Source organism: Klebsiella sp. R445 (genome assembly GCF_051131755.1).
Classification (GTDB): Bacteria; Pseudomonadota; Gammaproteobacteria; order Enterobacterales; family Enterobacteriaceae; genus Klebsiella; species Klebsiella lignicola.
The window spans coordinates 3100681-3331366 of record NZ_CP180446.1; the positions used below are offsets into that span (position 1 = coordinate 3100681).

The following is a 230686-nucleotide window of genomic DNA, read 5'->3' on the forward strand; positions in this document are numbered from 1 at the left end:
GCTCAACCGCCGCATCCTGTACAACCGCGCCTCTGCGGACCCGCAGGGCAACCCGTGGGATCCGAAGCGTCAGATCCTGAAATGGGATGGCACGAAGTGGAGCGGAATGGACATCCCAGACTACAGTGCCGCCGCACCTGGCAGCGATGTCGGGCCGTTTATCATGCAGCCTGAAGGGATGGGACGTTTGTTCGCTATCGATAAGATGGCGGAAGGGCCGTTCCCGGAACACTACGAACCGTTTGAAACGCCGCTGGGTACTAACCCACTGCACCCGAACGTGATCTCCAACCCGGCCGCTCGCGTCTTTAAAGGCGACCTTGAGCAGATGGGCAAAGCGGAGAAATTCCCGTACGTCGGCACCACTTACCGTCTGACTGAGCACTTCCACTACTGGACCAAGCATGCGCTGCTTAACGCTATCGCACAGCCGGAACAGTTTGTCGAAATCGGCGAGAAGCTGGCGAATAAACTCGGCATCGCCCACGGCGATACCGTTAAGGTCTCCTCCAACCGCGGCTATATCAAAGCCAAGGCGGTGGTGACCAAGCGTATTCGCACGCTGAAAGCCGACGGTAAAGATATCGATACCATCGGTATTCCGATTCACTGGGGCTACGAAGGCGTGGCGAAGAAAGGGTTTATCGCAAACACCCTGACGCCGTTCGTCGGCGATGCGAATACGCAGACGCCGGAGTTCAAAGCGTTCCTCGTTAACGTGGAAAAGGTGTAACGGAGACGACCTATGGCTTATCAATCTCAGGACATTATCCGTCGCTCCGCGACTAACGGCTTCACCCCCGCGCCTCGTGCGCGGGACCATCAGGAAGAGGTGGCGAAGCTTATCGACGTCACCACCTGCATCGGCTGTAAAGCCTGTCAGGTGGCCTGTTCCGAGTGGAACGATCTCCGTGACGAAGTGGGTCATAACGTCGGGGTGTACGACAACCCCGCCGATCTGACCGCCAAATCCTGGACGGTGATGCGCTTCTCGGAAGTGGAGCAAAACGACAAGCTGGAGTGGCTCATCCGTAAGGATGGCTGCATGCACTGCGCCGATCCGGGCTGCCTGAAGGCGTGCCCGGCAGAAGGGGCTATCATTCAGTATGCCAACGGCATCGTCGACTTCCAGTCTGAGCAGTGCATCGGCTGCGGCTACTGCATCGCCGGCTGTCCGTTCGACGTGCCGCGTCTCAACCCGGAAGATAACCGCGTCTACAAATGTACGCTGTGCGTAGACCGCGTCACTGTAGGCCAGGAACCGGCCTGCGTGAAAACCTGTCCGACGGGCGCTATCCACTTTGGCTCCAAAGAGGATATGAAAGTGCTGGCAGGCGAACGCGTTGCAGAGCTGAAAACCCGTGGTTATGACAATGCCGGCCTGTACGATCCTGCCGGCGTTGGCGGGACGCACGTAATGTATGTACTGCACCATGCCGACAAGCCGAATCTCTATCACGGCCTGCCGGAAAATCCGGAAATCAGCGCCACCGTGAAATTCTGGAAAGGCATCTGGAAACCGCTCGCGGCGGTCGGTTTTGCCGCGACCTTCGCAGCTAGTATCTTCCACTATGTGGGTGTCGGTCCGAACCGCGCAGACGAGGAAGAAGACAATCTGCATGAAGAGAATGACGAGGTGCGCAAATGAAAAGACGTGACACCATCGTGCGCTACACGGCGCCGGAACGTATCAACCATTGGGTCACCGCCTTCTGCTTCATGCTGGCGGCGATAAGCGGGCTGGGGTTCTTTTTCCCGTCCTTCAACTGGCTGATGCAGATCATGGGCACACCGCAGCTGGCGCGCATCCTGCACCCGTTTGTCGGCGTGATTATGTTTGCTTCATTCATCATCATGTTTTTCCGCTACTGGCACCATAATCTAATCAATCGGGATGATATCTTTTGGGCGAAGAATATTCGTAAGATCGTCGTCAACGAGGAAGTAGGTGACACCGGGCGCTATAACTTCGGCCAGAAATGCGTATTCTGGGCGGCGATTATTTTCCTGGTACTGTTGCTGATAAGCGGTGTGATCATCTGGCGCCCTTACTTTGCACCTGCGTTCTCAATTCCGGTAATCCGATTGGCGCTCATGCTGCATTCATTTGCCGCAGTTGCATTAATTGTGGTTATCATGGTGCATATCTACGCCGCCCTGTGGGTGAAAGGCACCATAACCGCGATGGTGGAAGGCTGGGTTACCAAAACGTGGGCGAAGAAACATCACCCACGCTGGTACCGGGAAGTTCGCCAGAAACAGGAAAACAAGACTGAATGAGTATTCGCATAATCCCGCAAGATGAGCTGGGTTCGAGCGAGAAACATACGGCGGAGTACATTCCGCCGTTACTGTTCCCCAGACTGAAAAATCTTTATAACCGCCGCGCTGAACGTTTGCGCGAACTGGCGAAGAACAATCCGCTGGGTGATTACCTGCGTTTTGCTGCGCTGATTGCTCACGCCCAGGAAGTGGTGCTCTACGACCATCCGTTACAGATGGACCTGGCCGCCCGCCTCAAAGAGGCAAACGAGCAGGGCAAACCGCCGCTGGATATTCACGTGCTGCCGCGCGATAAGCACTGGCACAAGCTGCTGCATTCGCTGATTGCCGAGCTGAAACCAGAGATGAGCGGTCCGGCGCTGGCGGTCATCGAAAACCTGGAGAAAGCATCTGAGCAGGAGCTGGAGCTGATGGCGAGCGCTCTGTTTGCCTCAGACTTTGCTTCTGTCAGCAGCGATAAAGCTCCGTTTATCTGGGCCGCGCTGTCGCTCTACTGGGCGCAGATGGCCAGCCTAATTCCTGGCAAAGCGCGCGCCGAATACGGTGAGCAGCGCCAGTTCTGCCCGGTATGCGGCTCCATGCCGGTATCCAGCATGGTGCAGATTGGTACCACCCAAGGGTTACGCTATCTGCACTGCAACCTGTGCGAAACCGAATGGCACGTGGTGCGCATCAAGTGCAGCAACTGCGAACAGAGCCGGGATTTACACTACTGGTCTCTCGATAATGAACAGGCAGCCATTAAGGCCGAGAGCTGCGGCGACTGCGGAACCTACCTGAAGATTCTCTATCAGGAAAAAGATCCGAACGTCGACCCCGTCGCCGACGATCTCGCATCGCTGGTGCTGGACGCCCGCATGGAGCAGGAAGGCTTTGCCAGAAGCTCAATCAACCCGTTCATGTTCCCGGGTGAAGGGGAGTAAATCAGCTCTCACGTCGGGCGGCACACGCTGCCCGACACACCCATTTGACCACATCTCTTTTCCCCGCATCAGGCTTGAGTTTCGCTTTTGCGAGCCGCTTTCCATAATCTTCCCGCCACCAGAAACACCATTTTCTTTTGCCGCAAATCAGGCTATAACACTGTATACCCATACAGTTTAAAGGAATAAAAAATGGCGCTGGAAAAAGGTATTGCCGAGCAGGTTCAGGCCTTTATCGACGCAGGTCGCCCCGCTTCGCGAGAGCAACATATTGATGACCGGAGAAACGGCTATATCGCCAGCACGGTACTGGCCGGCGAGACGGAAACCCGCGTGCAGGTAGAAGATATCACGCTGGAAGGCATGACCTTTCGCGTGGTCTCGCCGCACAATGCCGTCGGCACGCTACCTACCGTGATCTACTATCACGGCGGCTGCTTTATCAGCGGCGGTTTCGCCACCCATGATAAGCAGCTCCGGCAGCTGGCGTATGCCAGCGACTGTCGGGTCATCGCCGTGGCATACCGACTGGCGCCCGAACACACGTTTCCCGCCGCACACGATGATGCATACAAAGGCGCACAGATTATCCAGCGTCATGCCGGGCAACTCGGGGTCAATACCGCGCAAATCACCCTTGCCGGTGACAGCGCTGGCGGCCATCTGGCGCTGGTGACCGCGCTACGGCTGAAAGCCGCGCAAGACTGGCAACCGGCACAGCTCATTCTGATTTACCCCATGCTGGATGCCAGCGCCAGTTCCCCAAGCTACATCAGCAACGGCAGCGATTACATCATCACCGGAGATACGCTACTGAGCGGCTACGAAATGTATCTGGCGTCCACACCGTTAACGCACCCGGAGGCCAGCCCGCTGTGGCGCGACGACTTCTGCGGCCTGCCGCCGGTGCATATTGTGACCGCCGAATACGACCCGCTGCGTGATGAAGGCGAAGCGCTGTATCAGCGTCTGAGCGAGCAGCAGGTTGCCTGCACCTGCCAGCGCTACCTCGGGGTGATTCACGGTTTCTTTCAGCTTGCAGGGATAAGCCAGGCAGCGCGCGGTGCTATTGGAGATATCGCCTGGCGAATCCGTTCGCCTGGCCAGTCAATGTGATGGGTGCGGTGGGAATTACTCTTCTTCGTTCCCGCCCTCTTCATACGAACCAAAGGGCTTCGCGGGCAGAACAATGTAAATGCCTTCAAAAATCGCGCCCAGGCTCTCGCCGCCAAACAGCTCAACCTGAAGCTGAACGCGCGCTTTGCGCCCGCGGGCCAGACGATCGAGATCGCCGCTTAACGAGCCCAGATCAGCCACGGCGCTCGGGCGACCGCTGATCGGCTGGCTATAGCGAATATGCGCGTCGGCGAGAATAATCGTGCCGCCCAGGTGGCGCTCACGCAGCATTAACCAGATAAGCCCCCAGCCGGTTAAGGTCGCCAGGGAAAACAGGCTGCCGGCAAACAGGGTATGGTGCGGATTCTGGTTGCCAGCTTCGGGCATGGTGGTAATAAACTTTTTCCCGGTGTACTGCTGAATACGCACGCCCATTTTTTCGCTGAGCGGGATATGCTGATACCAGGCCTGCTGCAGCTGCCCGCACCAGTCTCCGCGGTGCAGAATGTCATCCAGCGAGGCGATCGGCTTAATCATCAGGAAGTGGCGAATTGGCGTGGTGGTTGGCGTGGTGATCTCGCCCTCGTTGACAAAACCGAGCTTGGCAAAGAAGTCCATGGCGTCTTCACGCGCGCTACAGGTTACGCGCTTGACCCCTTCCTGACGGGCTACGGACTCGAGGGTCATCGCCATCAGCGTCCCCAGCCCTTTATCCTGCACCGACGGGTGTACGGCCATAAAGCGAATAGAGGCTTCGTTCTCCGCGTTGATATACAGCCGTCCGACGGCAACCAGACGCCCTTCTTCATCTACCACCATCTGGTGATGCGCCATCGCATCCCAGGCGTCGCGTTCCGACCCTTTGGGCTGATGCAGCGGCTTGCGCAGCATCTCCCAGCGGAACTGATAGTAGCTCTCGAGTTCTTCTTCTGTTTGCGGTACACGAAGGTGATACATAGCTGTACTCTCTTTTGTTACCCGCAACCGGCCTGGAAGCTGGCTCATACCTGCAACCAGAAGGTCACAGGACCATCATTAACCAAAGAGACCTGCATATCCGCAGCGAATCTCCCGGTCTGCGTGTTCATCTCCTGCTGGCGGCAGCGTGCGACAAAATAGTCATATAACGCTTCCGCTCTGTCAGGGGCGGCACCTCTTGAAAAGCCTGGACGCATGCCGCGCTCGGTATCTGCTGCCAGCGTGAACTGCGACACCACCAGTACGCTGCCGCCGGACTGTTGAACATTGAGGTTCATTTTCCCGTCAGCATCGCTGAAAATACGATAGCCCAGCACGCGCTCGCACAAGCGGTTCGCTTTCTGCTCATCATCGTCTTTCTCGACGCCCAACAACACCAGAAGCCCCGGGCCGATTTCACCCGTCACTTCACCCTCCACGGTTACGCTTGCACGGGTCACGCGCTGAATTAATGCAATCATCGTTATTCTGTTTCTTCTTTTTTAAGTTTGCGGTATTCCTCGAGAGTGACAGTAATTTCTGCCCCAAGCAAGACGATACACCACGTCCAGTACACCCAGACAAACAAAATCGGCACCACCGCTATCACGCCATAAATCAGCTGGTACGACGGAAACGCCGTGATATATAGGGCGAAGGCTTTTTTACCCGCCTCAAACAAGAGCGCTGCCACCAGCGATCCCACCAGCGCATCGCGGGTGCGAACCCGGGTCGTTGGGACAATGCTGTAGAGCAGCCAGAACGCCGCCCACGATAAAATCAACGGGAAGATCCGCAGCACATCATCAATCACGCTGTTCAGGTCGCTCGCCCAGCGTAGAGACAGCAGATAAGAGCTGATCGCCAGGCTCGCCCCTGCCAGCAGCGGCCCCAGGGTCAGGATCATCCAGTAAACCGCAAAAGAGTAAATCTTTGGCCGGGTACGGGCGCTGCGCCAGATAGTATTCAGCGCGCTATCGATCGAGTACATCAGCAATAGCGAGGTGACAATCAGCCCGAAAGCCCCGACCGCCGTCATCCGGCTGGAGTTTGCGACAAACTGCTCGATATAGCCCTGGATGACATCCCCCGTCGCCGGGATAAAATTCGAGAAGATAAAGTGGCGGATCTGCCCGCTCACCTCGGAAAACATGGGAAATGCCGAGAACAACGCGAAGACGACGGCAATCAGCGGCACCAGAGAGAGTAACGACACATAGGCGAGGTTTCCCGCCAGTGTCGTCATATTGTCTTCATCAATACGCCGCCAGAGCAGCTTTATCCAGGCCACAAAAGGCCGGGTACGATGCTTTGCTTTTTGATGAACGATTTTGAACATAGTTATTTCGCAAAGTAAGCGGGGATAGTCTCCTTTCCGGTCACCAAAATACTGGTTATCCCCAACTGATCAGCCCCAGCTATATTATCGGCGTTATCATCAAAAAAGACCGCATCTTGCGCAGAAAAACCCTCTGATTGCAGAACGCTTTGGTAGATCCGCACCTCGGGTTTGCGCATCCCCATCTCCTGGGAAAGATAGATATGATCGGCGGCGGCGCGTATCTGCGGGTATTCATCCGGCCAGAACGTGGTATGCAGGCGGTTGGTATTTGACAGCACCACCACGCGGTGTCCCTGCTCACGCAGTTTTTGCATGATGGCAATAACTTCCGGGCGCAGGGCGACAAATACGGCCTGCCAGCCGTGGGAGAACTGTTCGTAGCTCAGCGGCATATTCATTTCATGGCACATCGCTTCGGCAAAGGCCTCATCGCTGATTTCGCCACGCTCGTGCTGGTGAAACGCCTCGCCCATGGTGAAATGTTGCTTGAGCGTCGCCAGCGGTATGCGGCTCAAATCACTCCATGTCCCAAGCACCCGGTTGAAATCGATGTCGACAATCACATTACCTAAATCAAAGATATAGAGCATTTTTGTCTCCTTCCGCACCCTGGATGTTTAACTGTAGCGGGAAAGGAGAGGTTTGACTATGGGGGGAATATCAGGAGAGCTATCAGGCCGCAGAGTCTCGCGGCCTGATAGCTCCAGGGAGTGTTGACGGGCTGGGCGTTATGCCTCTGCCGCCTCTAACGCACGTTTTCTTTGGCTAATGCGTTTCACCAGTAACACCGAGACTACGGCGCCGCAGAAGGCGAAACAAGCCATAATACCGAAGACAATTTTATACCCGAGGATCCCTGGGTTGAGGTCGAGGATATAGCCGTACAGGCTGAAGCAGAACATGGCAGGGGCATAACCGATAAAACTGCCCAACGCCATGGCGGCACCGGTCTGGCTTTCCGCGATCTTCGCTTCACCAATTGGCGCAAAGAAGACTGCGCGCTGGGTAAAGACGATGGCCCCAAAACCTAAGGTACAGGCCATACCCAGATACACCGGCATGCTTTCATGAGGAAGCAGAATCAAGACCACCAGCGCAGCTGCGCTGATAAAGAAGGTGTAGCACAGGTATTTACTTGGCGACTTCAGTATCTTATCGGAGATCATCCCGCCAACCGGGCCACCGATCATCTTCAGGCAATACTGGTTAATAATGCCGTAAGCCCCGACCAGCGCCACCGGCAGAAGGTAGATGTTTTTCAGGAACGGAATAAAGAATGTCAGCCCGCAGTAGACGGCGTAAACAAAAAAAACGTTAAAGGCAATCAGCCAGATGGTTTTGTCTTTCAGTACGGAAGAGATGCTGGTGTTTTTCTTATCTGACAGCTCACTGTCAACGGCTGCGACGTTGACTTCGTCGTCGTCCTGATTCAGCACGAAGAAGATAATCACCCCGACGCTGATGACGATGATGGAATAAAACCAGATCCCCGCTTTAAAGCCTAACAGGCCGCTGCCGAACCAGGCAAAAACCGCCAACGCAGAGAACGCGACGATGGTATCGACAATGCCGCGCCCGGTTTCAAAGAAACCAAATAACCGCCCCTGTTGTTCACTATTCCCCAGGCGGCTGACGGATTTTAATAGCACCGGCCAGTTCATCATGTCGCAGGTGACACCAAACAGCGCCCAGACAAAAAGTATGCCCCAGTACCCAGGCATGGTTGTCAGGTAGATACCTAACAGGCCGGTGGCAATAAGCGAAAAAGACATGGTGTACTTACGCGGCAACTTATCAGCAAAATAAATGGAAAGAAAGAAACCAATAGTAGTGACAAAAGAGTTCACGGACATGGCATTCCCGATTTGACCATTGGTCAAATGGAAATATTCCTGCATCGGTATATAGAACGCATCCTTTAGTGATGGCAGTTTATAAATCGTCCCACCACAAAGTGTTAATAAACTAAAGAGCGCCCATTTCTTTTTTGTGAGCATATGATCCCTTAATAATTTTTAAAATTATTTAGTTTTATAGGAAATAGAAGCTGACCACACCTGGTGGGTGGCATTGTGCAAAAATTAAAATAAAATACTGAAATAGTTAGCTAATAAGGTGGCTGGCCTCACTTTTTATTTGCTGGAGAGTGGTTCGGACAAAATCTAACTGCCGAATAGCATCCGCTTTCTCTTTTACTAAGCGTGCTTCCAGCAGAGCGGCGTCAGGTAAAGGGGTTTCACTCATTTCGCGCCATGGGATCCACGGGTTGTCGCCTTCATCAGCAAAACGGAATGCCGGGGCATAGTAGTCCACCTCTTCTTCCAGGCCATAAGCCATCACCTGAGGCTGCTCATCACCCAGACAAATCAGCCTGGTCAGCAGATCTTTGAACGGCATATCTCCTTGCCCGGAGCTGCAGGCCTGATGTCCGAGGCCATTATCCTCGTTGATAATCAAGGCATCTTTAATATGCACCTGAGTAATAAAAGGTGACATCGTCTCGAGGGCAGTCAGCGGATGCTCGTTGGCGTTAATCATATTGGCAAAATCAAACAGCAGAGAAAGAGAAGGCATCTCGCTTTGTTCAACCAGCGCCACCAGCTCATGGCTTTTCAAATCTTCATGTTGTTCGAGCGTAAACGTCAGACCGCTGTCCTGATAACGTTCTTTAATATACTGAATATCAAGATTAATTTTTGGCATGACGTCCTGCAAATGACCTTCATAACGAGGATAAAAACGAACAGAGGTCGCGCCTGTTTTTAATGCGATGCGGGTAGCATGGTCGATAGCCTGTTGATCCGAGGCGCTGGTTTCTATATGCACATCAAGCTGTAATTGTTTTGCTTTTTCCGCAAACCCGGCAAGTTCAGTATCATTCATATTACCGAGAGAACGCGTTTCACCATCGAGAACATGAATTTTCACGCCTCGCAGATGATTCTCATGCGCAATATCTAATAAGTCACCAGGTAATATCCGTTCAAGGCGCATATTAAAATGGTATGCATAGGCGTGAAGATAAAGTGGAAGGTTATCTACACGAGCGAGGATTTTTTCTGCATCGTATTTCGTTAGCATAAGACACCTACAAGTTAATAAAGAGGTCGACTGCCTCAAACCGCCAATATTCAATATCGATCTGAATGATATTGCCATTACTGTCAGCCCGGTGTTTCTCAATAAGAATGGCAGGCATGCCCGAGGAGCCGCCAATAAATTTACCAATATCACCAGACATTCTGACCGGTTTAAACACCAGTTTTTTCGTTACGACGTCCTTTTGGTACTCATTTTTCCAGACCGAGGAGAAAGACTGATTATCGAGTTGTTCAATAAACCCGGGGGCGACATTGGGGTTAATAAACGTCTCATGATAAAACACTTTATGTCCTTCCAGGGCACCCCACCCGGTAATGAGATACAGCTCATCCGACGGAGTTGTTGCGAGAAGCGGCCGTGCGGCATCGGGATAGCTGGCGGTGCGACTTTTGTCGATAAACCCCCAGGAAGGCTCCCTGCCCTGTTCCAGCGCCGCACGCTGGAAGCTGGCCGATAGCTCCGGGCTGTAGTTAAAACGCGGCTGGGTAACAAACCATCCCTTGCGGTCTTTACGGAAAATCCGCGATTCCGCTTCCAGGTTTAAGAGCGCCTGGCGCAGGGTCATACGCTTAATGCCCAGCAGTTCCCCGAGCTCTCTTTCAGAAGGAAGTTTACCGCCCGGTGCTGTGATCCCTTCCCTCAACCAGTGGTCTAATTTTTCTTTCGCATTTTCGACGGTTGATTGATTCATCGTTATTGTTTAGTCCATTTGGTTTAAACCAGATGATGAATCTTACTCTTACGCGCAAAAAAATAGCAATATCTACATTATTCTTTGGGGATAAATGTGACCGGCCTCTCCTCGCTAAAGGAGCGATTGTCCGTTGATGTGAGTGGTGACGGGGGATTGCTGAACTTCAGGGCAAAAAAAACCCCGCCGTTATGGCGGGGTTCTGGCGTCGACAAGAAGCGTAAATTAGTCTTCTTTCGGACCGCGCATCGCGCGTTTACGATCGTTCTCGGTCAGATGACGCTTACGGATACGTACAGAGGTCGGCGTCACTTCTACCAGTTCGTCGTCATCGATGAACTCCAGAGCCTGCTCCAGGGTCATTTTCTGCGCCGGAACCAGCGTAGTCGCTTCATCAGTACCTGACGCACGCATGTTGGTCAGTTTCTTACCGGTCAGACAGTTTACTGTCAGGTCGTTAGAACGGCTGTGAATACCGATGATCTGGCCTTCATATACTTCCGCACCGTGACCCAGGAACAGCTTACCGCGGTCCTGCAGGCTGAACAGTGCGAAGGCAACTGCTTTACCCTGACCGTTGGAGATCAGAACGCCGTTCTGACGCTGGCCAACATCACCCGCACGAACATCATCGTAGTGGCTGAAGGTGGAGTACAGCAGACCAGTACCGGAGGTCATGGTCATGAACTCAGAACGGAAGCCGATCAGGCCACGGCTTGGGATCACGTAGTCGAGACGTACGCGGCCTTTGCCATCTGGATTCATGTTTTTCAGGTCGCCTTTACGCTCACCCAGAGCCTGCATGACAGAACCCTGATGCTGCTCTTCAACGTCCAGCGTTACGTTTTCGAACGGCTCTTGTTTACGGCCGTCGATTTCGCGGAAGATAACTTTCGGACGGGAAACCGCCATTTCGAAACCTTCACGACGCATGTTTTCGATCAGAACAGACAGGTGCAGCTCGCCACGACCAGAAACGCGGAATGCGTCAGCATCCGGAGTTTCTTCAACACGCAGTGCCACGTTGTGCACCAGCTCTTTGTTCAGGCGGTCAAGAATCTGACGAGAGGTAACGTACTTACCTTCTTTGCCACAGAACGGAGAGGTGTTAACGCAGAAGAACATGGAAACGGTCGGCTCATCGACTGACAGCGCCGGCAGCGCTTCAACATTCTGCGGATCGCAGATGGTGTCAGAGATGTTCAGCTCGCCCAGACCGGTGATCGCAATGATATCGCCAGCTTCAGCAACATCACTCTCGATACGTTCCAGACCCAGGTGAGTCAGTACTTTACCGACTTTACCGTTACGGGTTTTGCCTTCGCTATCAACGATAGTGACCTGCTGGTTCGGCTTCACTTTACCGCGTTTGATGCGGCCGATGCCGATGACGCCAACGTAGTTGTTGTAGTCCAGCTGGGAGATTTGCATCTGCAGCGGGCCGTCCAGGTCTACGTTTGGTGCCGCTACACGATCGACGATGGTCTGATACAGCGGAGTCATATCGTCAGCCATATCTTCGTGATCCAGACCCGCGATACCGTTCAGCGCAGAAGCGTAAACGATCGGGAAGTCCAGCTGCTCATCAGTCGCATCAAGGTTAACGAACAGGTCAAATACCTGATCGACGACCCAGTCAGGGCGTGCGCCCGGACGGTCAACCTTGTTGATGACCACGATTGGCTTCAGACCATGAGCAAATGCCTTCTTGGTTACGAAGCGCGTCTGCGGCATCGGGCCATCCATTGCGTCAACGACCAGCAGCACGGAATCAACCATGGACATGACACGTTCAACTTCACCTCCGAAGTCGGCGTGCCCTGGGGTATCAACGATGTTGATACGATAGTCGTTCCATTTGATAGCGGTGTTTTTAGCGAGGATGGTAATCCCACGCTCTTTCTCCAAATCGTTGGAGTCCATCACTCGCTCTTGAGTTTCGGCACGAGCATCAAACGTACCGGATTGCTGCAGCAGCTTATCAACCAGGGTAGTTTTACCATGGTCAACGTGCGCGATGATGGCGATATTACGCAAATTTTCGATCACAACTTTGCCTCAGGCATTTAGAAATAGCGCGTTATTGTACACGGATTAATCGCAGTACAAAACAGGATCACAAACATCCTCCACAAACAAGTATTGCAGAGTTTCTTTGTGATCGCTTTCACGACGCGTTAAAAGGGTTTTTATAGGTGATTTGCACCAAATTGGTGCCCAATGTTCACACAATTGCACTATATTAGTGCAATGCATTCATAATGGTGCAGCCCTTTTGCACGATGGAGTGCATGATAACGCCTTTTGGGGGCAATTTAAAAGTTGGCACAGATTTCGCTTTATATTTTTTAAGGCAACAACGCCACTTTACGTAGCAAAAAAGTTTTCGTTACCACGACGACAATGACCAATCCGGGAGAGTTTAAGTATGTCCGCTGAACACGTTTTGACGATGCTGAACGAGCATGAAGTGAAGTTTGTCGATCTGCGCTTCACCGATACCAAAGGTAAAGAACAGCACGTCACAATTCCTTCTCATCAGGTGAATGCCGAATTCTTCGAAGAAGGCAAAATGTTTGATGGCTCCTCGATTGGTGGCTGGAAAGGTATTAACGAATCAGACATGGTTCTGATGCCGGATGCGACCACTGCGCTGATCGACCCGTTCTATGAAGAACCGACTCTGATCATCCGCTGCGACATCCTGGAACCAGGCACCCTGCAGGGCTATGACCGTGACCCGCGCTCCATCGCCAAACGTGCGGAAGAGTATCTGCGCTCTACCGGTCTGGCGGACACCGTACTGTTCGGGCCAGAACCAGAGTTCTTCCTGTTTGACGACATCCGTTTCGGCGCGTCCATCTCCGGTTCCCACGTTGCTATCGATGATATCGAAGGCGCATGGAACTCTTCCACCAAATACGAAGGTGGTAACAAAGGTCACCGTCCTGGCGTGAAAGGCGGTTACTTCCCGGTTCCGCCGGTAGACTCCTCTCAGGATATCCGTTCTACCATGTGTATGATCATGGAAGAAATGGGCCTGGTTGTTGAAGCTCACCACCACGAAGTGGCGACCGCAGGTCAGAACGAAATCGCTACCCGCTTCAACACCATGACCAAAAAAGCGGACGAAATTCAGATTTACAAATATGTGGTACACAACGTTGCTCACCGCTTCGGTAAAACCGCAACCTTCATGCCAAAACCGATGTTTGGCGATAACGGTTCCGGTATGCACTGCCACATGTCTCTGTCCAAGAACGGCGTAAACCTGTTCTCTGGCGACAAATATGCTGGTCTGTCTGAGCAAGCGCTGTTCTACATCGGCGGTGTTATCAAACACGCTAAAGCGATCAACGCCCTGGCAAACCCGACCACCAACTCCTACAAGCGTCTGGTCCCGGGTTATGAAGCACCGGTTATGCTGGCTTACTCTGCCCGTAACCGTTCTGCCTCTATCCGTATTCCGGTAGTAACTTCTCCGAAAGCACGCCGCATTGAAGTGCGCTTCCCGGATCCGGCTGCTAACCCGTACCTGTGCTTCGCAGCACTGCTGATGGCTGGTCTTGACGGTATCAAGAACAAAATCCATCCGGGCGAAGCCATGGACAAAAACCTGTACGATCTGCCGCCGGAAGAAGCGAAAGAGATCCCACAGGTTGCAGGCTCTCTGGAAGAAGCACTGAACGCGCTGGACGCGGACCGTGAGTTCCTGACTGCTGGCGGTGTATTCACCAACGACGCGATCGATGCTTACATCGCTCTGCGTATTGAAGAGAACGACCGTGTACGTATGACTCCGCACCCGGTTGAGTTCGAGCTGTACTACAGCGTCTAATTTTGCTGTAAATCCTGGGTATGCCATGTTGTGGCGTGGCATATCAAGGGTATTTTGTTGCCGTGGAAACTTTCAGCCCATCTCAGGATGGGCTTTTTTCTCCACCAACATGCTGATCTCATGCGCTTTTTATCCATAAAAAGCTATACTGCACTATAACAGTGCACTCATTTCAGGAGACTGTCAGATGGCAACAGGCACTCAGCCCGATGCTGGGCAGATCCTTAACTCTTTAATCAACAGTATTTTATTGGTCGATAACGACCTGGCGGTGCATTACGCGAACCCGGCAGCACAGCAGCTTCTGGCGCAAAGTTCTCGTAAGCTCTTCGGCACGCCACTCCCGGAACTGTTGAGCTATTTTTCCCTGAATATTGGCCTGATGCAGGAAAGCCTGCTCGCCGGCCAGGGGTTTACCGATAACGAAGTCACGCTGGTTATCGATAGCCGCTCCCATATCCTGTCTCTGACGGCACAACGCCTGCCTGATGGCTTTATCCTGCTGGAGATGGCGCCAATGGATAATCAGCGTCGCCTGAGCCAGGAGCAGCTGCAGCACGCACAGCAAATCGCCGCGCGGGATTTGGTTCGCGGGCTGGCACATGAGATTAAAAATCCGTTAGGTGGCCTGCGAGGTGCCGCGCAATTGCTGAGTAAAGCATTGCCTGACCCGGCGCTGATGGAATACACCAACGTGATCATTGAACAGGCCGACCGCTTAAGAAATCTGGTCGATCGTCTGTTGGGGCCGCAACACCCGGGGATGCATGTTACTGAAAGCATCCACAAGGTCGCTGAGCGGGTCGTGAAGCTGGTTTCCATGGAGCTGCCGGATAACGTCAAACTTATCCGTGATTACGACCCTAGCCTGCCGGAACTGCCGCACGACCCCGACCAAATTGAACAGGTACTGCTGAATATCGTGCGCAACGCGCTGCAGGCTCTGGGGCCAGAAGGGGGTGAGATTACCTTACGTACCCGTACCGCCTTCCAGCTGACCCTGCACGGTGTACGTTACCGCCTTACTGCGCGTATTGATGTCGAAGATAACGGTCCGGGTATCCCGCCCCAGCTGCAGGATACGCTGTTTTATCCGATGGTCAGCGGGCGCGAAGGCGGTACCGGTCTGGGGCTCTCCATTGCCCGCAGTCTTATCGATCAGCACTCCGGAAAAATTGAATTTACCAGCTGGCCGGGACATACCGAATTCTCGGTATACCTGCCGATTCGGAAATAGAGGTGTTTATGCAACGAGGGATAGCCTGGATCGTTGATGACGATAGCTCCATCCGTTGGGTGCTTGAACGCGCGCTAACCGGAGCAGGCTTAAGCTGTACAACATTTGAAAGTGGCAATGAGGTGCTTGATGCCCTCACCACCAAAACGCCGGATGTCCTGTTATCTGATATCCGGATGCCGGGAATGGACGGTCTGGCGCTCCTGAAGCAAATTAAACAGCGTCACCCGATGCTCCCGGTCATCATAATGACCGCTCATTCGGATCTCGACGCGGCGGTCAGCGCCTATCAGCAAGGCGCCTTTGATTACCTGCCAAAGCCGTTTGATATTGATGAAGCGGTCGCGCTGGTTGACCGGGCGATCAGCCACTATCAGGAGCAGCAGCAGCCGCGCAATATTACGATCACCAGCCCGACGGCCGATATCATCGGTGAAGCGCCGGCGATGCAGGACGTCTTCCGCATCATCGGGCGTCTGTCGCGCTCCTCAATCAGCGTGTTGATCAACGGCGAGTCCGGGACCGGTAAAGAGCTGGTTGCGCATGCGTTGCATCGTCACAGCCCGCGCTCAAAAGCACCGTTTATCGCGCTGAACATGGCGGCGATTCCAAAAGACCTGATCGAATCCGAACTCTTTGGTCACGAGAAAGGGGCCTTTACCGGCGCCAACACCGTGCGTCAGGGGCGTTTTGAGCAGGCCGATGGCGGGACGCTTTTCCTTGATGAAATCGGCGACATGCCGCTGGATGTGCAGACGCGCCTGTTGCGTGTTCTGGCCGATGGTCAGTTCTATCGCGTTGGTGGCTATGCGCCGGTGAAAGTGGATGTGCGCATTATTGCCGCCACCCACCAGAACCTTGAGCAGCGCGTACAGGAGGGAAAGTTCCGTGAGGACCTGTTCCACCGCCTGAACGTGATTCGCGTGCATCTCCCGCCGCTGCGCGAGCGTCGCGAGGATATTCCACGGCTGGCTCGGCATTTCCTGCAAATTGCCGCCCGGGAGCTGGGCGTCGAAGCCAAACAGCTGCATCCGGAAACGGAAACCGCGCTGACTCGTCTGGCCTGGCCCGGCAACGTGCGGCAGCTGGAGAACACCTGCCGTTGGCTGACGGTCATGGCCGCGGGTCAGGAAGTGCTGACTCAGGATCTCCCCAGCGAGCTGTTTGAGACGTCGATTCCGGATAGCCCGACCCATATGCAGCCGGATAGCTGGGCAACGCTGTTAGGGCAATGGGCCGATCGCGCGCTGCGTTCCGGTCATCAAAACCTGCTTTCAGAAGCACAGCCGGAAATGGAGCGTACGCTGCTGACCACCGCGCTACGCCACACTCAAGGGCACAAGCAGGAAGCCGCTCGTCTGCTGGGATGGGGACGGAATACTCTGACACGCAAGCTGAAAGAGTTGGGCATGGAATAAAGACCATCGGCCCCGGCAGACACCACGTCTGCCGGGGCCGCGTTTAAATCACCCGGGAGAACTGCTGCATCCGCGCTTTCTGGCGCAGATAGACATCAAAGCACATGCAAATGTTGCGAATCAGCAAGCGGCCTTTCGGCGTCACCTGAATCCCCTTCTCGCTGACATCCACCAGCCCGTCTTTTGCCAACGGCGCCAGCAGGGCAAGATCTTCGGCGAAATAGTGCTGAAAATCGAAATCCCAGCGGGCTTCTATCGCTGAATAATCGAGGCTGAACTGGCAGATCAACGCTTTGATGACATCACGACGAATACCGTCATCGCGGGTCAGGGCAATGCCGCGCCAGAGTGCATCTCCGCGTTCATCAACCTGCTGATAATAGAGCTTCAGCTCTTTCTGGTTCTGCGCGTAGGCGTCGCCAATCATGCTGATCGCCGATACCCCCAGCCCCAGCAGGTCCGAATCCCCCTGGGTCGTGTAGCCCTGGAAGTTGCGGTGCAATACACCTTCACGCTGGGCCACCGCCAGCTCATCATCCGGACGCGCGAAGTGATCCATCCCGATAAACTGATAACCGGCCGCGGTGAGCGACACGATAGTCTCCTGCAGGATATCCAGCTTCTGCTCCGCGGAAGGCAGGTCGGCATCTTTGATTTTACGTTGAGCGGCGAACAGCGTCGGCAGATGCGCATAGTTAAAGACGCTCAGGCGATCGGGGTTAAGCTCGGCCACTTTTTGCAGCGTAAAGGCGAAGCTCTCCGGCGTCTGTTTTGGCAGGCCGTAAATCAGGTCGATATTGGTCGACGTAAAGCCAATCTCACGAGCATGGTTGAGCAAGGAAAAAATAAAGGCTTCATCCTGCTCACGATTGACCAGACGCTGAACCTCTTTGTTAAAGTCCTGCACCCCCATGCTCAGGCGATTGAATCCTTCAGATCGGAGATGATCCAGGACATCCAGTTCAATTTCGCGCGGATCGACTTCAATCGAGATCTCCGCATCGGCGTTAAAATTAAAATGGCTGCGCAGCAGGTGCATCAGACGGCTGATTTGCGCTTTATTCAGATAAGTAGGGGTACCACCGCCCCAGTGCAGCTGGTTCACCAGACGCCCGCTAAAAAGCGGTGCACGATGAATAATCTCCTGCTCCAGGACATCGAGATACTGGTCGGCTTTATGCTGCTGGCGGGTCACAATTTTATTGCAGCCGCAGAAATAGCACAGCTTGTGGCAAAACGGGATATGTACATACAGCGAAAGCGGGCGCTGCGGATAACGAGCCACCGCCTCGCCAAATTCAGCCGCGCCAAATTCAGGAGAAAACTCCAGTGCGGTGGGATACGAGGTATAACGCGGCCCGGAATAGTTATATTTCTGGATCAGGGCCAGATCCCAGTCGATTAACTGCTCAGACATGCTCACTCCTTCCGATGGTGCCGCCGACGGGTACGCCGCCCCGGCCCAACCATATCTCGGGTAATGAGCCGGTTGCGCAGCCATTTCTGACGCCGCGACAACCGTCGTAGTTTAGCGAATAACCACAGCAGATAACATATAACCAGAAGGGTTATAAGCAGGACCGGGAATCCGACTGAGTGCAAACGTTAGTTTCCACCCTTCAGCAAGCGCATCATATCTTCCTGACGCTCTTCTTCTTCTTCATCTTCGTCATCGTCGTAGGACAGACCAAGCTGTTGCATCAGCTCATCAATACGATCGAGTTTGGCATCAACCCAGGTCTGCTCTTCAGCATTCAGGGAACCACCCTCTTCCAGACGTTCCAGCAGCGCGTCCAGGCGCTCATCGTTTTCCAGCAAATCCAGCTCAGCCTGCGGTGAAAGCATAGGTTTCTCGCTCTTCGGTTTGTGCTGCTTAGTAGCCGGGGTACTTTCAGTGACGCCCAGCGGAATCGGTTTTTTACTTCCAATACGTGGATCTTGCTGTTGGCCCTGTTTTTTGCCAGATGAGGCGGTATCGCCGCCGGTTGCGCGACTCCCTGCGACGTGGCCACGATGTTTTTTCTGGCGCTTGCGGTCGCGGGATTCCTGGTTCATTTCTTCACGGGTCTTGCGCTGCGTTTTGCCACGGGGTGCAGATGTCGGTTTTTTCATATCAGTAATCTTCAGATTCGTTTTCTTCAGTATAGAATTGAGGCGGAATCTAGCAGAAAGCAAGCAAAGAAAAAAGGCGACAGATTACACTGTCGCCTTTTTCCTCACTGACAACCCTTAACGGGTTTCCACTTTCCTTGTTAGCTAACGACACACCCTGTCTTTCCTTTAGCTAATAACAGTCCTTGTTACATCCCTTTCCTTATCAAAACGTCTCCAGACGTTTGTCATCCTGACGGTAATCCCTGGTCTTCGCCTCCTGGCGCTCCTGACAACTCATCCTGAGTGCATGTCCTGTCGGCTTCCTCGCCCTTGCCTGCTACTTTACCGTCTCAGGCAAATCCTACAACCACTGGTGATGAAAAAACGACTATTTCAGATTTATACCCTTTTACAACAACATGATTCTGAAAGCTTTTGTTATGACCCCACGCAAAATCTTCATCAATAACCCCTATACAGAATGGGCAATGTCTCACAAAGAGCATGGTTTTACTGACATCAGAGAGATGCGGTAAAAACGGTCTTTTTCTGCTGTTCAGGTATAATCCCCACCATAGCCTTATTTAACGGAGACGACAGTCTTGACCAACTGGAACTATCAACAAACGCATTTTGTCACCAGCGCACCCGATATCCGCCATCTTCCATCTGATACCGGTATCGAAGTTGCCTTTGCTGGTCGCTCAAATGCCGGCAAATCCAGCGCACTGAATACGCTCACTAACCAGAAAAGCCTGGCGCGTACTTCCAAGACGCCTGGCCGCACACAGCTTATCAACCTGTTTGAAGTTGCCGAGGGTAAACGCCTGGTCGACCTTCCGGGGTACGGCTACGCGCAGGTACCGGAAGAGATGAAGATCAAATGGCAGCGCGCGCTGGGTGAATACCTGGAGAAGCGTCTGTGCCTGAAAGGTCTGGTGGTGCTGATGGACATCCGTCATCCGCTGAAGGATCTCGATCAGCAAATGATTGAATGGGCAGTGGAAAGCGATATTCAGGTGCTGGTACTGCTGACAAAAGCCGATAAGCTCGCCAGCGGTGCACGTAAAGCTCAGGTGAATATGGTGCGTGAAGCGGTTCTCGCCTTTAACGGTGACGTGCAGGTGGAACCATTCTCTTCGCTGAAGAAATCAGGCGTAGATAAACTGCGGCAGAAGCTCGATAGCTGGTTTAACGACATCCCACCGCAGGAAGCGATCGAAGACGGCGAGTAATCCCTGCCTTTCCCCGGATAGCGGTGTCTGACACCTTATCCGGGCTGCATTTCCCGCCCGGGTAACGCGCCCGAAATTTTCTTTCGCGCAATAAAAAACGCCCCGGTCATAAATGACCGGGGCGGCTAAAATATTCAGCCAAATCCGATTACGTGAAGTAAAAGGTCTGAAAGATAGAACATCTTACCTCTGTACCCTACGTCATTAACTCTACTCTTCTTTCGATGAGGGAGAAAGCACTTTTTGTAGTTTTTTTTCACTCTTTACATAGCAAATTCAAATGATCATCACAAAATACGATAAGTTATGTTGCTTACTTACAGAAAATCACCTTATCCGCTGAATACTTAGTGCGCTTGATCCCAGTTTTCACCGCTTCCCACTTCCACCAGCAGCGGTACCGCCAGCGTGGTGCAGTTTTCCATCAGTTCATGGACCTTTTTCGCCACTACATCAAGATCGTCTTTATGCACTTCAAAAACTAATTCATCGTGGACCTGCATGATCATCCGCACGCGCGGTTGCTCGGTCAGCAGCCACTCATCGACAGCGATCATGGCGCGCTTAATGATATCGGCAGCCGTTCCCTGCATCGGGGCATTGATCGCCGCACGTTCCGCTCCGGCCCGGCGGGCGCCATTGCTGGATTTGATGTCCGGAAGGTAAAGACGGCGGCCATCCAGGGTCTCAACATAACCCTGATCTTTCGCCTGAGCGCGGGTGCGCTCCATATAATCCAGCACGCCCGGATAACGCTCGAAGTAGAGGTCCATGTACTTTTGAGCCTCTTTACGCGGGATGTTGAGCTGGCGGGCGAGGCCGAATGCGCTCATGCCGTAGATCAAACCGAAGTTAATCGCCTTGGCGCTACGACGCTGCTCGCTGCTCACGCTGTCGAGCGGCAGGCCAAATACTTCTGCCGCCGTCGCCCGGTGGATATCTTTTCCTTCAGCAAACGCCGTCAGCAGGCCTTGATCGCGCGACAGATGCGCCATAATGCGCAGCTCGATTTGCGAGTAGTCGGCAGAGACAATGAGGTAATCAGACGGCGCAATAAACGCCTGACGGATACGGCGCCCTTCCTCGTTACGTACCGGAATGTTCTGCAGGTTAGGATCGGTGGAAGATAAACGCCCGGTGGCGGTCACCGCCTGGTGATAAGAGGTATGCACACGCCCGGTCTTCGGGTTAATCATCAGCGGCAGCTTGTCGGTATAGGTCGACTTCAGCTTCGCCAGCCCACGGTATTCCAGAATAACTTTCGGCAGCGGGTAATCCAGCGCCAGCTCTTCCAGCACCTCTTCCGACGTCGAAGGTGCGCCGCCCGGGGTTTTCTTCAGCGGCTTAATACCTTGTTTTTCAAACAAGATGGTTTGCAGCTGCTTAGGAGAAGAGAGGTTGAACTCTTCACCGGCGATCTCGTAGGCTTTTTGTTCCAGCTCGATCAGACGTTTGCCGATCTCCTGCGAATGGGCGTGCAGGACCGCCGGATCGATTTTAACGCCGTTACGCTCCACGCGGGACAGCACCGGGACCAGCGGCATCTCAATCTGTTTAAAGATGTTCAGCGGCCCTTCATGCTGCTGCAGTTTCGGCCACATCTTCAGGTGCAGCTGCAAGGTCACGTCGGCATCTTCCGCCGCGTAGCGCCCCGCTTCTTCCAGTGCAATCTGGTTGAAGGTCAGCTGATTTTTACCTTTACCCGCAATCTCTTCAAAGGTAATGGTTTTGTGCTTCAGCCAGCGATCGGCGAGGCTGTCCATATCATGGCGACCGGCCACGCTATCAAGGATGTAGGACTCCAGCATGGTGTCAAACGCGATACCGCGCAGCTCTATGTCATAGTTCGCCAGAATCCCGCGGTCATATTTCAGGTTTTGCCCGACCTTCTGCAGTTTTTCATCTTCCAGCAGCGGTTTCAGCAGTTCCAGCACGCGCCCGCGGGGGATCTGATCCGGCGCATCCAGATAGTCGTGGGCTACCGGTACATAGGCCGCCAGGCCCGGTTCAATAGCAAATGACAAGCCAACCATATTGGCAGAGATGTTATCCAGGCTGTCCGTTTCCGTATCAAACGCAAACAGCGGGGCTTTCTTCAGCCTGGCGATCCACTCGGTCAGCGTCTGTTCATCCAGGATGGTGACGTAGTTGTCTGCGGACAGGGTTGATGCAACCTCACCCTCTTCTTCGGCCACGGCAGCCGACTCAGCGTCTGCTGGTTTCGCCGAGGATTTCACGCCCTTGGTCGCCATCCATTTACCGGATTCAACATCGGTGATCCAGCGCTTAAATTCATATTTTTTGAACAGCGCCAGCAGCTCGTCCGCAGCCGGCGGCAGCACGTGCAGCTCTTCACAGCCCAGATCCAGCGCAACGTCGGTTTTAATGGTGGCCAGCTTATACGAGAGATAAGCCAGCTCTTTGTTTTGTTCCAGCTTCGCCGCCATGGTTTTGGCGCCGCGGAAGGTCAGCCCGGCAATTTTATCTGGCTCAGCGTACAGCGTATCCAGCCCGCCCAGACCCTGCAGCAATGCCTGTGCCGTTTTCTCGCCCACCCCCGGAACGCCCGGAATGTTATCCGAGGAGTCGCCCATCAGCGCCAGGAAGTCGATAATCAGCTCAGGGGGAACGCCATACTTGGCCACCACTTCATCCGGACCAAGGATCGTATTGGTCATGGTGTTAATCAGGGTGATCCCCGGCGTCACCAGCTGCGCCATATCTTTATCACCGGTGCTGATCAGCACCGGGCGGCCCACTTTTTCCGCTTCACGCGCCAGCGTCCCGATCACATCGTCAGCTTCAACGCCAGGCACCGCCATCAAAGGCAGTCCCATCGCTTTTACCATGGTATGCAACGGTTCGATCTGCGCCCGCAGATCGTCCGGCATCGGCGGACGGTGGGATTTGTAATCCTCAAACAGTTCATCACGGAAGGTTTTGCCTTTAGCATCAAAGACCACCACCGCATGGCTCGGCTGATACTGCAGGATCAGGCTTCGCAGCATATTGAGCACGCCATACATGGCGCCGGTCGGCTCTCCGGCGCTGTTGGTCAGCGGCGGGAAAGCGTGATATGCCCGGTAGAGATAAGAGGAGCCGTCGACGAGGATGAGAGGGTTTTCTGGGATCTGAACCATAATTTCCGTGCCTGTTTATCAGATTATCGGTAAAGGATGCCACAGACAGGCCTGAAAACCTGAATTATTCCCGCATTTCACCGAAAAGATTCGTTGATCCGGTCGATCGTGCGCCGATGATATCTGTGGATAACTTTGTGCATAGTTTTATAAGGATAGCTATCCAGCCTGAACAAAAATAGCGAAAAATATAAATATCACTTATTTATCAATGCATTACTAATTGCCCTTTGCGCTTAATATCATTCTGATGACTCAATGTTCCATGTGGATATAAGATCCGCCTTTTTTTCTGTTCTGGTAAGACCCGTCATTTGCCGCGTTTTCTGGTAAAATCAGCCTCTTGCATCATTTAATGGTGCTCTTTATCAGCCTAACTTTCTGAATAAACTAACTATGTCGAGATTACTCGCTGCGATAACGCTTCCGCTGAGTATCGCCCTTACTATCTTAGTCACCATTATCTGTTCCGTACCGATAATCATCGCCGGGCTGATTAAACTTCTTATACCTCTTCCCGTGGTATGGCGTGCGGTATCCCATTTTTGTAATTTCATGATGTACTGCTGGTGTGAAGGGTTAGCGCTGCTGCTTTACCTCAACCCCTGGCTGAAGTGGGATGTACAGGGCCTTGAAGGGCTGAACAAGAAAAACTGGTATCTGCTTATCAGCAATCATCATAGCTGGGCGGATATCGTGGTGCTTTGCGTGTTGTTTCGCAAACACATTCCAATGAATAAATACTTTCTGAAGCAACAGCTGGCCTGGGTGCCTTTTATCGGGTTGGCCTGCTGGGCGCTGGATATGCCCTATATGCGGCGGTACTCACGCGGCTATTTGATCCGCCATCCGGAGCGTCGCGGTAAGGATGTTGAAACGACCCGCCGCTCCTGCGAGAAATTCCGGTCACACCCGACGACCATCGTGAATTTTGTCGAGGGATCGCGTTTTACCGAAGAGAAGCAGCATCAGACCCGCTCGCCTTACCGCAACTTATTGCCGCCAAAGGCCGCAGGCATCGCGATGGCGCTGAACGTGCTCGGCTCTCAGTTCGATAAGTTGCTAAACGTCACATTATGCTACCCGGAAAACAGCAAGAGACCGTTTTACGACATGCTGAGCGGCCGGCTGACGCGGATAGTCGTGCGCGTTAATTTGATTCCCGTGGCAGAGGAACTGCACGGTGACTATGTGAATGACAAGAACTTCAAACGTCGTTTTCAGCGTTGGTTGAATGTGCTGTGGGAAGAGAAAGATCGGCAGCTGACGGAAATCATGCAGCAAAAAGACAGAAACGTTCGTTAAGGTTGAAAACAAAAACGCCGGTCATTGACCGGCGTTATTTTATTACTTCTTCTCAACCAGTTGCTTAACGGTATCAGCATATTGGGCAACAAAGGCATCCATATTGCTGGTATCCATCCCCTGCGGGTTCAGCTGGTATTTACCGTTGACGTACATCGCCGGCACACCCTGCAGCTGCAGGTCGGCAGCCGCTTTTTCCTGCTGAGCAACCAGGGATTTCACCACGAAGCTGTTCCATGCCGCATCGTAGTCTTCACCTTTCACACCAGCATCAACGAAGACTTTACGAATATCGGCAACGGTCTGCACGGTCTGAGTTTTCTGTACTGCTTCGAACATCGGCACGGTAATTTGATCTTCAACGCCCAGCGCCATCGCCACAGCCCACGCCTGAGTTAAGTCTTTACCCAACGGTCCGAGGAACTCAACGTGATATTTGGTCATTTTGACGCCTTCCGGCAGCTTTTTCTTCACGTTGTCAGAGACGTGCAGCACTTCTTCAAACTGATAGCAGTGCGGGCAGTAGAACGAGAAGAATTCGAGCACCTGAGGCTCACCGGCTACGGGCTTATCAAGGGTGATGTATTGCTTACCGTCGGCGATCTGGGCAGCGGATGCGCTGAAAGCCAGAATCATACCAGCCAGCGCCAGCCAAATTTTTTTCATGCTTACGTTTCTCCTGAAAATATCAAATTAATACATCGGCGTTAACTGAAGAGGGGGTTCTTGCAGAACCTTCACCTGCTCAAGAAAAGTTGCAGTCTGCCCGCGCCAGTAATCTTCCCCGGTTAGCCATGGGAAATTAATAGGGAAAGCAGGATCGTCCCACCGCCTGAGTAACCATGCCAGATAATAGACTAACCGCATGGCACGTAAAGGTTCGATAAGGGCAATTTCGTCCGAATTAAATGGACTGAATTCTTCATAGGCTTCGATGATCATCTCCAGCTGCATTCTCTGCTCGGCTTTATCACCATTGAGCAGCATCCAGAGATCCTGAATTGCCGGACCGTTGCGGGCATCGTCTAAATCGACAAACAGTGGACCATCGCGCCAGAGGATGTTGCCGGCATGGCAATCGCCGTGCAGGCGCAGGACATCCGCATTGCCGTGCCAGTGTGCCATTACTGCCGCAATCAGCTTGTCGGCAGCATGAAGAAAACTCTGCTTCAGGCCTGCGGGGATCAGCGTTGAGCGTTCAAATACCTCGCGCGGAGCAAGTAAATACTCATCCACGCCGATTTCCGGACGCGCGACAAATTTCTGCTTGCGGCCGGTCTGGTGCAAGCGCCCCAGATAGCGGCCGACAGACTCCATTTGATCAAGGTTATCTGACTCAAACTGGCGCCCGCCTAAGCTTGGGAATACCGCAAAGTAGAAGCCCTGGTGTTGATGAAGCGTATTGTCGTTAAACAGTAGGGGCGCAGCGACGGGGACATCATCCTGCTTAAGCTGGAGGGTAAACTGGTGCTCTTCGATGATCTGTGCGGCAGACCAACGTTCAGGACGATAGAACTTCACCACATAGCGATGGCGGTCTTCGTCCTGAAACTGGTAAACGCGGTTTTCATAGCTGTTAAGCGGGGTGAGCCCGGAGTCCACCCGCATCCCCAGATCGAACAGGCCATCGATGATGGTATCCGGGTTAAGCGTCTGAAAATTGAAAGCCTTATCGTGCATCCTGACATCCGATAATCGTACGAATAGTTCAGGATATCATCTCATCAGTCGTTTCGTGGCAGCACTTACAACCTTTTACTCTTTAATCACGCCACGTGCGCGCAGTAAGGCCGTTTTGAAATCCTCTTCATAATCTTTCTGGATACCAGGGATCACCGCCTCTTTTGCCGAATCACGCATTTTCAGATGATATATCAGAATATCGTCGGAAAGATCGGTCAGTTCGCCGTCATAACCGGCTTCTTTCGCCAGTTTCTGCAAGAATTGCATCAGGTTCAGTTCCGGTTCTTTCTGCCAGGCTGGCTGGAGGAGTTCAATTACTTCATTCAGGCGTTTACATTTCATGGTCATGCTCCTTACTCTTGATGAGGACACGTTAACAGGGTCAATCCCACAAAGAAAGAGGCGATATTGATATGCAAGGCGAGGTCATAACCGGCGTGGTGTTAGCGGGCGGAAGAGCCACGCGCATGGAGGGGGCGGATAAGGGCTTACAGTTGCTCAACGGCAAACCACTATGGCGCCATGTTGCAGAAGCGCTTTCCTCTCAGGTGACAAACCTGGCCATCAGCGCCAACCGTCATCTCGATCGCTGGCACGCAAGCGGGTACCCGGTTTATACAGACAATCTCTCCGGCTTCCCTGGCCCGCTGGCCGGGATGCTCTCCGTGATGCAGCAGACGGATAGCGAATGGTATCTCTTTTGTCCTTGCGATACGCCGTTTATACCTTCATTTTTGGTCGAGCGCTTTATACAGCACAAAGGTACCGCTCCGGTCGTCTGGGTGCATGATGGAGAACGCGATCATCCTGCGATAGCCCTGATGCATCGCCGCCTGATTGGCGAACTTGCCGCGTATCTTACCGCTGGCGAGCGACGGGTGATGATGTTTATGCGCCAGAGCGGCGGGCACCACGTTGATTTTAGCGATGTCAGATCGGCGTTTATTAACGTGAATACGCTTACCGATCTGCAGAACATGCAGGAGCCATCATGATCCCGGTTCTCGCCATTTCCGCCTGGAGCGGTACGGGTAAAACCACGCTATTAAAGAAGCTGATCCCTGCATTGTGCGCAGAAGGCCTGCGGCCGGGTTTAATTAAGCATACCCATCACAATATGGATGTCGATAAACCGGGTAAGGACAGCTACGAGCTACGTAAAGCGGGGGCTGCTCAAACGATTGTGGCCAGCTCAGAACGTTGGGCGCTGATGACCGAAACCCCGGATCAACCAGAACTGGATTTACACTGGCTGGTCAGCAGGATGGATGCATCGACACTGGATGTGGTGCTGGTAGAAGGGTTTAAGCATGAACCGGTAGCGAAGATCCTGCTTTTTCGGCAAAACAGCGGACATGATGCAGCCGATCTTGTTGTGGATGAACATGTCATTGCGATAGCCAGTGATACGCAGATTGAGACTACGCTTCCGCAATTAGATTTGAACGATATTCCGCAGATCGTGGCATTTATTCAGCGGTGGCTGGCATAAACGCAAAAAGCCCATCCGTCAGGATGGGCTTCTGAGCTGTCTGATAGCCCGGAAATACCTTTCCCGGCTAAATCGCAGACAAAAACAAAAGGCCCAGTCTTTCGACTGAGCCCTTTGCTTTATTTGATGCCTGGCAGTTCCCTACTCTCACATGGGGAGACCCCACACTACCATCGGCGCTACGGCGTTTCACTTCTGAGTTCGGCATGGGGTCAGGTGGGACCACCGCGCTATTGCCGCCAGGCAAATTCTGTTATCAGGATGCCAAAAGCACCCCAACTAATCTGTATCAGGCTGAAAATCTTCTCTCTGTTCACCAAAACAGCTTTGGCGTTGTAAGGTTAAGCCTCACGGTTCATTAGTATCGGTTAGCTCAACGTATCGCTACGCTTACACACCCGACCTATCAACGTCGTAGTCTTCAACGTTCCTTCAGGACTCTCAAGGAGTCAGGGAGAACTCATCTCGGGGCAAGTTTCGTGCTTAGATGCTTTCAGCACTTATCTTTTCCGCATTTAGCTACCGGGCAATGCCATTGGCATGACAACCCGAACACCAGTGATGCGTCCACTCCGGTCCTCTCGTACTAGGAGCAGCCCCCCTCAATTCTCCAGCGCCCACGGCAGATAGGGACCGAACTGTCTCACGACGTTCTAAACCCAGCTCGCGTACCACTTTAAACGGCGAACAGCCGTACCCTTGGGACCTACTTCAGCCCCAGGATGTGATGAGCCGACATCGAGGTGCCAAACACCGCCGTCGATATGAACTCTTGGGCGGTATCAGCCTGTTATCCCCGGAGTACCTTTTATCCGTTGAGCGATGGCCCTTCCATTCAGAACCACCGGATCACTATGACCTGCTTTCGCACCTGCTCGCGCCGTCACGCTCGCAGTCAAGCTAGCTTATGCCATTGCACTAACCTCCTGATGTCCGACCAGGATTAGCTAACCTTCGTGCTCCTCCGTTACTCTTTGGGAGGAGACCGCCCCAGTCAAACTACCCACCAGACACTGTCCGCAACCCGGATTACGGGTCTACGTTAGAACATCAAACATTAAAGGGTGGTATTTCAAGGTTGGCTCCACGCAGACTGGCGTCCACGCTTCAAAGCCTCCCACCTATCCTACACATCAAGGCTCAATGTTCAGTGTCAAGCTATAGTAAAGGTTCACGGGGTCTTTCCGTCTTGCCGCGGGTACACTGCATCTTCACAGCGAGTTCAATTTCACTGAGTCTCGGGTGGAGACAGCCTGGCCATCATTACGCCATTCGTGCAGGTCGGAACTTACCCGACAAGGAATTTCGCTACCTTAGGACCGTTATAGTTACGGCCGCCGTTTACCGGGGCTTCGATCAAGAGCTTCTCCTTGCGGATAACCCCATCAATTAACCTTCCGGCACCGGGCAGGCGTCACACCGTATACGTCCACTTTCGTGTTTGCACAGTGCTGTGTTTTTAATAAACAGTTGCAGCCAGCTGGTATCTTCGACTGATTTCAGCTCCATGAGCAAGTCACTTCACTTACCATCAGCGTGCCTTCTCCCGAAGTTACGGCACCATTTTGCCTAGTTCCTTCACCCGAGTTCTCTCAAGCGCCTTGGTATTCTCTACCTGACCACCTGTGTCGGTTTGGGGTACGATTTGATGTTACCTGATGCTTAGAGGCTTTTCCTGGAAGCAGGGCATTTGTTACTTCAGCACCGTAGTGCCTCGTCATCACACCTCAGCGTTAACAGAAGTCCGGATTTACCTAAACTTCCCGCCTACATGCTTAAACCGGGACAACCGTCGCCCGGCTAACATAGCCTTCTCCGTCCCCCCTTCGCAGTAACACCGAGTACAGGAATATTAACCTGTTTCCCATCGACTACGCCTTTCGGCCTCGCCTTAGGGGTCGACTCACCCTGCCCCGATTAACGTTGGACAGGAACCCTTGGTCTTCCGGCGAGCGGGCTTTTCACCCGCTTTATCGTTACTTATGTCAGCATTCGCACTTCTGATACCTCCAGCAACCCTCACAGGCCACCTTCAACGGCTTACAGAACGCTCCCCTACCCAACAACACATAGTGTCGCTGCCGCAGCTTCGGTGCATGGTTTAGCCCCGTTACATCTTCCGCGCAGGCCGACTCGACCAGTGAGCTATTACGCTTTCTTTAAATGATGGCTGCTTCTAAGCCAACATCCTGGCTGTCTGTGCCTTCCCACATCGTTTCCCACTTAACCATGACTTTGGGACCTTAGCTGGCGGTCTGGGTTGTTTCCCTCTTCACGACGGACGTTAGCACCCGCCGTGTGTCTCCCGTGATAACATTCTTCGGTATTCGTAGTTTGCATCGGGTTGGTAAGTCGGGATGACCCCCTAGCCGAAACAGTGCTCTACCCCCGAAGATGAGTTCACGAGGCGCTACCTAAATAGCTTTCGGGGAGAACCAGCTATCTCCCGGTTTGATTGGCCTTTCACCCCCAGCCACAAGTCATCCGCTAATTTTTCAACATTAGTCGGTTCGGTCCTCCAGTTAGTGTTACCCAACCTTCAACCTGCCCATGGCTAGATCACCGGGTTTCGGGTCTATACCCTGCAACTTAACGCCCAGTTAAGACTCGGTTTCCCTGCGGCTCCCCTATACGGTTAACCTTGCTACAGAATATAAGTCGCTGACCCATTATACAAAAGGTACGCAGTCACCTGACAAATCAGGCTCCCACTGCTTGTACGTACACGGTTTCAGGTTCTTTTTCACTCCCCTCGCCGGGGTTCTTTTCGCCTTTCCCTCACGGTACTGGTTCACTATCGGTCAGTCAGGAGTATTTAGCCTTGGAGGATGGTCCCCCATATTCAGACAGGATACCACGTGTCCCGCCCTACTCTTCGAGTTCACAACGTGTGCATTTTAGTGTACGGGGCTATCACCCTGTACCGCCGGACTTTCCAGACCGTTCCACTAACACACGCGCTGATTCAGACTCTGGGCTCCTCCCCGTTCGCTCGCCGCTACTGGGGGAATCTCGGTTGATTTCTTTTCCTCGGGGTACTTAGATGTTTCAGTTCCCCCGGTTCGCTTCGTTAAGCTATGTATTCACTTAACGATAGTGTGTCGAAACACACTGGGTTTCCCCATTCGGAAATCGCCGGTTATAACGGTTCATATCACCTTACCGACGCTTATCGCAGATTAGCACGTCCTTCATCGCCTCTGACTGCCAGGGCATCCACCGTGTACGCTTAGTCGCTTAACCTCACAACCCGAAGCTGTTTCGTAAAACAGTTCGCATTGCGAAAATTTGAGAGACTCGAACACACCGCTTTTCCTTTCTTATTACGGAGAAAGGAAACAGTGTGTCGTTTCAATTTTCAGCTTGATCCAGATTTTTAAAGAGCAAATATCTCAAACGTGATTCCGGAGAACCAGTTTTGAGATATTGAGGTCGGCGACTTTCACTCACAAACCAGCAAGTGGCGTCCCCTAGGGGATTCGAACCCCTGTTACCGCCGTGAAAGGGCGGTGTCCTGGGCCTCTAGACGAAGGGGACACTGAAGTCTCAATCGCAAGACGCCTTGCTATTTACTTTTCATCAGACAATCTGTGTGGACACTACAAAGGCAGGTTCTTTCAGGTAAGGAGGTGATCCAACCGCAGGTTCCCCTACGGTTACCTTGTTACGACTTCACCCCAGTCATGAATCACAAAGTGGTAAGCGCCCTCCCGAAGGTTAAGCTACCTACTTCTTTTGCAACCCACTCCCATGGTGTGACGGGCGGTGTGTACAAGGCCCGGGAACGTATTCACCGTAGCATTCTGATCTACGATTACTAGCGATTCCGACTTCATGGAGTCGAGTTGCAGACTCCAATCCGGACTACGACATACTTTATGAGGTCCGCTTGCTCTCGCGAGGTCGCTTCTCTTTGTATATGCCATTGTAGCACGTGTGTAGCCCTACTCGTAAGGGCCATGATGACTTGACGTCATCCCCACCTTCCTCCAGTTTATCACTGGCAGTCTCCTTTGAGTTCCCGACCGAATCGCTGGCAACAAAGGATAAGGGTTGCGCTCGTTGCGGGACTTAACCCAACATTTCACAACACGAGCTGACGACAGCCATGCAGCACCTGTCTCACGGTTCCCGAAGGCACTAAAGCATCTCTGCTAAATTCCATGGATGTCAAGAGTAGGTAAGGTTCTTCGCGTTGCATCGAATTAAACCACATGCTCCACCGCTTGTGCGGGCCCCCGTCAATTCATTTGAGTTTTAACCTTGCGGCCGTACTCCCCAGGCGGTCGACTTAACGCGTTAGCTCCGGAAGCCACTCCTCAAGGGAACAACCTCCAAGTCGACATCGTTTACAGCGTGGACTACCAGGGTATCTAATCCTGTTTGCTCCCCACGCTTTCGCACCTGAGCGTCAGTCTTTGTCCAGGGGGCCGCCTTCGCCACCGGTATTCCTCCAGATCTCTACGCATTTCACCGCTACACCTGGAATTCTACCCCCCTCTACAAGACTCAAGCCTGCCAGTTTCAAATGCAGTTCCCAGGTTGAGCCCGGGGATTTCACATCTGACTTAACAGACCGCCTGCGTGCGCTTTACGCCCAGTAATTCCGATTAACGCTTGCACCCTCCGTATTACCGCGGCTGCTGGCACGGAGTTAGCCGGTGCTTCTTCTGCGAGTAACGTCAATCACTAAGGTTATTAACCTTAATGCCTTCCTCCTCGCTGAAAGTACTTTACAACCCGAAGGCCTTCTTCATACACGCGGCATGGCTGCATCAGGCTTGCGCCCATTGTGCAATATTCCCCACTGCTGCCTCCCGTAGGAGTCTGGACCGTGTCTCAGTTCCAGTGTGGCTGGTCATCCTCTCAGACCAGCTAGGGATCGTCGCCTAGGTGAGCCATTACCCCACCTACTAGCTAATCCCATCTGGGCACATCTGATGGCATGAGGCCCGAAGGTCCCCCACTTTGGTCTTGCGACGTTATGCGGTATTAGCTACCGTTTCCAGTAGTTATCCCCCTCCATCAGGCAGTTTCCCAGACATTACTCACCCGTCCGCCGCTCGTCACCCGAGAGCAAGCTCTCTGTGCTACCGCCCGACTTGCATGTGTTAGGCCTGCCGCCAGCGTTCAATCTGAGCCATGATCAAACTCTTCAATTTAAGTTTGATGCTCGTGAATTAAACTTCGTAATGAATTACGTATGTTCACTCAGAGACTTGGTATTCATTTTTCGTCCGAGGACGTTAAGAATCCATGTCACTTTGAGTGCCCACACAGATTGTCTGATAAATTGTTAAAGAGCAGTGCAACGCGGCTTTCGCTCACCGTTGCGAGGTCCCGTATAATACGTTTTCCTCATTCAGAGTCAAGCATTTGTTTTCGCTTTTCTCTGTCAGAATTTCCGGAGAAACCCTGCTGACCCGGCGGCTTGCGTGCCGTTGTTCCGTGTCAGTGGAGGCGCATTATAGGGAGTTCTGAGACGTTGACAAGCCCTGTTTTAAAAAAACTTTTCAACCGTCTTTTTTTTCACCAAAACGCTGCGTAACGTGGCAAAAAACCAGCGTTTTGCCGTTTTAACCAACGAAAGCGGCCGTCAGATGGCATACTGATACAGTAAAAAAGAGAAAGGAACGGCATTTATGTCATTAAGCGCACAGCAACTGGCGGCACAAAAGAACATCTCCTGGGTATTAGCGGAGAAACTGGCTCAAAAAATCCTGACCGGTGAATACCCGCCAGAAAGTATCCTTCCCGGCGAAATGGATCTCGGCGAGCAGTTCGGCGTCAGCCGTACCGCGGTACGAGAAGCGGTCAAGACGCTCACCGCAAAAGGGATGCTGCTGCCACGCCCGCGCATCGGCACCCGCGTCATGCCGCGCAGTAGCTGGAACTTTCTCGACAAAGAGCTGCTGTCATGGTGGCTAACGGAAGATAATTTTGAAGACGTGGTCTCCCATTTCCTTGTCATGCGCAGCAGCCTGGAGCCACAAGCCTGTTTTCTGGCCGCGACAACAGGCAGCCCGGAACAAAAGGCTCAGCTCAATACCTTAATGGAAGAGATGGCGCAGTTGAAAAGACGTTTTCAGCGTGAACGCTGGATTGAAGTCGATATGGCCTGGCACGAACACATCTATGAGATGAGCGGGAATCCGTTCCTGATTTCCTTCGCCTCGCTGTTTCATTCGGTTTACCACACCTACTTCACTTCTATTACCCAGAATGAAGTGGTGAAGCTGGATCTCCACCAGGCTATCGTTGATGCCATTCAGGATAGCGACGGCCCGCGAGCGCTTAACGCCTGCCAGACGTTATTGAACGCACCACACCATTCAGGCAAATAACAAGGGTTTCGCATGACCGAAAAGAAAGGGCGTAGTATGGCCGGGCTGCCGTGGATTGCGGCAATGGCCTTTTTTATGCAGGCACTTGATGCCACCATTCTGAACACCGCCCTTCCTGCCATCGCGCACAGTCTCAACCGTTCGCCACTGGCCATGCAATCCGCCATCATCAGCTATACATTAACGGTCGCCATGCTTATCCCGGTCAGCGGATGGCTGGCTGACCGTTTCGGCACCCGCAAAGTCTTTATTATCGCCGTCGGCCTGTTTACGCTCGGCTCGCTGGCCTGCGCCCTTTCCGGCTCGTTGATGGAGCTGGTTATCTTTCGCGTCATTCAGGGGATTGGTGGCGCCATGATGATGCCGGTAGCGCGCCTGGCATTATTAAGAGCCTACCCGCGTAGCGAGCTGCTGCCGGTACTGAACTTCGTCACCATGCCGGGACTGGTCGGCCCCATTCTTGGGCCGGTACTCGGTGGCGTGCTGGTGACCTGGGCCAGCTGGCACTGGATTTTCCTCATTAATATCCCTATCGGCATTATCGGCATCCTTTACGCGCGCAAATATATGCCGGATTTCACCACCCCACGCCGTCGTTTCGATACCACCGGTTTCCTGCTGTTTGGTTTAAGCCTGGTACTGTTCTCCAGCGGCATCGAACTGTTCGGCGAGAAAATTGTAGCGACCTGGATTGCGCTTTCCGTCATCGCCCTGAGCGTCATATTACTGCTGGCCTATATCCGCCACGCGCGCCGTCATCCAACGCCGCTGATCTCGCTATCATTATTTAAGACCCGTACCTTCTCGGTGGGGATTGCCGGAAACCTGGCAACGCGTCTGGGGACCGGCTGCGTGCCGTTTCTGATGCCACTGATGCTGCAGGTCGGTTTTGGCTATCCGGCGATTGTCGCCGGCTGCATGATAGCTCCCACCGCCATCGGTTCGATTATTGCGAAATCGACCGTGACGCAGATTCTGCGATGGCTTGGTTACCGGAAAACGCTGGTTGGTGTGACGCTGTTTATTGGTGTGATGATCGCCCAGTTCTCATTCCAGTCGCCGGGCATGCCGATCTGGATGCTACTGCTGCCGCTGTTTGTGCTGGGGATGGCGATGTCGACCCAGTTCACCTCGATGAATACCATCACGCTGGCTGACCTGACCGATGACAACGCCAGTGGCGGCAATAGCCTGCTAGCCGTCACCCAGCAGTTATCGATTAGTCTCGGGGTCGCGATTAGTGCTGCCGTGCTGCGTTTTTATGAAGGGTTTGAGAGCGCCAATACCATCGAGCAGTTCCACTACACCTTTATTACGATGGGGGTGATTACCGTGGTATCAGCGCTGACATTTATGCTGTTAAAAGCCAAAGATGGCCGCAACCTGATAAAGGAACGGCACCAGCGTTAGACCGAGCCGCGAATCACCAGCTCCGGGGTCAGCTGAACGCGCTGCTGTTTCTGCCCCGGATCGGCCATACGATGAATCAGCACGTCGATGGCCAGCTCACCCAGCTCATCTTTGGGTTGATGGATAGTAGTCAGCGGCGGTGTCATGTAGCGCGCCAGTTCGATATCGTCATACCCCACCAGCGCCATATCCTGCGGAATGCGTAGCCCGGCCTGATAAAGCGATTGATACGCGCCCACCGCCATCGCATCGTTGCCGACAAATACCGCCTGCGGCCGCTCGGGCAATGCCAGTAGCGCTTGCATGGCGCTAAATCCGCCGCCAAATTCAAAATCGCTGGTAATGACATAGCCTTCCGTCACGGTAAGTCCGGCGCGGGCCATCGCCGCATGGTATCCCTCCAGCCGCAGGCGCGACGGCGTTTTATCCAGCGGCCCTGCGATACAAGCAACCCGGGTATAGCCTTTATCAATTAAGTACTGCGTCGCCATATCGCCACCCAGCAACGAGTTATCCTGGATCAGATCGCTGTCGCCATCGAACGGCGCCCAGTCCATCATCACCGTCGGTACCGATGGGTAGCGCTGCATTATTTCTGGTGAAGGTTGGTGTGTTTCGGTACACAGCAGCAATAAGCCATCGACACGCTTTTGCATCAGCGTCTCAAGATTGCGATTCATGCGCTGCTCATCGCCTTCGGTGTTACACAGCACCAGGCTATAGCCGCGTTCAAAACAGCTGCGCTCCACGCCGCGCACCAGCTCCGAATAGAACGGGTTGGTACTGGCGGTGATCAGCATGCCAATCGTCCGGGTCTGGTTGAGTTTGAGGCTGCGCGCCAGCGCAGACGGCGCGTAGTTAAGATTTTTTATCGCCGCATCGACTTTGGCCGTGATCGCTTCGCTGACGAAGCGGTCTTTATTAATGACGTGAGACACTGTTGAAGTGGAAACGCCCGCTTCGCGGGCTACATCCTTCATGGTAGCCAAGCGTTACCCCTGTTGACGTAAAAACTCGTCGATCTCTTTGCGCCATGGAACCGAAGGCTGCGCGCCTTTGCGGGTAACGGCAATGGCAGCGGCGGCATGGGCAAAGCGGATCGCTTCATCCAGCGCGGTACCTTCCAGTAACGCCGTCACGACGGCGCCATTGAAGGTATCGCCTGCGGCAATGGTATCGATGGCCTGGACTTTAAAACCAGCAACCCGACGGCCTTCACCTTCACGGCTAACCCAAACTCCGCGGCTGCCGAGGGTAATCATCACGATGCCGATGCCTTTTTCATGCAGCACATGGGCCGCTTTTGCCGCATCGTCATCGTTTTCAACGTGGATACCGGTCAGCTTTTCCGCTTCGGTTTCGTTGGGGGTAATGATATCCACCAGCGAAAGCAGCGCATCAGGCAGTTCACGCGCCGGCGCCGGGTTCAGTACCACGGTTGTTTGATGCTGATGAGCGATGGTTGCTGCCGCCAGGACGCTTTCCAGCGGAGATTCCAGCTGCATCAGCAGCGCCTGTGCGCCTGCAATCCGCTCTTTTTCTGCTTCCACCTGGGCCACAGAGAGGGCGGCATTCGCGCCGGCATGAATACCGATGACATTCTCACCTTCAGCATTAACAAAGATCAGCGCCACGCCGGTCGATTGGTCTTTTACCGCTCGCACGGGCGTCACATCGATGTTATCGCGCTCCAGCTGGTGACGAACGCGCTCGCCGATATCGTCATCACCGGTGCAGGCAATAAACGCAATATCCGCTCCGCTTCGCCCGGCAGCAACGGCCTGGTTGGCCCCTTTACCGCCGAAAGCCACCTGATAGTGCTGGCCGGTGACGGTTTCACCCGGCGTTGGGAAAGATTCAAGGTTAAGAATGTGATCGGCATTGATGCTGCCAAGGACGACAAGTTTGCCTGAGGTTTTCATGATTTCTGTTCCCGGGAAAGCGCGCCACCGGACTCCGGTGGCGCATGCCCTGCTTTTCTTTTTTATGTTGTCCCTCGGACCGTTGCCGATCCGAATCGCATATTACTGCTTAATGACCAGTTTCAGCTCAACCGGATAGCTGGCATCCACTTTCTCACCCTTCAGCACTTTATCAGCAGTCTCCACGCCTTTCACGCCGATCTGCTCTGGCAACTGGGCGATAGTCGCTGCCAGTTTGCCACTGTTTACTGCTTTTTCGCCATCCGGAGTGCCATCAAATCCAACCACCATCACATCGGATTTACCGGCAGTTTGCAATGCACGCAGTGCACCGAGCGCCATTTCGTCGTTCTGAGCAAACACCGCTTTCACATCAGGATGCGCCGTCAGCAGGTTCTGCATGACGTTCAGGCCTTTGGTACGATCGAAATCCGCCGGCTGGCTGGCCAGCACATTGAATTTGTGTGCTGCAACGGCCTGTTTAAAGCCTTCACCACGTTCGCGTGCCGCAGATGTTCCGGCAATGCCTTGCAGTTCAATTACTTTCGCTCCTTCACCGGCTTTTTTGGCGATATAGTCGCCGGCCATTTTACCGCCCAGCACGTTATCAGAAGCAATATGGCTGACTACGTCGCCTTTTGCCGCCTGGCGGTCAAGGGTGATCACCGGGATTTTCGCCTGGTTAGCCATCTTCACCGCGTTGCCAACCGCATCAGAATCGGTCGGGTTGATCAGCAGCAGCTTCGCGCCACGCACCGTGAGGTCCTGGACGTTCGCCAGCTCTTTCGCCGGGTTGTTTTGCGAATCCAGCACCACCAGGTTGTAGCCCAGTTTGTCCGCTTCTTTCTGAGCCCCGTCTTTCAGGGAGACGAAGAACGGGTTATTCAGGGTCGAGATAACCAGGGCGATGGTGTCTTTCGCCATCGCATTGGCGCTGACGGTTGCACTGAGGGCTACAGCAGAGACCAGGGTCGCCAGTTTTTTCATATTCATAGTTAAGATGTCCTGTAGAGTTCTTAGTTACTGCTTTTTGTTGTCTACCAGCACCGCCAGCAAAATTACCACCGCTTTCACGATCATCTGGTAATAGGAAGAAACGCCTAACAAATTCAGTCCGTTGTTCAGGAAGCCAAGGATCAGCGCACCGATCAGTGTCCCGACGATACGGCCTTTACCACCGGCGAGGCTGGTGCCGCCAAGCACGACGGCCGCAATCGCATCCAGTTCATAACCAGTACCCGCCGTCGGCTGCGCGGAAGACAGACGCGCCACTTCGATAATCCCCGCCAGGGATGCCAGCAGGCCGCACAACGAGTAGACGATAATTTTGACTTTATTGACGCTGATGCCGGACAAGCGGGTTGCCGCTTCGTTACCGCCCAGCGCGTAGATATAACGGCCCAGCCGCGTATGGTGCAGCATGTACCAGGCCGCAAGAAAGACGATCGCCATAATCCACACCGGAGTCGGGATGCCTAACGGGCGGCCGATACCAAACCAGCCAAACAGGTCGGCATTATCGGTGAACCCGGTGTTAACCGGACTGCCGTTGGTGTAGACCATCGTCACCCCGCGCAGCAGAAGCATCATCACCAGGGTGGCAATAAAGGCCTGTACACGCCCTTTCGCCACGATGACGCCGGTAACCGCACCGATTGCCGCGCCTAACGCCAACGCACCAGCAATCGCCACCAGCGCATTGACCTCCAGGCCCACAATCGACGCGGCAACCGCGCCGGTCAGCGCCAGCAGAGAACCGACGGACAGGTCGATCCCTGAGGTCAGAATGACCAGCGTCATCCCAACGGCCATTATGGCGTTGACCGACGTCTGTTGCAGGATATTGAACAGGTTATTGACGGTAAAAAAGTTGGGGCTCATGGTCGACACAATCGCTATCAGCACCAACAGAGCAATTAACGATTTTTGCTCCATCAGCCATGCTTTCGTGAAATAGCGGCGACCAGAAACAGCCTGGGTTGTCATCTTTTTTACTCCTGATTCACACGGTTAAGCTTGCCCACAGCGGCAGCCATCAATACTTCCTGGGTGGCCTGCTCGCGTGTAAATTCACCGCCGAGATGCCCTTCATGCATCACAATGATGCGATCGCTCATGCCTAACACTTCCGGCATCTCCGAGGAGACCAGAATGATGCTCAGACCATCGGCTTTAAACTGGTTGATCAGCTGGTAGATCTCTTTCTTCGCCCCGACGTCCACGCCACGGGTGGGCTCATCAAGGATCAGCACTTTTGGCCGCGTCATCAGCCCGCGGGCAATCGCCACTTTCTGCTGGTTACCGCCGGAAAGCAGGCCAATCGCCTGTTCCATTGACGGCGTTTTCACATTGAATAAGCGGATAAAGTCGCTCACCGCCTGCTGTTCATCGCCATGTTTCAGGCGACCGCCGGCATGGCTGAAATAGCGCAACGCAGTTAAAGACATGTTTTCTTTCACCGACATACCGAGCACTAAACCATCGCGCTTACGGTCTTCGGAGATATAGACAATACCGTTTGCCAGGCCATCCTGAGGAGAGCGGGTCACCACTTCATGCCCGTCGAGGGTGACGCTACCGCTGTGCCGCGCCAGCGCGCCGTACAGCACTTTCATCAGTTCCGTTCGTCCGGCGCCCATCAGCCCGGCGACGCCGAGGATTTCACCCTGACGCAGGGTGAAAGTGACATTTTCAACGCCCGGCCCGCACAGGTTATCCACCTTGAGGCGAATAGCCCCCGGCGCTTTATCCAGATGCGGGTACTGATCTTCCAGCTTGCGGCCGACCATCATTTCGATCAGCAGATCTTCATTGAGGCTGGCGACTTCACGCTCGGCGATAAACTGCCCGTCGCGGAAGACCGTCACATCGTCGCAAATCTCAAAGATCTCTTTCATGCGGTGGGAGATATAGACAATCCCGCGCCCTTGCGCTTTTAGCTCGCGAATGACGCGGAACAGGGATTCGGTTTCGGTATCGGTCAGGGCATCCGTCGGTTCATCCATAATGATGACCTTCGACTCGAAGCTAAGCACTTTGGCGATCTCAACCATCTGCTGATCGCCAATCGACAGATCGCCCACCAGCTTCTGGCTGTTAAAGCGTAAGTTCAGCTTCGCCAACAGCTTGTCGGATTCGGCATACATCGTTTTCCAGTCGATTTTGCCAAACCGGTTAACGAACTCGCGACCGAGGAAAATGTTTTCCGCGATCGTCAGTTGAGGAATCAGGTTCAGTTCCTGATGGATAATGCCGATACCAGCTTCCTGGGAGGATTTCGGTCCGTTGAAGGTGACCTCTTTCCCCAGCCACAGCAGGGAGCCTGCATCGCGGGCATAGATACCGGTCAGCACCTTCATCATGGTGGATTTGCCGGCACCGTTCTCCCCGACCAGCGCCATCACGCGGCCAGCATAGACATTCAGCGAGGCGCCGGAGAGCGCCTTCACGCCAGGGAACGCTTTATCGATCCCTTTTAATTGCAGTAAGGCTTCCATATCGGCGACCTCAGAACGTTACGCCGGCACAGAGAATAACGTTCGCATACGGGGAACACTCCCCGCTGCGAATCACCGCCTGACTCTCAGCGGTTTGTTTTTTGAACTGCTCATGACTGGTGTAACGAATATCAATGATATTTCCCTGGTGTTGCTGCAGCTGCTCGAGGTGAGTGAGCAACGTCGCATGGAGCTGCGGATTATGCGTTTTGATCTCTTCCGCCAGGATCGCCGCTTCAACCTGCATTTCCGCCGTGACCACCTCCAGAACCTGCATAAAGGAGGGAACGCCCTGAGTTAGCGCCATATCAATGCGCATGCTGCTGTGAGGAACCGGTAAACCAGCATCACAGACCACCAGCGTATCGGTATGACCCAGGCGCGAGATAACCGAGGAAATATCAGCGTTAAGTACGGTGCCTTTTTTCATTTTTCTCTTTTGCTCCATTAGCGAAACGTTTCGCTGAGATAAGTATTGTCAATTAACGAGCGGAAAACCATCATCAGAGGAGAGAAATGTGATCGCCATCGAAACGTTTCGCGAACGCGGAGAAGAAATGTGAAGCGGGGCAAAAGGTAACAAAAAGCCCTTCACGAGGAAGGGCTTCAGGAACATCAGATTTCGACCTGGGTACCCAGTTCGATGACCCGATTTGGCGGGATTTCGAACTGATCCGGCGCCCTCAGGGCATTGCGCTGCAGCAGGAGATACAATTTCCCGCGCAGGCGCAGGTACCACGGCCGCTTGCCGATAATCAGCGATTCATGCGACATAAAGAACGAGGTTTCCATCATCCGGCAGCTCAGGCCTTCCAGTCCGCAGCGGTGGAACACTTCTTCGACGTTCGGCGTTTCGCGCCAGCCATAGCTGGCCACCACGCGCCAGAACGATGGCGAAATCTGCTCGATCTGGACCCGACGCACATTGTGTACATAAGGCGCATCTTCGGTCCGCAGCGTCAGGAGGATCACCCGCTCGTGCAGCACCTTGTTGTGCTTGAGGTTATGCAGCAGGGCAAACGGAATCACGTTCAGCGCACGGGACATATACACCGCGGTTCCCGGCACGCGAACCGGCGGCGATTTCTCCAGGGAAGAGATCATCGCTTCCAGTGAGTTGCCGTGCTCGTGCATACGGCGCAGCAGGCGGAAACGCTCGCTCTTCCAGGTGGTCATCACCGTGAACATCACCAGCCCCAGCGTCAACGGCAGCCAGCCACCGGACACAATCTTATCGAGGTTGGCCGAGAACAGCGGCAGGTCAATGCACATGAAGCCGATAAGCAGCAACGCCACCACGAACTTATTCCAGTGCCAGTTTTTACGCGCAACGGTGGTGAAGAGGATGGTCGTCAGCACCATGGTCCCGGTCACCGCAATCCCGTACGCCGCCGCCAGATTGGAGGAGTGCTCAAAGCTGATGATGACGATAACCACCGAGACGTACAACAGCCAGTTGATGAACGGGATATAAATCTGACCCGATTCCATTTCCGACGTATGGATGATGCGCATCGGCGACAGATAGCCCAGACGAACCGCCTGGCGCGTCAGGGAGAAGACGCCCGAAATAACCGCCTGCGACGCGATGACCGTCGCCAGCGCGGCGAGGATCAGCATCGGGATCAGCGCCCATTCCGGCGCCAGCAGGAAGAAGGGGTTTTTAATCGCTTCCGGGTGCTTTAACAGCAGCGCACCCTGGCCGAAGTAGTTGAGCACCAGCGAGGGCAGCACCACGGAAAACCACGCTAAGCGAATCGGCAATTTGCCAAAGTGTCCCATGTCAGCATACAGCGCCTCGACACCGGTAATAGAAAGCACCACCGCACCCAATGCCACGAAGGAGACGGTTTTATATTCCATGAAGAAATGGAAGGCCCAATAAGGGTTAAGCGCCTGCAGCACTTCCGGGTTGGCCAGAATGCTTCTTGCGCCCAGCACTGCCAGCAGCAGGAACCAGATCAGCATAATCGGTGCAAACAGCTTCCCGACCATGCTGGTGCCGTGCTTTTGAATAGCAAACAGCAGCGTCAGCACGATAATGGAGATGGGGACAATCCAGGTATCCAGATTCGGGGCAATAATCTCCAGACCTTCAATGGCCGACATCACTGAAATAGCCGGTGTGATGACCACCTCGCCATAGAAGAAGCTGCCGCCAATCAGGCCAAGGATCACCAGAACCGATGTCATTCGTGCGGACGTGTTGCGTCCAGCTAACGACATCAGCGTCAGGATCCCCCCTTCGCCGGCGTTGTCAGCACGCATAACGAAGGTGATATATTTGAGTGATACGGTAAAGATTAACAGCCAGAAAATCAGCGACAGAAAGCCAAAAACGGCATCACGTTCAACGCCAAACCCAAACTGACCAGACAAACATTCTCGAAGTGTATACAGCGGGCTGGTACCGATATCACCATATACCACGCCGATGGCTGCCAGCGTAACGGCCGGCAGCGATTGCTTATTATCAGTGCTCATAGACTAGTCTTTTCGTTTATAAAACAAATGTGTGCCTAGTCCCTTGGCCCACAAAAAGCGCACAGTATGCACGATTATTTGCTGAATCGTACCCCTAACTGACATCATATTAATCTGACTCAAAGAAAATAAATCGATTCTTCAGGCTATTACCATACCCAATCAAACATCTATACTCGACTCAATAACGACACATGAAAAAGCACGCAACTCAATTATGGCTCAATCACATTTACTGGCAGAAAGAATTTCCCGGCTAAGTGCCTCGCTGGAAAAAGGTTTGTTCGAACGCAGCCACGCAATACGACTTTGCCTGCTTGCCGCGCTCAGCGGAGAAAGCGTTTTTTTACTTGGCCCGCCGGGCATCGCGAAAAGCCTGATCGCCCGCCGCCTCAAGTTCGCCTTCCAGCAAGCCCGCGCTTTTGAATACCTGATGACCCGCTTTTCCACCCCGGAAGAAGTTTTTGGCCCCCTCTCTATCCAGGCACTGAAAGACGAAGGACGCTACGAGCGTCTGACCACCGGCTATCTGCCGGAAGCTGAAATTGTGTTCCTCGATGAGATCTGGAAAGCAGGCCCGGCAATCCTCAACACCCTTCTGACGGCCATCAACGAACGTCACTTCCGCAATGGCGCAACGGAGGAAAAAATCCCCATGCGTCTGCTAGTGGCGGCATCAAATGAATTGCCGGAAGCGGACAGCAGTCTTGAAGCGCTCTACGATCGCATGCTCATCCGCTTGTGGCTGGATAAGGTTCAGGATAAGACCAATTTCCGTTCTATGCTGGTCAGCCAGCAGGATGAAAACAGTAACCCGGTACCCACCAGCCTGCAGATCAGCACTGAAGAGTTTACCCAGTGGCAGCAAGATATCAGCGGCGTGAAGCTGCCGGATAGCGTATTTGAGCTGGTGTTCCAGCTGCGCCAGCAGCTGGATACGCTGCCTGATGCGCCTTATGTCTCCGACCGTCGCTGGAAAAAAGCCATTCGTCTGCTGCAGGCCAGCGCCTTCTTCAGCGGCCGGGACACCATTGCCCCTATCGACCTGATCTTGCTGAAAGATTGCCTGTGGCACGATATCAAAAGCATGAATCTGATGTCGCAGCAGCTGGAAGCCCTGATGACCAGCCATGCCTGGCAGCAGCAGGCCATGTTGACCAAACTGGGGGCGATTACCCAACGACGCATTCAAATCCAGCAGCAGCACAGCGACAAAACCGCGTTGAAGGTGACGCGTCTTGGCGGAATGTTCAGCCGTAAACCCCACTATGAGCTGCCTGCAGAGCTGCAGGAAGCCACCTTGACCTTACTGCTCCAGCAGCCGCTTAAACTGCACGATATCAACGTTATCCACATTACCTTCGTACGCGAAGAGCTGTCGCACTGGCTGGAAAAAGGCGGCGAGATCCGTGGCAAGCTTAACGGCATTGGTTTCGCACAGCTGTTAACTATCGATGTCGATGCCAGCCAGCACCTGGTGGTACGCGACGTCAGCCTGCAGGGTTCCCGCCTATCACTGCCTGGCAGCGAATCGCAGGAAAATATGCCGGCAGAAATCAGGCAGCAGCTGGAAGCGCTGGATGATGAGTGGCACCAGCAACATAACCGCTTCAGCGAACAGCAAAAATGCCTGTTCATTCCTGGTGACTGGCTTGGGCGTATCGAAGCCAGCCTGCAGGACGTCGGGACGCAGATTAAGCAGGCACGTCAGCCATGACGCTGGATATGCTGAATGTCATGCTGGCAGTCAGCGAAGAGGGGATGATCGAAGAGATGCTGCTGGCGCTGCTGGCCTCCCCTCAGCTTGCCGTATTCTTCGAAAAATTCCCGCGCCTGAAAAACATTATTGCTGCCGATATCCCGCGCTGGCGGGAGTCGATCCGGGCCCGGCTCAAAGAGACCCATGTCCCGCCAGAGCTGGATGCAGAAGTACAAAGCTATCAACGCGCGCAGTTGCTCTCCACCTCGCAGTTCATCGTCCAGCTGCCGCAGATCCTTAACGGACTGCGTAGCCAGCACTCGCCATTTGCCGCCCAGGCGCAGCAGCTGGTGGATGACAACACCACCTTCACTCCCGCACTGCATACCCTCTTTTTACAGCGCTGGCGCCTGAGCCTGGTGGTCCAGGTGACCTCCCTCAACCAGCAACTGCTGGACGAGGAGCGGGATCAGTTGCTCAGTGAAGTACAGGAACGCATGACCCTCAGCGGCCAGCTGGAACCGGTGCTGGTTGAAAACGATAACGCCGCCGGGCGACTGTGGGATATGAGCGCCGGCGAACTGAAGCGCGGCGACTATCAGCTGATCATCCGTTACGGTGATTTTCTTAGCCAGCAGCCGGAATTAATGCAGCTGGCTGAACAGCTCGGTCGTTCACGAGAAGCAAAATCGGTCCCCAAAAAAGAGGCGCCGATGGAAGCCTTCCGTAGCCTGGTCCGCGAACCGGCCACGGTACCGGAACAGGTTGATGGCCTGCAGCAGAGTGACGATATTTTACGCCTGCTCCCGCCGGAGCTGGCGACGCTTGGGATCACCGAACTGGAATTCGAGTTCTACCGCAAGCTGGTGGAAAAGCAGTTGCTGACCTATCGGCTGCACGGCGACGCCTGGCGGGAAAAAATCACCGAGAGGCCGGTCACCCGACAGGATGTCGACGAACAGCCGCGCGGGCCGTTTATCGTCTGCGTCGATACCTCCGGTTCGATGGGCGGTTTCAACGAGCAGTGTGCCAAGGCCTTTTGCCTGGCCTTAATGCGGGTGGCGCTGGCGGATAATCGCCGCTGCTTTATTATGCTGTTCTCCAGCGAAGTGGTGCATTACGAACTGACAGGCCCCGAGGGGCTTGAGCAGGCGATCCGTTTCCTGAGCCAACGTTTTCGCGGCGGTACCGATCTAGCCAGCTGTTTCCGCTCCATTATTGAGCGCATGCAAAATCCGCAGTGGGTGGATGCCGATGCGGTGGTGATTTCCGATTTTATTGCCCAGCGTCTGCCGGATGAGGTGATCAATCAGGTGGGGGAACTGCAGCGCAAACACCAGCATCGCTTTCACGCGGTGGCGATGTCGGTACATGGCAAACCCGGCATTATGCGCATCTTCGATCATATCTGGCGCTTTGATACCGGGTTGCGTAGCCGCCTGCTACGACGCTGGCGGCGTTAACAAACTTCGCGAAGGTCTATTAAAGAAGCGCGTCCACGCTCTCGCGAACCTGAGCTGGCCACACGCCGCACTGTACCTGGCCGATATGGTCAAGCTGCAGCAGCAACATGGTCAGACGGGACTGGCCAATACCGCCGCCGATCGTCTGCGGCATCTCACCGCGCAGCAGCGCCTGGTGCCACTCCAGCTTCAGGCGATCTTCATCACCGGTGATCGCCAGCTGGCGTTTCAGTGCATCAGCATCCACGCGGATCCCCATGGAAGAGATCTCAAACGCGTCTTCCAGTACCGGGTTCCACACCAGGATATCGCCATTCAGGCCGCTCAAGCCTTCATCGGCTGAGGTGCTCCAGTCATCATAATCCGGCGCACGAACATCGTGACGCTGGCCATCAGAAAGCTTGCCGCCAATACCGATAAGGAATACGGCACCCAGCTCTTTGGCAATCGCCCGCTCACGCCCTTTGGCATCGAGGCCCGGATAGCGGCTCAGCAGCTCCTGGCTATGAACAAACTGAATCTGCTCTGGCAGGAACGGTGCCAGCCCAAACTCTTTACATGCCGCGGCTTCGGTCGCTTTGATCCCGGCGTAGATCGCCTCTACGGTCGATTTCAATGTCCCGACGTGGCGCTCACCATCCCCCATCACGCGTTCCCAGTCCCACTGGTCGACGTAAACAGAGTGAATGGCGGTCAGTCGGTCTTCATCGGGGCGAAGGGCTTTCATGTGCGTGTAGAGCCCTTCGCCCGCGCTGAAGTCGTGTTGTCCCAGGGTTTGACGTTTCCATTTCGCCAGCGAATGAACCACTTCGAACTGAGCGTCTGGCAGTGTTTTCACTTTAACCTGAACCGCTTTCTCGCTACCAGAGAGGTTGTCCTGAGTCCCGTCTCCCACGCGGCTTAAAATAGGTGCCTGGACTTCAATCAGACCAAGCTTCTCTTCCAGCTGGCGGGAAAAGTGCGACTTAACGAAACTAATCTGGCGTTGTTTTGCGATGTATGCGGTTTTCATTTTTTTTAACTCCTGCGTCCTGTTGGTATTGATTAAGCAACAAAACAGGCCACCAATTCAATAATCAAACAACAAAAAGCCGGGTTCACTTTTGATTCATTAAAATATCAGGCTAATATAGAAAGAATCATCAAACATCATAAGAAAAACCTATGGAAAATTATCAGATCGACAATCTGGACCGCGGCATCCTCGAGGCATTAATGGCCAATGCGCGCACGGCGTACGCGGAACTGGCCAAACAGTTTGGCGTCAGCCCCGGCACCATCCATGTGCGCGTAGAGAAGATGAAACAGGCGGGGATCATTACCGGCGCACGCATCGACGTGAATCCTAAACAGCTCGGCTACGATGTCTGCTGCTTTATCGGCATCATTTTGAAAAGCGCCAAAGACTATCCTTCCGCGCTGGCCAGGCTAGAAAGCCTCGACGAGGTCACCGAAGCCTATTACACCACCGGGCACTACAGCATCTTTATAAAGGTGATGTGCCGCTCGATCGATGCCCTGCAACAGGTACTTATCAACAAGATCCAAACAATCGATGAAATTCAGTCCACCGAGACTCTGATCTCCCTGCAGAACCCGATCATGCGGACCATCCGCCCGTGATCGGGCTTTTTTAATCCCACATTTTCCACAGGTAGATCCCAGCTCACACACAGCGTACAATGTGCCACTCTGAATAATTGAGCAGACGATCATGGCAGACATTACGCTTATCAGCGGCAGTACCCTGGGCAGTGCGGAATATGTAGCGGAGCATCTGGCTGAAAAGCTGGAAGAGGCGGGTTACAGCACCGAAATCCAGCACGGTCCGTTGATCGAGGATCTGCAGGCTGAAGGGATCTGGTTAGTTATCTCTTCTACTCATGGTGCAGGTGATATCCCTGATAACCTGCTGCCGTTCTTTGAAGCTATTCAGGAGCAACGCGCAGACCTGTCTGCCGTGCGTTTTGGCGCCATTGGTATTGGCAGCCGGGAATATGACACCTTCTGCGGAGCCATCGACAAGATCGACAGCGCACTGAAAGCATGTGGCGCAAAACAGATCGGCGAAACGCTGAAGATAAATGTGCTGGAACATGAAATTCCGGAAGATCCGGCAGAGATTTGGGTCGGATCCTGGAAAGATTTACTCTGAGTTTTGTAAAGATCGTCCGTTTTTCTGTGTATAACTCTGCTTAAAAGCTCTGATCAACCGGTAGTTATCCAAAGAATAACCCTTGCTCGCTTTTTGGGCTGTGCATAACCCTTCATTTTGATCCCAGCTTATACGGAACAGGATCACCGATCATTCACAGATAGTGATCCTTCTTAACCGGTTGATCTTAAAGTCTGGATCCGGCTTATCCACAGAAAAGCTCGATCCTAATAAGAGATCACAATAAAACAGATCTCTAAATAAAAGATCTTCTTTTTAATACTCAAGATCCCGGAGCTTTCTCGATCGACTAAAGTTGAGTAGAATCCACGGCCCGGGCTTCAATCCATTTTCAAACCGCTTTATGCGAGGCATACCACCATGTTTTATCAGGATCCTTTTGACGTCATCATCATTGGCGGGGGTCATGCAGGCACTGAGGCCGCGATGGCCGCAGCGCGAATGGGTCAACAGACCCTGCTTTTGACACACAATATCGACACTCTGGGGCAGATGAGCTGCAACCCGGCGATTGGCGGCATTGGGAAAGGACACCTGGTAAAAGAAGTGGATGCACTTGGCGGCCTGATGGCGAAAGCGATCGACCAGGCAGGCATTCAGTTTAGGATACTAAACGCCAGCAAAGGCCCGGCAGTACGTGCCACCCGAGCACAGGCCGACCGTGTACTCTATCGCCAGGCGGTTCGCACTGCACTGGAAAACCAGCCAAACCTGATGATCTTCCAGCAGGCGGTTGAAGATCTGATTGTCGAAAACGATCGAGTTGTCGGTGCAGTAACCCAGATGGGCCTGAAATTCCGCGCCAAAGCGGTGGTCCTGACCGTGGGGACGTTCCTCGACGGCAAGATCCACATTGGTCTGGATAACTACAGCGGTGGCCGTGCAGGCGATCCGCCGTCTATCCCGCTCTCTCGTCGCTTGCGTGAACTGCCGCTGCGCGTTAGTCTTCTGAAAACCGGGACGCCGCCGCGTATTGACGCCCGCACTATCGACTTCAGCGTTCTGGCGCCACAGCATGGCGATAACCCAATGCCGGTCTTCTCGTTCATGGGCTCTGCGGATCAGCATCCGCGTCAGGTTCCGTGCTACATCACGTATACCAACGAGAAAACCCATGACGTGATCCGCAATAACCTCGATCGCAGCCCGATGTACGCCGGGGTGATTGAAGGGATCGGTCCACGTTATTGCCCGTCGATCGAAGACAAAGTGATGCGCTTTGCCGATCGCAACCAGCATCAGATCTTCCTCGAGCCGGAAGGGCTGACTTCAAACGAAATTTATCCGAACGGCATCTCCACCAGCCTGCCATTCGATGTACAGATACAGATTGTTCGCTCGATGCAAGGCATGGAGAACGCCAAAATCGTTCGCCCAGGCTACGCTATTGAGTACGACTTCTTCGATCCTCGCGATCTGAAGCCGACGCTGGAAAGTAAATATATCCACGGCCTGTTCTTTGCCGGACAGATCAACGGGACCACCGGATACGAAGAAGCCGCTGCCCAGGGTCTGCTTGCTGGCCTCAACGCCGGTCGTTTCTCAGCAGAAAAAGAGGGTTGGGCGCCAGCGCGTTCTGAAGCCTACCTGGGTGTACTGGTCGACGACCTGTGCACGCTCGGTACCAAAGAACCGTACCGCATGTTTACCTCCCGCGCGGAGTATCGTCTGATGCTGCGCGAGGATAATGCCGATCTGCGCCTGACCGAACAGGGGCGTGAGCTGGGTCTGGTCGATGATGAACGCTGGGCGCGTTTCAATCAGAAGCTGGAAAGCATTGAGCTTGAACGTCAGCGCCTGAAATCTACCTGGGTTTACCCGGCAGCAGACAGCGTTGAAGCAGTTAACGCGCATCTGAGCGCGCCGCTTTCTCGCGAAGCCAGCGGTGAAGATTTACTCCGCCGTCCGGAAATGACCTACGAGCAGCTGGTCCAGCTGCCACCGTTCGCGCCGGGCCTGGGAGATACGCAGGCCGCAGAGCAGGTTGAGATTCAGGTCAAATATGAAGGCTATATTGCGCGCCAGCAGGAAGAGATCGAAAGGCAGCAGCGTAATGAGAATACGATACTGCCGGTGACCCTTGATTACCGCCAGGTGATTGGGTTGTCGAATGAAGTCATTGCCAAGCTCAACGATCACAAACCGTCTTCGATCGGCCAGGCTACCCGTATTTCAGGCGTGACCCCTGCGGCGATCTCCATTTTGCTGATCTGGCTGAAAAAACAGGGCATGCTGCGCCGTAGCGCATAATCTATTTCATTGTCTTCCGGCGGGTGGCGCATGGCTAACCCGCCCTACAAGCTTGTATGCCCGGTTAGCGTTAGCGCACCGGGCAAATTATTCAGACAGGTATCAACAGTGCTTAACAAACTTTCTCATCTGCTTGCAGAAGCTGGCATTTCGCTCTCCGATCACCAGAAAAATCAGCTGGTAGGTTATGTTGGACTGCTGGATAAGTGGAACAAGGCCTACAACCTGACTTCCGTTCGCGATCCGAACGAAATGTTGGTACGCCATATTCTCGATAGCATTGTCGTTGCGCCGTACCTGAAAGGCAGCCGCTTTATCGATGTCGGAACAGGACCGGGGTTGCCGGGGATCCCTCTGGCTATCGTCTGCCCGCAGTCGCACTTCACGCTGTTGGACAGCCTTGGCAAGCGCGTACGCTTTCTTCGCCAGGTTCAGCATGAGCTAAAACTGGATAACATCGAGCCGGTACAAAGCCGTGTGGAAGAGTTTCCGGCAGAGCCGCCGTTTGATGGCGTCATCAGCCGTGCATTTGCCTCACTCAATGACATGGTGAGCTGGTGTCACCACCTACCGACGGAAGAGGGCGCTTTCTATGCGCTTAAAGGCGTTGCTCAGGAAGAGGAAATGGCCAATCTTCCGGAAGGATATGTGGTCAGCGAGGTGATTGAACTGCAGGTTCCGCAGCTGGAAGGGGAACGCCATTTGGTGCTTATTAAACCAAAAAAGATTTAAATTTTATCAAAAAATGTGAAAAAAAAATTCTGCCGCGTGTTACAAAAATGGACGTCAGTACGCGCGGATATCGGACCCTTTTTAACCATGTTTTTACTAAGGTTTATCCGGTCATTAACATTGGCATTTATTAACAGATAATATAGTCAACACTGAAAATATCAGCGTGCTAAAAATCGAGACGCTGACAAAGCATACGAATGTTAAATTTTTATTATAAATGTCAATGAGTAGTTTTTATTGTATATAGGGTTGTTTTATAAATTGTCGCTATTTTTTGTCTTTAATATCAAAACGATGAAATCAGACAATTTATGAACAGAATTAATTCGATTAAGCCAAAAATGTTTAATATGTGATCTGCCGCACGCTTTGTTTTCTGTGTTTTCTCAGTATTTGCAGTTTCGTATGATCGCTCACAGATTGGTAAAATGCAGGAAAAGTTGTCAGTCAGAAAATAATTAAACATTTATTCACTATTTTGCTACTTATTGTTTGAAATCACGGGGCGTCACCGTATAATTTGTCCGCTTTTTGATGCTTGACTCTTCGTCTTAAAGGACGTTTTATACGACACGCGACATACCTCGAAGGGAGCAGGAGTAAAAACGTGATGTCTGTGTCGCTCTTGAGTCGAAACGTTGCTCGTAAGCTTCTGTTTATTCAGTTACTGGCAGTAATAGCAAGTGGACTGCTGTTCAGCCTAAAAGACCCCTTCTGGGGCATCTCCGCAGTATGCGGAGGTTTGGCGGTTGTTTTGCCAAACATGTTGTTTATGATTTTTGCCTGGCGTCATCAGGCGCATACACCATCTAAAGGCCGTGTGGCCTGGACCTTCGCCTTCGGTGAAGCATTCAAGGTGTTGCTGACCTTTGCCCTCCTCGCGATGGCGCTGGCCGTTTTCAAAGTGGTATTCATGCCGCTGATAGTGACGTGGGTTTTGGTGCTGGTGGTACAAATTCTGGCACCAGCTGTAATTAACAACAAAGGGTAAAAGGCATCATGGCTGCAGAAAATATGACGCCGCAGGAATACATAGGTCACCATCTGAACAACCTTCAGCTGGACCTGCGTACTTTCTCGCTGGTGGATCCGCACAACCCCCCGGCCACCTTCTGGACGCTCAACATTGACTCCATGTTCTTCTCAGTGGTGCTCGGTCTGTTGTTCCTTACCATTTTCCGTAGCGTTGCTAAAAAAGCGACCAGCGGTGTTCCTGGTAAGCTCCAGACGGCCGTTGAGATGACCATTGGCTTCGTCCATGGCAGCGTTAAAGATATGTATCATGGCAAGAGCAAGCTGATTGCTCCGCTGGCCCTCACCGTGTTTGTCTGGGTATTCCTGATGAACCTGATGGACCTGCTGCCAATCGACCTGATTCCTTACATCGGTGAGCACATTTTCGGCCTGCCTGCACTGCGTGTCGTTCCGTCTGCCGACGTGAACATCACCCTGTCGATGGCACTTGGCGTGTTTATCCTGATTCTTTTCTACAGCATCAAAATGAAAGGCGTGGGTGGGTTCGTTAAAGAACTGACACTGCAGCCGTTCAATCACTGGGCGTTCATTCCTGTCAACTTAATCCTTGAAGGGGTAAGCCTGCTGTCCAAACCGGTATCACTTGGTCTGCGACTGTTCGGCAACATGTATGCCGGTGAGCTGATTTTCATTCTGATTGCTGGTCTGTTGCCGTGGTGGTCACAGTGGATTCTGAATGTGCCATGGGCCATTTTCCACATCCTGATTATTACGCTGCAAGCCTTCATCTTCATGGTTCTGACGATTGTCTATCTGTCGATGGCGTCTGAAGAGCATTGATTTTTACCAACATACTACGTTTTTACTGAAACAAACTGGAGACTGTCATGGAAAACCTGAATATGGATCTGCTGTACATGGCTGCCGCTGTGATGATGGGTCTGGCGGCGATCGGTGCTGCGATCGGTATCGGCATCCTCGGGGGCAAATTCCTGGAAGGCGCAGCGCGTCAACCGGATCTGATTCCTCTGCTGCGTACTCAGTTCTTTATCGTTATGGGTCTGGTGGATGCTATCCCGATGATCGCTGTAGGTCTGGGTCTGTACGTGATGTTTGCTGTCGCGTAGTAAGTTGTTCGAAAGAAACCTAAGCCACAGAGTTAATTTAAGAGGTATTGTGCTGTGAACATGAACGCAACAATCCTCGGCCAGGCCATCGCGTTTGTTCTTTTCGTATGGTTCTGCATGAAGTACGTATGGCCGCCTTTAATGGCAGCCATCGAAAAGCGCCAGAAAGAGATTTCTGACGGTTTGGCTTCTGCAGAACGCGCTAAGAAAGATTTGGACCTTGCACAGGCCAACGCGACCGACCAGCTGAAAAAAGCGAAGGCGGAAGCCCAGGTCATCATCGAGCAGGCGAACAAGCGTCGCTCTCAGATGCTGGACGAAGCTAAAGCTGAAGCAGAACAGGAACGCACCAAAATCGTCGCACAGGCGCAGGCTGAAATCGATGCCGAACGTAAACGTGCTCGTGAGGAGCTGCGTAAGCAGGTCGCTATCCTGGCTGTTGCTGGCGCCGAGAAGATCATCGAACGTTCCGTGGATGAAGCTGCTAACAGCGACATCGTGGACAAACTTGTCGCTGAACTGTAAGGAGGGAGGGGCTGATGTCTGAATTTGTAACGGTAGCTCGCCCCTACGCCAAAGCAGCTTTTGACTTTGCCGTCGAACACAAAAGTGTTGAACGCTGGCAGGATATGCTGGCGTTTGCCGCTGAAGTGACCAAAAACGAACAAATGGCAGAGCTTCTGTCCGGTGCTCTGGCGCCGGAAACGCTCTCTGAAGCGTTCATTGCGGTCTGCGGTGAGCAACTGGACGAAAATGGCCAGAACCTGATTCGGGTTATGGCAGAAAATGGTCGTCTTAAGGTGCTCCCGGATGTTCTCGAGCAGTTCATTCACCTGCGTGCTGCCAGTGAGGCAACCGCAGAGGTAGATGTTATTTCTGCCTCCCAGCTGAGTGAAGAACAGCTTGCGAAGATCGTCGGCGCGATGGAAAAACGTCTGTCACGCAAAGTTAAGCTGAATTGCAAAATCGATAAGTCTGTTATGGCAGGTGTTATCATCCGTGCGGGTGATATGGTCATTGATGGTAGCGTACGCGGCCGTCTTGATCGCCTGGCAGACGTCTTGCAGTCTTAAGGGGACTGGAGCATGCAACTGAATTCCACCGAAATCAGCGAACTGATCAAGCAGCGCATTGCTCAGTTCAATGTTGTGAGCGAGGCTCACAACGAAGGTACGATTGTTTCCGTCAGTGACGGTGTTATCCGCATCCACGGCCTGGCCGATTGTATGCAGGGTGAAATGATCTCTCTGCCGGGTAACCGTTACGCTATCGCACTGAACCTGGAGCGCGACTCCGTTGGTGCAGTTGTGATGGGTCCGTACGCTGACCTTGCCGAAGGCATGAAAGTAAAATGTACTGGCCGTATCCTTGAAGTTCCGGTAGGCCGTGGCCTGCTGGGTCGCGTGGTGAACACCCTGGGTGCACCAATCGACGGTAAAGGTCCGGTTGATAACGATGGCTTCTCGCCAATCGAAGTTATCGCGCCAGGCGTTATCGAACGTCAGTCCGTCGACCAGCCGGTACAAACCGGTTATAAATCTGTCGATGCGATGATTCCAATCGGTCGTGGCCAGCGTGAGCTGATCATCGGTGACCGTCAGACCGGTAAAACCGCGATGGCAATCGATGCGATCATCAACCAGCGCGATTCCGGTATCAAATGCGTCTACGTCGCTATCGGCCAGAAAGCATCCACTATTTCTAACGTGGTTCGTAAACTGGAAGAGCACGGCGCGCTGTCCAACACTATCGTTGTTGTTGCGACCGCTTCCGAGTCTGCTGCACTGCAATACCTGGCGCCGTATGCCGGTTGCGCAATGGGCGAATACTTCCGTGACCGCGGTGAAGATGCGCTGATCGTATACGATGACCTGTCTAAACAGGCTGTTGCTTATCGTCAGGTTTCTCTGCTGCTCCGTCGTCCGCCAGGACGTGAAGCATTCCCGGGTGACGTTTTCTACCTCCACTCCCGTCTGCTGGAGCGCGCATCCCGCGTTAACGCTGAGTACGTTGAGAAATTCACCAATGGTGAAGTTAAAGGTAAAACCGGCTCCCTGACTGCTCTGCCGATTATCGAAACCCAGGCGGGTGACGTTTCTGCGTTCGTTCCGACCAACGTAATTTCCATTACCGATGGTCAGATCTTCCTGGAAACCAACCTGTTTAACTCTGGTATTCGTCCTGCGGTCAACCCGGGTATCTCCGTATCCCGTGTTGGTGGTGCTGCTCAGACCAAGATCATCAAGAAACTGTCCGGTGGTATCCGTACCGCGCTGGCACAGTATCGTGAACTGGCTGCGTTCTCTCAGTTCGCATCCGATCTGGATGAAGCAACCCGTAAACAGCTGAGCCATGGTCAGAAAGTAACCGAGCTGCTGAAACAGAAACAGTATGCTCCGATGTCTGTAGCACAGCAGGGCCTGGTCCTGTTTGCTGCTGAACGTGGTTACCTCGAAGATGTGGAACTGGCGAAAATCGGTAGTTTCGAAGCCGCTCTGCTGGCTTACGTTGACCGTGACCACGCTCCGCTGATGCAAGAGATTAACCAGACCGGTGGCTATAACGACGAGATCGAAGGCAAGCTGAAAAGCATCCTCGACTCCTTTAAAGCAACCCAGTCCTGGTAAAGTCTGGCGGCTTGCCTTAGGGCAGGCCGCAAGGCATTGAGGAGAAGTTCATGGCCGGCGCAAAAGAGATACGTAGTAAGATCGCAAGCGTCCAGAACACGCAAAAGATCACTAAAGCGATGGAAATGGTCGCCGCTTCCAAAATGCGTAAATCGCAGGAGCGCATGGCGGCCAGCCGTCCTTATGCAGAAACCATGCGCAAAGTGATTGGTCACCTTGCAAACGGTAATCTGGAATATAAGCACCCTTACCTGGAAGAACGCGACGTTAAACGCGTGGGCTACCTGGTGGTGTCAACCGACCGTGGTCTGTGCGGTGGCTTGAACATTAACCTGTTCAAGAAAGTGCTGGCAGATATGAAAGTATGGTCCGATAAAGGCGTTCAGAGCGATATCGCAATGATCGGCTCTAAAGGCGTCTCTTTCTTTAGTTCCGTAGGTGGCAATATTGTCGCCCAGGTGACCGGCATGGGTGATAACCCGTCCCTGTCCGAACTGATCGGTCCGGTAAAAGTGATGTTGCAGGCCTATGATGAAGGCCGTCTGGACAAGCTGTACGTTGTCAGCAACAAATTTATTAATACCATGTCCCAGACTCCGACTATCACTCAACTGCTGCCGTTACCGGCATCAGATGATGCTGATCTGAAGCGTAAATCCTGGGATTATCTGTATGAACCAGACCCGAAAGCGCTGCTGGATACCCTCCTGCGTCGTTATGTCGAGTCCCAGGTTTATCAGGGCGTGGTAGAAAACCTGGCCAGCGAGCAGGCCGCACGTATGGTGGCGATGAAAGCCGCAACCGATAATGGCGGCAGCCTGATTAAAGAGCTGCAGTTGGTATACAACAAAGCTCGTCAGGCCAGCATTACTCAGGAACTCACCGAAATCGTCGGTGGTGCATCCGCGGTATAACCAGGTTAATTCGTAGAGGATTCAAGATGGCTACTGGAAAAATTGTCCAGGTAATCGGCGCCGTGGTTGACGTCGAATTCCCTCAGGATGCCGTACCGCGCGTGTACGATGCTCTTGAGGTACAAAATGGTAATGAGAGCCTGGTGCTGGAAGTTCAGCAGCAGCTCGGTGGTGGTATCGTACGTGCTATCGCCATGGGTTCTTCCGACGGTCTGCGTCGTGGTCTGGAAGTTAAAGACCTTGAGCACCCGATCGAAGTCCCGGTTGGTAAAGCAACGCTGGGTCGTATCATGAACGTGCTGGGTCAGCCGATCGATATGAAAGGCGACATCGGCGAAGAAGAACGTTGGGCGATTCACCGTGCAGCTCCGTCCTATGAAGAGCTCTCCAGCTCTCAGGAACTGCTGGAAACCGGCATCAAAGTTATCGACCTGATGTGTCCGTTCGCGAAGGGCGGTAAAGTCGGTCTGTTTGGTGGTGCGGGTGTTGGTAAAACCGTAAACATGATGGAGCTGATCCGTAACATCGCGATCGAACACTCCGGTTACTCTGTGTTTGCTGGTGTTGGTGAGCGTACTCGTGAGGGTAACGACTTCTACCACGAAATGACCGACTCCAACGTTCTGGATAAAGTATCCCTGGTTTACGGCCAGATGAACGAGCCGCCGGGAAACCGTCTGCGCGTTGCACTGACCGGCCTGACCATGGCTGAGAAATTCCGTGACGAAGGTCGTGACGTTCTGCTGTTCGTCGATAACATCTACCGTTATACCCTGGCCGGTACAGAAGTATCTGCACTGCTGGGTCGTATGCCTTCTGCGGTAGGTTATCAGCCGACGCTGGCGGAAGAGATGGGCGTTCTGCAGGAACGTATCACCTCTACCAAAACTGGTTCTATCACTTCCGTACAGGCAGTATACGTACCTGCGGATGACTTGACTGACCCATCCCCAGCCACCACCTTTGCTCACTTAGATGCAACCGTGGTACTGAGCCGTCAGATCGCGTCTCTGGGTATCTACCCGGCCGTTGACCCGCTGGACTCCACCAGCCGTCAGCTGGATCCGCTGGTTGTTGGTCAGGAACACTACGACACCGCGCGTGGCGTACAGTCCCTGCTGCAGCGTTATCAGGAACTGAAAGACATCATCGCGATCCTGGGTATGGATGAGCTGTCTGAAGAAGATAAACTGGTGGTAGCTCGCGCTCGTAAGATTCAGCGCTTCCTGTCCCAGCCGTTCTTCGTGGCAGAAGTATTTACCGGTTCTCCGGGCAAATACGTCTCCCTGAAAGACACGATCCGTGGCTTTAAAGGCATCATGGAAGGCGAATACGATCACCTGCCAGAGCAGGCGTTCTACATGGTCGGTTCTATCGACGAAGCCGTAGAAAAAGCCAAAAAACTTTAACGCCTTAATCGGAGGGTGATATGGCAATGACTTACCACCTGGACGTCGTCAGCGCAGAGAAACAAATGTTCTCTGGTCTGGTCGAAAAAATCCAGGTAACGGGTAGTGAAGGTGAACTGGGTATTTACCCGGGTCACGCACCGCTGCTCACCGCCATTAAGCCTGGTATGATTCGCATCGTTAAACAGCACGGTCATGAAGAGTTTATCTACCTGTCTGGCGGCATTCTTGAAGTGCAGCCTGGTAGCACGACCGTTCTGGCTGATACGGCAATTCGTGGCCAGGATCTCGACGAAGCGCGAGCCCTGGAATCGAAGCGTAAAGCCGAAGAGCATATCAACAGCTCTCACGGCGACGTAGATTACGCTCAGGCGTCTGCGGAACTGGCCAAAGCGATCGCCAAACTGCGCGTTATCGAGTTGACCAAAAAAGCGATGTAACACCGGCTTGAAAGTTAAAAAGCCAGTCTGGTTTCCAGGCTGGCTTTTTTTATGGTTCCGTTTCAGAAAAGATGAAACTAAAAAGCGAGTTCAATATTTTTGTGATGAATGTCTCATTTTTGTTGATCGATTAAAAAATGAGGCGTAGACTTTGTTTTGTGATGTGAGTCACAAAAAATAATCCATCAAAATTAATCGCTATCCAGGAAGTCATTATGAAACTGATCAATAAAATCGTCGCTTTCTTCAGTGCTATGAACGTTACCTTTGGTACTTTCAACAACTGAGAATAAAACTTTCCAGACTGCATTTGCGCTGTCCCGCTAACTAAAACGACAACACATGCGGTGTAAAGCAGAAAAGAAAAAAGGTCGCCTGAGGGCGACCTTTGTGTTTGTGCTCTTCCAGAAAACGCAACAGACTAGTTGCGGCTGAGGAAGTCCCCGGTAGCAAAGCTCCCGTCATCGCGACGTAACAACGGGTCCGGCAGCGCCAGGGTTTCATAATCGGCGCTCTGAATGGTTTTTCCTTCCGCGTCTACGCTTTTACCGTCACTAATGAAGTAGTTGTTTGCCTCGATGTTGCCAACGACGGCGTCATCATATTTCCCCGGCTGGCTACGCAGCGACAGGTTGTCGCTGAAGTGGCCCTGAGTGTCGGGCTTACCATAAGGGCTCGGGCGGAAAATATAGTTAAAGCGCTGGTTATCGACCGCCACGTTATTGACCACCACCAGCTTGCCGGGGTTGAAATTATCGGTGAACCCGTCCAGATGGTTGCCAATCGCAATGCTGTTACGCACCTCGTGCGCCACCGGCTGCCCTTCCCCGCCGAGCTTGAACCCGTTGCTGGTGTTGTTCTGCGCAATTGAATTCTCGATCACCACAACGCCATTGGCGCCGTCTTCAATCTTGTTGAACAGGTCGAAGCCATCGTCGATATTGTCGTGTGCGTAGCACCCTTCCAGACGGTTCCCTTCCCCGACCCGCATTTTGACCGCAAAACCATCGGCGTTAATCTTACCGGGATCGGCATTTTTGAAGGATTCTGAGTTAATGACCCGGTTATAGCTGGCCCACAGCGGGCGACCGATCTTATCCGGAGAGGAAATCTGGATCCCGGTATCATCGTTTTTGTAGGCGGTGACGTTTTCGATCAGATTATGACTTCCCTGGATACGCAGGCTTTTATCGGTGACCGAGATCCCGTTGATATGCCAGTAGCTCGCATCCAGTAACAGACCGTGAATAACGGCTTTACCATCGGCCTGCAGCGTTTTACTGCTGTCTTTCAGTCCACTGGCCTGCAGTGGAATGACCGTTTGCGGGTAGTCTCCGGCAGCTAACACAATCTTGCCTCCCGGCGGCAGCATTTCCACGGCGGTGGAGAGATCGAGCGGAGAATCTGCCGTCCCTTTAGCATCAGCCTGCCCCTGAGGCGCGACGTACAGCGTGTTGCCTGAAATGCGCGGGTTGTGCTCAACCGTCACTCGTTGTGCCACGGGCTTTTGGCCACCGGCGGGGGTAAAATCAATCTCAAAGGTACTCTTCTCTTTGAGCGTCGCAGGTTGGGTCAGCATCTCACCCGCTTTAACCTTTTTGTTTTGCCCGATGGTGACTTCGTCCTGACGGACGGTAAAGTCACCATCGTAATTTGCCCGAACCTGCAGCACATAATCGGCACGTTGGCTGGTGGCCCCTGATGCGATTTGCATGACCACCGGCCAGGCTTTGGCAACATACGGTTTAGAGACCACAGTTTGGGCGGGAGAGGTCACCAGGGAGGCGTTACTGACGGTTATCTTCGCATTACGTGAAGCAAAAAAGCCGACATAGTAGTTGTCTTTATCCTGCCGGGTAACCAGATCGGCATGCGGTACATTTTGGCTAACCCAGGCATCGCTGCCGACCGGCGCCCACGACGTGATAAACCCCTCGTTGGTGCGTTCCAGTCGCAGCTGGAATTCAGGCGTCTGCTTCACATCAACGTTTTCTTTATAACTCAGCTTATTGATAGAAGAGCCTGCGTTCCCCCAGGGCTGGGTAATCCCGTCACGAGCGATAGCCTGCAGCTTCACGCGGTCGTGATCTTTTTTATCCTGCGTCATGATGGCGTTCATGACCATATTGGAAGCTGCCGGAAACTCTTCGTAACCAACCATTAAAGGCTGGTGGCGCGGATTGCCGATGACATCACGCACCAGCAGGCCGGCCCCTTCCTGTGCCGCCGGCAGGGCGCCGTTTTCCGGGCCAAACTGATCGACCTTCACCGTTGCCTGCAGGACAAAGTTCTCGCCTGACGGTAGCTCGGTATAAAAGAAGGTCAGGCCATCGTGCGAGTTGGCAATTTTTCCGCCACGGCTTTCAATGGTGACCGGCGCGCTGAGATCGGCAACATCTTGTGGGGTTAGCTTTTTTCCCGCGATGGTTACATCGTTGACGCCGATTTTATCCGTCAGCACGTTAGAAGAAAAATTAACGTCAGTCGATTGACCAAACGCGATGCCTCGCCAGAGATGTTGCTCGTCAGCCTGCAGCGGCAATGCGATAATTGTGCTGCAAAGGGCTAATGCCAAAGGTATTTTGTTATTCATTTTTTGCTCCAGGGTAAATATTGACCAGCATTATCATGATAATGAAATGGTGTTTCTATTTACCGTGTCACAATAACTGAATATTGAAATATCGTTTTATTTTTTAACGTGAGCTTTATTCATTCATCGAAAAAACAAGAAAAGCAGTGAGATAGCAGCCTTTTATCTCCTTTGTTATGTTTTTTAGGAGATAAACTCATTTGCACTGGTGAAAAATAGCGCCATAAAATGGTGTATATCGTTGAGCCAGGGCGTTTTCTCCTTGTCTCGTTTCATGATGAAAAATATGTAGATATTTCAACGTGAAAGGCTTTTACTTTTCGTTCTAACAGCTGTCAGGATGCGTATGTCAAACAGTGCGATGAGCGTGGTTATCCTTGCCGCAGGCAAAGGGACCCGCATGTATTCCGATCTTCCTAAGGTGCTGCACTCCCTGGCCGGGAAGCCAATGGTGCAACATGTTATTGATGCTACTAAAGATTTAGGCGCCACTGCCGTACATCTGGTGTACGGGCACGGCGGCGATCTGCTGCGTCAGACGCTGCATGAAGACAATCTGAACTGGGTCTTACAGGCCGAACAGCTCGGTACCGGCCATGCGATGCAGCAGGCGGCGCCGTTCTTCCGTGATGATGAAGACATCATGATGCTATATGGCGATGTGCCGCTGATCTCTGTCGATACGCTCAAGCGTCTGCGTGCGGCCAAGCCGCAGGGCGGCATTGGCCTGCTGACGGTCAAGCTGGACGATCCGAGTGGCTATGGGCGCATCACGCGTGAAAACGGCCAGGTCACCGGCATTGTTGAGCACAAAGATGCCAGCGATGAACAGCGTCAAATTCAGGAAATCAATACCGGGATTTTGATCGCCGGCGGGGCGGATTTAAAACGCTGGCTGGCGAAGCTAACCAATAACAACGTGCAGGGTGAATACTACATCACCGACATTATCGCTATGGCCTACCAGGAAGGCCGGGAAATCGTTGCCGTACATCCGCAGCGTTTGAGCGAAGTAGAAGGGGTGAACAACCGCCTGCAACTCTCCCGTCTGGAACGCGTCTACCAGTCTGAACAAGCGGAAAAATTGCTGTTAGCGGGCGTGATGCTGCGCGATCCGGCACGTTTTGATCTGCGCGGAACGCTGACTCACGGGCGCGATGTTGAGATTGATACTAACGTTATTCTGGAAGGTAACGTTGTTCTCGGCGAACGCGTGAAGATCGGCACCGGCTGCATCATTAAAAACAGCCGCATTGATGATGACTGCGAGATCAGCCCCTATTCGGTGGTGGAAGACGCTCATCTGCATGCCGCCTGCACCATTGGACCGTTCGCGCGTTTGCGTCCAGGTGCTGAACTGCTGGAAGGTGCCCATGTTGGCAACTTCGTCGAAATGAAAAAAGCGCGTCTGGGCAAAGGATCGAAAGCCGGTCATCTTAGCTATCTGGGTGATGCGGAGATTGGCGATAACGTTAATATCGGCGCCGGTACCATTACCTGTAACTACGATGGCGCCAATAAGTTTAAAACCATCATCGGCGACGATGTGTTTGTCGGTTCCGATACGCAGTTGGTGGCGCCGGTGACTGTAGGAAATGGCGTGACCATCGCCGCCGGTACCACGGTGACGCGCGACATTGCCGATAACGAACTGGTATTAAGCCGCGTGCCGCAGGTCCATAAACAGGGCTGGCAACGTCCGGTGAAGAAAAAGTAATTTTTGGATTGTCGCCGGGTATGAAAATAGTCCGGCGAATCAGGATGAGAGGAACAACATAGTTCCCCGTCCGCAGGCAGTACCATAAAAATAACCCCACTCTCTACAAGGCTCGGGGCGCTCGAAAAGGGCATATAGGTCGGCGACAACGCATGGCATAACGCCATTATCAGGAAATTTAACTATGTGTGGAATTGTTGGCGCAGTCGCGCAGCGTGATATTGCTGAAATCCTTCTCGAAGGTTTACGTCGTCTGGAATACCGTGGCTATGACTCTGCCGGTCTGGCAGTGGTTGATAACGAAGGACATATGTCCCGCGTTCGTCGCCTTGGTAAAGTCCAGATGCTGGCTCAGGCTGTCGAAGAGCAGCCGTTACACGGCGGTACCGGGATTGCCCATACCCGCTGGGCGACGCATGGCGAACCGTCAGAAGGCAACGCGCATCCGCATGTTTCTGAACACATTGTGGTGGTCCATAACGGTATCATCGAAAACCACGAACCGCTGCGAGAACTGCTGCAGTCCCGCGGCTATGTCTTTGTCTCAGAGACCGACACCGAGGTGATTGCTCACCTGGTGCATTGGGAGCTGGAACAAGGCGGTACGCTGCGCGAAGCCGTGCTGCGCACCATCCCTCAGCTGCGGGGTGCTTACGGCACGGTGATTATGGATACCCGCGATCCGGCGACGTTGCTGGCTGCCCGTTCTGGTAGCCCGCTGGTTATCGGTCTGGGGATGGGGGAAAACTTCATCGCTTCCGATCAGCTGGCGCTGCTGCCGGTGACTCGCCGCTTTATCTTCCTTGAAGAGGGAGATATTGCTGAAGTTACGCGCCGTTCCGTTGTGATCTTCGATAAATCAGGCGCGGAAGTGAAACGCCCGGATATCGAATCCAACCTGCAATATGACGCCGGTGATAAAGGTATCTATCGCCACTACATGCAGAAAGAGATTTACGAGCAGCCAAACGCCATTAAAAACACGCTCTCCGGGCGTATCAGCCATGGTGAAGTGGATCTCAGCGAGCTGGGGGCCAATGCCAACGAGATGCTGTCTCAGGTTGAGCATATCCAGATCGTCGCCTGCGGGACCTCGTACAACTCCGGTATGGTTTCTCGCTACTGGTTTGAAGCGCTGGCTGGCGTTCCTTGTGACGTCGAAATCGCCTCTGAATTCCGCTATCGCAAATCAGCGGTGCGCCGCAACAGCCTGATGATCACCCTCTCTCAGTCTGGCGAGACGGCTGATACTCTGGCCGCTCTGCGTTTGTCAAAAGAGCTGGGCTACCTCGGTTCACTGGCGATTTGTAACGTTGCCGGCTCTTCGCTGGTGCGTGAGTCCGATTTGTCATTAATGACCAAAGCGGGCACCGAGATTGGCGTCGCCTCGACCAAAGCTTTCACCACTCAACTGACCGTCCTGCTGCTGCTGGTGGCAAAACTGTCGCGCCTCAAAGGCCAGGATGCGGCGATTGAGCACGATATTGTGCATGGTCTGCAGGCTCTGCCAAACCGTATTGAGCAGATGCTGTCTCAGGATAAGCGTATTGAAGCGCTGGCCGAGAACTTCTCTGATAAGCACCATGCGCTGTTCCTCGGCCGTGGCGATCAGTACCCGATCGCTCTGGAAGGGGCGCTGAAACTGAAAGAGATCTCTTACATCCACGCGGAAGCCTACGCGGCAGGCGAGCTGAAACATGGGCCTCTGGCACTGATTGACGCTGAAATGCCGGTGATTGTGGTGGCACCGAACAACGAACTGCTGGAAAAACTGAAATCCAACATTGAGGAAGTTCGCGCCCGTGGGGGTCAGCTGTACGTCTTCGCCGACGGCGAGGCCGGGTTCAACAGCAGCGACAACATGCACATCATCGAAATGCCGCATGTGGAAGAGGTGATTGCGCCGATCTTCTACACCGTGCCGCTGCAGCTGCTGGCTTATCACGTCGCGCTGATTAAAGGTACCGACGTTGACCAGCCGCGTAACCTGGCGAAATCGGTCACCGTAGAATAAAACAACACCTGTCGTGACAAGGGCTGCCATTCGGCGGCCCTTTTTTTATCCTTTCCAGCGCTTTTTTCATCGTCCCGAAAAAAAATGACCGGGCGCTGGTTTATGACAAACTGTCATCTTCGACTACGATCTTACGTGTCATAAAAAGAAAATTTTCCTGCAATGTTTCGGTCACGAAAGAAGATAACACTATGATTTATATTGTTTTTATTTTTCCGCGAACGCCATCTTTTTGGGTGTCATAAAACTGTAATAATTCGTACATTTTACTGTCACCTCTTTGTCCTATTTTGCTCACCATAGCCTTGAAACAACAATTTACGAACCCAGCAGGAGACATTATGAACGTTATGCGTACCACCGTCGCAACAGTTGTCGCCGCGACCTTATCGATGAGCGCTTTCTCTGCTTTTGCAGCAGCAAGTCTGACTGGCGCGGGCGCAACTTTCCCTGCTCCGGTGTATGCCAAATGGGCTGATACCTATCAGAAAGAAACCAGCAATAAAGTGAACTACCAGGGGATCGGCTCTTCCGGTGGTGTAAAACAGATTATTGCTAACACCGTTGATTTCGGTGCTTCTGATGCTCCTCTGTCTGATGACAAGCTGGCGCAGGAAGGCCTGTTCCAGTTCCCGACCGTGATCGGCGGCGTGGTGCTGGCAATCAACCTGCCGGGTGTGAAGTCTGGTGAGCTGGTACTGGACGGTAAAACGCTGGGCGATATCTACCTCGGCAAAATTAAGAAGTGGGATGATGAAGCGATCGCTAAACTCAACCCAGGTATGAAACTGCCTTCGCAGAACATTGCTGTCGTGCGTCGCGCTGATGGCTCGGGTACTTCCTTCGTGTTCACCAGCTACCTGTCAAAAGTGAGCGAAGAGTGGAAATCTAAGATTGGCGCGGGCTCTACCGTTAACTGGCCGACCGGTCTGGGCGGTAAAGGGAACGACGGTATCGCGGCTTTCGTTCAGCGTCTGCCGGGTTCCATTGGCTACGTTGAATACGCTTACGCTAAGCAGAACAACCTGGCTTATACCAAGCTGCTCTCCGCAGATGGCAAGCCGGTCAGCCCGACCGAAGATAACTTTGCTAACGCCGCAAAAGGTATCGACTGGAGCAAATCCTTCGCACAGGATCTGACCAACCAGAAAGGTGAGAATGCATGGCCGATCACCTCAACGACCTTTATCCTGGTACACAAAGCGACCACCAAACCGGAGCAGACAGCAGAAGTGCTGAAGTTCTTTGACTGGGCGTACAAAAACGGCGGTAAAGAAGCTAACGCCCTGGATTACGCAACGCTGCCGGAAAGCGTGGTTGAGCAGGTTCGTGCTGCATGGAAAACCAACGTGAAAGACAGCAGCGGTAAAGCGCTGTACTAAATACCCGCCACACTTCGAGTTGCAGCTGCGTGGGCTGCAACTCGGATTATTTAGGGTATAGCATTACGTTAGCCAGGAGGCACGGTAAAATGCGCGCTTCCAGGCCCAAACAGAAAGAGTAACTTATGGCTGCAACCAAGCCGGCATTTAACCCTCCGGGGAAAAAGGGTGACATAATTTTCAGCGTGCTGGTCAAACTGGCGGCGCTGATTGTGCTATTGATGCTGGGCGGCATCATCGTTTCCCTCATTATTTCTTCCTGGCCAAGCATTCAGAAGTTTGGTTTTTCCTTTTTGTGGACCAAAGAGTGGGATGCGCCAAACGAAATCTTCGGTGCGCTGGTGCCCATCTACGGGACGCTGGTGACCTCGTTTATTGCGTTACTGATTGCCGTCCCGGTGAGTTTTGGTATCGCGCTGTTCCTGACCGAACTTTCTCCTGCCTGGCTGAAGCGTCCTCTTGGTATCGCGATTGAGCTGCTGGCGGCTATCCCGAGTATTGTTTATGGCATGTGGGGCCTGTTTATCTTTGCCCCGCTGTTTGCGAAGTACTTCCAGGAGCCGGTCGGCAACGTACTATCGACGATCCCGTTTGTTGGCGCCCTGTTTTCCGGTCCGGCGTTTGGCATCGGTATTCTGGCCGCTGGCGTGATCCTCGCCATCATGATCATCCCGTACATTGCGGCGGTGATGCGTGATGTGTTCGAACAGACGCCGGTCATGATGAAAGAGTCGGCCTATGGTATCGGCTGCACCACCTGGGAAGTTATCTGGCGCATCGTGCTGCCTTTTACCAAGAACGGGGTTATTGGCGGGGTGATGCTGGGTCTGGGGCGTGCGCTGGGGGAAACCATGGCGGTGACCTTTATCATCGGCAACACCTACCAGCTGGATAGCGCGTCGCTGTATATGCCGGGCAACAGTATTACCTCCGCACTGGCGAATGAGTTTGCCGAAGCTGAAAGCGGCCTGCACGTGGCAGCGCTGATGGAGCTGGGGCTGATCCTGTTCGTGATTACCTTTATTGTTCTGGCCGCATCGAAGTTCATGGTGATGCGTCTGGCGAAGAATGAGGGAGCTCGTTAATGGCGACGATCGAATTGCAAACCACCGCAGAACTGGCGGAATCCCGCCGTAAGATGCAGGCCAAACGTCGGTTGAAAAACCGCATCGCCCTGACGCTTTCTATGGGCACTATGGCCTTCGGTCTGTTCTGGCTTATCTGGATCCTGATGGCCACCATCACCCGTGGCTTTGATGGCATGAGCCTGGCGCTGTTTACCGAAATGACGCCGCCGCCGAACACCGCAGGCGGTGGTCTGGCAAACGCCCTGGCGGGCAGCGGCCTGCTGATCCTGTGGTCGACGATTTTTGGTACGCCACTGGGCATCATGGCGGGGATTTATCTGGCGGAATATGGCCGTAAGTCGATTCTGGCGGAAGTGATTCGTTTTATTAACGACATTCTGCTTTCCGCACCGTCTATCGTGGTGGGGCTGTTTGTCTACACCATCGTGGTCGCGCAGATGCAGCACTTTTCCGGCTGGGCTGGCGTGATTGCGCTGGCGCTGTTGCAGGTTCCTATTGTTATTCGTACCACCGAAAACATGTTGAAACTGGTGCCGGATAGCCTGCGTGAAGCCGCGTATGCGCTGGGGACGCCGAAATGGAAAATGATTTCCGCGATCACTCTGAAGGCCTCGGTATCTGGCATTATGACCGGGATCTTGCTGGCGATCGCACGTATCGCCGGGGAAACGGCACCGCTGCTGTTTACCGCGCTCTCCAACCAGTTCTGGAGCACCGATATGATGCAGCCGATCGCTAACCTGCCGGTGACCATTTTCAAATTTGCCATGAGTCCGTTCGCGGAGTGGCAGCAACTGGCATGGGCCGGGGTATTGATTATCACCCTGTGCGTATTGCTGCTGAACATTCTGGCGCGCGTTATTTTCGCGAAGAATAAACACGGTTAATTTTTGCGGCGCGGCGAAATGCGGCGCCGAATGAGGAAGAGATTGATGAGTATGGTAAATGCGACCCCGGGTAAACTTTCAGTTCGTAACCTGAACTTCTACTACGGAAAATTCCATGCCCTGAAAAACATTAACCTGGATATCACCAAAAACCAGGTTACGGCGTTTATCGGTCCGTCAGGCTGTGGTAAATCAACGCTGCTGCGTACCTTTAACAAAATGTTCCAGCTGTATCCGGAGCAGCGCGCCGAAGGCGAGATCCTGCTGGATGGCGACAATATTCTGACCAATACTCAGGATATTGCGCTGCTGCGGGCGAAAGTGGGCATGGTTTTCCAGAAGCCGACGCCGTTCCCAATGTCGATTTATGACAATATCGCCTTCGGTGTGCGCCTGTTTGAAAAGCTGTCCCGTGCGGATATGGACGAGCGCGTGCAGTGGGCGTTGACCAAGGCCGCGTTATGGAACGAAACCAAAGATAAACTGCACCAGAGCGGCTATTCGCTCTCCGGTGGCCAGCAGCAGCGTCTGTGCATCGCCCGCGGTATCGCGATCCGCCCGGAAGTATTGTTGCTTGATGAGCCGTGTTCAGCGCTGGACCCAATCTCCACCGGGCGCATTGAAGAGCTGATCACCGAGCTGAAACAGGATTACACCGTCGTTATCGTTACCCACAACATGCAGCAGGCTGCGCGTTGTTCAGACCATACGGCATTTATGTATCTTGGCGAGCTGATTGAATTCAGTAACACGGACGATCTGTTTACCAAGCCCGCGAAGAAGCAAACTGAAGATTATATTACTGGCCGCTACGGTTGATATGCCCTTCAGCTTTCAAGCGATAACCGCGTTGGCTGCCTTTGCTTACCCCGGTCACGTAGTAGACTACGCTCCCGGGGATTCGCGCAGTTGCTGCCTTGCTCTCGCTCGAACTCTTTTGGGCATCTGGAGAAATGATGGATAATTTAAACCTTAATAAACATATTTCCGGCCAGTTCAATGCTGAACTGGAGTATATCCGCACCCAGGTATTGACCATGGGTGGGCTGGTGGAACAGCAGCTTTCTGATGCCATCACCGCGATGCACAATCAGGACAGCGAGCTGGCAAAAAGAGTTATTGACGGCGATAAGCAGGTCAACATGATGGAAGTCGCGATCGATGAAGCCTGCGTGCGCATCATCGCGAAACGCCAGCCTACCGCCAGCGACCTGCGCCTGGTGATGGCGATCATCAAAACCATCGCCGAGCTGGAACGTATCGGCGACGTCGCGGATAAAATCTGCCGCACCGCGCTGGAGAAGTTTTCTCAGCAGCACCAGCCGTTGCTGGTCAGCCTGGAGTCGCTGGGACGTCACACCGTGCAGATGCTGCATGATGTGCTGGACGCTTTTGCACGCATGGATCTGGACGAAGCGGTGCGTATTTATCGCGAAGATAAGAAAGTCGATCAGGAATATGAGGGCATCGTGCGTCAGTTGATGACCTACATGATGGAAGATTCACGCACCATCCCCAGCGTGCTGACCGCCCTGTTCTGCGCCCGTTCAATCGAGCGTATCGGCGACCGTTGCCAGAACATTTGCGAATACATCTTCTACTTCGTGAAGGGTCAGGACTTCCGTCACGTTGGCGGCGACGAGCTGGACAAACTGCTGGCGGGTAAAGACCCGAAAGAGTAATCCCGGCGATACGGCGCGTGCCGGGCTACAGAGCAGCGTAGCCCGGCCGAGCAGGCTCTTAACGCGTTACCTCCCACCCTCGTGCTTTCCATAGCGCTGGCAACTGTGCCAGATCGGTAAAGGTCGTCACTTTTGGATGGTCGATCGGTTTGTTGTGCGGATCGGCGCAGAAGTAAAAGACCTCCATGCCAGCATCGATTCCTGACTGCGCGCCCGCGCTGGAATCATCCACCAGAATGCAGTTCTCAACGTTAACGTTCAGCGCTTTTGCCGCGTGAAACATCAGCGCCGGATCAGGCTTCCAGCGCTGGATATCGTAGCCGCTGTACAGTTGTTCAGGAAAATGGTGCAACATGCCGGTTCTCCCGAGCGAGTGCTGCATTTTGCTGACCGGGCCGTTAGAGACGACGCACATCGGCACGCTGACCGCATCCAGCAGCGTTTCCGCACCGGCGATAGCCTGCAGCTCGGAGTCAAACAGGCGCGCGACTTCTGCCCGATAAATCGGTTCAAGCTCCGGTTTTCGCAGGTTGACGCCGTACTCTTCGTTGATGGTGTCGATGATTTCGTAGAGTTTTACCCCCTTGAAACGTTTGAAGATTTCTTCAAGATCCAGCGTAATGCCGAACGCGTTGAACATGTGAACATAGGCGCGGGAACAGATCACCTCGCTGTCGACCAGCGTTCCGTCACAGTCGAAAAACAGAGCTTCTATTTGAGACATGCCGTTTCCATTTAAACAAGTTTAACGTTTTCGTAATGCGTATTGGTGCCACGCAATCGTTGCCGTATAAGCAAATTCAATGAAAAAAAGTTACCATACAACTGCACCTGGTGTCGCATTTTGGTATAGGATAGCGACGAATTTTCCCTCCTTAAGTTCGGAAACCGATAATGAGTCAACAACAAACCAGCCAGTCTTCTGGCCAGGGTCTGCTGGAGCGCGTGTTCAAACTACGTGAACACGGCACGACGGCACGTACCGAAGCGATAGCAGGTTTCACCACCTTTTTGACAATGGTCTACATTGTTTTCGTTAACCCACAAATTCTTGGCGTGGCGGGTATGGATACCAGCGCCGTGTTTGTGACGACCTGTCTGATCGCCGCCTTCGGTAGTATTCTGATGGGGCTGTTTGCTAACCTGCCGGTCGCGCTGGCGCCAGCAATGGGTCTGAACGCATTCTTTGCCTTTGTCGTCGTACAGGCCATGGGCCTGCCGTGGCAGGTGGGCATGGGGGCTATCTTCTGGGGCGCCGTGGGCCTGCTGCTGCTGACCATTTTCCGCGTCCGTTACTGGATGATTGCCAATATTCCGGTCAGCCTGCGTGTGGGGATCACCAGCGGTATCGGATTGTTCATCGGCATGATGGGGCTGAAAAACGCCGGCGTGATTGTGGCCAACAAAGATACGCTGGTCAGCATCGGTAACCTGACTTCTCACAGCGTGCTGCTGGGGATCCTCGGCTTCTTTATTATTGCCATCCTGGCCTCCCGTAATATTCATGCGGCGGTTCTGGTCTCTATCGTCGTCACGACGCTGTTAGGCTGGATGCTGGGTGATGTGCACTACACCGGGATTGTGTCCGCGCCGCCGAGCATCACCACGGTGATTGGTCATGTGGATTTAGCCGGTTCGTTTAACCTCGGCCTGGCAGGCATCATCTTCTCCTTCATGCTGGTTAACCTGTTCGACTCTTCCGGTACCCTGATCGGCGTGACCGACAAAGCCGGTCTTGCCGATGAGAAAGGTAAGTTCCCGCGTATGAAGCAGGCGCTGTTTGTCGACAGTATCTCATCGGTGGCTGGTTCCTTTATCGGTACCTCTTCGGTGACGGCCTATATCGAATCCTCCTCCGGCGTCTCCGTGGGCGGGCGTACCGGTCTGACGGCCGTGGTTGTCGGGCTCCTGTTCCTGCTGGTGATTTTCCTGTCACCGCTGGCGGGAATGGTGCCGGCCTATGCGGCTGCGGGTGCACTGATTTACGTGGGTGTGCTGATGACGTCCAGCCTGGCGCGCGTGAAGTGGGACGATCTGACGGAAGCGGTACCGGCGTTTATTACCGCGGTGATGATGCCGTTTAGCTTCTCGATTACCGAAGGGATTGCGTTAGGTTTTATCTCTTACTGCGTGATGAAGATTGGTACCGGTCGCCTGCGCGATCTCAGCCCATGCGTGATTATCGTGTCACTGCTGTTTGTGCTGAAAATTGTGTTTATCGACGCCCATTAATGTGTCGCACGACACCCTCTCCCCGCAGGGAGAGGGTGATTTATTTACGCTTTCACACGCTGAATATACTCACCAAAGGCGCTCAGCTGTCCGCTCAGATGATCGAGCGTGCTCTGATCGACCACCTCGCCCGACTGCGGGTCAACTTTGTTCTGAATCACGCCGCCCATAAACTCCGGTTTGTTCATCACCATCGCGTCGAGGAACACCAGAATCTGGCGGAGGTGATACTGGCAGCGCGCGCCGCCGATAGCCCCCATCGAACTGGTTTGGATCAGCACCGGCTTACCAGATAGCGGCTGCTCAGGCAGACGCGACAGCCAGTCAATCGCATTCTTCAGGCCGCCCGGCACCGAATAGTTGTACTCCGGCGTCACGATAACAACGCCGTCAGCTTCACGAATCTGCTGCGCAATATCCTGCACGCTTTGCGGGAATCCCTCTTCCTGCTGAAAATCCGCGTCATAAAGCGGAATGTCGCCAATGGATGGCAGCGCGGAGATCGCCATGTTCGCCGGCGCGATCCCAGGCAGGGTACGGGCGACCATGCCATTAAAAGACCCTTTGCGCAGACTTCCGAGTAACGTAACAACTTTCAACGTATCAGACATGATTGCTCCTTTGCATCATGATGGCCGGACTGACCGGTCAGTTGAGGGAGAGTGCTTTTTCTACGGGGAGGCTGGTAAAACGCATCAACCGGGCGGCGGACTCTTTTGCCCGCATCTGGGCGTCCGGCAGATTACGCCAGCCTTCCTGATGCTGATATTCCCAGACTTTGAGCTGGCCGATGGCGGGGGTGGCGGCAATAGACCACACCAGCACCGTTTCTGCATCGCAGAGGGCCTCTACAGGCTGTATGTTGGTGGTTCGCAGGCGACCCGCGCCGGGCAGCAGCTGCAGGCGCACCGGGTCTTCACCGGTCAGCTTCAGCGCGCTCCGACGCAGTGCTACCAGCTGGGCGCGTGCTTCATCGGGATCGTGCTGGATGTTAATCCACAAATTCTCATTGCTGTTGAATACATAGCGGTTAGGGTCGTGCAGCGGATGGATCCCGCGCGAGGCGTGCTGGAGTTCCATATCCAGCCCACAGTCGCCTTCGGTGGTCAGTGCGACGCCGACAATATTCCCGGCATAGGAGATGGAAAAGCGCGGCAGATTGGGATCGGAAAAGACCGGTCGGCCGTTGTCGTCGGTGATGATATCGGGCAGCTCGCTAATGCCATACAGCATAAACAGCAGCTCGGCGAGCAGTGAACGTGATGCGCGGTAGCGACTCTGCCGATACTCGGGCAGGCGCTGGGCTGATTGATAGCAGGCCGCTGACAGTCGTGTCGATAGCGGCTCCCTGGTGCTGAGTATCCCTCTTGCAAAATGCGTTGCCATTCGTCGCTCCGTGATTAATGGTCATTGGAAAATTCTGAGGTCTATTATCACCTGGTATTGATAGGTTTTAATGCGGAATTCCCCCCTTGAAAAGGGTATTTATGCGAACTTTACAATTTCTTGCGCAGGCAGGAGAGAAAGGGCAACAAAATCGGCTTATAACGGGCCCTGATAGAGCTGTTTGAGGGTCTCTCTGAGCCAGACGATCTTCGGGTTACTGCTATTACGTTTATGCCACAGCAGGGTGAACGGCACACGCGTTTTTTCTAGTAGCTGAGGCTCCAGCGGCAGCGGGCGCGACACCAGCGGGAGGTGGTGCTGGCGGTTGTAGTGATGGCAATAGCGCGGCGCGGTCGCCAGCATGGTGTGATGTGGCTGGGCCGCCATAAACAGCGACTGCTCAAAGCCCGGCAAGGTTAACGCGACGGTTCGTTTGTGCCCCATATCGTGCAGAATGTCATCCAGCGCCCATGTATCGCTCTGCTCCCAGCTGATATTGATATGCGGGTAGCGTAAAAAGGTCTCCAGATTCCACTCCTCGGTGAGGGCCGGGTGATCTTCACGTAGCCAGACCAGAGGCAGGTCGGTAAACAGGACGTCAAAATCGATATACCACGGTAGCTGGCTTAACTGCTCCCGTGAACGCGGATGCGTTTCCCGCCCGCAAAATCCGATGTCGACCTCGCCGCGAATAATCGCGTCCAGCGAATCGTAATCCCAGTTTCGCAGGCGGATCAGCGCCTGGGGATAGCGCTGATAGATCTGCTGCGACAAGGTGTTAAACAGGATCATCAGCAGCGGTGATTCCGCCGCCAGTTCGAACTTCAGGCCGCTTGGCGTGGCATGATGAGGCTTATCGAGGATCTGGTGACCGATCTGCATCCAGTCCGCCAGATCCTGCTCCATGCTGGACATCAATGGCGTCGGTGACAGGCCGAGCGGGGTTTTGACAAACAAGGGATCGTCAAACCACGCGCGCAGCTTGGCTAACGATTTGCTCACCGCCGACGGCGAAACGTTCATCCGTTTCGCCGTGCGGGTTACGCTATGCTCCTGCGTCAGAAGCTGCAGGCAGAGTAATAAATTAAGATCGAGACTCGACAGGGGCTTCTTCATAGTGTTGCGCGACCCGTGCTGGGGAGGTGGCCAGAATCAGTACAAGGCTCACTATGCTACAGCCAATGAGTATCCCGATCAGCATATTCATTGCACTCAGCCCCACAATCGCCGCCAGCCAAATCCATAACGACGAACCGCAGACCTGAGCAATCCCCAGCACGGAGCTGGCCACGCCCGCCCGCAGGGTAAATGGCCCCAGAGCCTGGCTCATGGCCACGCCAAACCCCACCGAGAAACCGGCGCATATCAGCGCCAGGCCCAGCAGGGTGATTGTCTGGCTGGTGGCAAGGCTGAGCAAGACACCGGCAAGCAGGAACATCACCTGCGAGGTCAGCATCAGGGTGCGGGGTTTAAATATCGTGAGGGCGAAGGGAGTGGAGAACGACACCATCATGCTCACCAGCGCCATTAAGGCCATCGCCATTGAATATTGCCCGCGATCGAACCCCATCTCTTCCATCATCAATACCGGCGAGACATTCACGTAGGTCAGGATCGCCGTGACGCTGAGGGTGGTAATGGCGATGCGGCTGAGGAAAAAGCGGTTCAGCAGTGATTCAGCAACCGTATCCTGCCCGGTGGTCGCCAGCGAAGGCGCTGCAGGTCGCGTTTCCCGCAGGAGAAAGACCGAGAGCAGGCCGACCATCACCCCCATGCCGGTCATGGTATAGAACAGGCTTTGCCACGGGTACTTCAGCATAATCAGGTGGCCCAGTACCGGTGCCAGAACCGGGATAATGCAGGTGATGCCGTTCAACAGCGACAGGACTTTCGCACGGCGGCGATCGTCGAGGGTATCGCGCAGGACGGCGAAAGCGACCACGTAGCAGCTTCCGGCGCCGATGCCCTGCATAAAGCGCCCAACCAGAAAGAGGTCGCTGGTATGTGCATGTGCGCAGAGCACGGAGGCGAGAATAAACACCGCCGAGCCGAACAGCGCGACCGGCTTACGCCCGGATTTATCGGCAATTCTGCCGGCAAACAGCATCGCGGCGGCCATACCGGCCAGATAGACCGAGAATGCGATATGCAGCTGCGCTTCGCTGGCACCGAGATCCTGCGCAATCCGCGGCAGCCCCACCAGATACATATCGATGCCGGATGGATAGAGCAAAACCAGCGCAAAACTACAGATCAGAAAGCGTGCCATAAGACCCCCGGGAAAATAGTGGGGTACAGAGTAATGGCTATTGCATGGCAGCACGAGTTGCCATTTGGACAACAATGATTTCCTGAGAGGAAAAACCCTCCAGCAGATCGCAGGGTGAGAGGGCGCTAAAATGAAAAAACCTGTGTTAACAGTCCGTTAACACAGGTTGGTCAAGACTCACTTACCGCGCTTATTTACCGATACAGAAGCTCGAGAAAATCCGTCCCAACAGATCATCGGAGGTAAATTCGCCGGTGATTTCGCTTAACGCCTGCTGGGCGAGGCGCAGCTCTTCCGCCAGCAGCTCGCCGGCCCACGCGCCAAGCAGCTGGGCTTTACCCTGCTGCAGATGGTTGGCCGCGTCGGATAGCGCCTGCAGGTGGCGACGGCGGGCAAGGAAGCCGCCTTCCATATTGGTTTCAAAGCCCATGCTCTGCTTAAGATGATTGCGCAGAACATCCACGCCTTCGCCGGTGCGCGCCGACAGACGGATCAGTGAGTGGCCATTCACTTCACTGAGGCCCAGCGTTTCGCCGGTGACGTCGGCTTTGTTGCGCACCACCGTAATCGGCAGTTTCGTCGGTAAGCGTTCGATAAAGTCAGGCCAGATTTCCGCCGGATCGACGGCGCTGGTGGTGGTGCCATCAACCATAAACAGCACCCGGTCGGCCTGCTCGATCTCCTGCCAGGCGCGCTCAATACCGATGCGCTCAACTTCATCGCTGGCATCACGCAGGCCGGCAGTATCGATGATATGCAACGGCATACCGTCAATATGGATATGCTCGCGCAGAACGTCACGGGTCGTTCCGGCGATGTCGGTGACAATCGCTGCTTCACGCCCGGCCAGCGCGTTCAGCAGGCTCGATTTCCCGGCGTTCGGGCGACCGGCAATGACCACTTTCATCCCTTCACGCAGCAGGCTGCCCTGGCGCGCTTCGGCGCGAACGGCATCGAGGTCGGCGATCACGCCGTTGAGCTGGGCTTCGATTTTCCCGTCGGAGAGGAAGTCTATCTCCTCATCCGGGAAGTCGATGGCCGCTTCCACGTAGATGCGCAGGTGAGTGAGTGCTTCCACAAGGTGGTTTACACGGGTGGAGAATGCGCCCTGCAGGGAGTTCAGCGCAGAACGTGCCGCCTGCTCGGAGCTGGCGTCAATCAGGTCAGCAATCGCTTCAGCCTGGGCTAAATCGAGCTTGTCGTTCAAAAATGCGCGCTCGGAGAACTCGCCGGGGTTGGCAATGCGTAAACCTGGCAGGGTCAGAATGCGTTTGAGCAGCAGGTCGAGAATGACCGGGCCGCCGTGGCCCTGGAGCTCCAGCACATCTTCACCGGTAAATGAGTTCGGGCCGGGGAACCACAGCGCAATCCCCTGATCCAGCGGCGTACCGTCGGCATCTTTGAAAGGCAGATAATCGGCATAGCGCGGCTTTGGCAGCTTGCCCAGCACCGCCTGTGCCACGTCGCGTGCCTTCAGGCCAGAGATACGCAGAATGCCCACACCGCCGCGTCCCGGTGGGGTTGCCTGGGCGACGATCGTGTCGTTATGGCTCATGATGACTCTCTATGTAAATGTAAAAAAGGCGGTCTATTGACCGCCTTCTCTGGCATTAACTACTACCGTCGATACTCAAAATAATTCAAGCTGCGGGAAGGCTGTAAGTTAGCGAGGCCCCAGAAGCTTACTGAAGTAAGTAACTGGGGCGAACTAACGAAGCCAACGTGTCAGCGGCTTGAAGAATGAAGAGTATCAGCTCTTTTTCTTCTCGCGGCTATGCAGCCCACGTTTCTCCAGACCACGATAAATCAGCTGCTGCTGAATAATGGTGACCAGGTTGCTGACGATATAGTAAACCACCAGACCAGACGGGAACCACAGGAAGAACACCGTGAAGATGACCGGCATAAAGGTCATGATCTTCTGCTGCATCGGGTCGGTCACGGTGGTCGGCGACATCTTCTGAATGAAGAACATCGTAGCGCCCATGATGATCGGCAGGATGTAGTACGGGTCTTGTGCAGACAGGTCGTGGATCCACAGGATAAACGGCGCATGACGCAGTTCAACCGAGGCGCTCAGCATGTAGTACAGCGCAAGGAAGATTGGCATCTGGATAATCAGCGGGAAGCAGCCACCCAGCGGGTTAACCTTCTCGGATTTATACAGCGCCATCATTTCCTGACTTTGACGCTGTTTATCATCACCAAGACGCTCACGCATTGCCTGAATTTTCGGCTGCAGCATACGCATCTTCGCCATGGAGGTGTACTGCGCTTTGGTCAGCGGGTACATGATGCCACGAACGATAAAGGTAATAACAATGATCGAGAAGCCCCAGTTGCCCAGGAAGCTATGGATCCATTTCAGCAGCTTGAACAGCGGCTGAGAGATGAACCACAACCAGCCGTAGTCAACGGTCAGATCCAGGTGCGGCGCAACGGCAGCCATTTTGTCCTGAATTGCCGGGCCAACCCACAGTACGCTTTGCAGCTTGTCGGTCTGTCCTGGCTGAACCAGTACCGGCTGAGATTTATAGCCGATAGCGACAACACCGTTGCCAAGGTTCGAGGTGTAGAAGTTATTCGTACCGTTATTTTCCGGAACCCATGCTGTCGTAAAGTACTGCTGCAGCATTGCAACCCAACCGTTCTTGGTGTTGGTGTTCAGGTTTTCGTTATCGATGATGGTATCGAATTTATATTTTTCGTACTTCGACTCAGAAGTGGAATACGCGGCGCCACGGAAAGTGTGCATGGTGGACAGGCCACCGGTTTGCGTATCACGGCTGGTCGGCAGTGCTGCCGTTTGTTTCAGCTGACCGAACGTCGAAACTTCCAGCGGTTTTTCACTGGTGTTCTGCACGTTATAGCTCACGTTCACCGCATAATCACCGCGTTTCAGGGTGAAGGTTTTGGTGAATACGTTGCCAGCTTTATCGGTGTAGGTCAGCGGAACGACGATTTCGTTCTGGCCTTCGGCCAGTACAAACGCATCTTTATCGACGTTATACAGCGGACGTGGACCGTTAGCCGGGTTATCCGGGCCGTCACGACCGGTTAAGCCGCTTTGTGCCTGATAGATAAACTGTGGCGTGGTTTCCAGTAACTGGAACGGTTCGTCTGACTTCAGTGCTTTCGGGTAGGTCGGAAGCAGAGATTGCTCAATATCACCACCACGGGTGTTGATAGTCAGCTCCAGCACGTCAGTTTTAACCGTAATCAGTTTCCCTTGGCCACTGGCCGGTACGCCCTGGTCTGCGGCGCTACCCGCTGCTGTGGTCGTAGTCTGCGTGGTCTGCTGCTGGGCTTGAGGATTGTTATCCTGCTCCCAGGCTTGCCAGATCATGAAAGACACGAACAACAAAGCGATGATAAGAAGATTGCGTTGCGAATCCATCGTTAGTGTTCTCTGGTATCAAATGGTCCAGGCGGGACGGGGTCGTCACCACCAGGGTGTAAAGGGTGGCATTTTAATACGCGTTTCACTGTCAACCAACTGCCTTTTATCATTCCAAACCTGCGCAAGGCCTCAATTCCGTACTGAGAACAGGTAGGCGTGAAACGACAATGCGGCCCGAGTAGCGGACTAATCAGGCGCTGATAGACCCTGATTAGGCCTATCAGGACCCTGGAGCCAGGCGACAATGGCGGCGCCATAATTTTTCCAACGCTTCCGAGAGAGCACGGTTATCGAGGTCAGCAACCCCTTTTTTTGCCACCACCACGAAATCCATAGGCGGGAGTTCATGTTGACGCAAACGAAAGCTTTCACGCGTCAGACGTTTAATCCGATTGCGTTCATGCGCGCGCTTGACGTTTTTCTTGGCGACGGTAAGACCGATGCGGGGATGCCCCAGCGAATTCAGGCGGCCGAGGATGGTGATTTGCGGCGTGCCAGCCCGTTGTGGCTGCTGGAAGACGAAAGTGAAATGACTGGGAGTTAACAAACGTAACTCCCTGGGAAATGCGAGCTTAACCACGCAGGGTTAGCTTTATTACTTGGAAACGGTCAGACGAGCACGGCTTTTAGCACGACGACGTGCCAGAACCTGACGACCATTTTTAGTAGCCATACGTGCACGGAAGCCGTGAGAACGGTTGCGCTTCAGTACAGACGGTTGAAAAGTGCGTTTCATGGCGGTTTCTACCTAAACTTGAATAAATTCACTGACTTTTGCGTATACCCGAACGAACTTCGAACGACTTACGCCTCAGCGATGGTGATTAAAGAGGCCGGATTGTAATAATTGTACACTCCGGAGTCAATTCTCTTTCCTTATTTCTCGTACGTTGTCGCACAAAAAATGACCGGCGACAGTCGACGGAAAACGGGCATTACGCGCCGGGTGGAGGATTATACGGCCTGATGGGTAAAGCGCAAGGATCGTAAAGGATCTTTGTTAGATCGTTTAGACCCAAAACCGACTTAGCTCATTAAATTTTCCGATATGTGGCTGAAATCGTCCCCCACTCTGCGCTGGATCGATTACACTTACCCGGCTTTGATCCTTCCTGTGGATAAATCGGGAAGAATCTGTTGAGAAACAGAAGATCTCTTTCTCAGTTTAGGCTATGATCCCCGGTCCTGATCGCGATCTACCGATCCGCATCGGATAAATACCGCAGATAGCGGTTCGCGCGTCACCCCTTTATGTGCAGGGGCTTTTCGGCCAATGCAGGGTCTTGTCGACGTGTGCCAACAATCACGATTGTTTCTTTTTTTCTTTATATCGATTTTATGTTCGAGTGGAGTCCGCCGTGTCACTTTCGCTTTGGCAGCAGTGTCTTGCCCGATTGCAGGATGAGTTACCAGCCACAGAATTCAGTATGTGGATACGCCCGTTGCAGGCGGAATTGAGCGATAACACGCTGGCACTGTATGCGCCAAACCGTTTTGTGCTCGATTGGGTAAGGGATAAATACCTCAATAATATCAATGGACTCCTCAATGATTTTTGCGGTGCTGATGCCCCACAACTGCGATTTGAAGTCGGCACACGTCCGGCGGTACAGGCGCAAAGAGGCGCGGTAACGAGCAACGTTGCGGCCACCGTACCGGCAGCACAGGTGCAAACGGCGCGTGTGGCGCCAACCATCGTGCGTCCAGGCTGGGATAACGTCCCGGCACCGGCGGAACCGACCTACCGCTCTAACGTAAACGTCAAACATACCTTTGATAACTTTGTTGAAGGTAAGTCGAACCAGCTGGCCCGTGCCGCAGCACGTCAGGTCGCGGATAATCCTGGCGGCGCCTATAACCCTTTATTCCTTTATGGTGGTACCGGTCTGGGTAAAACCCACCTGTTGCACGCGGTCGGTAACGGCATCGTCGCGCGCAAACCGAACGCCAAAGTGGTTTATATGCACTCCGAGCGTTTCGTTCAGGACATGGTTAAAGCCTTGCAGAACAACGCCATTGAAGAGTTCAAACGCTACTACCGCTCCGTAGATGCCCTGCTGATCGATGATATTCAGTTCTTTGCTAATAAAGAACGTTCTCAGGAAGAGTTCTTCCACACCTTTAATGCCCTGCTGGAAGGTAATCAGCAGATCATTCTGACGTCGGATCGTTATCCAAAAGAGATCAATGGTGTTGAGGATCGTCTGAAATCCCGCTTCGGTTGGGGCCTGACGGTGGCGATCGAGCCGCCTGAGCTGGAAACCCGCGTAGCGATCCTGATGAAAAAGGCCGACGAAAACGACATTCGTCTGCCGGGTGAAGTTGCCTTCTTTATTGCCAAGCGTTTACGTTCAAACGTGCGTGAGCTGGAAGGGGCACTGAACCGCGTTATCGCTAATGCCAACTTTACCGGACGGGCGATCACCATCGATTTCGTGCGCGAAGCGCTGCGCGATCTGCTGGCTCTGCAGGAAAAACTGGTCACTATCGACAATATTCAAAAGACGGTGGCGGAGTACTACAAGATTAAGGTAGCGGATTTGCTGTCTAAACGCCGCTCCCGTTCGGTGGCGCGACCACGCCAGATGGCGATGGCGCTGGCGAAAGAGCTGACCAACCATAGCCTGCCGGAAATCGGCGATGCGTTTGGCGGCCGTGACCATACCACCGTGCTGCATGCATGCCGTAAGATCGAGCAGTTGCGTGAAGAAAGCCATGATATCAAAGAAGATTTTTCCAATTTAATCAGAACATTATCCTCGTGACGCTATGAAATTTACCGTAGAACGTGAACATTTATTAAAACCGCTGCAACAGGTGAGCGGTCCCTTAGGTGGCCGTCCGACGCTGCCCATTCTCGGTAACCTGCTGCTTCAGGTTTCGGATGGCGCCTTGTCGCTGACCGGCACGGACCTTGAAATGGAAATGGTGGCGCGTGTTGCGCTGATTCAACCGCATGATGCAGGTGCAACCACCGTTCCGGCACGTAAATTTTTTGATATCTGCCGCGGCCTGCCTGAAGGCGCGGAGATAGCGGTACAGCTGGAGGGCGACCGGATGCTGGTGCGCTCCGGGCGCAGCCGTTTCTCTCTGTCGACCCTGCCCGCTGCAGATTTCCCAAACCTTGATGACTGGCAGAGCGAAGTTGAATTTACCCTGCCGCAGGCGACCATGAAGCGTCTGATTGAAGCCACGCAGTTTTCGATGGCGCATCAGGATGTTCGCTACTATTTAAACGGCATGCTGTTTGAAACCGAAGGTGACGAACTGCGCACCGTTGCCACTGACGGACACCGCCTGGCGGTCTGTTCAATGCCGCTGGGCGAATCGTTGCCGAACCATTCGGTGATCGTGCCGCGTAAAGGGGTGATTGAGCTGATGCGCATGCTGGATGGCGGCGATACTCCGCTGCGCGTGCAGATTGGCAGCAATAATATTCGCGCCCACGTCGGTGACTTTATCTTCACATCGAAGCTGGTTGACGGTCGTTTCCCGGATTATCGCCGCGTATTGCCGAAAAACCCGGACAAGCACCTCGATGCCGGCTGCGATATTCTGAAGCAGGCTTTTGCCCGCGCGGCGATCCTCTCGAACGAGAAATTCCGCGGCGTGCGTCTGTATGTCAGTGAAAACCAGCTGAAAATCACCGCCAATAACCCGGAACAGGAAGAAGCAGAAGAAATTCTTGATGTTTCTTACTCCGGCAGCGAGATGGAAATCGGCTTTAACGTCAGCTACGTGCTGGATGTGCTGAATGCGCTGAAGTGCGAAAACGTCCGTATTCTGCTGACCGACTCCGTTTCCAGCGTCCAGATTGAAGATGCAGCCAGTCAGAGCGCGGCTTACGTTGTCATGCCAATGCGTTTATAGAAAAGTATCGGGCTATCTTACTTGTTATTCTGGCTCCGGGCAGTGCTCGCAATCCTCACGTACTTCAGTACGCTCCGGTTGCTGTGCGCTGGCCGTAACCAGACTAACGGCGACGATAACGCCCTGGTTATGAGCTGATATGTCGCTTTCCCGACTTCTAATCAAAGACTTCCGCAATATTGAAAATGCGGATCTCGCTCTATCCCCTGGCTTTAACTTCCTGGTGGGTGCCAACGGCAGCGGTAAAACCAGCGTGCTGGAAGCTATCTATACGCTTGGCCACGGTCGGGCGTTTCGCAGTTTGCAAATTGGCCGGGTGATCCGCCACGAACAAGAGTCGTTTATTCTGCACGGACGTCTGCAGGGCGGCGAGCGTGAGGTCTCCATCGGCCTGACCAAAGATAAGCAGGGCGACAGCAAGGTGCGGATTGACGGCACCGATGGCCACAAGGTGGCGGAGCTGGCGCACCTGATGCCGATGCAGTTGATTACGCCGGAAGGGTTTACTTTACTCAACGGCGGCCCCAAATACAGAAGAGCCTTCCTTGACTGGGGATGCTTTCACAATGAAGCCGGGTTCTTTACCGCCTGGAGCAACCTCAAGCGCCTGCTGAAGCAGCGTAATGCCGCGTTGCGCCAGGTCAGTCGCTATGCTCAGATACGGCCCTGGGATCAGGAACTTATTCCGCTGGCGGAACAAATCAGCCGTTGGCGTGCCGAATATAGCGCCGCTATCGTCGAAGACATGGCGGATACCTGTAAGCAGTTTTTACCTGAATTCTCTCTGGCCTTTTCCTTCCAGCGTGGCTGGGAGAAAGAAACGGATTACTCCGAAGTGCTGGAGCGGAATTTCGAGCGTGACCGCATGCTGACCTACACCGCCCACGGCCCGCACAAAGCGGATTTCCGCATTCGTGCCGATGGTGCGCCGGTCGAAGATACCTTGTCACGTGGGCAGCTTAAACTCCTGATGTGCGCGCTACGACTGGCGCAGGGAGAGTTTCTAACCCGCGAAAGCGGAAGACGCTGCCTGTATCTGATAGATGATTTTGCCTCGGAACTGGACGACGCACGGCGCGGTTTGCTTGCCAGCCGCTTAAAAGCCACGCAGTCGCAGGTTTTCGTCAGCGCCATCAGCGCTGAACACGTAATGGACATGTCGGACAAAAATTCGAAGATGTTCACCGTGGAAAAGGGTAAAATAACGGATTAACCTAAGTTTAAATGAGCGAGAAACGTTGATGTCGAATTCTTATGACTCCTCCAGTATCAAAGTCCTGAAAGGGCTGGATGCGGTGCGTAAGCGCCCGGGTATGTATATCGGCGACACGGATGACGGCACCGGTCTGCACCACATGGTATTCGAGGTTGTGGATAACGCTATCGACGAAGCGCTCGCAGGTTACTGTAAAGATATCGTTGTCACCATCCATAGCGATAACTCCGTCTCCGTACAGGATGACGGGCGCGGTATTCCGACCGGTATTCACCCGGAAGAGGGCGTATCGGCGGCAGAAGTCATCATGACCGTCCTGCACGCAGGCGGTAAATTCGATGATAACTCTTATAAAGTTTCCGGCGGCCTGCACGGCGTAGGCGTTTCCGTGGTTAATGCCCTGTCGCAGAAGCTGGAGCTGGTCATTCAGCGCGACAATAAAGTTCACCGTCAGATCTATGCGCACGGTGTGCCACAGGCTCCGCTGGCAGTGACCGGTGAGACCGAAAAAACGGGTACCATGGTACGTTTCTGGCCAAGCTATGAAACCTTCACCAACGTTATCGAGTTCGAATACGAGATCCTGGCAAAACGTCTGCGCGAGCTGTCGTTCCTGAACTCCGGGGTTTCTATCCGCCTGCGCGACAAGCGTGACGGTAAAGAAGACCATTTCCACTACGAAGGCGGCATCAAGGCGTTCGTTGAGTATCTCAATAAGAACAAAACGCCGATCCACCCGAATATCTTCTACTTCTCCACCGAAAAAGACGGTATTGGCGTCGAAGTGGCGCTGCAGTGGAACGACGGTTTCCAGGAAAACATCTACTGCTTCACCAACAACATCCCGCAGCGCGATGGCGGTACTCACCTTGCAGGCTTCCGCGCGGCGATGACCCGTACCCTGAACGCCTACATGGACAAAGAAGGCTACAGTAAAAAAGCCAAAGTCAGCGCCACCGGCGACGATGCGCGTGAAGGCCTGATTGCCGTCGTCTCCGTGAAGGTGCCGGATCCAAAATTCTCCTCGCAGACCAAAGACAAACTGGTCTCCTCCGAGGTGAAAACCGCGGTTGAACAGCAGATGAATGAACTGCTGAACGAATACCTGCTGGAAAATCCATCTGACGCGAAAATCGTGGTGGGCAAAATTATCGATGCGGCCCGCGCTCGTGAAGCCGCGCGTCGTGCACGTGAAATGACCCGTCGTAAAGGCGCGCTGGACCTGGCAGGCCTGCCGGGCAAACTGGCTGACTGTCAGGAACGTGACCCGGCGCTGTCCGAACTGTACCTCGTGGAAGGGGACTCCGCGGGCGGTTCAGCTAAGCAGGGCCGTAACCGTAAAAACCAGGCGATTCTGCCGCTGAAGGGTAAAATCCTCAACGTTGAGAAAGCCCGTTTCGACAAGATGCTCTCTTCTCAGGAAGTAGCGACGCTGATCACCGCCCTGGGCTGTGGTATCGGCCGTGATGAATACAACCCGGATAAGCTGCGCTATCACAGCATCATTATCATGACCGATGCGGACGTCGATGGCTCTCACATCCGTACGCTGCTGCTGACCTTCTTCTACCGTCAGATGCCAGAAATTGTTGAGCGTGGCCATGTCTATATTGCTCAGCCGCCGCTGTACAAAGTGAAGAAAGGCAAGCAGGAACAGTACATCAAAGACGATGAAGCGATGGACCAGTACCAGATTTCTATCGCTCTGGATGGCGCGACCCTGCACACCAACGCCAGCGCGCCGGCACTGGCAGGCGAACCGTTAGAAAAACTGGTGGCCGAATTCAACGGCACGCAGAAAATGATTGTTCGCATGGAGCGTCGCTTCCCGAAATCACTGCTGAAAGAGCTGATTTACCAGCCAACGCTGAACGAAACCGACCTCTCTGATGAGCAGATCGTGACCCGTTGGGTGAACGTGCTGGTGAGCGATCTGAATGAAAAAGAGCAGCATGGTAGCCAGTGGAAGTTCGATATTCACGAAAATACCGAATTGCAGCTGTTCGAACCGATTATCCGCGTGCGTACTCACGGCGTAGACACTGACTATCCGTTGGATCACGAGTTTGTCACCGGCGGCGAATATCGTCGTATCTGTACCCTGGGTGAGAAACTGCGTGGTCTGATCGAAGACGACGCGTTTATCGAGCGTGGCGAGCGCCGTCAGCCGGTTGCCAGCTTTGAGCAGGCGCTGGAGTGGTTGGTTAAAGAGTCCCGTCGCGGCCTGTCTATCCAGCGCTATAAAGGTCTGGGCGAGATGAACCCGGATCAGCTGTGGGAAACCACCATGGATCCAGACAGCCGTCGCATGCTGCGCGTGACCGTGAAGGATGCGATTGCCGCCGACCAGCTGTTCACCACCCTGATGGGTGATGCCGTTGAACCACGCCGTGCCTTTATCGAAGAGAACGCCCTGAAAGCGGCGAATATCGATATTTAATCGTTGCGATAGGGTCATACTCAGGCCGCGCGTTCAGCGCGGCTTTTTTATGGGCGCGGGTCAGGATCCAGCGACATCACTGCCGGTAAGCGACTCACCAGCCTGTCGATGGCTATTCTCACCCTCAGGGGCAAATGTGTCGTTTGTTGCCAGACGGCATGAACGGGAAAGCGTACATCAGCTGCCTGCTTGAACAGCGGGACGAGCTTTCCATTTTGCAGGTCCTGGCGCACCATCCAGCAGGGCAACCATGCCATGCCGTGTCCGGCCAGCGCGGCGTCGCAGATCGCCTGTAAATCATCCATATTCAGTGATGACTGGGGCACGATTGTGTGCGGCGTTCCTTCGTTATCTGCAAGTTGCCAGGGCAAAACCCGGCCGGCGCGCAGATAGTTAATGGCCGAATGCTGATGTAAATCGGCAATGGTTTGTGGCTGGCCGTGATTCATCAGATAATCCGGCGCGGCGCACAGGACCATTCTGTGTTCCCCCAGCTTTCTGGCGGCCAGCACGGTGCTGTCTGCCAGTGCGCCATTGCGCACCGCCATATCAAACCCTTCCTCGATGAGATCCACCACCCGGTCGCTGAATAACATTTCCAGCTCAAGCCCCGGATGTTCCTGTGCCAGTTCGATTAACAACGGCGCGATGCACTGACGACCAAACAGCATGGGCATCGCAACACGCAGGCGGCCACGCACCTGCTGTTTCCCGGTTTCCAGCAGCGATTCGGCACCACGAATCTCCTCCAGCGCGCGCAGGCAGTGTTCATAAAACAGGGCGCCGCTATCCGTCAGGCTCTGGCTGCGAGTTGTGCGTTGAAAAAGACGCACCTCCAGCCGCTCTTCAAGCCGGGCGATGCTCTTGCCCACCGCTGAACGAGATAAGTGCAGACGGATTGCCGCCTGAGCAAAGCTCCCCGCCTCAACGGCGGCCACAAAAACGGGAATATCCTTCAGCGTATCGGTCATAGATTGTGTCTATTTTGGCGTCAATGATGGGAAAAGTTATCGCCACTGGCGACGGTTAGTCAACGCTAAACTGTCGCTACTGAAGCCTTTTTATGGCAGGAGAAAAACGATGACAGAGACAATGCAACGCTGGTCAATGAATGCCCTCGGGCGCGAGAATCTCAGACTCATTCAGGAGCCTGTTCCCCGGCCTGGCCCCGGTGAAGTGCGCGTGCGCGTGAACGCCGTCGCGCTCAACTATCGCGATAAAATGGTCATTGAAGGCACTATGCCGATTTCACTTTCCTTCCCCTTTACGCCAGCGTCGGATATGGCGGGCGTGGTAGAGAGTACGGGGGCGGGCGTCACGCGTTTTAAATCCGGCGATCGCGTCATCTCGACCTTCTTCCCTGAGTGGATCGACGGCAAGCCGGTCGCGGACGCACGCCACCTGCCCTATAAAACGCTTGGGGGTTACTTCCAGGGCATGCTAGCTGAATACGTGATTGTGAATGAAAACTGGCTGGTGGCTGCCCCGCAAACACTGGATGACGCTGAGGCCAGCACCTTACCTTGCGCAGGGCTTACCGCATGGTTCGCGCTGGTGGAACGCGGGAATTTACGCGCCGGCCAGTCGGTGCTGGTGCAAGGCACCGGGGGTGTCGCGATATTCGCTCTGCAAATTGCAAAAGCACAGGGGGCAGAGGTTTTTGTCACCTCCGGCAGCGATGAAAAGCTGGCGCAGGCCAAAAAGCTCGGCGCCGATCACGGCATTAACCGGCTCAAAGGCGACTGGGCGGAAGGGATATACCAGCTGACCGACGATCGCGGCATCGACCATATTATCGAAACCGTCGGCGGGGAGAACCTGAGGCATTCCCTGCGAGCCGTTGCTGTTCATGGTCGCATATCGGTGATTGGCGTTCTGGGCGGGAGTGAAATCTCGCTGCCAGCCAGCGAGCTGTTGCTGAAATCGCCCGTTATTCAGGGGATTGGGGTTGGGCACCGCCGCGCGCTGGAAGATTTCGTCCGCGCCGTTGAGGTGACCGGGTTGAAACCGGTGATCGAGCAGCGCTACCGCTTTAACCAGCTTGAACAGGCGCTTGAACATCTCGATCGCGGTGCGTTTGGCAAAATAGTCCTCACCCGCGAGTGAGCCAGGTTCCCCAGGACGGGTGTAAAAGGGGTGTTTTTGCTGCGCAATGTAGCTCTATTTTTGCGAGCTTAATCGCGTTAGCATGAGGTAGCACTCATTTATCCTGGGGATCTCATGGCTATCAAACTTATTGCAATCGATATGGACGGCACGCTGCTGCTGCCTGACCATACCATCTCTCCTGCAGTGAAAGCGGCGATTGCCGCAGCACGCGCACGCGGCGTCAACGTGGTGCTGACCACCGGGCGCCCGTATGCCGGAGTTCACAGCTATCTGAAAGAACTGCAGATGGAACAGCCGGGAGACTACTGCATCACCTACAACGGTGCGCTGGTACAGAAAGCGAGCGACGGCAGCACCGTGGCGCAAACGGCGCTGAGCTATGACGACTACCGCTATCTCGAGCAACTCTCCCGTGACGTGGGGTCGCATTTTCATGCCCTTGACCGCAACACGCTGTACACCGCTAACCGCGATGTCAGCTACTACACGGTGCATGAATCCTATGTCGCAACGATCCCGCTGGTCTTCTGCGAAGCCGAAAATATGGATCCGAACATCCAGTTGCTGAAGGTGATGATGATCGATGAGCCGGCGATCCTCGACCAGGCTATTGCCCGCATCCCGGCGGAAGTGAAAGAGAAATACACCGTGCTGAAAAGCGCGCCATACTTCCTCGAAATCCTCGATAAACGCGTCAATAAAGGGACCGGTGTGAAATCGCTGGCCGACGCGCTGAATATCAAGCAGGACGAGATCATGGCGATCGGCGATCAGGAAAATGACATTGCGATGATTGAGTTCGCTGGCGTCGGCGTGGCGATGGACAACGCCATCCCAACGGTGAAAGAAGCCGCAAACTTTATTACTAAATCGAACCTGGAAGATGGCGTCGCCTGGGCGATTGAGAAGTACGTATTATCCTGACCGAACTTTCAGGCCCGGCAGCTCCGGGCCTGAAAACCCTCCGATGGTGCGTAAAATTAATCACTTAGGTCCTTTTTTTGCACTGAAAGAGGGAATCCGCACTTATCCCTTCCCTTGATGACGACGAATTCTATAAGCTTTCCTGTTTAAGGTTCGACGACCCCATTTCTGCTCCGAAAGAGTCAGGCTGGATGCCAGCTATACTCAAATTCGACGCTATCTTGCTTTACTGGCCGTCACCACTTTTTATCTCTGGAGAGCATCGTTGTTGAGCACGCTGCGTAGCGTCATTCTGTGTTGTATTACATGCTCGTTTATCGGGCAGGTTCAGGCACAGGCCCTTAACCGGGAGCAGATCGACGACTGGCTAAAACGGCTGGGTGCCAGCGACAAATTTGATGCCTCCAAAGGTATCGACTGGGGCGTGATGCCTGGTCCGTTTTATACGCCGGAATTAGGCCTCGGGATCGGAACCGCGGTGGTCGGCATGTACCGGCCCGACCCCAATGACACCCTCAGTCAGAACTCGACCTTAACGCTCAGCGGCTACGCCAGCTCTACCGGCGCTTTCGGCGTCAGCGTCAAGAATTACGCCTTTTTTGCCGACGATCGCTGGCGTATTTTTCTTGAAGGCTCGCTGGCTAATACGCCTACCTACTACTGGGGTCAGGGCTTTGCCGCTGCCGATAATGACGGCGACAAAGAGAAATATACCGCTCAGGTGCTGACGCTGCGGCCCACGGTCTATCGCCAATTGGTGGACAACGTATATCTTGGGGTTGGCTGGTCGCTGGCGGCCCAGAATGCCGACGAAATGGACCGGGAAGATCTGCCGAAAATAGAAAGTACCCCTCAGGGGCCGTCGGTTTTCAGCTCTGGCGTCAGCATTGATTTAACCTGGGACGACCGCGATTTTGTTCCTAACCCGCGTCAGGGCCAGTACGCCGGCCTGCGGTATACCTACTATGCACCGGGCCTCGGGAGCGACACCAGATTTGACGAATTCCATCTGCACTACAGCCGCTACACCGCGCTCAGTGACAAAAGCGTGCTGGCCTGGGAGGCCGATGGGGTCTTTACCCAGGGCGATGTGCCGTGGAGCATGCTCCCGCTGCTGGGCAGCGATGAACGTATGCGCGGCTATTATCAGGGGCGCTATCGCGATAAAAACGTATTCAGCTCGCAGCTGGAATATCGCCGTCAGCTAACCTGGCGCCACGGCATTGTTGCCTGGGTGGGCGCCGGTACGATGGGGCCGTCCGTCGATACGCTCAATGATGGCCGCTGGCTACCGACGGCGGGCGTCGGCTATCGTTTTGAATTCAAACCTAAGGTGAACATCCGCCTCGACTATGGCATTGGCAAAGGCAGCAGCGGCTTTTACTTCCAGGTTGGCGAGGCCTTCTGACCGCCATTTCCTACCAATCTTCTGACTTCCCCTCCGACAGCGCTCTCCCGATGCGCTGTTTTTTTATCCCATCAATTGGTACTGCTATCTGTCGAATCAGATAAATAAAGGTGTCATGTTTGTACGGCAAAGCCGAGCTGGATGACATCCTGCTGGTGGGCGATGTTAAACGTGTAGGCTAAACCTGCTTGATGCTATACCCTGATGCGATGGTTGTTCATCAGGGTATATACCCGTCATACTTCAAGTTGCATGTGCGTTGGCTGTTCTCGCTCACCCCTTCGGGGCCCGCGCAAGCGCTGTTCAATTCGGCTTCACCTTTTGTCCCGCAACTCGAATTATTTAGGGTATTCCATGAAGCAAGTCACTTTTTCTGCACGCAATCATCAGCTTACCAATACTCGCACCTGGACGGCGGATAGCCAGTGGCTGGTCTTTGATGTTCGACCGTCAGGTGCGTCTTTTACCGGTGAGACCATTGAACGCGTCAATGTGCAAACCGGCGTCGTCGAAACGCTTTATCGCGCCGATCATGGCGCCCATGTTGGTGTCGTCACCGTGCATCCATCGGCCGATAAATATGTCTTTATTCATGGCCCCGAGTACCCGGATGAGCACTGGCAGTACGATTTCCACCATCGTCGCGGCGTGGTGACGTCTCAGGGAGAGACGCACAATCTTGACGCGATGGATATCACCCCCCCCTATACGCCCGGCGCGTTGCGCGGCGGCAGCCACGTCCATGTTTACAGCCCGGACGGACAAGCGGTCAGCTTTACCTATAACGATCATGTGCTTCATGAACGCTCAGCCGCGCTGGATTTACGCAACGTTGGTGTCGCGGTGCCCTACGGCCCGGTCATTCCTCAGGGGCAGCATCCGCGGGAATATGGCGGTAGCCACTGGTGCGTGCTGGTGAGCCGGACCACGCCAACGCCGGTGCCGGGCAGCGATGAGATTAACCGTGCGTATGAAGAAGGCTGGGTGGGGAACCATGCGCTGGCGTTTATTGGCGATACGTTGTCGCTCAAGGGCGAAAAAATTCCGGAGCTGTTCATTGTGTCACTGCCGATGAGTGAGCAGGGCTGGAAGCAGGCGGGAGACGCGCCGCTGGAGGGCACTGACGCCACTCTGCCGGCCCCACCAGCCGGGGTGATGCAACGCCGTTTAACCTTTACTCATCAGCGCCGCTATCCGGGGCTGGCAACGACGCCGCGACATTGGGTGCGGGCCAATCCGCAGGCGACGCAGATAGCCTTTTTGATGCGGGATCAGGCGGGAGTGGTTCAGCTGTGGCTGATTTCGCCGCAGGGCGACAATCTGCGTCAGCTCACCCATAACGTGAATGACATTCAATCGGCCTTTAACTGGCACCCGTCAGGGGGATGGCTGGGGTTCGTGCTGGATAACCGCGTGGCTATCTGTCATGCCCAAAGCGGGGAAATCTCATTTTTGACTGCCGATCATGAAAACCCACCATCAGCAGATGCTGTGGTGTTTTCACCGGACGGGAAGCATCTTGCCTGGATGCAGGAGACGGGCGGCTATCGTCAGCTGTGGATAACTGACGTCGCGTTTTAGATCAGGGTAATGGTATGTCCGCTGGCGGGATCACTGAGTTGGTCGCCAGCGTCGCTTTCTCACTTTTTTCCACGCGCGATTTTATCGAGCTATCGGTGCGGAACATATCCCACGGCAACAGCAAGGTGTCCATCACCGCAGTGAAGGGCATATCCAGCACCACCAGGGATTTGGTTCCCCAGTTGGCATCTTCGTTACCCAGCATCTGCGCGCTGGCACGGGTTCCCGGATAGGTGCCTTCCTTGCCGCCGGTATGTGACATCACGCTGGAGCAACCGCCTAAACCCACAGCTCCGCTGAACAGTAACAGCTTTAACAGACCGCTTTTCATCATTCTTCCATCGTAGTGTCGGGCATTGAGATAACCTTCACATCGGTTATATCCAGCCATCCCGAGAATGCCTAGCGTTATTGCGCTGCACTGTGGCAGCCATCGCATTTTGCCTTTTGTGCTTTCCACCCAGTCTAAGCAATCAGCAGGAAACTGCAAAAAAAATTGGTTTAACGCGCTTGAAAACGTCGGGATAAACCACATTTTAAGAATGTAACCCGATGAGGAGTACGCCTGCGGGGTATTCCGGGTAATAACGACCTGTCCATGATGGAAGGTCAACCACTCTCGCTGATTTCAGGAGCTATTTGTTATGCGTAATTTCGATCTCTCTCCGCTGTATCGTTCTGCTATTGGTTTTGACCGCCTTTTCAATTTGTTAGAAAACAACCAGAGCCAGAGTAATGGCGGCTACCCTCCGTACAACGTTGAGCTGGTAGATGAAAACCATTACCGCATTGCTATCGCCGTGGCCGGTTTCGCCGAGAGCGAACTGGAGATCACCGCGCAGGATAATCTGCTGATTGTGAAAGGTGCCCATGCGGACGAGCAGAAAGAGCGGACCTATCTTTATCAGGGCATTGCGGAGCGCAACTTTGAGCGCAAATTCCAGATCGCGGAAAACATCCATATCCGCGGCGCAAACCTGGTAAACGGCCTGCTGTACATCGAACTGGAACGCGTAATCCCAGAAGCGGACAAACCGCGTCGTATCGAAATTAACTAAGTCGTTTGGGCCGCACGCGCTGCGGCCTGATAACAACCTAAATATGCCTGCCGTCAGGGGGCACATGCGAATCCACAGGATTTGCAGATATTCACTCGCTTCTTAGAAGGAGAAACACCTATGCGTAACTACGATTTATCCCCACTGCTGCGTCAATGGATCGGTTTTGACAAACTGGCCAACGCGCTTCAAACCACCAGCGAAAGCCAGAGCTTCCCGCCGTACAACATTGAAAAAAGTGACGATAACCACTATCGCATCACCCTTGCGCTGGCAGGGTTCCGTCAGGAAGATCTGGATATTCAGCTGGAAGGCACGCGACTGAGCGTCAAAGGGACGCCGCAGCAGGCTGACAAAGAGACAAAATGGCTGCATCAAGGACTGGTCAGCCAGGCCTTTAGCCTGAGCTTTACCCTGGCAGAAAATATGGAAGTCTCCGGCGCCACGTACAATAACGGACTGCTGCACATTGAGTTAACCCGTAACGAGCCGGAAGTGGTTATCCCGCAGCGCATCGCAATTAGCGAACGCCCGGCACTCAACAGCTAATACCACTATTTCTTATAAAGCCCCGATTTTCGGGGCTTTTTTTTCACGCTAATCCCGAGTATTTACAATTAAGCCAATGCTCTACGTCGTTCCGATGACCCGCTGATTATTGTGCGCCAGTCTGCATACAGACCCTGAGGCTTAGGCCATAATCCCTGATATTGATAATGTTATTCACAGGGAGCAGGCGATGAGTGATATAGCATTGACCGTCAGCGTACTGGCGCTGGTGGCGGTTGTCGGGTTGTGGATCGGCAGTGTCAAAATCCGCGGCGTCGGCTTTGGGATTGGCGGTGTGCTGTTTGGCGGCATTATCGTTGGCCACTTTGTGGATCAGGCGGGGATTGCTCTCAGCAACCCGATGCTCCACTTCATCCAGGAATTTGGCCTGATCCTCTTCGTGTATACCATCGGTATTCAGGTGGGGCCGGGGTTCTTCGCCTCGCTTCGCGTCTCCGGGCTGCGGCTCAACCTCTTCGCTATCCTGATCGTCATCCTCGGTGGGCTGGTCACCGCTATACTGCACAAGCTTTTTCAGATCCCGCTGCCGGTGGTGCTGGGGATTTTCTCCGGCGCGGTGACCAACACCCCTGCGCTCGGGGCCGGACAGCAGATTCTGCGCGACCTTGGCGTACCGTTCGACGTGGTCGATCAGATGGGGATGAGCTACGCCATGGCCTATCCGTTCGGCATCTGCGGGATTTTGCTGACCATGTGGCTGGTGCGCCTGTTCTTTCGCATTAATGTTGAAAAAGAGGCCCAACAGTTTGATGAAAGCAGCGGAAACGGCCATTCGGCGCTGCAAACCATCAACGTCCGCGTTGAGAACCCTAACCTGAATAATATGGCGATTCAGGACGTGCCGATGCTCAATAGCGACAAGCTGATTTGCTCTCGCCTCAAGCGCGATGAGCTGCTGATGGTGCCCGCGCCGACCACCCTCATTCAGACCGGCGACCTCCTGCACCTGGTGGGGCACCCGGCGGATTTACACAACGCGCAGCTGGTCATCGGGATGGAAGTGGCAACCTCCCTTTCAACCCGTGGTACCGACCTGAAAGTTGAACGGGTGGTGGTGACCAACGAGAAAGTGCTCGGCAAGCGAATCCGCGATCTGCATTTTAAACAGCGTTATGACGTGGTGATTTCGCGCCTCAATCGTGCCGGGGTGGAGCTGGTGGCCAGCAGCAATGCCAGCCTGCAGTTTGGCGATATCCTCAACCTGGTGGGACGCCCGGAAGCGATTGATGCGGTTGCCGCCGAACTGGGCAACGCCCAGCAAAAACTGCAGCAGGTGCAGATGCTGCCGGTCTTTATCGGCATCGGCCTGGGGGTGCTGCTTGGCTCAGTGCCGCTGTTTATTCCCGGCTTCCCGGTGGCGCTGAAGCTGGGGCTAGCCGGCGGGCCGCTGATTATGGCGCTGATCCTCGGGCGAATCGGCAGCATCGGCAAGCTCTACTGGTTTATGCCACCGAGCGCCAACCTGGCGCTGCGTGAACTGGGGATCGTGCTGTTTCTCGCGGTGGTTGGGCTGAAGTCCGGTGGTGATTTTGTCGCCACGCTGACGGAAGGTGATGGGGTCAGCTGGATTGCCTACGGCATTTTTATTACTGCCATACCGCTGCTGACGGTGGGGATCCTGGCGCGATTGCTGATGAAGATGAACTATCTGACCCTGTGCGGCATGCTGGCCGGTTCGATGACCGACCCACCGGCGCTGGCTTTCGCCAATAACCTGCACGCCACCAGCGGCGCGGCGGCGCTGTCTTATGCCACTGTCTACCCGCTGGTGATGTTTTTACGCATTATCACGCCGCAGCTACTGGCCGTGTTGTTCTGGGGGATGAGTTAGTGGGGTATCCAGGTGGGCGCGCCGCAGATGGTAGTCCACCTGATATTCGCTGGCGTTACGGAACATCACCGAATAGTTGAGAAACTCGCCGCTATCGCTATAAGACAGGGAGGTAATACGCAGCAGCGGCGTCTGCTCCTGCACGTTCATCGACCGGGCCAGCTGCTTGTCGGCGAGGACCGGTGTCAGGCTCTCGTAGTTACCGCTTATGGTGATCCCGCACTCTTTTTCAATGTAATCAAATTTCGACCCCTCCAGATGGATCAGCGACAGGTTGCGGAACAGTTTGACCGGCATATAGCTGTCCTCCAGCATCAGCGGTTTTCCGTCCACGTAGCGCACCCGGCGCGAGAAGTAGATCCGCTCGTTAATCTGGATGCGCAGCTGGCTGGCGATAGCCGGTGGTGCCGGCATCACTTCGAAGATCAACACCTGGCTCACCACCTCTTTCCCCTGTTTATGCAGCACTTCGGCAAGCCCGGTGAGGTTGGTGGTCTCGTGGTGTACGTCTTTGCGGGCGACATAGGTACCTGAGCCATGACGGCGCACCACCAGCCCCCAGCTAATCAGCAGCTCGATCGCCTTACGGATGGTCATCCGCGCCACGCCGAACTCTTCCGCCAGCTTTTTCTCACCCGGAAGCGGACTGCCGATATTGAAATCGGAGGAATTCAGCCGAAGGCGCAATCTGTCTGCAATGGATTTGTAGATCACCAGTAGACCTCTGTCCCGCTTTTTTAACGGTGTGTGAATGGATAGAAGTGGTCAAAAAACACACGTAATACATCAAGCTATGAATTGGTGTTCCCAAAGCGATAGTGGGCGTTATTCATCATGTCTATTTTTCACATCAAAAGTAGACAACATTGCTGTAATTAAAACCATGAAAGCGATCACGAATCGCACCGCCATTGCATGTCGCCAGTCCAGTAAATTCCTATTCTCGCTTTAGGCCGATACTCAAGACAAATAAGGCCTCTTACCCTACTGGTTGCTCTATGAGGATTTTAAAATGCTCAGTCAAATACAACGTTTTGGCGGCGCCATGTTTACCCCGGTTTTACTCTTTCCTTTCGCCGGGATCGTGGTCGGTATTGCCATTATGCTGCGCAACCCGATGTTCGTCGGTGAAGCGCTGACCGCTCCTGATAGTTTATTTGCGCAAATTGTTCACATTATTGAAGAAGGCGGCTGGACAGTATTTCGTAATATGCCGCTGATTTTTGCCGTTGGCTTACCCATTGGTCTTGCAAAGCAGGCTCAGGGCCGCGCCTGTCTGGCGGTGCTGGTGAGTTTCCTGACCTGGAACTACTTCATTAATGCCATGGGGATGACCTGGGGGCATTTTTTCGGCGTCGACTTTACGGCTGACCCGACCGCCGGAAGCGGCCTGACGATGATTGCCGGTATTAAAACACTGGATACCAGTATTATCGGTGCGATCGTTATTTCCGGGATCGTCACGGCACTCCATAACCGCTATTTTGATAAACCGCTGCCGGTTTTCCTCGGTATTTTCCAGGGCTCCTCGTTTGTCGTCATTGTGGCCTTCCTGGCGATGATCCCCTGCGCCTGGTTAACGTTATTGGGTTGGCCAAAAGTGCAGATGGGCATTGAATCTCTGCAGGCTTTTTTACGCTCAGCCGGGGCGTTGGGAGTCTGGGTCTATATTTTCCTTGAGCGTATTCTGATCCCAACCGGCTTACATCACTTTGTCTACGGACCGTTTATTTTCGGCCCGGCGGTGGTGGAAGGCGGTATCCAGGTGTACTGGGCACAACATCTGCAGGAATTCAGCCAGAGCACTGAACCGCTGAAAGCACTGTTCCCGGAAGGCGGCTTCGCCCTGCATGGCAACTCCAAGGTCTTTGGTTCCGTCGGGATTGCGCTGGCGCTCTACTTTACCGCCGCACCTGAAAACCGCGTCAAGGTGGCCGGCCTGCTGATCCCGGCGACGCTGACCGCGATGCTGGTGGGGATTACCGAGCCGCTGGAGTTCACCTTCCTGTTTATCTCTCCACTGCTGTTTGCCGTCCATGCGGTGCTGGCCGCGACCATGGCGACGGTGATGTATATGTGCGGAGTCGTCGGCAACTTTGGCGGCGGTCTGCTGGACCAGTTCCTGCCGCAAAACTGGATCCCGATGTTCCACAACCACGCTTCGATGATGTTCATCCAGATCGGTATCGGGGTGTGCTTCACCGCGCTCTACTTCGTTATCTTCCGCAGCCTGATCCTGCATTTCAACCTGAAGACCCCGGGTCGCGAAGAGAGCGAAATCAAACTTTACAGCAAAGCGGACTATCAGGCGGCGCGCGGCAAGACCAGCGCGGCAGGCGCGACGGAATCCAAATTAGGCCAGGCCGCAGGTTTCCTGCAGGCGCTGGGCGGCGCGAGCAACATCGAAAGCGTCAACAACTGCGCCACCCGACTGCGTATCACGCTGGTTGATATGGCAAAAACACAAAGCGACGACGTCTTTAAAGCGCTGGGCGCACACGGGGTCGTGCGGCGCGGCAACGGGATTCAGGTCATCGTTGGCCTGCATGTTCCCCAGGTGCGCGACCAGCTGGAATCCCTGATGAAAGATTCTCTACAGACCGAACAAACCACCATGACGGAGGCAGTATCATGAAAAAATTCTCAGTTGTTATCGCAGGCGGCGGCAGTACCTTCACACCGGGTATCGTTTTGATGTTGTTAGCAAACCAGGACCGTTTTCCGCTGCGGGCACTGAAATTTTATGACAACGACGGCGCGCGTCAGGAGACCATCGCCGAAGCGTGTAAGGTGATCCTCAAAGAGCAGGCGCCGGATATCGAATTCAGCTACACCACCGACCCGCAGGCGGCCTTTACCGATGTCGATTTTGTGATGGCGCATATCCGCGTCGGCAAATATCCGATGCGTGAAAAAGATGAGAAGATCCCGCTGCGCCACGGCGTGCTGGGCCAGGAGACCTGCGGACCTGGCGGCATCGCTTACGGTATGCGCTCTATCGGCGGCGTGCTGGAACTGGTGGACTATATGCAAAAATATTCGCCGAACGCGTGGATGCTGAACTATTCCAACCCGGCGGCTATCGTGGCGGAAGCCACCCGTCGTCTGCGTCCGAATGCAAAAATCCTCAATATCTGTGATATGCCGATCGGCATTGAAGGGCGGATGGCGCAAATCGTCGGCCTGAAAGACCGTAAACAGATGCGCGTGCGCTACTACGGCCTGAACCACTTCGGCTGGTGGACCTCAATTGAAGACCTGCAAGGGAACGATTTGATGCCGAAACTGCGGGAACATGTGGCGAAATTTGGCTATGTTCCGCCATCTAACGATCCGCACACCGAGGCCAGCTGGAACGACACCTTCGCCAAGGCCAAAGATGTACAGGCGCTGGATCCGGACACCATGCCGAACACCTACCTGAAGTACTACCTGTTCCCGGATTACGTCGTCGAGCACTCCAACCCGGCGCGTACCCGTGCTAACGAGGTGATGGATCACCGCGAGAAAAATGTCTTCAGCGCCTGCCGTTCGATTATTGCCGCGGGGCAGTCTTCCGCCGGTGACCTGGAGATCGATGAGCACGCCTCCTACATTGTGGATCTGGCGACCGCCATTGCCTTCAACACCCAGGAGCGCATGCTGCTGATTGTGCCGAACAATGGCGCTATCCATAACTTTGACGCCGATGCGATGGTGGAGATTCCGTGCCTGGTCGGCCACAACGGCCCGGAACCGCTGACCGTCGGCGATATCCCGAACTTCCAGAAAGGGATGATGAGCCAGCAGGTCGCGGTAGAGAAACTGGTGGTTGATGCCTGGGAGCATCGCTCCTACCACAAACTGTGGCAGGCGATTACGCTGTCGAAAACCGTGCCGAGCGCTTCCGTCGCTAAAGCGATTCTCGACGACCTGATTGAGGCCAACAAAGACTACTGGCCGGAACTGCACTAACCCTCCAGCGCTGACCGGCATCCATCGGGTGCCGGTCATTCATTATTAGCACCTCCGATTGAGTACTTCCGACGGCGCGTAGCCAAAGCGACGCTTAAACGCCTTGCTGAAATGAAAAGAGTCAAAGAAGTTGAGCATTCCTGCGACCTTACTCACCGAGCTTCCCTCTTGCTTCAATAACGACTGCGCCAGCTCCAGTTGCGCATTGAGGTAATATTCTTTCGGTGTTTTTCCGGTATGGCGCAAGAACAGGCGTCGTAACCAGGGCTCGCTACACTGCATGGCATCAGCCATATCGGCTACGCTCCAGCGCTTTTGCGGGTTGGCATGTAGCGTGGCAATCAGATTTTCCAGCTTTTGCAACTGGCGATCTTTATTACCATTTTCGGCAATCAGGCAAATCCACTGATAGATTATTTTAGTGAGGTAGGCGACAGCCAGATTATTCTTTAGCGGATCGCTTTCGGTAATCAATGCTGCCACTTCGCTGAGTTCTCTATTAAATACATTGCCATTATAAATTGTTGCGGTTTGAAATATTGGAAGTGGCATCAGCGTTGTGGGGATAAACTCCATCCAGTACTGTTCCCAAATTAAGCCGGCGCAGTGATAGGATTTTATATCCGTTGGTTTTAAAAATATGACGCAGTTCCCATTCAGAGTAATTTGAGAATTATCTTTCAGAATTATTTTTCCGCACCCCTGAAGGGTATATATCGCCACCCACGAGTTCGCTATTAGCGGTTTCTTTTTATCTCGTGGCCAGCTCACACGGTAGTTTTCATCCGCCAGGGTATGCCACAGTGAGATCAGGGAAATCCCGCTTGAGATCACATTTTCTTCCAGAACTAATGGGATGTTATACGTGGTTTCGTTTTTTACATGCGAAATATGTATTTTTCCATTCATTTTAAAATCCCATCAGCGAATGATGCCAGTAACCTGAACGGTGACTTTAGCAAAAGAGAGCCCTTCAGGGATACATTGCATTGACTTTATTAATCTCAACGCCTTACCCGGATAAGCTATTCTCCTGTACCTGATAGCCCCGGGATATAATGATAAACAAGGGCTACAAGATGAATACGATACAAATTTTGAGCTTTGTTGGTTTTACTCTGCTGGTGGCTATCATTACCTGGTTAAAGGTAAGAAAAACGGATACCGGTTCACAGCAAGGTTATTTTCTTGCCGGACGTTCGCTGAAGGCACCGGTCATTGCCGCATCACTGATGTTAACCAACCTGTCAACCGAGCAACTAGTTGGATTATCCGGCCAGGCCTATAAAAGCGGTATGTCGGTGATGGGCTGGGAAGTGACCTCGGCGGTCACGTTGATCTTCCTGGCACTGATCTTTTTGCCGCGCTATTTGCAGCGAGGCATCGCGACGATCCCGGACTTTCTTGAAGAGCGGTACGATAAAACCACCCGTATTATTATCGACTGCTGTTTTCTGATAGCAACCGGCGTGTGTTTCTTACCTATTGTTCTCTACTCCGGCGCACTGGCGCTGAACAGCCTGTTTCATATTGGCGAATCCTTGGGGCTGGCGCAGGGTGCGGCTATCTGGCTGCTGGTTATTTTGTTGGGGTTGGCCGGGATTGTCTATGCCGTGATCGGCGGAATGCGTGCCATGGCGATTGCCGATTCCATTAACGGAATTGGTCTGGTGATTGGCGGTCTGATGGTGCCGGTGTTCGGGCTTATCGTCATGGGGAAAGGGAGCTTTTCTGAAGGCATCGTGCAGTTGACCACCGTGCACGCCGAAAAACTCAACTCAATCGGCAGCAGCACCGACCCGCTACCGTTTGGCGCGGCGTTCACGGGCCTGATTCTGGTCAATACCTTCTACTGGTGTACGAATCAGGGGATTGTTCAGCGTACGTTGGCGTCAAAAAGTCTGGCTGAAGGGCAGAAAGGGGCACTGCTGACCGCCGTACTGAAAATGCTCGACCCGCTCATTCTGGTGCTCCCTGGGTTAATTGCTTTTCATCTCTACCAGGATCTGCCGAGTGCCGATATGGCCTATCCGACACTGGTCAACAAGGTGTTGCCGCTACCGCTGGTGGGCTTTTTCGGTGCCGTGTTATTTGGCGCGGTCATCAGTACCTTCAACGGCTTTTTAAACAGCGCCAGCACCCTGTTCAGCATGGGTATTTATCGCCGCATCATCAACCAGGATGCCCAGCCGGATCGGTTGGTGAGCGTTGGGCGCAAGTTTGGTCTTTTCATCGCCGTGATTTCCGTGATCGTTGCCCCGTGGATCGCCAATGCGCCGCAGGGATTGTACAGCTGGATGAAACAACTTAACGGGGTTTATAACGTTCCGCTGGTTACGATCATTATCATGGGATTCTTTTTCCCACGCATCCCGGCCATTGCCGCCAAAGTGGCGATGGGGCTGGGGATTGTCAGCTACATCACCATCAACTACCTGGTGAAGTTTGATTTCCACTTTCTCTACGTTCTGGCCTGTACGTTCTGTATCAATGTCGTAGTGATGCTGGTGATCGGCATTATTAAGCCGCGCGCCACGCCATTCAAATTTCATGACGCTTTCGCCGTCGATATGCAGCCGTGGCGGCATGTGAAGATTGCCTCCGTCGGTATTCTGTTCGCCATGATTGGTGTTTACGCCGGACTGGCTGAATTTGGCGGGTACAGCACACGCTGGCTGGCGGTGAGCAGCTACACCATCACGGCGGCAGTGGTGATGTATCTGATTTATAGCCATTGGCGTACACGCGGCACCGTCCCGACAACCCCCTCAGCCACTGACATTAAGGAAAAATCATGAGTCGCCCCAATTTTTTATTCATTATGACCGATACACAGGCGACCAATATGGTGGGCTGTTATAGCGGTAAGCCACTAAATACCAACAATATTGATAACCTGGCCGCGGAAGGGATCCGCTTTAATTCCGCCTATACCTGCTCGCCGGTCTGCACGCCTGCTCGTGCGGGGCTGTTTACCGGTATTTATGCCAGTCAGTCCGGTCCGTGGACAAACAACGTCGCACCGGGGAAAAATATCTCCACAATGGGGCGCTATTTCAAAGATGCGGGCTATCACACCTGCTATATCGGCAAATGGCATCTTGATGGCCATGATTATTTCGGAACCGGCGACTGTCCGCCGGAATGGGATCGTGACTACTGGTTTGACGGTGCGAATTATCTCGCAGAGCTGACAGAGCAAGAGATCAGCCTGTGGCGCAATGGGCTGAACAGTGTCGAAGACCTGCAGGCCAATAATATCGATGAAACTTTTACCTGGGCGCATCGCATCAGTAACCGGGCGGTGGACTTCCTGCAGCAGCCGGCTCGAGCTGAGGAGCCCTTCCTGATGGTGGTCTCTTATGATGAGCCGCACCATCCGTTTACCTGCCCGGTGGATTATCTGGAGAAGTATCAGGATTTTTACTACCAGCTGGGGCCGAAAGCCCATGACTCACTGGACGACAAACCGGAGCATCATCGCCTGTGGTCGCAGGCCATGCCTTCCCCGGTGGGCGAAGATGGCAGCTACCATCATCCGCTCTATTTTGCCTGCAATGATTTCGTCGACGACCAGATAGGCAGAGTCGTCAACGCGTTAACTCCTGAGCAGCGTGACAATACCTGGGTCATTTATACTTCCGATCATGGTGAGATGATGGGTGCCCACAGGCTAATCAGCAAAGGGGCGGCGATGTACGATGATATCACGCGTATCCCTTTGATTATGCGCCCTCCGCGTGGGACATCGCAGCAGATTGACACGCCAGTCAGTCATATTGATTTGCTGCCCACCATGCTGGCGCTGGCGAGGATCGACCAGCCGGATATCCTGCCAGGTGAAAATATCCTGAACGTCGATGCCTCCCGCGGGGTGATGGTGGAGTTCAACCGGTATGAAATCGAGCATGATAGCTTTGGCGGCTTTATTCCGGTGCGTTGTTGGGTGACGGATCGCTGGAAACTGGTGCTTAACCTGTTTACCAGCGATGAGCTTTACGACAGGATCAATGACCCGGATGAGTTAGAGAATCGGATTGATGCGCCTGAACTCGCTGACGTTCGTCGCCGGATGCACGATGCCTTGCTGGAATACATGGATAAAATACGCGATCCGTTCCGCACCTATCAGTGGAGCCTGCGACCCTGGCGGCCGGATGCTCAGCCGCGCTGGATGGGCGCTTTTCGGCCTCGCCCTGAAGATGGCTACTCGCCCGTTGTTCGTGATTACGATACCGGTCTTGCGACGCAAGGGGTGAAAGTCGAAAAGAAAACGCAGAAATTTTAATGGTGGTCTGGCGGCACGGGCGAAAGTGCGCGACCCGGCCCAATAACGGCTCTCTTTGCTATCATCATGCCAATCACCAGGATGACTGGCATGTTAGACAAACGGGAGCCGCTCAAGGAGCTATGATGAATATTTCCCGCCTCGGCGAAGCGCCGGACTATCGTTTCTCACTGGCGAACGAACGCACTTTTCTGGCATGGATTCGTACCGCACTGGGCTTTCTTGCCGCGGGCGTTGGGCTGGATCAGCTGGCACCAGACTTTGCCACTCCGCTGATTCGTGAGGTGCTTGCACTGCTGTTGTGCCTGTTTTCCGGCGGGCTGGCGATTTATGGCTATATCCGCTGGCTGCGTAATGAAAAAGCGATGCGGCTGAAAGAGGACCTTCCCTATACCCGCGGGTTGTTGATTATCAGTGTGATTTTGCTGATTGTCGCCGCGGCCGTCATGGGCCTGGTACTGTATGCCGGATAAGCGTAGGGCGCGAAGAGAGAGCGATCCGGGATTACAGCCGGAACGTACCTCGCTGGCATGGTTTCGTACCCTTTTGGGCTATGCCGCGTTAATGGTGCTGGCGATTAAGCATCAGGGTCAGCAGGCAGGCACGCTCTTTTGGATAACGCTCGGCGTGCTGGCCGTGGCGACAATTGTGCTTTGGCGTTATACCCGACACCGTCAGTTGATGGATATCTCGCTAAGCGACTTTTCCGAATCGCGTTCCGTGCGCGACAAACTGCTGATCGCCCTCGCTGTGTTTGCTCTCTCCGTACTGTTTGCAGCATCCCATGTAAGTAAAATCATTCTGTTTTTCAGGGAGTTTTCCTGATGAGATGTCAGGTGATGGCTAAACCTGCCAGTTCGCGCTGCAATCTTGATTGCCGCTACTGCTTTTATATCGACAAACCTCAACAGCCGGTCATGGATGACGCGACCCTCGACGCGTTTGTGGCTCAGCATATCGCGGCGCAATCGGCACCCGAGGTACAGTTTGCCTGGCAAGGCGGCGAGCCAACGCTGTGCGGGCTGGATTTCTTCCGCCGCGTGGTGGTGTTACAACAGCACTATAGTCAGGGTAAACGCATCGACAATACCTTCCAGACCAATGGTCTGCTGCTCAACGATGAGTGGTGCCGTTTCTTCCATCAGCAGGGCTGGCTGGTGGGTATTTCATTGGATGGTCCGGCGGACCTGCACGATCGCTATCGGGTCAACCGGCGCGGCCACCCCACACATCATAAAGTACTGGCGGGTATCGAGAAGCTGCGGGCCCATCGGGTTTCATTCAATGTACTCACCGTCATCAACCGGCAAAACAGCCAGCAGCCGGAACGGCTGTATCGTTATCTGCGCGAGCTGGGTACCCCTTTTTTGCAGTTTATCCCGTTGGTTGAACACGATAACCCTGAGTCGGTGAGCGCCGCGCAGTGGGGGACGTTTTTGAAGACGGTATTTGATATTTGGGCCCGGGAAGATATTGGCCGCGTATACGTTCAGCTTTTTGATTCAACGCTGGGCGTCTGGTGCGGATACCCTTCGCAGATGTGTTCGCTGGCAGAAGTATGCGGGCAGGCGTTTGCCCTGGAGGCCAATGGCGATCTCTATCAATGCGATCACTATGTTTATCCTCAATATCGACTCGGCAATATTCACCAGACATCCATCTCCAGCCTCAATCAAACCGACGCCGTGCGGGCATTCGGACAGTATAAACAAGCCACACTGTCCGACGACTGCCAGAGATGCCCGGTTCGCCACCTCTGTCATGGCGATTGCCCAAAGCATCGGACAGCAGGGAAAAGCGTTCTGTGTGAGGGATACCGGGCGTTTTTTTACCACTCGGCGCCATCAATGCGGATGATGCGAGATTTGATTAAGCGACATCGTTCACCGGCAACGCTGATGGCGTTATTAAAACGGGGAGAATCTCCAGGCCTTCTCAAAGGCCTGGATGAAAACCGTTAGCGACCTTTCGCCAGGTACTGCGCCATCTCCTCTTCCGGCACCATGCCGCCGCCGGTCGCCCAGACCAGATGCGTGGCATTGTTCATCTGGCCGGCGCTGAAGCCGTGCATCTGCTGATAAGTCTTGCTGGCGCAGACGCGCTGCGGTCCGGCCATCCCCGCCAGAGCGGATGGCTCCAGGCGAATATTTTCGGCCTGCGCCAGCCAGCCCAGCATGTCGTACATCGACTGGTCGCTGAGGGTATAGAAGCCATCCAGCAGATGCTCCATCGCCCTGCCGACAAACCCGGAAGCGCGCCCAACGGCCAGGCCATCGGCGGCGGTCAGGTTATCGATACCGAGATCCTGGACGGCAATACCATCATGTAGCCCGGTATGAACCCCCAACAGCATGCAAGGGGAGTGGGTCGGTTCGGCGAAGAAACAGTGAACATGGTCACCGAATGCCAGCTTCAGGCCAAATGCTACCCCGCCAGGGCCACCGCCCACGCCGCATGGCAGATAGACAAACAGCGGATGATCGGCATCGACCACGCGCCCCTGTTGCGCGAACTGCGCTTTCAGGCGCTCACCGGCGACGGCATAGCCGAGGAACAGCGTGCGTGAGTTTTCATCATCAATAAAGAAGCAGTTGGGATCGGCCTCTGCCGCCTTACGTCCCTGTTCAACCGCAACGCCGTAATCCTGCTCGTACTCCACCACCGTCACGCCGTGGCTGCGCAGTTTCGCTTTTTTCCACGCCCGGGCGTCGGCCGACATATGCACCGTGACCTTAAAGCCGATACGGGCGCTCATGATGCCGATCGACATCCCGAGGTTACCAGTCGATCCCACGGCGATGCTGTACTGGCTAAAGAACTGTTTAAACGCCGGCGTCAGCAGCTGACGGTAGTCATCTGCGGTGGTCAGCAGGCCCGCCTCCAGCACCAGTTTTTCCGCGTGGGTCAGGACCTCATAAATTCCGCCGCGCGCTTTAATAGAGCCGGAAACCGGCAGATGGCTGTCTTTTTTCAACAGCAGTTCACCGTCGATGGCCTGGGAAAATGCCTGCTCCAGCCGCGCTTTCATCGCCGGGATCGCCACCAGCTCGGATTCAATAATCCCGCCGGTAGCGGCGGTTTCCGGGAAGGCCTGCGCCAGATAAGGCGCAAAGCGCTCCAGCCGCGCACGGGCATCCTCAACATCTTCGCTGGTCAGGCCGACGTAGGGTAAGCCTTCTGCCAGTGAGGTGGTGGCCGGGTTAAACCAGGCGGTTTCTTTCAGGTCGATCAGCTCCTGCAGCAGCGGGAACCGGGTGATTAATGTGGTCATGTCAGCGTTTTTCATATGACGTCTCTTTGCGCTCAGATGATGAAAGAAAGCAGGAACGTGCAGGCAAGTGCAAGCAAGGATGCGATAAATGTGGCCGTTGTATAGTATTTGAACGTCTCACTCAGGCTCGCACCGCAGTACTGTTTTACCAGCCAGAACAGGGAATCGGTGACGATCGTGCAGCCAATTGCGCCGGAACCAATAGCAATGGCGATGATCTCCGGGCTTACGCCTGGGTACAGCGGCAGCATTGGCGCCACGATAGCGGTCGCTCCCATCATGGCGACGGTGGCCGAACCGACCGCCGCGTGCAGAATCAGCGCCACCAGCCAGGCCAGCAGAATCGGGTGCATATGCATGCCCGACAGAATCACCGCCAGCGAATCGGCCAGGCCGCTGCTCTTCAGGATGGCGTTAAACGCGCCGCCGGCACCGATGATCAGCAGGATATTGGCAATCGAGCCGAAGCCATTTTCAGTGTGGGTCAGCAGCGTGCCCATGCTCATATTCTGACGGATGCCGAGGATGTAGTAGGCTACAAAGACGGCGATAAACATGGCGGTAATCGGGTTGCCGATAAACTCCAGCAGCATATACAGCGTGCCGCTCCGGGTCATATTCAGCTCGGCCACGGTTTTCACCAGCATCAGCGCAATCGGCAGCAGAATGGTCAACAGGGTGGCGCCGAGGGACGGCAGAGTCTCTTCCTGACGAACTTCCAGATTTGAAAACTCGGCGGGAACCGCTTTGAACGGCAGACGATTACCCAGCAGTCTCAGGAACAGCGGGCCGCCGACCAGCGAAGCCATCAACCCGACCAGCAGGCCGTAGACAATCACGGTACCGATATCGGCGCCGAGCTTGTTGGCGACGAACAACGCTGCCGGGTGCGGCGGGACCACGCAATGCACTGCCATTAACGCGGTGCACAGCGGGATCGCCAGCTTCAGCAGGGAGGTGTGGGTCTTTTTAGCGATGGAGAAGGCCAGCGGAATGAGCAGCACCACGCCCACTTCGACAAACAGCGTAATCCCGCAGATCAGGCCAACCAGCACCATGATGACATCGACCGATAGCCAGCGGCAGCGCTGGAGCGTCAGGCCGATCCGCTCGGCGGCGCCTGAAATCTCCATCATTTTCCCGAGGATGGTCCCGAGACCGATCACCGCCGCCAGGAAGCCGAGGGTGCCACCGATGCCGTTTTCAATGGCGTTGACCATATCCAGCGGGCTCATGCCCATCATTGCGCCAACGAAGAAACTGGCTAACAGCAGTGCCAGAAACGGGTGAAATTTCAGCTTAACGATAGTTAGTACAATCAACACGATACTGATGAGTAGCGTGCTCACAACCCAAATCTGAGATTCCATACCCCACCTCGCCTGTGAATTAGATGGGGCTATTGAACAGAAAAACGTCACCGGCTGACAAACGATATAAATGGCGCTTCAGGTGAATCAGATTGAATCAAAGTGGTGATTAAGGTCTAAAAAAGCCAGGTATTTGCGCTATGGGTCACTTTTTCTCATCTTTAAACCAGCGCAACGTGGCCATTTTGCTTACCATTGACGGTAAAAACGGCAGGGAAAAGAACGATGGATGTGGGAAAAGAGATCGGCAACCGGCTGCTGAACGGCTGGCAGCTGTCCAAACTGTATACCTTCGAGGTTGCCGCCCGGCATGAATCTTTTGCGCTGGCGGCGGAAGAGCTGTCGCTCACCCCCAGCGCGGTGAGTCACCGGATAAATCAGCTGGAAGAGGAGCTGGGGATCCAGCTGTTCGTACGCTCGCATCGCAAAGTGGAGTTAACCCATGAAGGGCGGCGGGTCTACTGGTCGCTGAAGTCATCGCTGGACAGCCTGAACCAGGAGATTCTGGATATCAAAAACCAGGAGCTGTCCGGGACCCTGACCATTTACTCGCGACCGTCGATTGCCCAATGCTGGCTGGTTCCGGCGCTGGGGGATTTTACTCGCCGCTACCCGTCCATCTCGCTGACCGTGTTAACCGGCAACGAGAACGTCAATATGCAGCGCGCGGGTATCGATCTGGCGCTCTATTTCGATGATTTACCTTCATCGCAACTCACCCACCACTTTCTGATGGATGAGGCGATTGTACCGGTTTGTACTGCGGAGTACGCCCGTCAGCATCAGCTTCAGCAGCACCCCGAGCATCTTCAGCATTGCACGCTGCTGCACGATCGCCAGGCCTGGAGCAACGACTCCGGCACTGATGAGTGGTTTAGCTGGGCGCAGCATTTTGCGGTCAATTTGCCGCAATCGTCGGGGATTGGCTTCGATCGTTCAGATTTAGCGGTGATTGCGGCGATGAACCATGTCGGCGTGGCGATGGGGCGTAAACGGCTGGTGCAAAAGCGCATCGATAGCGGCGAACTGATCGCTCCCTTTGGTGACATGACGCTGAAGTGCCATCAGCACTACTATGTGACGACCCTGGCGGGCCGTCAGTGGCCAAAAATCGAGGCGTTTATCCACTGGCTGCAAAGCCAGGTGCGCTGAGAAGCCCGGATAAGGCATTCATGCCGTCATCCGGGGGAGACGCCAGGCGTTAAACCGGCTGCTGATGACGGCTGAAACGTGAAGCCAGCGGCAGCCAGCACAGCAGAATCAGCAGCCCCATCAGCATCATCAACAATCCCAGGCTGCTCTGACCGGTCTGCGGCATCATCGCCGAGAGCCAGGCCAGCACGCCGGAGCCGATATTTTGCAGCCCGCCAACCAGCGCACCTGCCGTCCCGGCGAGGAACGGGAACGGCTCCATCGCGCCGCTGGTCGCCAGCGGGAACAGCATGCCGGCGCCAAAGAAAAACAGCGCCGCAGGCACCAGCAGGGTCCAGACGGACATGACGCCCATCAGGCCAGGGATCCACATCATCACCCCTGCCAGCAGACAGCAGATGACCGATTGCCACATCAGGGTCGAGAAGCGCTTATTCGGACGCCCGGCAAACCACGCCCCGAAGAAGGCCGCCGGAATCGGCAGGATAAACAGAATACTGACCGCCATGCTGCTTAAGCCCAGTACGGCACCCAGCAGCACCCCGGAGCAGGCCTCAAACACGGCGATACCCGCCAGCCCGCCAATCAACATCAGCAGATAGCAGTTGAACGCAGTATTGCCGAAAAGCGTCTTATAGCTGGTGGCCAGCCGGGTACGCGGCGCGCCGACCGGGCGCGTTTCCGGCATCCAGCGTGCCATGCTGAAGGTCACCACCGCGCACAGAATCAACAGGAACGCGTAGCAGGCACGCCAGCTCCATACGGTATTGAGGATCCCGCCAATCAGCGGAGCCAGCAGCGGGCTGACCAGAATCCCCATATTTAACAGGCTATTGGCGTGTCTGAGCTGGCTACCTTCGTACAGGTCGCGCGGCAGGGTACGCGCCATGACGCCACCAACACCGGTCCCCATACCCTGAATCGCGCTGGCGATAATCAGCACCGTCAGACTGTGGGTGGTGATGGCAACCAGCGTCGCCAGCATAAAGATAGACATCCCGATGAGGATCACCGGGCGTCGTCCCACGCGGTCAGACAGCGGGCCGTAGAAGAGTTGCGATACGCCATAGGTCAGCAGATAGGCGGCCATTACGCTTTGCACCGCGCCTTCACGGGCGTTCAGCGAAATAGCCATATCGGCGATCGCCGGAATATAAATGGTCTGCGCCATCTGGCCTACGGCCACCAGCACTACCAGCATCAACAACAAAGTGAAATTCTTATGCCGTTTCATGTCGATGAATACTTTGATAATAGAAATAAATTAAGAATATGTGACTGGCACACCCCTTTAATGCTGGAGGAATCTACCACATAAAAATGACAGTACAACCACATGATGAGGATTGGTAAGGAATGCCAGGCAGGTTTTGTAAACGATAATCGGCAACAAATGTTGCCATTGTGCGTCAGGAGAGGCGCAGCAGAATAGCCCCGGCCGCAATCCCGCAGGCGGCCACGATACGCAGGGCAATAAGCTTCTCTTTAAGCAGCACCAACGCGATGATAGCGCCGAATAAAATAGAGGTTTCTCGCAGCGCCGCGACTACCGCCAGCGGCGCCTGGGTCATGGCCCACAGCGCCAGGCCATACGAACCCATGGTGCTCAGCCCGCCGATCAGCCCGGTTTTCCAGTGCTGGCGCAGATAGCGGCTGGCTTCCCGCCGGCGGGCGACCATTGACCAGCTCAGCAAACAGAAGCCGTTCATAAAAAAGGACCACAGCGTGTAGCCCAGCGCGGTGCCCGACAGGCGAACCCCGGTGCCATCCACCAGCGTATAGCCGGCGATAAAGCAGGCGTTGATTAGCGCGAGGATGATACCGGTGCGGGAGCTGGCGTGGCCATTGAAGGCCATCGCAAGGATCGCCAGGCAGATCACGGCAATACCGCTCCAGGCCAGCGGTGACAGCGAATCGCCGAGCACGGCGACGCTGACAATCGCCACCAGCAGCGGCGCGGTGCCGCGCATCAGCGGGTAGGTCTGGCTCATATCTGAGACCTGATAGGTTTTGGCCACCAGCACGGTGTAGACCACCTGTAAGGCGCTGGAGAGGACCAGATATGGCGCGCTGGTAAGGCTTGGCTGCGGCACGAAAGGCAGCGCGACCATGGCGATCAGCGCGGCAGAACCGCTCACGCCGATAGCGGCATACATCTTATCGCCGCTGGCTTTGACGATGGCATTCCAGCTGGCATGCAGCAGGGCGGCGAACAGCAGAATGCAGAAAACGCTAATGGTCATCGTAGGAGACGGTCAGTGACTATGTTATGGCACTGTAACACGGGCGTTTTCCACCAGCCAGCGGCCCTTAAAGCGAGCAGAACAGGCGATGCGTGACCCGCGGCTCATCATAAACCGGGCGGAACCCCAGGGTTTCATAGAAGGGCCACGCCGACGACGGCGCGTGGGTGTTGAGAAAATCGAACCAGTGGCCGGAATGGGTTATCACCGATACCAGCTGCTGCTGCCCGACAATAAAGGCGCCCAGCAGTTTCTCGCGCGGTGCATTAAAGCGGTTTTTACCACTTTGCCAGTTCTCCGTCAGGCGACGCAGCATGGCAAATTGTTGCTCCAGGCTTTCGCTGCGCAGGGCAAGAAAGCCGGGGGTCTCCGGGGTGACTGGGCGAATCAACAACGGTGGCATGATTTTCTCCAGTTAGTCGGCAACAGTTGATGGGGTACCGCCTGTAGAGGGGCGGTTTCCCGCCCCTCTCAGGTGCGACTTGAACCTGAATCAGCGAGGCTGTCTCAGGACTGCATCAAGCAGTTGCAACACGGCAACCATGAGTCTCAGGATAAGAACAATAATATCCATCGCGCCCATACGCGTCTCCTCTGGTAGAGGAGCACGACCCGCTGGCGTACCTTTCCGCCGCCTGTTGCCAGCGAGGGGATACGCCGCCCGCCCGGGTACGTTAGTGTGCCCGGAACACAGTGGCGTATTTGTTGACGTAACACAGTGTGCTCTCTCGGGGTTAAGGCGCTGACGGCACCACCCGTTTCAGCCAGGACTTCATTGCGCCGGTAAAACATGCGGCCCCGAATAACACAACGTGTACGCGTTCAGTATAAACATATACTGTATATTTAAACAGTATTTTCTGGACAATCTGGCACCCGCCTTCCATACTCTATTTCGGCGACAGCCGCGTGAAAATTGCGTCAATGCCAACGCGCGCGTATACTTTCACCGTTGACGTAATACAGTGTACTTGCGGTTACCAGCCGTAAACATGCTGACAAAAACCTCGCTGCGGCGGGGTTTTTTGTTTTTGTGCGTCAGACGAAAAATTGTGATCCCTTACGCAAATACTCGTTGATGAAAATAATTCCGTTGTGTAATGGCGACAGCTGTGTTTGTATAAATTCAGTTAATTTTTCGCACAACAGGTCCCTAATGAACACTTCCATTCTGACGTCGACTCTACTAAAAACCGCGCCTGCCGCGGTGGTCGTCGTGCGTGTGGTGGTCGTCGTCGGCAATGCGCCGTAGGGTCCGGAACAACACGATTCCAAACCCCGCCGGCACAAACCGAGCGGGGTTTTTTTTCGACACTCGCCCGGTAAGTCGGCCCAGAATAAAAGGACTGGAGCATGGCAAGTTCGGGCACAACATCAGAAAAAATGCGCTTCACCGGCGCGCAGTTAGTTGTTCATTTACTGGAGCGTCAGGGGATCACCACCGTTGCGGGTATCCCGGGCGGCTCGATTCTCCCCATCTATGATGCATTAAGCCAAAGCACGCAAATTCGTCACGTTCTGGCGCGTCACGAGCAGGGCGCAGGCTTTATCGCCCAGGGGATGGCGCGTACCGAAGGTAAACCCGCGGTCTGTATGGCCTGTAGCGGGCCGGGCGCCACCAACCTGATCACCGCCATCGCCGATGCCCGCCTGGACTCCATTCCACTGGTCTGTATTACCGGCCAGGTGCCGGCATCGATGATCGGCACCGACGCATTCCAGGAAGTCGACACCTACGGTATCTCTATCCCCATCACGAAACACAACTACCTGGTTCGCGATATCGCTGAACTGCCGCAGGTGATGAGCGACGCGTTTCGCATCGCGCAGTCCGGCCGCCCGGGTCCGGTGTGGATAGATATTCCTAAGGATGTGCAGACGGCAACCATCGAGCTGGCAGTGTTACCGGAGCCAGGTACCCGCGCGCCGACCCCGACGTTTGACAGCACCAGCGTTCAGGATGCGGCGGCGATGATCAATGCGGCGCAGCGCCCGGTGCTGTATCTGGGCGGCGGCGTGATTAATGCCGGGGATCAGGTTCGCGCATTGGCTGAAAAAGCCAACCTGCCTACCACCCTGACCCTGATGGCGCTGGGTATGCTGCCGAAGGCGCACCCGCTCTCGTTAGGCATGCTGGGTATGCACGGCGCACGCAGCACCAATTTTATCCTGCAAGAGTCTGATTTACTGATCGTTTTAGGCGCACGTTTTGATGACCGGGCGATTGGTAAAACCGAGCAATTCTGCCCGAATGCGAAAATTATCCACGTCGATATCGATCGTTCCGAGCTGGGCAAAATCAAGCAGCCGCACGTCGCGATTCAGGGGGATGTTGCCGACGTTCTGGCGCAGCTGATCCCGCTGGTCACCTCGCAGCCGCGTGACGAGTGGCGCCAGCTGGTGGCGGACCTGCAACGCGAGTTTCCGTCCACCATTCCGCAGCAGTGCGATCCGCTGGCCCATTACGGCCTGATCAACGCCGTGGCCGCCTGTGTCGATGACGAGGCGATCATTACCACCGACGTTGGTCAGCATCAGATGTGGGTTGCCCAGGCCTATCCGCTGAACCGTCCGCGCCAGTGGCTGACCTCCGGCGGACTGGGAACCATGGGCTTTGGCCTGCCGGCAGCGGTGGGTGCCGCGCTGGCTAATCCGCAGCGTAAAGTGATCTGCTTCTCCGGCGACGGCAGCCTGATGATGAACATTCAGGAGATGGCCACCGCGGCGGAGAATCAGCTGGATGTTAAAATCATCCTGATGAACAACGAAGCGCTGGGGCTGGTGTATCAGCAGCAGAGCCTGTTCTATCAGCAGGGCGTTTTTGCCGCCACCTATCCGGGGATGATCAACTTCATGCAGATTGCCGCCGGTTTTGGTCTGCAAACCTGTGATTTAAATAACGAAACCGACCCGCAGGCGGCGCTGCAGGCGATCATTGACCGTCCTGGCCCGGCCCTGATTCACGTGCGCATTGATGCAGAAGAGAAAGTCTATCCGATGGTTCCGCCGGGAGCGGCAAATACAGAAATGGTGGGGGAATAAACCATGCAACAGCAGACTCATGACAACGTTATTCTGGAACTCACCGTCCGCAACCACCCAGGGGTAATGACCCACGTTTGCGGGCTGTTCGCCCGCCGTGCGTTTAACGTGGAAGGCATTCTCTGTTTGCCTATTCAGAACAGTAACCACAGCCGAATTTGGCTACTGGTCAACGATGATCAGCGGCTAGGGCAGATGATCAGCCAGATTGAAAAGCTGGAAGATGTGGTGAAGGTCGCGCGTAACCAGTCCGACCCTTCGATGTTCAATAAAATAGCCGTCTTCTTTGAGTAAGAGCCTGTCCCATTAGCTCTTTTGGGATGGCGCTGAATTACTCGCTCTCAGTATCCGGCGTGATAACGTTGACCGAACCATTCCGGCAGTGGGCGGCGTAGTCTGCCGGTAATGGACGATCGCTGATCAGCACGTCAAATGCCGACAGCGGGGCGATACTGGCAGGCGCCACATCGTCGAACAGCGCATAGCGCGCGAGCAGGATTTTCCGCAGACCGCGATCCATCGCTTTACGTTTGGTGGCGAGGTCTTCGGGATTAAACCAGCTGACGCCAAAATGTTCGTGTACCCCGCTGGCGGAGATAAACACTTTCCGTGGGTTCAGCGAATCCAGCGCCGAAGGGTTGCTGGTATCGTAGAACGCATCGCTTTTGGCCCGATAGGTACCGCCACACAAAATGGCGGTGGCGTTGGGCTTTTCATTCAGGGCCATAAACACCCGATGCGAGTAACAAATGCCGGTAAAGGCAATGTCATCGGGGATCATACTGATAACCAGCGGCATTTCGCTGCCGTTATCAAAAAAGACCAGGTCGTTTTCACTCACCAGGCCCGCGGCGAGAATCGCAATCGGCAAATCGTCACGATGATGAGCCTGTTTTGGCGCAACGGCGGCGGTGAGCGACGGGGCTGACGGCCTGTTTACCATCACCACGTAGCCGCCGAGCAGCGTGAGCGGCAGCGGCGAATCATGCTCCTGGCTGAGATCCCGGCGGATGGTCATCACAGAGACCTCCAGCATACGCGCGGCCTCTTTAAGATGGATGCGGTCGGTTTTCTTCAGCAGTTCCATCAAGCGGCGTATACGTTCTTTTTGCTTGGTCTCCATTCACTCTCTCCGCAATTTATCTCGCAAATGTTCCTCTGGTAACATTTTTGCGCCTGAAGAAACATCCTGCATTCACATCACTATACTGTGAGCCAGCGGGAATTAAAAGCCTGACAGATCGCGTTTTTATCATAATAAATACTTTATTTTCAGTTTGTTATGATTGTGTTGGTTATCTTTTTTTTAATTTATCGCCTTATCACTCACTTTTTTGTGTGTGATAAATAAGCAGATAATGATAACGCAATCGCGATCATGGTCACAAATGGTACGAAAGTAACATGATAATGTTACGATAATATCATTGTTGTGTGATTGTTTCTGAGAGGTAGTAAAAATGGATATCGCGGTTATCGGCTCCAATATGGTGGATCTCATCACCTACACCAACCAGATGCCAAAAGAGGGCGAAACCCTTGAGGCACCGGCGTTCAAAATTGGCTGCGGTGGCAAAGGGGCAAACCAGGCGGTGGCGGCCGCCAAGCTCAACTCAAAAGTCATGATGCTGACCAAGGTGGGCGATGACATCTTTGCGGATAACACCATTCGCAATCTCGAATCCTGGGGCATCAACACCACCTATGTTGAAAAGGTCCCCTGCACCAGCAGCGGCGTGGCGCCGATCTTCGTCAATGCCAACTCCAGTAACAGCATCCTTATTATTAAAGGTGCCAATAAGTTTCTCTCACCGGAAGATATCGACCGCGCTGCCGATGATTTAAAAAAATGTCAGCTGATTGTTTTACAGCTTGAGGTCCAGCTGGAAACGGTTTATCACGCGATCGAATTTGGTAACAAGCACGGCATTGAAGTGTTATTAAACCCGGCGCCGGCATTGCGTGAATTAGATATGTCCTATGCCTGCAAATGCGATTTCTTTGTCCCGAATGAAACCGAGCTTGAAATATTAACCGGCTTGCCAGTGGACTCTTACGATAATATTTGCCTCGCCGCCCGCAGCCTTATTGAAAGAGGTCTCAACAATATTATTGTGACCATGGGCGAGAAAGGCGCACTCTGGATGACCCGCGACCAGGAGGTCCACGTCCCGGCATTTAAGGTCAGCGCGGTTGATACCAGCGGCGCGGGTGACGCCTTTATCGGCTGTTTTGCCCACTACTATGTTCAGAGCGGAGATGTTGAATTCGCCATGAAAAAAGCCTCCCTGTTTGCCGCATTTAGCGTCACCGGAAAAGGCACCCAATCATCTTATCCCAGTATCGAGCAGTTTAATGAGTATCTGTCGTTAAACGAATAATCACCCTGCATGGTAAAAGGTAGCACTATGAACGATAAAAACATCATTCAGATGCCCGACGGCTATCTGAATAAAACCCCTCTGTTCCAGTTTATTTTGTTATCCTGCTTATTCCCGTTATGGGGATGTGCTGCTGCATTAAATGATATTTTAATTACGCAATTTAAAAGCGTCTTTGCATTAAGTAACTTTGCTTCCGCTCTGGTGCAAAGTGCGTTTTATGGCGGCTATTTCTTAATTGCTATTCCGGCGTCATTAGTGATTAAAAATACCAGCTATAAAGTTGCGATTATGATTGGCCTGACGCTCTATATCGTCGGCTGTACGCTGTTTTTCCCGGCCTCGCACATGGCAACCTACACCATGTTCCTGGCCGCGATTTTCGCCATTGCCATTGGCCTGAGCTTCCTCGAGACCGCCGCGAACACCTACAGTTCGATGATCGGCCCGAAAAGCCACGCCACGCTGCGCCTGAACATCAGCCAGACCTTCTACCCGATCGGCGCGGCAGCCGGGATTTTGCTGGGTAAATATCTGGTCTTTTCCGACGGTGAAAGCCTCGAAAAACAGATGGCGGGCATGAACGCTGAACAGATCCATCAGTTTAAAGTGCTGATGCTGGAAAACACCCTGGAGCCCTACAAGTACATGATCATGGTACTGGTGGTGGTGATGGTGCTGTTCCTGCTGACGCGCTTCCCGACCTGTAAAGTCGCACAGACCGCAAACCATAAACGCCCGTCGGCGGCCGATACGCTGCGCTATCTGGCGAGCAATGCCCGCTTTCGTCGCGGAATTGCCGCTCAGTTCCTCTACGTCGGGATGCAGGTTACCGTCTGGTCGTTCACGATCCGTCTCGCGCTGGAGCTGGGCGATATCAACGAGCGTGATGCCTCAACCTTTATGGTCTACAGCTTCGCCTGCTTCTTTATCGGCAAATTTGTCGCCAATATTTTGATGACCCGCTTCACGCCGGAAAAAGTGCTGATCCTCTACTCGGTCATCGGCGCATTGTTCCTCGCCTACGTGGCGCTGGCGCCGAGCTTTAGCGCGGTGTACGTGGCGGTGCTGGTCAGCGTACTGTTCGGGCCGTGCTGGGCCACCATCTATGCCGGTACGCTGGATACGGTCGATAACGAACACACCGAAATGGCTGGCGCAGTGATTGTGATGGCGATTATTGGGGCAGCCGTGGTGCCGGCGATTCAGGGTTTTATCGCCGACATGTTCCATTCCCTGCAGCTCTCGTTCCTGGTGCCGATGCTGTGCTTCATCTACGTGGGTGTCTATTTCTGGCGTGAGTGCAAAGTGCGCCGCACGCTGACCGAAGCTACCGCATCCTGAGGAGTCTGTTGATGACGACACGTATACCGTTATGGCGCTCGCTCTTTCACGAGCAGCCTCGCACCCTTGTGGCCAATGATGACTTCACGGTCACTGCTTTTCGCTACGCCAGCGGCGTGGAAGGGTTGCGGGTAGCCAACGCCCGCGGCGCGCTGGTGATTTTGCCCTGGCTGGGGCAGATGATCTGGGACGCCGAATTTGATGGTCATGACCTGACTATGCGCAATATGTTCCACCAACCGAAGCCAGCCACCGAGGTGGTGGCGACCTATGGCTGCTTTGCGTTCCATTCGGGACTGCTGGCAAACGGCTGCCCGTCGCCGGAGGACAACCATCCGCTGCATGGCGAAATGGCCTGCGCCGGAATGGATGAGGCCTGGCTGGAGCTGGAGGCAGACAGCCTGCGCGTGGTGGGGCGCTACGAATATGTGATGGGCTTTGGTCATCACTACGAGGCGCGACCGGCGGTGGTATTACACAAAGCGAGCGCGCTGTTTGATATCCAGATGGCGGTGACCAACCTGGCGTCCGTCGCCATGCCGCTCCAGTACATGTGCCATATGAACTATGCCTACGTCGCGGGGGCCACCTTCAGCCAGAATATCCCCGACGAGGCACTGTCGCTGCGCGAATCGGTCCCGGCCCATGTTCAGCCGACGGCGTCATGGCTGGCGTTCAATCAGCGTTTGCTGCAGGGGGAAGCCTCGGTGGCGACATTGAATGAGCCGCAGTTCTATGACCCGGAGATCGTCTTTTTTGCCGATAAGCTGGATCGCTACACCGACAGCCCTGAATTTCGCATGATCGCCACCGATGGCACCACGTTCATCACGCGTTTCTCCAGCGCCGAGCTGAATTACGTCACCCGCTGGATCCTCTATAACGGCGATCAGCAGGTTGCTGCCTTCGCCCTGCCAGCCACCTGCCGACCGGAGGGCTTTCTGGCGGCCCAGAGCAATGGCAGCCTGATATCGCTGGCGCCGCAGGAGACCCGAAGCTTCTCGGTCACCACCGGGATCGCCTGAGGCGGATAACACTGCTCAAGGCGGCAAGTCTGAGAATCCCCAGGCGCTTACTTAAGTAAGTGCCTGGGGAAGCAGACGCCGCTTGAAGGATGCAGTGTATATCGTTAAGGTAAGCGCGTTTTTTAACCCGCCAGGATACATCATGACCACCATTGCCCTTATCGACGATCATCTTATCGTCCGCTCCGGTTTTGCCCAGCTGCTGGGGCTGGAAGCGGATTTCCAGGTTGTCGCTGAGTTTGGCTCCGGCCGTGAGGCGCTGGCGGGGCTGCCCGGACGGGGTGTGCAGGTCTGTATTTGCGATATTTCGATGCCGGATATTTCCGGCCTCGAGCTGTTAAGCCAGCTGCCGAAAGGCATGGGGATCATCATGCTCTCGGTGCACGACAGCCCGGCGCTGGTGGAGCAGGCGCTCAACGCCGGCGCCCGTGGCTTTCTCTCCAAACGCTGCAGCCCGGATGAGTTGATTGCTGCGGTCAGAACCGTGGCGACCGGCGGCTGCTACCTGACGCCGGATATTGCGCTGAAGCTGACCGCGGGCCGCCAGGATCCGCTGACCAAACGTGAACGTCAGGTGGCGGAAAAGCTGGCCCAGGGGATGGCGGTGAAAGCCATCGCCGTTGAGCTCGGGCTGTCGCCGAAAACCGTGCACGTCCACCGGGCGAACCTGCTGGAAAAGCTGGGGGTCAGCAACGACGTCGAGCTGGCGCGGCGCATGTTCGACAGCTGGCAGTAGCAGGCCATGAAACCACTCCTCTCCCGGCTGCTTTCGGTGGCCGGCTGTTTCTGTATTTTCTCCGCCGCATGGTTCTGCCTGTGGAGCATCAGCCTGCACCTGGTTGCCCGCGCGGATCTCGCCGTGCTGCTGTTCCCCTTCGGCCTGCGGCTTGGCCTGATGCTGCAGTGCCCGCGCGGCTACTGGCCGGTATTGCTGGGCGCCGAGTGGCTGCTGATCTTCTGGCTGGCGCAGGAAGTGGCGCTGGCGCATCCGTTAATTTTGATGATCGGTGGGGTGTTGACCCTGCTGCCGGTGGCGCTGATTTCGCGCTATCGCCACCAGCGCGACTGGCTCACGCTGTTACGTCAGGGGGCCGCGCTGATCACCGCCGCGCTGCTGCAATCGCTGCCGTGGGCCGCCGAAGGGAGCGACGGGCTGAATGCGCTGCTGCTGACCCTCACCGGCGGCCTGACCCTGGCCCCGACCTGCCTGGTTATCTGGCACTATCTCACCAGCACCGTCTGGCAGCCGCTAGGCCCGTCGTTGGTGTCGCAGCCGATCAACTGGCGCGGTCGCCACCTGATTGGCTACCTGTTGTTGTTTGTCATCAGTCTGTGGCTCCAACTGGGCCTGCCTGCTGAACTGTCGCGCTTCACGCCGTTCTGCCTTGCGCTGCCGATTATCGCCCTGGCGTGGCATTACGGCTGGCAGGGGGCGCTGATTGCCGCCTTGATGAACGCCATCGCCCTGATAGCCAGCCAGACCTGGCACGATCACCCGGTGGATTTACTGCTCTCGCTGCTGGCGCAAAGCCTGACCGGGCTGCTGCTGGGGGCCGGGATCCAGCGTCTGCGCGAACTCAACCAGTCGCTGCAAAGCGAGCTGGCGCGTAACCGGCGACTGGCGGAGCGATTGATGGAGACCGAAGAGAGCGTGCGCCGGGAAGTGGCGCGGGAGCTGCACGATGATATCGGCCAGACCATCACCGCCATCCGTACCCAGGCGGGGATTGTGCAACGCCTGGCGCCGCACAACGGCGGCGTGCAGCAGAGCGGCCAGCTGATCGAACAGCTGTCGCTGGGGGTCTACGATTCGGTGCGCCGCCTGCTGGGCCGGCTGCGTCCGCGTCAGCTCGACGACCTGACCCTTGAACAGGCGGTGCGCTCGCTGATGCGCGAAATGGAGCTGGAGGACCGCGGTATGGTCAGCCATCTCGACTGGCGTATCGATGAGTCCGCCCTGAGTGAAAACCAGCGCGTCACCCTGTTCCGCGTCTGCCAGGAAGGGCTGAATAATATCGTCAAACATGCCAGCGCCAGCGCGGTGACGCTGCAGGGCTGGCAGCAGGACGGGCGGCTGATGCTGGTGCTGGAAGACGATGGCTGCGGACTGCCGCCGGGCAGCGGACAGCCGGGCTTTGGCCTGACCGGTATGCGCGAGCGCGTCACCGCCCTGGGCGGGACCCTCACGATTTCCTGCACGCACGGTACCCGCGTTTGCGTCAACCTACCGCAACGTTATGTCTGAGGCGCGATGATGCTGAACTTGCTGAAATCCCCACCCGATGCCGCGCCGATTACCGATAAACAGGCGCTGGATGAGCGCTATCGCTACTGGCGGCGTCATATCCTGCTGACCATCTGGTTAGGTTATGCCCTGTTTTACTTTACCCGGAAAAGCTTTAACGCCGCGGTACCGGAAATTCTCGCCAGCAACGTCCTGACCCGCAGCGATATCGGCCTGCTGGCGACGCTGTTTTACATCACCTACGGGCTGTCGAAGTTTTTCTCCGGCATCGTCAGCGACCGCTCCAACGCCCGGTATTTTATGGGGCTGGGGCTGGTCGCCACCGGGATGGTCAATATCCTGTTTGGCTTCTCAACCTCGCTGTGGGCCTTTGCCGTGCTGTGGGCGCTGAACGCCTTCTTCCAGGGCTGGGGTTCGCCGGTGTGCGCCCGTCTGCTGACGGCGTGGTATTCGCGTACCGAGCGCGGCGGCTGGTGGGCGCTGTGGAATACCGCGCACAACGTCGGCGGGGCAGTGATCCCGATGGTGGTGGGCGCGGCGGCGCTGCACTACGGCTGGCGCGCCGGGATGATGATTGCCGGTACGCTGGCGATCCTCGCCGGGCTGTTTCTCTGCTGGCGGCTGCGCGACCGGCCCCAGGTTGTCGGGCTGCCGGCGGTGGGTGACTGGCGCCACGACGAACTGGAGATTGCCCAGCAGCAGGAAGGGGCGGGGCTGACGCGCAAAGAGATCCTCTACAAGTACGTGCTGGCGAATCCCTACATCTGGCTGCTGTCGCTGTGCTACGTGCTGGTTTATGTGGTGCGGGCGGCGATTAACGACTGGGGCAATCTCTACATGTCAGAGACGCTCGGCGTCGATTTGGTCACCGCCAACTCGGCGGTGACCATGTTCGAACTGGGCGGATTTATCGGCGCGCTGGTCGCCGGTTGGGGGTCGGATAAGCTGTTTAACGGCAACCGTGGGCCGATGAACCTGATTTTTGCCGCCGGGATTTTACTGTCGGTCGGCGGTTTATGGCTGATGCCCTTCGCCAGCTACGTGATGCAGGCGGCCTGCTTCTTCACCACCGGCTTCTTCGTGTTTGGCCCACAGATGCTGATTGGCATGGCGGCGGCGGAGTGTTCCCACAAAGCGGCGGCCGGGGCGGCCACCGGGTTTGTCGGGCTGTTTGCCTACCTCGGCGCCTCGCTCTCAGGCTGGCCGCTGGCGCAGGTGCTCGAGCGCTGGCACTGGACCGGATTTTTCGTGGTGATTGCCATTGCCGCCGGGATTTCCGCGCTGCTGCTGCTGCCGTTTTTAAACGCCCAGGCGCCACGAACGCCGCACGAAGCGTGATGCACCTCACTGTTTTGCCCCATTCGGGGCAAAACTAAGACATTTTCCCGGTTTCGCCTGGACGCTGTCTCAGGCCAGTTACGTCGCTGATTTTTACAATGCCTGCCATCAAGCAGGTATTCAAATCAGGAGTCACCCATGCTGGCCTTTCTCAACCAGGTGCGCAAACCCACGCTGGACCTGCCGCTCGACGTGCGGCGCAAGATGTGGTTCAAACCGTTCATGCAGTCCTATCTGGTGGTCTTTATTGGCTACCTGACCATGTATCTGATCCGCAAAAACTTTAACATCGCCCAGAATGACATGATCTCCACCTACGGGTTGAGCATGACCCAACTGGGGATGATCGGTCTTGGATTTTCGATCACCTACGGCGTGGGGAAAACGCTGGTTTCCTACTACGCGGACGGCAAAAACACCAAGCAGTTCCTGCCGTTTATGCTGATCCTCTCCGCCATCTGTATGCTCGGCTTTAGCGCCAGCATGGGGGCCGGCTCCACCAGCCTGTTCCTGATGATCGCCTTCTACGCGCTGAGCGGTTTCTTCCAGAGTACCGGCGGCTCCTGTAGCTATTCGACCATCACCAAATGGACCCCACGCCGCAAGCGCGGGACGTTCCTCGGCTTCTGGAATATCTCGCACAACCTCGGCGGCGCGGGTGCGGCGGGTGTGGCGCTGTTCGGGGCGAACTATCTGTTCGACGGCCACGTCATCGGCATGTTCATCTTCCCGTCGATTATCGCGCTGGTTGTCGGCTTTATCGGCCTGCGTTTTGGTAGCGACTCCCCGGAATCCTACGGCCTCGGTAACGCCGAAGAGCTGTTCGGCGAAGAGATCAGCGAAGAAGATAAAGAGACCGAAGAGAACGCCATGACCAAATGGCAGATTTTCGTCGAGTACGTGCTGAAAAACAAAGTCATCTGGCTGCTGTGCTTCTCCAACATCTTCCTCTACGTAGTGCGTATCGGTATCGACCAGTGGTCGACGGTCTATGCCTTCCAGGAGCTGAAGCTGTCTAAAGATGTGGCGATTCAGGGCTTTACCCTGTTTGAGGTGGGCGCGCTGGTCGGTACTCTGCTGTGGGGCTGGCTGTCGGATCTGGCGAACGGCCGTCGGGCGCTGGTGGCCTGCGTCGCGCTGGCGTTAATCATCGCTACCCTCGGCGTCTATCAGCACGCCAGCAACCAGTACGTCTACCTGATGTCGCTGTTTGCTTTAGGTTTCCTGGTCTTCGGTCCGCAGTTGCTGATCGGGGTTGCCGCGGTGGGCTTCGTGCCGAAAAAAGCGATCGGGGCAGCCGATGGCATCAAAGGCACCTTTGCCTACCTGATCGGCGACAGCTTCGCCAAGCTGGGGCTGGGGATGATTGCCGACGGCACGCCGGTATTTGGCCTGACCGGCTGGGCCGGCACCTTTGCGGCGCTGGATGCGGCAGCCATCGGCTGTATCTGCCTGATGGCCATCGTGGCGGTCTTCGAAGAACGTAAAATTCGCCGCGAGAAAAAGAAACAGATTTTGCAGACCGCCGAGTGATGGCGTATTGGTAACCTTGCCCGGCCTCAGCGCCGGGCTTTTTTTTATCTCTCCAGCTGGGCGGTCTGGTGCAGCAGTTCCCGCAGCCACTGCTGCGCCGGGTCACGGTGGCTACGCTCGTGCCACGCCATGCTTTTGGTAAAGCCGGGGATCGCCAGCGGCGGCGGGGCGATGCGCATTCCGTTCGCCATTTTCGCCAGCCGACGCGGCACCACCGCAATCATATCGCTGACCGCCAGCACCTCCGGCAGTACCAGAAAACTGCTGACCGACAGCCCCACCCGCCGCGACCGTCCCAGCGCCGCCAGCGCCTCATCGGTCACACCGCGAAAGCTATCGCCCTGCCAGGAGACCAGCACGTGTTCCAGCATACAGAACAGATCCAGAGTTAACGGCACCGCCGCCTGGGGATGGTCCGCGCGCATCAGACACACGTACTCTTCCTGATACAGCGCCCGGCTGTGAAGCTCGGGCGGCGTGGAGCGGGGCGTCAGCAGGGCAATATCAACATCCCCGCGTTCGGTTTGGCTGAACAGAGTCTGCGGCGATTCCGGGATAATGCGCACCCGGATACCCGGCGCCAGGGGCTTTAGCGCGGCGATAAACGGCACAATCACCGCTTTCAGCGCGTAATCGGTGGCGGCTATCGTCCAGGTTAATTCGGCCCGTTGCGGATCGAAAGTGGCCGGCTGCAGCAATGCGTCGGCATCCGCCAGCAGCTGCTTCACCGGCAGCGCCAGCGCCTGCGCGCGCAGGGTCGGCACCATGCCGTGCGGGGCGCGGACAAACAGCGGGTCGTTAAAAGCATCCCGCAGGCGCGTCAGCATGCCGCTGACCGCCGGCTGGGTCAGTGAAAGCCGCGCCGCCGCCCGGGTCACGCTGCGTTCATCGAGCAGCGCATCCAGCGTTTTCAGCAGATTCAGATCGAGGTTTCTGATATCAGATTTCATGATGCCCATCCTCAGCGACGATAAGTCACATTATGGTACGCCGGGGAGTCGACAGCGCGCAAATTCCCATTATGATAGTGAGGATGCGGGATACCCTCACTCATTCAGGTTACAGGAAAGCGGCAAGGGAGCGGCTCCCCTGAGGCAGAGATAACGTCTGGCCGGGGTGAACGCGCGTAGCCAACGCATCTGCAGCGTGAAGTATGACGGATAGAGAATGAGAGGATGAATGGTCTGGATAGGATTGGCCACGCTGGTGGTCGTATTTGTTGTCGGTTTTCGGGTACTTACCTCTGATTCGCGCCGTGCGATTCGCCGCCTGAGCGAGCGCCTGGGCATTACCCCGGAGCCACTGGAATCGATGATCGATGCGCTGGGGAAAGCCGCCGGTCACGAGTATCTGCGTTATCTTGAGCGCCCCAATGAGGCGCATCTGCAAAACGCCGCCCAGGTCCTGCTGATCTGGCAGGTGGGGATCGTCGACGGCAGCGAGCGCAATCTGCACTACTGGTATCGGCTGATGCAAAAGGCCCGCCTGGCGGCGCCGATCACCGACGCCCAGATCCGTCTGGCCCAAGGGTTTTTACGCGAGCTGGACCCGGAACTGAGCGACATTGTCCTGCTGCAACAGCGCTATAACGCCTTGTTTTTACCGGAAGATGGCGTCCACTGGCTGCACTGATATCACCACCTGTGATAATCATAATCAATGATGATGATTAGATTTATATCACCTCCCGGCAGATGATTGACCTCGTTAAATCTCACCATTACGAGGTCTCTTATGAAACAGTCAATGCACCAAAGCGCCATCGTCTGGCCGGAAGATTACCTGCCGGGGACAACCGATAACTTTGCCTCCAATGAAATCATCGTCAGCGGTTTGACCGCGGCGGAAATCTGGGCGCAGCTCGATGACACTACCTTATGGCCCACCTACTACAGCAACGTGGCCGATATCCGTTTTCATGACGGCAGCGGCCCGACGCTGAGCGCAAACGCCCGCTTCCGTTTTTCAACCTTCGGCTTCCCGATTGAAGCGCAGGTGACCGAATATGTTCCACCGGTGGCCGGACAGGCGGCGCGCGTCGCGTGGCACGGTTGGGCAGAAGGGGATGCAACCACGCGTCTGGACGTGATCCACGCCTGGCTGTTCGAAGATTTGCCCGGCGGTCGCGTGCGCATTCTGACCCAGGAGTCACAGAAAGGGGCACCGGCACAGGCGCTGGCGCAGACGCTGCCGAACCCGATGATCAACGGCCATCAGGAGTGGATTTGCGGCCTGGCTACGGCGGCCAAAAACGCACAGCGCGGCTAATTTAGCATTCTGTGCGCTGGCAAGCCTTGTCTGACCGGCTTGCCAGCCGTTTTACCGGCAATAATCAAGCTTCACGTGATTGAATTGTTAAATTACTCACACACAAAATGTTACACTGCGCAGCTTTTCCGCTCTCAAACCATGCAGGTAACCCATGACGTCTTCAAATGCCTCCACGCCACATGCTCACCAGACTGCGCGACCGAACTGGTCGGCGGTATTCGCGGTGGCCTTCTGCGTGGCCTGCCTGATTACCGTGGAGTTTCTACCGGTTAGCCTGCTCACGCCGATGGCTCAGGATTTAGGTATCTCTGAAGGGGTCGCCGGGCAGTCGGTCACCACGACCGCCTTTGTGGCGATGTTTTCCAGCCTGTTTATTACCTCGATTATCCGCAGCACCGACCGCCGTTACGTGGTGATTCTGTTTTCCGTGCTGCTTACCCTCTCGTGCCTGCTGGTCTCCTTCGCCAACAGCTTCACTTTGCTGCTGCTGGGCCGTGCCTGTCTGGGGCTGGCGCTGGGCGGCTTCTGGGCGATGTCCGCGTCGCTGACGATGCGTCTTGTGCCAATGCGGGTGGTGCCGAAAGCGCTGTCGATTATCTTTGGCGCGGTGTCGATTGCGCTGGTGATCGCCGCGCCGCTGGGCAGCTTCCTCGGTGGGATTATCGGCTGGCGTAACGTCTTCAACGCTGCGGCGGTGATGGGCGTGGTGTGTACGATTTGGGTGATCAAGGCGCTGCCTTCACTGCCGGGCGAATCTCCGTCACAACAGCAAAATATGTTTGGCTTGTTGAAGCGCCCCGGCGTGATGGCCGGTATGTGCGCCATCTTTATGGCCTTTGCCGGGCAGTTTTCCTTCTTTACCTACATCCGCCCGGTGTTTATGAACCTCGCTGGCTTTGATGTCTCTGGCCTGACGCTGGTGCTGCTGAGCTTCGGTATCGCCAGCTTCGTTGGGACATCGCTCTCCTCCGTGCTGCTCAAGCGTTCGGTCAAAGCGGCGCTGGCGATTGCGCCGGTGGTGCTGGCTGTCAGCGCGGCGGTGCTGGTGCTGTGGGGTGAAAGCAAAATCGTGGCCTCGACGGTGGCGATTATCTGGGGCCTCGCCTTCGCATTGATTCCGGTGGGCTGGTCAACGTGGATCACCCGATCTCTTGCCGATCAGGCGGAAAAAGCCGGGTCGATTCAGGTGGCGGTGATCCAGCTGGCAAACACCTGCGGTGCGGCGGTGGGCGGCGTGGCGCTGGACCATCTCGGTCTGCTGTCGCCGCTGGTAATTTCCGGGACCTTGATGCTGATGACCGGGCTGCTGGTCGCCACCAAAGTCCGGGTGTAACGTGCCGCCCGGGCACGGCGTTGCGGCCGCTGCCCGGGGGAACGCGAGCTATGCCTACGGGCGCTTACCCCTTGCCAGACGGGCGTTGATGTCGGCAATGACGCCCGGCAGATCGGCCAGGGTATCGACCACATAATGCGCCCCGGCGGCATACAGTTTTTCAGCCGCCCGTTCACGACGGGTGGCGATCGCTTCTGTCGTCATCTGCTGATATTCCGCCCAGGTCGCGCCAAACTCGTTGCCGGACACCGCCAGTCCGACGCTCCACATCCCGGCGTTCAGCCCTTCGGTAATACCCGGAACGGCATCGTCGACCTTCACGCAGTGCGCGACGGCATCAATGCCGAGGGCAATGACGTTTTGCAGCGCCATCCACGGGCCGGGACGCCCGCCGGCGGCCAGGTCGTCGGTAGCCACCCAATGGTCCGGGGCATAGCCCTGGGCGGCGGCGGCGGGGATCAGCTTCTCCATGACCGCGCGCGGGTAGCCGGAGCAGGAGCCGATTTTCAGACCGTCGGCGCGACAGGCGGCAATGGTGTCGACAACGCCAGCGATTGGTGCGGAAAAATCGACGACTTTGGCAATTTGCAGCGGCATGAACGCGGCGTAGATCGCGTCAATATCGTCGGCGCTCATCGCGCGGCCAAATTTCGCCTGCCAGCGGGCATCCACCGAGGGTAGCTGCCCCAGCGCTTCAATGTGTTGCCACTTGCCGAGCCCCATCGGAACGCGGGCCTCCGCCAGAGTTATCTCGACGTCAAACGCCTTGCGAAAGGCTTCGACAAAAATCTGGGTTGGCGCGAAGGAGCCGAAATCCACGGTGGTGCCGGCCCAGTCAAGAATCAGTGCGGTAATACGGTTCATGGCGGTTCCTCAGTGTTTCCAGTACATGGCGTTATCGATGGCGGTCAGCAGGGCGGTGATGTCGGCGTCGCAGACTTCGCCGATATTGCCGATGCGGAAGCAGTCGCTTTGCGAGACTTTCCCCGGATAGATCACGAAGCCCTGAGCCTTAAGCTGCTGATAGAAGTGTTCAAAGCGGTACTGCGGCGCCTTCGGCGAGTAAAAAGCGGTGATGATCGGCGAATGCAGGCTGTCTTCCAGCAGCGGCTGGAAACCTAAAGCGCGCATGCCGGCCACCAACCGACGCTGGTTGGTACTGTAGCGCTGATGGCGGGCGCTCACGCCACCCTCTGCGGCCAGCTCTTTCAGCGCCTGGGCAAAAGCCAGCACGGTGTGTGTCGGGGAGGTGAAGCGCCACTTGCCGTGATGATCTTCCATGCAGCGCCACTGGGCATACAGATCCAGCGACAGCGAGCGCGAGCGGCCCTCGCAGGCTGCCAGCTCGCTTTCCCGCGCAATGACGAACGCGAACCCCGGCACCCCCTGAATGCACTTGTTGGCGGAGCTGATCAGGTAGTCGATATTCAGCGCGGCGACGTCCAGCGGAATGCCGCCGAAGCTGCTCATTGCATCGACGATATAGCGTTTACCGTAGCGCTGCGCCAGCACTGCCACATCGGCAATCGGGTTGAGCATCCCGGTGGTGGTTTCGCAATGGACCATCGCGATGTGGCTGATCGCCGGGTCTGCCTGCAGGATCTTTTCGATCTCGGCCACGTCCGGGCGGGCCACTTCACCGCAATCGTACGGCTGACAGGCGACGCCCATCCGCTGCGCCATTTCAATCATCCGCGCACCGTAGGCGCCGTTGTTGACGATCAGCACTTTGCCCTGCGCGCCGACTGCGCTGCCGAGCACCGCCTCCACCGCGTAGCTGCCGCTGCCCTGCAGCAGCACCGAGGTGTAGCCTTCCACAGGCGTTGCCAGCTGAACCAACTGCTGGCGAATGGTCTGTACCACCCCGAGGTTGTAGTCATCATCCCAGGTGCAGCTATCGAAGAGCATCGCCTCTTTCACCGTGCGGGAGGTGGTTAACGGGCCAGGGGTTAGCAGCAGGTAATTACGTGACGTCATTTGTCTCACCATTTTGGTCTATACCAGATTGGTTTTATAATGGTGATAACGGCGGCAAAAGGTCAAAGAAAAGATCGCGCTGCAACAAAAAATTCATCTCCATGGGTATAATGGCGCTATCCAATCTGTGTGCGAGACATCATGAAATCACCCTCTGGCGAGACGCCGCAATACCTGTTGATTAAGGCGCAATTGCAGGCTCGAATCGAAAACGGCGCGTTGAAAAGCGGCGACAAACTGCCGTCAGAACGCGAAATGTGCAGCCTGTTCAACACCACGCGGATTACGGTGCGTGAGAGCCTGGCGCAGCTGGAGGCCAGCGGCGTGATTTATCGTGCCGATCGCCGCGGCTGGTTTGTCACGCCGGAGCGCCTGTGGTTGGACCCGACGCAAAATACCAACTTCCACAAGCTGTGTCTGGAGCAGGGGCGGGAGCCGAAAACGGTGCTGCTGAATGGCCGGCTCGCGGCAGTGCCGCTGGATGTGATGGCACCGCTGGCGCTACAGCCATTCGATCAGGTGTACCTGCTGACGCGCCTGCGCTACGCCGACGGGCGGGCGATCTGCTACAGCGAAAACCACTGTCTGCCGGCGCGCGTGCCGGAGCTGCTGCGCCACGATCTGAACGGCAGCCTGACCGAGATTTATCAGACCCATTACGACCTGATATATACCAGCATGCATCTGTCGTTCTATCCCACCTCGATGCCGTCCCAGGCCGCGCAGGCGCTGGGGGTGATGGAAGGGCGCCCGGCACTGTTGCTGCGCCGCCTCAACTACGATCAGCACGGGCGCATTCTTGATTACGATATCGAGTACTGGCGTCACGACAGCCTGCGCATCGAAGTCGATACCCACTGATTTTTTCGGCCCCTGTGTGCGGCCTCTCCCCGGTGGCGCTGCGCTGACCGGGCTACGATTCTTGCCGTTGGGTAGTCAGGTAGCCCGGACAAAGCGCGACAGGCGCCGCCTCCGGGGAAATTCCATGCGCTGATCTCCTCTCTGTTGTCTCCGTTTTTCATCCACCGGACACACTTCGTTCATCGTTCTGTCATAAATCCCCGGTAGCGTGACACTCGATCTGGTATAGACCATTTAACATCACCACCCAATGAGGCTGATACGATGAAACTCTCCCGACTTGCTCTGCTCTCCGCTTTCGCTCTCGCCAGCACCCCGGTGTGGGCCGATGGCGTGGTCACGGTTTATTCGGCTGATGGCCTGCATGATGGCGACAATAGCTGGTATCAGAACCAGTTCGACGCCTTCACCAAAGCGACGGGCATCAAAGTGCAGTATGTGGAAGGCGGATCCGGGGCAATCGTCGAGCGCCTGGCGAAAGAGCGGACCAACCCGCAGGCCGACGTGCTGGTTACCGTGCCGCCGTTTATCCAACGCGCCGCCAAAGAAAACCTGCTCGCCGAATTTACCCCGCAGGGCAGCGACGCAATCCCCGGCGCTAACGCCCACTACTCGCCGCTGGTGAACAACTACCTGACCTTCATCTATAACAGCCAGCTGTTAAAAAGCGCCCCGGCCAACTGGCAGGCGCTGCTGGACAGCAGTTTCAAAAACAAACTCCAGTACTCCACCCCGGGCCAGGCCGGCGATGGGACCGCGGTGATGCTGCAGGCCTTCCACAGCCTCGGCAGCAAAGAGGCGGGCTTTGCCTATCTCGGTAAACTGCAGGCCAATAACGTCGGCCCGTCCGCCTCCACCGGCAAACTGACCGCGCTGGTGAATAAAGGCGAACTGTTTGTGGCTAACGGCGACCTGCAGATGAACCTGTCGCAGATTGCCCGCAACCCCAACGTGAAAATCTTCTGGCCGGCGGACGAGAACGGCGAACGCAGCGCCCTGGCCCTGCCGTACACCGTCGGTCTGGTCAAAAATGGCCCGCAGAGCGAAAACGGCAAAAAACTGATCAACTTCCTGCTGGATAAACCGGCGCAGAGCCACGTCAGCGCGCTCTCCTGGGGCCTGCCGGTGCGCAGCGATGTCACGCCAACCGACGGAAACTACCAGGCGGCAAAAGCGGCCCTCAACGGCGTGAAAAGCTGGGAGCCGAACTGGGACGATGTGGCCGGATCGCTATCGGCAGACATTGCCCGCTGGCACCAAGTGACCGACAGCGAGTAAGCCTGATGCTGATGAAAACGACTGCTTCCCACTCCCCGGCGCAGGCGGGGACCTCCGGGATAACCCTCGACGCACTGCGCGTGTCCTATCACGGTAACGTGGTGCTGAAACCGCTGTCATTGACCATTGAACCGGGGGAAGTGCTGGCGCTGATCGGCCCGTCTGGCTCCGGAAAAACCACGGTGCTGCGGGCGATTGCCGGGTTTGTGCAACCGGCGGGTGGGCGCATTCTGATCGGCGATACCGACGTCACCGGGCTGCCGCCCTACAAGCGCGGCCTGGCGATGGTGGTCCAAAACTACGCTCTGTTCCCGCACATGAAGGTGGAAGACAACGTCGCCTTCGGCCTGCGGGCGCAAAAGCAGCCAAAAGCGCTGATCGTCGACCGGGTCAAGGAAGCGCTGAAGATTGTCGGGATGGCGGACTACGCCACCCGCTATCCGCACCAGCTTTCCGGCGGCCAGCAGCAACGCGTCGCCATTGCACGGGCCATTGCCGTGCGCCCGCGGGTGCTGCTGCTCGATGAACCGCTGTCAGCGCTGGATGCGCAAATCCGCCACAATATGGTGGAGGAGATTGCGCGCCTGCATCGCGAACTGCCGGAGCTGACCATTCTCTATGTCACCCACGATCAGACCGAAGCCCTGACCCTCGCGGACAAGATTGGCATCATGAAAGACGGCTCGATGATCGCCCACGGGGAGACCCATCAGCTGTACCACAACCCACCGAACCGCTTCAGCGCCGAGTTCCTCGGGCGCGCCAATATCCTGCAGGCCACGGCACTGAGCGATATGGCCGGCCCAGGGCTGGTCAGCGTCAGCTGCGGCGGCGGACTGATTCAGGCCTTCAGCCAGGGCGGGCAGCACGGGCATAACAAGCTGTTGTGTATTCGCCCGCAGCATATGAGTCTGGTTCCCCGTTCGGCGGTCAGTAACCGGCTCCACGCCACGCTGACCTCGGTGCACTGGCAGGGCGATTTGACCCATCTGCTGTGCGACGTTGCCGGCGAAGCGGTGCGTATCGTGATGACGCACGTCAATCCGCTGCCCCGGGCGGGCGACCAACTGACGCTCTACTTTGAACCGAACGATGCGGTACTGATTGAGGTGTAACGATGTCGCATATGCTCACGCTTTCGCGCCCGGCCCTGAACCTGCGGCCCTTCCTGTGGCTGCTGCTGCCGCTGCTGGTACTGGCGACGCTGTTTTTCTACCCGCTGCTGCTGATTGCTGAACAGGCGCTGCGCGATGACAGCGGTCATCTGAGCCTCGGGACCTTCTGGCAGGTCATCGACTCGCGGCGTTTTATCGGCGCCCTGCTGAACACCCTGCAAATCGCGGTGTGCGCCACGCTCGGCTGTCTGCTGCTCGGCAGCCTGCTGGCGCTGATTCTGGTGTTTATTCCGTTCCCCGGCAGCGCGCTGATTGGCCGGGTGATCGACACCTTTATTGCCCTGCCGACGTTTCTGATCACCCTGGCCTTCACCTTTATTTATGGTTCAGCGGGGCTGCTGAACGGCACGCTGATGTCGCTGTTCGATTTCGCCTTGCCGCCGGTCGATTTTCTCTACTCGATTCAGGGGGTTATTCTGGCGGAAATTACCGTGTTCACGCCGCTGGTGATGCGTCCGCTGATGGCCGGGCTGCGGCAAATCGATAAAAGCCAGCTGGAGGCGGCCAGCATTCTCGGGGCCCATCCGCTGCGGGTGATCGGCCAGGTGATTTTCCCGGCGGCACTCCCGGCGCTGATGGCGGGGGGCAGCCTGTGCCTGCTGTTGACCACCAACGAGTTCGGTATCGTGTTGTTTATCGGTGCCAAAGGGGTGAATACTCTGCCGATGATGGTCTACAGCAAGGCGATTCTTGAGTCCGATTACAGCGTGGCCTGCATGATTGCGCTGATCAATATTCTGCTGTCGCTGGGGCTGTTTATGCTCTACCGACTGGCCGCCGCGCGTACCGGCGTGAGGAGCTAACGATGTTAATCTGGTCGCGTAAAGGCCGTGTGGCGGCGGGTGGGCTGGCAGTCGTGCTGTTTGCCGGCTTTTTCTTCCTGCCGCTGGCGGTGATCCTGATGTCCAGCCTGAGCCAGCAGTGGAACGGCCTGCTGCCGTCGGGGTTTACCTTCGGTCATTTTGTGAATGCGTTTCGGGGAGCCGCCTGGGATTCCCTGTTCTCCAGCCTGGTGGTGGGCTTTTGCGCCAGCCTGTTTGCCCTGCTGTGCGGCATGTGGGCGGCGCTCTCTCTGCGCCAGTTCAGCGCCCGCCTGCAGCGTTATCTTGGGCTGGCGTTTTATCTACCCAGCGCGATCCCGTCGGTATCGGTAGGGTTGGGGATTCTGGTGGCCTTCAGCCAGGGACCGTTGCAGATGAACGGGACCTTCGGGATTGTGCTGGCGGCGCACTTCGTACTGATTTCCGCCTTTACGTTCAGCAACGTTTCCACCGGGCTGGCGCGTATTTCACCGGATATTGAAAATGTTGCCTCAAGCCTGGGCGCATCGCCGGGATACCGCCTGCGCCATGTGACTTTGCCGCTAATGATGCCGTGGATGATCTCCGCGCTGGCGCTGAGCCTGTCGCTGTCGATGGGGGAGTTGGGGGCTACGGTGATGATCTATCCGCCGGGCTGGACGACGCTGCCGGTGACGATTTTCAGCCTGACCGATCGCGGCAATATTGCGGATGGTTCGGCGCTCACCATTGTGCTGGCGGGGGTGACGCTATTACTGATGATCAAGCTTGAGCGCATCGCGCGTCGCCTGAGCCAGAAATAACGTCACACTAGTGTTATGCCGAAGGTGTCCGGGCGCGGCGTTACGCCGCGGCCCGGGAATGGATCTTAGAACCAGGCTTCGAACATCCCGCCGACGTTCAGCGAATCCAGCTGGTTGTCGTTGGTGTTGTTCACTTTCGCGGTATGTTTGTTATCGACCTGGCCGCCGGTAACGTAGAAGCGCAGCATCGGACGGAACTCCGGACCCATGCCGATAGAGATGTTCTGCGACAGCGTCAGCTTCCAGCCTTTGTTATCCCCGCCCTGATCGTAGTCAACACGCTGGTAGCCCGCTTCCAGCCAGGTTGAGTGTACTTCGTTCCAGAAGTACATCGGGCGCACAATCACGCCGTAGTTCTTACGGTTGTCGGTATTGTCTTTGCCGTCATCATAATCGTGGAATGCCAGCAGGTAATCGACCTGCGCCTGCTGGGTGAACTTATGGCTGCCTTCAAAGCTGGCGTACACCGTCGTCAGGTCGTCGGTTTTGTTATACACGCTGTTATCCGAATTATCGGAGTAGCGCAGGATAACCTTGTTGATGCCGCTGTCGTTGGTATGGCTCAGCACCAGGCCGCCCTGCCAGGCATCGAGGCGCTCATCACCATCCACCGCTTTCGAGTCGAAGCCGTAGTTGGCGTACACCTCAACATCGATCGGGCCGGCTTTCATGTTGTGAATTTTCGAGGTCAGCGCATAGTGGCCGTCGTCACCGGTGCCGGAGCCGCCGGTACAGGTGATGCGCGATGGGTTCGATTCATCGGCCATCACTTCCGGGCTACAGGATTCCACCTGCGAGACCGTTGCCACGTCAAACTGCACGCCGCCGATATCGAAGTTCTTCACCCCGGCACCCTGGCCGTCGTGGTTCATCCAGAAGTAGTCGTTGATGCCCTGTTGCGGACGCTGGTGGAAGTCACGACCGGCCCAGATATAGGCGTTCGGGTTGGATTCCAGCACGTTGGTCACGCCGACGTAGGCCTTTTTCAGGTTAACTTCGTCGCTCCAGTGGTCGAACATTACGTTGATATCCCAGATCGCGCCCTGGCTGCTCTTAAAGGCTTTGGTTATCTGGAATTCGCCGCCGTTGCCTTCGTTACCCAGACGACCGATCGCCGAGGCGCCGTTATAGGAGCCGTCCACGCCGACAAATTTCTGGTCGCCGGTCTGGAACTGCGCGCCGTAACGGGCGTAGCCGCTGAATTTGAGGCCGAACGGAATCGCCATATCCGGGGAGGCGGCGGTGGTTTGCGGGTTGGTCACCACATCCACTTTCTTATCGGCGGCGGCATCGATTTTGGCCTGACGGTCAGCCAGCGCTTTATCGACAGCTTTTGCCACAATGGCGTCGATTTGGTCCTGAGAAAAATCTTGTGCGAGTACGGAAACTGGGCACAGCGCGGCGACTACCGCCATGGCTAATGGCAGTCTTTTTATTGTTTTCATGGTTATCTCACATTTAATATTTTATTGATGTTCAGACAATAACCATCCCGCTCCGAATGAAATATCATGATCGGGGCAAGCTGATCCGGTTTATTTAGGGTACAGCTACGCTGAAGAATAAAGGGACTTATTATTCAGGGTGGTTCTATTAATAAATTAACGCTGATACAGGTGGATCATCTCTTCTGAAAATTCACGGGCAAGCAGTGAGTTCATTAAATGATCCTGCGCATGCACCATGATTAAGGTCATTGGCTGGCGCGCCTCACCGGCATCCTGCTCGATGAGCTGGGTCTGCATCTGGTGTGCGCGACGGGCATAACCATCAGCTTCATTAAGGAGTAATTTGGCTTCGTCGATATTACCGCTCCGGGCCGCATGCAACGCTTCAAAACATAATGAGCGTGACTGTCCCGCATTCACGATAATTTCCATTACCGCTTCTTCTAGTTCGATCATAATCATTCCTGAGGTTGTTCTATATATTAAATAATGTAGCGAAAATTCCTTTTTCGCATTATTCCAGAAAGTGCTGTCGATTTATTATTTAGTGGGTCCGGGAAATACAGTTGAGGGTGTATTTCCCCATGATTACTGACCAACCGTCTCAGCAACTGGAACGACGTTTTTGGCTTTTTCGACTTCAGTTTTCAGCAATGAGCGCTCATAGGCACGCAGGAACGGCAGGTAGATAACCGCAGACATCACCATGCAAATCACGCACATGACCACCGGGCTGAGCGTCCAGTTAGCAGCCCAGGAGGCGCCGATAGGTGCCGGTGTGGTCCACGGCGTCAGGGAAACCACCTGTGACAGCCAGCCGAGGCGGGTGGCGCCATAGGCGAGGATGGCGTTGATCATCGGGACGAACACGAACGGGATAAACATCATCGGGTTCATGATAATCGGGGCGCCGAACAGAATCGGTTCATTAATATTGAAGAAGCTTGGCACGATGCCCATTTTGCCGATGGTCCGCAGGTGCGCCACACGGCTACGCAGCAGCAGGAAGGCCAGCGGTAAAGTTGAACCTACGCCGCCAATCAGCAGATAGTGGTCCCAGAAACCTTGCAGATAGACGTGCGGCAGAGCAGCACCGGCAGCCAATGCGGCCTGGTTAGCCGACAGGTTCGCCATCCAGAACGGGTTCATAATCCCGGTGACAATCAGCGAGCCGTGGATCCCGGCAAACCAGAAAATCTGGCACATCAGCACGGACAGCAGAATCGCCGGCAGGGAGTCAGAAGCAGAAACCAGCGGTTCCAGCAGGTGCATAATCGCCTGCGGCAGAATCATGCCGGTCTGGGCTTCGATAAACAGGTTCAGCGGATGCAGGGTACCAATTACCACCAGTACCGGGATCAGAATTTCAAAAGAGCGGGCCACGCCGGTCGGAACCTCTTTCGGCAGGCGAATGGTAATGTTGTTCTGTTTCAGCCACGCATAAATGCGGGTGGAGTAAATCGCGGTGATTAACGCCGTGAAGATCCCCTGGCCTGACAGATACTGGGTAGAGATTTTGCCATCAGCATACGGTGCGGCCACCAGTAAAAAGGCCATAAACGCCAGCAGGCCGGACATTACCGGGTCCAGCTGAAACTGGCGACCGAGGCTGGCGCCAATTCCGACGGAGATAAAGAACGTCATCACCCCCATGCTGAGGTTGAACGGCAGCATCAGCTGTTCACGATACTGCTGGGAGAAGTCGAGCCAGCCGCGGGCAAAACCGTTAGTGGTGTCCGGTGAAAAAGGAGGAAAGATAAATACCAGCATGAAAGAGCCGATGATCATGAACGGCAATGCGGCAGTGAAGCCATCGCGAATCGCGATAACATATTTCTGCTGCCCAAGGCGTCCTGCCAGCGGAGTAATAGATTGCTCGATCACGGCAATCATGGACTGATACAGAGAACTCATTTGAACACCTCTTATTGCGCTGGGTTAATCAGCGACAGGGCATAATCCAGAACGTTATCTCCTCGCTGCATGCCGTAGTCCATGGTGTTAATTGGCTGGACCGGAATATTCAGCGAAGCGGCTTTGTCAGACAAGGTTTTCAGCATGTATTTCACCTGGGGGCCAAGAAGCACCACCTGGTATTGCGGAAACTGCATGTCAAATTCGGAAACGCCATAGGCGTCAATCTGCACCGGCAGGTTACGTTCCTTTGCCACATCCACCATCTTTCTGACCAGTAAGCTGGTGGACATTCCTGCAGAGCAGCACAGCATAATCTTGTACATCGACACTCATCCTCAAAATGTAAAAAGTTATTGCGTGAATGATTTGATATCAGACGGAAACCGGTTTCCATTCATAAAAAACAGAACTGTGATGACTGTCAAGATCTTCTCCTTATGCCGCTAATTAATTGGATTTCGCTCACAGAAATCGGCCGGTTTTGCGATGTTTTTCCATGAAATGGAGAATCGGTTTCCAAATGAAAATGGAAACGGATATACTGCGATGGTTATTATTGAAGCGATTCAGGACCAGGAATTTACGGGGATCGGACTGACCCTGTCAGGGGAGAATGATGTCTACAATCAATGATGTGTCACGTTTAGCTGGAGTATCCAAAGCGACCGTCTCTCGCGTGTTGAGCGGTACGCGTGGCGTAAAAGAAGCCAGTCGTCAGGCGGTACTGCAGGCGGCGGAAGAGCTCAACTACCGGCCCAATATGATCGCCCAGTCGCTGCTGAGCCAGACCACTGGCTGCATTGGCGTGATCTGTGCGCAGGACAATATTAATCAAACCACCAGCTACCTGTATGCCCTGGAAAAGCAGCTGAGCCAGCATCAAAAACATCTGCTGCTGCGCTTTGCCAATACCCGTGCCGGGGTGATGAACTCGCTGGAAGAGCTGAGCTGCGGGCTATGTGACGATGTGCTGATTATTGGCGCGCGTTTTCCACTGAATATCGACCGTCCGGACGTGGCGCTGATTGACTGTCTGGAGAGCGAAGGGGCTAACAGCATTCAGTTTGACCACGCGTTTGCGGCGGAAACGGCCTGTAACTATCTGATTAGTCAGGGGCGTCGGCAGATTGCGTTGATCCATCCGGAAGGGGGTGGGTTTGCCGAGCAGGTGCTGCTGGGCTACAAACACGCGCTGGAGAAAAACTTCCTGCCGTTTAATCGCAACCTGGTGTTCCTCGATAGCACCTCGCCGTCGGTGGCGGTTCAGGAGCTGGTCAACAATGCGACCACCTTGAATTTCAATGCCTTACTGGTGGCTGATGAGCAGCAGGCGCAGCATGTCGTGCCGCAGCTGATGGCGTTCAACCGGGCGGTGCCGGAGAAAGTGATGGTCTTTAGTCTGGCTGGATCGTTACAGCTTCCCGGCATCCCGACCATTCCGGCCATTGAGTATTCGATGGATGCGATGGCGGCGCGGATCGTTAACTGGCTGACGGAAAAAACGCAAATGCTCGGCGGCAGTATGCTGCGCGGCGATTTAATCATTCCGAACCGCTGATATCACCCGCCACAACCACTATCTCCCATCACCACCCACAGCCGTTAGGCTGTGGGTTTTTTTTATGCCTCTCTTTTTGTCGTTCACTTCACAATATAAACAGAACTCATAGCTGACGCCGGTTTTTTGAACCAGACAGCGCCCGGGGACTGCCTTAAGTTGAATACGAAAGTTCAATCCAAAAAAAACAGCCACCAGAACATTCGTACCGCCTGCTTAAGGAAGTGACCCTATGAACCACTCTCGTGTTGTCGATGTGAAGGCGTGGATCGATGCCCGACCGATCTCGCGCTTTCAATGGAACGTCCTGCTGCTGTGTTTTGTCATCATCATGCTTGATGGCTATGACGCGGCGGTGATGGGTTTTATCGCCCCGGCTCTGATTGAAGACTGGGGCATCAGCCGGGCGCAAATGGGCCCGGTGCTCGGCGCGGCCATGTTTGGTGTGGCCATCGGCGCGCTGGTGGCCGGCCCGCTCTCCGACCGCTACGGTCGCAAACGCATCCTGCTGTGGTCGGTGGCGCTTTTCGCCCTCTTCAGCCTTGCCGGGGCGCTGGCGCAAAGCCCGTCGCAGCTGGCGCTGATGCGTTTTCTGACCGGACTGGGGCTGGGGGCGGTCATGCCGAACTGCGTCACCCTGGTGGCGGAATATATGCCTGAGCGCCGCAAGGGGCTGATGATCACCCTGATGTACAGCGGCTTTAACGTCGGTTCCGGGTTGGGGGGCTTTATTGCCGCCGGGCTGCTGTCGCACTACAGCTGGCATTCGGCGCTGATTTTCGGCGGCGTGCTGCCGCTGGTGGTTCTGCCGTTTATGATAGCAATGCTGCCGGAGTCGGCGATGAATATGGTGGCCCGTCGGCTGCCGTCCGGGCAGATTGCCGGGGTGCTGAACCGTCTTGGCGGCAGCTTCAGCAGCGAAACGCGCTTCCAGCTGAACGCCCCGCAAATCTCGCGGCACAATAAAGTGGTGCAGCTCTTTCGCAACGGCTACGCCCGCGGTACCGTCGCCTTGTGGCTGACCTACTTTATGGGCCTGTTCGTGATTTATTTGCTCAATGGCTGGCTGCCGACCATCTTGCGCTCCGGCGGATTATCGCTGCAGCAGGCGGCGATAATTACCGGCCTGTTCCAGCTTGGCGGCCCGCTGGGCGGCATTCTGGTGGGGTATCTGATGGACCGCACATCAGCTAAAGCGGTGATTGCAGTAACCTATTTCCTGGGCTGCGTATGCCTGCTGACGCAGGGGCTGATGGATTTTGGCTCCGCGGCGCTGTCGGTGCTGATCTTTATCAGCGGCATGTGCATTAATGGCGCGCAGAATGGCCTGCAGGCCTACTCGCCAGCCTATTACCAGACTGAAATCCGCGCCACCGGCGTGAGCTGGATGCATGGCATCGGGCGTACCGGGGCGATACTCAGCTCGACGCTGGGCGGGGTGATTATGCTGGCGGTCCCGGGCCACTCTTCAATCTTTTTGGTGCTGGCGTTACCTGCCTGTCTGGCGGGGGCCGCGATTTTGCTGCACCGTATGAACCACCCGAAGCCTCGGCAAACAGAGGCCGATCTTAGCGCGCTGTCAGGCACAGTGCATAACCGATAAGTGGAGTCTCTTCATGGCCAGAATACTCGGCGGGATCGCCGTTTCTCATACCCCGACCATCGGCTTTGCTGTCGATCATCATAAACAACAGGACGCCGCATGGGCACCGATCTTCCAGAGCTTTGAGCCGCTGCAACGCTGGCTTGATGAGAAAAAACCGGATGCGCTGGTCTATATCTTCAATGACCATGTGACCGCCTTTTTCTTCGATCACTACTCGACGTTTACCCTCGGGATTGATAACGAATACGGTGTGGCCGACGAGGGCGGTGGCCCGCGCGATCTACCGCCGGTAAAAGGTGATGCGGCGCTCTCCAGGCATATCGGCGCCAGCCTGATGGCCGACGAGTTTGATATGTCATTCTTTATGAATAAAAAACTCGATCACGGGCTGTTCTCGCCGCTGTCGGCGCTGCTGCCGTGGCAGCAGGAAACCGGCTGGCCGACGCGGGTTATCCCGTTGCAAATTGGCGTCCTGCAATTCCCGATCCCCAGCGCCCGGCGCTGCTACAAGCTCGGCCAGGCGCTGCGTCGGGCGATTGAGAGCTACCCGGAAGATATCGACGTGGCGATCGTCGCCACCGGCGGCCTGTCGCATCAGGTGCACGGCGAACGCTGCGGTTTCAACAATCCACAATGGGACGCAGAGTTCGTGGATATGCTGGTCAATGATCCGGAAAAACTGACGGAAATGACCCTCGGCGAATTTGCCACCCTCGGCGGCATGGAAGGTGCAGAAGTCATTATGTGGCTGGTGATGCGCGGCGCGCTGTCGGCGAACGTCACCGAAACCTGGCGCGATTACTACCTGCCGTCGATGACCGGCATCGCCACGCTGATCCTGGAAAATAATGCCCGCACTCCGCCGGTAGATACCCTGAGCCGCCACCGTCAGCATATGGCGCAGCAGCTGGCCGGCGTTGAGGCGCTGCCGGGAACCTACCCGTTTACCCAGGAGCGTAGCCTCAATGGCCTGCGGCTGAACCGTTTCCTGCATCAGCTGATTCAACCCGCGTGGCGCGACCGTTTTCTCACCCAGCCGCAGGCGCTGTATGCCGAAGCGGGGCTGAGCGAACAAGAGCAGAGGCTGCTCGACGATCGCGACTGGCGCGGGCTGATTCAGTATGGCGCCAGCTTCTTCCTGCTGGAAAAAATGGGCGCCGTGGTCGGGATCTCTAACCTGCATATCTACGCCGCGATGCGCGGGCAGACGCTGGAAGATTTCCAGAAAACGCGTAACCAGCAGGTTACCTATTCGGTAGCGGGCACCCGTTAACCCGGCGCCACGTGCTGCTGGATAAACTGCAGCAGGGCCTGGGTAGCCGGTGAAGGCAGGCTCCCGGCGCGGAAGGTCAGCCCGATGCGGCGAGTGGTATCGGGCAGCGACACCGGCAGAACGGTGAGCAGGCCGTTGTCGATTTCAAAACGCATCTGGCTGGCGGAGACCGCCGCCAGCATGTCCGAGTCCCTCAGCAGGCCGCGCACCATGGCGGCATCGCCGGTCTCCACCGTCGGCTGCGGCAGGGGCAATCCCAGGGTCAAAAACGCTTTCTCCAGCAGGTGTCGCGCCGGGGCATTGGAACGGGGCAGCACCCACTGGGCCGACGCCAGCTGGCTTTGCGGGTCCGGGTGGCGCAGCAGCGGGTGACCGTTGCGCAGCAAAATAAGCATATCTTCTTCAAACAGCGCTTCGCAGCGCAGGTCCGGCAGATCCTCGTCCTGGCGCAGCGCGCCGATAATAAAATCGATATGTCCCGCCCGCATGTCGGACACCAGCGACTCATACGGGCTTTCGTTGGTCATCACCATAATGCCGGGATAACGCGCCAGAAAGGCGCTAATCGCCGCGGGCAACAGCTGGGTCCGGCTGAGCGGCAGGGCGCCAATGCGCACGCTGCCCTCCAGCACCCCGCGACGGGCGGCGAGATCGCTCCAGATATTTTCCAGTTCGTTCAACGCCCGGCTGATGGGCGGGTAGAGCAGGTCCGCCGCCGGGGTGGGGCGTACCCCTTCCGGGGTGCGGCGAAACAGCGCCGAGCCGGCACCTTTTTCAAGGATTTTCAGCGCGGCGCTGACCGCGGGCTGGGTGATCCCCAACTGGCTGGCGACCGTTTGGGTATGGTTGACGTGGTACAGCTGTAGGAAAATCTCCAGCCGTCGGGTGTTGAACAGCCAGCCGGAATCCGGCAGCGCGCCGGAGGCGGTGCTTCGCGCGTGGAGCTTTTGCATCAGCGCGGGAATGGCCTGAAGATCTTCGATGGCACGTAGCGCTCGCGGCAGAATGCAGCGGCCATATTCCGTCGCCACCATTCCGCTGTAATGGCGTTCGAACAGGGTGACGTTCAGCGCCGCTTCCAGATCGCGAATCGCCCGGGTGATCGCCGACTGCGTGCGGAATAAGTCATCAGCCGCGCGCGAGACGCTGCCGCGCTGTGCCACCTGGCAGAAGAAGCGTAGCTGCATGATATTTATTGTCTTATCGTACTTTCTCTTCAGCATTTCTCACCGGGTCCCGGAATGTGAGCGTAACGACAACATAAATAAAAATCATAGCCTTCGCAAGTTAACGAATTACCCACCCTCGCCACGACATGACAAGCTGAAAAAAACAACAGAGGAAGCCATCATGTCTCATTCGCATCATCCCAAAAGTGCCCTGGTTGTCAGCGCTCACTCTGCCGATTTTGTCTGGCGTGCGGGCGGTGCGATTGCGCTGCACGCCCGTCAGGGCTATCAGGTACATATTGTTTGCCTGTCGTTCGGCGAGCGCGGCGAATCGGCAAAACTGTGGCGTAAAGGCAATATGACCGAAGCGACGGTGAAGCAGGTCCGCCGCGAAGAAGCGCAGGCCGCTGCCGATATTCTCGGCGCCAGCGTCGAATTTTTTGATATAGGTGATTATCCGCTGCGCGCCGACAAAGAGACGCTGTTCCGCCTGGCGGACGTGTACCGTCGCGTACAGCCGCACTTTGTACTTACCCACTCCCTGCAGGATCCCTACAACTACGACCACCCGATGGCCTCCAACCTGGCTCAGGAAGCGCGCATCATCGCCCAGGCGGAAGGGTATCGACCGGGGGAAACGATTGTCGCCGCGCCGCCGGTGTACTGCTTTGAACCGCACCAGCCGGAGCAGTGCAACTGGAAGCCGGACGTGCTGCTGGATATCACCAGCGTGTGGGAACAAAAATACCAGGCGATTCAGTGCATGCAGGGCCAGGAACACCTCTGGGAGTACTACACCCGGGTGGCGTTGCAGCGTGGGGTACAGGCGAAACGCAATATCGGCATCACCGCAGCCCGCGATATCGTCCACGGCGAAGCGTTCCACAGCATCTTCCCGCGGGTGACGGAGAATCTGTCATGAACCTGTTGAATAAAAAAGGCATTGTCATCCGCCATCTGCCACGCCATGACGCGGCAACGCTGAGCCAGTTCGCCGCCGCCGGTGTGGCGACGATCCACGAAGCGTATGACCGACAGGGGCTGATGGCCCCGGACATCCGGCCGATCCAGCAGGGTATCAGCCGCGCCGGCAACGCGGTGACGGTACTGGTCACGCCGGGGGATAACTGGATGTTCCACGTGGCGGTCGAGCAGTGCCGACCCGGCGATATCCTGGTGGTGGCGCCAACCTCGCCCTGCGGCGACGGGTTCTTTGGCGACCTGCTGGCCACCTCGCTGCAGTCGCGTGGCGTGGTGGGCCTGGTGGGGGATATCGGTATTCGCGATTCGCACACCTTACGTGAAATGGGCTTTGCCGTGTGGTCGCGCCACGTTTATGCCCAGGGGACGGTGAAGGAGACGCTGGGCTCGGTCAACATCCCGCTGATCTGCGCCGGCCAGCTGGTTCAGCCAGGCGATGTGGTGGTGGCTGACGACGATGGCGTAGTGGTGGTGCCGCATGGGCAGGCCCGCACGGTGCTGGGAAAAGCGGAAACCCGCATGGCTAATGAAGTGGCGAAGCGCGATCGGATGCGAAACGGCGAACTGGGGCTGGATATTTACGCCATGCGCCCGCGCCTGGCGGAGAAAGGGCTGCGCTACTACGACAACGCGGATGATGTAGAGGGCTAAGATGGCACAACGCAAAATACCCTGTCTGTTGATGCGCGGCGGCACCTCGAAAGCGGCCTGCTTTCTGGCCGAGGACCTGCCTGCGGACGCGGCGCAGCGAGATGCGGTGCTGCTGGCGGTGATGGGTTCGCCGGATGCCCGGCAGATTGACGGTATTGGCGGGGCCGATCCGTTAACCAGCAAAGTGGCGATAATCCGCCGCTCCACCCGCGCCGATGCGGATGTCGATTATCTGTTTGCTCAGGTGAATGTCGATCGCGCGGTGGTGGATTACGGACAGAACTGCGGCAACATTCTCGCCGCCGTTGGCCCGTTTGCCATCGAGCGCGGGCTGGTGGCGCACACGGCGCCGCTGACCCAGGTGCGGATCTTCATGGAGAACACCAGCCAGCTGGCGATCGCTGGGATCCCATGCGACGACGATGGCGTGAACTATGAAGGCGAGACGCGAATTGACGGCGTGCCGGGCCATGCCAGCAAAATAGTCCTGAATTTTCTTGATGTGGCAGGGTCCAGCTGCGGGGCATTGTTGCCCACGGGCCAGGCGACCGACCGCGTGGACGGGATCGACGTGACCTGCATCGATAACGGGATGCCGGTGGTGATCGTCCGCGCCAGCGACCTTGGGCGCAGCGGCTACGAAACCCGCGAGCAGCTCGATAGCGACGAGGAACTGAAGCAACGGCTGGAGTCGATACGTTTGCAGCTCGGTCCGCGAATGAATCTGGGGGATGTGACCCGGCGAACGGTGCCGAAAATGACCCTGATCGCCGCCCCGCGCGACGGCGGCGCCGTGTCCAGCCGGACGTTTATCCCGCATCGCTGCCATGCCTCCATTGGCGTCTTTGGCGCGGTGAGCGTTGCCAGCGCCTGCCTGATCCCCGGCACCGTCGCCGAAGGGCTGGCACGGGGCGTTGACGGTGAGCAGCCGGTGGTCAGCGTGGAGCATCCGAGCGGCGAGTTCAGCGTGGCATTGCAGCGCAACCAGCAGGGCGAACTGGTGGGCTGCGGCCTGCTGCGTACGGCCCGGCTGTTGTTTTCCGGCGAAGTGTCTATTCCGGCCCGCGTCTGGCCACTGGAGGAGTAAGGATGACGGCAATCACGTTTATTGGTTTTGGCGAGGCGGGCGGCATTCTGGCGTGTGATTTAGCGAGCAGCAATGACGTCACTATCTGGGATTGTAAACTCAACGGCCCGGAAGGCGGCGCGATGCGGGAGCGCGCGCGCCAGGCTGGCGTGCTAGCGGCGGGTTCGCTGGCGCAGGCGCTGGAAGGGGCAGCGCTGATCTTCTCCACCGTCACGGCGGGTTCCGCGCTGGAAGTGGCGCGCTCGGCGGCGGCCACGATCGGCGAGGGGAGCTATTTTCTCGACCTCAATTCGGTGGCTCCGGACACCAAACGCCAGGCAGCGAAGGCGTTCCGGGCGGGGGGCTATGTCGATGTGGCGGTAATGGCGCCGGTGCCGCCGGCACGGCTGAAAACCCCGCTGTTGATCGGCGGTCCGCAGGCGCAATCCATCACGCAAACGCTAAATGTTTTAGGGCTGAACGCCCGTGCCGGCGGCGATGAGATCGGCGGCGTATCGGCGATAAAAATGTGCCGCAGCGTGATGATTAAGGGGCTGGAAGCGCTGACTACCGAATGCCTGTTTGCCGCCCGGGAATACGGCGTCGAAGAGGAGGTGCTGGCGTCTTTGCATGCCAGCTTCCCGTCGCTGGGCTGGGATGGCGCCTTTGCGGGGTATCTCATCAGCCGGGTGGCCGAACACGGCATTCGCCGTAGCGAAGAGATGGAAGAGGTGGTGAAAACGCTGCGCGATGCGGGCGGCGCGGGGCTGATGAGCCAGGCCACGGCGCATACTCAGCGCCAGCTGCCGCAGAGTATGGCCGCGAGCGGCCTGACCTACGGGCAACTGACGCCGTTCGACTGGAAAGCGCTGGCGGCTCAGCTGAAGTGATTACTTCGCCGGGCAGCTGATTTTATCGATGGCTGCCTGGTAGCCCTTCTGGTTGTTGCGCTCTTTTGCCAGCGTCGCTTCGCGTACATATTCCTGATTGGCCGGAGTGGCGAGGATTTTATTGGCAAAATCGGTATCGCTGATGGTGGTCTGCGGGGCGCATTTTTCCTTCACCGCCTTTAACACCAGCTGCTTTTGTTGCTCAAACTGCAGGCTTTTCAGCGGTGATTCGGCCCAGGCCGCCGTCGCGCTGAGGGTGGTAACCAGACACAGTATCCAACACGCTTTCATGGCGTTTCTCCTTAACTAGTAGCTTCAGTCAACTATATGCTCAGGCGGCGAAACACGCAAATGGCGCTGAGATTAAGTTGTTTAAAATCAGTTGATTGCTTTCTATGTTACCCGCACTTTACGCCGTGAATCCACGGCAATCAGCACCACCGACGAGAGAATCAGCAGCGTGCCTAGCCAGTCCGGTAGCGTGAAGGTAATACCCAGCAGCAGCAGGGATAGCAGGGCGCTGCTCAGCGGTTCCGCACAGCTGAGGATCCCCGCCTTCGCGCCGCCAATCATCTGCGCGCCGTTTAAATAGAGGCTGAAGGTCAGCGAGGTGCCGATCACCACCAGATAGAAAAAGGCCAGCAGCAGGCGGCCGTTGACCACAAAGTTGCTGCCCTGACCGCCGTAGAACGGCAGCAGCATGGCGCCGCCCAGCAGCATACTCCAGCCGACGATCGGCAGCGTGCCGTACCGGGCGATAAGCGTCGAGGGATAGGTGGTGTAAAACGCGGCGGCAAAGGCCGAAGCGACACCCCAGAGTAGCGCTGAGGGTGAAATAGACAGTGTGGTTGGATTGCCGTGGGTCACCAGCAGGAACGTCCCGGCCAGCGACGTGCCGATCGCCGCCAGCACCAGCGGGCGAGGGCGGGTTTTGCGCGCCAGCGCGAACCAGGCGACGATGATGGTTGGCGACAGGAACTGCAGCACCGTTGCGGTCGCGGCATTCGATTTCTCGATGGTCATCAGGAAGGTGTACTGCACGGTCAGCGCGCCGAACAGCGAGAAGATCAGCAGGCTCAGCGCATCTTTACGGTTTTGCAGGACGCGGAAAATTTTATCGCCATGAACGAAGGCGAGCATCAACAGAATCAGGCCAGCAAACAGCAGGCGCGTCATGGTCAGAAACGGCGATGACATCTGGCTTTGCTGCATAATGTACTGTGCACACACGCCGGAGCTACCCCATAGCACGGCGGCTATCAGTACGTTCAGCATCCCTTTTTTGCTGGAGCCCATCTTTTCCTCAAGTGAAATAGCGCAAAGCGGGCATCATAGCATGAGCCAGCGAGGAGCAACGGGCAGGAAATGGTAGTCGGGTCACTGGTGTGTTGGTGAAAAGCAAGGTATGCGGTAAACCATAAAAAATGCTGGCCACCTTAAGTGACCAGCATTACGCCATATTACGCATGTGGCGGGTTAAATAATGTACACCTTTATGTGCCTGGTCCGCGTCCTAGCTCAAATCAACGTTTTTGCTGCCGAACAGCCAGGTGCAGACGAAGCCACACAGATAGGCCACCGCGAGCCCCGCGGCATAAACCGCCATGCCGGCATAGATCCCGCTGGCGGAGGTCATCAGCGGCAGCGCCACCAGGCCAGACGGCCCGAACACCGTGTTCAGACCTACCGGCAGGCCCAGCCAGGCCACCAGCCCGAGGAAGAAGCCGCCGCAGGCACCGCCGATACAAGCGGTAATAAACGGCTTCATGCGCGGCAGGGTCACACCGTAAATCAGCGGTTCGCCAATGCCGAGGAAGCCGGGAATAATCGCCCCTTTAATCTGCGTACGCAGCAGCGAACCGTGCTTTGCCCGCCAGTACAGCGCCAGCGCCGCGCCGACCTGCCCGGCTCCCGCCATCGCCAGGATCGGGAACAGCGAGTTAAAGCCCTGGGCATCGACCAGCGCAAAGTAGACCGGCACGAAGCCCTGGTGTACGCCGAACATCACCGCCAGCAGGAACAGACCGGCCAGCACGGCGGAGCCGAACGGGTTGCCGTTGAGATGCAGGAACAACCAGGACATCCCGGTAAACAGCCAGCCGCCAATCGGCATGATCACGGTAAAGGTCACCGCGCCCATAATCAGCAGCGTCACCGCCGAGGTGAGGATCATATCGAGGTTGGCCGGCATGATCCGACGCACCTGCTTTTCCACCCACGCGCCGAGAATTGAGGCAATCAGCACGCCGATAATATTGCCGCGCGGGTCAATGCCGTGGCCAAAGAAGGTGGTGATCCCGGCATAAAATCCGCTGGTGGCTTCGGGGTTGTAGCCGAGGACGAACAACGAGGCGATGATCGCGCCGTTGACCCCGGAACCACCGAATGCCTTCTGGGCGTTATAGCCAATCAGGATGCTCAGGAAGGTGAACATCCCCTTGCTGAATACTTTCATGTAGCCGATCAGCGCCACCAGCGAGGCGCTGGGATGGGCGTTTTCCAGCACGAACATCTGCTCCGCCAGCGTCGCGAAGCCGAGCAGCAGGCCAACCGCGATAAAGCCGGGGATCAGCGGGGTAAAAATGGTGGCGAATTTGGCGAGAAACTTCTGCACGCTGCTGGTTTGCTTGCTCTTCAGCGCCTGTTTTTTCTCCGCCGCGACATCCGCCAGAGAAGGTGCGTCCGCGGGGGCGTCCTCCAGCAATCCGTTCATCATCTCTGCGGCGGTTTGCGCTTTGCCGGGGCCGAGCACCACCTGGAACTGCTCGTCGCTGACGATAACGCCCATCACGCCTTCAATCTGGCGGATGGCGGCGCTATCGGCGAGCTGCTCATCACGTAAAGTTAAGCGCAGGCGGGTCATGCAGTTCCCCGCCTGGGCGACGTTTCCGGCTCCGCCAACATGGGTAAGGATCTGCGCTATCATCTCTTTATTTATTTTTGCCATTGCACGTTACCTGGTTGTCGGCGCTTAGGTATTGCTCAGCGCCTGGCGGATATAGCCGTTATTTTTGCTCAGCAGCGATTGCGCCTCTGCGGCGCTAAGATTCGCCAGCACCATCACAATGGCCGTTTTACAGTGGCGATCGCAGGCGTCCAGCGCGGCAAGCGCGGTGGCGCGATCGCAGTCGGTCGCTTCCATCACGATGGAAACCTGGCGTTCGATAAGCTTGGCATTGGTCGCTTCGACGTCAACCATCAGGTTGCTGTAGACCTTACCCACGCGGATCATCGCGCCGGTGGAGATCATGTTCAGCACCAGCTTCTGGGCGGTGCCGGCTTTCAGGCGGGTAGATCCGGTGACCACTTCCGGGCCAACGACCGGGGTGATGGCGACATCGGCCAGGCGCGCCATTTCGCCATGCGGGTTGCAGCTGACGATGGCGACAAAAGCGTTCTGGCTGTGGGCATATTCCATCGCGCCAATCACATAAGGGGTACGCCCGCTGGCTGCCAGGCCAACCAGCACGTCGCGGTTGCTGAAGTTCAGGTTTTGCAGATCCTGCGCGCCCTGCGCTTTGTTGTCTTCGACGTTTTCGACGGCGCTGAGAATCGCTTTATGACCGCCGGCGATGATCCCCACCACCTGCTCCGGGCGGGTGCCGAACGTCGGCGGGCATTCGCTGGCATCAAGGATCCCGAGGCGACCGGAGGTGCCGGCCCCGATGTAGATCAGGCGCCCGCCGTCCTGGATGGCGGCAGCGACTTTATCCACCACCTGGGCAATCTGCGGCAAATAGGGGGCGATCGCCTGGGCTACCTGCTGGTCCTCCTGGTTGATTACCGTCAGCATGTCGACGGTGGACAGGGTGTCTATATTGGCGCTATTGGCATTACGGCGCTCGGTCAGCAATGCGCTCAGGTCGATACTCATCATAAAACCTCATCAGTCACAGTTGAGATAGATTCTAAGGAATTAATTATTCCTTTCATGTGAAGAGTATCACGATTGAGACAGAAGAGATAAGCGGATATTCATAGGTATGACGGGGTATTGTGCAGTAATAATATTGGAATATTTTATTACTGCACGATGGCTTAGCGGCTGGTGTTGCCTTTCTGCAGGCCGAAAAACAAGGCGATTAGATAGCTGATTGTCATGGCGATGCTCATTTTGAGCATCGTTTCACCGCCGATCCCGGCCAGCGGCGCGGCGATACCGCCGCAGACGAACATCAGGGTCCCCATCAGGGCGGATGCGGTGCCCGACTGGGCGCTGCTGACTTCGCTCATTGCTCTGGAGCCGGAAATCGTGCTGATGCCGCTCATGAAGGACACCGTGAAGAACAGGCCAGTCAGCGCCAGCCACGACAGTTGCAGCCAGGCGAGGAGCAGCGTCAGCGTCGCCGACAGGACGGCCAGCGTCAGGCCGCGACGCAGCAGCATATCCGCATCGTAGTGGTGCGAAAGGCGGGAAAAAATCTGCGCGGCGATAATCAACCCGATACCGTTCAGACCGAACAGCAGGCTGAACTGCAGGGCGCTCATGCCGTATTCGCTCTGGATCACGAACGACGATGACCCGATGTACGAGAACAGCCCCGCCATCATAAAGGCCTGAATCAGGCAGTAGCGCATAAAACGGCGGTTTTTCAGCACCGGGGTGTCGTGTTGCTGCGCTACCGTCGCGGTTCCCTGGGCGGGACGCGTTTCCTGAAGCACCGTCAGGCTGACAATCAACAGCACGACGCCGATACCGGCCATCGCCCAGAACAGAAAGCGCCAGTCGAAGGAGGTGGTGATGTACCCGCCGATCACCGGCGACACCACCGGGGCGATGCCGTTGACGGCCATCAGCAGGGCGAAGAACTGGGTCAGCTGGGTGCCCTGATATTTATCGCGGGCAATCGAGCGGGACAGTACCGAGCCGCCCGCCCCCGCGAAGCCCTGCAGGAAACGCCAGCCGATCAGCATATGTACGTCATTGGTCATGGCGCACATCGCCGATGAGAAGATAAACAGCAGCAGCGACAGCGCCAGCGGCTTTTTGCGCCCGATACGGTCGCTCAGCGGGCCAAAAAACAGCTGGCCCACGCCGAGGCCAATCAGCGCGGCAGTCAGGGAGAGCTGGGTCTGGGTGCCGGTGGCGCTCAGTTGCTGAGTTATGTCCGGTAGGGCGGGCAGATAAAAGTCGGTGCACAGTGGGCCGATGGCGGTGAGCAGACCGAGAATCAGCACCCATGAAAGAGAGATGCGTGGCATAAAAACTCCTTATGTCTGCCGGGCGAGGGCCCGGCAGGGATGACTTAGCTGGCACCGCCTCCCAGCGATTGCCAGAGGGTAATGCGGTTTTCCAGATCGGTTTGTTGCAGCGAAATCAGCGTTGCCTTTGCCGACCACAGCGTGCGTTGGGCGGTCAGGACCGACAGATAATCACCGATGCCGGTCTGGTAACGACGCATCGCAATATTCAACGACGTCTGTTCCGCCGCGACGTACTCGCGTTGGGCACTCAGCTGCTCGCTCAATGTTTCCCGGCGCGCCAGCGCATCGGCGACGTCCTTAAAGGCGCTCTGAATAGTCTTCTCGTAGGTGGCGATCAGCCCTTTTTTCTCCGCTTCGGCATAGCGCAGCTGCGCCAGATTGCTGCCGCCGGTGAACAGCGGCAGGCTGATCGACGGGGCGAATGACCACACCGACATCCCGTGGCTGAACAGCGACGACAGCGCATCGCTGCCGACACCGGCGCTGGCGGTCAGGGAGATGGTCGGGAAGAAGTTGGCCCGCGCCGAACCAATATTGGCGTTGGCGCTCTTCAGGTTGTGCTCTGCTTCCTGAATGTCCGGACGGCGCAGCAGCACCGATGACGAGACTCCTGCCGGCACCAGCACGATGCTGTTGTCGGCGAGACTTTCCAGGGTGCCCGGGAGCAGGCTGTCCGGCACGGTAGTGCCGGCCAACAGGTTGAGGGCGTTTTTATCCTGGGCGACCTGAGTCCGATAGCTGGCAACGCTGGCGCGTGCCTGCTGATAAACGCTTTCCGCATCGCTGAGATCGCCGGCGGAGGCGGTACCGACCGCCATCTGACGGGCGACGATTTTGCGCGAGTTATCGGCGCTGGCCAGCGTCTGCTGCGCCAGCGCCAGGTTGCTATTGTCCGCCGCGAGCGTAATCCACGCGGTGGTCAGGTCGGAAATCATCGTCAGGCGGGTGTTCTGCGCGGTGTATTCGCTGGCAAGCCAGGTTTCCCGCGCCGCCCGCGTCAGACTCTGATTTTTACCGAACAGATCCAGCTCGAAGCTGGAGACCGCCCCATCGGCCTGCGATGAGGAGGTCAGGCCGCTGTCTACCGTTTGACTGCGGGTATGGCTGAGCTCCGCATTCAGAGTCGGGAACAGCGTGGCGCGGGTTTCGCCAAGTTGCGCCCGGGCGGCTTCGATGTCGGCGATCGCTTTCTGCACGTCGCGGTTACTGGTCAGCGCCATGCTGACCACTTTGTTGAGACGCGCATCGTTGACGACCTGCTGCCAGTTACCGACCACCGCGCTTGCTTCACCGTGGGAGCCAGGGAGCGTGGCGGGGACCGGCGCCGCCGGGCGGCTGTAGTCCGGATCGAGCGAGACACAGCCGGCGGTCAGGAGCGCGACAAACACTAACGTAAAACGAAACATAACTTACTCCTGATTGGGGCGTCGGCGGGTGAACAGACGTTTCACCAGCACAAAGAACAGGGGAACGAAGAAGATCGCCAGCAGCGTGGCGGTCAGGGTTCCACCGATAATGCCGGTACCGATCGCCACACGACTGTTGGCCCCGGCCCCGGTGGCGACCGCCAACGGCAGCACCCCGGCGACAAACGCCAGCGAGGTCATCACGATGGGGCGCAGACGGGTTTGCGCCGCTCGCAGTGCAGCGCGTGACAGCGAGTAGCCCTCATCAACCGCCGCTTCGGCAAATTCGACGATCAGGATGGCGTTCTTCGACGACAGGCCGATGGTGGTTAACAGCGCGACCTGGAAGTAGACATCGTTGCTGAGATCGCGCATCCAGGCCGCCAGCGCGGCACCGAGCAGACCCAGCGGGATAACCATGATCACCGAGAACGGTACCGACCAGCTCTCGTACAGCGCCGCCAGGCACAGGAACACCACCAGAATCGAGATGGCGTAGAGGCTCATCGCCTGGCCGCTGGCCAGTTTTTCCTGAAGTGACAAGCCGCTCCACGCCCAGGTGGTTCCTGCTGGCAGGTTGTTGGCTAACGCTTCCATCTTGTCCATCGCCGCGCCAGAGCTGAAGCCGCTGGCGTTCTCACCCTGGATTTCAAAGGCGGCAGATCCGTTGTAGCGCACCAGGCTTTCCGGGCCATACTCCCAGTGGGTGCTGGCGAAGGCGGAGAACGGCGTCATGCTATCGTCGCTGCCGCGGACAAACCATTTGTTGAGATCCGACGGGACGGCGCGCGCCTCGCTATCGCCCTGGATATAGACCTTTTTCACTCGACCACGGTCGATAAAGTCGTTGACGTAGGTCCCGCCCCAGGCGCTGGAGAGCGTGTCGGTCACATCGCTCAGCGACAGACCCAGCGAGACGGCCTTGTTGTTGTCGATGTCCACCTGCAGCTGCGGCATCTGTGGCAGGTCGTTGGCACGGACCGACTGGAGTTCCGTACTTTGATTCGCCGCCGCCAGCAGCTGGGCACGCATCTTCATCAGGCTATCGCGGTCGGTGCCGCCGCTGGACATCAGCTCGAAGGTAAAGCCGTTGCTTTGACCTAAACCGTCCACCGATGGCGGGATCATCGCAAACAGGGAGGCATCGCGAATGCTGCCGAGCTCTTTGGTGGCGCGCAGGGCGATCGCCTGGGCGGTGTTTTCTGCCCCTTTACGTTCGGACCAGTTTTTCAGCGAGACGAAGGCCATCCCGGCGTTTTGTCCGCTGCCGCTGAAGCTGAAGCCATCAACGGTAAAGATAACGTCGGTGTTGTCTTTCTCTTTGCTCAGGAACCAGTCGGTGACCTGGCGGCGCACTTCTGCGGTTCGCACCGCGGTCGCTCCTGCCGGCAGGGTGTACTGGACCATGATTTCGCCCTGATCCTCGACCGGCAGGAAGCTGCCCGGCAGTTTCCACATCGCCAGCGCCATACCGGCGCAGATCACCGCGAAGGCCCCCATCATGATCACCGAACGGCGCAGGCCGCCGATAACACGATGCTGATAGCCCTGTTCGGTACGGCCCCACAGGCGGTTAAAGGCGCCAAAGAAGCCGGTGGTATGCGGTTTGGAGTGGCTGAGCAGCGCGCCGCACAGCGCCGGGGTTAAGGTCAGCGCCACCACCACCGACAGCATCATCGCGGAGATAATGGTTACCGAGAACTGGCGATAGATAACCCCGGTCGAGCCGCCGAAGAAGGCCATCGGCAGGAATACCGCCGACAGCACGAGGGCGATGGCGATCAGCGCCCCGGTGATTTCCCCCATCGATTTCTCGGTGGCTTCAAGGGCGGAAAGCCCTTCGTCACGCATGATACGTTCGACGTTTTCCACCACCACGATGGCATCATCGACCAGCAGGCCGATGGCCAGCACCATTGCAAACAGGGTCAGGGTGTTGATGGAGTAGCCGAACAGCGCCAGCACGCCAAAGGTGCCGAGCAGCACCACCGGCACCGCCACCGCCGGGATCAGCGTGGCGCGGAAGTTTTGCAGGAACAGGTACATCACGCAGATCACCAGCACGATGGCTTCAATCAGCGTTTGAATCACGTCCTCGATGGAGATTTTAATAAATTCGGTGCTGTCTTTCGGGTAGGCAATATCGTAGCCCGCCGGCATCTGGTGGCGGTACTCGTTGATTTTGTCCTTCACCAGCGTGGAGGTATCAAGGGCGTTGGCCCCAGGCGCCATCATCACCGCAATACCCGCCGCCGGGTGGCCGTTGAGGTTAGCCAGCGCGGTGTAATCTTCACTCCCCATCTCCACGCGAGCGACGTCGCTGATGCGCACGACGGAGCCGTCGGATTTACTTTTGACGATAATATTCTTGAACTGATCGACCGTTTGCAGACGGGACTGGGCACGAACGGTGGCGGTGAGCTGCTGCGCGTTCGAAGACGGCAGGGCGCCGATCTTGCCCGCAGAGACCTGCACGTTCTGCGCTTCAATGGCCGACTGCACGTCAGACGGCATCAGCGCGTAGGAAGCCAGTTTGGTCGGATCCATCCAGATACGCATGGCGTATTCGGCACCGAACACCTGCAGGCTCCCGACCCCTTCGATACGCGCCAGCGGGTCCTGCATATTACTGACCAGCCAGTCGGAAATATCGGAACTGGTGGCGCGGTTGGTTTTGTCATACACCGCGAGGATCAGCAGGAAGCTGCTCTGGGATTTTTCCACCGTCACGCCGGCCTGCTGCACTTCGCTCGGCAGACGAGATTCCGCCTGCTGAACTTTGTTCTGTACCTGTACCTGCGCGGTATCCGCGTCGGTACCCTGCTCGAAGGTCACGGTAATGCTGACCGAGCCGTCGGAGCTGCTGGTGGAGGTAAAGTAGAGCAGGTTATCCAGCCCGGTGAGCTGCTGTTCGATAACCTGGGTCACGCTGTTTTCCAGGGTTTCCGCAGAGGCCCCGGTGTAGGTGGCGGAGATTCTCACCGCCGGCGGTGCCACGTCAGGATACTGGGCAACCGGCAAGGTGCGGATGGCCAGGACCCCGGCGAGCATAATCAGAATCGCGATAACCCAGGCAAAGACCGGGCGTCGCACGAAGAAGCGAGAGAACATCAGGCATTGCCCCCGTTAGTGGTGGCTTCGACCGCTTTGACCTGCTGGCCAATGCTGACCTTCGAGGTGCCTTCGACAATCAGTTTATCGCCGGCCTTCAGACCGGTAACCACCAGCCATTTGTCGCCATAGGTTTCGCCGGTTTCCACTTCACGCTGTTCCACTTTGTTGCTGCTATCGACGATCAGCGCGGTGGCGGTGCCTTTGGCATCGCGGGTAATTCCCTGCTGCGGCGCCAGAATCGCATCGTCCATGACCCCTTCATCGACGTGGGCGCGCACAAACATCCCCGGTAACAGGACGTGCTGCGGGTTAGGGAAGACCGCGCGCAGCGTGACCGAGCCGGTGGACTCATCCACCGCCACTTCCGTCAACGCCAGGCGGCCTTTCTCGCTATAGGTGCTGCCATCTTCCAGGGTCAGAGAGACGCTGAGCGTGTCGCTGTTGGTGGTCAGGGTCTGTTTGCGCAAGCGCAGCAGATCGACGCTGGAGCGGGTGAGGTCGACATACATAGTGTCGAGGCCGCGCACGGTGGCCAGCGCGGTATCCTGATCGGCAGACACCAGCGCACCCGGGGTGACGGAGGAGATACCAATACGCCCGGCGATCGGCGAGGTGACGGTGGTCCAGTCGAGGTTGATGCGCGCGCTTTCGAGGGCTGCTTTTTTCGACTCTACGCTGGCCTTGTCCTGATTACAGGTGGATATCGCATCGTCGGCATCCTGACGAGACACGCCATTTTCCTTCACCAGCACCGCATAGCGCTGGGCTTTCTGACAGTCGGAGATCACCAGCGCCTGTGCCTGTTTCAGGGCGGCAGCGGCTTCGTTATAGGCGGCACGATAGCTGGAAGGATCAATTTGATACAGCGCCTGCCCGGCTTTCACCATATCCCCTTCGGTAAACAGGCGTTTTTGAATAATGCCGCCAACCTGCGGGCGCACTTCGGCGCTCAGCGATGCCGTGGTGCGTCCGGTCAGCTCGCTGATGACTGAAACCGATTGATTTTTCAGGGTGACAACACCAACTTCCGGCGTCATCTGCGGGGGAGCGGATGTTTGCGCATTATCACATCCGCTGAGGAGTAATAGTGCCGCTGCGATGGGGAGTATTGTATATTTCATTATATATTCTCAGGATGAACGACGTCCTCCTCGTTATTTAAATAACGAGGTTGTGGCCAGCTGATGACGCATTTCCGCGAAACGGAAACGACGAAAAGGGAATGCAATATTCCCGTTCTATTGATGGTGGTTAATTATTTATCCGTTAATAACATAGTGGTTATTTCCCGATACAGTTTCTCGAGTATCTCTGGCTCTACGGTGGGGGGAACCAGGCGCCGATAAATCGTCCCTTCCATCATCACTGCGGTAACTTCTACACAACAACGAACGCGTTCATCGCTGAGGTGCGGATAGGTCTTTTGTATGTGCGCGCAGGCGTTAGCAAACATACGTTTGTCGGCCTCGACCATCATGGCGGCGATTTGCGGGTTACGCGTCGCTTCTGCCGCCATTTCTAACATCAATGCGTCATCATCTTCATCCAGTGTTTCCCGGCGGGCAAGCACGCGGGGGATCTCATCCGTCTGGGTATTCCCGTCCATTTTGGTGATGCGGTAATCAATGATACGGCGGATCATTTCTTCAATGATGGCGTCTTTATTGGCAAAGTAACGATAGATTTGCCCGACGCTCAGACTGGCCTGGCTGGCGATGTTCGCCATGCTGGCCCCGTGGAAACCATGATGGCGGAAGCAGTGGCGTGCGGCAGCGATGATCTCATCCTGTCGGCGTTTTTGTCGGTCGGCCAGTGCACTGCTCATGGTGTTATCCTCGAAATAAAGAGTGAGAATGATCGTTCTCATTTTTCGTCATTATACGGTTTCAGTGAATGATGGAAAGTTTTTTTTGATTAAAAAAATGCTCAGGGAATTTACGCAGCAAATAATGGAGAAATTAAGTATTTTTTGTGAATTTAAGGTATAGGTATTTCTTATAAATATTCAATTATGGAGAATTAAGATGGCATTAATAATAACAAAAAGCATTGATTCGGCGGATCAGGAAGAGTTGTTCGCAGGACTACGAGAATATAATCTGCGGTATCTCGATGCGACACAATTTGGTGAAACCGGCATCTATATCCGCGATGAAGCGGGGGTCATGCTGGGCGGACTGATTGCCAAAAGAAAGGCTAACTGGTTGTGTATTGACTATTTATGGGTCAGCGAGGCGCAGCGCGGCGGCGGCCTGGGCAGCCAGCTGATGCGTGAGGCGGAAAACCAGGCGCGGGAGGCGGGGTGTTGCCATGTGCTGGTCGATACCTTTAGCTTTCAGGCCCTGCCGTTCTATCAAAAGCAGGGCTATCAGCTGCAGATGTCGCTCCCGGATTTCCCCCACGTCGGCATGGAGCGCCACTATCTCTCAAAGGCGCTATAGCCCTGCCGGGGAGTGCCGCTTCGTGGTCTATCCCGCAATGCCCTGTCGGAGCAGCGCCAGCGCATGGTCAACGATGTTCTGGCGGGTGATCGCCGCTAAACGTTCATCGGTGCGCAGGCGCGAGAACGGCACCAGCACCAGGCTAATCAGCGAGGTAAACAGCAGCGCTGGCGACAGGGCCGGGTTGATTTTTCCCTCCTCCTGCCAGCGTGTGACCGTGTTCAGCATCAGATGATAGCGCTCTTCGCCGAAGCGGGCGTGTATATGCTGGCGCAGCACCGGCATCTCGCCGATCATCTCCTGCATCCACAGGGGCGCAAACCAGGCGTGTTGCTCCGCCAGGGTGCCCAGCTCGTCAATCAGCAGCGTGAGGGCGGTGACCGGATCGTCCGCATGGGTGACAAAAATCTTGCTGATCTGGTGGCGCAGCGGCATGAAACGTTCTTCCAGCAGCTGGTCCACCAACGCTTCCCGCGAGCTGAAGTAGTAATGCAGCATCGCCGGGGTGACCCCCGCTTCTTTGGCAATCGCATTGAGCGAGGTGTGGCCGATGCCCTGACGGGCAAACAGCGCCAGGGCAATATCCATCAGCTGTTCGCGGTTGGCCGTACCGGGTTTTTTACCCCGCGGGCGGCCAGGGCGGCGAGGGACATCATTGTCTTTTTGTGCGCGCATTTCGGAATGTTCTCTTGACGTGATTCATCATTTCCCTAAATATTAATTATACATTTAATTAATTTCAAGTGAGTGATGAGATGACGTCTCAAATCACGACCCAACCTGTGCCGTCGATCCGTTTACTGTTCAGCGCGCTGCTGCTGGTGATGCTGCTGTCGGCGCTGGATCAGACCATTGTGTCAACCGCGTTGCCGACGATTGTCGGTGAGCTGGGCGGGCTGGATAAGCTCTCCTGGGTGGTGACCGCCTATATTCTTAGCTCGACGATTGTGGTGCCGCTGTACGGCAAATTTGGCGATCTGTATGGCCGCAAAATCGTGCTGCAGGTGGCGATCGTCCTGTTCCTGGTCGGGTCCGCGCTGTGCGGCGTGGCGCAGAATATGACGCAGCTGGTGCTGATGCGTGCCTTGCAGGGGCTGGGCGGCGGCGGTCTGATGGTGATTAGCATGGCGGCGGTTGCCGACGTGATCCCGCCGGCCAACCGTGGCCGCTATCAGGGGTTGTTCGGCGGCGTGTTCGGCCTGGCCACGGTGATCGGGCCGCTCATCGGCGGGTTCCTGGTGCAGCACGCCTCGTGGCGCTGGATTTTCTACATCAACCTGCCGCTGGGGCTGTTTGCGCTGCTGGTGATCGGCGCGGTGTTCCACAGCAGCAACAAACGTAGCCAGCATCAGGTTGACTGGCTGGGTGCGATTTACCTGAGCATGGCGCTGCTGTGCATCATCCTGTTTACCTCCGAAGGCGGCAGCGTGCGCGCGTGGAACGACCCGCAGCTGTGGTGCATTCTGGCCTTTGGCGTGGTGGGGGTTATCGGCTTTATTTATGAAGAGCGGATTGCCGCAGAACCGATTATTCCGCTCTCCCTGTTCCGTAACCGTAGCTTCCTGCTGTGCAGCATGATTGGTTTTGTTATCGGGATGGCGCTGTTTGGCTCGGTCACCTTCCTGCCGCTCTATCTGCAGGTGGTGAAGGCGGCAACCCCGACCGAAGCCGGGCTGCAGCTGATCCCGCTGATGGGCGGCCTGTTACTGACGTCGATCATCAGCGGGCGCATCATCAGCCGTACCGGGAAATACCGCCTGTTTCCGATTCTCGGGACGCTGTTAGGTATGGTGGGGATGTTGCTGCTGACGCGGATTACGATCCACTCGCCGATGTGGCAGCTGTACCTGTTTACCGGCGTGCTGGGTATGGGACTGGGGCTGGTGATGCAGGTGCTGGTGCTGGCCGTGCAGAACGCGATGCCGGCGCAGATGTACGGCGTGGCGACCTCCGGGGTGACGCTGTTCCGCTCAATTGGCGGCTCCATTGGGGTGGCGTTGTTTGGCGCGGTGTTTACCCATGTGCTGCAAAACAATCTCCAGCGTCTGTTGCCGGAAGGGGCCGAACTGCCGCGGGCGCTGAACCCGGCGGCGGTGCAAAACCTGCCGTCTGAGATCCGTCTCGATTATCTCGACGCGTTTGGCTCGGCGATCCATGCTGCCTTCCTGATGGCGGCCTGCATCATGGCGGTGGCGTTCCTGCTGTCGTGGTTGCTGAAAGAGGTGCCGTTGAAAAAGGCGATGGATTAACCGGTTGCCGCGATCCGTCGCAGCGCCTGACGCAGCGCGGGGGTGGCGAAATCGAGAAATTTCCGCAGCTTCAGGGGCGCCAGTTCACGAGCGGGATACAGCAGATGGACCGGCGCCGCTGGCGGCTCGACGGTTTCCAGTACCAGCCTGAGCTCTCCGCAGGCCAGGCCATCGATGGCCTGATAGTGCAGCAGGCGCGCAACGCCGGCCCCCAGCCGTGCGGCGTCCGCCGCGCTCTCCGGGGTGGTGACGCCGAGCACCGGCTGCAGCACGACCAGCCGGTCTTCCGCCGTCGGCGCGTTAAAGCGCCAGCCGTTATAGGGCATCGGTGATTCAATATGGATCGCCGGGAGCGCGCTCAGCTCGCGGGGGCGCTGCGGCGTCCCGTGCTTTTCCAGCAGCGTCGGATGCGCGCAGGTGACGATGCGCATCTCGCCGAGGCGAATGGCGACCATGCCGCTGTCCGGCAACACGCCGATGCGTACCGCGAGGTCAATGTGATCGTCAATCAGATCGGCATTGCGGTCGCTGAACAGTAAACGGATGCGAATTTGCGGGTAACTGGCCAGAAAAGCGGTAACTATCGGTAAAACGTGCTGTCGGCCAAACATCGTCGGCGCCGCAATCACCAGCTCCCCCTTCGGCTGCTGATATTCTCCAGCCGCCTGGCGCTCAGCCTGCTCCACCTCTTCCAGAATGCGCCGTGCTGCAGCGACATAATCGACCCCGGCATCGGTCAGCGTCAGTTTGCGGGTGGTGCGGATCAGCAGGCGCACCCCGAGCGCGCTTTCCAGTTCGGCGATGTGGCGGCTGACGGTGGTCAGCGGCATATGCAGCGTGCGCGCCGCGGCCGACATACTGCCCAGTTCCGTGACCTTCACCAGCAGTGCCATCGCGCTTAAGCGGTCCATGATTATCCCGTTTATCGGAAAGATGATTCTCAATATACCAGTATTATCATTTATGACGGCAGAGTCCATGATGAGCGCAGTGATACCGGACCCGGAGGCGTTATGTCAGGCGACTTTCTTGATATCGCCATCACACCTGATGTGATGGATGTGCAACATGAAATGGGCAGTGACGGCATGTGGCAGTCTCCGCACCGTCCGCGCCGGGGCGAGCGCTTCTCTGCCAGCGAAGAGGAGATGATTACCACCCGCGACAGTTTTTATCTGGCGACGATCTCCCAGACTGGCTGGCCCTATATCCAGCATCGCGGCGGGCCTGCGGGTTTTCTTCACCTGCTCGATGACACCACCCTGGCGATGGCCGATTTTGGCGGTAACCGGCAGTACATCACCACCGGCAACCTGCGTGGTAGCGACCGGGCCTGCCTGTTTCTGATGGATTACCCGCGGCGTGCGAGGCTCAAAATTTATGCCACCATTGAGGTGCTGGCGAAGGCGGATGCGCCTGAACTGCTGGCGCGGGTGACGCCGGAAAACTATCGGGCCAGAGTCGAACGTATTTATCGCTTTCATCTACAGGCATTCGACTGGAACTGCCCGCAGCATATTACGCCGCGCTACAGCCCGCAGCAGATCGCGGAATACAGCCAGACGCTGCAACAGCGCATCCATGAACTGGAGCAGAAAAACCAACGACTGCAACAACAGTTAACCCTCAAAGGAGAGCCATGATGACCGATCACCGTCCGCCATTACCGCCGTTTACCCGTGAAAGCGCGATGCAAAAGGTGCGCGCCGCCGAAGATGGCTGGAACAGCCGCGATGCGCAAAAAGTGGCGCAGGCCTATACCGTCGACAGTGAGTGGCGCAACCGCAGTGAGTTTGTGCATGGCCGGGCCGAAATCATCGACTTCCTGACGCGAAAATGGGGTAAAGAGCAGGAATATCGCTTAATCAAGGAGCTGTGGGCATGGAGCGATGAGCGTATCGCGGTGCGGTTTGCCTACGAGTGGTGTGATGACAGCGGCCAGTGGTTTCGCTCATACGGTAACGAAAACTGGGCCTTCGATGAGCATGGGTTGATGCATACCCGCTACGCCTGCATTAACGACCTGCCGATTGCGCAGAGCGAGCGCCTGTTCCACTGGCCTCAGGGGCGCCGCCCGGATACGCATCCGGGACTGAGCGAACTGGGGCTGTAGGCAGGCGCGCTTCGGGTTAATCCGCTTTCGGGAAGTCGACGACGGTGTCATTCACCCGGTTCACCATGTTGGTGAACAGAATGGCGCTCACCGCGCTGATGATCTCAATCACCTGCTGGTCGCTGAAGCCGGCGTGGCGCACCGCGCTGACCTCCGCTTCTGGCAGGGTGCCGCGGGTAGTCACCAGGGTCTGGACGAAGGTCACCAGCGTGTTGATGCGGGCATCGTCAGCATAATCACCGTGGCGCAGCGCCTGGATCTGCTCGCGGCTGTAGCCCGCTTTTTTCGCCATCAGGGTGTGTGCCGCCAGGCAATAATCACAGCCGGTGGCTTCGCTCACCGCCAGGTTAATGGCCTCCAGCTCTTTGGCGTTCAGACTGCCTTTGCTCAGCATCGCGTTATGCGCCAGCGCCTGCTGTAATGCCGCCGGCGAATGGCCGCCAATGGTCAGATAGGCGTTCGGGACCTTGCCCATCGCTTTTTTCATCCCGGTAAAAATCTCGGCGGCTTTCCCGGTGACGTCTTGTTCATGAATCTCTGTTAAACGGCTCATAGTGTGCTCCTGTCTGGGTGAGGGTATGTCGTGGCAATGACGTCATCTTAGGGAAGTTCAGCGTGCTAGACTGAGGCTCTGCATCTCATATTTATGTCTTATCGTCTCAGGGAGTGGCATGGACAGTCTCAGTCATCTGTTGGCGCTGCTGGCGCCGCGTTGTGAAGTGAATCTGCACTGCCGGTTTGGCGGCCGCTGGCAGGCCGGGCATGAGCAAATGCGCCGCGGGGTAGTGCCGTGGCACTTTGTCCTGCACGGCGAGGGGCGGCTGACGGTCGGCAAGCAAAGCCGGCATATGCGGGCGGGGGATGTGATCCTCCTGCCGCATGGTTCGCCGCATCTGATGGAGAGCCTGGTGGAGTGGGGCCAGATCCTGCCCGTCGCCCACCGCTTTAACGGCACGGTAACCGAGGTGCGCACCGGCAGCGACCACGATGCGCTGGAGATGCTGTGCGGGGAATTTTACTTCGGGCCACACGTCAGTTGGCTGTTTGCGCAAGAGACCGATCTGATTCACCTGCATACCGACGAACGGGCGGAGTGCCCGGAGCTGGCGCTGCTGCTTGACGTACTGGTGCGCGAAAGCCTGCTGGCGCATCCCGGCGGCGCGGCGATCGTGCGCAGCCTCGGCGATACGCTGCTGGTATTCCTGTTGCGCACGCTGCTGGGCAGCGACACCCCGCCGGAGGGCCTGCTGCGCCTGATGAGTGATGAACGGCTGATACCTGCGGTGCTGGCGGTGCTGGCGGCGCCGGAGCAGGCGTGGACGCTGGAGAGCATGGCCGCCCGCGCGTTTCTGTCGCGCGCCACCTTTGCGCGTCACTTTGCCCGCGCCTATCACCTGACGCCGCAGGCGTGGCTCTCGCAATTGCGGATGGCGATGGCCGCGCGCCTGTTGCGCATTGAGCGGCAGACCAACCTTGAGGTGATTGCCGGGCGCTGCGGATTTCAGTCACAGGCGTCGTTCTCGAAGACCTTTAAGAAGCTGTATGGTGTGACCCCCGGCGAGTGGCGGCGTCGCTAACACCAAAAAAATAGTCGTCTGGTTTTCGGTTGTTGCACCTGCGGCGTACAGGCCAGAATCCGAGCTATCACCACAGCACCGGAGGATCTATGGATTTCACACAACAGCATCACCAGGCCACGCCACTGCTGCTGGCCAACGTCATGGCGCTACCCGATCATGACCAGCTTGCGCAACTGGGCGTGAAGCGTATCTCGATGGGCAATGCGCTGCACGATGCGCAACAAGGGTATCTGTACCGGCTGCTGAAAACCGTCCGGCAGCAACGATCGTTTAAAGAGGTATTTGACCATGCAGGTGACTGATAGCGGGTTATGCGATACCTGGTACGACGCGCTGCTGGCCCGCGACTCCGGCTACGCGGGCGTTTTTTTCGTGGGGGTGAAAACCACCGGCGTGTTTTGCCTGGCGACCTGCCGCGCTCGCAAGCCGAAGCGGGAAAACGTCGAATTCTATCGCGACTTTAAAGCCGCGCTCAGCGCCGGGTTTCGCCCGTGTAAGATCTGCCGACCCACCGAAAACGCCAGCTCCGCACCGCCGATGGTGGAGCAGGTGATGCAGCAGCTGCGGGCCAACCCGAAAGTGCGGATCAGTGATGATCAGCTGCGTCAGCAGCACATCAGCCCCGAGCGGATCCGGCGCTGGTTTACCCATCACTACGGCATGACGTTTCAGGCCTTTCAGCGGATGCTGCGGGTAAATACCGCCCTGCAGGAGCTGAAGGGTGGACGGCGCGCCACCGACGTGGCCTTCGACAGTGGATACGACTCGCTGAGCGGGTTTGGCTACACCTGTAAAAAACTCACCGGCCACGCGCCCAGCGAGGCGGCGCAGGTGATCCTGCTGCACCGCTTTACCACGCCCATTGGCCCGATGTTTGTCTGCGCCAGCGAGCGCGGGGTTTGCCTGCTGGAGTTTGTCGACCGGCGAATGCTGGAGACGGAGTTTCGCGACCTCCAGCGCCTGCTCTCGGCGAGGATTATCGCCGGCGAGAATGACCATACGCGCCAGGCGGTGGTGGAGATCGGCGAATATTTTGCCGGCCAGCGGCGCCATTTTTCCCTGACCCTGGAGACGCCGGGCAGCGATTTCCAGCAGACGGTGTGGCAGCAGCTCCAGGCGGTGGCGTACGGCAACACCGAACATTATCAGGGGCTGGCGCAGCAGATGGGCAACGCCAGCGCGGTACGGGCGGTCGCCAACGCCAACGGCGCCAATCGGGTGGCGATCGTCATTCCCTGTCATCGTATTATCGGCAAAGATGGCTCGCTGACCGGCTACGGCGGTGGGCTGGCGCGCAAGGCGTGGCTGCTGGCGCATGAAGCGAAATATCGCTAGATGATTTTATTTCCTGTTGCTGTTTTGAGTGTTTAAAAACTGGTCTTAAAGCCGTTATAGTTTTCTTCGAAAATAATAATGACTTTCTCATGGACTGACAGGATAACAATGATGAAATTGCGTTTACGGACAGCCGCCGCAGTGATGCTGGCGGGCCTGCTGCTGGTAGGTTGCGACCAAAAAAGCGGTGATGCGAAACACATTAAAGTTGGCGTGATTAACGGCGCCGAACAGGATGTGGCGGAAGTGGCGAAGAAGGTCGCCAAAGAGAAGTTCGGGCTGGACGTTGAACTGGTGGGCTTCAGCGGGTCGCTGCTGCCGAACGAATCGACCAACGCCGGGGATCTGGATGCTAACGTCTTCCAGCACCGACCGTTCCTCGAGCAGGATAATAAAGCGCATAACTATCATCTGGTTGCCGTCGGTAACACCTTCGTGTTCCCGATGGCCGGCTACTCGCGCAAAATAAAATCGGTGGCCGACCTGAAAGACGGGGCGACCATTGCCATTCCCAACGATCCGACCAACCTGGGCCGCGCGTTGCTGCTGTTACAGCAGGAGAAGCTGATTACCCTCAAGGCCGGTACCGGGCTGCTGCCGACGGCGGTTGATATCACAGATAACCCGCATCACCTGAAAATTATGGAGCTGGAAGGCGCGCAACTGCCGCGGGTGATCGACGACCCGAAAGTCGATGTGGCGATCATCAGCACCACTTATCTGCAGCAAACCGGGCTGTCGCCGGTGCGTGACGGGATTTTCATCGAAGATAAAAACTCACCGTACGTGAATATCATCGTGACCCGCGAAGAAAACAAAAACGCCGAAAACGTGAAGGAATTCATCCAGTCCTATCAGTCGCCGGAAGTGGCGAAAGCGGCGGAGACTATCTTTAACGGCGGCGCGGTTCCCGGCTGGTGATCCTCTGCCGGTGATGTAACCCCGCTACGCTAAACGGCCCCGCTGCTGCGCCATCAGATGCAGCAGCGGTACCAGAGAGAGCCCGCCCCCATCCCGACCTACTCCTGATTGCGAGCAAGCCACAGTCAGATGGCAAACGCGCAAAGTTGGCCCAATATCATCGATCATTGCCCGGATGCCCATATTGTACCAGGCTGGTGGGACGTACGATGTTCGCCAGATGACCGTGAAGAGGAGTGAACATCGTGAAAATGACCCACATTCGTAATGCAACGCAACTGATTGAGTATGCAGGTAAAAAATTTCTGATTGACCCGATGCTGGCGGATCAGGGCGCCTGGCCGGGATTTGCCGGCACCGCCCGGGCCGAACGACGTAACCCGCTGGTGGGGCTGCCTGTTTCCGTCGCTACGCTGGTGGATGTCGATGCCGCGATCGTCACCCACACCCACGAGGATCACTGGGACGAGGCGGCGATCGCCGCGATCCCGAAAGCGCTGCCGGTTTTCGTGCAGCATGAAGCCGATGCCGGGCTGCTGCGTGGGCAGGGGTTCAGCGATATTCGTCTGCTGTCTGAGCACAGCGAGTTTGACGGGGTGACGCTGCAGAAAACCACCTCCGGGCAGCACGGTAGCGACCGTACCTATGCGGTACCGGCCATGGCGGAGCGCCTGGGTGAGGCCTGCGGCGTGGTGTTCCGCCATCCGCAGGAGAAAACTCTGTGGCTGGTGGGCGATACCATCTGGCGCCCGGAGATTGAAGCCGACATGCGGCGACTGCACCCTGACGTGGTGGTACTGAATGCCGGATACGCGCATGTGATCGGTTTTGGCCCGATTATCATGGGCAAAGAGGATGTGCTGAAAGCGCATTTCACGTTGCCGGAGGCACACATTGTGGCTATCCATCTCGAAGCGGTTAACCACTGCCTGCTGAGCCGCGAGGAGCTGCGTGAGTATGTGGCTGACAATCAGATTGCCGATGCGGTCAGCATCCCGCAGGATGGGGAAAGTCTTTTCTTTTAACGTATTGCAGGGAACGGAGGGCACCATGAAACTCACCGATGTCGCGATTGTTGCCGTGGATGGCTTTAGCCCTTTCCACTACTCGGTTCCCTGCATGGTGTTTGGCGACAGCGTGTCGGACACCCGGCGTTTCAACCTGCAGATTTGCGCCGAGCAGCCGGGATTGTTGACCGCCCGCGACGGCTTTGCACTGAACGCCAGCGCCGATTTTAAGGCTCTTGAGCAGGCCGATATCGTGGTGGTGCCGTTCTGGGGCGCGGTGCATCAGCGCCCGCCGCAGTCGCTGCTGGACAGCCTGGTGCGGGCCAGAGAGCAGGGGGCGGAGATTGTCGGCCTGTGCCTTGGTGCTTTTGTGTTGGGCTATGCCGGGCTGCTGGATGGTAAACGAGCCGCCACCCACTGGGAATTTGAGCAGGCGTTTCAGCAGCTGTTTCCCCAGGTGCAGCTGGATATTAACGCGCTGTACGTGGATGACCAGCGGATGATTACCTCCGCGGGCACGGCGGCGGCGCTGGACTGCTGCCTGTACATTATCCGCCAGCGTTTTGGTAGCCTGGCGGCGAACCAGATTGCCCGACGGCTGATCGTCCCGCCCCATCGTGAGGGAGGTCAGGCGCAGTTTATTGCCCAGCCGGTGCCGAAAAACACCCGCGATGCGCGGATTAATGGTCTGCTGGAGTATCTCCAGCAGCATATTCACGAACCGCACAACCTCGACACGCTGGCGCAGGTGGTGGCGATGAGCCGCCGGACGCTCACCCGCCATTTTGCCCACGCCACCGGCATGAGCATCGCCGACTGGCTGACCGCCGAGCGTCTGCGGCGCAGCCAGCTTCTGCTTGAAGCGGGAGATATGCCGGTGGAGCAGGTGGCGGAAATGGTGGGCTTCCGTTCCGCCGTTACCTGGCGCCAGCAGTTTAAATCCCGCTTCGGCGTGAGCCCGAGGGAGTGGCGACGCACCTTTCGGCGCGCCCCTTAACCGGCGAGGGTGGCGCTGTCGATCACGAAGCGGTACTTCACGTCCCCTTTGACCATTCTCTCCCAGGCTTCGTTGATCTGATCGCCGCGAATCAGTTCGATATCGGCGACGATGCCGTGTTCAGCGCAGAAGTCGAGCATCTCCTGGGTTTCCGGGATCCCGCCAATCATCGAGCCGGCAATCGCGCGACGGCGGTAGATTAAATTGAAGATTTCCGGTGACGGATGCGGGGTGGCCGGGGCGCCGACCAGGGTCAGCGTGCCGTCGCGCTTGAGCAGCGTGGTGAAGGCATCGAGGTTGTGCGGTGCCGCCACGGTGTTAAGAATAAAATCGAAGCTTTTCAGGTGCGCGGCCATTTCGTCGTCGTTGCGCGAGACCACTACCTCATCGGCACCCAGTTCTTTCGCCGCTTCACGCTTGGATTCCGAGGTGGTAAAGGCCACCACGTGGGCCCCCATGGCGTGGGCCAACTTGATCCCCATATGTCCTAATCCGCCAATACCAACGATACCGACTTTTTTCCCCGGCCCGACGTTCCAGTGGCGCAGCGGAGAATAGGTGGTGATCCCGGCGCAGAGCAGCGGCGCCACGGCGGCAAGTTGGGCTTTCGGATGGCGGACGTGCAGCACATAGCGCTCGTGTACCACCACCTGCTGTGAATAGCCGCCGAGGGTGTGTCCGGGCTCATCGGCCGTCGGGCCGTTGTAGGTCAGCACCATGTGGTCGCAGTAGTTTTCCAGCCCTGCTTCGCACTCTTCACACGCTTTGCAGCTGTCGACCATGCAGCCGACGCCCACCAGGTCGCCGACGCTGAATCCCGAGACCTGATTGCCGATGGCGGTGACCTGGCCGACGATTTCGTGCCCCGGCACGCAAGGGTAGAGCGTGCCGGCCCATTCGGAACGGGCCTGGTGCAGGTCCGAGTGGCAGACGCCGCAGAAATCGATGGCGATCTGCACATCATGAGGGCCTGGGTCGCGGCGTGAGATGGCCATTGCTTTCAGCGGTTGGGTGGCGGAGTACGTACCAATAGCGTTGATCTGCATAGCGAAACCTCTTTCTGAATGTACGAGCTGAAGAAACCGGAGGGGGGAACGAATCGTTGTTGGCAACGGTAAGCGTAGCCTGGTCAGCTCCGGGCGTGGCGCGATTAGCTCAGAGTGTTAAAAAGAAAAAGGGGGCGCCATGACGGATCCCCCGCGTGGCAGGGGATCCGTCATGGCGGAAGGCTTATTCGATTGGCGTCAGGTAATCGAGATCGCATCGTGGCTCATCTTAAAATCCTTCCAGCACGATTTTGCCGACAGCGCGGCCGGTTTCCAGCTGAGCATGGGCTTTTTGCAGGTTGCTGGTGTTAATTGGCCCGTAATGCTCGCCCAGGGTAGTTTTGATGGTCTGGTCGTCAATCAGGCTGGCAACCCGGGTCAGCAACTGGTGTTGGGCGATCATGTCCGGCGTGGTGAACATCGAGCGGGTGAACATAAATTCCCAATGCAGCGAGATGCTTTTGGCCTTCAGCGGCCGGGCGTCGAGGGTTTGCGGATCGTCAATCAGCGCCAGTTTACCCTGCGGCGCGAGGGCGGCGATCAGCTGGGCGTAATGCTGTTCGGTGTTGTTAAGGCTGGCGACGTGGGTAACCGCGGGGATCCCAATCCGCGCCAGCTCTTCGCTCAGCGGCTTGCTGTGATCGATAACATGGTGTGCGCCCGCATCACGTACCCATTTCTGGCTTTCCGGCCGCGAGGCGGTGCCGATCACCGTCATCCCGGTCAGTTTGCTGGCCAGCTGGGTGAGAATCGAACCGACGCCTCCCGCCGCGCCAACAATCAGCAGCGTGTCCCCGCTGTTGCCACCTTCCTGCACGCCGAGCCGGTCAAACAGCAGTTCCCATGCGGTAATGGCGGTCAGCGGCAGGGCGGCGGCAGAGGCGTTATCCAGCGAGCGCGGCTTCAGCGCGACCAGGCGTTCATCGACGAGCTGAAATTCGCTGTTGCTTCCCGCCCGACCCAGTGCCCCGGCGTACCAGACTTCATCCCCCGGCGTGAACAGCGTGACCGCTTCGCCGACCGATTTGACGACCCCGACCGCGTCCCAGCCCAGCACGCGCGGGGTGTCGCCCGTAAACCCGGCGCGGACTTTGGTATCCACCGGGTTGACGGAAATGGCCTTGATTTCGATTAGCAGGTCATGCCCTGCGGCAACCGGCTCCGGTAGCTCAATATCACGTAAAAAGGAGAGGTTGCTGCCGTCTGTAGCGGCACGGGTAATGGCGATCGCTTTCATATTTTCTCCGCAGAAGGAATTGGGTTTATCAATGGCATGCGTCGAGGATAGACCGGTGGGAGAAGGGGAAAAACGCCCCGGCGGCGATAACAGTTATATGCAAAAAGTGAAAATCAGGGGGCGAGGGTGGGTTCAGGTAGAAAGGCGTCATTGAGTTCGTTATACAGGGGCTGTCAGTGAGGGATGTTTTTCGTTTATTTCGAATATTGAAGCTTTCGATTATTTCGAATATACTCGCCAACGTGATCCAGAGGAGTCCAATATATGACCACAATGACGAATATTAGCCTTCCCGATCGCCAGGAAAGCGAACTTGCGCAGCGCGGGCAGCGTGAACTGGCCGCCTATCTTTCTACCGGGCTGGAAACACAGCGTATTGCCATCCTCGGCGAGGACGATAAAGCCCATCCGATCGAACTACCGACCAGCGCGTTGACGCTGCTGATGGATATCCTCGGGGAGCTGGCTTGCGGTAATGCGGTACAGATCGTTCCCGTGCATGCCGAACTGACCACGCAGGAGGCGGCAAATATACTGAATGTCTCCCGCCCGCATATGGTGAAGCTGCTGGAAGCGAGGCAGCTTCCATTTCACAAAACGGGTCGGCATCGCCGGGTGTTGTTCGCCGATCTTATGGCGTATAAAAAACGCAGGGAACAGGAGAGCCTGGACGCGATGCAGTCGCTGGCCGATCAGGCGCAGGATTTAGGGATGTATTAATGCGACATTCACCATACCCGGTGATTTTAGATGCGTGTGTGTTATATCCGGCGCGACTCAGGGATTTGCTGATGCACCTGGGGATTGCCGGGCTCTATCAGCCTAAATGGAGCCATGCTATTCAGGATGAATGGTGCAGGAACCTGATCGCTAATCGGCCAGACATCCCGTCCCAGACGCTTCAGCGGACCGTCAAACTGATGAATTCTGCTTTACCAGATGCCAATGTGACGGGATATAAGGGATTGATAAAGGGCCTGGAAATGCCCGATCCCCACGACAGGCATGTGCTGGCAGCAGCAATAAGAGCCAAAGCTGAAATTATCGTCACGCTGAACCACAAAGACTTTCCGCCAGAAGTACTGCGCCCCTTTGAAATAGAAGCGCTTCACCCTGATGTCTTTATTTCTGATTTATTCGACCTCAATCATGCCCTGGCACTTGAAGCCGTGAGGCGTCAGCGGCAGTCCCTAAAAAATCCACCGATGACGGTAGATGAGTACCTCACGATGCTGTTAAAGCAGGGATTGCCCATGACGGTGAAAGCGCTGATGAATTATCCGTACGCCATTTAAATCGATAAAAACGACTATCAATAACGCATTGATATTTAGATGATTGATTCGTGTGGTGTACGACGGAGGACTAACCAGGGGGAGCAAACTGGCGGAAGATCACAGGAGTTGAACCTGCCCGGGACCGCTGGCGGCCCCAACTGGATTTGAAGTCCAGCCACCTCACCGGAGATGACGATCTTCCGCGCCTCGATTGCTACATGGAGGCGGGGCGCATTATAGCTACTTTCCGCCATTTACCACATACCTAAACGCACTTTTTTACTGTTAAAACTGGACATTACAGAACAGTCTTACATAAACCCTTTCGAAATCCGAGGGTTACACTTTTTCGTCTGCATTCGTCCTACCGCGATCACAGAAAACAAGAAACATAATTTGATAACGAGATATCGCAATTCATCTTACTCAGCGGATCGTTTACAAATTCTGTAACCGGTACCAACCCGTGATACCGTTTGGGGAAGAGTGCGCACATGAAAGAACATATATTGTCCGTCAAAGAGAAGATTGGCTACGGTATGGGTGATGCCGCCAGCCATATCATTTTTGATAACGTCATGTTGTACATGATGTTTTTCTACACCGATATTTTTGGTATTCCCGCTGGTTTTGTTGGCACCATGTTCCTGCTGGCCCGTGCGTTGGACGCGATTTCTGACCCCTGCATGGGGCTGCTCGCCGACCGTACCCGCAGCCGCTGGGGGAAATTCCGCCCGTGGATCCTCTTCGGCGCGATCCCGTTTGGCCTGGTCTGCGTACTGGCCTACAGCTCACCGGACCTCAGCCACAACGGCAAACTAATCTATGCCGCCGTCACCTATACCCTGCTGACCCTGCTCTATACCGTGGTGAATATTCCCTACTGCGCGCTGGGCGGCGTCATTACCGATAACCCCACCCAGCGTATCTCGCTGCAGTCCTGGCGCTTCGTGCTGGCAACGGCGGGCGGCATGCTCTCTACCGTACTGATGATGCCGCTGGTCAACTTTATTGGCGGCGACGACAAAGCGTTTGGCTTCCAGGGCGGCATTGCGGTGCTCTCCGTCATCGCCTTCCTGATGCTGACCTTCTGCTTCTTCACCACTAAAGAGCGCGTGCAGGCACCGCCGAGCACCACCTCCATGCGTGAAGACCTGCGCGACATCTGGCGCAACGACCAGTGGCGTGTGGTTGGCGTGCTGACCATCCTGAATATCCTCGCAGTCTGCGTCCGCGGTGGCGCCATGATGTACTACACCACCTGGATCATGGGCTCAGCGGCGCTGTTTACCGTCTTCCTGACCACCTACTGCGTCGGCAACCTGATTGGCTCGGCGCTGGCAAAACCGCTCACGGACTGGAAATGCAAAGTCAGCGTGTTCTGGTGGACCAACGCGATTCTGGCGGTGCTGAGCGTGGCGATGTTCTTCGTGCCGATCGATGCAGAAATCACCATGTTCGTCTTTATCTTCGCGATTGGCGTTCTGCACCAGCTGGTCACGCCTATTCAGTGGGTGATGATGTCCGACACCGTTGACTACGGCGAATGGTGCAACGGCAAACGGCTGACGGGCATCAGCTTCGCGGGCACCCTGTTTGTACTCAAGCTTGGTCTGGCATTGGGCGGCGCGATGATTGGCTGGATGCTGGCCGGCGGTGGCTATGATGCGGCGGCCAAAACCCAGAATGGTGCGACCATCACTATTATCATCGCGCTCTTTACCCTCGTACCGGCAGTCTGCTATGCGCTGAGCGCGGTTATCGCCAAACGCTACTACACGCTGAAAACGCCGTTCCTGGTAAAAATCATGGCCGAACTGGCCCAGGGCGCACGTCGTAACGAACAAGATTTCGCTTCAGCCCCGATCGGCAAAGAATTGCAAAACTAAGAGCCTGGCGCATTAGGCTATTTTATTTGCCATTTTGGCCCTGGGCAGTGCTCACCATCCTCACGTACTGCGTGTACGTTCCGGTGGTTCCGCGCTGTCCGTGGCCAAACTGGCTGCAACAATGTACGCCTACTGAGATAGGCCCTAAGAGGACGTTTTAATGAAAATCAGTGATGGAAACTGGCTTATTCAACCGGGACTCAATCTGATCCAACCCGTACAGGTCTACGAGGTGGAACAGCAGGGCAATGAGATGGTGGTCTATGCCGCTCCGCGTGACGTCCGAGAGCGCACCTGGCAGCTGGATACTCCGCTGTTTACCCTGCGCTTTTTCTCCCCGCAGGAGGGCATCATCGGCGTGCGGATGGAGCATTTCCAGGGGGCGCTGGATAACGGCCCGCACTATCCGCTGAATGTCCTTCCCGATGTCGACGTTGAGATACAAAACACCGCAGCGTTCGCCGAGCTGAAAAGCGGTAACCTGAGCGTGCGGGTGACCAAAGGGGAGTTCTGGGCGCTGGATTTCTTGCGCAACGGCGTACGCATTACCGGAAGCCAGCTGAAAAACAACGGCTACGTGCAGGATACGAACACCAACCGTAATTACCTGTTTGAACGCCTCGATCTTGGCGTTGGTGAAACCGTTTACGGGCTCGGAGAGCGTTTTACCGCCCTGGTTCGCAACGGACAAACCGTAGAAACCTGGAACGAAGATGGCGGCACCAGTACCGAGCAGTCCTACAAAAATATCCCGTTTTATCTGACCAACCGTGGCTACGGCGTGCTGGTCAACCATCCGCAGCGCGTCTCCTTTGAGGTCGGGTCGGAGAAGGTCTCTAAGGTGCAGTTCAGCGTGGAAGGCGAGTATCTCGAGTATTTCGTTATCGATGGCCCGACGCCGAAAGCGGTGCTCGACCGCTACACCCGCTTTACCGGGCGCCCGGCGCTGCCGCCGGCCTGGTCCTTTGGCCTGTGGCTGACCACCTCGTTCACCACCAACTATGACGAAGCGACGGTGAACAGCTTTATCGACGGAATGGCGGAGCGTAACCTGCCGCTGCACGTGTTCCACTTCGACTGCTTCTGGATGAAAGCCTTCCAGTGGTGCGATTTCGAGTGGGATCCGCTGACTTTCCCGGACCCGGAAGGGATGATCAAACGGCTGAAAGAGAAAGGGCTGAAGGTCTGCGTGTGGATTAATCCCTACATTGGCCAGCGCTCGCCGGTGTTTAAAGAGCTGAAAGAGAAGGGCTATCTGCTCAAGCGCCCGGACGGCTCGCTCTGGCAGTGGGATAAGTGGCAGCCGGGTCTGGCGATCTATGATTTCACTAACCCGGAAGCCTGCCAGTGGTACGCCGATAAGCTGAAAGGCCTGATAGATATCGGCGTTGACTGCTTCAAAACCGACTTTGGCGAGCGTATCCCGACCGACGTGCAGTGGTTCGACGGTGCCGATCCGCAGAAAATGCATAACCACTACGCCTTTATCTACAACGAACTGGTGTGGAACGTGCTGAAAGAGACCGTCGGCGAGCAAGAGGCGGTACTGTTCGCCCGCTCCGCCTCGGTGGGCGCGCAACAGTTCCCGGTGCACTGGGGCGGCGACTGCTACGCCAACTACGAATCGATGGCAGAGAGCCTGCGCGGTGGATTATCGATCGGCATGTCCGGCTTTGGCTTCTGGAGCCACGATATCGGGGGCTTCGAGAACACCGCGCCCGCCCATGTCTACAAGCGCTGGTGCGCGTTCGGTCTGCTCTCCAGCCACAGCCGGCTGCATGGCAGCAAATCCTATCGGGTGCCATGGGCTTATGACGATGAATCCTGCGATGTGGTGCGCCACTTCACGCAGCTGAAATGCCGCATGATGCCGTATCTCTATCGCCAGGCGGCACTGGCCAGCGAGTGCGGGACGCCGATGCTGCGTTCGATGATGCTCGAGTTCCCGGACGACCCGGCCTGCGACTATCTGGATCGTCAGTACATGCTGGGGGATTCGGTCCTGGTGGCACCGGTGTTTAGCGAAGCGGGTGAGGTGCAGTTCTACCTGCCGGAAGGCCGCTGGACGCACCTGTGGCACAACGATGAAGCGCAGGGCAGCCGCTGGCTTAAACAGACTCATGATGTGCTGAGCCTGCCGGTGTACGTGCGCGAGAATACCTTGCTGGCGCTGGGCAATAACAACCAGAAACCGGATTACGCCTGGAACGAAGGCACCGCCTTCCAGCTGTTCCATCTGGCGGACGGTCATCAGGCAGTTTGCCAGCTCCCGGCGGCGGACGGCACGGTGGTCTTCACTCTGCGGGCGAAACGTCAGGGCAACACGATCGCCGTTAGCGGCGACGGTACGGCCAGCAACTGGACGCTTTGCCTGCGTAATATTGCGCAGGTTGCCGGAGTGCAGGGCGGTACGCAAACGGGCAGTGAGCTGGGCGTGGTGGTGGCCGCGCAGGGCAACGCGTTGACCATTATGTTGTGAGTGAATTCGTTAACGCCTGAGGCCCTCTTCGTTGTCGGAGAGGGTTTTTTTATTCCATTTTATCTAAGAAAGTAACGTTTGTTTCATTCCGGTGATTGATCCCACAGACAGTGCCGCCGTTCGGTGATAGCGTACGCTGCCGCTGAGAGGAGCCAGGAATGGATGTAGAAAATATCTTTCGTGACGTGAAGCTGAACAAAACCGAAATGACCGTCCTGCGCTTTATTCAGAACGATCCTGAACAGTGTGTGCGGGAGGGGATCCGCACCGTTGCCGAGCGCTGCTACAGCAATCCTTCGTCGCTGGTGCGCCTGGCAAAGAAGCTCAAGTTCAGCGGCTGGCTGGAGCTGGTCTATTTCATCAAATTCAATATTACGATGCCTAAGCTCGATGTCACCAATGATATCGACTATATGAGCATTCTCCCGGCTGAGCGGGTCACCCCGCTGCTGGAAAGCCTTCAGCAGCATCGTATCCTGATCCACGGCAGCGGCTTTTCGCAGCTGATTGCCCAATATATTTATAATAAGTTTCTGGTGACCGGCGTAAATGCCAGCCTCGCGCTGTGGCCGGATTATGAAATTCTCGAGCAAAAGAACGCCGCCAAATTTGACTCGATCTGGATAATTTCTAAATCAGGACGCAGCAGTTCGGCACTAAATTGGGTGAAGGCGCTGGAGGGCAAGGAGATTAACCTGGTCTGCTTTACCGGCGATTATCAAAGCCCGCTGGCCCAGGCGGCGGATACCGCGTTCATTATCCACGACCCGCAGAAATTTGATGATGATATTTACTGGAGCAACCCGTTTTTCGGCTACTGCATATTAGGTTTTGAGCGCTTTCTGAAGATGTGGTTTATGCAGATGGGGATCCCCGGAGGCGGCGCTTAACGCGCCTGTCCGGGCTACAAGGTCACAACATAGTGCTGAGCCGGTAGCCCGGTCAGCGCAGCGCCACCGGGAGGGGGCGTTATTGCCAGTCGGCAAACAGCTTATCGTCGAGGTAGGCGTTAGCCAGCTTCTGCGCCAGCGACCAGGAACCGACCAGCGGATGAGCCATCAGCGCCCGGATCGCCAGCGATTTATCCCGCTGCAGAATTGCCGCCACCGCCAGACGTTCATACTCTTTGACGCTGGCGATCATGTTCTTCTGCGCCGTTGGCACCTGTGCTGGGGTGACCGGCTTCAGACCCTCTCTGCTCAGATCGCAGCTGATCTCAATGACGTCATCAGGGCGTAAAAAATCGAGGGTGTTGTTGTTGGATATCGATACGACAATACGCTTGGTGGTGGTGCTGTTGACCGCCTCCAGTATATCCAGCGCCACGCCCGCGTAGCCGCCGGTATCCGGCTCTTCGATAAACTGCTGCAGGGTGAGCGGTTCGCGGGTATGGAATTTCTCCTGCTGGGACTCATTTTGCATATAGCTATTTTCCCGGCGCAGGTAGTGCTTCATCCAGATATTAAACGCCGCTTCCGGGTTGGTATGGACATCCACGGTGTGCAGCTCATCGCGCATATCGCGGTTGATGCGGGCGATCTGCTCGCCGCGGGTTTCCGGCGCGTCCTGAATCGCCTTTAATGCCACTTCGCGGTAGTAGTAGTAATAGAGATATTCGTTCAGCAGCTGGTTATCACACAGCGCAACCAGCTCCGGCGAGAAATACTGCATCGCCGTTTTACGGTACAGGTCCGGGCTGGCGATCAGTCGTTCGGTCACGTCTTCCCCGCGCACCGTGAAGTGGGTAAACCAGGAGAAATGGTTCAGGCCATAGCACTCGACGCCAAGGTCACGTTCGTCGCAGCCCAGAATCTCCGGCAGCTCGCGGATCAGCTCCGATGGCGCATCGCAGATACCGTACACGCGGCGCTTAAAGCCTGACTTGATAATCGCTTCGGTCACCAGCCCTGACGGATTGGTGAAGTTAAACAGAATCGCATCGTCGGCGGCGTGCTCTTCGATCAGGCGGCAGTAGTCAAGAATCGCCGGTATCGAACGCATCGCCATGGCAAAACCGCCGGCACCGGTGGTCTCCTGGCCCAACGTATTATGCTCCAGCGCAATACGCTCATCGCGAATACGGCTCTCATCGCCGCCCACCCGCAGGGTGGTAATGACGTAGTTAGTATCGGTCAGCGCCGCGACCGGATCGCGGGTAATACTAAAATGAATATCCGGGCGGATAGCCTGAAACACATAGCGGGCGATCTCACCAAAGATGGCCAGGTTATCTGCGGAGCTGTCGAGAAATACCACTTCCGTTAAACCAATGCGGTGCGCGTTATAAGCCAGTGACTTTGCCAGGAACGCAGAGCGAACGCCGCCCCCGCCTAATACGGTTAATTTCATAAATAACTCCTGATTAATTTTCTGCTAGCCAGCTATCAACCCGGGAACGAACCTGTCCCACTTTGACGCCATAAATAACCTGTACTTCATTTCTGTTGCGCACGACGCCGTTAGCCCCGGTGCTTTTTAATATGACATCGTCAACCAGATCCATATTGCGTATGGCAACCCGCAGGCGGGTAAAACAATTGTCCACGGAAATAATATTATCTTTGCCACCTAAGCCATTAATAATTTCATCTGTCACCGCCGACTTATCATTCATCTTCTGGCGATAATCGGCTTTGCTATATAACTTCACGTTTTCATCATCTTCGCGGCCCGGCGTTTTCAGGTTCAGCTTAACCACCAGAGTGCGGAAAATAACATAGTAGACGGCAAACTGGCCGATACCGATCAGCACATAGCCAGGCCAGCGTGTTAATGAAACGGGCAGTGGCAGGTTATAAATCAGGAATTCGATCAACCCCGACGCGCCCCATGGACGAACGGTAAAGATGTCGCAAATTGCCTGGGATGCGGCGGTTAGCGTGGCGTGAATAACCCACAGCAGCGGTGAAACAAACAGGAAGGTGAACTCGATGGGCTCGGTAATACCGGTCAGCATTGAGGTGATAATGGCGGGCAGCAGAATCGCTTTGGCCAGCATTTTCTTCTCGGGTTTCGCGGTGTGGTAGAACGCCAGTGAGGCTCCGGCAAGGCCGAAAATCGTGGTCATCCCCTGCTGGGAGAAGCGCAGGGCGTCGTTCATCACCGGGGTCAGATCCGGATGGCGCATATAGGCGAGGAAAATGGCCTGGGTACCGGACACCACCTGGCCGTCAACGTTCAGGGTGCCGCCGATTTGGGTTAACTGGAACGGGGACCACACGAAATGGTGCAGGCCGGTCGGGATGAGGAATTTTTCAAAGAAGCCGTAGACGAAGACGCCCGCGACGCCGGCATTTTTCATAAACCCGGTTAGTGCCGCAATGCCGTGAGTCATAAACGGCCAGATCCAGGTGAAGGCGATAGCATAGAAGATGATCACCGGCGTCATGGCCACTAACGTCAGCTTGGCACCGCCGTACATCGACAGCGCGCCGGGCAGTTCAATGGTTGAGACTTTATTATGGACCCAGGCGATAGTGCAGCCGAGAATAATGCCGAGGAAAACCCCCATATCGACCACCACAAACCCTAAGAGCTGCGTCTGGCCGGTGCCGTAATATTCGCCATTAATTTTTTCGGCAATGCCGTGAGTATGCTCCAGCCACGAATGGTTGGCGCCCAGAAACATGATAAAACACATCACGGAAACCAGCGCCACTTCGGTTTTTTTATCTTTTGCCAGGCCGTAGCTAATACCGACGCAAAACAGTAATCCGAGATTGCCGAATAATGGCCAGAAGGTATCGCCGAGTAACTGCCCCAGCTGATGTAAAAAACTGGTTTCAGAAATTAATGTGGGGTTGGTTAAGACAGAGCTGAGTGCCAGAATTAAACCGATAACCGGCAAGAACAATACTGCACCGATCATTGCTCTGGAGAATTTTTGCATATTCTCCAGAGCATGTTGACGTATTACAGACATAGTTGTTCCTTTTATTTTTGTAGGTACAGGGACTTTAATTATTTTTTTTACTTCCAGTATTTTTGTTATAGCAATTCCGCTATTTGAAAGGAACAGGTTGCGGGAAATAGGTACAAACAGCCGCAATATGGCAACAGGTTTCGGTGACGGGACAGGGTGAGAGGCCTTCTCCCGGTTGGGAGAAGGCTGAAGGAAGACGGACTTAAGGGGCGATAGGGGCTGGTGCGGCCTGGGCGGTCGTGACCTCGCCGTTGTGCATGGTCTGCGCAACCGGCTGTTTGTCCATATTCACCGCGCTGAGCTGGCCGCTTACCGTAGGTTTCAGCGGTGCCTCTGCCAGCACGCTGCCGCCGGCGGTCAGCTGGAAGTTACCATCGCCGGTAATCGGCAAGGCCGGCCAGCCCCACTGCTGCAGAATATTCAGCGGCACGCCACGGCCGTTCAGGCTCAGGGTGACCTGGCGCTGGGGAAGCTGCGACACCGCCGCGGTGGCCTGCAGAATACCGCGCTCGGTAAAGGCGCTCAGTTCACTGATATTGACCGTGGAAGCGTTGGCGCTCAGTTTTAACGAAGGACGGCGGACATCCACGCGGTTAAAGGTGGCGGCAGCGGCGTTCAGCGTGGCGTTGCCGTTCCAGACGCCCCAGCGACGATCTTTCACCAGCTGCAATTCGCCACCGTAACCGTCCAGGGCGGTGATCTGCCACGGGAAGGTAGGATCGATGTCGATCACCAGGTTACGGCTGGCGCTGAATTTCTTCAGCGTCAGGCTTTGCAGCCATGCTGGCAGCGGCTCCATCCACAGCTGTTTCCAGTTTTCAGGAAGGGTGTACTCCAGCCCGGCAAAGGCGGCGTCATCCAGCACCAGCGCGTTACCGGCGCGCAACCAGTTACCGGAGGTGCGCACCATTCCCCCTTCCCAGCGCGACGTAAACTGGCGCAGGGCAATCCCCTGAGGTGAAAATTCGGCATTGGCGATCGGGTCGAGCAGATGCAGCGAGCCGTTAATGAACTCGCTGGCATTCATCGACAGGGTTCCCTCTTCGCTCTGCCAGTCGCCGTGGCTCAGGGTCAGGTTCCGCAGGTTAAGGTCGAGGTCCGTCACCGCCCAGTCCGGCCCCTGCAGGCGCGCATCGGTCATATCGAGGCGGCCAATTTGCAGCGAAGGAATGCTGGTCAGCGGGGTGAAGAAGTCCGCCAGTGATTTATCGCTCTGCAGACGAATTTCGTTGAGTTGCAGGTTATCCACCAACCAGCTGCCGTCGGCGTTGCGTCTGGCGTTGCCGGTCAGCGTCCCGCGCGCGACATCGGCGCCGAGGGTGGAGAGCGTCACCTCGCCGTTATCGAGGCTGCCCTGAATCAGCACGTTGCTGGCATCAACGCCGTTGAGGGTCAACGAACCGGCGCTCATCTGAATCTGCGCCTTTTTGCCCAGTACATTACCCGCTTCCGGTGCCCAGGGGCTGACGCCGCCGGTGACGCGCTGGGCGCTCAGCTCCCAGCCGGTTTCCGGGCTGTTAAACGCCATATTGCGCAACTGCAGGCGGTCGGCGGCAAAAGGTAAGGAGGCGGAAGAGGGGGAAAGGTTTAATGTCCCGTCGCTCAGCACAATCTCGTCGGCGTGCAGCGGGTCGCTGAACTGGCGGGTACTGAAGCCAATATCGACCGTTTTGGCGACCAGCGTCGGCGGCTTGCCGTCGCGCCCGAACGTCACATTTTGCAGCTGCAGATGCAGCGGCGAAGAGAAGTCGTGGTCCATCTCGTCGAAGGAGACCTGCCAGCCGGTGCCGTCACTCAGCCAGGCGCTGGCCTGACGCGCGCCCCAATGGGTCTGCAGCAGGAACCAGGCGGCGACGATCGCGACCAGCAGGGCGGTCAGCAGCCAGAGCAGTAACTTTCCAGGCAATTTCATGGTCTTACATCCTGAGCGAGGCACATAAGGCTGTTATGCCCGAATTATGCGCAATCCTCAAGACAGGAATTGTGTAATCAGATGATGTGAGGTTACCGCAGGCGTCATTCGCAGGTGGCCCCGGCCGCCGAATGCGACCGGGGAAGTTAAGGCAGGATCAGTTTTTCTCTGGCGGGAAGACCAGGTTCAGCACAATCGCCGTAATACCGCCGGCAGCAATCCCGGAGGAGAGCAGGTTCTTCAACCAGTCAGGGGCGAACTGCAAAATCAGTGGCTGCTGGGACACGCCGAGACCGACGGCCAGCGACAGGGCGATAATCAGGATCGCGCGACGGTTCAGCGGCTCGCGGGAGACGATACGCACGCCGGACGCGGCGATGGTACCGAACATCACCAGCGTGGCGCCGCCCAGTACCGGCTCAGGAATGTGCTGCACAAAGCCGCTGACTGCCGGGAACAGGCCGAGCACGATCAGCATCAGCGCCACCACAAAACCGACATAGCGGCTGGCTACGCCAGTCAGTTGGATCACACCGTTATTCTGGCCAAAACAGGAGTTCGGGAAGGTGTTGAAGACGGCAGAAACAAAGGAGTTCAGGCCGTTCGCCAGCACGCCGCCTTTCAGGCGTTTCATATACAGTGGGCCGGATACCGGCTGCTCGGAAACGTCGGAGGTCGCGGTGATATCGCCGATGGTTTCCAGCGAGGTAATCATAAACACCAGCATCAGCGGCAGCAGCAGGCTCCAGTCAATGCCGAGGCCGTAGTAGAGCGGCGTTGGAACCATGATCAGGCTGTCGTTGGCCGGAGCGGCATTGGCCGGCAGCATATCGAGCAGCCAGGCTGCCAGATAGCCCGCCGCCATGGCGATCACCAGCGACGCAATGCGCAGGTACGGATTGCGTTGACGGTTAAGAATAATAATCAGCGCCAGCACGATGCCCGCCAGCAGCAGGTTTTTCGGCGCGCCAAAAGTATGGTCCGCCATGGCAGCGTAGCCGCCGCCAATCGAGGTCAGGCCGACCTGAATCAGCGACAGGCCGATAATCATCACCACCACGCCGGAGACCAGCGGGGTGATCACCCGCCGCGCCAGGTGCAGCACGCGGGAAATGACCATTTCTGTGCAACTTGCCAGCATCAGGGTGCCGAACAGCGCCGCCATCATCGTTGGCACGTCGGCGCCGCCGGTTTTTAGCGCGGTGCCGCCCATAATCAGCGGGGCGACGAAGTTAAAACTGGTGCCCTGGATGGAGAGCAGGCCGGAGCCGACCGGGCCCCAGGCTTTAATCTGGATGATGGATGCCACGCCGGAAGCGAACAGCGACATGCTGATGATGTGCTGGGTATCCTGAGCCGGAAGGCCCAGCGCCTGGCAGATGAGTAACGCTGGTGTGATGACCGCAACAAACATTGCCAGCAGGTGCTGAAAGGCGGCAAACAGGGTTTGTGGTAAAGGCGGACGGTCTTCGAGACGGTAGATTAATTCGCTGGTTGTTTTCGACGCAACCGGTTGCGCAACTTCTGACTCGGCGGTATTAACGGACATCACAAGCATTCCCAAAGTATCAAAGCGGGAATTTTATCGGACTGTAGTACAAAAGCAAACGTTTGCCACTCTTTGGCGGGAAATTTTTATACAAAAAACCAGCCCGGAAATTTTATTAACATTTTGTATGCTTGATCGCATCAATATCAAAACAAACTATCTTTTTCTGTTATTTGCTACGTGCTTCTGCTTAAAATCTGGCTCCGATTTCTCAAGACGAGAATCTATCGACACCGGGAATACCGTCGCGTGTGAATGAATCATGCGCAAATAAGGAGCTCTTTTTATGTTTCACCTCGATACCTTATCGACGCTCGTTGCCGCAACCTTGGTGCTGCTTCTGGGCAGACAACTGGTCCAGAAAGTCCCCTTCCTGAAGAAATACACCATCCCTGAACCTGTTGCTGGCGGCCTGCTGGTGGCGCTGGCGCTGCTGGTGCTGAAAAAAAGCATGGGTTGGGAAATCGACTTTGATATGAGCCTGAAAGACCCGCTGATGCTGGCGTTCTTTGCGACGATCGGGCTTAACGCTAACCTGGCCAGCCTGCGGGCGGGCGGTAAAGTTCTGGGGACATTTCTGATAGTGGTGGTGGGTCTGCTGCTGCTGCAAAACGCCCTCGGCATTGGCATGGCGAAGCTGCTGGGTCTGGACCCGCTGATGGGTCTGCTGGCAGGTTCGATCACCCTCTCCGGCGGCCACGGTACCGGCGCGGCGTGGAGTAAGCTGTTTGTTGAACGTTACGGTTTTGCCAACGCCACCGAAGTGGCAATGGCCTGCGCTACCTTCGGTCTGGTGCTGGGCGGCCTGATTGGCGGCCCGGTGGCGCGTTATCTGGTTAAACACTCCTCTTCTCCGGACGGAACCCCGGACGATCAGCTGGCGCCTACCGCGTTTGAAAAGCCTGAGATGGGCCGAATGATCACCTCGCTGGTGCTGATCGAGAGTATTGCCTTAATCGCAATCTGTCTGACGCTCGGGAAGGTGGTTGCGCAACTGTTGATGGGAACCGTGCTGGAATTACCAACCTTTGTCTGCGTGCTGTTTATCGGCGTGATCCTCAGCAACGGTCTGGCGCTGGCGGGCTTCTATCGCGTGTTTGACCGGGCGGTATCGATCCTGGGTAACGTCAGCCTGTCGCTGTTCCTCGCTATGGCGCTGATGAGCCTGAAGCTGTGGGAGCTGGCTTCGCTGGCGCTGCCGATGCTTGCCATCCTGGCGGTGCAGGCGGTGGCGATGGCATTGTATTCAATTTTCGTCACCTACCGCATGATGGGCAAAAACTATGATGCCGCGGTGCTGGCTGCCGGTCACTGTGGCTTTGGTCTCGGCGCAACGCCGACGGCGATTGCCAATATGCAGGCGATTACCGACCGCTTTGGCCCGTCGCATATGGCGTTTCTGGTGGTGCCGATGGTGGGGGCGTTCTTTATCGATATTGTGAACGCGCTGGTGATTAAGTTGTATCTGCTGTTGCCGATCTTTGGCTAAATCCCCGTTGTCTTTCAGGCCACAGGTGCGTTGATTGCGTTTGCTTACCCCGGTCACATAGTTATCTATGTGACCGGGGATGCGCGCACTTGTCGCCGTTCTGTAGCCCGGTCAGCGTAGCGCCAACGGGGAACGGAGGGTACTTACTCTTCGTGCTCTTCCCACGCCAGGGCGCGTTTCACCGCTTTTTTCCAGCCGCTGTAGCGGAAGTTACGTTCGGTGGTTTCGATCCCCGGGCGGAACTCGCGTTCGATTACTGCTTTCTCCTGCAGCTCATCCAGATTTTGCCAGAAGCCGACGGCCAGGCCTGCCAGGTAAGCGGCGCCCAGTGCGGTGACTTCACGGACTTCCGGGCGCTCTACGCGGGTACCCAGGATGTCGGACTGGAACTGCATCAGGAAATTATTGGCTACCGCACCGCCGTCGACACGCAGCGCGTGCAGACGTATACCAGAGTCAGCCTGCATCGCTTCCAGCACATCACGTGTCTGATAGGCAATTGATTCCAGGGTGGCGCGGATAATGTGGTTGGCATTCACCCCGCGGGTCAGGCCGAAGATCGCGCCACGAGCATACGGGTCCCAGTACGGTGCGCCGAGGCCGGTAAACGCCGGGACGACATACACCCCGTTGGTATCCTTCACCTTGGTGGCGAAATATTCGGAATCGAACGCGTCGTTTATCAGCTTCATTTCGTCGCGCAGCCACTGAATAGAGGCACCGGCCATAAACACCGCACCTTCCAGCGCATAGTTCACTTCACCACGCGGACCGCAGGCGATGGTGGTCAGCAGGCCGTGAGTCGACGCCACCGCTTTTTCACCGGTATTCATCAACATAAAGCAGCCGGTACCGTAAGTGTTCTTCGCCATCCCCTCTTTCACACACAGCTGGCCGAACAGCGCCGCCTGCTGATCGCCCGCGATACCGGCGATAGGAATACGCGTGCCGCCTTTACCACCGATGTTGGTCTGACCGTACACTTCGGAAGACTTGCGCACTTCCGGCAGCATGGCGCGCGGAATATCCAGCGCGTCGAGCATCTTATCGTCCCAGTCCAGCTCGTTAATGTTGAACAGCATGGTACGCGAGGCGTTGGTGTAGTCGGTCACGTGGACGCGGCCCTGGGTCATTTTCCATACCAGCCAGGTGTCTACGGTGCCAAACAACAGCTCGCCGCGTTTAGCGCGCTCACGAGAACCTTCAACGTGGTCCAGAATCCATTTTACTTTGGTCCCGGAGAAGTATGGATCAACCACCAGACCGGTGGCCTTACGGATGTACTCTTCCATCCCGTCACGCTTCAGCTGCTCACAGATTTCAGCGGTACGACGGCACTGCCAGACGATCGCGTTATAAATCGGTTTGCCCGTTTCGCGTTCCCACACAATGGCTGTTTCACGCTGGTTGGTGATGCCGATAGCGGCAATCTCATCGGAGCTAATATCGGCTTTCGCCAGAACTTCAACCAGGGTCGAGCTTTGGGAAGCCCAGATCTCCATTGGGTCGTGCTCAACCCAGCCTGGACGCGGATAAATTTGTTCAAATTCGCGCTGTGAAACGCTGACGATATTGGCATCGTGATCCATCACAACGGCCCGGGAGCTGGTGGTGCCCTGGTCGAGCGCAACGATATATTTTTTGTCGGTCATAGTATGAGTCCCGTAGTCAGATTACAGCGAAGCGTTGTGTTGCGTTGTCGAGGAAGTCTCTTTCTCTTCCTCAACGCAGGTGTCGCATGGCAGATGGCGGCCAATCAGCTTGCGGTAGCTGAACGCGCCCAGCGCGGCGCCCACCACCGGAGCACACAGCGGCACCAGGAAATAAGGGATATCTTTGCCGCCGGTAAAGGCGACATCACCCCAGCCGGCGAGCCAGGCGAACGTTTTCGGTCCCAGGTCACGTGCCGGGTTCATGGCAAAACCGGTCAGCGGCCCCATCGATGCACCGATGACGGCGATTAACAGACCGATCAGCAGCGGTGCCAGCGGGCCACGCGGTATGCCATTGCCATCGTCGGTCAGCGCCAGAATCACGCCCATCAGGATAGCGGTAATCACCATTTCTACCGCGAATGCCTGCACAAAATTGATATGTGGGTTCGGGTAAGTGGAGAAGATACCGGCTAGCTCAAGACTTTCGACGCTGCCACGCACCATATTGTGGCTGTGTTCGAAATCGAAGAAAAGATTGTAGTAAAGCCCGTAAACTAACGCTGCAGCGCAAAAGGCGCCGGCAAATTGAGAAAAGATAAAGGGTACAACTTTACGCCCGTCGAAGCAGGCAAAAAGCCACAGTGCGATCGTGACTGCAGGGTTGAGGTGCGCGCCGGAGACACCCGCGGTCAGATAGATAGCCATGGCCACCCCCAGACCCCAGATGATGCTGATTTCCCACTGACCGAAGCTGGCGCCCGCTACTTTTAATGCGGCGACACATCCAACCCCGAAAAAGATCAACAACCCGGTACCTAGGAACTCTGCGATGCATTGGCCTTTTAATGTTGATGTTTGGCTCATATCGAATCCTGAAGCGAAGTGGTGATTATGGTATGTATGAAGGTCGCAAGCGACCACGCTGCCATGTAGGCATAGTGTTAATTTATCGTTAACGAACAAAAACGAGAAATATCGAAATATAAATGTGTGTACTACGTCAAGAAAATGAGCGATTTCGCGCTATAAACGCGTGTTGTGACACATCAAAGACGCGTTGATGGCGGTTTTTGTTAACCCATTGATTAACAATTGCGGGTGAAGTTCCGGGGAAAAGCGCCGAATGCGCCAGGTAAAGACTGAAAAGTGTTGCAAACCGCGATCTACGCGGGTTGTCGCTGGACAGGGACGACGGGGATTCATACAATCGACAGCATGATCACTGTAGCGCGCTTATTTTCGTTAAGGCGTCACCGCGTAGGTACACAACATCATTCGGGATGCGTCAAAACGGCCAGCGAATGAATCCTCAGCCGCTTACTGTAGTAAGCGACCGGGGCGAACCCGCTAACGCAGAAGCAGCTTGAAGGACGGCGTGTACGGGATAGTACTCTATCAACGCCTTGCAAGTTCAGGAGAGGTATGACGATGTCATTAGAAGTGTTTGAGAAATTAGAATCAAAAGTACAGCAGGCGATTGATACCATCACTCTGTTACAGATGGAAATCGAAGAGCTGAAAGAAAAAAACAACACGCTGGCGCAGGAAGTTCAGGGCGCACAGCACAGCCGTGAAGAGCTGGAACGTGAAAACGGTCAGCTGAGAGAACAGCAGCAGGGCTGGCAGGATCGTCTGCAGGCACTGCTGGGTCGCATGGAAGAAGTGTAACCCTCTCGTCCTCACCCTCTCCTGTCCGGGAGAGGGTAAGCATTTCCCCGCTGTGTATATACTCTCAAGTTATAGCCAATCTTTTTTTATTCTTTAATCATTGGTTCGCTTTCTGGCACGCTTATCCCATCACAACACGACATAAAGAGAGCGGTGCGATGAATAAGTGGGGCGTTGGGTTAACTCTGTTGCTGGCATCCGCCAGCGTTCTGGCAAAAGACATTCAGTTATTAAACGTATCTTATGATCCAACGCGCGAACTGTACGAACAGTACAACAAAGCGTTCAGCGCACACTGGAAACAGGAAACGGGCGACAACGTGATTATTCGTCAGTCGCACGGCGGCTCAGGCAAGCAGGCGACGTCGGTCATCAACGGTATTGAAGCCGATGTGGTGACCCTGGCACTGGCCTATGACGTTGATGCGATCGCCGAACGCGGTCGTATCGATAAAAACTGGCTGAAACGCCTGCCGGATAACTCCGCACCGTATACCTCAACCATTGTGTTCCTTGTTCGCAAAGGCAACCCGAAACAGATTCATGACTGGAACGATTTGATCAAACCGGGCGTGTCGGTCATTACGCCTAACCCGAAAAGCTCCGGTGGCGCGCGCTGGAACTATCTGGCGGCATGGGGTTATGCCCTGCACCAGAATAACGGCGACCAGGCCAAGGCTCAGGACTTTGTAAAGGCGCTGTATAAGAATGTTGAAGTGCTGGATTCAGGCGCTCGTGGCTCGACAAACACCTTCGTTGAACGCGGTATTGGCGACGTGCTGATTGCGTGGGAAAACGAAGCGCTGCTAGCGGCGAACGAACTGGGCAAAGATAAGTTTGAAATCGTCACCCCGAGCGAATCGATTCTCGCAGAGCCGACCGTCTCCGTCGTGGACAAAGTCGTGGACAAAAAAGGCACCCGTCAGGTGGCTGACGCCTACCTGAAGTACCTGTACTCACCGCAGGGCCAGGAGATCGCGGCGAAGAACTTCTATCGTCCACGTGACCCGGACGTGGCGAAGAAATATGCGAGTGAGTTCCCGAAACTGAAGCTGTTTACCATCGATGAAGAGTTCGGTGGCTGGACCAGGGCCCAGAAAACACACTTCTCTAACGGCGGTACTTTCGACCAAATCAGTCAGCGTTAATCTCCCTCAACGCCCGGTTTCCTAACCGGGCGTTATCTTTTAGTCATCAAATTGCGCTACTCTTCCGTTTCTGGCTGAGACAGGAAAACATAATGCGAAGAGTGCGATACCTTTTATTAGCGCTGCTGGTGGTGGTGCTGGCGGCGATTGCGGGCGGCTATTACTGGCTGCATTCTGGCAATCCGGATGCGTTGCGCAAAATTGTTCTGCAACAGTGTGTTCCCAATCAACAGCAGCAGCAGAATCCCGCGCCCTGTGCGGAAGTGAACCTGAAGGGCGGCTATGTCCTGTTTAAAGACCGTAATGGCCCGCTGCAGTATCTGTTGATGCCGACTTACCGCATTAACGGCACCGAAAGCCCGCTTCTGCTTGACCCACTGACGCCGAACTTCTTCTGGCAGGCCTGGCAGGGGCGCGAAATCATGAGTGAACGTCGTGGCTCTGCCGTAGCGGATGAGGCGGTTTCATTGACGATTAATTCGCGTAGCGGACGCACGCAAAATCATTTCCATATTCATATCTCCTGCTTACGCCCCGACGTCCGTACTCAGCTCGATAAAGAAGCCTCTGTGATTAGTAGCCGCTGGCTAACGCTGCCCGGTGGCTTAATGGGCCATGAATATCTGGCCCGCCGGGTCACCGAGACGGAGCTGGCGCAGCGCAGCCCTTTTCTGATGCTGGCGGAAGAGGTACCGCAAGCGCGTGAACATATGGGGCGTTTTGCGCTGGCGATGGCGAAGCAGAGCGACGGCTCGCTGGTGCTGCTGGCGACCGAGCGTAATCTGCTGACGCTCAATCGTGCCTCGGCGGAAGAGATTCAGGATCATAGCTGCGCAATCCTGCGATAACCCCACTATATCTGGCATTTACCTGTCTTACTGTCCGTCGTATTCTTGCTGAAAAAAACGACAGGAGACAGGTATGTCGCTCTGGTTGTCCCACCCTTTGTTCCTTCCTTCTATCATTGTTGGCATCACCATCCTGCTGTGGGCGACCTCGCTGCTGCCGGAATTTATGACCGCGCTGCTGTTTTTCGCCGCCGCGATGATGGCCAAAATCGCCCCGCCGGAAGTGATTTTTGGTGGCTTTGCCTCGTCGGCGTTCTGGCTGGTGTTCAGCGGTTTTGTTCTGGGAATTGCGATTCGTAAAACCGGTCTGGCAGACAGAGCGGCGCGGGCGCTGTCGGCGCGCTTAACCGACTCCTGGCCGCTGATGGTCGCCAGCGTGGTGCTGTTGAGCTATGCGCTGGCCTTCGTGATGCCCTCAAACATGGGGCGTATTGCGCTGTTGATGCCGATTGTCGCGGCGATGGCGAAGCGGGCGGGCATCGAAGAGGGGACTCGTCCCTGGTTCGGGCTGGCGCTGGCGGTGGGCTTTGGGACGTTCCAGCTGTCGGCCACTATTCTGCCCGCCAACGTTCCGAACCTGGTAATGAGCGGGGCGGCGGAAGGCTCCTACGGGATCCACCTTAACTATCTGCCCTATTTGCTGCTGCACACCCCGGTGCTGGGCTGGCTGAAAGGCGGTGCATTGATCGCCCTGATTTGCTGGCTGTTTCCCGGAAAACCGCATCCACCACGCGATCTGACGCCTTTGCCACCGATGAGCCGCGATGAGAAGCGCCTGGCGTGGCTGCTGGCGGCTGTGCTGGTGCTGTGGGTCAGTGAGAGCTGGCACGGCATCGGTCCGGCCTGGACCGGGCTGGCGGCCGCGGTGGTGACGTTGCTGCCGCGCATCGGGTTTATCAGCGGGGAAGAATTCTCCAGCGGCGTGAATATTCGCACCTGCATTTACGTTGCCGGGATCCTCGGGCTGGCGATTACCGTCACCCAAACCGGCATCGGCGAGGTGGTGGGCAATGCGCTGCTGCACGTGATGCCGCTCGATAAAGAGAGTCCGTTTACCAGCTTCCTGGCCTTAACCGGCATCACCAGCGCCCTGAACTTCATTATGACCGCCAACGGCGTTCCCGCGCTGTACACCACCTTTGCGCAGAGTTTTTCCGATGCCACCGGCTTTCCGCTGTTAAGCGTGATTATGATTCAGGTGCTGGGCTATTCGACGCCGTTGCTGCCGTATCAGGCTTCGCCGATTGTGGTGGCGATGGCGTTGGGGAAAGTTCCGGCGCGTTCCGGCATGCTGCTGTGTATTGCGCTGGCGGCGGTGAGCTATTTGATTCTGCTGCCGTTGGATTATCTGTGGTATCAGGCGTTGGGGAAACTGTAGCCTGTTCTGCTCGGGGATTTTCCCGGAGGCGGTGCAGCGCACCTGTCCGGGCTAGCTGGAGATAACCCCGGTTGCGAAGCGCGACCGGGGAAAGACCTGCTAAAACGAATTACGCTTTTTTCGCTGCTTCTGCTGCTTTAACGATCACCGCGAAAGCATCTGCTTTCAGGGATGCACCGCCAACCAGCGCGCCGTCGATATCTGGCTGAGTGAACAGCTCTGCGGCGTTGGATGCGTTAACAGAGCCGCCGTACTGGATGATGACCTGCTCAGCCACTTTTGCGTCAGCTTTAGCAATGTGATCACGGATGAATTTGTGCACGGCCTGAGCCTGAGCCGGGGTCGCGGATTTGCCGGTACCGATAGCCCATACTGGTTCGTAAGCGATAACCACGCCTTCGAAGGCAGCTGCGCCCTGAGTGGTCAGAACGGCGTCGATCTGGCGTGCGCACACTTCTTCAGTTTTGCCCGCTTCGTTTTCCGCTTCGGTTTCACCAATGCACAGTACCGGGATCAGACCCTGCTCTTTCAGCACGGCGAATTTCTTAGCGATGAACTCGTCAGATTCTTTGTGGTAAGTACGACGCTCAGAGTGACCAATGATGATGTATTCAGCACCGACATCTTTCAGCATTTGAGCGGAGGTTTCACCGGTGAATGCGCCGGACTGGTTCAGGTCTACGTTCTGCGCGCCCAGGTGAATGTGGCTACCTTCTGCCGCGTGCTTAGCCAGGTCGATGTACATTTCTGGCGGAGCGATCGCAACGGCGCAGCCAGAAACGCCAGCCAGTTCGGTACGCAGGTTCGCGATCAGTTCGTTTACCATGTGGCGGCTGCCGTTCAGTTTCCAGTTACCCATCACTAAAGGATGTCGCATTTTAATTCTCCACGCTACTTAAGCGAATTAAGGAATATAGCCGCCCGGAAGGGCAGCATGGTCTGTCAAACAGTATAGAGATTCATCGCTGGAAAGGCTTTGCTTTTTGTCATTTATTATTGCTCTCAAGCGATTCAGATAGCGCCAGCTTAATCGGTTCAACAGCGAAGGTCAGCCCTTTTTCGCCGTGGTCTGCCACCACATAGCGTATCGCGCCTTCCGTTTCAGAGAAGTAGCGTTTGCCTTTGCCAGCGGCGAGAATTTTCTGTAATTTTTGCTGGCTCTGCGCCGGGCTTATGGTGGGGACAAAGGCGCATAATACGGCGCTCATATAGAGCTGCGCTTTGGCTTTGGCTGCTTTCTGCTCCGGCCCCTGAATAGGCAGCCAGGTGATCTGCATCGATTTTATTTTCAGCGTCCCGCGCTCCAGTGCCGCGGAGGCATAGAGATTCTCATTAATTTTAGTCGCCGCTCGCGTCAGGTTTTCCCGGTCGCGGTTTGAGGCGATGGCGCGAAACTCATTCAGCGGGAGCTTTGGATTATCGGTGTTGAATTTTTCCCGAAACTCGCTGATGGACATATCAAACGTGGGGGCGCCCGCCAGCAGATAGGGGGCTGTGGCGGAAGATTCTGGCTGTGCGGACAATGCCTTCTGGCCGACAGATAACGCTGTCAGCCCTATAAAACACAATGTCGTCCACATCTTCATGTCAGTCTTTCCTTTTTTTATCTGCTGACGATTAAAACGGGAACCGTCGCGCTTGTCAAAAAGTGGCGGCTTCAGGGTAAACTACGCGAATGATGATGGTAAGGAATAAAACATGACCCTACAGCAGTGGATGTTCTCAATAAAAGGGCGTATCGGACGCCGTGACTTCTGGATCTGGATGGGGATCTGGGTTCTGACGATGTGCGTGCTGTTTACCCTGGCCGGCACTAATTTGCTCAATTTGCAGACCGCGGCGTTCATGCTGGTTTGCCTGCTGTGGCCGACGGCGGCGGTGACCATTAAGCGACTGCATGACCGGGGCAAATCGGGGCTGTGGGCGTTGCTGATGGTGCTGGCGTGGATGCTGCTAGCCGGCAACTGGGCGATGCTGCCCGGCGTCTGGCAATGGGGCGTAGGGCGGTTTATCCCGACCTTAATTATCGTCATGATGCTCATCGACCTGGGGGCGTTTGTGGGCACCCAGGGCGAGAATAAATTTGGTAAAGAGACGCTGGATGTGCGCTGGAAAGCGGCGTCCTGATTACCAGTAATGCTCGGCAGTCATGTGGCCCGGACGGCGACGCAGATGTTTGGTCATCTCGCGGGTCTCTTTCAGCAACTGCTGAGTATCGCGCACCATCTGTGGATTACCGCACAGCATCACGTGGCTGGTGTCCGCCGTCATCGGCAGGCCAACGGCCTCTTCGAGCGCGCCGGTTTCGATCAGGAAGGGCAGTCGCCCGGTCAGGGAACCCGGCGCGGCCTCGCGGCTTACGACGGTTTGAATCCGCAATTTTCCGCCATAGCGTTGTTCTAATTCGCGCATCAACGGCAGGTAGCTGAGGTCGGCTTCATAGCGGGCGGCGTGGACCAGCACCAGGTTTTTAAAGCGCTCAAGGTCTTTGCCTTCCTGCAGAATGGACAGATAGGGGCCGATAGCGGTGCCCGTTGCCAGCATCCACAGGGTGTCGCAATCCGGCACCTCTTCGAGGACAAAAAAGCCCGCGGCTTCGCTGACGATCAGTACCTCATCGCCTGGCTTCAGGGCTGCCAGGCGGGGGCTGAGTTTGCCCTCCGGTACGGTGACCAGGTAAAACTCAAGGTCGGGATTGCCCGGCGCATTCACGTAGGAGTAGGCGCGCTGTACGCGCTCGCCGTCGATCTCCAGCCCGAGCTTGGCAAACTGCCCGGCGGTGAACGGTTGAACCGGCGCGTGGAGGTACAAGCTGAACAATGTATCGGTCCAGAACGTCACTTTTGTTACTTTGCCGCTAACCCAGTCCGCCATCTTCTTCTCCCGTTGCGCGAAGCGTTGCCTTATCTTCGTTGCACATGGCAAAGATTTCCAGCCCGACAGGGTAGAAAAGCTCTATTGATCAAATATTCCCGTGACGGAACAGGCGAGCCGGGGGGAAACCCGCTCGCCGTTTTTCACCCAGGCTTACAGGATGTGCAGCTGGATGTCCGGATCTTTACGGTCGAGATAATGAATGGACTGAATGCGGCGAATAGTGCGGGATTTACCGCGGATCAGCAGCGTTTCGGTGGTGGCCATATTCCCTTTGCGGGTGATGCCGTCCAGCAGGTCGCCTTTGGTGATGCCGGTGGCGGAGAACACCACGTTATCGCTGCGGGCCATCTCGTCCAGGCGCAGCACTTTGCCCGCTTCGATGCCCATCGCTTTGCAGCGCGCCAGCTCGTTTTCGCCGATGCGGCGGTTCTCTTCGGTATCCCCTTTAACAACATGGCGTGCCAGCAGGCGGCCCTGCATGTCGCCATCCAGCGCGCGGATCACCGCCGCCGATACCACCCCTTCTGGCGCACCACCGATGCCATACAGCACGTCGACTTCGCTGTCCGGCATGCAGGTCAGAATCGACGCTGCGACGTCGCCATCCGGAATCGCGAAGACCCGGACTCCGGCCTGTTGCAGCTCGGCAATGACCGCATCGTGGCGCGGTTTGGCCAGAATGGTCACGGTCAGTTCACCCAGCGGTTTTTGCAGCGCTGCGGCGATATTGTGCAGGTTTTCGACCAGCGGCAGATTGAGGTCGATAGCCCCTTTGGCCCCGGGACCGACAATCAGTTTTTCCATGTACATGTCCGGCGCGTTGAGGAAGCAGCCTTTATCGCCGACCGCCATCACCGCCAGGGCGTTTGCCTGGCCCATTGCCGTCATGCGGGTCCCTTCGATCGGGTCCACGGCAATATCCACCGCGTCGCCGTTGCCGGTGCCGACCTTCTCGCCGATAAACAGCATCGGCGCTTCATCAATTTCACCCTCGCCAATCACGATGGTGCCGTCGATATTGATCAGGTTAAGCATAATGCGCATGGCGTTGACCGCAGCGCCATCGGCGGTGTTTTTATCGCCACGGCCCAACCATTTATAGCCTGCCAGGGCGGCAGCTTCGGTGACACGCGAAAATTCGATGGCCAGTTCTCGTTTCATAATCCACTCGTTGTGAAGATACATTGAGCCAGGCGTCACGGCCGACCCTGCGGGCGCAGACGGGACGTCAGGCGTTGGAATAGCGTTCGGTTTCCGGCATCCAGCGCTCAATAAGCGCCTGGGCCTGCTGGGCATAACGTTCATGAATATGGCGGGCGATGCGCTGAACATCGGGGATCATGGCCTGATCGCGCAGCAGATCGGCGACTTTAAATTCGGCGCTCCCCGTCTGCCGGGTACCGAGCAGCTCGCCTGGACCGCGAATTTCCAGGTCTTTTTGGGCAATGACGAAACCGTCGTTGCTGTCGCGCAACACCTGCAGCCGTTTTTGCGCCGTTTTCGACAGCGGCGATTTATAGAGTAGCACGCAGTGAGAAGCGACCGCGCCGCGGCCTACGCGCCCTCTGAGCTGATGCAGCTGCGCCAGCCCCAGACGCTCTGGGTTTTCGATGATCATCAGGCTGGCGTTGGGGACATCCACCCCGACTTCGATAACCGTGGTGGCGATCAGCAGATGCAGCTCGCCCACTTTAAAGGCCTGCATGACCGCCTGTTTGTCGGCGGGCTTCATGCGGCCATGCACCAGGCCAATATTCAGCTCCGGCAGCGCCAGTTTCAGCTCTTCCCAGGTGGCTTCTGCCGCCTGCGCTTCCAGCAGGTCGGACTCTTCAATCAACGTGCAGACCCAGTAGGCCTGACGCCCTTCCTGAGTGCAGGCGTTGCGTACCCGATCAATAATATCGTGGCGGCGGGTATCGGGAATGGCGACCGTGGTGACCGGCGTTCGGCCCGGAGGCAATTCGTCAATAACCGAGGTATCGAGATCGGCATAGGCGGTCATCGCCAGGGTGCGCGGAATCGGCGTGGCGGTCATGATCAACTGATGGGGATGGAAGCCCTGCTGCTGGCCTTTTTCCCACAGCGCCAGCCGCTGGTGGACACCAAAACGGTGCTGCTCATCGATAATCACCAGCGCCAGACCGTTGAACTGCACCTGCTCCTGAAAAATGGCATGGGTGCCGACGATCATCTGTACCTGACCGCTGGCGATCGCTTCCTGCTGGGCCTGCCGTGCTTTCCCTTTCTGTTTACCCGCCAGCCAGCCCACTTCAATGCCCAGCGGGGCAAACCACTGTCGGAAGTTGGTGGCGTGTTGTTCTGCCAGCAGTTCGGTCGGCGCCATCAGCGCCACCTGCTTGCCGTGGGCGATGGCCCGCAGCGCCGCAAGGGCGGCAACCAGCGTCTTGCCGGAGCCAACGTCGCCCTGTACCAGACGCATCATCGGCACGTCGAGCGCCATATCACGCTCGATCTCCGCGCTGACCCGCGCCTGTGCGCCGGTTGGTTTAAAGGGCAGGGCGGCAAGCAGCTGATGTTTTAAGGTGTCGTCGGCGCTCAACGGCAGGGCGTGAAAACGCTGTGCGCCGGCGCGCAGCGCCAGCATGCTCAGGTTATGCGCCAGCAGTTCCTCCAGGATTAAGCGCTGCTGTGCTGGGTGCTTACCGCTTTCCAGATCGCTAAGCTGCAGCGATGGCGGTGGTCGGTGCAGGGTGCGCAGCGCCTCCGGCAGGCTCATCATTCCCTGCGCCAGTTCGGGCGGCAGCAGCTCGGCGATAGCGCAGGTTTCCAGTAGTTCCAGCGCCTGATCGGTAAGCTTACGCAGCGTGGCCTGCTTGATGCCTTCGGTAGTTGGGTAGACCGGCGTCAGGGTTTCCTGAAGCTCAGGGGTGCTCATGTCGCCCTGTACGCGATATTCCGGGTGGATCATCTCCGCCCCGTATTTGCCGCGCTTGGCTTCACCGTAGGCCAACACGCGCCGACCGGTTGCCAGGCTATTTTTCATGGCGGCGTTGAAGTTGAAGAAGCGCATGGTGAGGATGCCGGAGCCGTCGCTGATCTGACAGGTCATCATCCGGCGACCGCCAAAGGTGATGTTGCTGCTGAGGACTTCGCCCTCGACGGTGGCATATACCCCGGGCAGCAGTTCGCCTATCTGATAAAGATGGGTGCGGTCTTCATAGCGTAGCGGCAGGTGCAGCAGGAGATCCTGCACCGTATGCAGGCCGATTTTTGCCAGTTTGCTGCTTTGTGCTGCCCCTACGCCGGTAAGCGAGTTGAGCGGCACTGCATCTAACAGGCGGCCTGCCATGCTACTCGTCTTCCATCAGGTTGTGCTTTTGCTGGTCTGCTCCAGGGGTCGGGCGCGGAATACGGCGACGTCTTTGCGATTCGACCGTGCCGACAGCCTGCATGGTGGCCCACCATTGCGCATCGGCTTCGACTTCGCCTTGCGCGTTCACGTGCGGGTAAGGCAGCCCCTTTTGTCTGGCGACTCTGGCCAGAACCGGATAGCCCCCTTCAAACAGCAGGCGCTGCTGCTCTTCTTCCGGCAGCATGCTGTTCTCGCGTTTATACATGCCCGCATTTTGTCGCTGACGTTGCGCTTCGTAGAGGATCAGGGCAGAGGCAACGGAGACGTTGAGCGATTGCACCATGCCCGTCATCGGGATGATGATATCCTGGTCAGCCAGCGCTAAGGCTTCCTGAGTGATGCCGGTTTTTTCCTGGCCCATCAGGATGCAGGTGGGGCGGGTGTAGTCGATCTCGCGAAAATCGACGGCTTTATCTGAGAGATGCGTCGCAAGGATTTGCATGCCCTGGCCCTTTAAATGGCTGACGGCATCGCCGATACTGCGGTGGGTTTTGACCTGTACCCAGCTGTTGCTGCCGGCGGCGGCAGAGACCATGGTATGCATACGACTGCTGGGCCAGACAGCGTGTACTTCATGGACACCAACGGCATCTGCGGTACGCACCACCGCCGACACGTTATGAGGTTTATGGACCTGCTCCATGCAGACCGTCAGGTCGGGCTGACGCCTGGCGAGCATCTCACAAATACGTGCATAACGTTGAATATTCATAAAACGAGTTCTAGTTGCGGTTACGGGTGACTTTTATCACATCCGGCATGACGCGAATTTTGCGCATGATATTCGCCAGATGCACGCGGTCGCGCGCCGTGAGGCGGATAAAGGCGCTGTACACGCGGCCATCTTTTTCTTCCGTATTCAGGCTCTGAATATTGGAGGAGGCAGTGTTAATCGCCGCGGTGAGATTCGCCAGTGCACCCTGGTGGTTAAACATATCCACCTTAATTTCGGTAATAAACTCCTGCGCGGTCTCTTTATCCCACTCGACGGCCATAAACTTCTCGGGCTCTTTCTGATAGCCACGAATGTTACGGCAGGATTCATGGTGGATGACCAGGCCTTTGCCAGGGCTGACGTGGGCGATAATCGGGTCGCCAGGAATCGGACGGCAGCACTTCGCAAAGGTAATCAGAACCCCGTCGGCGCCTTTAATTGGCAGATGACCGTGGCCTGAGGCGTTTCCTTGTGCCGGCGCGCTGACGGTGGTTTCACCCTGTTGCAGGTTTTTCGCCACCACCACGCTCATGGCGTTGCCGAGACCGATTTCTGCCAGCAGATCATCAAGACTCGCTAGTTTCATTCGCTCGAGTTCGCGCTGAATGCTCTCCGGCGGGATTTCGGCCAGTTTACGGCTGCCACCCAGCGCATGGTTGAGCAGACGACGGCCCAGGCTGACGGAGTCATCGCGCTTGAGGTTTTTCAGCAGCTGGCGAATTTTGGCGCGCGCTTTCGAGCTGACGACAAAGTTCAGCCACGCGGCATTCGGACGTGCGCCCGGAGCGGTGATGATTTCCACCGTCTGGCCGCTGGAGAGCGACTGTGACAGCGGATACGGCTGGCGGTCGACGCGCGCGCCAACGCAGGCATGGCCGATATCGGTATGCACCGCATAGGCGAAGTCCACCGGCGTGGCGCCAGCGGGCAGTTCGACAATACGCCCTTCCGGGGTGAAAACGTAAATCTCATCCGGGAACAGATCGGATTTGACGCTCTCGATAAATTCAAACGAGCTACCGGCACTTTGCTGCAGTTCCAGCAGGCTCTGCATCCAGCGCTGCGCGCGGATTTGTGCGGTGGTGCTGCTTTCGCCACCGTGCTCTTTATAAGCCCAGTGTGCCGCGACCCCCATTTCTGCCATCTGGTCCATGTCTTCGGTACGAATTTGTACCTCAACCGGCACGCCGTGCGGGCCGATCATCGAGGTATGCAAAGATTGATAGCCGTTCGCTTTCGGAATGGCGATGTAATCTTTCATACGACCAGGACGGGGCTTGTAAAGGCTGTGCATCTGGCCAAGCACGCGGTAACAGGTATCGGCATCATGCACGATCACGCGGAAGGCGTAGATGTCCATGATCGAGTGAAAACGCTGTTCTTTCAGCACCATCTTGCAGTAGATGGAGTACAGATGCTTTTCGCGACCGCTGACGCGACAGGGGATTCCCGCTTCCTGTAGACGCCCTTCAATTTCGGAGAGGATCTTTTGAATCATCTCTTTACGGTTGCCACGCGCCGCTTTGACGACTTCTTTGATTACGCGATAACGGTTGGGGTACAGCGCTTCAAAGCCCAGCTCTTCGAGCTCGGTTTTGATGTGATGGATACCTAAACGGTGAGCCAGCGGACTGTAGATCTCCAGCGTTTCACGGGCAATGCGGCGGCGTTTGTCCGGGCGAAGTGAGCCCAGCGTACGCATATTGTGGGTGCGGTCGGCGAGTTTGATGAGGATGACGCGGATATCCTGCACCATCGCCATAATCATTTTGCGGAAGTTTTCGGCCTGCGCCTCTTTCTTATCGCGGAACTTGAGCTTATCAAGTTTCGATACCCCCTCTACCAGCTCGGCAACGCTTTTACCAAAGAGCTGCTCCATGTCCTGGTAGGTGGCAGGGGTATCTTCAATCACGTCATGCAGCAGCGCAGCCATTAGCGTTTCGTGGTCGAGTTTCATCTCGGCCAGAATACAGGCTACCGCCACCGGGTGCGTGATGTAGGGTTCACCGCTTGAACGTGTCTGGCCCTCGTGAGCGTCACGTGCAACGAGATAGGCCTGCCGAAGACGCTTGATTTGCTCTTCCGGCAGGTAGTGTTGAATCAGCTGATTCAGGCTTTCAAACAGATACAAGGGCGACCCACTGCGTGATTAACGACGACCTTCAGCAATAGCGGTAACAGCTTGTAATTCAGCGGCTTCCTGCTCTTGCTGTTCCTGGCGATCGCGGACGTCGAGGATCTGGTTGTTGATCAGACCTTCTTCGATTTCGCGCAGCGCGATAACGGTAGTTTTATCGTTTTCTTCCGGAACCAGCGGATCTTTTCCGCCTACCTGCATCTGACGAGCGCGACGCGCGGCGACCAGTACCAGGTCAAAACGGTTACCAATTTTCTCTACAGCGTCCTGAACAGTTACGCGTGCCATACTTAAAATGCTCCACAGATGAAGAAATGACTGGGCATGATACTGAATGTGGGTTCAGTCTGCCAACAGTTTGGTGATTAAAGCGCCATGTCGCTGCTTTTGGCGGCTCATGCGCAGACGTTCGGCGCGAATAATGTTTTTCAGATCGCTCAGGGCGGTATCAAAATCATCATTCACAATAAGGTAATCATATTCCGCGTAATGGCTCATTTCTGCAACAGCCTGCGCCATACGTTTTGCGATCACCTCTTCGCTGTCCTGTCCGCGGCCACGCAGGCGGCGGTCAAGCTCATCTTTTGACGGCGGCAGAATGAAAATGCTGCGCGCGCCCGGCATTTTTTGACGGATTTGCTGAGCACCCTGCCAGTCGATATCGAGGAAGACGTCGACGCCGGTTGCCAGTACCTGCTCGATGGTTTCGCGCGAGGTGCCGTAATAGTTGCCAAATACTTCTGCGTGCTCAAGAAATGCATCTCTGGCAATCATCGCTCTGAAATCGTCGTGATTAACAAAGAAATAGTGTTCACCGTGCACTTCACCCGGACGCGCCGCGCGCGTGGTATGCGAAACAGAAACCTGGGTGTCGTACAGCGGTTGGGTTTTCAATAAAGCCTGAATCAGGCTGGATTTACCCGCGCCACTTGGGGCGGAAACAATATAAAGCGTGCCTTGAGCCATGAGAGTCTTTTGTATGTGATGATCGAAAGAGAAACTACATACGAGCCTATTATACACGGCGCTGCACTGTGACGCAGTCCCTGTCACACATTTTGCCTCTGTTTCTTTCATTTTGCCTGCCGTTTCCCTGATTTCGCTGCGTCTTGCAGCGCTGAAGGACAAAGTCAGGAAGCCCGATCGCAACCTGAAAAATCGCCCATCGCCTGGAAAATACCTTCTCCGACACAATGGCCGCGAGCAAAACAGGAGGCGGGATCATGCAGAAAGGGATCTGGGCAATCGGCCTGTGGCTGGTGATGGAATACGGGCAGGCGGCGTGCCCCGAGTGGTCGCAGGCGCAGGCCGAGCAGGAAATCGCTCGCCTGAATCAGCAGGTCACAGACTGGAACAATGCTTACTGGCGGGAAGGGCGCAGCGACGTCAGCGATGACGTCTACGATCAGCTGCTGGCGCGATTGCAGCAGTGGCAGCGCTGCGCGTCGATTGCCTCTCCCCGTGACGATGAACCGCCGCCAGCAACGGGATCAGCCAGCCATCCGGTTGCGCATACCGGCGTGCGTAAACTGGCGGATAAGGCCGACGTTGCCCGGTGGATGCGGGGTAAAACGGATCTCTGGGTACAGCCGAAGGTCGATGGCGTGGCCGTGACGCTGGTGTACCGCGACGGGCGACTGGCTCAGGCCATCAGCCGCGGAGACGGGCGCAGCGGCGAGGCCTGGACGGACAAAGTGCGGCAGATCCCAGCGATTCCCGCGGTCACGCAAGGCGAACTGGCGAACAGCGTGCTGCAGGGCGAGGTTTTCCTGCAGCATACCGGGCATGTGCAGAAGCAGATGGGGGGTATGAATGCCCGGGCGAAAGTCGCCGGGATGATGATGCGCCGGGAATCACCCGCCCAACTGGCGGAGCTGGGTCTTTTTATCTGGGCGTGGCCAGATGGTCCCCAGGACATGCGTCAGCGTCTGAAGCTGCTGGAGGAGGGCGGATTTCACCATAGCGCCCGTTTTTCGCAGCCGGTAACCACCGTGCGGCAGGTGGAACAGTGGCGCGGGCGTTGGCTAACCTCGGCACTGCCATTTGCTACCGATGGCGTGGTTGTGCGCCGTGGGCAGGAGCCCGCCGGGCGGTACTGGTCACCAGGGCAGGGAGAGTGGGTAGCCGCCTGGAAATATCCGCCGGCGTCGCGGCTGATGGAAGTCCGCGACATCCAGTTTCGTATCGGGCGCAGCGGCAACATTGCCGTGGTGGCCCGGCTGGAACCGGAGCGCCTGGATGACAAGCTGGTTCAGCGGGTTAGTGTCGGGTCGCTGTCTCGCTGGAAGCGTCTGGATATTGGCCGCGGCGACCAGCTGCAGATCAGCCTGGCAGGCCAGGGTATTCCGCGTATCGATCGCGTGGTATGGCGGGTAAGCCCGCGGGATAAACCGCAGCCGCCGGCGGAACGCTATACGCCACTGAGCTGTTATTTCCTGGCGCCTGGCTGCAGCGAACAGTTTCTCTCCCGGCTGGTCTGGCTGTCGTCAAAACCGATACTGAATCTTGATGGTGTCGGGGAGTCGGTATGGCGGGCCATCCAGCTTACCCATCCGCTGGAGCATCTTTTCTCCTGGCTGACATTAACCCCCCAGCAGCTGGCGCGGGTTCCAGGGATGTCTGCGGCACGGGGGCAGCGGTTATGGCATCAGTTTAATCTGGCTCGCGAGCAGCCGTTTCTGCGCTGGATACAGGCAATGGGGATACCGATTCCTCAGGTGGCGCTTGCCGGTCTGGCAGGGGAGAGCTGGCAGCAGCTCCAGGCGCGCAATGAAGCGCAGTGGCAGCGCCTGCCTGGGGTGGGCGCAGGGCGCGCCCGACAGCTGGTTGTTTTTCTTCAGCACCCGGAGGTTGCCGCGCTGGCGCACTGGCTCAGCGGGCAAGGCATTCCGGGGTTTTGACGCGATCAGTGGGCGCTATGGTTGTAGTTGAAGACGGGCAGTCCCAGCTTCCAGCGTAGTGCCAGCATGCGAGCGGTAAAGCCAAACAGCAGGGTGGAGATAACCACCACATCGTGGCTGCTGACGTAGTGTTGCAGGGCGATATAGAGGATAGCTGCGGCAAATGAGATGCCGGCATACAGCTCTTTCTGGAACACCAGCGGGATACGCTTGCAGAACATATCCCGCAATACGCCGCCAAATACCCCGGTGACCACTGCTGCGATGGAGGCGATGACCGGCCCTTCTCCCATATCCAGTGCAATCTGCGCACCGATGATGGAGAAGACGATCAGACCCAGGGCGTCGAGGACCAGAAACAGGCGGCGCAAATGGGGCATCACCGGTGCGGCAATGGTGGTGAGTACCGCGGCAACGGCAACAATAATGACGTATTCCGGGTTCTTGATCCATCCGAGCGGGTAGTGTCCCAGCAGGATATCCCGGACTGAACCACCGCCCAGTGCGGTTGCGGTCGCAATGATAATGACGCCGAAGGTGTCCATCCGGCGGCGCCCGGCTGCCAGAGCACCGGTCATCGCTTCGGCGGTGATACCAATTAAATAAAGAATATGAAGCAGCATAGATCCCCCCACAGTGATGCCGGGCAGGTTAGCGATTTGTGCGCAAGATCACGATTGAGATTTTCTAAGGCGAAGCATTTTCCCCAGGAAAAACTAATGTGTGAGGTTGGGTATGTCGAGTTATTCAGGGATAGTTGTGGATCGATGGCGAAAAAAAAGATAAGAAAAAATAATGCTGGCTCACCATGCAGAGAGCCAGCAAAAGCGATTACTCGATATTCTGAATCTGCTCGCGCATTTGCTCGATCAGCACTTTCAGTTCGATGGCGGATTTAGTCACTTCCGCATTGATGGATTTTGACGCCAGGGTATTCGACTCGCGGTTAAACTCCTGCATCATAAAGTCGAGACGACGGCCAACGGCCTCTTTCTTCTTCAGGATGTTCCAGGTTTCTTTAACGTGCGCTTCAAGACGGTCCAGTTCTTCGGCCACATCGATACGCTGTGCCATCAGAACCAGTTCTTGTTCGAGGCGGTTATTTTCCAGCTGTACTTCTGCATCTTCCAGCTTCGAGACCAGGCGGTCACGCTGCCACTGTAAGATTTCCGGCATATGGGCGCGGACTTTCGTTACCTCGGCGGTCACGCCGTCGAGACGCTGCTCGATCAGGGTTTTCAGTGCCTGGCCTTCGCTCTCGCGGGCGACGATAAAGTCATCCAGCGCACCGTTCAAGGCGGACAAAATTTCAGCGGTAATCGCGTCGAGGTCCTGCTCACGGGCTGCCATCACCCCAGGCCAGCGCAGAATATCCACCGGGTTAATTTCGCCTTCGTCGCTCTGCATTTTGACCCAGTTGGCGGCATTGACCAGCTGTTTCGCGAGGTTTTCGTTCAGAATCAGCTCGCCCTGAGCGCTGGGATCCTGTTCAAAGCGTAAGGTACATTCTACTTTGCCACGGGTCAGGCGCGAACGAATGCGCTCACGTACAACGGGCTCCAGGCTACGGAACTGCTCCGGCAGGCGGAAATAGGTTTCCAGGTATCGTTGGTTTACCGAGCGCAGTTCCCACGCGGCGCTGCCCCAGTCACCCTTGATTTCTCGCCGGGCATAGGCGGTCATACTGCGGATCATAGACGTTCCTGTTTTTAAAGGAGAGTGAGGTGGATTATAGCTTTCAGGGGCCTGTCAGGATAGGAATAAGCGAGCATTATCGGTATATACACGTTATCCTTCTGAAAGCCCCGTGCCTGGCGGCACCGCAATGCCGGAAACACATTTTATCTATGTTGTCAGGGGTTTCTCGCCTCGATGCATACTGCATGAATTTGTGTATAATGCGCGCCACATTCGTTTCAAGCCGGAGATAACATTATGCGTCCAGCAGGTCGTAGCGCTAATCAGGTGCGTCCCGTCACCCTGACCCGTAACTATACAATACACGCAGAAGGCTCCGTGCTGGTCGAATTTGGTGACACCAAAGTGTTGTGCACCGCGTCGATCGACGAAGGTGTGCCACGCTTCCTGAAAGGTCAGGGACAAGGATGGATCACCGCAGAATACGGCATGCTGCCGCGCGCAACCCATACCCGTAACGCGCGTGAAGCGGCGAAAGGTAAGCAGGGCGGCCGTACGATGGAAATCCAGCGTCTGATTGCACGTGCACTGCGCGCAGCGGTAGACCTTAAAGCACTCGGCGAATTCACCATTACCCTCGACTGCGATGTTCTGCAGGCGGACGGCGGCACCCGTACCGCATCAATTACCGGTGCCTGCGTGGCGCTGGCCGATGCGCTGAATAAGCTGGTTGCTGCCGGCAAGCTGAAAAGCAACCCGATGAAAGGGATGGTGGCGGCGGTTTCCGTCGGTATCGTCAACGGTGAAGCGCTGTGCGATCTGGAGTATGTCGAAGATTCGGCAGCGGAAACCGATATGAACGTGGTGATGACCGAAGACGGTCGCATCATTGAGGTGCAGGGCACGGCGGAAGGCGAGCCGTTTACCCACGAAGAGCTACTCACCCTGTTGGCGTTGGCCCGAGGGGGAATCGAATCCATTGTGGCGACGCAGAAAGCGGCGTTAGAAAACTAGTTTTTAAGGCGACTGAGAAGTCGCTTTTTTTTGTCTGAAAATAGTGAGGGGCTATTCTATGAAGTTATATCAGCGCCAGTTTATTGAGTTTGCGCTTAGCAAACAGGTCCTTAAGTTTGGCGAGTTTACGCTGAAATCCGGGCGTAAGAGCCCCTATTTCTTCAACGCCGGCCTGTTTAACACCGGGCGCGATCTGGCACTGTTAGGCCGTTTCTATGCCGAGGCGCTGGTCGATTCCGGCATCGATTTCGATCTGCTGTTTGGCCCGGCCTATAAAGGTATCCCTATCGCGACCACTACCGCGGTAGCGCTGGCGGAACACCACGATCTGGATTTGCCATACTGCTTTAACCGCAAAGAAGCGAAGACCCATGGTGAAGGCGGCAACCTGGTCGGTAGCACTCTGCAGGGACGAGTTATGCTGGTCGACGACGTCATCACCGCCGGTACCGCGATTCGTGAGTCGATGGAAATTATCCAGGCGCACGGCGCTGAACTGGCGGGCGTTCTGATTTCCCTGGATCGTCAGGAACGCGGGCGTGGTGACATCTCCGCGATTCAGGAAGTTGAGTGCGATTACGGCTGTAAAGTGATCTCCATCGTCACCCTGAAAGAGTTGATCTCCTACCTGGAAGAGAAACCAGAGATGGCTGAGCATCTGGCAGCGGTTCGGGCTTACCGAGAAGCCTACGGGGTATAAGCCTCAGCCCGGCAGGCAACGACCTGCCGGGTCGGTTTCAGACCAGCTTTGCCCCCTGGGCATTGAGGTACAACGAATAGATTGAGGTGCTGGAGGCCATAAACAGGCGATTGCGCTGCTCACCGCCAAAACAGAGGTTCGCGCAGCGTTCCGGCAACTGAATGATGCCGATGTTTTTCCCCTGAGGATTGAAGACACGCACCCCGTCCAGCTCCTCGCTGCCGGTTCCCCAACCACACCACAGATTCCCGTCCATGTCGCAGGCGATACCGTCAGCGGTGCCGTTACCGCAGTCAATATGCACTCTTTTGTTTTTCAACGTGTTATCGACAACATCCCACGCCAGGATAAGGCGGTTCGGCGTCGCACGGCTCTCCACAACGTACAGCGTTTTCTCATCGGCAGAGAAACAGAGTCCGTTTGGCCCTTTCACGTCGCCCAGCATGACGCTCAGCTTGCGGCTTTCTGGATCCAGCCGATAGACGTTCTGCGGCAGCTGCGGCGTGGCTTTGTGTCCTTCATAGAACCCGCTGATACCGAACGGCGGATCGGTAAACCAGATGCTGCCGTCCGACTTCACGACGATATCGTTTGGCGAGTTCAGAGGTTTGCCGTCAAAGCTGTCGGCCAGGACGGTAATAGTGCCGTCGTATTCGGTGCGGGTAATGCGGCGGGTGTCGTGCTCACAGCTAATCAGCCGTCCCTGCCGGTCGCGGGCGTGGCCGTTCGCGTAGTTTGCCGGTTGACGAAAGACGCTGGTTTCACCGGTGGCTTCATCCCAGCGCATGATGGCGTTATTGGGAATATCGCTCCAGAGCAGCATACGCGTATCGCCAAACCATACCGGTCCTTCCGCCCAGCGAAAGCCCGTGGCGATCTGCTCGACTTTTGCGCTGGCAAGCATATAGCGGCGAAAGCTGTCATCCACCGCCATAATGCGTGGGTCGGGATAACGTGCGGATGGTGCCCAGGCCGCGAAACTTTTTTGACTGAGCAATAGTGATGCGGTCGCCAGACCGCCCAGTTTGAGCAATTCCCGCCGTGATGTCGCCATCAGCCTTCTCCTGGTCCATTGAAAAGATGCAATCAAAGGATGTTATGAGAGAGGCAGAGCAGAAAACATCTGGCAATTCAACGAATTGTCCTGGGCTTTATGACAGATAAATCAAAAATGAGATGCAGCCTTTTGGGCTGCATAGAGCGCGGTGCGGACTACTGCAATTGGGCGGCGACCAGCGGCCAGCGGGCGTCAAAGTCATCCGTCGGACGATACTTAAACTCGCTGCGCACAAAACGTGACAGCATGCCCTCGCAGAACGCCAGCAGCTGGCTGGCCAGCAGGGCTTCATCGACGGTATAGCCTTCACCTTCACGCATTTTCTTTTCGCGCATCACCTGGCGCAGCTGAACCTCAATGCGTTCGAATAGCTGGTTAATTCGCCCTTGCAGACGGTCCTGTTCGAACATCAGCGCATGGCCGGTCAAAATCCGCGTCAGCCCAGGATTACGCTCACCAAACCCAAGAATCAGCAGTACAATCAGGCGAAGTCGTGCCGATGTGTCCTTTTCATCTTTTAAAATCAAATTGATGCGCGTAATCAGACTGTCTTCGATAAACTCGATCAGACTATCGAACATGCGGGTTTTACTAGGGAAATGACGGTACAACGCCGCTTCGGATACCCCAACGGATGCCGCCAGTTTCGCTGTGGTAATCCGCTGGCTTCCATCGCTGGATTCAAGCATCAGGGCCAGAGACTGAAGTATTTCTTCGCGACGGTTCCTTTTCGCAGTTTGTTTTTCTGCCATGTTTTAAAATACCCCTGAAAATAAGCACTAGTCAGGCAGGCATCCACAAAGTGACCGCAAACGGTCGTTTGCGGTGATGTTATTGCATTAATGCACTTTGGGATGCGGATGTACTGTGGTCGGGCTTATGCGCGCCCTGAGTGGCCAAAGCCACCTTCGCCACGTTCGGTGGCGTCAAAATCTTCCACCAGGTTAAATTCCGCCTGGACGACGGGTACAAAGACCATCTGAGCGATGCGCTCGCCGGGCTCAATAGTAAAGCTCTGCTGACCACGGTTCCACACGGAAACCATTAGCTGTCCCTGGTAGTCAGAGTCGATAAGCCCGACCAGATTGCCCAGTACCACGCCATGCTTATGGCCCAGCCCGGAACGCGGCAGAATCACCGCCGCCAGAGAAGGGTCGGCGATATGGATTGCCAGACCGGTCGGCAGCAGCGTGGTGGCGCCCGGTGCCAGTTCTACGGCGTCATCGAGACAGGCTCGCAGGTCAAGTCCGGCAGAACCGGAGGTGGCATAGGTTGGCAGCGGAAATTGCTGGCCAACACGCGGGTCCAGAATCTTAACGTCGATTTTTTTCATCATAGCGGGTCACGATCTCGTCGAGTAATAATTGGCCCAGGAGTTCCTTGCGCTCAAGTGGTAAGCGCTTATCTCCATCCTGCCAGAAAAGGTGTAATGCATTGCTGTCGCTGTTAAATCCTTGATCAGGCTGCGAAACATCGTTAGCACAAATCAGGTCGAGATTTTTGCGAGCGCGTTTTTGTCTCGCGTATTCTTCCACATTATTCGTTTCGGCAGCAAACCCAACGACAAACGGTCGGTTAGTCGTCAGTCCGGCTACCCCGGCAACGATATCCGGATTTTTGACCATCTTGATGGTGAGTTCATCACCTTGCTTTTTAATTTTTTCTTCAGCAATCGCCACGGCACGATAGTCGGCTACGGCGGCGCAGCCAATAAAAATCTGCTGTTGCTGAGCGCCTTGCTGGACTGCTGATTCCATTTCCAGCGCGGTGGTTACATCGATGCGCTGTACCAGCGGCGGCGTGGGTAAAGAGACCGGTCCGCTCACCAGCGTCACGTTCGCCCCGCGGTTGGCGGCGGCGGCGGCAATGGCGAACCCCATCTTACCGGAGCTGTGGTTGGTGATATAGCGCACCGGATCCAGCGGCTCACGGGTAGGGCCAGCGGTAATCATGATATTGAGATGTTGCAAATCTTTGACAGGCGAAAAATGCGCAGCTGCCATATCGACGATGGTCATCGGGTCCAGCATGCGGCCCGGGCCGATATCGCCACAGGCCTGGCTGCCGCTATCCGGGCCCCAGAGCAGCAGGCCGCGTGAGGCAAGGACGGTCAGGTTATGCTGGGTGGCCGCGGCACGGTACATTTGCTGGTTCATCGCCGGTACGACGGCAACCGGAGAAGGCGTCGCGAGGCAGATGGTGGAGACCAGGTCATTCGCCATACCGGCGGCGACACGGGCAATCAGATCGGCGGTGGCCGGTGCGAGGATAACCAGGTCTGCCCATTTACCCAGCTCGATATGGCCCATCGCCGCTTCTGCAGCCGGGTCGAGCAGGCTATCGGATACCGGATACCCGGATACCGCCTGTAGGCTCAGCGGGGTAATGAAGGCTTTCGCGGCTTCGGTCATGGCGACGCGGACGTCCGCGCCACGGTCACGCAGGCGGCGCACCAGCTCTGGCGTCTTGTAAGCAGCAATGCCGCCGCTCACGCCCAGAACGATCTTTTTACCAGCCAGACTCATCATGATTCTTTCCTGTTGCAGTACACCAGAATCCGCGCATCTTACCACAATCCTGTCGCCGTCGTGCGGCTACCAGGCATTCACTTTGCGAGACGCTACGCAAGCGGGCGACGTGGTGGTCGGCAGCGCCAGCGCGCTGTGCCAGGATAGGCGCCACTGGAAAGGAGAGGCTCCACATGGATGCAGACGAAGCCCTCATGCCGAGGGAAAAAATGTCGCTTTATGGCATTGAAGCGTTATCGGATATTGAACTGCTGGCGCTGTTTTTACGCACCGGGACGCGGCAGAAAGATGTCATGGTCTATGCGGAAGACCTGCTGAAGCACTTCGGGTCTCTTCATGGCCTGCTGTCGGCAGATAGAGCCCGGTTTAATGAGGTCGAAGGGATTGGCCTGGCAAAATATGCTCAGCTGAAGGGGGTTGCCGAACTGGCCCGGCGTTATTTTAGCCTGCGGCTGATTGCGGAACCCTCCCTGGAAACGCCGATGATGACGCTGGAGTTTCTACAAAGCCATCTTGCCCACGAAGAGCGGGAGATCTTTATCGTGATCTTTTTAGATAATCAGAACCGGGTATTGAAACATAGCCGGCTTTTTTCTGGTACTCTTAGCCACGTAGAGGTGCATCCGCGAGAAATTGTACGCGAAGCCATCAAAGTGAACGCCGCTGCGGTGATCCTTGCACATAATCATCCGTCCGGTAGTCCTGAGCCGAGTAAGGCTGACAGACTGATTACCGAAAGAGTGGTAAAGTGTTGTGGTTTCATGGAGATACGAGTGCTCGATCATCTTGTAATCGGCCGCGGTGCGTACGTATCTTTTGCCGAGCGCGGCTGGATTTAGCCCCGATCACGCGATCCCGCGGGATCTTTGTCTGTTCGGGACTTGAGCACATCGCCGAGTCAGCGTATACTACGCCACCTTTGAGAATCTCGGGTTTGGCATTTGGGCCTGGCAATCGATGGTTCACTTAGACACCCAATCATTCAGGTTGCATCAAGTCGGCAAGAGAGTGAATCCCTGGGAACGTACTCCGTACATGACCTGGGTGAGCCGACGCTGAAGCAGCTTGAAAGATGACGTGTAGAACTGCGATGACCGGGCTGTAAAGCCTGACGAGGCGCCAATACCCCATACGAAGCTCGAGCTAATTTGATTTTTGGAGAATAGACATGTCCCGAGTCTGCCAAGTTACTGGCAAGCGTCCGGTGACCGGTAACAACCGTTCCCACGCACTGAACGCGACCAAACGCCGTTTCCTGCCGAACCTGCACTCTCACCGTTTCTGGGTTGAGAGCGAAAAGCGTTTTGTCACCCTGCGTGTATCTGCTAAAGGTATGCGTGTTATTGATAAGAAAGGCATCGATACAGTTCTGTCCGAACTGCGTGCCCGTGGCGAAAAGTACTAAGTACTAAGAGGAAATAAATCATGGCTAAAGGTATTCGTGAGAAAATCAAGCTGGTTTCTTCTGCTGGTACTGGTCACTTCTATACCACCACGAAGAACAAACGTACTAAGCCGGAAAAACTGGAACTGAAAAAGTTCGATCCAGTTGTTCGTCAGCACGTTTTATACAAAGAAGCTAAAATCAAATAATTTTAGTTTTCGATGTAAAGAAAACCCCGCCTCGGCGGGGTTTTCTGCTTTTTGTCCCGCGGAAACTTGCGGACTACCCCCTGCCGGGAATTTGCTTCCCAGATGCCTGCTGCTGAATCACAATACGTTAGGTTAACGGAGGAAAATAAATGCCTGAATTACCTGAGGTAGAAACCAGCCGTCGCGGTATTGAACCGTATCTGGTGGGCGCAACCATCCAGCACGCCGTGATTCGTAACGGACGCCTGCGCTGGCCGGTCAGTGACGAAATCTATCGCCTGAGCGACGTACCGGTGCTGAGCGTACGCCGGCGTGCCAAATACCTGCTGCTGGAACTGCCCGACGGTTGGATCATCATCCATCTGGGGATGTCCGGGAGCCTGCGCATCCTCAAGGACGACCTGCCCGCCGAAAAGCATGACCATGTGGATCTGGTGATGAGCAACGGCTACGTGCTGCGTTACACCGACCCGCGTCGCTTTGGTGCCTGGCTGTGGACCAAAGATCTGGAGGGCCATCCGGCGCTGGCGCATCTGGGGCCGGAACCGCTGAGCGATGCCTTCACCGCAGAGTATCTCCAGCTGAAGTGCGCGAAGAAGAAAGCGCCCATTAAGCCGTGGCTGATGGACAACAAGCTGGTGGTCGGCGTCGGCAATATCTACGCCAGCGAATCGCTGTTCTCCGCGGGGATCCATCCCGATCGGCTGGCCTCGTCGCTGTCGCGTGAAGAGTGTGAGCGGCTGGTCAAGGTGATTAAAGCGGTGTTGTTACGCTCGATTGAGCAGGGTGGAACGACGTTGAAGGATTTCCTGCAAAGCGACGGTAAGCCGGGGTATTTTGCCCAGGAGCTGCAGGTGTATGGTCGCAAAGGCGAGCCTTGCCGCATCTGCGGTACCCCGATTATCGCCAGCAAACATGCGCAGCGGGCGACCTTTTATTGCCGCCAGTGCCAGAAGTAACGCGTGGTAGTGGTGTTGATCCCGGCTCGAGCCGCGCCTGGTCCGGTAGCCCGGACAGGCGAATCGCGCCGCCTCCGGGAATAACCCCGATGGCGCAGGACTAGAGCTTCTTCAGCAGCGCCTGGTGCACGTTGGCAGGAAGAAAGTGGGACACATCGCCCTGATGGCGCGCCACTTCCTTCACCAGCGATGAAGAGATAAACGACCACTCTTTGCACGGCATCAGAAAGACGCTTTCCAGCGTCGGCATCAGATGGCGGTTCATGTGCGCCAGCTGCATCTCATATTCGAAATCCGCCACCGCGCGTAAGCCGCGAATCAAAATATTTGCCTGCTGAGCGCGGGCAAAATTAGCCATCAGATCGCTAAAGCCAATCACCTCGACGTTGACCAGATGCGCCGTCGCCTGTTGTGCCAGCGCGATGCGTTCATCGAGGGTGAACATCGGTTTCTTGCTCGGGCTGGCAGCAATCGCTAACAGCACCTTGTCAAACATGCTGGCCGCCCGGGTGACGATATCGATATGGCCGTTGGTGATGGGGTCGAAGGTCCCTGGATAGATCGCTTTTGTGCTCATAATTACACTTTCTCTGAGTAGCCGCGGCTCAGCGCCCACAGCTCGGTGTATTTATTAAACGTATACTGCGCGTTGACCACGGCGAGTAGCCAGCCTTGTTTACCATCCAGCACGCCCCCGCGCAGCAGCAGCGTTTTGACAAACGCGCCCAGCGTATGGCCAAAGATACCCGCCAGCGAGGTCTTCTTCCCCTTCTGGTGGCGCTCCTGTGCCCAGGCGGTGGCATAGGCCAGCTGCTTTTGCTGGAAGCCGGAGAAGTCACGGCAGGTCAGATGCAGTAAATCGCCCGACAGGTCGATAACCTGCGCCCCTTTGGCATCAAGGGATTCGTGTACCAGATTATTGTTATAGCGGAAACGGCGGCGTTCGTACAAACGCATCACGCGGTCGGGGTACCAACCGCTATGGCGCATAAAGCGACCAAGGAAATAGTTGCGGCGGGCAATGCTGTAGACAGCAGTGCTGTCAGGCGCTTCCAGAACCCGGCGGATGGATTGCTCCAGCTCCGGCGTGACGCGCTCATCGGTATCAAGCATCAACACAAACTCGCCGGTCGCATAATCCTGAGCGCGCTGGCGTTGAATGCCGTAGCCCTGCCAGTCGGTGTTGATATAGACCGTGGCTCCGAGGCTGCGGGCCAGTTCGACAGTGTTATCGCTGCTGCCGGAATCCAGCAGCACAATTTCATCGGCCCAGCTCACCGAGGCGAGGCAATCCGCCAGCAGCTCCGCCGCGTTTTTGGCGATCAGCACGACGGACAGTCGGGGAGCCATCAGTGGCTCCGCTGCGGAAGATAGGGTTGCAGCAAATGCAGCAGACGCGAAAGCGCTCCCTGGTTTTGATGCAGCACTTCCACCGCATGACGGCCGTACCACAGACGGTAGTCTTCGTCGGTCAGCAGGTTAGAAACCTGGGTAACCAGTGAACTCACGTCGGTCACCGTAATCAGGCCGTCGTCCTGCTGCAGCTTGGCGCAGATGTCTTTAAAGTTGAAGGTGTGCGGGCCCATCAGCACCGGGATGGCGTGCGCCGCCGGTTCCAGCGGGTTATGACCGCCCCGTTCAACCAGGCTGCCGCCAACAAAAGCGAGGTCGGCAATGCCGTACAGCAGCATCAGTTCGCCCATGGTATCGCCGATCACCACCTGGGTATCGTTCGATGGGATTTCGCCGGTGCTGCGCAGCGTGAAGCGCATACCCGCTTTCTGCACCATGTCTCGCGCATCTCCGAAGCGTTCAGGATGGCGAGGAACCAGAATCAGCAGTAAATCAGGGAAGGTCTCCAGCAGCTTTTTGTGCGCCTGCAGGATGATTTGCTCTTCGCCATCGTGGGTGCTGGTGGCGATCCACACTTTGCGGTGCGGCGCCCACTGGCGACGCAGGGTCACGGCACGTGCCGCCAGCTCTGGCGTCACGGAGATATCGAATTTGAGGCTACCAGTTACCGCCAACTGGTTGCGCTTCAGGCCGAGGGCCAGGAAGCGATTGGCGTCTTCTTCGTTTTGCGCGGCAATCAGGGTGATGCGGCTGAGCAGGCGACGCATAAACTTGCCGAGTTTGGCATAGCCTTTTGCTGAACGCTCCGACAGCCGGGCGTTGGCGATGACCAGCGGGATTTTACGTTTATGCAGCGCGGCGACCATATTGGGCCACAGCTCGGTTTCCATCACGATAACCAGCTTCGGCTGAACGGTATTGAGGAAACGGTTCATCGCGCAGGGTAAATCATATGGCAGGTAGACGTGGTGAACATCTTTGCCGAAGGCCGACATGGCGCGCTCGGAGCCGGTCGGCGTCATGGTGGTGACGGTGATCGGCAGGTAAGGGTAGCGGTGGCGCAGCGCACGCACTAACGGGATGGCTGCAAGCGTCTCACCGACGGAAACGGAATGCAGCAGAATCCCATCCGGTGCTACCTTGTTCTGACAATAGCCATAACGTTCAGCCCAGCGCTTTCGATAGGCCGGCGCCTTACGGCTGCGCAGCAGCAATCGCAGCCATACCAGCGGCTGAATAAGGTAGAGTAGGGTGGTATAAAGCAATTCCAAGCTATTTATCCGTTTTATGTTTTAGCGGGCAAATTCTAAGCATTTAGCCCGCGTAAAGCTATCTCTTTGGCGGCAACAGCGGGATTGTGAATCACGCCGCGTCGCGATAACGTTTAATCCGCAGGTAGCGCCGACCAAGGCGCCAGCGTAAACGGAAGGTCCGCGCATTTTTCCAGATCAGACGCCAGATGCCGCGGTCAAAGAACTCTTTAATGATGATATGCTTTTTTGACTCATCTTTCATGCTATCGAAGGTATGAATAATTCCCAGCCCCTCTTTGGCAATTTGCCAGCGGCAGGCGGAAATGTGGCGCACCTTGTCCGGATAGCGCTCGTTGATGGCGTCCAGCATCTCCAGAATCTTCATGTAGTGGCGTGCCGAACGCATCAGGGTGTCGTCGTTGTCCGGTTTATGCGATACCGATTCCGAGTGAATATAGTAATCGTAGAATTGTTCGCTGGTGTACTGCACGCGCTCTGCCGCCAGCAGCGCTTCCGTGGTCCAGGGAATGTCCTGATGGCGCAGTCCTGGCTCAAAGTGGAAGTGGTGCTGCATGATAAATTCCCGGCGATAGATATTCAGCCAGGTGACGTGCAGGAACTTGCGCGAGTCCAGCGCCTGTTTGAGCCAGACGTGGCCGGGCACAACCCCGGTCGAGGGCAGGCGGTCCGGTGGCAGAATCGGATGAATATCCTGGCGGGTCTCGTAAACATAACGGCCGTTGCAGGTGGCGATATCCAGGTTGCCCTTTTCTGCCATCTCCAGCAGCGTGCGGTACATGCCGGGATAGAGCTTATCGTCGATATCCGGAAACGCCAGGTACTTACCGGTCGCTACCGCCAGACCGGTGTTGCGGGCGACCGAGACGCCCTGGTTTTCCTGTTCCAGGACCCTCACGTTTTGCAGGCGCGCTTTCCACGCCTCGATGACCGCGAGGCTCCCGTCCGTCGAGCCGTCGTTCACCAGGATCAGTTCATAGCTTTCCAGCTGCTGTTGCTCAAGGCACTCGAAGAATTGCGCAAGGAATTTTTCACCGTTATAGACGGCGGCCACGATACTCAGTAAAGGCGTTTGACTCATAAATCATTCGATCCTGGTTAAATAACGGCGTCAGTCGCGACGCAATTGACGGTACTGCTGACAAATCGTATCGACGCTGAATTTCTCCAGCATCGAAGGTTCGATGGCCGGCGGGCTATGGTAAATGCTTTGCATCGTCCGGGCCAGCGCCGGGCTGTTCAGATCGGCCAGACCGCGGGCTAATTCGCCAGTGAGGATTTCCGTGACCCCGCCAGGACAGCGGGTGCTGGCGACGGGCGTATCCAGCAGCAGCGCTTCAACCACCACGTTGCCAAAACCTTCGCTGTCGGAGCTGAGCACCAGCATTCGTGCCTGTTTGATCCACGGCAGCGGGTTTTGCTGAAAGCCTTTAAACAGCACCCTGTCGGCCACCTGGTGCTGTTGCGCCAGTTGACGCAGGCGCTGTTCCTGCTCCGGTTTGCCCTGGCCCAGCAGCACCAGTGGCGCATTAATACCGCTTTGCGCGTAGGCCTCAATCAGGCGGTCATGACGCTTGCCGGGATGAAAACGGCCGACGTGAATAATATAGTCGCCATCGGGCCGATCGCTGGGGGCATCGGCGGCGGCACGCAGCGCGGCGATGTCGAACGGGTTATAAATTGTTTTTAACTGCGCCGGGCGCACCGCGAACTGTTCGACCAGATCCTGGCCTACCGCACTGGAGACGCTCACGATGTTGCGTCCCTGGTAGACGCGCTTAATCTTCTGCTGCTTCATCCAACGGTCAAAACCGGTGCGGTGACCGAGGTATGAGGTGGAGAAGACGCCATGCAGGCAGAACCAGAGGTTACGGTGGGCGAGCTGGCGGCTGCGGGCGACGATGCGGTCGGTTTTATGCAGGCTGGAGAGCACCAGATCGAACTCGCCCTGCTGCTCGGCCTGCGCGATAGCCGCATCCAGCTGGCGGGCGCGGCGCGCCAGTTCGGTGAGTTTGCGCCACGGGGCGCGACAACGGTCGGCAATGACCTGGTAATCCAGCCCTTCCGGCAGCGGATATTCGCAGACGTCGCGCAGGGAAAACAGCGACACCCGTTCACCCTGGCTCAGAAAGTGCTCTGCCAGAGTCAGCACCACTTTTTCGGCGCCGCCGCCGGGCAGGCCGTCAATGACAAACAGTATGCGCATCGCTATTTCACCAGATCCTGATAGAGGGAGAGCAGCTGCGCCGACAAGCGTTCGCTGGTGCAGTCCATAATGCGTTCCCGGGCGCGCTCGCCTTCCCTGGAGCCCAGAGCGCGGGCGGGAAGCGCGACCACCGCCTGCTGTAGCGCCGGAATATCCAGCGCGTCGCAGACATACCCGTTGTGACCCTGAACGATAAACTCCTGACCACCGCAGCCGGTGGTGGTGATCACCGGCAGACCGCAGGCCATGGCTTCCAGAATGACGTTAGGGAACGGGTCATACAGCGTCGGCAGCAGCAGGCCGTCGGCCATCTGGTAAAACGGCAGGGTTTCCGACTGCATCCCGAAGAAGCGTACCCGGTTTTCACAGTGCAGCGTTTTCGCCAGCGACTGGTAGCGGTTCTGATCTTTGTCTTTGCCCACCACCAACAGATAGCGGTCGGTGGGCGCAATGGCGCGAATCGCCGCCTCCAGTCCTTTACGCTCAAAACCAGACCCGACGTACACCAGACAGGTCGCCTGCAGCGGGAGATCCCACTGCGCGCGCAGAGCCGCAAAGGCCTCGGCGGTGGGCGGCAGGAACCGCCGGTGGTCAATGGCGTTGTAGATAACGTGGATCTTCTCTGCCGGGATCGCGAAATCATCGATGATCTCTTGCTTGATCATCGCGGCATTGCAGATCACTCCCCGCAGATGCGGGTCCTGATACATCTCCCGCTCGGCCTGCATGACATAGCGATGATAGCGGTCAGCAAACAGCAGGCGGCTTTTCCAGCCGGGCAGAATACGCGAGCGCTGGTGCAGCCAGCGCTGGTGTACGCCGTCACCGGCGCGATAGAGATCGCAGCCAGGGATACGCTCATGGCTCTGCACCAGATCGAACTGTTCGCGCTGCCACAGTTGGCGCGCGGCATTGGCGAAACCGCGCTCGCGGCTGATACGGCCCCATTTGCGCGGATTGCAGATGTGGATCTGCCAGTCAGGTTTGACCGGCCCTTGCCATTCACGGGTGATGACGTTCAGTTCAATATTGCTGCTATCAAGGGCTTCCAGCGCACGGGAGACGAAACGCTCCGCGCCGCCGTCCGGGCGATATTTCTGTCGCACCAGGGCCAGCCTGAATGTACTCATGCCAGTACCTTTTTCGCCGCCGCGATCACCGCGTCGGTGGGGATTAAATCGAGATACCGTTCGGTGGTGCCGGTATCAATGTCATCAGGGTCAGGCAGGGGACCGAAATCACCGGCCCAGATGACTTCGCCTTGTGCCTGCCACGGACGCCAGAAAGTTAGCTTCGACGGGCCAAAAAGCGCCACCAGCGGCGTACCGAGGGCGGCTGCCATATGCATGGGCACGGAATCCACGCCGATAAACAGGCGGGCATGGTCGATGACCGCCGCCAGCTGACGCAGGGACAGCTGGCCGGCAAGCGAGTGCAGGCGCGCCTGCGGGCTGCCGGCAATAATGGTATCTACCATCTGCTTCTCTTTGGCATCCGGTCCGGAGGTCAGGACGATAGCGTAGCCGGCGTCAGACAGCGCGTTAATCACGGCGCTCATGCGATCTTCCTGCCAGCATTTAAAGAACCAGCGGGAGGTCGGTTGAATCACGATGTAGTGATTTTCAAACCCCTCGGGCAGCAGTGAACGGCTGGTGGTCCAGTCCTGTTCGCTGTAGCCCATCCGCGCCGGGGCATCATCGAGAGTGAAGCCAAGCGGGGCCAGAATCGACAGGTTCTGCTGCACCGTGTGCAGGCGCTGATGTGCCTGGGTTGAGGCCAGCGTGGTGTGGCAGAAACGCCAGGCCGGATGGCGGCGCTTCGGGAAGTCAAAGCCGATACGCGTCGCCGCGCCGGTCAGTCTGGTGATGATGGCGCTGGGCCACTGGTCCGCAAGATTAAGCACCATATCGTAGTGCTGCTGGCGCAAGGTGCGGATCAGTCTGAATTCCATCCTGAGCTGATGCCCTTTCCCCTGTTTTTTCCAGCGCCGGTCAATGGCAAAAATCTGGCGGATGTCAGGATTGGCCGCGAGCATATCCCGGGTTTCTTCATAAAGCAGAACATCGACGCTGGCCGCGGGATATTGCTGTTTGAGGGCGTGAATGAGCGGCGTGATCAATAGCATATCGCCATGGTGGCGCAGCTTGATGACCAGGATTCGCGCCGGGGTCACGGTACCGGGAGAGCGGGTTTCAGGCGTCATTCTCTGTTCTTCATTCAGTATCAGGTTTCCGATTCTAGGGGATCAGACAGATTGAGAGAAGCGTTGTATTGCTCTACCATGACCCGATACGTATGGTCTGAGGACGTTTTCGTGCACAAACCCGCATTTCTCATCACGATCGATACAGAGGGCGATAACCTCTGGCAAAAACACGACAGCATTACCACCGAGAATGCGCGCTATTTACCGCGTTTTCAGCAGCTTTGCGAAAAGTATGGTTTTAAACCCGTCTATCTGACCAACTATGAAATGGCGATCGACCCCTTCTATATCGACTTCGCCAAAGATGTGATTGCCCGGGGTACGGCGGAGATTGGCATGCACCTGCATGCCTGGAATAGCCCGCCGACGGACCCGTTGACCGACGATGACTGGCGTCATAAGCCCTACCTGGTTGAATATTCTGATGCGGCAATGCGTGAAAAAGTCGCCTATATGACCCATCTGCTGGAAGAGACTTTCCAGACCAAAATGGTCAGCCACCGCGCCGGACGCTGGGCCTTCGACGAGCGCTATGCTCGCCTGCTGGTGGAGCATGGCTATCTGGTGGATTGTTCGGTGACCCCGAGGGTCAACTGGAAGACGGCGAAAGGCGCGCCGCAGGGCGATGGCGGTACAGATTATCGTCGTTTCCCGCAGCATGCCTATTTCCTCGATGAGAACGACATCAGCCGCGAGGGGCATTCCGCGCTGCTGGAAGTGCCGATGAGCATTCAGTATAAACACTCCGGCTGGATGAACAGCGTGAAGCAGGGCTACGACCGTCTGCGCGGCAAAGTCCGCTCGCCGTCGGTGCACTGGCTGCGTCCGATGGGTGGCAACGTCGAAACCATGAAAAAAGTCGTAACCCAGACGTTGACGCAGGGGAATGACTACGTTGAATATATGCTCCACTCTTCTGAGTACATGCCTGGCGGCAGCCCAACGTTTAAAAACGAGCAGGATATCGAGCGCTTATATGCTGACCTGGAAGCGTTTTTCAGCTGGCTGGCCCCGCAGGTGAAGGGAATGACGTTGGCGGAATACTACCAACAGAAACACACACAGCGATAAAAGACCACAACCAGGTACCGTATGCGTATCGTTAAGCAATTAACGCGGAAGAAAAATGCCTTCTTCCGCGAAATTAAATTTAATTTAATTAACTATCGTTATAGAAATAAAAGTGAGCGTCAGCCTTTTAATCCTGCGCACATTCAACACGTTTTATTATTGCGCCTCGATGACAAGGTCGGAGACATGGTTGTGACGACCGGCTGCGCAAGGCTTCTGGCCGATAGCGGCTTTAAGGTTTCCGTTCTGACGGGGCCTGTCTGTAAACAGATGCTTGCAGGTACCGCTTTTCTTGAGCAGGTCTATTTATATCAACCCCGCATGTCGCTGAAGGCATTGCGGGAGGCAAAATTTGATGCTGTTATTGATTTCGATGATGTTAAAACCTATGAGCGATTTAAATTACTCGCTGACTTACGTCCAGGTTGCGTGATCGGATTTAATAAACAACAGTACAAGCTGTACGACCAGTCCATTCCCTTTATTGAGAGTAGCTGCCATATTTCTGCCCGCTACAAAGAGGTCACCAGGCTATTTGGCATAGAAAGCGATGGTTACCATTATCATCTGCCCGGCGATGCCCGCGAACGGGAAAGAGTTAAGCGCTTATTAGCGCAGGGAAATGAGCGTGCGCTCTGTATCGCGATAAATCCATTTACTGCGTCAATGGATAAAGACTTTTGCCATCACCAGGTCGCCACGTTGATTGAACGCTTGCATGCGTTGCCCTATGAGGTGAACGTCGTGATGGTTGGGCATAGTGCAAAAATCAGCCAGTTAAATCTGGACAGCGTACAGTATCTGCCTGATAGCAATATTAATTCAGCGGTGGAAATCATTCGTCACTGCGATCTCGTTATTACCGCAGATACCGCAATCGTGCACATCGCTCGCGCGTTCGATAAGCCCATGGTGGCGGTGTACAACAAGCGCAAACTCAAAGATACCGGCTTACCGGGATACGCTATTTGGGCGCCGGGATATGAGAAAGCCATGCAGATCGTCTGCGAGGAAACAAACGTGGCCGATATGATGGTTGACGCCGTTTGGCCGGCGATTAAAGCGCAAGCCGATAGCCTCGTTGCCTCTCGCTAACAGGCGTAAAAAAGGGCCCGTATCGGGCCCTTTACTGTTTTGTTGGCCGGGGAGGGCGGTTAGCACTCACCCCGCAGGTATGCCGAATTTAGCGCTTTGCCTGCAGGCTACGGCTCAGCGCAATCCCCAACGGTAGCCAAAACAGCAGCCAGGTCTCTCGCGGGTTACTGATAATAAACATCCCCTGGGAAGCCATAAAAATCAGCGCATAGATGAAAATCGCTATCCCGTAGCGGCCATCCTCCTGCTGTTTACGCCACGCTTGCCAGCATCCCCCGACAACCACTGCCAGCAGCAACGTCAGTCCAATAATGCCGCCTTTCAGCAATGAGCCAAGATAGACGCTGTGTGTCGTGGTGATATGTTCGCCGCTGTAGTTTGTAAAATTCAGGGCATAGTCAAAACCGCGGCCCAGCCACGGCTGGCTGGCGACTTCTTCGACCGTATGATGCCAGATACTGATGCGTAATCCGCTCTGGGTGCCCAGCTCTTCAAAGCGCGCCAGCAGGAGATCGCCTGTTGGGGTGAAGAAGAAAAGTAGCCCAAGGACCATCGCTAATGCCACGACAATGAGCATGTTGCGACGAGTAAACACCTGCAGGTGGAGGGTACAAACAAACGCCACCAGCAGTGCGATAATCGGGCCACGGCTTTGGGTCAGAAACAGCATCACCAGCATGATGGCTATTGGTAAGTACAGGAAGTGGCTGCCTTTTTCTTTAAGCAGCATCGCGCAAAAAAGAATGCCGATGCCGCAATAGCCCGCCAGGTCGATCACGTTAGTCGGTCCGGGGTTGCCTGGTGAGACCATACGTTCTTTCAGGACCAGTGAAAAATCGGTAGCCATCGTCCAGAGGGACAGAACGGTTATCCCGGCAACCACGCTTAGCAGTGCAAGGTGTCGGGTCCGAGGGTTGCCGAGCAGCGTTGTCAGCAGCAAGAGATAAAAAATCAGATAGACGCCGTGGGTCAGCGGTGAGTCGATGTGCTGCGAGGTCTGGCCCCAAATATTGCTCAGCGCAAAGTAGACAAAAAAGACAATCAGTAGGCCATACACCGGCCACTGCTGGCGCACGCTGTCTGCAACTGCCCGGCGATTGTCCTTATCAATAAGTGAAAGGAGAAACAGTAAAATAGATAAATGAAGGAGGTTGTTTACCCGGGTTGATACGCAAAAAATAGCGCTAAAAAACAGAAACAAAGGAAAGACAATGTTGTAACCCTGTCTGGCGTAGCTACTGATTTTTAAAGTACTCATCAAAAGAAACCTTCTCAAAAATCGTTCCCGGAACCGCGCTTTCTACAGAGAAGTTGACGACCCGAATATGGTGTTGTTGCAGCACGTTGGCAGCGTGCGAAAAGGAAGGCATGACCAGGTCATCCACCTTGCTTGCCAGATAAGAAGGCAATTTATTCTGCTGTGTTTCATAGAACCGTGGGAGCGCGAAATGACTCATGTCCAGACCACTGATCAGGATGGTTTCAAATCCTAACCATGCGAGGATCTGCAAAGACCAGTAGACGACGGTGCCGGCATCAAAGACGCCATGACGGATATCGGTGCTAAAGCAGATATCCTGGCGCTCGGGATGAAAGCGCAACGCCGCGATATGCTGATAGGTTTTCTGCATCGCATTGCTGGCCACTTTAGGCTGATAAATTTTATAGCAGCCGTCTTCAATCAGCGCCAAACGGCAACGCAAATGGTCAGCATGATGATCGTAAATTTTGGCGATGCCGTGCATGGTGGTGAAAAGCACAAGGTCGGGCTGGCTAATCACCGAGCGAATGACGTCAGGTTTCTTATCGTAGAACTCCATATCAACAATGGTATAGAACGAAAAACGGAGTTTATCCGAGAGAAACCAGGCGCCGTTCACGCCCATGACCGGCACATTTTTGGGCAGTCGGGAAAAATCGATATTGCGGGTGGAGGGGCCGGTCGCCGTAAGCAAAACCTCACCGCTCTCCCTGTTTTTCAATTCGCTCAGGCCGACTAGCGGAACGGATTTTCCTTTATAAACCAGTGCGCTAATTTCCCCGCTTGCCGCGCGGGTGATTTTCGTCCACGGCCAGAGATTTTCGTTGTGGCGGTAGGCTCGCGGGCGGGTGTAGCGATAAAATTGTTTAAACAGTGAACCCATTACAGCAGTCCTTGTGATTTCAGCAACTGCGCCACCTGCTCTGCGGCAATATCCCCGGTGCTGTTGCCGCTGTCCGGGCGGACGACAAACTGGTTTTGACCGTAGCCGCCAATCAGCCCCGGATCGGTGGGTCCATACAGCGTAAAGTTCGGCTTATCGAGCGCCGCGGTCAGATGGCTCAGACCGGTATCGACGGACACCACGCCTCTGGCGCCCGCCAGCACCTGAGCGACCTGCTCCAGGCTCATCCGCGGCAGCACCTCGACAAAGTCGTGGCCTGCTGCCAGCCGTTTAGCCCGCGCTTCTTCGTGCGGCGCGCCCCACGGCAGCTTAATCTGCAGACCGCTGTCGGCCAGCAGGGCAATCAGCGCCTGCCAGTGGCTTTCTGGCCAGTGCTTATCGTCGCGAGTGGTGGCATGCAGGAAGACCAGGTACGGCGTAGCCGCAGCGGCTGACAAATCCGTAAAGTGACGGGCGATGGCATAATCACCTTGCTGCGCCGGTCGGGTATAGCCGAGGCTCCTGGCAAACAGTTCCCGGGTACGCTCGACGGCATGTTGCTGCTTTGCAATCGCGTGACGGCGATTGTAGAACAGGCTCGCCAGCGGCTCGCGGGCGCTGTGCCAGTCCATGCCGTGCTTGACCCCCTGCGCCAGGCGGGTCACTAACGCGGCGCTTTTGACCAGGCCCTGAGCGTCAATAATGGCATCGTAGCGTTGTGCGCGAATAGCCTGACGAAAGGCCGCACGCTCGGCTTTAATCGGGGCAGAGAACCAGGCTTTGCGCCAGCGGCGAATAGCGACCGGGATCACGCGGTCGACGGTATTATGCCAGGAGGGGATCTGCGCGAACCCTTCCTCCACCGCCCAGTCAAAACGAATGCCGGGAATGGCCTGCGCGGCGTCGGTCAGCGCGGGCAGCGTATGCAGGACGTCGCCCATGGACGAGGTTTTCACGATCAATACCCGCATCCGTTACGCTTCCTCTTGTTCCGGTTTTTCCTGCAGCAGCGTGGTCAGCTCTTCCAGCACGCGCTGCGGCGTAATATCGATCAGGCTCTGGTGATAGCCTTGCTCGGCATCGCCTTTACGGACTTTGTGATAGCCGCTAATCAGACGGATAACCCGCGCCTGGTGCGACAGCGGTGGAGTGAAATCGGGGCTGCTCGGGCCATATAGCGCCACCAGCGGGCGGTTTAATGCTGCGGCAACGTGCATCAGGCCAGAGTCATTGCTGACCACCGCTTTACAGGCGGCAATCAACACCACCGCTTGCTCAAGCTGGGTTTCGCCAGCCAGGTTGCGGCACCATGCCTGCTGCTGGGTGTTCAGCGCGGCGAGAATGTCGTTACCGGCTTCATGATCTTTGGCCGAACCGAACAGGATAACCTGATACCCGGTATCGATGAGCTGCTTTGCCAGTTCGGCATAGTGGTAATGCGGCCAGCGTTTAGCCGGGCCAAATTCCGCGCCGGGGCAGAAACCGACCATTGGCCGATCGGCCGAAATAGCAAAGGCGTTACAGACCTGCGATTTTTCACCGTCGAAAACCTGCAGCTGTGGCCAGAGCAGGGGCTGCGGCAGATCTTTGGCACTGCGCATGACGCCATTATCGTAAGCCAGCGCGACATAGCGCTCGACCATCAGTGGCCAGGCGTCTTTATCCAGCACCCGCGCATCGTTCAACAAACCGTAGCGCATCTCACCCCGCCAGCCGGTACGGTGCGGAATATTGGCAAAGAAGGGGACCAGCGCCGATTTAAACGAGTTTGGCAGCACGTAGGCGCGGTCGTAACGACGTTCACGCAGGCTGTGCCCGAGCTTGCGACGTTCGCCGATGGCCAGCGCACCGTGGCCGAGCGGCATCGGGATGGCTTCGTTGACTTCTGGCATACGCGACAACAACGGACGACACCACGCGGGCGCCATCACGTCGATAATGGCCTGGGGATAGCGCGCCTTGAGCGTGCGATAGAGACTTTGCGACATCATCATGTCGCCCACCCAGGACGGGCCAACCACCAATATTTTCATTCACTTCATCCTTCAAACGGTCTCTGCGTTGGCTACCTGCGTTCACTCCGGTCACTTACTTTTGTAAGCTCCCGGAGATTCACTTAGCTGCCGCCTTGTTACCGCTCGAATGATTTTGTGAATTTGTATCGCTGTCGCGGTTGAGCCAGGCCATATATTCCGTTACGCCTTCGGCAACGGTTTTAAACGGTTTGTCGTAGCCTGCTGCGCGCAGGTTGGTCATATCCGCCTGAGTAAACGCCTGATAGCGGCCTTTCAGCTTATCCGGGAACGGGATGTACTCGATGCTGCCTTTCTGGTGATAGGCCAGCGTAGCGTCCGCCACCGCCTGGAAGGATTCCGCACGGCCGGTACCCAGGTTGAAAATCCCGGAGACGCCGTTTTCCCAGAACCACAGGTTCACTGCAGCTACGTCACCCACATAGACGAAATCGCGTTTGAAGCCATCGCTGCCTTCGAACAGTTTCGGGCTTTCGCCGTTGTTCAGCTGGGTGTTGAGGTGGAATGCCACGCTCGCCATGCTGCCTTTGTGGCCTTCACGCGGCCCGTAAACGTTGAAGTAACGGAAGCCGACGATCTGCGAGTCTGCTTCCGGCATGATCTGGCGGACGTACTCGTCAAACAGGAATTTGGAGTAGCCGTAGACGTTAAGCGGCTGCTCGTATTCGCGGGATTCGATAAAGTCGCTGGTGCGACCACCGTAGGTCGCCGCCGAAGAGGCGT

The 230686-nt window shown here is 56.0% G+C and carries 209 protein-coding genes, 2 tRNA genes, 3 rRNA genes, 2 pseudogenes and 1 other annotated feature (2 of these 217 running past the window's edge); of the genes and pseudogenes, 111 read left to right on the forward strand and 105 right to left on the reverse strand.

What is annotated here, in order from left to right; genetic code table 11:
• The 5 genes from fdnG to ACMYSN_RS14515 form a co-directional block, all read left to right on the forward strand.
• Positions 1-733 carry the final stretch of a molybdopterin-binding domain-containing protein gene (gene fdnG / locus ACMYSN_RS14495; RefSeq protein ID WP_462495287.1) on the forward strand. Its footprint begins 2318 nt before the window's first position, so the window shows 733 of its 3051 coding nt (coding positions 2319-3051); its start codon lies off the left edge, out of view; its stop codon occupies positions 731-733.
• 12 nt (positions 734-745) lie between these two features.
• Positions 746-1648: a formate dehydrogenase subunit beta gene (gene fdxH, locus ACMYSN_RS14500; RefSeq protein WP_123758043.1), complete on the forward strand. Its 903-nt coding sequence runs from the start codon at positions 746-748 to the stop codon at positions 1646-1648.
• Positions 1645-2280, forward strand: coding sequence for a formate dehydrogenase cytochrome b556 subunit (gene fdoI, locus ACMYSN_RS14505; RefSeq protein WP_123758044.1), 636 nt, complete (start codon positions 1645-1647; stop codon positions 2278-2280). The genes fdxH and fdoI overlap by 4 nt, the downstream gene beginning before the upstream one ends.
• Positions 2277-3206, forward strand: a complete 930-nt coding sequence (fdhE, locus tag ACMYSN_RS14510; RefSeq protein WP_462495288.1) for a formate dehydrogenase accessory protein FdhE — start codon at positions 2277-2279, stop codon at positions 3204-3206. The genes fdoI and fdhE overlap by 4 nt, the downstream gene beginning before the upstream one ends.
• Before the next feature lie 192 nt (positions 3207-3398).
• Positions 3399-4322 (forward strand): alpha/beta hydrolase, encoded by a 924-nt coding sequence (locus tag ACMYSN_RS14515; RefSeq protein ID WP_462495289.1) that lies wholly within the window; start codon positions 3399-3401, stop codon positions 4320-4322.
• 15 nt (positions 4323-4337) lie between these two features.
• Here the strand turns inward: ACMYSN_RS14515 and fabY are convergent, their stop codons facing one another.
• From fabY to typA, 8 genes are all read right to left on the reverse strand, one after another.
• Positions 4338-5279, reverse strand: coding sequence for a fatty acid biosynthesis protein FabY (gene fabY / locus ACMYSN_RS14520; protein ID WP_154145201.1), 942 nt, complete (start codon positions 5277-5279; stop codon positions 4338-4340).
• Between the two features lie 44 nt (positions 5280-5323).
• Complete coding sequence (gene dtd, locus ACMYSN_RS14525; protein WP_123758048.1) at positions 5324-5761, reverse strand: D-aminoacyl-tRNA deacylase; 438 nt, start codon at positions 5759-5761, stop codon at positions 5324-5326.
• A gap of 2 nt (positions 5762-5763) precedes the next feature.
• Entirely contained in the window at positions 5764-6618 is an 855-nt protein-coding gene (locus ACMYSN_RS14530) for a virulence factor BrkB family protein (RefSeq protein ID WP_434586963.1), read from the reverse strand.
• A gap of 2 nt (positions 6619-6620) precedes the next feature.
• Positions 6621-7211 (reverse strand): glucose-1-phosphatase, encoded by a 591-nt coding sequence (yihX, locus tag ACMYSN_RS14535; RefSeq protein WP_462495290.1) that lies wholly within the window; start codon positions 7209-7211, stop codon positions 6621-6623.
• Positions 7212-7349: 138 nt separating this feature from the next.
• Positions 7350-8618 (reverse strand): MFS transporter, encoded by a 1269-nt coding sequence (locus ACMYSN_RS14540; protein WP_462495291.1) that lies wholly within the window; start codon positions 8616-8618, stop codon positions 7350-7352.
• Between the two features lie 106 nt (positions 8619-8724).
• On the reverse strand, positions 8725-9702 hold the full coding sequence (locus tag ACMYSN_RS14545; RefSeq protein ID WP_462495292.1) for a sugar phosphate isomerase/epimerase family protein: 978 nt from the start codon (positions 9700-9702) through the stop codon (positions 8725-8727).
• Between the two features lie 7 nt (positions 9703-9709).
• On the reverse strand, positions 9710-10420 hold the full coding sequence (locus tag ACMYSN_RS14550; RefSeq protein WP_462498259.1) for a GntR family transcriptional regulator: 711 nt from the start codon (positions 10418-10420) through the stop codon (positions 9710-9712).
• 219 nt (positions 10421-10639) lie between these two features.
• Positions 10640-12463 carry a GTP-binding protein TypA/BipA gene (gene typA, locus ACMYSN_RS14555; protein ID WP_462495293.1) on the reverse strand — a complete coding sequence of 608 codons (1824 nt, stop codon included), beginning with the start codon at positions 12461-12463 and terminating at the stop codon, positions 10640-10642.
• 379 nt (positions 12464-12842) lie between these two features.
• Between typA and glnA the strand changes: the two genes are divergently transcribed.
• From glnA to glnG, 3 genes are all read left to right on the forward strand, one after another.
• Positions 12843-14252, forward strand: a complete 1410-nt coding sequence (glnA, locus tag ACMYSN_RS14560; protein WP_123710481.1) for a glutamate--ammonia ligase — start codon at positions 12843-12845, stop codon at positions 14250-14252.
• A gap of 187 nt (positions 14253-14439) precedes the next feature.
• Entirely contained in the window at positions 14440-15489 is a 1050-nt protein-coding gene (glnL, locus tag ACMYSN_RS14565; protein ID WP_123758055.1) for a nitrogen regulation protein NR(II), read from the forward strand.
• An 8-nt stretch (positions 15490-15497) separates the two neighbouring features.
• On the forward strand, positions 15498-16907 hold the full coding sequence (glnG, locus tag ACMYSN_RS14570) for a nitrogen regulation protein NR(I) (protein ID WP_123758056.1): 1410 nt from the start codon (positions 15498-15500) through the stop codon (positions 16905-16907).
• 43 nt (positions 16908-16950) lie between these two features.
• Here glnG and hemN read toward each other — a convergent pair whose 3' ends face one another.
• Together hemN and yihI are read right to left on the reverse strand one after the other, a co-directional pair.
• Positions 16951-18324 (reverse strand): oxygen-independent coproporphyrinogen III oxidase, encoded by a 1374-nt coding sequence (gene hemN, locus ACMYSN_RS14575; protein ID WP_462495294.1) that lies wholly within the window; start codon positions 18322-18324, stop codon positions 16951-16953.
• 188 nt (positions 18325-18512) lie between these two features.
• On the reverse strand, positions 18513-19019 hold the full coding sequence (gene yihI, locus ACMYSN_RS14580) for a GTPase-activating protein (protein WP_462495295.1): 507 nt from the start codon (positions 19017-19019) through the stop codon (positions 18513-18515).
• A gap of 584 nt (positions 19020-19603) precedes the next feature.
• Here yihI and yihA point away from each other — a divergent pair.
• Positions 19604-20236 carry a GTP-binding protein gene (yihA, locus tag ACMYSN_RS14585; protein WP_462495296.1) on the forward strand — a complete coding sequence of 211 codons (633 nt, stop codon included), beginning with the start codon at positions 19604-19606 and terminating at the stop codon, positions 20234-20236.
• Between the two features lie 134 nt (positions 20237-20370).
• Here yihA and spfP read toward each other — a convergent pair whose 3' ends face one another.
• On the reverse strand, positions 20371-20418 hold the full coding sequence (gene spfP / locus ACMYSN_RS14590; RefSeq protein ID WP_071892919.1) for a small protein SpfP: 48 nt from the start codon (positions 20416-20418) through the stop codon (positions 20371-20373).
• A gap of 165 nt (positions 20419-20583) precedes the next feature.
• Positions 20584-23376: a DNA polymerase I gene (gene polA / locus ACMYSN_RS14595; protein ID WP_462495297.1), complete on the reverse strand. Its 2793-nt coding sequence runs from the start codon at positions 23374-23376 to the stop codon at positions 20584-20586.
• A 396-nt stretch (positions 23377-23772) separates the two neighbouring features.
• Here polA and ACMYSN_RS14600 point away from each other — a divergent pair, with 396 nt between their 5' ends.
• Positions 23773-24681, forward strand: a complete 909-nt coding sequence (locus tag ACMYSN_RS14600) for an acyltransferase (protein WP_123758062.1) — start codon at positions 23773-23775, stop codon at positions 24679-24681.
• Positions 24682-24723: 42 nt separating this feature from the next.
• Here ACMYSN_RS14600 and dsbA read toward each other — a convergent pair whose 3' ends face one another.
• From dsbA to ACMYSN_RS14615, 3 genes are all read right to left on the reverse strand, one after another.
• Positions 24724-25347, reverse strand: coding sequence for a thiol:disulfide interchange protein DsbA (gene dsbA, locus ACMYSN_RS14605; RefSeq protein WP_462495298.1), 624 nt, complete (start codon positions 25345-25347; stop codon positions 24724-24726).
• Positions 25348-25374: 27 nt separating this feature from the next.
• On the reverse strand, positions 25375-26361 hold the full coding sequence (locus ACMYSN_RS14610; protein WP_462495299.1) for a stress response kinase A: 987 nt from the start codon (positions 26359-26361) through the stop codon (positions 25375-25377).
• A 75-nt stretch (positions 26362-26436) separates the two neighbouring features.
• Complete coding sequence (locus tag ACMYSN_RS14615) at positions 26437-26706, reverse strand: YihD family protein (RefSeq protein ID WP_132731766.1); 270 nt, start codon at positions 26704-26706, stop codon at positions 26437-26439.
• Positions 26707-26777: 71 nt separating this feature from the next.
• Between ACMYSN_RS14615 and mobA the strand changes: the two genes are divergently transcribed.
• Together mobA and mobB are read left to right on the forward strand one after the other, a co-directional pair.
• Complete coding sequence (gene mobA / locus ACMYSN_RS14620; RefSeq protein ID WP_462495300.1) at positions 26778-27359, forward strand: molybdenum cofactor guanylyltransferase; 582 nt, start codon at positions 26778-26780, stop codon at positions 27357-27359.
• The gene (mobB, locus tag ACMYSN_RS14625) at positions 27356-27856 is read left to right on the forward strand and encodes a molybdopterin-guanine dinucleotide biosynthesis protein MobB (protein ID WP_462495301.1); all 501 of its coding nucleotides are present in this window, start codon (positions 27356-27358) and stop codon (positions 27854-27856) included. Before mobA ends, mobB begins: the two co-directional genes overlap by 4 nt.
• 128 nt (positions 27857-27984) lie before the next feature.
• Here the strand turns inward: mobB and rrf are convergent.
• From rrf to ACMYSN_RS14645, 4 genes are all read right to left on the reverse strand, one after another.
• A 5S ribosomal RNA gene (gene rrf / locus ACMYSN_RS14630) occupies positions 27985-28100 on the reverse strand.
• 93 nt (positions 28101-28193) lie between these two features.
• Positions 28194-31099 (reverse strand): 23S ribosomal RNA (locus tag ACMYSN_RS14635).
• Positions 31100-31317: 218 nt separating this feature from the next.
• Positions 31318-31393 (reverse strand) — tRNA-Glu (locus ACMYSN_RS14640).
• Positions 31394-31478: 85 nt separating this feature from the next.
• A 16S ribosomal RNA gene (locus ACMYSN_RS14645) occupies positions 31479-33018 on the reverse strand.
• Together the 16S, 23S and 5S rRNA genes with 1 tRNA gene alongside form the textbook arrangement of a ribosomal RNA operon.
• A gap of 480 nt (positions 33019-33498) precedes the next feature.
• On the opposite strand from ACMYSN_RS14645, the gene ACMYSN_RS14650 reads away from it, so the two are divergent.
• Both ACMYSN_RS14650 and mdtD read left to right on the forward strand, forming a co-directional pair.
• Positions 33499-34200, forward strand: coding sequence for a FadR/GntR family transcriptional regulator (locus tag ACMYSN_RS14650; protein ID WP_123756951.1), 702 nt, complete (start codon positions 33499-33501; stop codon positions 34198-34200).
• Between the two features lie 12 nt (positions 34201-34212).
• Entirely contained in the window at positions 34213-35610 is a 1398-nt protein-coding gene (mdtD, locus tag ACMYSN_RS14655; RefSeq protein ID WP_462495302.1) for an MFS transporter, read from the forward strand.
• Here mdtD and rbsR read toward each other — a convergent pair.
• The 7 genes from rbsR to kup all read right to left on the reverse strand — a co-directional run bounded on the left by rbsR (position 35607) and on the right by kup (position 43513).
• Positions 35607-36590 carry a ribose operon transcriptional repressor RbsR gene (gene rbsR / locus ACMYSN_RS14660; RefSeq protein WP_462498260.1) on the reverse strand — a complete coding sequence of 328 codons (984 nt, stop codon included), beginning with the start codon at positions 36588-36590 and terminating at the stop codon, positions 35607-35609. The two genes, mdtD and rbsR, sit on opposite strands and share 4 nt — an antisense overlap.
• A gap of 12 nt (positions 36591-36602) precedes the next feature.
• Positions 36603-37535, reverse strand: a complete 933-nt coding sequence (gene rbsK / locus ACMYSN_RS14665) for a ribokinase (RefSeq protein WP_462498261.1) — start codon at positions 37533-37535, stop codon at positions 36603-36605.
• A gap of 99 nt (positions 37536-37634) precedes the next feature.
• The gene (rbsB, locus tag ACMYSN_RS14670) at positions 37635-38525 is read right to left on the reverse strand and encodes a ribose ABC transporter substrate-binding protein RbsB (RefSeq protein WP_123756955.1); all 891 of its coding nucleotides are present in this window, start codon (positions 38523-38525) and stop codon (positions 37635-37637) included.
• A gap of 27 nt (positions 38526-38552) precedes the next feature.
• Positions 38553-39518 carry a ribose ABC transporter permease gene (gene rbsC, locus ACMYSN_RS14675; RefSeq protein ID WP_123756956.1) on the reverse strand — a complete coding sequence of 322 codons (966 nt, stop codon included), beginning with the start codon at positions 39516-39518 and terminating at the stop codon, positions 38553-38555.
• A 5-nt stretch (positions 39519-39523) separates the two neighbouring features.
• Positions 39524-41029 (reverse strand): ribose ABC transporter ATP-binding protein RbsA, encoded by a 1506-nt coding sequence (rbsA, locus tag ACMYSN_RS14680; protein ID WP_462495303.1) that lies wholly within the window; start codon positions 41027-41029, stop codon positions 39524-39526.
• Between the two features lie 10 nt (positions 41030-41039).
• The gene (rbsD, locus tag ACMYSN_RS14685; protein ID WP_462495304.1) at positions 41040-41459 is read right to left on the reverse strand and encodes a D-ribose pyranase; all 420 of its coding nucleotides are present in this window, start codon (positions 41457-41459) and stop codon (positions 41040-41042) included.
• 185 nt (positions 41460-41644) lie between these two features.
• Positions 41645-43513 carry a low affinity potassium transporter Kup gene (gene kup / locus ACMYSN_RS14690; RefSeq protein WP_123756959.1) on the reverse strand — a complete coding sequence of 623 codons (1869 nt, stop codon included), beginning with the start codon at positions 43511-43513 and terminating at the stop codon, positions 41645-41647.
• Positions 43514-43730: 217 nt separating this feature from the next.
• Between kup and ravA the strand changes: the two genes are divergently transcribed.
• Both ravA and viaA read left to right on the forward strand, forming a co-directional pair.
• Positions 43731-45230 (forward strand): ATPase RavA, encoded by a 1500-nt coding sequence (gene ravA, locus ACMYSN_RS14695; protein ID WP_462495305.1) that lies wholly within the window; start codon positions 43731-43733, stop codon positions 45228-45230.
• The gene (gene viaA / locus ACMYSN_RS14700) at positions 45227-46675 is read left to right on the forward strand and encodes an ATPase RavA stimulator ViaA (RefSeq protein WP_434586979.1); all 1449 of its coding nucleotides are present in this window, start codon (positions 45227-45229) and stop codon (positions 46673-46675) included. Before ravA ends, viaA begins: the two co-directional genes overlap by 4 nt.
• 19 nt (positions 46676-46694) lie before the next feature.
• Here the strand turns inward: viaA and asnA are convergent, their stop codons facing one another.
• Positions 46695-47687, reverse strand: a complete 993-nt coding sequence (gene asnA, locus ACMYSN_RS14705; RefSeq protein WP_123756962.1) for an aspartate--ammonia ligase — start codon at positions 47685-47687, stop codon at positions 46695-46697.
• 152 nt (positions 47688-47839) lie between these two features.
• On the opposite strand from asnA, the gene asnC reads away from it, so the two are divergent.
• The 13 genes from asnC to ACMYSN_RS14770 all read left to right on the forward strand — a co-directional run bounded on the left by asnC (position 47840) and on the right by ACMYSN_RS14770 (position 59328).
• Positions 47840-48298 (forward strand): transcriptional regulator AsnC, encoded by a 459-nt coding sequence (asnC, locus tag ACMYSN_RS14710; protein WP_045853727.1) that lies wholly within the window; start codon positions 47840-47842, stop codon positions 48296-48298.
• 91 nt (positions 48299-48389) lie between these two features.
• A complete protein-coding gene (gene mioC, locus ACMYSN_RS14715; RefSeq protein WP_123756963.1) occupies positions 48390-48830 on the forward strand; it encodes an FMN-binding protein MioC in 441 nt (146 codons plus the stop codon).
• A gap of 381 nt (positions 48831-49211) precedes the next feature.
• A complete protein-coding gene (mnmG, locus tag ACMYSN_RS14720) occupies positions 49212-51101 on the forward strand; it encodes a tRNA uridine-5-carboxymethylaminomethyl modification enzyme MnmG/GidA (RefSeq protein ID WP_462495306.1) in 1890 nt (629 codons plus the stop codon).
• 108 nt (positions 51102-51209) lie between these two features.
• Complete coding sequence (gene rsmG / locus ACMYSN_RS14725) at positions 51210-51833, forward strand: 16S rRNA (guanine(527)-N(7))-methyltransferase RsmG (RefSeq protein ID WP_462495307.1); 624 nt, start codon at positions 51210-51212, stop codon at positions 51831-51833.
• Positions 51834-52446: 613 nt separating this feature from the next.
• Positions 52447-52827, forward strand: a complete 381-nt coding sequence (gene atpI, locus ACMYSN_RS14730) for a F0F1 ATP synthase subunit I (RefSeq protein WP_174509652.1) — start codon at positions 52447-52449, stop codon at positions 52825-52827.
• A gap of 8 nt (positions 52828-52835) precedes the next feature.
• Complete coding sequence (gene atpB / locus ACMYSN_RS14735; protein ID WP_123756967.1) at positions 52836-53651, forward strand: F0F1 ATP synthase subunit A; 816 nt, start codon at positions 52836-52838, stop codon at positions 53649-53651.
• A gap of 47 nt (positions 53652-53698) precedes the next feature.
• Positions 53699-53938, forward strand: coding sequence for a F0F1 ATP synthase subunit C (atpE, locus tag ACMYSN_RS14740; RefSeq protein WP_000429386.1), 240 nt, complete (start codon positions 53699-53701; stop codon positions 53936-53938).
• A gap of 54 nt (positions 53939-53992) precedes the next feature.
• On the forward strand, positions 53993-54463 hold the full coding sequence (gene atpF, locus ACMYSN_RS14745) for a F0F1 ATP synthase subunit B (protein WP_004869221.1): 471 nt from the start codon (positions 53993-53995) through the stop codon (positions 54461-54463).
• 14 nt (positions 54464-54477) lie between these two features.
• Entirely contained in the window at positions 54478-55011 is a 534-nt protein-coding gene (gene atpH / locus ACMYSN_RS14750) for a F0F1 ATP synthase subunit delta (protein WP_123756968.1), read from the forward strand.
• Between the two features lie 12 nt (positions 55012-55023).
• Positions 55024-56565 carry a F0F1 ATP synthase subunit alpha gene (gene atpA, locus ACMYSN_RS14755; protein WP_123756969.1) on the forward strand — a complete coding sequence of 514 codons (1542 nt, stop codon included), beginning with the start codon at positions 55024-55026 and terminating at the stop codon, positions 56563-56565.
• A 50-nt stretch (positions 56566-56615) separates the two neighbouring features.
• Positions 56616-57479, forward strand: coding sequence for a F0F1 ATP synthase subunit gamma (atpG, locus tag ACMYSN_RS14760; RefSeq protein ID WP_123756970.1), 864 nt, complete (start codon positions 56616-56618; stop codon positions 57477-57479).
• 26 nt (positions 57480-57505) lie between these two features.
• A complete protein-coding gene (gene atpD, locus ACMYSN_RS14765) occupies positions 57506-58888 on the forward strand; it encodes a F0F1 ATP synthase subunit beta (RefSeq protein WP_004869217.1) in 1383 nt (460 codons plus the stop codon).
• A gap of 20 nt (positions 58889-58908) precedes the next feature.
• Positions 58909-59328, forward strand: coding sequence for a F0F1 ATP synthase subunit epsilon (locus ACMYSN_RS14770; RefSeq protein WP_123756971.1), 420 nt, complete (start codon positions 58909-58911; stop codon positions 59326-59328).
• A gap of 421 nt (positions 59329-59749) precedes the next feature.
• Here the strand turns inward: ACMYSN_RS14770 and ACMYSN_RS14775 are convergent, their stop codons facing one another.
• On the reverse strand, positions 59750-61921 hold the full coding sequence (locus tag ACMYSN_RS14775; protein ID WP_462495308.1) for a right-handed parallel beta-helix repeat-containing protein: 2172 nt from the start codon (positions 61919-61921) through the stop codon (positions 59750-59752).
• Between the two features lie 346 nt (positions 61922-62267).
• Here ACMYSN_RS14775 and glmU point away from each other — a divergent pair, with 346 nt between their 5' ends.
• From glmU to phoU, 7 genes are all read left to right on the forward strand, one after another.
• Positions 62268-63638: a bifunctional N-acetylglucosamine-1-phosphate uridyltransferase/glucosamine-1-phosphate acetyltransferase gene (gene glmU / locus ACMYSN_RS14780; protein WP_462495309.1), complete on the forward strand. Its 1371-nt coding sequence runs from the start codon at positions 62268-62270 to the stop codon at positions 63636-63638.
• A 184-nt stretch (positions 63639-63822) separates the two neighbouring features.
• Positions 63823-65652: a glutamine--fructose-6-phosphate aminotransferase gene (gene glmS / locus ACMYSN_RS14785; protein WP_462495310.1), complete on the forward strand. Its 1830-nt coding sequence runs from the start codon at positions 63823-63825 to the stop codon at positions 65650-65652.
• A gap of 341 nt (positions 65653-65993) precedes the next feature.
• Entirely contained in the window at positions 65994-67034 is a 1041-nt protein-coding gene (gene pstS, locus ACMYSN_RS14790) for a phosphate ABC transporter substrate-binding protein PstS (RefSeq protein ID WP_462495311.1), read from the forward strand.
• A 125-nt stretch (positions 67035-67159) separates the two neighbouring features.
• Positions 67160-68119 (forward strand): phosphate ABC transporter permease subunit PstC, encoded by a 960-nt coding sequence (gene pstC / locus ACMYSN_RS14795; protein WP_462495312.1) that lies wholly within the window; start codon positions 67160-67162, stop codon positions 68117-68119.
• A complete protein-coding gene (pstA, locus tag ACMYSN_RS14800) occupies positions 68119-69009 on the forward strand; it encodes a phosphate ABC transporter permease PstA (RefSeq protein ID WP_462495313.1) in 891 nt (296 codons plus the stop codon). Before pstC ends, pstA begins: the two co-directional genes overlap by 1 nt.
• A 45-nt stretch (positions 69010-69054) precedes the next feature.
• On the forward strand, positions 69055-69828 hold the full coding sequence (gene pstB / locus ACMYSN_RS14805) for a phosphate ABC transporter ATP-binding protein PstB (protein ID WP_123756978.1): 774 nt from the start codon (positions 69055-69057) through the stop codon (positions 69826-69828).
• A gap of 137 nt (positions 69829-69965) precedes the next feature.
• Entirely contained in the window at positions 69966-70691 is a 726-nt protein-coding gene (gene phoU / locus ACMYSN_RS14810) for a phosphate signaling complex protein PhoU (protein ID WP_123756979.1), read from the forward strand.
• Positions 70692-70749: 58 nt separating this feature from the next.
• Here the strand turns inward: phoU and yieH are convergent, their stop codons facing one another.
• Positions 70750-71415 (reverse strand): 6-phosphogluconate phosphatase, encoded by a 666-nt coding sequence (yieH, locus tag ACMYSN_RS14815; protein ID WP_462495314.1) that lies wholly within the window; start codon positions 71413-71415, stop codon positions 70750-70752.
• A gap of 170 nt (positions 71416-71585) precedes the next feature.
• On the opposite strand from yieH, the gene adeP reads away from it, so the two are divergent.
• On the forward strand, positions 71586-72923 hold the full coding sequence (gene adeP, locus ACMYSN_RS14820; RefSeq protein ID WP_462495315.1) for an NCS2 family permease: 1338 nt from the start codon (positions 71586-71588) through the stop codon (positions 72921-72923).
• Positions 72924-72967: 44 nt separating this feature from the next.
• On the opposite strand, the gene ACMYSN_RS14825 is transcribed toward adeP, so the two are convergent.
• From ACMYSN_RS14825 to rpmH, 9 genes are all read right to left on the reverse strand, one after another.
• Positions 72968-73534 (reverse strand): NADPH-dependent FMN reductase, encoded by a 567-nt coding sequence (locus ACMYSN_RS14825; protein WP_123756982.1) that lies wholly within the window; start codon positions 73532-73534, stop codon positions 72968-72970.
• 37 nt (positions 73535-73571) lie between these two features.
• Positions 73572-74156 carry a 4'-phosphopantetheinyl transferase family protein gene (locus ACMYSN_RS14830; protein ID WP_462498262.1) on the reverse strand — a complete coding sequence of 195 codons (585 nt, stop codon included), beginning with the start codon at positions 74154-74156 and terminating at the stop codon, positions 73572-73574.
• A 309-nt stretch (positions 74157-74465) separates the two neighbouring features.
• Positions 74466-75425 carry a LysR family transcriptional regulator gene (yidZ, locus tag ACMYSN_RS14835; RefSeq protein ID WP_462495316.1) on the reverse strand — a complete coding sequence of 320 codons (960 nt, stop codon included), beginning with the start codon at positions 75423-75425 and terminating at the stop codon, positions 74466-74468.
• The gene (locus tag ACMYSN_RS14840) at positions 75394-76578 is read right to left on the reverse strand and encodes an MFS transporter (protein ID WP_462495317.1); all 1185 of its coding nucleotides are present in this window, start codon (positions 76576-76578) and stop codon (positions 75394-75396) included. The genes yidZ and ACMYSN_RS14840 overlap by 32 nt, the downstream gene beginning before the upstream one ends.
• A 190-nt stretch (positions 76579-76768) precedes the next feature.
• Positions 76769-78133 (reverse strand): tRNA modification GTPase, encoded by a 1365-nt coding sequence (gene mnmE / locus ACMYSN_RS14845; protein WP_462495318.1) that lies wholly within the window; start codon positions 78131-78133, stop codon positions 76769-76771.
• Positions 78134-78328: 195 nt separating this feature from the next.
• Complete coding sequence (gene yidC, locus ACMYSN_RS14850; protein WP_462495319.1) at positions 78329-79975, reverse strand: membrane protein insertase YidC; 1647 nt, start codon at positions 79973-79975, stop codon at positions 78329-78331.
• 2 nt (positions 79976-79977) lie between these two features.
• Positions 79978-80235, reverse strand: coding sequence for a membrane protein insertion efficiency factor YidD (gene yidD, locus ACMYSN_RS14855; protein WP_123756988.1), 258 nt, complete (start codon positions 80233-80235; stop codon positions 79978-79980).
• On the reverse strand, positions 80199-80558 hold the full coding sequence (gene rnpA, locus ACMYSN_RS14860; RefSeq protein ID WP_049264554.1) for a ribonuclease P protein component: 360 nt from the start codon (positions 80556-80558) through the stop codon (positions 80199-80201). Before rnpA ends, yidD begins: the two co-directional genes overlap by 37 nt.
• 15 nt (positions 80559-80573) lie before the next feature.
• Positions 80574-80714, reverse strand: coding sequence for a 50S ribosomal protein L34 (rpmH, locus tag ACMYSN_RS14865; RefSeq protein WP_004871828.1), 141 nt, complete (start codon positions 80712-80714; stop codon positions 80574-80576).
• A 622-nt stretch (positions 80715-81336) separates the two neighbouring features.
• Here rpmH and dnaA point away from each other — a divergent pair.
• The 4 genes from dnaA (at position 81337) to gyrB (ending at position 87504) form a co-directional block, all read left to right on the forward strand.
• Positions 81337-82743 (forward strand): chromosomal replication initiator protein DnaA, encoded by a 1407-nt coding sequence (gene dnaA, locus ACMYSN_RS14870; RefSeq protein ID WP_123756989.1) that lies wholly within the window; start codon positions 81337-81339, stop codon positions 82741-82743.
• 4 nt (positions 82744-82747) lie between these two features.
• On the forward strand, positions 82748-83848 hold the full coding sequence (gene dnaN / locus ACMYSN_RS14875) for a DNA polymerase III subunit beta (protein WP_123756990.1): 1101 nt from the start codon (positions 82748-82750) through the stop codon (positions 83846-83848).
• Between the two features lie 139 nt (positions 83849-83987).
• On the forward strand, positions 83988-85061 hold the full coding sequence (gene recF, locus ACMYSN_RS14880) for a DNA replication/repair protein RecF (RefSeq protein ID WP_123756991.1): 1074 nt from the start codon (positions 83988-83990) through the stop codon (positions 85059-85061).
• A 28-nt stretch (positions 85062-85089) separates the two neighbouring features.
• Entirely contained in the window at positions 85090-87504 is a 2415-nt protein-coding gene (gene gyrB, locus ACMYSN_RS14885; RefSeq protein ID WP_462495320.1) for a DNA gyrase subunit B, read from the forward strand.
• A gap of 33 nt (positions 87505-87537) precedes the next feature.
• Here the strand turns inward: gyrB and ACMYSN_RS14890 are convergent.
• Positions 87538-88475: pseudogene (locus ACMYSN_RS14890) on the reverse strand (LysR substrate-binding domain-containing protein).
• 109 nt (positions 88476-88584) lie between these two features.
• Here ACMYSN_RS14890 and ACMYSN_RS14895 point away from each other — a divergent pair.
• The 4 genes from ACMYSN_RS14895 (at position 88585) to ACMYSN_RS14910 (ending at position 93526) form a co-directional block, all read left to right on the forward strand.
• Entirely contained in the window at positions 88585-89610 is a 1026-nt protein-coding gene (locus tag ACMYSN_RS14895; RefSeq protein ID WP_462495321.1) for a zinc-dependent alcohol dehydrogenase family protein, read from the forward strand.
• Positions 89611-89724: 114 nt separating this feature from the next.
• Positions 89725-90537 (forward strand): sugar-phosphatase, encoded by an 813-nt coding sequence (gene yidA, locus ACMYSN_RS14900; protein ID WP_174509640.1) that lies wholly within the window; start codon positions 89725-89727, stop codon positions 90535-90537.
• A 277-nt stretch (positions 90538-90814) separates the two neighbouring features.
• The gene (locus ACMYSN_RS14905) at positions 90815-91945 is read left to right on the forward strand and encodes a BamA/TamA family outer membrane protein (protein ID WP_462498263.1); all 1131 of its coding nucleotides are present in this window, start codon (positions 90815-90817) and stop codon (positions 91943-91945) included.
• 354 nt (positions 91946-92299) lie between these two features.
• The gene (locus ACMYSN_RS14910; protein ID WP_462495322.1) at positions 92300-93526 is read left to right on the forward strand and encodes a DUF3748 domain-containing protein; all 1227 of its coding nucleotides are present in this window, start codon (positions 92300-92302) and stop codon (positions 93524-93526) included.
• A gap of 1 nt (position 93527) precedes the next feature.
• On the opposite strand, the gene ACMYSN_RS14915 is transcribed toward ACMYSN_RS14910, so the two are convergent.
• Positions 93528-93860, reverse strand: a complete 333-nt coding sequence (locus tag ACMYSN_RS14915) for a YceK/YidQ family lipoprotein (protein ID WP_462495323.1) — start codon at positions 93858-93860, stop codon at positions 93528-93530.
• Between the two features lie 243 nt (positions 93861-94103).
• Positions 94104-94177, forward strand: a sequence feature (ROSE (Repression Of Heat Shock gene Expression) occurs in the 5'-region of heat shock genes and acts as an RNA thermometer to modulate expression.).
• Here ACMYSN_RS14915 and ibpA point away from each other — a divergent pair.
• The 3 genes from ibpA (at position 94171) to ACMYSN_RS14930 (ending at position 96985) form a co-directional block, all read left to right on the forward strand.
• On the forward strand, positions 94171-94584 hold the full coding sequence (gene ibpA / locus ACMYSN_RS14920; protein WP_123757002.1) for a small heat shock chaperone IbpA: 414 nt from the start codon (positions 94171-94173) through the stop codon (positions 94582-94584). (Overlaps the previous feature by 7 nt.)
• 120 nt (positions 94585-94704) lie before the next feature.
• A complete protein-coding gene (gene ibpB, locus ACMYSN_RS14925) occupies positions 94705-95133 on the forward strand; it encodes a heat shock chaperone IbpB (protein WP_462495324.1) in 429 nt (142 codons plus the stop codon).
• A gap of 190 nt (positions 95134-95323) precedes the next feature.
• Positions 95324-96985: a putative transporter gene (locus ACMYSN_RS14930; protein WP_123757004.1), complete on the forward strand. Its 1662-nt coding sequence runs from the start codon at positions 95324-95326 to the stop codon at positions 96983-96985.
• Here the strand turns inward: ACMYSN_RS14930 and ACMYSN_RS14935 are convergent.
• Positions 96953-97699 (reverse strand): GntR family transcriptional regulator, encoded by a 747-nt coding sequence (locus ACMYSN_RS14935; RefSeq protein WP_123757005.1) that lies wholly within the window; start codon positions 97697-97699, stop codon positions 96953-96955. The two genes, ACMYSN_RS14930 and ACMYSN_RS14935, sit on opposite strands and share 33 nt — an antisense overlap.
• A 298-nt stretch (positions 97700-97997) precedes the next feature.
• On the opposite strand from ACMYSN_RS14935, the gene ACMYSN_RS14940 reads away from it, so the two are divergent.
• Positions 97998-99620, forward strand: coding sequence for an alpha-glucoside-specific PTS transporter subunit IIBC (locus ACMYSN_RS14940; RefSeq protein WP_462495325.1), 1623 nt, complete (start codon positions 97998-98000; stop codon positions 99618-99620).
• Positions 99617-100939: a 6-phospho-alpha-glucosidase gene (locus ACMYSN_RS14945; RefSeq protein ID WP_123757007.1), complete on the forward strand. Its 1323-nt coding sequence runs from the start codon at positions 99617-99619 to the stop codon at positions 100937-100939. Before ACMYSN_RS14940 ends, ACMYSN_RS14945 begins: the two co-directional genes overlap by 4 nt.
• A 45-nt stretch (positions 100940-100984) precedes the next feature.
• Here the strand turns inward: ACMYSN_RS14945 and ACMYSN_RS14950 are convergent, their stop codons facing one another.
• On the reverse strand, positions 100985-101848 hold the full coding sequence (locus ACMYSN_RS14950; RefSeq protein WP_462495326.1) for a helix-turn-helix transcriptional regulator: 864 nt from the start codon (positions 101846-101848) through the stop codon (positions 100985-100987).
• 170 nt (positions 101849-102018) lie between these two features.
• Here ACMYSN_RS14950 and ACMYSN_RS14955 point away from each other — a divergent pair, with 170 nt between their 5' ends.
• The 5 genes from ACMYSN_RS14955 (at position 102019) to ACMYSN_RS14975 (ending at position 107188) form a co-directional block, all read left to right on the forward strand.
• Positions 102019-103737, forward strand: coding sequence for an SLC5 family protein (locus ACMYSN_RS14955; protein ID WP_462495327.1), 1719 nt, complete (start codon positions 102019-102021; stop codon positions 103735-103737).
• Complete coding sequence (locus tag ACMYSN_RS14960; protein WP_462495328.1) at positions 103734-105227, forward strand: alkaline phosphatase family protein; 1494 nt, start codon at positions 103734-103736, stop codon at positions 105225-105227. Before ACMYSN_RS14955 ends, ACMYSN_RS14960 begins: the two co-directional genes overlap by 4 nt.
• 125 nt (positions 105228-105352) lie before the next feature.
• Positions 105353-105700: a YidH family protein gene (locus ACMYSN_RS14965; protein WP_462498264.1), complete on the forward strand. Its 348-nt coding sequence runs from the start codon at positions 105353-105355 to the stop codon at positions 105698-105700.
• On the forward strand, positions 105690-106052 hold the full coding sequence (locus ACMYSN_RS14970; protein ID WP_462495329.1) for a DUF202 domain-containing protein: 363 nt from the start codon (positions 105690-105692) through the stop codon (positions 106050-106052). Before ACMYSN_RS14965 ends, ACMYSN_RS14970 begins: the two co-directional genes overlap by 11 nt.
• Entirely contained in the window at positions 106052-107188 is a 1137-nt protein-coding gene (locus ACMYSN_RS14975; RefSeq protein ID WP_462495330.1) for an anaerobic sulfatase maturase, read from the forward strand. The genes ACMYSN_RS14970 and ACMYSN_RS14975 overlap by 1 nt, the downstream gene beginning before the upstream one ends.
• Here the strand turns inward: ACMYSN_RS14975 and dsdA are convergent.
• Together dsdA and dsdX are read right to left on the reverse strand one after the other, a co-directional pair.
• Complete coding sequence (gene dsdA, locus ACMYSN_RS14980; RefSeq protein WP_462495331.1) at positions 107185-108513, reverse strand: D-serine dehydratase; 1329 nt, start codon at positions 108511-108513, stop codon at positions 107185-107187. The two genes, ACMYSN_RS14975 and dsdA, sit on opposite strands and share 4 nt — an antisense overlap.
• A 17-nt stretch (positions 108514-108530) precedes the next feature.
• A complete protein-coding gene (gene dsdX / locus ACMYSN_RS14985) occupies positions 108531-109868 on the reverse strand; it encodes a D-serine transporter DsdX (RefSeq protein ID WP_462495332.1) in 1338 nt (445 codons plus the stop codon).
• A gap of 225 nt (positions 109869-110093) precedes the next feature.
• Between dsdX and dsdC the strand changes: the two genes are divergently transcribed.
• Entirely contained in the window at positions 110094-111020 is a 927-nt protein-coding gene (gene dsdC, locus ACMYSN_RS14990) for a DNA-binding transcriptional regulator DsdC (protein ID WP_123757015.1), read from the forward strand.
• A 49-nt stretch (positions 111021-111069) separates the two neighbouring features.
• Here dsdC and emrD read toward each other — a convergent pair whose 3' ends face one another.
• The 4 genes and pseudogenes from emrD to tisB all read right to left on the reverse strand — a co-directional run.
• Positions 111070-112254, reverse strand: coding sequence for a multidrug resistance protein D (gene emrD / locus ACMYSN_RS14995; protein ID WP_462495333.1), 1185 nt, complete (start codon positions 112252-112254; stop codon positions 111070-111072).
• Positions 112255-112429: 175 nt separating this feature from the next.
• Entirely contained in the window at positions 112430-113263 is an 834-nt protein-coding gene (locus ACMYSN_RS15000; protein WP_462495334.1) for an EamA family transporter, read from the reverse strand.
• Positions 113264-113330: 67 nt separating this feature from the next.
• A complete protein-coding gene (locus ACMYSN_RS15005; protein ID WP_462495335.1) occupies positions 113331-113666 on the reverse strand; it encodes a GNAT family N-acetyltransferase in 336 nt (111 codons plus the stop codon).
• A gap of 90 nt (positions 113667-113756) precedes the next feature.
• Positions 113757-113871: pseudogene (tisB, locus tag ACMYSN_RS15010) on the reverse strand (type I toxin-antitoxin system toxin TisB); the annotation flags it as partial.
• Positions 113872-114419: 548 nt separating this feature from the next.
• Between tisB and ivbL the strand changes: the two are divergent.
• From ivbL to ilvN, 3 genes are all read left to right on the forward strand, one after another.
• Positions 114420-114515, forward strand: a complete 96-nt coding sequence (ivbL, locus tag ACMYSN_RS15015) for an ilvB operon leader peptide IvbL (protein WP_123757020.1) — start codon at positions 114420-114422, stop codon at positions 114513-114515.
• A gap of 101 nt (positions 114516-114616) precedes the next feature.
• Positions 114617-116305, forward strand: a complete 1689-nt coding sequence (gene ilvB, locus ACMYSN_RS15020; protein WP_462495336.1) for an acetolactate synthase large subunit — start codon at positions 114617-114619, stop codon at positions 116303-116305.
• Positions 116306-116308: 3 nt separating this feature from the next.
• Positions 116309-116599, forward strand: coding sequence for an acetolactate synthase small subunit (gene ilvN / locus ACMYSN_RS15025; protein WP_123757022.1), 291 nt, complete (start codon positions 116309-116311; stop codon positions 116597-116599).
• A 37-nt stretch (positions 116600-116636) separates the two neighbouring features.
• Here the strand turns inward: ilvN and ACMYSN_RS15030 are convergent, their stop codons facing one another.
• Positions 116637-117428: a DeoR family transcriptional regulator gene (locus ACMYSN_RS15030; protein ID WP_462495337.1), complete on the reverse strand. Its 792-nt coding sequence runs from the start codon at positions 117426-117428 to the stop codon at positions 116637-116639.
• Positions 117429-117765: 337 nt separating this feature from the next.
• Here ACMYSN_RS15030 and rbsK (ACMYSN_RS15035) point away from each other — a divergent pair, with 337 nt between their 5' ends.
• From rbsK (ACMYSN_RS15035) to uhpT, 7 genes are all read left to right on the forward strand, one after another.
• Positions 117766-118686: a ribokinase gene (gene rbsK, locus ACMYSN_RS15035; protein WP_462495338.1), complete on the forward strand. Its 921-nt coding sequence runs from the start codon at positions 117766-117768 to the stop codon at positions 118684-118686.
• Positions 118687-118713: 27 nt separating this feature from the next.
• A complete protein-coding gene (gene fucP / locus ACMYSN_RS15040) occupies positions 118714-120030 on the forward strand; it encodes an L-fucose:H+ symporter permease (RefSeq protein ID WP_123757025.1) in 1317 nt (438 codons plus the stop codon).
• A gap of 11 nt (positions 120031-120041) precedes the next feature.
• Positions 120042-121055 carry an aldose 1-epimerase family protein gene (locus tag ACMYSN_RS15045; protein WP_462495339.1) on the forward strand — a complete coding sequence of 338 codons (1014 nt, stop codon included), beginning with the start codon at positions 120042-120044 and terminating at the stop codon, positions 121053-121055.
• Between the two features lie 142 nt (positions 121056-121197).
• A complete protein-coding gene (uhpA, locus tag ACMYSN_RS15050) occupies positions 121198-121791 on the forward strand; it encodes a transcriptional regulator UhpA (protein ID WP_123757027.1) in 594 nt (197 codons plus the stop codon).
• A gap of 27 nt (positions 121792-121818) precedes the next feature.
• Entirely contained in the window at positions 121819-123300 is a 1482-nt protein-coding gene (gene uhpB / locus ACMYSN_RS15055) for a signal transduction histidine-protein kinase/phosphatase UhpB (RefSeq protein ID WP_174509664.1), read from the forward strand.
• 9 nt (positions 123301-123309) lie between these two features.
• Complete coding sequence (gene uhpC / locus ACMYSN_RS15060) at positions 123310-124638, forward strand: MFS transporter (protein WP_462498265.1); 1329 nt, start codon at positions 123310-123312, stop codon at positions 124636-124638.
• A gap of 138 nt (positions 124639-124776) precedes the next feature.
• A complete protein-coding gene (gene uhpT / locus ACMYSN_RS15065) occupies positions 124777-126171 on the forward strand; it encodes an MFS transporter (protein ID WP_462495340.1) in 1395 nt (464 codons plus the stop codon).
• A 44-nt stretch (positions 126172-126215) separates the two neighbouring features.
• On the opposite strand, the gene ACMYSN_RS15070 is transcribed toward uhpT, so the two are convergent.
• A complete protein-coding gene (locus ACMYSN_RS15070; protein ID WP_462495341.1) occupies positions 126216-127121 on the reverse strand; it encodes a LysR family transcriptional regulator in 906 nt (301 codons plus the stop codon).
• A 229-nt stretch (positions 127122-127350) separates the two neighbouring features.
• Between ACMYSN_RS15070 and ACMYSN_RS15075 the strand changes: the two genes are divergently transcribed.
• From ACMYSN_RS15075 to nepI, 3 genes are all read left to right on the forward strand, one after another.
• Entirely contained in the window at positions 127351-127803 is a 453-nt protein-coding gene (locus ACMYSN_RS15075; RefSeq protein WP_154144375.1) for a DUF1198 family protein, read from the forward strand.
• 114 nt (positions 127804-127917) lie between these two features.
• A complete protein-coding gene (locus ACMYSN_RS15080; protein WP_187043070.1) occupies positions 127918-128439 on the forward strand; it encodes an SRPBCC family protein in 522 nt (173 codons plus the stop codon).
• A gap of 154 nt (positions 128440-128593) precedes the next feature.
• On the forward strand, positions 128594-129775 hold the full coding sequence (gene nepI, locus ACMYSN_RS15085) for an MFS transporter (protein ID WP_462495342.1): 1182 nt from the start codon (positions 128594-128596) through the stop codon (positions 129773-129775).
• Between the two features lie 54 nt (positions 129776-129829).
• Here nepI and phnX read toward each other — a convergent pair whose 3' ends face one another.
• Both phnX and phnW read right to left on the reverse strand, forming a co-directional pair.
• Positions 129830-130639, reverse strand: a complete 810-nt coding sequence (phnX, locus tag ACMYSN_RS15090; RefSeq protein ID WP_462495343.1) for a phosphonoacetaldehyde hydrolase — start codon at positions 130637-130639, stop codon at positions 129830-129832.
• 9 nt (positions 130640-130648) lie between these two features.
• Positions 130649-131752 carry a 2-aminoethylphosphonate--pyruvate transaminase gene (phnW, locus tag ACMYSN_RS15095; RefSeq protein ID WP_462495344.1) on the reverse strand — a complete coding sequence of 368 codons (1104 nt, stop codon included), beginning with the start codon at positions 131750-131752 and terminating at the stop codon, positions 130649-130651.
• Positions 131753-131893: 141 nt separating this feature from the next.
• Here phnW and phnR point away from each other — a divergent pair, with 141 nt between their 5' ends.
• The 5 genes from phnR to phnV all read left to right on the forward strand — a co-directional run bounded on the left by phnR (position 131894) and on the right by phnV (position 136669).
• Positions 131894-132613 carry a phosphonate utilization transcriptional regulator PhnR gene (gene phnR / locus ACMYSN_RS15100; protein ID WP_462495345.1) on the forward strand — a complete coding sequence of 240 codons (720 nt, stop codon included), beginning with the start codon at positions 131894-131896 and terminating at the stop codon, positions 132611-132613.
• 264 nt (positions 132614-132877) lie between these two features.
• Entirely contained in the window at positions 132878-133891 is a 1014-nt protein-coding gene (gene phnS / locus ACMYSN_RS15105; protein ID WP_462495346.1) for a 2-aminoethylphosphonate ABC transporter substrate-binding protein, read from the forward strand.
• 5 nt (positions 133892-133896) lie between these two features.
• Positions 133897-135006, forward strand: a complete 1110-nt coding sequence (gene phnT, locus ACMYSN_RS15110; RefSeq protein ID WP_123757039.1) for a 2-aminoethylphosphonate ABC transport system ATP-binding subunit PhnT — start codon at positions 133897-133899, stop codon at positions 135004-135006.
• Positions 135007-135008: 2 nt separating this feature from the next.
• Positions 135009-135869 carry a 2-aminoethylphosphonate ABC transporter permease subunit gene (phnU, locus tag ACMYSN_RS15115; protein WP_462495347.1) on the forward strand — a complete coding sequence of 287 codons (861 nt, stop codon included), beginning with the start codon at positions 135009-135011 and terminating at the stop codon, positions 135867-135869.
• 2 nt (positions 135870-135871) lie between these two features.
• Positions 135872-136669 carry an ABC transporter permease gene (gene phnV, locus ACMYSN_RS15120; protein WP_462495348.1) on the forward strand — a complete coding sequence of 266 codons (798 nt, stop codon included), beginning with the start codon at positions 135872-135874 and terminating at the stop codon, positions 136667-136669.
• A gap of 65 nt (positions 136670-136734) precedes the next feature.
• Here phnV and ACMYSN_RS15125 read toward each other — a convergent pair whose 3' ends face one another.
• The 4 genes from ACMYSN_RS15125 to ACMYSN_RS15140 form a co-directional block, all read right to left on the reverse strand.
• Positions 136735-138114 carry a carbohydrate porin gene (locus ACMYSN_RS15125; RefSeq protein ID WP_462495349.1) on the reverse strand — a complete coding sequence of 460 codons (1380 nt, stop codon included), beginning with the start codon at positions 138112-138114 and terminating at the stop codon, positions 136735-136737.
• A 156-nt stretch (positions 138115-138270) separates the two neighbouring features.
• Entirely contained in the window at positions 138271-138573 is a 303-nt protein-coding gene (locus ACMYSN_RS15130) for a PTS lactose/cellobiose transporter subunit IIA (RefSeq protein WP_434582447.1), read from the reverse strand.
• Between the two features lie 132 nt (positions 138574-138705).
• On the reverse strand, positions 138706-140031 hold the full coding sequence (locus ACMYSN_RS15135) for a PTS sugar transporter subunit IIC (protein WP_434582448.1): 1326 nt from the start codon (positions 140029-140031) through the stop codon (positions 138706-138708).
• An 11-nt stretch (positions 140032-140042) separates the two neighbouring features.
• Entirely contained in the window at positions 140043-140357 is a 315-nt protein-coding gene (locus tag ACMYSN_RS15140; RefSeq protein WP_123757045.1) for a PTS sugar transporter subunit IIB, read from the reverse strand.
• Between the two features lie 293 nt (positions 140358-140650).
• Here ACMYSN_RS15140 and ACMYSN_RS15145 point away from each other — a divergent pair, with 293 nt between their 5' ends.
• The 3 genes from ACMYSN_RS15145 (at position 140651) to ACMYSN_RS15155 (ending at position 144471) form a co-directional block, all read left to right on the forward strand.
• Entirely contained in the window at positions 140651-141592 is a 942-nt protein-coding gene (locus tag ACMYSN_RS15145; protein ID WP_462498266.1) for a LacI family DNA-binding transcriptional regulator, read from the forward strand.
• A 232-nt stretch (positions 141593-141824) separates the two neighbouring features.
• Positions 141825-143195 (forward strand): MFS transporter, encoded by a 1371-nt coding sequence (locus ACMYSN_RS15150; protein ID WP_462495350.1) that lies wholly within the window; start codon positions 141825-141827, stop codon positions 143193-143195.
• Positions 143196-143208: 13 nt separating this feature from the next.
• A complete protein-coding gene (locus tag ACMYSN_RS15155) occupies positions 143209-144471 on the forward strand; it encodes a gallate dioxygenase (RefSeq protein WP_462495351.1) in 1263 nt (420 codons plus the stop codon).
• Here ACMYSN_RS15155 and ACMYSN_RS15160 read toward each other — a convergent pair.
• Positions 144468-145694, reverse strand: a complete 1227-nt coding sequence (locus ACMYSN_RS15160; RefSeq protein ID WP_462495352.1) for a LysR family transcriptional regulator — start codon at positions 145692-145694, stop codon at positions 144468-144470. The two genes, ACMYSN_RS15155 and ACMYSN_RS15160, sit on opposite strands and share 4 nt — an antisense overlap.
• A gap of 127 nt (positions 145695-145821) precedes the next feature.
• Here ACMYSN_RS15160 and galB point away from each other — a divergent pair, with 127 nt between their 5' ends.
• Genes galB through ACMYSN_RS15180 form a run of 4 tightly spaced genes read left to right on the forward strand, consistent with a single transcriptional unit; the run spans position 145822 to position 149228 of the window.
• The gene (galB, locus tag ACMYSN_RS15165; RefSeq protein ID WP_434582455.1) at positions 145822-146562 is read left to right on the forward strand and encodes a 4-oxalmesaconate hydratase; all 741 of its coding nucleotides are present in this window, start codon (positions 145822-145824) and stop codon (positions 146560-146562) included.
• Positions 146559-147272, forward strand: a complete 714-nt coding sequence (locus ACMYSN_RS15170; protein ID WP_154144359.1) for a 4-carboxy-4-hydroxy-2-oxoadipate aldolase/oxaloacetate decarboxylase — start codon at positions 146559-146561, stop codon at positions 147270-147272. Before galB ends, ACMYSN_RS15170 begins: the two co-directional genes overlap by 4 nt.
• Before the next feature lies 1 nt (position 147273).
• Positions 147274-148359 carry a 2-methylaconitate cis-trans isomerase PrpF family protein gene (locus tag ACMYSN_RS15175; protein ID WP_462495353.1) on the forward strand — a complete coding sequence of 362 codons (1086 nt, stop codon included), beginning with the start codon at positions 147274-147276 and terminating at the stop codon, positions 148357-148359.
• A gap of 2 nt (positions 148360-148361) precedes the next feature.
• Positions 148362-149228, forward strand: coding sequence for a DUF1932 domain-containing protein (locus tag ACMYSN_RS15180; RefSeq protein ID WP_462495354.1), 867 nt, complete (start codon positions 148362-148364; stop codon positions 149226-149228).
• Here ACMYSN_RS15180 and ACMYSN_RS15185 read toward each other — a convergent pair whose 3' ends face one another.
• The 9 genes from ACMYSN_RS15185 to ACMYSN_RS15225 all read right to left on the reverse strand — a co-directional run bounded on the left by ACMYSN_RS15185 (position 149229) and on the right by ACMYSN_RS15225 (position 160778).
• Positions 149229-149519, reverse strand: coding sequence for a YicS family protein (locus ACMYSN_RS15185; RefSeq protein WP_123757054.1), 291 nt, complete (start codon positions 149517-149519; stop codon positions 149229-149231).
• Between the two features lie 102 nt (positions 149520-149621).
• Positions 149622-150524 carry an EamA family transporter gene (locus ACMYSN_RS15190; RefSeq protein WP_434582460.1) on the reverse strand — a complete coding sequence of 301 codons (903 nt, stop codon included), beginning with the start codon at positions 150522-150524 and terminating at the stop codon, positions 149622-149624.
• Between the two features lie 217 nt (positions 150525-150741).
• Positions 150742-152175, reverse strand: coding sequence for a PTS N-acetylmuramic acid transporter subunit IIBC (murP, locus tag ACMYSN_RS15195; protein WP_462495355.1), 1434 nt, complete (start codon positions 152173-152175; stop codon positions 150742-150744).
• 24 nt (positions 152176-152199) lie between these two features.
• The gene (murQ, locus tag ACMYSN_RS15200) at positions 152200-153102 is read right to left on the reverse strand and encodes an N-acetylmuramic acid 6-phosphate etherase (RefSeq protein WP_462498267.1); all 903 of its coding nucleotides are present in this window, start codon (positions 153100-153102) and stop codon (positions 152200-152202) included.
• Positions 153103-153266: 164 nt separating this feature from the next.
• Positions 153267-154430 carry a multidrug effflux MFS transporter gene (locus tag ACMYSN_RS15205; RefSeq protein ID WP_462495356.1) on the reverse strand — a complete coding sequence of 388 codons (1164 nt, stop codon included), beginning with the start codon at positions 154428-154430 and terminating at the stop codon, positions 153267-153269.
• Between the two features lie 44 nt (positions 154431-154474).
• Complete coding sequence (locus ACMYSN_RS15210) at positions 154475-155839, reverse strand: efflux transporter outer membrane subunit (protein WP_462495357.1); 1365 nt, start codon at positions 155837-155839, stop codon at positions 154475-154477.
• 3 nt (positions 155840-155842) lie between these two features.
• On the reverse strand, positions 155843-158950 hold the full coding sequence (locus ACMYSN_RS15215; RefSeq protein ID WP_462495358.1) for an efflux RND transporter permease subunit: 3108 nt from the start codon (positions 158948-158950) through the stop codon (positions 155843-155845).
• Positions 158950-160074, reverse strand: coding sequence for an efflux RND transporter periplasmic adaptor subunit (locus tag ACMYSN_RS15220; RefSeq protein WP_462495359.1), 1125 nt, complete (start codon positions 160072-160074; stop codon positions 158950-158952). Before ACMYSN_RS15220 ends, ACMYSN_RS15215 begins: the two co-directional genes overlap by 1 nt.
• 134 nt (positions 160075-160208) lie before the next feature.
• Positions 160209-160778 (reverse strand): TetR/AcrR family transcriptional regulator, encoded by a 570-nt coding sequence (locus tag ACMYSN_RS15225; protein ID WP_462495360.1) that lies wholly within the window; start codon positions 160776-160778, stop codon positions 160209-160211.
• A 199-nt stretch (positions 160779-160977) separates the two neighbouring features.
• Between ACMYSN_RS15225 and ACMYSN_RS15230 the strand changes: the two genes are divergently transcribed.
• Entirely contained in the window at positions 160978-161394 is a 417-nt protein-coding gene (locus ACMYSN_RS15230; RefSeq protein WP_462495361.1) for a GNAT family N-acetyltransferase, read from the forward strand.
• A gap of 27 nt (positions 161395-161421) precedes the next feature.
• Here the strand turns inward: ACMYSN_RS15230 and ACMYSN_RS15235 are convergent, their stop codons facing one another.
• Positions 161422-162069, reverse strand: a complete 648-nt coding sequence (locus ACMYSN_RS15235; protein WP_462495362.1) for a TetR/AcrR family transcriptional regulator — start codon at positions 162067-162069, stop codon at positions 161422-161424.
• Positions 162070-162149: 80 nt separating this feature from the next.
• On the opposite strand from ACMYSN_RS15235, the gene ACMYSN_RS15240 reads away from it, so the two are divergent.
• Positions 162150-163643 (forward strand): MDR family MFS transporter, encoded by a 1494-nt coding sequence (locus tag ACMYSN_RS15240; RefSeq protein ID WP_462495363.1) that lies wholly within the window; start codon positions 162150-162152, stop codon positions 163641-163643.
• Here the strand turns inward: ACMYSN_RS15240 and ACMYSN_RS15245 are convergent.
• On the reverse strand, positions 163640-164554 hold the full coding sequence (locus ACMYSN_RS15245; RefSeq protein ID WP_462495364.1) for a LysR family transcriptional regulator: 915 nt from the start codon (positions 164552-164554) through the stop codon (positions 163640-163642). The two genes, ACMYSN_RS15240 and ACMYSN_RS15245, sit on opposite strands and share 4 nt — an antisense overlap.
• A 102-nt stretch (positions 164555-164656) precedes the next feature.
• Here ACMYSN_RS15245 and ACMYSN_RS15250 point away from each other — a divergent pair, with 102 nt between their 5' ends.
• Both ACMYSN_RS15250 and ACMYSN_RS15255 read left to right on the forward strand, forming a co-directional pair.
• On the forward strand, positions 164657-165286 hold the full coding sequence (locus ACMYSN_RS15250; protein ID WP_462495365.1) for a pyridoxamine 5'-phosphate oxidase family protein: 630 nt from the start codon (positions 164657-164659) through the stop codon (positions 165284-165286).
• Entirely contained in the window at positions 165286-165756 is a 471-nt protein-coding gene (locus ACMYSN_RS15255) for a nuclear transport factor 2 family protein (RefSeq protein WP_462498268.1), read from the forward strand. Before ACMYSN_RS15250 ends, ACMYSN_RS15255 begins: the two co-directional genes overlap by 1 nt.
• Before the next feature lie 16 nt (positions 165757-165772).
• Here the strand turns inward: ACMYSN_RS15255 and ACMYSN_RS15260 are convergent, their stop codons facing one another.
• Entirely contained in the window at positions 165773-166309 is a 537-nt protein-coding gene (locus ACMYSN_RS15260; protein ID WP_462495366.1) for a carboxymuconolactone decarboxylase family protein, read from the reverse strand.
• 118 nt (positions 166310-166427) lie between these two features.
• On the opposite strand from ACMYSN_RS15260, the gene ACMYSN_RS15265 reads away from it, so the two are divergent.
• From ACMYSN_RS15265 to ACMYSN_RS15290, 6 genes are all read left to right on the forward strand, one after another.
• Complete coding sequence (locus ACMYSN_RS15265) at positions 166428-167333, forward strand: helix-turn-helix transcriptional regulator (protein WP_462495367.1); 906 nt, start codon at positions 166428-166430, stop codon at positions 167331-167333.
• An 89-nt stretch (positions 167334-167422) separates the two neighbouring features.
• Positions 167423-167638: a hypothetical protein gene (locus ACMYSN_RS15270; RefSeq protein ID WP_462495368.1), complete on the forward strand. Its 216-nt coding sequence runs from the start codon at positions 167423-167425 to the stop codon at positions 167636-167638.
• Entirely contained in the window at positions 167625-168671 is a 1047-nt protein-coding gene (locus ACMYSN_RS15275; protein ID WP_462495369.1) for a bifunctional transcriptional activator/DNA repair enzyme AdaA, read from the forward strand. Before ACMYSN_RS15270 ends, ACMYSN_RS15275 begins: the two co-directional genes overlap by 14 nt.
• 111 nt (positions 168672-168782) lie before the next feature.
• Positions 168783-169592, forward strand: coding sequence for a lipoprotein NlpA (gene nlpA / locus ACMYSN_RS15280; protein WP_462498269.1), 810 nt, complete (start codon positions 168783-168785; stop codon positions 169590-169592).
• A 245-nt stretch (positions 169593-169837) separates the two neighbouring features.
• The gene (locus ACMYSN_RS15285; RefSeq protein ID WP_462495370.1) at positions 169838-170617 is read left to right on the forward strand and encodes an MBL fold metallo-hydrolase; all 780 of its coding nucleotides are present in this window, start codon (positions 169838-169840) and stop codon (positions 170615-170617) included.
• Positions 170618-170642: 25 nt separating this feature from the next.
• Complete coding sequence (locus ACMYSN_RS15290; protein ID WP_462495371.1) at positions 170643-171596, forward strand: GlxA family transcriptional regulator; 954 nt, start codon at positions 170643-170645, stop codon at positions 171594-171596.
• Here the strand turns inward: ACMYSN_RS15290 and ACMYSN_RS15295 are convergent.
• Together ACMYSN_RS15295 and ACMYSN_RS15300 are read right to left on the reverse strand one after the other, a co-directional pair.
• Positions 171593-172642, reverse strand: a complete 1050-nt coding sequence (locus tag ACMYSN_RS15295) for an NAD(P)-dependent alcohol dehydrogenase (RefSeq protein ID WP_462495372.1) — start codon at positions 172640-172642, stop codon at positions 171593-171595. The two genes, ACMYSN_RS15290 and ACMYSN_RS15295, sit on opposite strands and share 4 nt — an antisense overlap.
• Before the next feature lie 229 nt (positions 172643-172871).
• Positions 172872-173879 (reverse strand): zinc-binding alcohol dehydrogenase family protein, encoded by a 1008-nt coding sequence (locus ACMYSN_RS15300; RefSeq protein ID WP_462495373.1) that lies wholly within the window; start codon positions 173877-173879, stop codon positions 172872-172874.
• A gap of 264 nt (positions 173880-174143) precedes the next feature.
• Here ACMYSN_RS15300 and ACMYSN_RS15305 point away from each other — a divergent pair, with 264 nt between their 5' ends.
• A complete protein-coding gene (locus ACMYSN_RS15305) occupies positions 174144-174599 on the forward strand; it encodes a helix-turn-helix domain-containing protein (RefSeq protein ID WP_462495374.1) in 456 nt (151 codons plus the stop codon).
• A complete protein-coding gene (locus ACMYSN_RS15310) occupies positions 174599-175174 on the forward strand; it encodes a PIN domain-containing protein (protein ID WP_462495375.1) in 576 nt (191 codons plus the stop codon). Before ACMYSN_RS15305 ends, ACMYSN_RS15310 begins: the two co-directional genes overlap by 1 nt.
• 89 nt (positions 175175-175263) lie before the next feature.
• Here ACMYSN_RS15310 and ACMYSN_RS15315 read toward each other — a convergent pair.
• Positions 175264-175358: transfer RNA gene (locus tag ACMYSN_RS15315), tRNA-Sec, on the reverse strand.
• Between the two features lie 292 nt (positions 175359-175650).
• Here ACMYSN_RS15315 and ACMYSN_RS15320 point away from each other — a divergent pair.
• From ACMYSN_RS15320 to ACMYSN_RS15330, 3 genes are all read left to right on the forward strand, one after another.
• Positions 175651-177045, forward strand: a complete 1395-nt coding sequence (locus tag ACMYSN_RS15320; RefSeq protein ID WP_123757078.1) for a glycoside-pentoside-hexuronide family transporter — start codon at positions 175651-175653, stop codon at positions 177043-177045.
• Positions 177046-177205: 160 nt separating this feature from the next.
• A complete protein-coding gene (gene yicI / locus ACMYSN_RS15325; protein WP_462495376.1) occupies positions 177206-179524 on the forward strand; it encodes an alpha-xylosidase in 2319 nt (772 codons plus the stop codon).
• A gap of 158 nt (positions 179525-179682) precedes the next feature.
• Positions 179683-180414 carry a MurR/RpiR family transcriptional regulator gene (locus ACMYSN_RS15330; protein WP_462495377.1) on the forward strand — a complete coding sequence of 244 codons (732 nt, stop codon included), beginning with the start codon at positions 179683-179685 and terminating at the stop codon, positions 180412-180414.
• Between the two features lie 79 nt (positions 180415-180493).
• Here ACMYSN_RS15330 and ACMYSN_RS15335 read toward each other — a convergent pair whose 3' ends face one another.
• The 4 genes from ACMYSN_RS15335 to ACMYSN_RS15350 form a co-directional block, all read right to left on the reverse strand.
• On the reverse strand, positions 180494-181873 hold the full coding sequence (locus tag ACMYSN_RS15335) for a family 4 glycosyl hydrolase (RefSeq protein ID WP_462495378.1): 1380 nt from the start codon (positions 181871-181873) through the stop codon (positions 180494-180496).
• Positions 181874-181886: 13 nt separating this feature from the next.
• Positions 181887-183446 (reverse strand): PTS transporter subunit EIIC, encoded by a 1560-nt coding sequence (locus ACMYSN_RS15340; protein ID WP_123757082.1) that lies wholly within the window; start codon positions 183444-183446, stop codon positions 181887-181889.
• Positions 183447-183648: 202 nt separating this feature from the next.
• Positions 183649-185358, reverse strand: a complete 1710-nt coding sequence (locus ACMYSN_RS15345) for an AsmA family protein (protein ID WP_462495379.1) — start codon at positions 185356-185358, stop codon at positions 183649-183651.
• A 157-nt stretch (positions 185359-185515) separates the two neighbouring features.
• Positions 185516-186907, reverse strand: a complete 1392-nt coding sequence (locus ACMYSN_RS15350) for a nucleobase:cation symporter-2 family protein (RefSeq protein WP_123757084.1) — start codon at positions 186905-186907, stop codon at positions 185516-185518.
• Positions 186908-187193: 286 nt separating this feature from the next.
• Here ACMYSN_RS15350 and gltS point away from each other — a divergent pair, with 286 nt between their 5' ends.
• Positions 187194-188396: a sodium/glutamate symporter gene (gene gltS, locus ACMYSN_RS15355; protein WP_123757085.1), complete on the forward strand. Its 1203-nt coding sequence runs from the start codon at positions 187194-187196 to the stop codon at positions 188394-188396.
• A 143-nt stretch (positions 188397-188539) separates the two neighbouring features.
• Here the strand turns inward: gltS and glpK are convergent, their stop codons facing one another.
• Both glpK and ACMYSN_RS15365 read right to left on the reverse strand, forming a co-directional pair.
• Entirely contained in the window at positions 188540-190048 is a 1509-nt protein-coding gene (glpK, locus tag ACMYSN_RS15360; RefSeq protein WP_123757086.1) for a glycerol kinase GlpK, read from the reverse strand.
• Between the two features lie 21 nt (positions 190049-190069).
• Entirely contained in the window at positions 190070-190915 is an 846-nt protein-coding gene (locus ACMYSN_RS15365; RefSeq protein ID WP_123757087.1) for an MIP/aquaporin family protein, read from the reverse strand.
• A 558-nt stretch (positions 190916-191473) separates the two neighbouring features.
• On the opposite strand from ACMYSN_RS15365, the gene zapB reads away from it, so the two are divergent.
• From zapB to ACMYSN_RS15385, 4 genes are all read left to right on the forward strand, one after another.
• Entirely contained in the window at positions 191474-191719 is a 246-nt protein-coding gene (gene zapB, locus ACMYSN_RS15370) for a septal ring assembly protein ZapB (RefSeq protein WP_095102595.1), read from the forward strand.
• 158 nt (positions 191720-191877) lie between these two features.
• Entirely contained in the window at positions 191878-192867 is a 990-nt protein-coding gene (locus tag ACMYSN_RS15375; protein WP_462495380.1) for a sulfate ABC transporter substrate-binding protein, read from the forward strand.
• 92 nt (positions 192868-192959) lie between these two features.
• A complete protein-coding gene (locus ACMYSN_RS15380; RefSeq protein WP_462495381.1) occupies positions 192960-193715 on the forward strand; it encodes a CDP-diacylglycerol diphosphatase in 756 nt (251 codons plus the stop codon).
• Positions 193716-193788: 73 nt separating this feature from the next.
• On the forward strand, positions 193789-195093 hold the full coding sequence (locus tag ACMYSN_RS15385) for an SLC13 family permease (RefSeq protein ID WP_462495382.1): 1305 nt from the start codon (positions 193789-193791) through the stop codon (positions 195091-195093).
• Between the two features lie 109 nt (positions 195094-195202).
• Here the strand turns inward: ACMYSN_RS15385 and tpiA are convergent, their stop codons facing one another.
• A complete protein-coding gene (gene tpiA / locus ACMYSN_RS15390) occupies positions 195203-195970 on the reverse strand; it encodes a triose-phosphate isomerase family protein (RefSeq protein WP_462495383.1) in 768 nt (255 codons plus the stop codon).
• A 109-nt stretch (positions 195971-196079) separates the two neighbouring features.
• Positions 196080-196679: a YiiQ family protein gene (locus ACMYSN_RS15395; protein WP_462495384.1), complete on the reverse strand. Its 600-nt coding sequence runs from the start codon at positions 196677-196679 to the stop codon at positions 196080-196082.
• Between the two features lie 112 nt (positions 196680-196791).
• Here ACMYSN_RS15395 and ACMYSN_RS15400 point away from each other — a divergent pair, with 112 nt between their 5' ends.
• A complete protein-coding gene (locus ACMYSN_RS15400) occupies positions 196792-197220 on the forward strand; it encodes a DUF805 domain-containing protein (RefSeq protein ID WP_123757094.1) in 429 nt (142 codons plus the stop codon).
• Here ACMYSN_RS15400 and fpr read toward each other — a convergent pair whose 3' ends face one another.
• The 7 genes from fpr to gmk form a co-directional block, all read right to left on the reverse strand.
• The gene (fpr, locus tag ACMYSN_RS15405) at positions 197221-197967 is read right to left on the reverse strand and encodes a ferredoxin--NADP(+) reductase (protein WP_434582510.1); all 747 of its coding nucleotides are present in this window, start codon (positions 197965-197967) and stop codon (positions 197221-197223) included.
• A gap of 153 nt (positions 197968-198120) precedes the next feature.
• Positions 198121-199131 carry a class II fructose-bisphosphatase gene (gene glpX / locus ACMYSN_RS15410; protein ID WP_123757378.1) on the reverse strand — a complete coding sequence of 337 codons (1011 nt, stop codon included), beginning with the start codon at positions 199129-199131 and terminating at the stop codon, positions 198121-198123.
• Positions 199132-199198: 67 nt separating this feature from the next.
• Entirely contained in the window at positions 199199-201280 is a 2082-nt protein-coding gene (gene recG / locus ACMYSN_RS15415) for an ATP-dependent DNA helicase RecG (protein ID WP_462495385.1), read from the reverse strand.
• Between the two features lies 1 nt (position 201281).
• Entirely contained in the window at positions 201282-202055 is a 774-nt protein-coding gene (gene trmH, locus ACMYSN_RS15420) for a tRNA (guanosine(18)-2'-O)-methyltransferase TrmH (protein ID WP_462495386.1), read from the reverse strand.
• Positions 202056-202065: 10 nt separating this feature from the next.
• A complete protein-coding gene (spoT, locus tag ACMYSN_RS15425) occupies positions 202066-204189 on the reverse strand; it encodes a bifunctional GTP diphosphokinase/guanosine-3',5'-bis pyrophosphate 3'-pyrophosphohydrolase (RefSeq protein ID WP_123757097.1) in 2124 nt (707 codons plus the stop codon).
• Positions 204190-204207: 18 nt separating this feature from the next.
• A complete protein-coding gene (gene rpoZ / locus ACMYSN_RS15430) occupies positions 204208-204483 on the reverse strand; it encodes a DNA-directed RNA polymerase subunit omega (protein WP_004868966.1) in 276 nt (91 codons plus the stop codon).
• A gap of 54 nt (positions 204484-204537) precedes the next feature.
• Positions 204538-205161, reverse strand: coding sequence for a guanylate kinase (gmk, locus tag ACMYSN_RS15435; RefSeq protein WP_123757098.1), 624 nt, complete (start codon positions 205159-205161; stop codon positions 204538-204540).
• Between the two features lie 257 nt (positions 205162-205418).
• Between gmk and ligB the strand changes: the two genes are divergently transcribed.
• Positions 205419-207095: an NAD-dependent DNA ligase LigB gene (gene ligB / locus ACMYSN_RS15440; RefSeq protein ID WP_462495387.1), complete on the forward strand. Its 1677-nt coding sequence runs from the start codon at positions 205419-205421 to the stop codon at positions 207093-207095.
• A 5-nt stretch (positions 207096-207100) separates the two neighbouring features.
• Here ligB and ACMYSN_RS15445 read toward each other — a convergent pair whose 3' ends face one another.
• On the reverse strand, positions 207101-207718 hold the full coding sequence (locus ACMYSN_RS15445) for a trimeric intracellular cation channel family protein (protein WP_462495388.1): 618 nt from the start codon (positions 207716-207718) through the stop codon (positions 207101-207103).
• 208 nt (positions 207719-207926) lie between these two features.
• Positions 207927-208790 carry a YicC/YloC family endoribonuclease gene (locus ACMYSN_RS15450; protein ID WP_434582517.1) on the reverse strand — a complete coding sequence of 288 codons (864 nt, stop codon included), beginning with the start codon at positions 208788-208790 and terminating at the stop codon, positions 207927-207929.
• 240 nt (positions 208791-209030) lie between these two features.
• Between ACMYSN_RS15450 and rph the strand changes: the two genes are divergently transcribed.
• Together rph and pyrE are read left to right on the forward strand one after the other, a co-directional pair.
• Entirely contained in the window at positions 209031-209747 is a 717-nt protein-coding gene (gene rph / locus ACMYSN_RS15455) for a ribonuclease PH (RefSeq protein ID WP_004868954.1), read from the forward strand.
• A 58-nt stretch (positions 209748-209805) separates the two neighbouring features.
• Positions 209806-210447: an orotate phosphoribosyltransferase gene (pyrE, locus tag ACMYSN_RS15460; RefSeq protein ID WP_462495389.1), complete on the forward strand. Its 642-nt coding sequence runs from the start codon at positions 209806-209808 to the stop codon at positions 210445-210447.
• 37 nt (positions 210448-210484) lie between these two features.
• Here the strand turns inward: pyrE and ACMYSN_RS15465 are convergent, their stop codons facing one another.
• From ACMYSN_RS15465 to coaBC, 4 genes are all read right to left on the reverse strand, one after another.
• Positions 210485-211501, reverse strand: coding sequence for an SMP-30/gluconolactonase/LRE family protein (locus ACMYSN_RS15465; protein WP_462495390.1), 1017 nt, complete (start codon positions 211499-211501; stop codon positions 210485-210487).
• A gap of 158 nt (positions 211502-211659) precedes the next feature.
• A complete protein-coding gene (slmA, locus tag ACMYSN_RS15470; RefSeq protein ID WP_434582523.1) occupies positions 211660-212256 on the reverse strand; it encodes a nucleoid occlusion factor SlmA in 597 nt (198 codons plus the stop codon).
• Positions 212257-212381: 125 nt separating this feature from the next.
• Entirely contained in the window at positions 212382-212840 is a 459-nt protein-coding gene (dut, locus tag ACMYSN_RS15475; RefSeq protein WP_004868951.1) for a dUTP diphosphatase, read from the reverse strand.
• A complete protein-coding gene (coaBC, locus tag ACMYSN_RS15480) occupies positions 212818-214029 on the reverse strand; it encodes a bifunctional phosphopantothenoylcysteine decarboxylase/phosphopantothenate synthase (RefSeq protein WP_462498270.1) in 1212 nt (403 codons plus the stop codon). The genes dut and coaBC overlap by 23 nt, the downstream gene beginning before the upstream one ends.
• A 176-nt stretch (positions 214030-214205) precedes the next feature.
• Between coaBC and radC the strand changes: the two genes are divergently transcribed.
• The 4 genes from radC (at position 214206) to mutM (ending at position 216584) form a co-directional block, all read left to right on the forward strand.
• Positions 214206-214871, forward strand: a complete 666-nt coding sequence (gene radC, locus ACMYSN_RS15485) for a JAB domain-containing protein (RefSeq protein WP_462495391.1) — start codon at positions 214206-214208, stop codon at positions 214869-214871.
• A gap of 329 nt (positions 214872-215200) precedes the next feature.
• Positions 215201-215437 carry a 50S ribosomal protein L28 gene (gene rpmB / locus ACMYSN_RS15490; protein WP_002436699.1) on the forward strand — a complete coding sequence of 79 codons (237 nt, stop codon included), beginning with the start codon at positions 215201-215203 and terminating at the stop codon, positions 215435-215437.
• A 20-nt stretch (positions 215438-215457) separates the two neighbouring features.
• Positions 215458-215625 carry a 50S ribosomal protein L33 gene (gene rpmG / locus ACMYSN_RS15495; RefSeq protein ID WP_003024094.1) on the forward strand — a complete coding sequence of 56 codons (168 nt, stop codon included), beginning with the start codon at positions 215458-215460 and terminating at the stop codon, positions 215623-215625.
• Positions 215626-215774: 149 nt separating this feature from the next.
• Positions 215775-216584, forward strand: a complete 810-nt coding sequence (mutM, locus tag ACMYSN_RS15500; protein ID WP_462495392.1) for an Fpg/Nei family DNA glycosylase — start codon at positions 215775-215777, stop codon at positions 216582-216584.
• Positions 216585-216684: 100 nt separating this feature from the next.
• Here mutM and coaD read toward each other — a convergent pair whose 3' ends face one another.
• The 7 genes from coaD to rfaQ all read right to left on the reverse strand — a co-directional run bounded on the left by coaD (position 216685) and on the right by rfaQ (position 223617).
• Positions 216685-217161 carry a pantetheine-phosphate adenylyltransferase gene (gene coaD / locus ACMYSN_RS15505; RefSeq protein ID WP_462495393.1) on the reverse strand — a complete coding sequence of 159 codons (477 nt, stop codon included), beginning with the start codon at positions 217159-217161 and terminating at the stop codon, positions 216685-216687.
• A 2-nt stretch (positions 217162-217163) separates the two neighbouring features.
• A complete protein-coding gene (locus ACMYSN_RS15510; protein ID WP_462495394.1) occupies positions 217164-217934 on the reverse strand; it encodes a glycosyltransferase family 2 protein in 771 nt (256 codons plus the stop codon).
• Positions 217934-219208, reverse strand: coding sequence for a 3-deoxy-D-manno-octulosonic acid transferase (gene waaA / locus ACMYSN_RS15515; protein ID WP_462495395.1), 1275 nt, complete (start codon positions 219206-219208; stop codon positions 217934-217936). Before waaA ends, ACMYSN_RS15510 begins: the two co-directional genes overlap by 1 nt.
• 91 nt (positions 219209-219299) lie before the next feature.
• Positions 219300-220289, reverse strand: a complete 990-nt coding sequence (locus ACMYSN_RS15520; protein WP_462495396.1) for a glycosyltransferase — start codon at positions 220287-220289, stop codon at positions 219300-219302.
• A 30-nt stretch (positions 220290-220319) separates the two neighbouring features.
• Positions 220320-221414: a glycosyltransferase gene (locus ACMYSN_RS15525; protein WP_462495397.1), complete on the reverse strand. Its 1095-nt coding sequence runs from the start codon at positions 221412-221414 to the stop codon at positions 220320-220322.
• Between the two features lie 2 nt (positions 221415-221416).
• Positions 221417-222544, reverse strand: a complete 1128-nt coding sequence (locus ACMYSN_RS15530) for a glycosyltransferase family 4 protein (protein ID WP_462495398.1) — start codon at positions 222542-222544, stop codon at positions 221417-221419.
• Positions 222541-223617: a glycosyltransferase family protein gene (rfaQ, locus tag ACMYSN_RS15535; RefSeq protein WP_462495399.1), complete on the reverse strand. Its 1077-nt coding sequence runs from the start codon at positions 223615-223617 to the stop codon at positions 222541-222543. Before rfaQ ends, ACMYSN_RS15530 begins: the two co-directional genes overlap by 4 nt.
• Before the next feature lie 111 nt (positions 223618-223728).
• Here rfaQ and ACMYSN_RS15540 point away from each other — a divergent pair, with 111 nt between their 5' ends.
• Both ACMYSN_RS15540 and ACMYSN_RS15545 read left to right on the forward strand, forming a co-directional pair.
• A complete protein-coding gene (locus ACMYSN_RS15540) occupies positions 223729-224691 on the forward strand; it encodes a polysaccharide deacetylase family protein (protein ID WP_462495400.1) in 963 nt (320 codons plus the stop codon).
• 21 nt (positions 224692-224712) lie between these two features.
• On the forward strand, positions 224713-225786 hold the full coding sequence (locus ACMYSN_RS15545; RefSeq protein WP_462495401.1) for a glycosyltransferase family 9 protein: 1074 nt from the start codon (positions 224713-224715) through the stop codon (positions 225784-225786).
• Positions 225787-225874: 88 nt separating this feature from the next.
• Here the strand turns inward: ACMYSN_RS15545 and ACMYSN_RS15550 are convergent, their stop codons facing one another.
• The 5 genes from ACMYSN_RS15550 to rfaD all read right to left on the reverse strand — a co-directional run.
• On the reverse strand, positions 225875-227044 hold the full coding sequence (locus ACMYSN_RS15550) for an O-antigen ligase family protein (RefSeq protein WP_462495402.1): 1170 nt from the start codon (positions 227042-227044) through the stop codon (positions 225875-225877).
• Positions 227022-227930, reverse strand: a complete 909-nt coding sequence (locus tag ACMYSN_RS15555; RefSeq protein WP_462495403.1) for a sugar glycosyltransferase — start codon at positions 227928-227930, stop codon at positions 227022-227024. The genes ACMYSN_RS15550 and ACMYSN_RS15555 overlap by 23 nt, the downstream gene beginning before the upstream one ends.
• Complete coding sequence (rfaC, locus tag ACMYSN_RS15560; protein ID WP_462495404.1) at positions 227930-228901, reverse strand: lipopolysaccharide heptosyltransferase I; 972 nt, start codon at positions 228899-228901, stop codon at positions 227930-227932. The genes ACMYSN_RS15555 and rfaC overlap by 1 nt, the downstream gene beginning before the upstream one ends.
• Positions 228902-228904: 3 nt before the next feature.
• On the reverse strand, positions 228905-229963 hold the full coding sequence (rfaF, locus tag ACMYSN_RS15565) for an ADP-heptose--LPS heptosyltransferase RfaF (protein ID WP_462495405.1): 1059 nt from the start codon (positions 229961-229963) through the stop codon (positions 228905-228907).
• Between the two features lie 79 nt (positions 229964-230042).
• Positions 230043-230686 carry the 3' portion of an ADP-glyceromanno-heptose 6-epimerase gene (gene rfaD / locus ACMYSN_RS15570; protein ID WP_123757119.1) on the reverse strand. 337 nt of this gene lie beyond the right edge of the window, so the window shows 644 of its 981 coding nt (coding positions 338-981); its start codon lies beyond the right edge, outside the window; its stop codon occupies positions 230043-230045.

Coding starts and splice junctions, on each gene's coding strand:
- dut (WP_004868951.1), bottom strand. CDS start 212,840: ATGATGAAAAAAATCGACGTTAAGATTCTGGACCCGCGTGTTGGCCAG.
- atpI (WP_174509652.1), top strand. CDS start 52,447: ATGTCTGTGTCGCTCTTGAGTCGAAACGTTGCTCGTAAGCTTCTGTTT.
- rpmH (WP_004871828.1), bottom strand. CDS start 80,714: ATGAAACGCACTTTTCAACCGTCTGTACTGAAGCGCAACCGTTCTCAC.
- atpD (WP_004869217.1), top strand. CDS start 57,506: ATGGCTACTGGAAAAATTGTCCAGGTAATCGGCGCCGTGGTTGACGTC.
- gmk (WP_123757098.1), bottom strand. CDS start 205,161: ATGGCTCAAGGCACGCTTTATATTGTTTCCGCCCCAAGTGGCGCGGGT.
- ACMYSN_RS15335 (WP_462495378.1), bottom strand. CDS start 181,873: ATGAAATTAACCGTATTAGGCGGGGGCGGCGTTCGCTCTGCGTTCCTG.
- ACMYSN_RS15125 (WP_462495349.1), bottom strand. CDS start 138,114: ATGAAAACAATAAAAAGACTGCCATTAGCCATGGCGGTAGTCGCCGCG.
- uhpC (WP_462498265.1), top strand. CDS start 123,310: ATGCTGAACTTGCTGAAATCCCCACCCGATGCCGCGCCGATTACCGAT.
- pstC (WP_462495312.1), top strand. CDS start 67,160: ATGGCTGCAACCAAGCCGGCATTTAACCCTCCGGGGAAAAAGGGTGAC.
- ACMYSN_RS14945 (WP_123757007.1), top strand. CDS start 99,617: ATGAAAAAATTCTCAGTTGTTATCGCAGGCGGCGGCAGTACCTTCACA.
- ACMYSN_RS14950 (WP_462495326.1), bottom strand. CDS start 101,848: ATGAATGGAAAAATACATATTTCGCATGTAAAAAACGAAACCACGTAT.
- yieH (WP_462495314.1), bottom strand. CDS start 71,415: ATGTCTCAAATAGAAGCTCTGTTTTTCGACTGTGACGGAACGCTGGTC.
- ilvN (WP_123757022.1), top strand. CDS start 116,309: ATGCAACAGCAGACTCATGACAACGTTATTCTGGAACTCACCGTCCGC.
- ACMYSN_RS15140 (WP_123757045.1), bottom strand. CDS start 140,357: ATGTACAAGATTATGCTGTGCTGCTCTGCAGGAATGTCCACCAGCTTA.
- asnC (WP_045853727.1), top strand. CDS start 47,840: ATGGAAAATTATCAGATCGACAATCTGGACCGCGGCATCCTCGAGGCA.
- trmH (WP_462495386.1), bottom strand. CDS start 202,055: ATGAATATTCAACGTTATGCACGTATTTGTGAGATGCTCGCCAGGCGT.
- mutM (WP_462495392.1), top strand. CDS start 215,775: ATGCCTGAATTACCTGAGGTAGAAACCAGCCGTCGCGGTATTGAACCG.
- atpB (WP_123756967.1), top strand. CDS start 52,836: ATGGCTGCAGAAAATATGACGCCGCAGGAATACATAGGTCACCATCTG.
- glmS (WP_462495310.1), top strand. CDS start 63,823: ATGTGTGGAATTGTTGGCGCAGTCGCGCAGCGTGATATTGCTGAAATC.
- yidD (WP_123756988.1), bottom strand. CDS start 80,235: ATGGCGCCGCCATTGTCGCCTGGCTCCAGGGTCCTGATAGGCCTAATC.
- mnmE (WP_462495318.1), bottom strand. CDS start 78,133: ATGAGCCATAACGACACGATCGTCGCCCAGGCAACCCCACCGGGACGC.
- glpK (WP_123757086.1), bottom strand. CDS start 190,048: ATGACCGACAAAAAATATATCGTTGCGCTCGACCAGGGCACCACCAGC.
- slmA (WP_434582523.1), bottom strand. CDS start 212,256: ATGGCAGAAAAACAAACTGCGAAAAGGAACCGTCGCGAAGAAATACTT.
- ACMYSN_RS15070 (WP_462495341.1), bottom strand. CDS start 127,121: ATGAAATCTGATATCAGAAACCTCGATCTGAATCTGCTGAAAACGCTG.
- ACMYSN_RS14515 (WP_462495289.1), top strand. CDS start 3,399: ATGGCGCTGGAAAAAGGTATTGCCGAGCAGGTTCAGGCCTTTATCGAC.
- ACMYSN_RS14955 (WP_462495327.1), top strand. CDS start 102,019: ATGAATACGATACAAATTTTGAGCTTTGTTGGTTTTACTCTGCTGGTG.
- glnG (WP_123758056.1), top strand. CDS start 15,498: ATGCAACGAGGGATAGCCTGGATCGTTGATGACGATAGCTCCATCCGT.
- galB (WP_434582455.1), top strand. CDS start 145,822: ATGTCTCATTCGCATCATCCCAAAAGTGCCCTGGTTGTCAGCGCTCAC.
- ACMYSN_RS15330 (WP_462495377.1), top strand. CDS start 179,683: ATGGATGTAGAAAATATCTTTCGTGACGTGAAGCTGAACAAAACCGAA.
- ACMYSN_RS14895 (WP_462495321.1), top strand. CDS start 88,585: ATGACAGAGACAATGCAACGCTGGTCAATGAATGCCCTCGGGCGCGAG.
- phnS (WP_462495346.1), top strand. CDS start 132,878: ATGAAACTCTCCCGACTTGCTCTGCTCTCCGCTTTCGCTCTCGCCAGC.
- atpA (WP_123756969.1), top strand. CDS start 55,024: ATGCAACTGAATTCCACCGAAATCAGCGAACTGATCAAGCAGCGCATT.
- uhpA (WP_123757027.1), top strand. CDS start 121,198: ATGACCACCATTGCCCTTATCGACGATCATCTTATCGTCCGCTCCGGT.
- nepI (WP_462495342.1), top strand. CDS start 128,594: ATGACGTCTTCAAATGCCTCCACGCCACATGCTCACCAGACTGCGCGA.
- uhpT (WP_462495340.1), top strand. CDS start 124,777: ATGCTGGCCTTTCTCAACCAGGTGCGCAAACCCACGCTGGACCTGCCG.
- gltS (WP_123757085.1), top strand. CDS start 187,194: ATGTTTCACCTCGATACCTTATCGACGCTCGTTGCCGCAACCTTGGTG.
- ACMYSN_RS15235 (WP_462495362.1), bottom strand. CDS start 162,069: ATGCGCGCACAAAAAGACAATGATGTCCCTCGCCGCCCTGGCCGCCCG.
- ACMYSN_RS14540 (WP_462495291.1), bottom strand. CDS start 8,618: ATGCTCACAAAAAAGAAATGGGCGCTCTTTAGTTTATTAACACTTTGT.
- ACMYSN_RS15175 (WP_462495353.1), top strand. CDS start 147,274: ATGGCACAACGCAAAATACCCTGTCTGTTGATGCGCGGCGGCACCTCG.
- phnT (WP_123757039.1), top strand. CDS start 133,897: ATGCTGATGAAAACGACTGCTTCCCACTCCCCGGCGCAGGCGGGGACC.
- ACMYSN_RS14970 (WP_462495329.1), top strand. CDS start 105,690: ATGCCGGATAAGCGTAGGGCGCGAAGAGAGAGCGATCCGGGATTACAG.
- rbsA (WP_462495303.1), bottom strand. CDS start 41,029: ATGGAAGCCTTACTGCAATTAAAAGGGATCGATAAAGCGTTCCCTGGC.
- ACMYSN_RS15520 (WP_462495396.1), bottom strand. CDS start 220,289: ATGAGTCAAACGCCTTTACTGAGTATCGTGGCCGCCGTCTATAACGGT.
- ACMYSN_RS14530 (WP_434586963.1), bottom strand. CDS start 6,618: ATGTTCAAAATCGTTCATCAAAAAGCAAAGCATCGTACCCGGCCTTTT.
- dtd (WP_123758048.1), bottom strand. CDS start 5,761: ATGATTGCATTAATTCAGCGCGTGACCCGTGCAAGCGTAACCGTGGAG.
- rfaF (WP_462495405.1), bottom strand. CDS start 229,963: ATGAAAATATTGGTGGTTGGCCCGTCCTGGGTGGGCGACATGATGATG.
- glnL (WP_123758055.1), top strand. CDS start 14,440: ATGGCAACAGGCACTCAGCCCGATGCTGGGCAGATCCTTAACTCTTTA.
- ACMYSN_RS15185 (WP_123757054.1), bottom strand. CDS start 149,519: ATGAAAGCGTGTTGGATACTGTGTCTGGTTACCACCCTCAGCGCGACG.
- ACMYSN_RS15385 (WP_462495382.1), top strand. CDS start 193,789: ATGTCGCTCTGGTTGTCCCACCCTTTGTTCCTTCCTTCTATCATTGTT.
- rpoZ (WP_004868966.1), bottom strand. CDS start 204,483: ATGGCACGCGTAACTGTTCAGGACGCTGTAGAGAAAATTGGTAACCGT.
- ACMYSN_RS14965 (WP_462498264.1), top strand. CDS start 105,353: ATGAATATTTCCCGCCTCGGCGAAGCGCCGGACTATCGTTTCTCACTG.
- ACMYSN_RS15000 (WP_462495334.1), bottom strand. CDS start 113,263: ATGACCATTAGCGTTTTCTGCATTCTGCTGTTCGCCGCCCTGCTGCAT.
- ACMYSN_RS14975 (WP_462495330.1), top strand. CDS start 106,052: ATGAGATGTCAGGTGATGGCTAAACCTGCCAGTTCGCGCTGCAATCTT.
- ravA (WP_462495305.1), top strand. CDS start 43,731: ATGGCTCAATCACATTTACTGGCAGAAAGAATTTCCCGGCTAAGTGCC.
- rpmG (WP_003024094.1), top strand. CDS start 215,458: ATGGCTAAAGGTATTCGTGAGAAAATCAAGCTGGTTTCTTCTGCTGGT.
- ACMYSN_RS15310 (WP_462495375.1), top strand. CDS start 174,599: ATGCGACATTCACCATACCCGGTGATTTTAGATGCGTGTGTGTTATAT.
- ACMYSN_RS15395 (WP_462495384.1), bottom strand. CDS start 196,679: ATGAAGATGTGGACGACATTGTGTTTTATAGGGCTGACAGCGTTATCT.
- rpmB (WP_002436699.1), top strand. CDS start 215,201: ATGTCCCGAGTCTGCCAAGTTACTGGCAAGCGTCCGGTGACCGGTAAC.
- ACMYSN_RS15340 (WP_123757082.1), bottom strand. CDS start 183,446: ATGTCTGTAATACGTCAACATGCTCTGGAGAATATGCAAAAATTCTCC.
- ACMYSN_RS15170 (WP_154144359.1), top strand. CDS start 146,559: ATGAACCTGTTGAATAAAAAAGGCATTGTCATCCGCCATCTGCCACGC.
- ACMYSN_RS15190 (WP_434582460.1), bottom strand. CDS start 150,524: ATGGGCTCCAGCAAAAAAGGGATGCTGAACGTACTGATAGCCGCCGTG.
- ACMYSN_RS14610 (WP_462495299.1), bottom strand. CDS start 26,361: ATGCACGATAAGGCTTTCAATTTTCAGACGCTTAACCCGGATACCATC.
- ACMYSN_RS14615 (WP_132731766.1), bottom strand. CDS start 26,706: ATGAAATGTAAACGCCTGAATGAAGTAATTGAACTCCTCCAGCCAGCC.
- atpE (WP_000429386.1), top strand. CDS start 53,699: ATGGAAAACCTGAATATGGATCTGCTGTACATGGCTGCCGCTGTGATG.
- radC (WP_462495391.1), top strand. CDS start 214,206: ATGGATGCAGACGAAGCCCTCATGCCGAGGGAAAAAATGTCGCTTTAT.
- ACMYSN_RS15365 (WP_123757087.1), bottom strand. CDS start 190,915: ATGAGCCAAACATCAACATTAAAAGGCCAATGCATCGCAGAGTTCCTA.
- ACMYSN_RS14650 (WP_123756951.1), top strand. CDS start 33,499: ATGTCATTAAGCGCACAGCAACTGGCGGCACAAAAGAACATCTCCTGG.
- ilvB (WP_462495336.1), top strand. CDS start 114,617: ATGGCAAGTTCGGGCACAACATCAGAAAAAATGCGCTTCACCGGCGCG.
- mobB (WP_462495301.1), top strand. CDS start 27,356: ATGATCCCGGTTCTCGCCATTTCCGCCTGGAGCGGTACGGGTAAAACC.
- yidZ (WP_462495316.1), bottom strand. CDS start 75,425: ATGAAGAAGCCCCTGTCGAGTCTCGATCTTAATTTATTACTCTGCCTG.
- phnV (WP_462495348.1), top strand. CDS start 135,872: ATGTTAATCTGGTCGCGTAAAGGCCGTGTGGCGGCGGGTGGGCTGGCA.
- rph (WP_004868954.1), top strand. CDS start 209,031: ATGCGTCCAGCAGGTCGTAGCGCTAATCAGGTGCGTCCCGTCACCCTG.
- recF (WP_123756991.1), top strand. CDS start 83,988: ATGTCGCTTTCCCGACTTCTAATCAAAGACTTCCGCAATATTGAAAAT.
- yicI (WP_462495376.1), top strand. CDS start 177,206: ATGAAAATCAGTGATGGAAACTGGCTTATTCAACCGGGACTCAATCTG.
- ACMYSN_RS15445 (WP_462495388.1), bottom strand. CDS start 207,718: ATGCTGCTTCATATTCTTTATTTAATTGGTATCACCGCCGAAGCGATG.
- rbsR (WP_462498260.1), bottom strand. CDS start 36,590: ATGAAGGATGTAGCCCGCGAAGCGGGCGTTTCCACTTCAACAGTGTCT.
- ACMYSN_RS15145 (WP_462498266.1), top strand. CDS start 140,651: ATGTCTACAATCAATGATGTGTCACGTTTAGCTGGAGTATCCAAAGCG.
- ACMYSN_RS15045 (WP_462495339.1), top strand. CDS start 120,042: ATGACGACACGTATACCGTTATGGCGCTCGCTCTTTCACGAGCAGCCT.
- ACMYSN_RS15075 (WP_154144375.1), top strand. CDS start 127,351: ATGGTCTGGATAGGATTGGCCACGCTGGTGGTCGTATTTGTTGTCGGT.
- ivbL (WP_123757020.1), top strand. CDS start 114,420: ATGAACACTTCCATTCTGACGTCGACTCTACTAAAAACCGCGCCTGCC.
- ibpB (WP_462495324.1), top strand. CDS start 94,705: ATGCGTAACTACGATTTATCCCCACTGCTGCGTCAATGGATCGGTTTT.
- ACMYSN_RS15290 (WP_462495371.1), top strand. CDS start 170,643: ATGAAACTCACCGATGTCGCGATTGTTGCCGTGGATGGCTTTAGCCCT.
- ACMYSN_RS14930 (WP_123757004.1), top strand. CDS start 95,324: ATGAGTGATATAGCATTGACCGTCAGCGTACTGGCGCTGGTGGCGGTT.
- ACMYSN_RS15150 (WP_462495350.1), top strand. CDS start 141,825: ATGAACCACTCTCGTGTTGTCGATGTGAAGGCGTGGATCGATGCCCGA.
- emrD (WP_462495333.1), bottom strand. CDS start 112,254: ATGAAACGGCATAAGAATTTCACTTTGTTGTTGATGCTGGTAGTGCTG.
- nlpA (WP_462498269.1), top strand. CDS start 168,783: ATGAAATTGCGTTTACGGACAGCCGCCGCAGTGATGCTGGCGGGCCTG.
- ACMYSN_RS14825 (WP_123756982.1), bottom strand. CDS start 73,534: ATGTCTGATACGTTGAAAGTTGTTACGTTACTCGGAAGTCTGCGCAAA.
- ACMYSN_RS14910 (WP_462495322.1), top strand. CDS start 92,300: ATGAAGCAAGTCACTTTTTCTGCACGCAATCATCAGCTTACCAATACT.
- ACMYSN_RS14960 (WP_462495328.1), top strand. CDS start 103,734: ATGAGTCGCCCCAATTTTTTATTCATTATGACCGATACACAGGCGACC.
- ACMYSN_RS15250 (WP_462495365.1), top strand. CDS start 164,657: ATGTCAGGCGACTTTCTTGATATCGCCATCACACCTGATGTGATGGAT.
- pstA (WP_462495313.1), top strand. CDS start 68,119: ATGGCGACGATCGAATTGCAAACCACCGCAGAACTGGCGGAATCCCGC.
- ACMYSN_RS15255 (WP_462498268.1), top strand. CDS start 165,286: ATGACCGATCACCGTCCGCCATTACCGCCGTTTACCCGTGAAAGCGCG.
- ACMYSN_RS15465 (WP_462495390.1), bottom strand. CDS start 211,501: ATGGCGACATCACGGCGGGAATTGCTCAAACTGGGCGGTCTGGCGACC.
- ACMYSN_RS14830 (WP_462498262.1), bottom strand. CDS start 74,156: ATGCTGTATGGCATTAGCGAGCTGCCCGATATCATCACCGACGACAAC.
- yidA (WP_174509640.1), top strand. CDS start 89,725: ATGGCTATCAAACTTATTGCAATCGATATGGACGGCACGCTGCTGCTG.
- ACMYSN_RS15400 (WP_123757094.1), top strand. CDS start 196,792: ATGACCCTACAGCAGTGGATGTTCTCAATAAAAGGGCGTATCGGACGC.
- fdoI (WP_123758044.1), top strand. CDS start 1,645: ATGAAAAGACGTGACACCATCGTGCGCTACACGGCGCCGGAACGTATC.
- adeP (WP_462495315.1), top strand. CDS start 71,586: ATGAGTCAACAACAAACCAGCCAGTCTTCTGGCCAGGGTCTGCTGGAG.
- yihI (WP_462495295.1), bottom strand. CDS start 19,019: ATGAAAAAACCGACATCTGCACCCCGTGGCAAAACGCAGCGCAAGACC.
- phnW (WP_462495344.1), bottom strand. CDS start 131,752: ATGACGTCACGTAATTACCTGCTGCTAACCCCTGGCCCGTTAACCACC.
- glmU (WP_462495309.1), top strand. CDS start 62,268: ATGTCAAACAGTGCGATGAGCGTGGTTATCCTTGCCGCAGGCAAAGGG.
- ACMYSN_RS15215 (WP_462495358.1), bottom strand. CDS start 158,950: ATGTTCTCTCGCTTCTTCGTGCGACGCCCGGTCTTTGCCTGGGTTATC.
- ACMYSN_RS15350 (WP_123757084.1), bottom strand. CDS start 186,907: ATGTCCGTTAATACCGCCGAGTCAGAAGTTGCGCAACCGGTTGCGTCG.
- rfaC (WP_462495404.1), bottom strand. CDS start 228,901: ATGCGGGTATTGATCGTGAAAACCTCGTCCATGGGCGACGTCCTGCAT.
- tpiA (WP_462495383.1), bottom strand. CDS start 195,970: ATGCGACATCCTTTAGTGATGGGTAACTGGAAACTGAACGGCAGCCGC.
- ACMYSN_RS15155 (WP_462495351.1), top strand. CDS start 143,209: ATGGCCAGAATACTCGGCGGGATCGCCGTTTCTCATACCCCGACCATC.
- phoU (WP_123756979.1), top strand. CDS start 69,966: ATGGATAATTTAAACCTTAATAAACATATTTCCGGCCAGTTCAATGCT.
- ACMYSN_RS15270 (WP_462495368.1), top strand. CDS start 167,423: ATGGATTTCACACAACAGCATCACCAGGCCACGCCACTGCTGCTGGCC.
- ACMYSN_RS15205 (WP_462495356.1), bottom strand. CDS start 154,430: ATGCCACGCATCTCTCTTTCATGGGTGCTGATTCTCGGTCTGCTCACC.
- pstB (WP_123756978.1), top strand. CDS start 69,055: ATGAGTATGGTAAATGCGACCCCGGGTAAACTTTCAGTTCGTAACCTG.
- ACMYSN_RS15260 (WP_462495366.1), bottom strand. CDS start 166,309: ATGAGCCGTTTAACAGAGATTCATGAACAAGACGTCACCGGGAAAGCC.
- dsdX (WP_462495332.1), bottom strand. CDS start 109,868: ATGGAATCTCAGATTTGGGTTGTGAGCACGCTACTCATCAGTATCGTG.
- hemN (WP_462495294.1), bottom strand. CDS start 18,324: ATGTCTGAGCAGTTAATCGACTGGGATCTGGCCCTGATCCAGAAATAT.
- yihX (WP_462495290.1), bottom strand. CDS start 7,211: ATGCTCTATATCTTTGATTTAGGTAATGTGATTGTCGACATCGATTTC.
- dsbA (WP_462495298.1), bottom strand. CDS start 25,347: ATGAAAAAAATTTGGCTGGCGCTGGCTGGTATGATTCTGGCTTTCAGC.
- ACMYSN_RS15345 (WP_462495379.1), bottom strand. CDS start 185,358: ATGAAATTGCCTGGAAAGTTACTGCTCTGGCTGCTGACCGCCCTGCTG.
- fdhE (WP_462495288.1), top strand. CDS start 2,277: ATGAGTATTCGCATAATCCCGCAAGATGAGCTGGGTTCGAGCGAGAAA.
- rbsK (WP_462495338.1), top strand. CDS start 117,766: ATGGATATCGCGGTTATCGGCTCCAATATGGTGGATCTCATCACCTAC.
- pstS (WP_462495311.1), top strand. CDS start 65,994: ATGAACGTTATGCGTACCACCGTCGCAACAGTTGTCGCCGCGACCTTA.
- murQ (WP_462498267.1), bottom strand. CDS start 153,102: ATGAGTATCGACCTGAGCGCATTGCTGACCGAGCGCCGTAATGCCAAT.
- rbsD (WP_462495304.1), bottom strand. CDS start 41,459: ATGAAAAAAGGCACCGTACTTAACGCTGATATTTCCTCGGTTATCTCG.
- pyrE (WP_462495389.1), top strand. CDS start 209,806: ATGAAGTTATATCAGCGCCAGTTTATTGAGTTTGCGCTTAGCAAACAG.
- ACMYSN_RS14545 (WP_462495292.1), bottom strand. CDS start 9,702: ATGCTAACGAAATACGATGCAGAAAAAATCCTCGCTCGTGTAGATAAC.
- ACMYSN_RS14915 (WP_462495323.1), bottom strand. CDS start 93,860: ATGATGAAAAGCGGTCTGTTAAAGCTGTTACTGTTCAGCGGAGCTGTG.
- ACMYSN_RS15320 (WP_123757078.1), top strand. CDS start 175,651: ATGAAAGAACATATATTGTCCGTCAAAGAGAAGATTGGCTACGGTATG.
- asnA (WP_123756962.1), bottom strand. CDS start 47,687: ATGAAAACCGCATACATCGCAAAACAACGCCAGATTAGTTTCGTTAAG.
- dsdA (WP_462495331.1), bottom strand. CDS start 108,513: ATGAAAAACGCTGACATGACCACATTAATCACCCGGTTCCCGCTGCTG.
- ACMYSN_RS15080 (WP_187043070.1), top strand. CDS start 127,918: ATGCACCAAAGCGCCATCGTCTGGCCGGAAGATTACCTGCCGGGGACA.
- ACMYSN_RS15550 (WP_462495402.1), bottom strand. CDS start 227,044: ATGAGTACTTTAAAAATCAGTAGCTACGCCAGACAGGGTTACAACATT.
- fucP (WP_123757025.1), top strand. CDS start 118,714: ATGAACGATAAAAACATCATTCAGATGCCCGACGGCTATCTGAATAAA.
- ACMYSN_RS15555 (WP_462495403.1), bottom strand. CDS start 227,930: ATGGGTTCACTGTTTAAACAATTTTATCGCTACACCCGCCCGCGAGCC.
- ACMYSN_RS15130 (WP_434582447.1), bottom strand. CDS start 138,573: ATGATCGAACTAGAAGAAGCGGTAATGGAAATTATCGTGAATGCGGGA.
- murP (WP_462495355.1), bottom strand. CDS start 152,175: ATGGCAAAAATAAATAAAGAGATGATAGCGCAGATCCTTACCCATGTT.
- coaBC (WP_462498270.1), bottom strand. CDS start 214,029: ATGAGTCTGGCTGGTAAAAAGATCGTTCTGGGCGTGAGCGGCGGCATT.
- ACMYSN_RS15530 (WP_462495398.1), bottom strand. CDS start 222,544: ATGAGTACATTCAGGCTGGCCCTGGTGCGACAGAAATATCGCCCGGAC.
- ACMYSN_RS15220 (WP_462495359.1), bottom strand. CDS start 160,074: ATGAAATATACAATACTCCCCATCGCAGCGGCACTATTACTCCTCAGC.
- fabY (WP_154145201.1), bottom strand. CDS start 5,279: ATGTATCACCTTCGTGTACCGCAAACAGAAGAAGAACTCGAGAGCTAC.
- ACMYSN_RS15295 (WP_462495372.1), bottom strand. CDS start 172,642: ATGCAGATCAACGCTATTGGTACGTACTCCGCCACCCAACCGCTGAAA.
- rbsC (WP_123756956.1), bottom strand. CDS start 39,518: ATGACAACCCAGGCTGTTTCTGGTCGCCGCTATTTCACGAAAGCATGG.
- ACMYSN_RS15210 (WP_462495357.1), bottom strand. CDS start 155,839: ATGTTTCGTTTTACGTTAGTGTTTGTCGCGCTCCTGACCGCCGGCTGT.
- ACMYSN_RS14775 (WP_462495308.1), bottom strand. CDS start 61,921: ATGAATAACAAAATACCTTTGGCATTAGCCCTTTGCAGCACAATTATC.
- ACMYSN_RS15300 (WP_462495373.1), bottom strand. CDS start 173,879: ATGAAAGCGATCGCCATTACCCGTGCCGCTACAGACGGCAGCAACCTC.
- ACMYSN_RS15305 (WP_462495374.1), top strand. CDS start 174,144: ATGACCACAATGACGAATATTAGCCTTCCCGATCGCCAGGAAAGCGAA.
- glpX (WP_123757378.1), bottom strand. CDS start 199,131: ATGAAACGAGAACTGGCCATCGAATTTTCGCGTGTCACCGAAGCTGCC.
- ACMYSN_RS15275 (WP_462495369.1), top strand. CDS start 167,625: ATGCAGGTGACTGATAGCGGGTTATGCGATACCTGGTACGACGCGCTG.
- ACMYSN_RS15510 (WP_462495394.1), bottom strand. CDS start 217,934: ATGGCTCCCCGACTGTCCGTCGTGCTGATCGCCAAAAACGCGGCGGAG.
- ligB (WP_462495387.1), top strand. CDS start 205,419: ATGCAGAAAGGGATCTGGGCAATCGGCCTGTGGCTGGTGATGGAATAC.
- phnR (WP_462495345.1), top strand. CDS start 131,894: ATGAAATCACCCTCTGGCGAGACGCCGCAATACCTGTTGATTAAGGCG.
- atpG (WP_123756970.1), top strand. CDS start 56,616: ATGGCCGGCGCAAAAGAGATACGTAGTAAGATCGCAAGCGTCCAGAAC.
- ACMYSN_RS15225 (WP_462495360.1), bottom strand. CDS start 160,778: ATGAGCAGTGCACTGGCCGACCGACAAAAACGCCGACAGGATGAGATC.
- phnU (WP_462495347.1), top strand. CDS start 135,009: ATGTCGCATATGCTCACGCTTTCGCGCCCGGCCCTGAACCTGCGGCCC.
- rbsB (WP_123756955.1), bottom strand. CDS start 38,525: ATGAATATGAAAAAACTGGCGACCCTGGTCTCTGCTGTAGCCCTCAGT.
- ACMYSN_RS15450 (WP_434582517.1), bottom strand. CDS start 208,790: ATGATCCGCAGTATGACCGCCTATGCCCGGCGAGAAATCAAGGGTGAC.
- zapB (WP_095102595.1), top strand. CDS start 191,474: ATGACGATGTCATTAGAAGTGTTTGAGAAATTAGAATCAAAAGTACAG.
- ACMYSN_RS15135 (WP_434582448.1), bottom strand. CDS start 140,031: ATGAGTTCTCTGTATCAGTCCATGATTGCCGTGATCGAGCAATCTATT.
- ACMYSN_RS14840 (WP_462495317.1), bottom strand. CDS start 76,578: ATGGCACGCTTTCTGATCTGTAGTTTTGCGCTGGTTTTGCTCTATCCA.
- ibpA (WP_123757002.1), top strand. CDS start 94,171: ATGCGTAATTTCGATCTCTCTCCGCTGTATCGTTCTGCTATTGGTTTT.
- mnmG (WP_462495306.1), top strand. CDS start 49,212: ATGTTTTATCAGGATCCTTTTGACGTCATCATCATTGGCGGGGGTCAT.
- atpH (WP_123756968.1), top strand. CDS start 54,478: ATGTCTGAATTTGTAACGGTAGCTCGCCCCTACGCCAAAGCAGCTTTT.
- ACMYSN_RS15160 (WP_462495352.1), bottom strand. CDS start 145,694: ATGCTGAAGAGAAAGTACGATAAGACAATAAATATCATGCAGCTACGC.
- ACMYSN_RS15245 (WP_462495364.1), bottom strand. CDS start 164,554: ATGGACCGCTTAAGCGCGATGGCACTGCTGGTGAAGGTCACGGAACTG.
- mdtD (WP_462495302.1), top strand. CDS start 34,213: ATGACCGAAAAGAAAGGGCGTAGTATGGCCGGGCTGCCGTGGATTGCG.
- ACMYSN_RS15005 (WP_462495335.1), bottom strand. CDS start 113,666: ATGCCACCGTTGTTGATTCGCCCAGTCACCCCGGAGACCCCCGGCTTT.
- yidC (WP_462495319.1), bottom strand. CDS start 79,975: ATGGATTCGCAACGCAATCTTCTTATCATCGCTTTGTTGTTCGTGTCT.
- rfaQ (WP_462495399.1), bottom strand. CDS start 223,617: ATGACGCCTGAAACCCGCTCTCCCGGTACCGTGACCCCGGCGCGAATC.
- ACMYSN_RS15265 (WP_462495367.1), top strand. CDS start 166,428: ATGGACAGTCTCAGTCATCTGTTGGCGCTGCTGGCGCCGCGTTGTGAA.
- fdxH (WP_123758043.1), top strand. CDS start 746: ATGGCTTATCAATCTCAGGACATTATCCGTCGCTCCGCGACTAACGGC.
- ACMYSN_RS15375 (WP_462495380.1), top strand. CDS start 191,878: ATGAATAAGTGGGGCGTTGGGTTAACTCTGTTGCTGGCATCCGCCAGC.
- gyrB (WP_462495320.1), top strand. CDS start 85,090: ATGTCGAATTCTTATGACTCCTCCAGTATCAAAGTCCTGAAAGGGCTG.
- ACMYSN_RS14770 (WP_123756971.1), top strand. CDS start 58,909: ATGGCAATGACTTACCACCTGGACGTCGTCAGCGCAGAGAAACAAATG.
- dnaN (WP_123756990.1), top strand. CDS start 82,748: ATGAAATTTACCGTAGAACGTGAACATTTATTAAAACCGCTGCAACAG.
- mobA (WP_462495300.1), top strand. CDS start 26,778: ATGCAAGGCGAGGTCATAACCGGCGTGGTGTTAGCGGGCGGAAGAGCC.
- polA (WP_462495297.1), bottom strand. CDS start 23,376: ATGGTTCAGATCCCAGAAAACCCTCTCATCCTCGTCGACGGCTCCTCT.
- mioC (WP_123756963.1), top strand. CDS start 48,390: ATGGCAGACATTACGCTTATCAGCGGCAGTACCCTGGGCAGTGCGGAA.
- ACMYSN_RS15230 (WP_462495361.1), top strand. CDS start 160,978: ATGGCATTAATAATAACAAAAAGCATTGATTCGGCGGATCAGGAAGAG.
- ACMYSN_RS15180 (WP_462495354.1), top strand. CDS start 148,362: ATGACGGCAATCACGTTTATTGGTTTTGGCGAGGCGGGCGGCATTCTG.
- ACMYSN_RS15545 (WP_462495401.1), top strand. CDS start 224,713: ATGCGTATCGTTAAGCAATTAACGCGGAAGAAAAATGCCTTCTTCCGC.
- phnX (WP_462495343.1), bottom strand. CDS start 130,639: ATGAACCGTATTACCGCACTGATTCTTGACTGGGCCGGCACCACCGTG.
- dsdC (WP_123757015.1), top strand. CDS start 110,094: ATGGATGTGGGAAAAGAGATCGGCAACCGGCTGCTGAACGGCTGGCAG.
- coaD (WP_462495393.1), bottom strand. CDS start 217,161: ATGAGCACAAAAGCGATCTATCCAGGGACCTTCGACCCCATCACCAAC.
- glnA (WP_123710481.1), top strand. CDS start 12,843: ATGTCCGCTGAACACGTTTTGACGATGCTGAACGAGCATGAAGTGAAG.
- ACMYSN_RS15030 (WP_462495337.1), bottom strand. CDS start 117,428: ATGGAGACCAAGCAAAAAGAACGTATACGCCGCTTGATGGAACTGCTG.
- ACMYSN_RS14940 (WP_462495325.1), top strand. CDS start 97,998: ATGCTCAGTCAAATACAACGTTTTGGCGGCGCCATGTTTACCCCGGTT.
- recG (WP_462495385.1), bottom strand. CDS start 201,280: ATGGCAGGCCGCCTGTTAGATGCAGTGCCGCTCAACTCGCTTACCGGC.
- ACMYSN_RS15525 (WP_462495397.1), bottom strand. CDS start 221,414: ATGCGCATACTGTTTGTCATTGACGGCCTGCCCGGCGGCGGCGCCGAA.
- ACMYSN_RS15380 (WP_462495381.1), top strand. CDS start 192,960: ATGCGAAGAGTGCGATACCTTTTATTAGCGCTGCTGGTGGTGGTGCTG.
- ACMYSN_RS15240 (WP_462495363.1), top strand. CDS start 162,150: ATGACGTCTCAAATCACGACCCAACCTGTGCCGTCGATCCGTTTACTG.
- viaA (WP_434586979.1), top strand. CDS start 45,227: ATGACGCTGGATATGCTGAATGTCATGCTGGCAGTCAGCGAAGAGGGG.
- kup (WP_123756959.1), bottom strand. CDS start 43,513: ATGAGCACTGATAATAAGCAATCGCTGCCGGCCGTTACGCTGGCAGCC.
- fpr (WP_434582510.1), bottom strand. CDS start 197,967: ATGGCGGACTGGGTTAGCGGCAAAGTAACAAAAGTGACGTTCTGGACC.
- ACMYSN_RS14600 (WP_123758062.1), top strand. CDS start 23,773: ATGTCGAGATTACTCGCTGCGATAACGCTTCCGCTGAGTATCGCCCTT.